Here is a 230686-nt window from a genome sequence, read left to right as displayed (position 1 = left end):
TCAGCCTCAAGCACGGAATGCCCCACACTGCCGAGTGAAGCTGCAACAGTGAAGTATTTCAGGAAATCGCGCCGTTTCATGAATAAGTATAGACTTTGATAGAGAGCACAATAAAAAATTTGGAAAGAAGTATATTTCAAAAATGCTTCCCCACGAAGCATACACATTACCGCTCAAATAATGAACAGTTTTTGAACATGCAATTGTAAAAAATTGCGGAGAGATTTATTATATCATGACCAAACTTAACATTCGATGAAACAAAGAATACGATTATTTACCATTCTGCTATTTCTTTCTTTCACTATTACTAAAACCCTTTTTGGACAATTCAGTGGGATTACGGGCACTGGGGATGGAATTAACTATACCAGTTATGGAACAATAACAACGCGCCTTACCGAAGTAAGACCTTTTGGAACAGGAACAACCTCTGTAACAGTATATATTGACTTTTGGCAAGCAGGGTTTAATGGAGCGGTTAATTTGACCACTGCAAGACTTTATTATAAGACCAATAGTGCAACTTTCGGTACAGCAAATGATGCGAGTTGGACTGCGATAAATGCATCATCAATCATTGATGTTGGTAATAATGACCGCGCAACCTTTAACATAACTGGTGTGAGTGCGGGCACCGATATTATGTTTTATGTTCGAGCTGAGACCACAACCGGTGGTCCAAGAGATGGATATGCATACCCCGGACAATCAAGTTGGTCAACTACAGCGCCTTCTTCACAAAATCAAACCTACAAGATTCGATTCAATAAAGCGGCGGCATTTAATCCTGTTTTTGTTGATGGAAATACGGTGGATTGGCAATCGACTTCTCAAATTGCGGATCGAACGACTTCAGCCGCTGGACGAACACTCGATATCATGTGGGATGATACTTGTGTTTATGTTTTGGTGAATAGCGGGTTCACTGCGAGCGCCTTTGACCGTGTTCATGTCGGGTTTGATCGCAATCCCGGCTCCGGTGGAAATGCCAATGGAACAACCACTGCTTTTAATGGCGCTTCTTTCCCGGAAAATTATCGTCCTGATATTATTTTCCGTGCCCGTGGAACCGGTTCAAGTGCTTGGACGAATGATAGAGGCGTCGCCAATGGAAGTAACGGCTGGACCTTTACGGGCGATATTGGAAATACAACAGCTTCCGATGTTTTTAGCGCCTCAGGGTCAAATACCACAAACTTAGAAATAAAAATACGCCGCTCAGCAATTGGCGCCTTCACTGACCTTGGGGTTTTTGTTTGGTTTGGAAATGGTGCTGATAACTGCTATGACTCTTATCCGAACGGCAACCCTGCCGGAAATGGGTTAATGCCAATACAAATAGGATTTCCAAATCTCAATGATGGATCAATCCCAAATACAAGTGCTTACTTTGATGGTCAGTATGGGCACACGACCAGTTTTGATATTTTTGGATCCACGATTTATCGAAATCTCCGCATCTCCAATTCGGGTGGGAATATTGGATTAAGCACTGCACTAGCGGGATTGACCGTAAATGGAAACCTGCAGATTGATGCCGGTGGGTCATTTCGATTCATCAATTCAGTAGGTACCGGTTATGGTTCAGGCGTTGTCGTTAATGGAAATGCGATTATCAACGGGGCATTGACATTATCAAATGCAGTTGGCGGAGATTTGCGATTGGCCGGCGATTGGACTTTGAACACCGGTGGATCCTTTACTTCCAATGGCAGGTCTGTAGCTTTCTTTGGTTCAAGTAACCAATCGATTTCAGGCACTGCACTCCCGACTTTTGCTTTTTTTGATGTTGATAAATCGACCCCAACAGCAACAGTCACTCTGAACCGAAGTATTACTTTGGATAATGGAGTAAGCTCTCATACGCTTTGGGTACGGCGTGGTGTTTTGAACCTTAACGGACAAACTTTAACCCTTTCAGGTTCCGGGACAAAGCGATTGGAAGTCCGAGCCGATGGGGCAACCGTTCAAACGGGCGGGACAGCCATCAATACCTTTGGCGAATATCATGACGGTTCAGCTTCAGGCAGGCTTGATGGCCAAGTGCTATACAACGGCGCGGGCAATGAATCAATGGCCGGTTGCGGTTACGATACGCTGGTGACATCGGGTGGTGGCACAAAAACTATAACTGCAAACGGTACGGGGTTAAATCGATTTATTGCCAATACCGATATCAATGCGCAAACCTTTAGTTTATCCTTTAATGCAAGCCCAACGGGCGTTGTAGAAATTTACCGATTGTTCCAAACAGCAAATACCAATGGTTTTTCCCACGCGGCGGGTTCAGCCATTAGCAGTACGAATTTGCCATCCATTACTTTAGGGCCTATTTCAATCATCGAGTATAATTCTACATCGGCAGGGCAAGCGATAAGCTCGAGAACCGATTATAATGTGCTGAGAATTAACAATACGGCGGGGAATGTATCATTTACTTTGCCTTCTGGTCCTTTGACCTATAATTCTGCAAGTAATGTTACGGGAAACATAACTGCTGATTCATTACAAATGCAACGCGGACTTCTTATTCTTTCTCCATCATCGGTTGCAGCAACTTATGATCATAATTTTGGAACCATCGTTCACGGAAGTTCGACAAGTACTATTACTGGGTTTCCTACTATCGTTACTAATACCTCTATTATTAATAATAATTTGTCTGGTGCAACAGTTAACACCACAGTTACTGGAAATTTTATAGCGGGTGCTCCGGGTGCAGGTGGAGTGGATATAACTTTAACTGGAGCAAGTAGTAACGCGACGACAGTTTCCTCCATAACAATTGGGGGAAATTTTGATTTTTCAGTTTGCAGGCTCACACTGACTGGGAAAACCGGATTCTCGGGAGCGATTACAATAAACTTTGATGGAAATGTAAATTTTAGTTCGTCAAGTAACTTTAATGGGAATCGTGGGGGAACCGGTGCTCCACAACCACAAATTAACCTAAGAGGAACTTCGGCTACAGTTACTATTCCACGTGATGTTTGGATTGCAGCCGCGAGCAATGCGATTTGTGATTGGTCTATCCCGAGTTCTGCAAATATTACTTTACCGAATGGCTCCGCCATTGTGGTGCAAAATGGATACACGCTTACGCTAAATGGAACACTGAATTGTGAAAATGGTTCTGAATTGATTGCAACATTAACGGGCGGAAGCCCAAGCACGAGCACTTTTACGATAGGCTCAACAGGCTTACTTCGTCTTCAAGATCCGCAAGGACTAGGAGATGGTGTTGATTCTACCTCTACGCCGCTTTTTTATAAGCGTTCTTCGCCGGGTTCTCCGGGAGCAGGGACTTGGACCACAACCTCACTAAACACCAACGGCACAATTGAATATTACGGGGCAAACCAAACTGTAACGCCACGCAGTGGCTCTCTTCGTTACAATAACTTGCAACTCACGGGCAGTGGCACAAAAACCTTAAATGGCAATACAACGCTGAATGGTGGCGCAACGCTTACGGTGGCCAGTGGTGTAACGCTCGATGCTTCTTCAAGTGAAGTTGAATTTTTTGGATCAGGCGGAAACGTGGCGATGAACGGCACCTTCCGTACTTCCAATGCCAACGGGTTTTCGGGGGGGGCAAATACAGCAATTCGTAATACCAATTCTCCAACCATTACTTTGGGAAGCAATACAACCTTGGAATACAGTGGTTCAGGTTCAGTTACGGGTGGTAGTTTTGAAAATATCACGATACTTTCGGGAGGATCTCCAACGCGCACTTTATCAGCCGGAATTTCCTTGGCTGGTTCTAGAACATTGCAAGTTCAAAGTGGGACAAGGCTCAATACAGCGGGATTTCAAGTTTCGTTTTCCGGTATAGGCGGAACAGTTGACTTACAAGGAATTTTGGGTGTTGGAAATACAGACGGGTTTACCGGTTCCACCACAACAGCAATTTCAAATACCAATACTCCAAGTGTCACTTTAGGCTCTTCTTCAACAATAGATTACAACGCAGCGGGTGACCAAACCATAACTGCTCGAACCGATTACCAAAACTTGAATGTGAGTGGTGGAGGGCAGAAAACATTGGGCGGCAATGTGACAGTAGGTACTAACCTTGGTTTGGGCGGTGGATATGTCATTGTGGGTAGCAATACCTTACTTTTTGCCTCTTCGGCCACTGCAGAAAATGGTAGTAATACCTCACATGTGGTTGGCCCAATCACCCATACTTTTACAACCACTTCAGATGAAAAGGAGTACCCGATTGGCGATGGAACCACACTGCGAGGGCTGCGCGTTACCGGTGCCACAACAAGCGGGACTGCGACCGTAGCAGGCCGATTGAATTCATTTTTTGCCGGAGGTGGCGTTTTAGGTGGCGGGTTAACGCGGCTTTCTGCCATTCGTCACTTCCAATTTCAAGTGGCGGGTAATGAAGTGGGTTTTACCGACGTCAATACCTTTCGCCTGAATGCCGATGATGATGCAACTTCTTCATCATCTAACTCAACGCTGCGAATTGCAACCAAAGGTGACGATGAAACGTGGCAAGAAAGAACATTGGAAGGCGCTCCGGTTGATACTGATCCTTTACCGGTTACTTTAAGTGCAGATGAATTTGATGCTCAAACTGTTGCTTCCGGTAACTCCTTCTTCGTTGCGTGGGCAACAACGGGCGGTGTTGGCGACGACCCGCTTCCGGTAGAACTTTCAACCTTTGTGGCTTCATCGACTCCAAAGGGATTTGACTTGAATTGGGAAACAAAAGCCGAAACAGAATCTTACGGCTTTATTCTGCTTCGCCGCAAAGAGGGCGAACCTTGGAAAACTGTAGCCACTTACAGAAACAACGATCAATTAAAAGCAAGAAACAATTCAACGGGCGCAACCTATCAATTTTTAGATGCAATTGAGACCGGCAAAGGCGAGAAATACTACTATCGATTGCAAGAAGTGGGCTTCAGCGGTGCGGTGGATGAATTGCGAGTGATTCAAGTTGAATCGGCTTTTGATAATCGTGTGAAAGAATTCGAACTTTCTCAAAACTATCCGAATCCGTTCAACCCGACGACGACCATTTCATTTGACTTGCCTCAGCGCGAAGCAGTAATCATTGAGCTTTACGATGTGTTGGGAAGAAAAATTTCCACCTTGGTCAATGAAACAAGGGAAGCAGGAAGGTACAGTATATTTGTAAACGCCGGCGCCTTAAGGCTTTCGAGCGGTGTTTATTTTTACCGTTTGCAGGCAGGAAGTTTCAGTTCAATTAAGAAAATGATGCTTACCAAGTAATCTGGAAACAACAATGAAAACGCGGGTTATCCCGCGTTTTTAATTTTAAATCATGCCAATAAAATGAATCGATCGAAAGGATTAGGGTGGTTTGATATTTTATTATCAATTTTATCGTTTTACCTCATTGGGGCACTTGTTTTAGATACTTTTTACACCCTTGATCCAGAGGTCTCGAAAGTCATTCATGTGTTTGATCTTATTATTTGCGCGATTTTTTTTGCGGAGTTTTGCTATCGTCTCATCAGTGCAGAAAGTAAACTTGAGTATTTGAAGTGGGGCTGGCTTGATTTGCTCTCGTCAATTCCAATGGTTGAAGAGCTCCGTGGAGCTCGTATTTTTAGGTTAATTCGGCTCATTCGGGTAATCAAAGCATATCGTACTTTACACAAGTTAATCCAACACCTTTTTCAAAATCGGGTTAAAGGGACTTTAAACGCTGCGATTTTATTCGCGACTCTCATGATTCTCTTCTCTTCTGTTTCAATTTTGATAGTAGAAAATGTTCCGGAAAGCAATATCAAAACCGCCGAAGATGCGCTTTGGTGGGCCTTTGTAACCATTACAACGGTCGGTTATGGAGACCGCTATCCGGTAACCACAGAAGGACGATTAATTGCCGCAGTTTTGATGATTGTTGGAGTTGGTTTATTCGGCACTTTCACGGCTTATGTCTCTTCGTGGTTTATCGGTGGTGCTCCGGCAGTCGCTGAAATGAAAAGCGAAGAAAAACCGCATGAACAAAACGAAAACTCGATAAGGCCTATTCCAAAGGAATAGTGTATTTTTACGAAGCAGTTTTTAGTAACGACATTAAACATCACAGAAATGAACGAAACCCAACAACCTTTTCAAATCAATATTGAATTGGATGAGAAAGTCGCGGAAGGTTCTTATTCCAACCTTGTCATCTTGAATCATACGCCGGCTGAGTTTATTCTTGATTTCACCAAAATCTTGCCGGGAGTTATGAAAGCAAAAGTTTCTTCGCGCATCATAATGCACCCACAGCATGCGAAGGCATTGCTTATGGCGCTTCAAGAAAACATCTCAAAATATGAATCCGCTTTTGGCCAAATTAAACTTGGAACATCGCCGCTCAACGAGCCGATGGGGTTTCGTGTCGGTGGAAAAGAAAATCTCTCTTAAATCCTGTGATTAAAGAACTGTTTTAGGTTTAATCACTTTGCGAAGTTTAAGCCCGAGACCAAGCAGAACAAGGAGTGTATTTGCGTTCCGAGTAATGGCTCTAATCGCCTCTTCGGTGTATTTTGACGCGGCCTCGAAATCACTTCCACTAAAATTTTTGGCAAATCGCTGCATACTCTCCCACTGATCGGCATTCAGTATATCTTCTTTTTCCTTTCCGCTGATGATTCGTATGGCATCCTCAAAAACAAGAAGAAGTGAAACAAGAAAATTGGTTTGTGTTTCGCGCGATTTATCCCGTCTTGAAAGATCTTCCGAAATGGCAATCATTCCCAATTGGCGCTCTTTTGAAAGCAATGCGCGTAAAAATTCAATTGCACGATCTCTTGAGGCTTGCGCCTCTTTGCCTTCGGTTAGGAGAAGCGCGTCATTGAAATTCCCACGAGAAAAGCGTGCGGCAAAAGCTGATTCCGTTTCACCAAAGCCGATTTCTCTTAGCCGATTCTCAATGACTGTATTGCTTAAATTAGTGAATCGAACAGGTTGACAACGTGAGATAATAGTCGGAAGCAATTGTTCGGGATAGGCACTCACCAAAATGAAGTGAAGGTACTCCGGTGGCTCCTCTAAAAGCTTTAAGAGTTTATTGGCTGCTGCTGCTTGTGGGCGAGATAATTCTTCAGCTTGTGAAATGATAAAGACCCGCTTTTTTCCGTTTCTGGGTTTGTAGAGCGCCTTTTCTTGAATGTAATCGATTTGAGAAACCAAAATTCCCGTCGCTCGATCCATCCTCATTGAAAAGTACGGGTTTTGAATTTTTAATTCTTTCAGCCTTTTCACCTGTTCAAGCGCGGCTTCCTTTTCTTTTGAAGTATCAGAGGTTTTTTCGAAAAGAATTTTTTCGGAAGGGAAAATGAGTTCAATATTCGAGTGACTTAAAGTTTCGGCTTGCTTACAACTTTCGCATTCACCGCAGGCTTCCGCCCGCTCGAGAGCCTCCGAAGAGAGACAATTCAAAATTTTTGCAACTTCCAAAGCAATGGCTTCTTTTCCAATACCTTTAGGGCCTAAAAAAAGATAAGCATTGGGTAGCCGCTGCAATTTTATTGCGCGACGAAGCATCTCAATTTGCTTTTCATGCCCGATGATGTCTTTCCAAGCCACAGATAAAGCCTTTTAGATTTGTTTGAACGAAAGTTACCATAAATTTAACGCTCACGTTGAGAGGAAAAAAAAGGGGCATTGAAGCCCCTTATGTATTGTATGAGAACTTGAAAAAAGAAACAAGCCTACTTGGCAAGCTCCGGCGTTAGGCGAGAAGCCGCTTTCGGGGTTTCGTTTACAAAAGTGAGCCAATTGTAACGGTCATTTCCGTTTTTGACGATATCGAAATACACGTCTTGGATGGCTTTAGTCATTTCGCCACGTTCGCCGGTTCCGATTTTGTATTTATCGATTGAACGAACCGGGGTGATTTCCGCCGCGGTACCGGTCATAAACACCTCATCGGCGATATAAAGCGACTCGCGGGTGATGGGCATTTCTTTAACCTCGAAGCCAAGTGAATTGGCAATTTGAATAACTGAACGACGCGTGATGCCGGGCAGAATCGATTGGGCTGTAAAAGGTGTGTAAATCACGCCATCGCGAATAACAAATATGTTTTCACCGCTTCCTTCTGCAACATAGCCTTGCATATCCAAAGCAATTCCTTCGGCGTAGCCATCGAGAATGGCCTGCATTTTGATAAGCGAAGAATTTAAATAATTTCCACCCGCTTTTGCTCCGGCTGGAATTGTATTTGGAGCGATTCTACGCCACGCTGAAACCGCGACATCGACACCCTCATCAACCGCTTTTTCACCCAAATAACCGCCCCATTCCCAAACCGCAATCGCAGCTTCGACATCGGCCTTTAACGGATTAACCCCCAAAGCACCTTCACCGCGATAAACCAAAGGGCGAATGTAGCAAGGAGAGATTTTATTGGCGCGAACCGTTTGTAGGATGGCTTCTCGTATTTCAAGTTGCGTAAAGGGGATTTCCATACGATAAATTTTTGCGGAATCGTAAAGCCTTCTTACATGCTCTTTTAGAAACAAAACGGCGGGACCTTTTTTGGTTTCATAACAGCGAATCCCTTCAAAGACGGATGAACCGTAGTGTAATACATGCGAAAGCACATGAACTTTAGCATCCTCATAATTAATAAGGCTGCCGCTCATCCATATCTTATCCGATTTTTGCTTGTTTTGATTTTTCATTGTTTCTGATCAAGATTAAAGAAATTTCCCCAAAAAGGGCGAGAAACTTAACAACATAAAGTCTGAGAAAACCGTCAAACGATTTCATCGAAAAAAACACGAAACAGAATACTTTTAATGCTAGTAAAATAGAAAAAAACCTGACAGAACATCATAAGAAATTTCAAAAGAGTTTCAAAAGAATGATAATTTCTTTGAAGCTAGAATCACAGAAAATTACGAATGACAAGAATCAATAAAACGAACTGTGTTAATCTTCGTAGATTTGCACGCAAATTATCATTTTTTTTGAAATTTAGAAGTAAAAATAATTTTTACCTTAAATATTTAGATGTACCCTAATAACCTCCTTAATCATTTAGGTTTCTGGGGAAATTAAAAATTTAGGTTGCAATTGAAAGAATAGGTGATATTAAAGATTCAAGGGGGTTGTTTTGGGTGTTTGAAAAAGTTGAAATGAATCAGATAAATAAGGGACTAGGAACCGGTTCGGGATACTTAGAAAAACTTGATGTTTTAAGAGGCATTGCGATTCTCTCGGTGGTGGCATATCACTTTCACGGAGAGTGGTTTTATGAGCGAATCAATAAATATGATGGGTGGTGGCTAAACACAAACGGGTACACCTTTGCCGAAGTGTTTCGGACTTTTTTCCCGACATCATTTGGTTGGGCAGGTGTTGAGCTATTTTTTGTGATTAGTGGGTTTGTAATTCATTACGGGTATTTACAGAGCGGAAAAGAAAGGCCGAATTGGATTCAATTTTTCAACAAAAGATTTTGGAGAATCTATCCTCCCTACCTTTTTTCAATGATTTTTTTTGCCCTATTGATGGAGAAAGGAACCCTCACGACAAAGGATTTTTGGAGCCACGTCTTTATGGTTCACAATTTTTCGACAGAAACATTTTTCGGGATTAATGCCTCTTATTGGAGTTTGGGCGTTGAGATGCAGTTTTATCTCTTATACCCTCTGGCATTATATATCCGAAGCCGAGTGGGAATTAAAGGACTTTTGGCAATTGGGTTCGTAATACACTTGGGCTTTGGGGCAATTGGGCTTTTGATGGATTGGCACTCATTGCCATACGATAAAAATGCTCTTAAAGTTTGGATTTTATGGTTAATGGGCTGCGCAGCCGCTGAATTTTATCTCGATGGAAAACGAATTTTCCCGAATTCGCCGATTACATTTTGGACGATATTTCTCCTCTTTTTTCCTCTTAAGGCAATTTGGTTTTCACCCTACATCACTGACCTTTATATCTCGGCGGTTTCTGCTTTTGGGATTGAATTGTATTTAAATTCTGAGAAAAAGTCACTTGGGTTTGTAGAGCGAAAGCTGAGTGAAATTGGAATTTGCAGCTATAGCATGTACTTGCTTCATTATTTGGCGCTTATCACACTGACAGGGAGATTTCAAGCTTTTGGTTTGGCAAAAGAGTATCCTTGGCTTAGGCTAATAGATGGTGTCATTCTTTTTGGGGCGGTGTTTTTGCTCTCGAGAGCATACTATGATTATGTCGAAATCCGCTCAATTGAATGGGGTAAGGCGTTTTACGAAAAGGTGTTGAAGAAATTAATGGGACGAAGAGAGTACGCGGTTCGCTAAAGCTAAAATTGTAGAAACTTGTTCATCAATTGAAAGAAAGGATGTATCGAGTTCGATGGCATCATGTGGCTTCTGAAGTGGAGAAATTTCTCGATTCATATCTTCAAAATCTCGCTCGCGAATTTCTTTTTCTAACTCTTCTAAGGAGAGCGAGATAAATCCAGTTTTGCTCTTCAATTTTAACTCCTCAAAACGGCGTTTGGCGCGTTCATGAGGGCTTGCAATCATATAAATTTTTAGTTCAGCATCGGGGAAAATGACGGTGCCGATATCGCGGCCATCCATCACCACACCGCGCTTTTCACCCATTTTGCGTTGATAGGTGGACATTTTATCTCGTACAGGCTTAAGTGAACTCACTTTACTCACGTGAGTGGATACTGCATTTTCTCGAATTTCTGAACTGACATCATTTCCATCCAAAAATGTTTTTCCTCGATCCAACAATACCTCGGTATTGTTCAAAAAATCGCGCAGGTAAGTTTCATTATGAACCGCTTTTTCATAAGCATCTTGCAAAAGCAGTTTCAAGGTAATGGCTCTGTACATTGCGCCGGTATCGATGTAGGTATAACCGAGAGCTTCGGCGATTTTCTTGGCGGTGGTACTTTTTCCTGAAGCGGCAGGGCCATCTATGGCGATGATAATTTTCTTTGTCATGAATGAAAACAGGTAGCGAAATGAAGTCTAAAATAATTCATTCCAAAGAAACATCGCTTGGTTATTTCGGTGGCGAATACTTTTGTCGAACAATCGGCTTGGGATAATGAATCGGTGATTTTGGTTCAAAGAGACTCGGGGCGCCTGAAAGCTCGGAGGCATAAGGAAAGTGAATTTCGGGAGATGAAAGGGAGGTCAATTCGGGGATCCAAGTGCGAATGTATTCGCCTTGCGGGTCGTAGTCGTGAGATTGCTTAATGACATTGAAGTAACGGTTTTCGCGCGGGTCGCTTCCCACACCGGCGACATAATTCCAATTCCCGTAGTTGCTGCACACATCATAGTCAATCAGAATCGATTCAAAATACTCGGCACCCATTCGCCAATCGAGCCCTAAATCATGAACCAAAAAACTCGCAACATTTTGCCGACCTCGGTTCGACATAAATCCCGTTTGTTTCAGTTCTCTCATATTCGCATCGATAAATGGAAACCCCGTGTTTCCATCTCGCCACGCCTCGAAGAGAGAAGGCGTTGTTGTGGGGTTCTTTTGAACAGTGCGCAACTCTTGCTTGATGCCGGAGCGGTAGAAAATTTGATTGCCGTGTTTTGCGGCATAGAAGCGAAAATAATCGCGCCAAATGAGTTCGAAGATGAGCCAATAAGTGGATTGGTTTGAGATGCGCTGTTCTTCAAAGCGTTTGATTTCGCGATACACTTTTCGGGCAGAAAGGCTTCCATTGGCAAGCCACGGCGAAAACTTTGAGGAATAGCTTTCGCCTAAAAGACCGTTTCGAGTTTCTTTATAGGTTACAATGTTTTCAGTTTCCCAGAGGTAGTGTTGCAAACGACGAAGCGCGGCGGATTCGCCCCCTTCAAAGCCTTGATTTCCCATCACCCCGCGGCTTTCGGGTGGGAGCTTTGGAAGATACTCGCTTGGAAAATCCAGATTTAAAGAATGACCCCATTTGAAGGAAGGAATCGATTGAGGCGATGGAAAAACAGGACGAACTTTAGAGCGCTTTTCGACTTGCTTTCGAAACTCAGTGAAAACATCGGGCAATTTGCTGATGTGAAAGGGAAGGTCAAAAGGATGAAAAAGCGTACTTCCCCAAAAGCCGTGGAGTTTCACAGAGTCAGGCAGATTTTTTAAAAGCGCTTTTTCAACAGCTACTTCTTCGGAAGTACTTTCTAAATGATGATAAATCGCTTCGGCCCCAACTTCTTTGGCAATGTTCGGCAAACACTCTTCAGGTTTGCCAATTGCAAAATGAAGCGTATTTCCCAACGCTTCCAAATTTGAATTTAGATTTTGAAGGGATTGAAATAAAAAGTGAGCACGGAAAGGGCCGGTTTTTACAAAGCCGAAGCGAGTTTTGATAAAATGGCGCGGATCAAGGATGTATATTGGAACAATTGATTTCGAAGTTTGAAGTGCGGTATGAAGCGCCTCGTTATCGTGCAGGCGAAGGTCGTTCCGAAACCAAAGTAGTGATGTTTGATAGCCCATTTGATCGATTGAATTGAGTTGATAAGAACGGAGAAGAAGGTGAAATAATTTATCATCCTTGCAGGTGCGGGTTCAAAAAAGGCGACAATGAAAACACAATTTTTAGATGCAAAAACAATCTCAGCGCTTGGCTCTTTGAAGCTTGTTGCTGAAAAGATTTTAGATGGCTTTTTACTGGGAATGCATTCCAGCCCGATGTCGGGTATTGGGCTTGAGTTCAATCAGTACCGAAGCTATCAACCCGGAGATGATTTAAGGCGAATTGATTGGAAGATGCTTGCACGCTCCGATAAATACTTTGTGCGTGAGTGCGATGTCGAAACCAGCATTGGGATTCGGCTTATTTTGGATGCAAGCGACTCTATGCGTCATGAAGAAGACGGAATGAGCAAATTTGATTATGCACGGTATCTCGCCGGCGCAATCGGACTTTTGTCGTACAGGCAAGGCGATCAGCTTGGGCTTCAATCGTTGGGAGAAGAGCGGATAGAACTACCATTTCTCCGGTCGAGTCAGCACTTGAATCGGTTTTTACTGACTCTTGAAAAGTTGCAAGCAAAGGGCGTTTGGCCAAAGTGGGAAGAAGTCTCTCAAGTTTTTACAGCGAAGCGGCAACGAACGATGGCGGTTGTCTTTTCTGATCTTTATGAGATTCGTGAAGAAGAAGAGATTAAATACTTTTTGAAGAAAATTTCTTCACTCGGTAATGAAGTGATTTTATTTCATCTTTTTGGGGAGAGAGAAGCAACGCTGAATTATGACGAAAAGCTAGTTGAAGATTTAGAAACAGGGAAGCGCATATCAATTGGTGATCGGAAGATTCGCGCGGCATATCGTGAAAGATTTAATGCATTTATGAAATCGGTTGAATTGGTGTGTGTGGAAAATGGAGTGGGGTATCATGCTGTGGCTTTGCAAACCCCACTTGAGAAATCACTTCGTACCTTTTTTTTAGAGAGAGGAAAGAAGAGGTGAGTTTATAATTCTGCAAGACATTTCTTCAGATACTCGATTCTTTTCGAAGGCGATTTAATAATTTCTATTAAAAAGTTCATCACTTGCTTATCATCATTGACATTTTTTCTTCCTGTTCTAAGATCGTGTAAGTCCTTTGCTCTCTTAGGCAGTTGAAAAGGTTTTTCATCAGGTCGAATGCCCGCTTCTAGTGCGGATTTATACAACCAATGTTCAATGTCAGGGCAGAGTATCAAGAGAAAAACATTATCGCTTCTATGTTTAAGAAAAAGAACATCGTGTTCTTTTTTATACGACTGAAATTCTTCGAAATAATCTGGTTTTGAACTGTGGGGATCTTCATCAACCACACCGATGAGGGTTACAGCCGGTTGAGCATTTTTCTTTAATCGTTTGGAAACATCACCTTTGCTTGAACCCTTATCGATACTTTTTCTACCGATTCCAAGAGCCTTTAGCAATTCTAAGTCAAAGTAACATTCAGGAAAAAAGAGAGGATTAGGCAACGACATTTTGGGATGGAAGAAACTTATCGAGGTTAAAGAAGATATCGGTTCCAAGGCTTTGAATCTCAGAAATCTCTTCATTGCTTAGAGCCTTAGTTACGGTTTGCGCATCTTGAAAATCAATTAAATAAACAGCAACATCTTCGATTGGTGTTTCCTCTAAAATTGAGTGAAAAAGATACGGGCTATGCGTAGCAATGAAAAACTGATTGTTTTTGGAATTCGCAATCTCTAAAGCCAACTGTTGAATGTAAGGCGGATAGGAATGAGTTTCAGGCTCTTCGAATAAGAGGGTTGAAAAATCATTGCTCTTTATGGCAGCGAGATAGAAAATTATCCGCTTTAACGTATCCGCAATTAGTAAATAAGGCAAGGGTACAAACAGCTCTTCATCCAATTCTTTGACTATTGTGATAGAAGGAGGTTCAACATGTACATTTAGGGAGAGTTTTAAGCCATAGGGCTTAAAGAATTTACCAACAGTTTGCCGCAATTCACGATTGGATTCGAGAACTGAAATCAAATTTTCACCGTGAGGATGAAGTAACACACTGTTTAAGGTTGAAGTTTGAGAGACATCTTCATTGTAGTGATAGCGTTTTACTTGATGCTTAAATGCAAAGTCGTAGGAGATTGAGGTTTGGTTTATAAAAAAATTAACTTCTTGAACCGGATTTTCTCCTAAAGTATAATCCTCTGGGCCACTGCCATAGGGTGTTTTATGATAACTATCATATTTCAAAAGAAGGGTTTCTTTTTTTGAGAAATCAGTTTTGATAGAAATTTTTTCGTAGTCAGATTTCTCACCCAATGAAACAGAAATCGGTTTTTTGGTATCAAGGTCGTAAAAAAGTTGGCGAAGAATTTTGAGGCGAATCATACCATCCGATATTGCGCTTTTTCCAATTGAAAAAAGACTCAGGGCTTCAAGAATATTCGATTTCCCGACATTGGGCTTGCCGATAAGTAAATTGATTCGCTTGGGTTTCATTTCAAGCGATTTGATGGACTTGAAATTTTCAATCTTCAAACTTTTGATCATCCACTCTTTCATATCATCAGGTGTTAGTTGATTGAAAATAGTCAAATTGAAAGAATGAAAACAGAGGCGTAACTCAAAGGAAACTTCTAAATAACGATTGGAAGAGTTATGATAAACTCAGTTCCTTTACCGGGTTCTGAGACAACTTGTATCGTTCCTTTATGAGCAAGGATAATTTCTTTTGCGATAGATAATCCGAGCCCTGCACCACCGGGTTGTGAACTTTCAGGCTGAGGGATTTGAAAAAACTTCTCAAATATTTTTTCTTGAAACTGCGGTGCAATTCCAATCCCCGAATCTTTTACCTTTAGATAAACATGTTCGCTATCAAAATTTGAAAGCAATTCTACCTTTCCATTTTCGGGAGTAAACTTTACAGCATTATTGAGCAGATTGATAAGAACCCACGAAAGTTTTCCCAAATCGGCATTGAATTCAGGGGTATCAGGTAGAAATGAATAAGAGAATTGAATTTTCTTTTCTTCGAATTGCAAGAGCGTGGGTGTGAGAGCGGCATCAAAGAGCTGTTCGATTCTAATTTTTTCAAAATTAAAAGAGCTATTCGGAGTCGTTGTTTTTGAGAGCAAAAGCAATTCATTAACAATTCTAAGCAGCCGCTTTACCTCAGTTTTCATCGTATTCATAAGCTTTTGCTGTTCTTCTTTGTTCGATTGAAGACGTGGGTCTTCAAGTAAGAGCAAGCTCATATTAATTGCTGAAAGCGGTGTGCGAAGCTCATGCGAAACCGTAGCCACAAAACCCGACTTCTGCTCATCTAAAATTTTAAACCCCGTAACATTTTTCAGAAGCAATACTTTTCCCAAGTTTTGTTCTTCTGAATCGACTGTAATGATATCTTGTGCAAAAAACTCCTCTTTCCCATCCACTGCAATTCTTAAAAACTCTTCTCTCTTTTCATTCCTGTTCATTTTGGAGAGAAGTTCTGAAATCAAGTTATTGGTTTGCGATAAATCCGCTGCATTTTTTCCAATCAATTCCGATTTTGAAAGACCAATTAATTCGCTTGCAATACGATTGGCCAAGATGATGGTATGGTTTGGAGAAAACACCAAGACACCATCCGGAATGGATTCCACAATGGCTTCGGCGCGCTTTTTTGCTGCGGTAAGTTCTTCAATGTTAGACCGTTCAAATTCTTCAAGTCGTGCCGCCATTTGATTAAAAGCTCGAGCTACTTTTCCCAATTCATCTCGAGAGGCTTCGGGTAGCCGTTCGGAATATTTTCGTTCTGAAATCGAAGAGATTTTATCTGAAAGGTCGTTAAGAGGAACAATGACCAAGGGCGTGATTTTCCATACACCAAAAATGACCACAACAAAGGAAATAAGAATAATCAAGCCAATGTAAAACTCTGCCGACCGTGTGCGGGTTTTAACACGGTCAATTCTTTGAAACATTGCCGATTCATTGAGCGACCGAAGAGAGAGAAGAGTAGCCCGAATCGCAGTTGCGGTTGAAACAAACGAAAGGGAATCATTCCGATTCTGTTGTAAGAGAAGTTCATACTGATTTCTTAAAGTATCAAGCGTTTCCTTTTCTCCTACTTCGGTAATATTGTTTTCGGCTAAGAGCAAATTCTTCTCAAACGTTTGCTTGCTCAAGGTGAATTGAGTGTTTTGAGGGTAGAGTTGATTTAAGGTGAGTTCGTCTAAGGCATCAACCATTTGTTCAGAATATGCGATGCTTTGATAATTGGCTTTAATGATTTCAGAGGGCTCATTTGAAAGCCAAGAAACCACATAAAGCGATGCGCCTCCCGTTAAGGCAACGAGTAATGCAAGCAACGCGTAGCCGAAGTATAAACGAAATTTAAGTGTCATGATTAAGCAATGATGTCAATATCAATATCCAAGCCTTCTGATTTAGAAAGCAATTTTGAAAGCGTATCTGTTTTGAAAAGTTTTGTCCAAAAAGTTTGATTTGGGCGACCGACAACCAACCGAGAAATTTCCTTTTCTATTGCAAACTGAAGAATGGTTTCAGTAATATTTGAACCTTTGATTTTCTGTACCACTGCGCCGAGTTCTGTGGCAGTTTGCAAATTGTTGATAAGATGCCGTTGAAGCGTTAGGCTGATTTTATCGGGGTTTTCGTCAGGTGTTTCCACATAAAGAACAAACCAATAGGCATCAAGCCTATCGGCAAGGCGAGAGGCTTTCCGAATCAATTCCTTTGCGCGTTCAGGATTGGAACTGATGCACACCAAAATTTTTTCAATCTGCTTTTTTTCAGGTTGTTCAACTTCAATTTCAATTTTACGCTCAACTTGATTGGCAACTTCGCGCAAGGCGAGCTCTCGAAGTTTGAGAAGGTTATCGCGCTGAAAAAAATTGTTGAGTGCAACTTCAACTTTTTCTCGCGAATAAATTTTCCCGTCCTCCAAACGCTTGATGAGGTCATCGGCGGTGAGGTCAATATTAACCACTTCATCAGCAAGTTTTAGTAAACTATCGGGTACGCGTTCGTGAATCTCAACACCGGTGGCCTCTTCCACAATCCCTGCAAGGCTTTCAAGATGTTGGATATTTAATGCACTAATGACATTGATTCCCGCATTCAAAATTTCCTCTACATCCTCATAACGCTTTTGATTTCGGGAGCCGGGAACATTGCTGTGGGCGAGTTCATCAACAACAACAACCTCGGGGTGGCGAGCAAGAATGGCATCAATATCCATTTCCTCTAATTCGCGACCTTTGTAGAAAATTTTTTTTCTGGGAATGATGGGCAGTCCGGAAAGTTTTTCTTCAGTTTCTATACGCCGATGCGTTTCAACATAACCGATGATGACATCAACGCCCAATTCAAGCAAGTCATGTGCCTCTGAAAGCATACGGTAGGTTTTCCCTACACCCGCCGCCATTCCGATATAAACCTTAAAACTTCCACGCCTTGATTTGCGAATCAAAGCGAGGAAGTTTTCAGCGGCGGAAGTCTTATCGCGCTTATCTTCATTCATTTCGTTTCATCATCTCATCTAAAGAGAGATTTAATTTAAGCACATTAACTTTCTCTGTTCCAAAAATTCCGAAGATCGGCGGCTCAATGTGCGATTGAACGATGACGCGAAGCGATGAATCATCAACTTTTCTTTGAATGGCAACACGCTTCACTTGAATCATTGCAGCCTTTGGAGAAATGTGTGGGTCTAAGCCGCCGCCGCTTGCCGTAACCAAATCGGCAGGAATTTCGGAGGCGGTTAAATAAGGATGATAAACGAGAAATGTATCAATTCGTGCTTTTACTGCTTCAAGGTGAGCGGGATTAGTGGGACCTAAGTTTGAACCGCCTGTTGACGCCGCATTATACCCGACGGCTGACGGGCGTCCCCAGAAGTAATTCTCAGCCGAAAAATTTTGACCGACATTTTCAAACCCAATAATTTGCCCATTTTTAGTTACCGGAGAGCCGACGGCTTGGTGTGGAAAAAGATTTCCTACTGCCCAAATGATAATCGGATAAACCCCTCCAAAAAACAAGAGTAACAAAAAGGTTAAGAGGAGAGATTGCTTGAAAGTTTTCATAATAAGTGTGAATAATAAACTGAATGAGTTAGATAAAAAGTGAGATCATGAGATCAATGAGTTTGATGCCAACAAAGGGCACAACAACTCCGCCAAGCCCGTAAATCAAAAGGTTTCGCGCGAGCAAAGCTTCGGCACCGATCGGTTTGTATTCAACTCCCTTGAGCGCAATCGGAATCAAAAGTGGAATGATAATGGCATTAAAAATCACAGCTGAAAGTATTGCGGATTCAGGGCTTGCGAGCTGCATAATGTTGAGTGCTTGCAAACTTGGAATGGTTGCAATGAACAGTGCCGGCACAATCGCGAAGTATTTTGCGACATCATTGGCGATTGAAAAAGTTGTTAGAGCGCCGCGTGTAATTAAAAGTTGCTTTCCAATTTCAACCACTTCAATGAGTTTGGTTGGGTCGTTATCCAAATCAACCATATTGCTGGCTTCTTTGGCGGCTTGCGTTCCGCTATTCATCGCAACGCCAACATCGGCTTGTGCAAGTGCGGGCGCATCATTTGTGCCATCGCCCATCATCGCCACGAGTTTATTGCGTTCTTGTTCGCCACGAATGTAGGCGAGTTTATCTTCAGGCTTCGCTTCGGCAATGAAATCATCAACACCGGCTTTTTCAGCGATGTACTTTGCCGTGAGCGGATTATCACCGGTAACCATCACGGTTTTAACACCCATTTTGCGAAGGCGTTCAAAACGCTCCGTGATTCCCGGCTTAATAATGTCTTGAAGTTCAATGACGCCAAGCGCAACGCCGTTTCTACCGACGGCGAGAGGCGTTCCGCCATTTCTTGCGATGGTTTCAACCTGAGAGATAAGTTCCGAAGGAATTTTATTGCCTGATTCTACAACCCATTTTTGTATGGCATCAAATGAGCCTTTACGAAATGCGGTTCCATCGGGCAAGTCAAGTCCGCTAGTTCTGGTTTGAGCGGTGAATTTGATGAATGTCGCATTTTGTGGAAGAGAAGTTTTAACACCATTTCGTTCTGCAAGTTCAAGAATAGATTTTCCTTCAGGCGTTGAATCGGAAACTGAACTCATTGCGCAGGCCGTAATAAACTCTTGCTTATCAGAAAAAATGGGATAGAAGTTTGTTGCTTTTCGGTTTCCAATTGTAATTGTTCCGGTCTTGTCTAAGAGAAGCGTGTCTATATCGCCGGCGGTTTCAACGGCTTTTCCGGACTTTGAAATCACATTCACTTTCAAAACCCTGTCCATTCCGGCAATACCGATTGCGGAAAGCAATCCGCCAATGGTTGTTGGAATAAGACATACAAAAAGCGCGACAAGCGATGCAATTGTGATGGGCGTATTGGCGTATCTCCCAAAGGGTTCAAGTGAAACACAAACAATAATGAACATCAGAGTAAAACCTGAAAGTAAAATGGAAAGCGCAAGTTCATTCGGCGTTTTTTGCCGTGAAGCCCCTTCCACAAGAGCAATCATTTTATCTAAAAACGATTCTCCTTTTGATGCCGTAACTTGAACTTTGATTTTATCGGATAAAACCTTTGTTCCGCCGGTTACACTTGATTTATCTGTTCCTGCTTCGCGAATCACGGGAGCAGATTCGCCGGTGATTGCGGATTCATCAATTGATGCAATTCCTTCAATGATTTCTCCATCGGCGGGAACCAATTCACCGATGCCGACCAAAACCACATCACCCACTTTCAATTCCGAAGAACTCACCTTTTTGAAAGTGCCATTTGCGAATGCCAAAGTTGCGGGCGTTTCTTCGCGCGTCTTTCTAAGCGACTCCGCTTGCGCCTTCCCGCGTGCTTCGGCGAGAGCCTCTGCAAAATTGGCGAAAAGCAAGGTGATGAAGAGAATGAGCGTAATGAATAAGTTATACCCAATACTTCCTTGTGAGGAATCTCCGCTGAATCCAATCCATATTGTAAGAAAAAACATGACAAGTGTTCCGACTTCCACCGTGAACATCACGGGATTTTTCATCATCATCGCCGGATTCAATTTGAGTAAAGATTCTGTGAATGCAACCTTAATTAAATCGGGGTCAAAGAGAGATTTTTGTTTAATAAGTCTTCGTTGATTGGTCATGTTCAAAGTCATTTAATCGTTAAGAATTCTGAGATTGGGCCAAGGGTGAGTGCAGGGAAAAAAAGCAACGCACCTAAAATCACGATGACAGAAAAAAGCATCACGCCAAACATCAATGAATCAGATTTCAAAGTGCCGCTTGATTGAGGAACAATTTTCTTTGCCACCAATGCGCCGCCAATGGCAATTGGACCGATGATGGGAATGAAGCGCGCAAGAATCATCACAATACCCGTTGAGATATTCCAGAAAGGCGTGTTATCGCCAAGGCCTTCAAAACCGCTTCCGTTGTTTGCACTTGATGAAGTGTATTCATAAAGCATTTCAGAGAAGCCGTGAAAGCCCGGATTATTGAGCCATTTCATCACATCATTTCCGCCTTGTGAAACAAAAAGATGCGAAGCAAGTGCTGTGCCGCCTAAAATCAAAAGGGGATGAAGAAGAGCAACTAAGACAGCAATTTTCATTTCTTTGGCTTCAATCTTTTTGCCAAGAAACTCAGGCGTTCTGCCCACCATTAAGCCCGATATGAATACAGCAATAATGATGAACACAAACATATTCACGAAACCAACGCCAACGCCTCCATAAAATGCATTGAGTTGCATGCCCAGCATAAGCCAAGTGCCTGAAAGTGCGGTGAAACTATCGTGCATTGCATTGACCGAGCCATTGGATGTACACGTTGTTGAAACGCCCCAAAGTGCCGATGCCGCCGCACCGAAACGGACTTCCTTTCCTTCCATTGACCCGTTGCTTTGGTCAATGCCATACGCAGCAATTGAGGGGTTTCCGCTCATTTCTCCAATCACTGTAGGAATAAGAAGGCACAAGAATCCAAGTGTCATCACACCGAAAATGACATACGCCAATTTTTTTCGGTTGAGATAATTTCCCAAAGCGAAAACGGCTGCCATTGGAATCAGAAGAATGAAAACGGTTTCTAAAATATTGGTAAGGAAATTCGGGTTTTCAAATGGGTGAGTAGAGTTTGGCCCGAAGTAACCGCCGCCATTTGTACCGAGTTGTTTGATAGAGACCATTGCCGCGACAGGACCTCTTGCAACCTTCACAGAATCTCCTTGAAGCGAAACCACTTGCTCCGCTCCTTGGAATGTCATTGGTGTGCCATTGATGAGCAAGAAAATGGCACCGATGATGGCAATCGGAAGAAGGATTCGGGTGCAGGATTTGACAAGGTCGCTATAAAAATTACCTAAGCTATCGCCGCTTTGCGATGCCAAAGCGCGATAAAGCATAGCCAATGCCGCAATTCCGGTTCCGGCAGAAACAAACTGGAGAAAAGTAAAAACAAAAAGTTGCGAAAAGTATGACGCGCCAGTTTCTCCGGAATAATGTTGGAGATTGGTATTTGTCATGAAGCTAATCGCTGTATTAAATGCTTGTGTGGCTTCCATAGACCCAATGCCATCAGGGTTCCAAAAAGGTTGGAAAGTTTGTGTCATTAAAACCACAATTGCCCATACAAACCAAATCGCATTGATGGTGAGTAACGCAAAAAGATTTTCTTTCCAATTCATCGGTGCATTGGGGTTAATGCCTGACATCTTGAAAAAGAGATTTTCAATCGGGGAAAGAAAATCAAACCACGTTTTTTCTCCTTTGAATACGCAAGAGATGTATGCGCCAAGCGGAATTGCAAGTGAAACCGTAAGGAGAAAGATGAATACAATCGAAATTATTTCAAGTGTCATTGTTAGAATTTTTCAGGATTCAGTAGAGCGAAAGTGAGGTAGCCGAATAGAATGACGGCTACGATTAATAGAACAAGTGTCATTGCGAATTGAATTAGAGTTTTTCAGCCAAGCTGGTGAGTTTGAAGAAGAGATAAAAGAAGAGCAAGCCCGTTAAGAGCATGAGTATGAGATTTCCGATTTCCATTGTTATTTGAAAATGATTAAGAAAACATAAGTATGAGGTGCAAAAGCAATGCCAAGTGAAAAGTTGGTTTTTCAACCTGTTTTGTGGGATATCGGTCAAGAGAAGTGAATTGAAATGAGAGGGTATTTCAAAATGAGAGAGTTGATATCACGGAGTTTGGTGGAACTGGGGGCTTACATTAGCCCATAATCTTTCATTTTTCGGTAAAGGGTTGCGGTGCCAATTCCAAGTTTTTTAGCGGCATGCGTTCGGTTTCCGTTACAATGTTTTAAGACCCGCTCAATATGAATTTTTTCTAAATCGCTAAGGGAAATATCGGGGAAATCGGTGCTGTTTATTGGCATAAGAGCAGGCTTTTCTTCATAATGAAGAATTTCTTTTGGAAGCAGCCCGGCAGATAAGATGTCGTTAGAAGAAAGAATAACGGCGCGTTCAATCACATTTTTTAATTCTCTCAGATTCCCTTTCCAGTCATAGTGTTTGAGCTTTGTTTTGAAATACAAATCGCAACCTGAAATCTTCTTCCCAAGTTTTTTGGAGTAAAGGGCAATAAAATGTTCTGCAAGCAGTTCAATATCGCTTTCCCTATCTCTGAGTGGAGGAAGGTAAATGGTGAATCCATTTAAGCGATAAAGCAAGTCTTTTCGGAAATCTCCGGTTTCGCTTTCATGTTCAATATCGCGGTTGGTGGCGGCAATGATTCTTACATCAATCTCTTTTGGTTTTGTTTCACCAACTTTAGTCAGCAATCGTGTTTCCAAAACGCGCAATAATTTTGCTTGAGTATCGGAATTCATTTCACCGATTTCATCAAGAAAAATGGTGCCGCTGTTCGCCTCTTCAAAAATTCCCTTTTTATCGGAAATCGCACCTGTGAATGCCCCGCGCTTGTAGCCAAAAAGTTCGGCTTCTTGCAAGTCTTTGGGAATTGCGGCGCAGTTTATTGCAACGAAAGGCTTCTCACGTCTTTTACTCCTACGGTGAATCGCTTCGGCGAAGAGTTCTTTCCCGGTACCTGTTTCTCCAAGCAAAAGCACGGTGGTGTCGGTAGGTGCAACTTTTTTTGCAAGCTCAACGGCATCTGAAAATTCTTTTGATTTTCCGATGAGCTTTTCAAACCCAATTTTTGAATCAATTTTATGTTCTAAATCGCGAACCTGTTTTTTGAGCGAAGCTTTTTCAAATGCCTTATGAACGGTGAGCAAGATTCGCTCGTCATCATCGCCTTTGGTGATGAAGTCAAACGCGCCGAGTTTCATCGCTGAAACGCCATCTTGAACCGTGCCGAAGGCGGTCATGACTACAATTTCAGCGAAGGGTTGTTCTGTTTGAATGTGTTTGATGAAATCTATGCCGTTGCCGTCGGGGAGTTTTAAGTCGGTGAGAATGACATGAAATGTTGCATCTCTAAGATGAAGGATTGCATCGCTTAAATTTGGAGAAGAAATCACTTCAAAGCCCTCCAATGTTAAGAGTTGAGTAAGCAAATGTCTGAGCGAAGTTTCATCTTCAATGATAAGTAGAGACTTTTCCATTTTTTGGTGTATGAGTTTTCATAAAGATAAATTATTCCAACCTTAACGGAGTTTCTTAATCCAAATGAAGAGTTGTACATTTATAATATCGGCTTCCCAAGCAAATTTTTTTTACAATTAAAGTAGAAGTTCATGACAACCGTTTATCCTTTACCACAAGAGTTTTCTGATTACAAGCCGCTTATTCTCAAGCCAAATCTCCGAAACATTTCCGATTATGAAGCGCAGGGTGGGTATCAAATGCTTGCCAAAGCCTTTGCAATGAAGCCTGATGAGATTGTAAATGAAGTCAAGAAATCGGGGTTGCGCGGACGCGGAGGGGCAGGATTCCCAACTGGACTTAAATGGAGCTTTCTCGCAAAGCCTGAAGGAAAACCTCGCTACTTGCTTGTCAATGGCGATGAATCCGAACCCGGAACCTTCAAAGACCGTGAAATTTTTCGCCATAACCCGCACCAACTCATCGAAGGCTGTATCATTGCAAGTTATGCTTGTGGAATCAATCACTGCTTCATTTACATTCGCGGCGAGTATGCAAAGTGGATCGAGATGGTTGAACAAGCCGTTGAAGAGGCTTATCAAAAAGGCTACTTGGGAGATAACATTCAAGGCTCAGGGTTTAATCTTAAACTTGTTGTTCATAAAGGTGCCGGCGCTTATATCTGTGGTGAAGAAACGGGACTCATTTCATCCATCGAAGGAAAGCGCGCTTACCCAAGGCTAAAGCCGCCGTTCCCCGCTGTGATTGGCGCTTGGGGCAGCCCTACAATTATCAATAATGTTGAAACCATCGCCAATGTTCCGGTTATTATAGAAATCGGCGCAGAAGCGTATTCAAAAATTGGTGCACCCGATCATCCGGGGCCAATGCTCTTTGGGATTTCGGGGCATGTCAATAAGCCCGGAGTATATGAACTTCCTTCCGGCACACTCATCAACGATTTGATATACAAAGTTGCCGGCGGGGTTCGTGGTGGAAAAAAAATAAAAGCCATTATTCCCGGCGGAGCCTCAATGCCGATTATCCGTGGCGATGCCGCCGAAGGAATCGGTATGAATGCCGATAGTTTGAAAAAGGCCGGGACGCTCATTGGAACTGCAGGAATTATTGTGATGGATGAAGATACCGATATCGTGGAAGCGATTGGACGACTTGCGCACTTTTATCATCACGAGTCGTGTGGTCAATGCACGCCTTGCCGTGAAGGAACTGGTTGGGTTGAAAATATCTACGGCAAGTTTATTCGAAATGAAGCCGAAAAGCGCGACATCGATCTTCTCCTATCAATATGCTCACAAGTTGAAGGAAGAACCATTTGCGCCTTGGCAGACGGGGCAATGTGGCCGGTTCGGCATAGTGTAACGCGCTTCCGCGAAGAATATGAAAAGCATTGTAAAGCGCCAGACTCCTTGCCACACGAATGGCGTTATGTCAATAAGGCAGCGAGTGGGGTTTGATCTGAGAAAAAATTATTGATTAAGAGCCTCAACCGACGAGGCTCTTTTATTTTAGTGAAGAGGCAATAAAATCCATTATTTTTTCAATTGTAAAAGGCTTCTGAACAATAGAGGTCACCCCAAGTTTCTCTAAATCTTCAAATCGATTGTTTTCCAGATAGCCGGTCATCATAATAATCTTTGGATGAGTTGTTACTTCTCTAATTCTTAAAATTGATTCCTCCCCATTGAGTTCAGGCATATTGCGGTCGATTAGGATAAGGTCATATTTTGTTGGTGATTGTTCAACGGCTTGGCAAGCGACTTTTCCATTTTCAGCCGTTTCAACCTTAAATCCAACGTTTGTAAGGGATTCGCTAAGGTAATGTCGAATCATTGGCTCGTCGTCAACAACTAAGATGCAACGTTTTACTGTAATACGGTCCTTAAAATTGCTTACAGGAATAGTTTCGGTTTTTTGATTTAAGTCAGAGGGAAGAAAAATATGGAATGATGTTCCGGCGCCGAGTTCGCTTTCGACAAAGATAAACCCGTTATGATTCTTGATAATGCCATACACCATAGCTAACCCAAGCCCAGTGCCTTTACCTACATCTTTTGTCGTAAAAAACGGTTCAAATATTTTTTCTCTTATCTCTTCCGGAATCCCAACACCGTTATCTGAAATGCGCAGATGAATAAACTCTTGGAGCGTTGGAATTTTATTGGGGATTGCAAATTTTGGCGGGATGACAGAAGTAGAAAGTTCAAACCGGATTTCTCCATTATCAATTTTATCAGATAATTTTTCGGTAAGGGCGTCAACCGCGTTAACAGCTATGTTAAGAATTGCCTGTTCAATTTGACCCTTATCCCCAAAGGCTTGGTGGAGTGAAGCCGGAGGGGAAAAAAGAACCTTAATTCGTTTATCAAGTGAAGGCTCCAAGATATCGATGATACTTTGTAAACTTCCCACAAGGTTAAATACGGTTGATTCCGCTTTCCCTTGCCTTGCAAAACCAAGCATTTGACGAATAATGGTGGAGGCGCGATGTGAATTATCAATGATGGTGGTAATTCGCTTCTTTTTACGAGGGTCTTGTTCAAAGTCTTTAATAAGTAGCTCTGCATTTCCTAATATTCCCATTAAAATATTATTGAATTCATGCGCAACCCCACTTGCCAAAACACCAACCGATTCCATTTTTTGAGATTGGAGCAATTGCTGATAAATCAAATCTCGCTCATGCTTTGATTCTACGGATTGGGTTACATCTTGAACGGTGCCATACAATCGCTTGACGTGATGCGTTTCATCAACCTCCACTTTCCCGACGATCAGAATCCATTTCTCGCATTTTGAGGTTGAAATTTTCAAAGTGACTTCATAGGGCTCGGCGTGTTTAATTGAATCTTGTACTGTTTTTCGATGAACCTTTTGATCTTCTTTATTGAAGTACAAATTAGTTTCATCAAAAGAAGGTTCACCTGCGGCTTCATCACGATCAAATATTGAAAAAACTTCTTTTGACCATTTAATCCGTTCTGAAGCCACATCAAAACTCCAACTGCCAATTTTAGCGATATGTTCAGTTTCAGAAAGCATCGCTTCATTTTGAAGCAGTTTTTCCTCGGCGAGCTTTCGCTCAGTAATATCGATTGAACTTCCAATTAATCGATAGATATCTCCACCATTATCACGAAGTGGATTAATTCGGGTAATAAAATAACGGGGTTCCCCATCCCGATAGATGGTTTCTTCAAACGAAACTTCAGAGCCGGTTTCGACACACTGCTGAAGCAGATTAATCATTCTATTCAAGTCACCGAATTGAATTGAGGATAAATCGGATAATAACTTTCCATTCATTTCATAGGCCTTCACGCCATAACCGAATTCAAAGGCGGGATTTAATCCCGCGAATCGAAACTGTTTGTACCCTTCAACATCATAAACAAATATGGGGGTATTGATGCCGTAATAAATGCTTTGAAGAAAATCTTGATTTTCTATAAGTGCTTTTTCACGTTCCTTTTCGTTGGTGATTTCTCTGAAAAAGGCGGTTAAACCACCGTCTTTTGAAGGATATGAACTGACTTCAAACCACATATTCAGGGGCGTATAAAATTCTTGAAATTTGAAATGCGTTTTTTCTTCGATGGTTCTTTCGTAAAAATGATAAAAATTGGTTTTAACGGCCTCCGGAAAAACATCCCAAATACAATGACCAATAATGGTTGCCGCATCAACCCGAATCATTTTTTCAAAATTCTGATTGACATACACAAACTCCCGATTTTTATTAAGCTTTAGATAAGCCTCTGATGTATTCTCAAGGATATTTGCCAATTCAAATTGAAGCGATAAGGATTCAGACTCTTGACGCTTTAGCTCAGTGATGTCTTGGATGTATCCCACTAATTTTACCGCTTTGCCATTTTCTATAATTGGCTTTCCTAAAGCACGAATGGTTTTGATTGCTCCGCTTTTGCAATAAATGGTGGACTCAAAGGTGTAGGGTCGCAAGTGTTTTATTGATGAGGAAATAAGCTCTTCCAATTTAGAAATGTGTTCAGGAGTATGTAACGTGCGAAAGTCTTGATATGAAGGATTACCCAAAAAGAGCGGCCTTTCGTAGATATTGAAGGTCTCTTCAGACCAGTTGATTTCCTCTGTTTTCAAATCGAATTCCCAACTGCCAACTTTGGCAAGTGAGGCGGTTTCCCGCAAAAGCGTTTGCTGCTTTTCAAGGGTAAGTCCAATTTGTTTTCTTTCTGAAATATCAATGGTTCGGAAGCATACGCCAATCAATTCCTCATGAGTATCATACACAGGAAAGTAAGTCCAATGATACCAATTCTTAAATGGCCCTAAGTCAATCGCATATTCAAAATCAACGACTTCCCCTTGAAGTGCATTATTGAATGAGGCGTAATAAATATCTGTTACCTCAGGCTTAAAAAATGGTAGTAGTTTTCTGAAATCATATCCTTCTTTAATTTTTTCTCCAAATATAGCTTCGGTGTCGGTACTGGCTTTTTTATTAATGCTTAAAACTTTATGATCTTTTGAAATGAGGATAAGGCTATCGGTGGTTGAGTTCTGAATCGCGTTTAACTTTGTTTCGGATTCAATGAGTTTTAACTGGGCTTCTTTGAAATCGTTGATGTCTCGGCCAACGGAACGGATTTCTAAAAGCATGTCATTCTGATCAAATACCCCAAGATTGACCCACTGAGTCCACCCGAATTTTCCGTTGCCCCGAAGATCTCGATTTTCGGTTTTGAAGAAAGGATTAGAGGGAGTCAATTCTTTAATTTTATTCTCTATGTCAATAATGTCATCGGGCTGTGCAAAGTCTTTCCATCTTTTTCCCAAAAGGTCGCTGGCTGAGACACCTAGCGCACTTTGCAAAGCTTTGTTTGAGAATGTTATGGTTGTATCCGGCTTTGAGATAAGAATAAATTCAGTTATAGATTCAACAAGTTGCCGATATTTTAATTCACTTTCTTTCAGCTGATCTTCAATCAGTTTTTCTTCAGTAATCTTCCTTGAAACAGAAATGAAGCACTTTTCATTTTGGTCAGTCAAAAAGGTTGAAACATGAATCCGAACCCACTTTTCTATCCCTGATTTGGTGATATAGCGTTTTGGGAGACTGAATTTAGAGATTTCCCCGTTGAAGAGTTTTTCAAGATAATTCGCTTGCTCTTTCCAATCATCCGGATGGGTAAAGAATGCGGGGGATTTTCTTAGAATTTCTGATTCTGAATACTCAAGCATTATTTCAAAAGCAGGATTAATACTTCGAATCTGAAAGTTCGAATCCATCAAACCAATTCCGACAATTGCCGAATCGAAAATTGAATGGTACATCTCCTGCTCTAAACTCAACTTGGATTTAACAAGTTGAGTTTCTTCTTCATAGGTTTTGAGAACTCTATCAAAGGCATCTTCGCTTTTGCAAGACTCACGAAGTACTTGCTTGAGTTTTTCTGTCATAAGTGGGATAAAAATTTCATTGGTATCAAGCCAATTCAAATAAACAAAAATCAATAACGGGGCAATAAGCCGGCATTCAATTGGAATTAATTACAGAATAAAGTTCTGTAAGACTGAAGGGTTTCGTAAGAATTTGAAATCGTTCCGTCTCCAGCGAAGAAAGGGGTGCGTTCTTATCAAGATAACCCGTCATTAATATGAACTTTGCATTTGGAAGTATGGAATGAAGCAATTCATAAGTTTTTTCGCCATTGAGAACAGGCATATTTTTATCAAGAAGGATGATGTCAAATTCTCGTCCGGTATTTTCAACCAAATCAATGGCTTTTCGCCCATTCGCAGACAATGTTACACGATGACCATTCGCTTCAAGTATTTCCTTAAGGTAATTTCGAATGAGCAACTCGTCATCAATAACTAAGATGTTACTTCTCTTAAACCCTAAGGACTCTGTGGTTAAGGGTGTTGAAGAAGATGGTCGTTTTTCGGAACCAATAGGGAAATACAGATAAAATGTTGTGCCTTCACCGGGGGTGCTTTCAAGAGTAATGAAACCGTTATGATTTTTAACAATCCCATACACCATTGAAAGACCTAAGCCGGTTCCTTTGCCAACTTCTTTTGTTGAAAAGAAAGGTTCAAATATTTTTTCGCGAATTTCCATTGGAATGCCAATTCCATTATCGGTAATCGAGATTTGAATGAATTCCGAATTCGTGGAGACACCGAATTGCGCACAATACTCTTCTTTTATAGAGCCACGGGAGAGAGAAACAGAGAGTTTTCCAGCTTGTTTGGTGTGTTTTAGCGAATCAAGAATGGCGTCACGAGCATTTACCATCAAGTTCAATAATACTTGCTCGATTTGCCCTTTATCGCCTTCTAAAATGAGTTCCTCAGAAGGTAGCTCTGTTTCAAGGGTGATTCTCTTATCCAACATCGGGAGAATCATTTGAGAAACATCACGAATGCATTCACTGATTTTTACTGCAATATTTTCCTTCTTGCCTTGACGCGCAAATCCTAACATTTGACGAATAATATTCGCTGCACGAAGTGAGTTTTCTTGTATGGTTTTAATACGAATACCTTGTTTTGATTCTAGACTATTATCGCGTTGGAGCAGTTCTGCATTCCCCATTATTCCCATTAGAATATTATTGAATTCATGTGCAACACCGCTGGCCAGTACCCCCAAAGACTCCATCTTTTGTGACTGAAGAAGTTGCTGATAAATCAATTCCTTTTCTTCTTCAATTGCCTTTTCTCTTGTAATATCTTGGATATAACCGTTGTAAGAAATCAATTCTCCCTTTTCGTTCAATATGGGGCTGCCAAAAACCTCCAGCCATTTTTGATTGCCTCTTGAAGTGACAATTTTCTTTCTTAGTTGAAAAGACTTTTTCATTTCAATTGAAGAACGAACAATTGTTTCAACATCGTTTGGTTCAATAACTAAGTTGAACATCTCATTTGGTGAAAGCTTTCCATCAGTAAAGGGAACTTCATAAAGGCGATAAACCTGTGATGACCACTCCAAGTCATTGGTTTTAGGGTTGTAACGCCAGCTACCTATTTGCGCGATTTCTTCGGTTTGTTCCAAAAGTTGCTTGCTTTGAATCAGTAGCTCTTCATTCTGTCGTTGTTTGGTAATATCAATTTCAACACCATCCCAAATTACGTCGCCGTTTTCTTGTTTGCGTGGCACCGAGCGAATCAGTGACCATTTTTGAGTTCCATCTCTTAGTTTTTTTTCAATAACGGTTTCAAAAACATCTAATGTTTCAAGAGATTTTTTTGTTAATCGATTGACACGATCAAGAGATTCAGGAAGTAACAGCTGATGTAGAGTATTGGGTGAGCCTAAAGCTTCTTCAACTGAAATTTGCGAGATTTTTTCAACACCCTTACTAACAAAAGTAAATTCTTCTTTACCGTATTGATCAACCTTAAATTGATAAAGCATCACATCAGGAAGTCCGTCACTTAAAGATGAAATAAGGGCATTTCTACTAAAAAGTTGCTCTTCATTTTGCTTTTGGTCTGTGATATCTTGAACTGTCGTCACTTTATATTTTCTTCCTTTGGCACCATCAATAAGACCGGAGGTTACATGAATCCGTCTTAATTCCCCATCTTTCCTTAGGAGCATCCATTCTCCACCAAAATGAATATCACCCTTTATAAATGATTCGTATATGCCCGAAAGTTTAAGTCGTTCCTTGGTAGGAACAAGTATCGTAAAATGATTCCCGATAAGCTCTTCTCGGGAATAGCCATAAGTTTTGCAGAATGAGGAATTAACATCGATAAACATTCCTGTTTCATCGGTTAAACATATCCCGATAAAAACAGTATCAAATATCAATTGAAGCTGATTTTGCTTTTCTCTCAATAGTGATTCAGCTTCCTTTTGTGCCGTAATATTTTTAGCGACGACAACACCCAGTGGAGAAGCGTATTCATCGTAAAACATTGATGCCGTGATTTCGGTCCAAACAATTGAGCCATTTTTATGAATGAACCTTTTTTCGAGGGTATAATTTTTTCGCTTTCCCTCTCTCATTTCGGAGAGAAGCAGAAGTTCCTTTTCAAGATCTTCAGAAAAAGTGATTGTCCTCCAATCAAGATGAATCAACTCATCTTTTGAATAACCAATTATTTCCTCAAATCCTGCGTTGACATTAAGGATTCGATTATCTTGAGCAAAGACAATACCAACTGCGGCATTATCGAATACGGAGCGAAATTGCCATTCACTTTTCGAAATCCGCTCTTCTGCTTTTTTCCGGTCGTCAATTGGTATATCAACTTCTACAACCATTGCCTTTCCATCAACATAAATTCCCTTAAAAATGGTACACTCATACCACAAAAAGTCATTTTGTTCATACTTTCTGATTCGCCGCTCAACCTTGACCAAATCGCCTTCATCAATCATTTTTCGATAGTAGGGGAGTTTTTCCATAAAGGCATTACGATCGTCTTCATGAATCAAAGTATATTCAGGTAAATGTTGGAGAGATTTTATCCGTCTGATTTCTTCAATATCGAAAGGGATACCTCTGCTTTCAGCAAATGCACGATTAGCAAAAAGAAGTTGCTTTTCTTGATAAAGACTTATTGAAAAGGGAAGGGCATTTAATAGCCACGAAAGTTTTTCTTCACTCTGTTTGATTTTTTCTTCCGCTTTTTTGAGCGCTGTAATATCAAAGACACGAACCAGAAGAAACGCTCTTGAATTAATGGATATTTTCTTAATTGTGATTCCTCCGTAAAAGGGAGTTCCTTTTGCAGAGATATATTCCAGCTCTCCTGCCCAAGGCTTATTGCCATTCAGATTAAACCAAATTTCTTCAACTTCCTTTTCCGTGAAAGGATATTTTTGAAAACGCATCCCAAGCGATCCAATCAAGTCATTCTTGCTATCAACTTCAAATAACTCGACTGCTCTATTATTACAGTTTTCAATCAGGTTTGAAGCGAGATTAACAATGAACTTAGCTTCTGTAGATTCTTCAAATATGACTTGAAAGTAATCTTCGCGACTTGCTTCATCTGGAAATTGTTTTTTTGTGGAAAGAGGTATCAGTCTTCCTAAGAGACGAATTGGCTTTCCAGTTTCATCACACAAAACTTTTCGTCGATCTAAAAAGTCAACAAAAAAATTGTTCTGTGCTTTTAACCTTAATACATACTCGCCAGATTGACCTTTGAATGAATCTTGAGCACTTTTATCTAAGATTTGAAAATCATCGGGATGAATTATCTCATGCCAATCTTCCGTTGTTGAGTGACTATTAGGGGGTAATCCAAGTGTTTTTTGAATTGTACCAATTTGAAATTCATGAACCCAATTCCCGTTTTCATTTCGGGCTGAATACACTAAGCTTTCTTCGCTTAAAAGTAAAAGAGATTCTAAGGAAGCCTTGAAATTTTCATCTTCAAGCAATAAGGAAAAGTCAGTATTTTTTAGATGATTATTTCGGTGAAACTGAGCCAAAAACTCTAAGATTGAATCGTTCATAGCACTATAAAATTGATAGAAAACTCAATCAATTTAAAGAGAATCAGTTTACTGCCAAATAATAAAAGCCGCTTATTTGCGTCTTTTATTGGGCTTAGCAGCAACTTAGAATTTATAGAGAATCCCAAGAGCAAAAAGATTACGTAATTGGGTTGAAGGACCTACGGTTCCATCGCTTCGTTGAACAACAACCTTCTCATCATAAAATACATCGAGTGCTGCTGTAACATTGATGAATTTATTGACTTTCATCACCAATAGCGATTCCCACATTACAACGAGTGTTTGAAGATGGGTGTACGCCCCAAATACATTGAGACGCGATTGAAATAAAACATTTTCAAAAACATCCTTTTTGAAAAGTGCATTTAAGTTCATGCCTCCTTCAAATAATATTGAACTGCCGGGAGTCACGCCAAAGGCACCCACATCACTTAAATTTTTATCAAGTACAAAAATTGTCCTCGCACCCAGAGGCGCAAAAGTAACCGTGAAAAAATCTGATGGAGCATATTCAAAACCAAGATTGGTTAATAAATATGCGGGAGCCATAAAATTTGAGATGACGGGTTCACTTGAATTTGAATAATCTTTTCCGACTGTGAATTGCGTTCTGAAATCGACGCTTCCACTATAACTAACCTGTTGAATCGCAGACTTATGATGAAGTTGAGAGAGAAAGATGAGACGGTCATCCGTTTTCCGCCAAGATTGGCCTTCAACTTTGGTTTCTCCATACCCTAATTGTATCACATTATTCCACTTTACATTGTCTTTTTCGTAAACAAAATTGTAATTAAAAAGTCCGATAACAGTCGTTGAATTTTGTCCTCCACCGGCCCAATTGGTGAGGCTGATTTGAGATAGATTTACGCCAAAATCACCTGAGGTTTTCCAACTGGTATCGGCAGGCATTTCTTGTGCACAGATACGAATTGATTGAAGCGAAATTGAAAGTACGATAAAGGTGAATATGCAGATTGTGAATCGCTTATTTTTCATATTGATTTAAGTTTTGTCGGTTACTTTTTATGAAGCAAGTCTCTGATTTCTGAAAGAAGTTCTTGGTCTTTCGTTAATGGAGGGGGGACCGCCGGCGCGGCATCTTCAGATTTTCGTAATGAATTCATCGCCTTCACGACAAGAAAAATGGCGAAGGCAATAATGGTGAAATCAACAACGGATTCAATAAATAGGCCATAATTTATGGTTACCGGCGAATCCGGCGTTCCGCCAATTCGCAGCTTTAGTCTAGAAAAATCCATACCGCTAATGATAACGCCAAGTGGCGGCATCAAAACATCATTGACAAGCGAATTGGTAATTTTTCCAAATGCGCCACCGATCACCACACCAACGGCAAGATCAACTACATTTCCGCGCATCGCGAAGGTCTTAAACTCCTGTATAAATCCCATAACTTTTGTGTTAAATGAAAGAAAGAATGAAGAGCCGTTAAAGTCAAATTAAATTATACTTTCAGGTTAAACCTAAAGAATTCCAGATTAATTAATTCATTTCGTTTGAACAAAGCAAGCATTTACCTAAAAGAGAAAAAGAAAAGGGCGAATTTAAATTCAATTCTTTAATCAAGAATTCGCATTGAATGTCCCAAAACAAAATGAATAAAAAATATTGGAAATGGAAGACGGTCTCAGTGAGGAGAAAAACAAAGAAGTGACAAGATTACTAAAATGAAGAATCAGGCTGGGGAATTAAGATATTTTGGGAATTCAACGATAAATGAACTGCCACGATTTTTCCCTTTGCTTTGAGCGGTAATCTTGCCGTTTTGCATCTCAACCAATCGTTTGACAATTGATAGGCCGATTCCCACCGAACGCCCGCCATCTGCAGGTTTTGGGCTCAGTTTTTGAAATTTCAAAAATAGCCGTTCAAGATCCTCCTGTGTTAGTCCTTGCCCTTCATCGTGAAATTCCATTCGAATCTTGTTGTTTTCTTCATATAAAATTATTCGGATCAGCGTATTGGGAGGCGAAAATTTCATTGCATTGCTCAGAAGATTTTGAATGATCTCTTTCAAACGGTCTTCATCGCCTTTAACAACACCTTCAGTTCGGGCATCAATATCAAGTATTTGACTATTAGACGACAATTCCATTTGATACTTCAATGCGGTGAGTTCAACAAGCTTCTTTAACCCAATCGGTCTAAAATTGATTTTCAATGAACCGGTCTCCACTGCGTTGGCATTCAAGATGTCCGTAATAATTGTGGACATTCGGTATGCAGAGTCACGTATGAGTTTAAGAAATTGTGACTTCATTTGAGGTTGGACTTTATCCTCCAAAAGCAAATCCGAAAACTGCTGAATGGAATTCAAAGGGTCGCGTAAATCTCCGGCAGCGATTTCAAGAAGTTCCGATTTCATTTGATTCGCTTCTTCGGCAATCTTTCGTTGCTGCTCTGTTTCTCGTTGCGAGATTTCAAGTTCTTTGAGGGTTAACAGTGTTTTCTCTTGTTCTAATTTCAATTCTAAAGTTCTTTCTTGAACCGTTTTTTCAAGAAAGGCTTCACGTTTCTTTAACCTTGAAACCCTAAAACCATTCACAGCGATACCAGATAGAATTAACCCAACAACTGAAAAGAGTAAGAACCATTTTGTTTGATAGAAATAGGGTTCAAGAGAAAATTCAAAATAGGCGCCTGAATCATTCCAAATTCCATCGTTATTACAAGCAATGACAATGAATCGATAGTCGCCGGGAGGAAGATTCGTGTAATAGGCCACTCGCCTTGTGCCCGCATCAATCCAATCAGAATCAAAATTTTCGAGTCGATACTTAAACCGAACTTTTTCGGGGGCTAGAAAACTTAGGGCACTATAATGAAACTCAAATCGCTCTTTACCCGGCGTTAGGCTAAGTTTTGATAGGCGTTCCGCTGGAAGTTGAATGGCATCGTAATTAATGACCAAGTTGTTGATCATCAGAGGAGGAGGAAGGTGATTGATTTTAAGATTCAAAGGGTTGACATAAGAAACGCCCATTGTCGTTGGAAACCACAGCTGTCCATTTTGTGTACGCCAACCGGCCGGTTGTGAAACCCCATTGCATTGTGAGCTTTTCATCCCATCTGACCGATTGAAAAATGACATCGGTATCGAACTCAATCTTTTTGCGATGTATTCATTGAGATCTTTTACAGCGACTCTATAAATCCCTTTTCCGTTTGAAAGCCAATAGTATCCGAGATCATCATTCAAGATTCTAAAGATGTTCCCTTCCGGAAGCCCATCCTGCATTGTCAATGCGGCTACTCTCGCTCCATCGGTGAATTTCCATAAGCCATTCGAAGTTCCAACCCAAACATTTTTTTCTTCATCTTCAAAAAAACAAAATACCGTGTTGGTAGAAAGCCCATTGTTAGGGACGATTGATTTGAGTTCACCTTTTTCAAACTGGTGAAGCCCAAGCGATGAGCCAATCCAAATTCTACCGTAAGAATCTTCAAAAAGCGCACAAACAAACGCATTATCCAAACCAAATGATTTGCCAAGCAATAAAAATTGGCTGTTATTATAAAGGTTCAATCCTGAATTGGTTCCAATCCAAAAGCGACCCTCCCGATCTTCGAGAATTGCATTGACTCGTGAGTGTGAAAGCCCGTCTTCTGTTGTCAGGGTTGATATCTTATCGTTTCTGAGTATAGCAATTCCGCCATTTGTTCCTGCCCAGAGAGTGCCGTCCTCTTGTTCAAATAAGGAAAAAACATAGTCACTTTTTAATCCATCTTTTTTGGTGAAAACCCTGTAGTCATCGCCTTGAATTCGTGTCAGACCGCTTTCGCTGCCAATCCACATTGCTCCATCTTTGGTTTGAAGAACGCAGCGTGCATAATTATCGGCAAGTCCTTCTTTTCTTGTGATTGCTTGAAATTTGCCGGTTGAAAATTGATTAAGCCCGCCATTGGTTCCAATCCAAAGATTCCCTTCGCGGTCTTCTAAAGCGGAGAGAACTGATTTACTTGTCAATCCATCATCGGTTAAAAAAGAATCAATCTTCCCATTTCTAAACCGGCTTAAGGCGCCGCCATAAGAGCCAATCCAAAGCGTTGAATCCTGATCTTCATAAACCAAACGAATGGATAAATCGAGCAGCCCATCTTCAATCCCAAGCCTTTTTTGAAAACCCTTTTGAGGATGATAAAGGTAAACGCCATTTTCAGTCCCAAGCCAGAGTTCGCCTGTTGTCGCTTCGGTAATTGTGTTTACGAATGGATTGTAGGCATTATTGGTAGAAGGAATTGGAGTGAAATTCCCTGAGGAGGAATTAAAGGAATGAATGCCCCCTCCCGAAGTGCTAACCCAAATATTTCCATTTTTTGATTGTATGATTGAGGAAATGTAGGGGCTAAGCAATCCGTTAAGTTCGTTGAATCGATGTTTAACCACCAAGGAATCTTGTTGGGGAGATAAAACCATAACGCCAGAGCCGTTGGTTCCTACCCATAAGTCACCCTCTTTCGTTGAACATAATGCATAAATGTAATTCGAAGTCAGCCCTTGAAGCGCAGTGTAAGAAATAAATTCACCATTCTTATATCGAACTAATCCACCGCCATTGGTGCCAATCCATAAGCTTCCATCGCCGGATTCTGCAAGTGAAATGATTCCGTTATTTTTTATAGCAGGGGTGTTTTTTCGGTCATAATAGGTGAAATTTGTCCCATCAAACCGTACCAGCCCTTCAAAGGTTGCCAGCCACAAAAAGCCTTCGCGGGTTTGAAGAATTGAACGAATGGTATTGTGAGGCAACCCATCGTCCAAAGTCCAAAAACGGTGCGAATACTGAGTAATCTTGCGTTTTACTTCAATCGCATTGCTCTCGGTCACACTTAATAGAGCAAAAATGATGATACAGACCACAACTTCGAAAAGTGCAGAAACCCAAACCGCCAATTTACCGTTAGGATAATGAGTTCTCTGAAAAGGCGTCATAAAGGCATTGATGTAATGGACTGAGCAAAGGCGAAGTTTTTACTTACAAAGTATAAGCAATCAATGGCTCTTCTGGAAGCATTTTCAGCATCACCGTCGTTCTTTAATGATTTCTTAGTATGCCATTCCGGCAAATCTCTAACAAAACACTTTAATCTTATATGCAATATTCACGCGAATTTATCGAAGATTTAGCCTTTCTATACATGACATTGGCAGCCCACGCCGATGGTAAACTAAACAATGCTGAAAAAGAAGCAATCCGCTTGGTTCTGAATGTATGGAGCGATGGATACATTGATCATGAAATGGATGATTTGCTTCATTTTGCTAAACGCGCTACGGATAAGTGCGATGAAGAAGGCACACTTGGACAAGAAATCGTTCGAATCATTACAAGACTGTCCACCATTTTATCTCGAGGTAAACTCAAAATTATTATCAATGACTTGCTTGGGGTCGCAAAAATTGACGGGGAAATTCACCGCAATGAAGAAGCGCTCATTCGAACCGCTGCCGATGCTTGGGGTTTTAAGGTTCGAGGAGAAGCGTTTCACTCATTAAGCAAAAATGAACCAGCGCAACAGTTATCCTATCGCTCCTTAGCATCCGGTCGAAGAGTCTTAGCCTTAGCAAGCTGAAAGAGATTGCATCTGGAAAAAAATATTTCAAACACTTTGGTTGAGTGGAAGTGCGATGAACCCTTTTTAACCAATAGATTTAATTCAACTTTATTATTTCAGTTTCTTCCAATTTCTTTTTTGCAAAAGCGATTGGCAAATATTTGGTAAAAAGCGATTTCGATTTCTGCCAGTCTGCTAAGATTTGTTTAGCGGTTGTACTACCGGTCTCGGTGAGATAATCGGTAAGTAATGAAATCAAACGAGATTCATCGGCATCGTCAAATGGGGTGTTTTGCAAATAGTCATAATTGATGAATTGCTGGAAGTTTCGAAAGAGGAACAATTCTCCACCGGTCATACCCGCGCCGATATTCCCCGAAGCTTCACCTAAAATTACAATTCTACCGTTGGTCATGTATTCGCAGGCATGAAGGCCTACCCCCTCTACAACGGCAGTCGCACCGCTGTTTCTAACGGCAAATCGGTCTCCTGCATGTCCGTGCACATAGAGCGTTCCGCCGGTTGCCCCATAAAGCGCACAATTTCCGATAATGACATTTTCCTCTGCTGTAAACGAGGCTTTCGGATGAGGAACAATGACACATTTCCCGCCCGACATTCCTTTACATACGGAATCATTGGCTTCTCCGGCTAATCGAATGGTAAGCCCCTGAGGCATAAAAACCCCAAATCCTTGACCCGCGCTTCCAGTAAATGAGAGTGAAATGTTACCGCCAAATGATACTGATTCGTCGGCAAAACCTTTTGCTAAACGCTTTGAACTGACATACTTTCCGATCTCACCGCTTAGGGTGGCGGGAATTGCTCTATCGGTAGGCAAAATTGAATAAGATGCTGAAATGTTTGATTCATTGGGAATCGATGAAGCGCAATCGTTCAACACAGATTGATTTAATGGATTGACCCCTTCTAAATACAAACTCTGTTCTCGGTGAAAAACCTCAAGACCCTTTTTTAGAAAAAAACTTAGATCAAGATTTCGTGATTCAATTAGCGACTTGGCTTTAGGGTTTAAGATGAGCAAATCTGTTCTGCCAATCGCCGACTTCAAAGTTTTCAGTCCCAAAAGTGACAGGTGACGACGAACATCCTCTGCAATAATTTCCAAGAGAGAAACAACATGCTCCGCACTTCCTTTATACTTGGCTTTGAATTTCGGGTCGTGTGTTGCGATTCCCGTTGGGCAGGTATTGGTTTCGCAAATTCTTGCCATTACACAGCCTTGTGCGACAAGTAAGAGCTTCCCAAAATCATATTCTTCCGCACCCAAGATTGCCGCAAAGACAACATCTTTCCCTGTTGAAAGCCCACCGTCTGTTCGCAAGATAATGGATTCTCGAAGGCCGTTCTCAACCAAAGCATGATGCGCCTCTAAAAGTCCGATTTCCCAAGGCAAGCCGGCGTGTTTCATTGAAGATAGCGAAGCCGCTCCCGTTCCACCATCCGCGCCGCTAACCTGAATGATGTCTGCTCCTGCTTTCGCCACACCAACAGCGATTGTCCCGATGTTCGCTCCTGAAACCAATTTCACACTGACTTTCGCTTTGGGATGCGTTTGCTTCAATTCATAGATCAATTCCTTTAAGTCCTCAATACTATAAATATCATGTAATGGAGGCGGAGAAATGAGGTCAATCCCCGGTAAAGCATGTCTTGCTTTGGCAATATCCTCAGTTACTTTCACCGACATTAGTTGCCCGCCTTCACCGGGCTTAGCCCCTTGAGCAACTTTAATCTGTATTTCATTTGCAGTAACCAAATATTCGGCTGTTACACCAAACCTTGCCGAAGCAATTTGTTTTGTTGAAGCAAAAATGCCTTCTTTAAAGTAATAAGGGTTTTCACCGCCTTCGCCACTATTACTTCTCCCGCCAACTTGCCGCATTGCATCAAATAAATCCCGTTGAGATTCAGCGCTGATTGCCCCAAAAGACATTCCTCCTGAGCCAAACGTAGAAGTGATATGCTTGATCGGTTCAACCGATTCAATTGAAACGGTATGCGATTGCTTTTTCAAATCGAAAAGATGGCGCAGATTTATAGGCTCATCCGCTTCGCCTTGTTTCAAATATTCCTCATAAAGCATTGAAGAATTTAGCGAGAGATTTTTTTCTCTCACAATTCGATGAATGACTTTTGATCGTGCATTGGTCATTGAATGTTTTTCACCCAAAAGACCTTTATTGTGTTCTTTGAATTGATAAGTATGAATTAACTTTTCTGAGAACTGAGATGAGGTTGTAGTGAAAGTATTATGAAGAATTTCTTCCACTAAATCTTTAATCTCAATGCCTCCAATTGGGCTGTAAAGGTCAACAAAATATTCGGAGGCAAGTTTCTTTCCGATACCAATCGCAGAAAAAAGCCGCGCGCTTTGATAGCTCTTTGCAACTGATATTCCCATTTTCGACATGACTTTTAACAGTCCGGATTCAAAAGCTTTAATGAGGTTTTTTTCCTTTTCATCAGAACCAAGCTTGGCCGTTTTCTCTATGGGTTGGTATCTCGCTATCTCAAGTGCGAGATAAGGGCACACCGCCGCCGCACCAAAACCAATAAGGCATGAGAGCTGATGCGTGTTCCGAACCTCAGCCGTGTGAATCACGAGCGATGCGTCAAGCCTTACTCCCGATGCATTCATTGCTTTAATGACTGCGCGAAGCGCCAATAGACTTGGTATCGGTGGATGTTCATAGTCAGATGAACGGTCGGAAAGGATGAGAATTGAAGCCCCTTTTTGTGTGGCTTTAACGGCGTCTGCCTGCAAAGAAGCCAATTTTGACTTAAACCCAATCTCACCTTCACTTCGCTTGAAAGTGATATCCAATTCATAAGCCGTAAGCCCCTTTTCAACCCGTCGCGATTCGATTAATCCAATAGAGACAAGTGACTGTAAATAGGCCATTTGTGAAAGTGATAGTAAAGGACTTCTCAACTCTATGGCCGGCGGGGGTGGGATTAATTCTTGCGGCGAAAAAATATTGGGCTTTTTCCCCAAGTAAATTGAAAGATCCGTGACGGTGCTTTCACGTAAATAATCAACCGGTGGGTTCGTGACTTGCGCAAAATTTTGATAAAAATAGTCGAAAAAGGCACGAGGCTCTTTTGATAAGATTGCCGGCCTTGCCGTATCACCCATAGATCCAATGGGTTCCTTACCGGTTGTAATCATCGGAGCGAGAATTTTATGCAAATCCTCTTCTGTATAACCAAAGAGGCGCATTTTGCTGAGATGCCTTGGCGCATCGTCAAGCTTTAAGGATTGAATCGGGGTGAGTTTTGCATCAAAGTTCGCATCACGATTCAATGAGGAGTCGCTTGGGTCTGTAAAATCCACTTCGCCGGTTTCAAGATTGACCGTTACGCCTGTTCCCGCTTGTAGTGTGCCTTTTGAAAGCACTTTTGATTCATCAAGGTCAAAAGAACCTGCTTCGGAACTGACAAAAAAGTGACGGGTCGTTTTTGCCCATCGGCACGGGCGAAATCCATTCCGATCCAAGCGTCCTCCGACTTTTTGCCCATCGGCAAAAGTGATAAATGCCGGCCCATCCCAAGGCTCCATTGCGCGCGACCAAAATTTATAAAATGGGCTTTTCGAGGCCGCCGGTGGAATCATAATTGCTAAGATATCTTCGATATGTGGTATTGAGCTTCGGTAAAGAAGTGCCTCCACCATTTCATTCATACTTCCTGTATCGCTGATTCCGTGATGCGTGAGCAATTCATCTGCGCCAAGCCCTAAAGATTTTTCGCGAGAATATGACCAAGATCGATTTCCGGCAATTGTGTTTATCTCCCCATTATGAGCAATCACACGAAATGGCTGTGCTTTATCCCAAGCTGTACGCGTATTGGTGCTAAACCTGCGATGAAACATGACAAATCGCGTCTTAAACTTTGGGTTCTGAAGATCGAGATAAAATTGATCGAGTTGGTCACCCTTTGTCAAAGCCTTGTAAACGATGGTGTTCGTCGATAGCGAGGCAAAATAAAATTCACTTAAACCATATTCTTTTACTTTCGTTCGGGTAATTTGCTTTGCGGTATAAAGCAAGCGATTGAAAGACGCATCGGTTCGGCAATGATTCGGCCGAGCAATGACCACCTGCTTGATTGCAGGCATTGTTCGTAACGCCTCCTTTCCAAGAACTTCCGCATTGATGGGCACATCACGAAATTCGGTCACTTCAAGCCCTAAAAAACCAAATGTTTCTGCAAAAATTTTGAGCGCTATTCGCTGTCCTTCAAGATCAAGCGGAATAAAAAGAATCGCAATAGCAACAGAGCCCTTTTCATAACCAAAATATTCGAATGGAATATCTGTCATAATTCCGGAACCATCACTTGAAATTTGATCTGCGCCGCAAGCACCGCGGTGTTCTTCGCATCGAAGTGCTAGCAATCCGGCTTTTAAGGTATCATGAAGTGCATCACCATTTAGATTTACCACAAAACCCACCCCGCACGATGAGCGCTCATCATCCGGCTTTCCTGAAATAGCCTTCTCAAATCCATCTCCATCTATTGAAGAAGAGAAGAAAAGACTGTTCTCTTTCGCCTGTTCATGCTCAAATTTGTTCATTGACTCAAAGTTAGGATTGATAAAATTGCATGACCGAAAATTCCTTTTGGAATACCATCAATTCAATAAGCAAAAATGCACTTGAATTTTCAACTTTTTTCTTCACTTAGCTAAAATTATTAAGGTGAATGTGGTTTAATGTGAAAGAAATTAAGTTGTCTCAAGTCAAAAGCGTCCATTGAACCCTTTGGTTGAAAATTTTTTAAGAGTTTTTTCTTTTACAAGTTCAACTGCTATATTTGCAGTCCTTTTTGAAAAGCAACAAATATAAATAGATGTTTTTCAATTGGACAGGTAGCTCAGTCGGTAGAGCAAAGGACTGAAAATCCTTGTGTCGGGGGTTCGATTCCCTCCCTGTCCACATCGCAAAGCCGTCTTCGACGGCTTTTTTTCCCTAACCGATTATTTCCCTAACTGATTACTTCCCCAACTGATAAATAACTGAGCCCTCAAACAAATATTCTAACAGAGTTATTTCGCATCATTCGGGAATTCCCTTACTAAAATGAAGGTTGAAGGAAGTACAAATTGAAACACGATGCACGATTTCCATTTTCTTCAAGACCTTGTCATAATCTCTGCTCTTGCAGTGGTTGTGGTATTAATTTTTCAAAAAATCAAACTTCCTCCGGTTATTGGTCTTATTGTCACGGGAATAATGGTTGGGAATACCGGATTAAAAATCGTCAGTGATGTAACACTCATCTCTACATTAGCTGAACTTGGTGTGGTCTTGCTTCTTTTTGCAATTGGGCTTGAGTTTTCGGTTGAAGATTTCAAGAAACTAAAAAATATTGTTCTTTTTGGTGGGGCTTTTCAAGTAATATTAACTGTAATCGGAATTGGCATCTTGGCATTTTGGCTTCTCCCGCTTTTTGGCGTAGAAAGTAACTGGAGAACCTCTGTTTTTTTAGGAATGGCGTTAGCCTTGAGCAGCACAGCGATTTGTCTTAAACTACTTGACGATCGAGGGGAGCTCAACCAACCGCACGGGAAAATCGCATTAGGCATTCTCATCTTTCAGGATATCGCTGTTGTTCCGATGATGATTGGGATTAATCTCTTAAATCCATCCAGTGAAACATCATTTACAGGTTTAATGAAGGAATTGGGGCTGTTGGTTGTGTTCGCAATTGCAATTATCGGTGGATTTCGCTTTTTTATGCCCTACTTCGCTAAGATAGTCAGTGCGTTGCATGCGAAAGAAATTGCTGTTTTAGGCGCATTATTGCTTTGTTTCGGTTCAGCGTATCTGACTTCACTCGCCGGGTTATCTTTAGCATTGGGTGCATTTATAGCCGGTGTGATTATTTCGAGCACCGACGAAAGTCATCAAATTTCCGAAACCCTTACCCCGTTTCGTGATGCTCTGACAAGCATCTTCTTTGTTTCTGTCGGTTTATTACTCGATATAAAAGTAATTAACTTACCACTCTATGTAGTTCTCTCACTTGTGGTTCTAATCATTAATGCAACTTTAGCGACAACCGTTGGTGTATTGTTAGGATTCCCTTTACGGATTGCATTGATTGCCGGAATTGCATTGGCTCAAGTTGGAGAGTTTTCGTTTGTATTGGCGGAACTTGGTTTGAAAAATGAAGTCATCAACCCCGAGATTTTTCAAGGGACTTTGGCAGTTATTGTAATTACAATGATTGTAACACCTGCCCTTATTGCGGTTGCACCACGTGTTGCAGAAAGATTAGCTCCCGCACTCGAATTCATACCATTGAGAAAAGACGGAAGTCACCCTGAGGCAGATAAAATTGCTTCACTTCAGTACGATGAGTTCGCACCAAACCAAGATGCTGCTGAAATAAAGCCACATGTGGTGGTGGTTGGTTATGGCGAAAGCGGTCGTAACATCAGTGCGGTTTTGATGGCGACGAATGTAAGACATGTAGTTTTGGAAAAATCTCGTAAACAAGTTGAAACTGCTAGGAAAGAAGGATTCAAGAATATTTTTATTGGTGAAGCAAAGGATATACAACGACTTTCACAGTTGGGCGCGGATAAAGCCGATGCCATCGCTATTTGTATTTCAGGGCTTAAGGAATCGGCAGAGTGCATTTCCGCAATTCGTGAATTGAATCCAAATTCATTTATTATTGTTCGAACAAGACAAATGTCTGATGTTCCTTTGCTCTACAAAGCAGGTGCGAGCTCGGTAATTACTGAGAAGTTTGAATCATCAATTCAGATTTTTTCTTTGCTTTTGAAGCAATTTGACATTTCGGCGATAACGATTCTTGAACAGCAAGAAATTCTTCGTAGAGAGTTCTTTAAGGTCATCCCCGATGAAAAACAGGCTGAAGAAAAAACACAACAAACATCGTAATGTTAACAGCAAGGGAAATTGAATTGCTCGAAAATCAAATTTTTTTTGAAACGAAAGTCAGTGCAACCGAAAAACTTAAAACGCTCTTTGAATCTCTTCGAGAAAATGCAAAGCTATTTATTAATCCAATTGATTTGGATTTTCCTGAAGGAACCGACTTTTATAAAGGCCAGATTGCAAAAGGAGAAAATTATGAAGGATTTCCTTATGTCTTGCTCGATTATCCAAAATACTTCAGCCAAAAAAACATCTTTACCTTCAGAACGATGTGTTGGTTTGGAAATAGTTGGATTTTCTCGGTCATAATCCAAGGAGATTATCTTGCGAAAGCAATAACTCGTTTTGAGAATCAATTTGAAATGCTTCAAAACCTTAATTGCGGAGTAGGAGTGAATGAACTATGGAATTGGAAAAAAGATGGTGAGATTATTCTTAGTCAAATTGAAAAAAATGAATTGATTCACAATGTGAAATCCTCAAGTTTTTTGAAGATTACAAAACGCCTCCCACTATCAATATTGAACTCTGAAGCAGATGTGTTGAAGCAATTCAAAGAGTTTTATTCGGCGATTCTTCCTATTTTGAGACGGTAAAACGAAATTAATTAAAATTCTATGATCCGCGGAAGTTGCGCAATACATAAGATTTTGTTGATTATCATATTCCTCAATTTTGGAATCGAAGCTGAAGCCTCTGACCCTAAAAGTACATCACAAATAATCGATAGTCTTCAAAATCGACTTGAAAACGTGAGTGGAAAAGAAAGGGTAGATGTCTTAAATCAATTGGCTTGGGAATATCGAGGTGAACTCGCCATTCGTTCGATTCAATACGGTGAAAGCGCACTTGAACTCGCGAAGGTTTTAGGCTATTCTAAAGGAGAGACTACCGCGCTCAGCTTTTTGGGAGTGGCGTGGAGAAACTTAGGCAATCTTTCGAAAGCGCTAGAGCTTTATTACAAAGCACTTAAAATTGCAGAAGCGACTGCCGATTCTGAAAGGGTTGCATACTCACATATCAACATTGGAAACATTTATATTTATCAAGAGAAATATGAAAAAGCTTTAACAAGCTTTCAACTTGCTCTTGAAAAAGCGGAGCCGCTCAAAAATCCTCAAATCCTTGCGTACATCTACATAAACACGGGCAGAGTCTATAATGAATTGCGACAATTTGAGAAAGCATTGTATGATTATTCACGGGCACTCAATTTGCGAGAAGGTTATTCCGATACGCGCGGAATTGCAACGGTATGTTATGAAATAGGAAATGTACTTATCGAATTGGGTCGCTTAAGAGAAGCACGGCAGTTTTTAGATCGATCAATAAATTTATCCAATAAGCATAAGTTTATTGATGAATTGGCTTACGGGTATTTGAATCTGGCGCGAGTTGAAGAGCGCTCAAATAATTTGGATCAAGCAATTATTTATGCAACAATTTCTCTACAAAATGCTGAGCACGTCGGAAATCTTGATGGGATAAAGAATGCTAGTAAAATCCTTGCAACTTCTTACCAGAAAAAAAATCAGTTCAAAGAAGCTTTTCAATTTCAATCGCGATACATTGTTTCGAAAGATTCAATTTTTAATGATGTCTCTCGAAAGCGAATTGCTGAACTTCAAACAGATTATGAAATTGAAAAGGAAAGAAATAAATACGAATTGCTTCGCCGAGATAAGGAAAATCAAGTACTTTGGAGAAATAGTTTGATTCTTCTTTTAGCGTTGATTTCTGCATTGGTTGCGCTTCTATTTTACCGAGTTCGTGAACGACGAAAAGTTGCAGAATTGCTTCAAAAGCGAAATAACGAACTTGCACTCCAAAAGAAGGTTGCAGATGAAGCAAATACCTTCAAAAGTGAATTGCTTGGAATCGCTGCCCACGACTTACGCGCACCATTGAATAGTATCTTAGGCTTTTCGCAATTAATCAATGAAATGCCGGCTGATAAAGAGTTTGTCCAAAAACATTCAGGGTTCATTGAAGCCTCTTCAAAACGAATGCTTCGTCTTATAGATGATTTATTAAAAACATCATCTATCGACGCTGGTAAGTTAGAAATACATCGTGTGAGAACGGATGTCAGTGCATTTGTTGAAGAAATGACAATTAATCTGGCTCCACTTGCTGCTCAAAAAGGTCAAACGATCTCTCTTAAAACAGAGCCGGATTGTATTGCTCCCATCGATCGCGAAAGGTTTCGTGAAATATTTGAAAACTTAGTCATTAATGCAATTAAATACAGTCCTTACGGTAAAAGTATAGAAGTGCGTTTAACTCAATCAGTCGGCGACTCTTCTCCTGAAAATGACCCAACAGACAACAATAGATATATACTTCTTGTGATTCAAGATGAAGGGCAAGGATTTTCTGAAACGGATATGAAACGCGCATTTATGAGATTTCAAAGGTTATCCTCAAGACCAACCGGCGGCGAATCGAGTACTGGGCTTGGGTTGTATATCGTCAAACAACTTGTCGAACTCCACAATGGAAAAGTTTGGTTGCAATCACAAGGAAAAATGAAAGGGTCTGTATTTACGGTTCAATTGCCAACGTTATCCTACAAATCTGAATTTTACGAGAGGTCAAGAGGCTAAATGTGTTATGCCTATATGTTACCAAGATCAGCGTCGTTCTTTGCCAAATTTTTCATCATATCAAACAAATCTGATGCGTTTCGCGATTACCTTCCTCCTCTTATCTTCTTTTACTTTTCTTTTCACTGAAATTGGTGAAGCTCAAGTTAAACCTCATCAAAAATCTAGGAAATCACAAAAGAAATTCAATCGTAACAACCGGTTTGATTCACTTCGCCTTGTAATGAATGTTTCCATTGCGGAAAGGGCATTCCCCGGTGGGGTTGTTGGAGTCATAAAGAATGGCAGAACGGTGTTTTTGGAGTCTTTTGGAAAAGCAACCTATGATTCTTCAGCATCTCCAATTTCGATTGAAACGGTCTTTGACCTTGCCTCAGTTACAAAGCCCTTAACCGCAGGACTTCTTGTAATGAAACTTTATGAAGAAAATCGAATCCGGTTATCAGATACTCTAGGTCAATTTCTCCCGCAAGCAAATGCTGGCAGTAAGGGTAAAATTACAATCCGACAATTGCTCACACATAGTTCCGGCCTTGTCGCTTTTCGAAGATATCACGATACGCTCAATACCACGGAAAAAGTCCTAAATGCGATTTATCAAGATTCTTTATTTCGAAATCCGGGTGACACCACCATTTATAGTGATATTAATTTTGTCTTGCTTGGGAAAATTGTTGAGAAAATTTACGGCAAAAATCTCAGTGATTGTTTTGATGAACAGATTGCAAGGCCAATGAAATTGAACCGAATTGGGTTTCATGCAGGTGCGTTGAATCAGTTCGCTGGCGTTGTTATTGCGCCTGTTGAAAAAGATACGCTTTGGAAAATGTCTTTTGAGCGCCCCCTAGTTCATGATCCAACTTCGGCAAAATTGAGCGGGATTTCGGCGAACGCAGGACTTTTTGGCGATGTGAAATCAGTTCTGAGCATATGCACGATGCTCCTTGATGAAGGAATTGCAACGGTTTATGATTCGCTTGAAAAAAAAGTGAAAAAAGTAAAAATCTTTGAGCCCACAACAGTAAAACGATTTACAACACGAGACACCGTTCTGGGCGAAAGAGCTTTAGGGTTTGATATGAAATCGAATAACGAAAAAACATCAGCCGGTCGCTATATGACCCTCAAAACTTTTGGCCATTTAGGTTACACAGGTACAAGTTTTTGGATCGACCCTATTAAAAAAGTTGCAATCGTATTACTGACCAATCGAGTTTATCCGAATTCTCTTAACAATGCCATTCGTGGAGTAAGAAGAAAGGTGTCAGATGCGGCAATGAAAGCATTAGAGAAGAACCCGAAGGAACAATTTGAAACGACGGAAGTTCATCCTTAAGAGTCGTTTCTGTTCCTATTTGATTCAAAACTGAAAGGTCATCTCAAAATCATCCATCACAAAACCTCCTCCAATCTGTGTGATTAATTCACGATTTTTCTTAAAGCCAAATCGTTGGTAAGCAAGAATCGCTTTTTCATTTTTTTTATTTACGAAGAGATAGACCGAAGAGGCATGTTGTTCCTTTGCATACGCTAAAACATGAGATAGCGCTTGTTGCCCTAATCCCTTGCCGTGAAGCTCAACAAGCAAATACATCTTGCTCAAAAAAACGCGTTGCGATTCAGTTTCAAAGCGGTAGGCAGTATATCCGACGGCTTCCCCATTAAGTATCATTAATTCATAAATAAATCCTTGTGATAACTCCAAAAGAATCTTGTCATCATTAAAGTTTCTCTCTAACATGAACTCGATTTGTTCCATTGAGATAATTCCGGGATAATGCACCTTCCAAATACAATCTGCTAAAGCTCTGAGTGTAGCAAAATCTTTCGGTTGGAGCGGTTCAAAAGAAAGGGTTAACGAAGTAAGACTATCGATGTTCGACATCAATTTTAAGTTTTTGAATTTCCTTCAGAAGATCAACGGCATTAATTCCAGTTTTCCCTAAAAATGATGCTTCGATAAGTTTCCCAAATTTATACTTGATATTTCCGATGCCTAAATCAGTTGAGATGATAAGATCTGCCGTTGATTTTCGCCTTGCCATCTCATACATCGCTCTTGGTAAACTCTGTTTTGTAATATCAACAGTGTCTAAAATGTCTCTAACCACAGATTTCAAAAAAGAGGTGCGTACCGGTTTCTTTAAATAATCGGATGCGCCTCGATTCATACAGTCTGAAATCAAATGATTCCCCTCAGCTGCACTAATCACAATAACCGGCGGAAACGACACACCTTCACCGGTTAATCTTTCCAAAACCTGCAAACCGGTCATTTCAGGCATTTCAATATCCATTAGCGCGAGGTCGTAACTGTTAGAACGCAACTCTTGATACCCTTCAAATCCGTTGAAGCAAGAGTGGATCTTTAGGTGAAAGTCGTGAAGTGTAATGGCATAAAGGTTATGAACATTCGGATCATCATCAATGATGAGCAAAGACCTTAAATACATTTTAGTTGATAATTAAACCGCTTCTTTTATATGATTGAGTTCAAAAGAAGCGAGAGAAAATGAAACAATAAGCCCAATAAAAAGGGATAAACTTCCGGTTAAATAAGGTGCATGAAGATCAATTCCATAAAGCAAACTCCCCGTAAAAGGAGCAATCACTCGCCCCAAAGAACCAACTGACTGTAAGACACCTAAAATTTCTCCTTGGGCATCTTTCGGTGTATAAAGTGAAACAAGGGAAGTGTTAATAGGGTTGCAAAGCCCATTTCCCAAAGCAAGAATGATTAGCGTTAAACTTCCATAGGAAAGAAATTTACTGGCGGGGACAAAAGGAAGAAACCCGATACCAAGTAACATAAGCGCCAATCCAATTGGAAGTAATTTTCTTTCACCAAATATTCTTACAAGTTTTCCAATTAAACCACCTTGTACAACCACCGAAACAACTGCTATCATCGAAAAGAGAAACCCAATATCGGCATCTGAAAATGAATACTTCTCTTTCCATAAAAGTGGAATGGTAATCTGCATATTGACAAAAGCAAATACAAAACAAAAGCTTGTGAGATACAACCGATTGACAGCCGGAAAGCGAAACATCGCTGCGAGTTTTTCTCCGTGAAATGGATTAAAAGAAATTTCTGTGTTTCTTTTTTCAGTTAAAGATTCGGGTAAAAGAAAATAAGCAAGCCCAAAGTCAAGTAAGGTAATTAAGGCTGCGCTATAGCCAACCGCAGCACCGCCATAATATGTTTTTATTAATCCACCAATTGGAGGCCCTAACACAAACCCCAATCCAAAAGCAGCACCTAGAATGCCAAGACTTTTTGAGCGGGTTGACGAATCTGAAATATCGGTGATATACGCCTGCGTGACACCAACATTTGCAGAGCCTATACCCGCTAAAATTCGCGAAAGCAAAAGCAATAAAATGGTATTTGCTTGAGAGAAGAAAAAGTAAGAGAAGGCGGAAGTCGCTACGCTGATAAGAATCACCGGTCTTCGACCGATTCGATCACTTAAACTGCCCCAAGCCGGAGCAAAAAAAAACTGCATAAATGAATATGCTGAAGCGATAAGGCCTATCTCAAATGAGCTTGCACCCATTTCTCGAGCGTAGTTTGGAAGTAACGGTAATACTAATCCAAATCCGATAAGATCAATCAGAACTGTAAAAAAAAGAATCAGGAGAGGCGATTTTTTCATTCCTAAAGTTGCAAAGTTCAAAGAGCAATGAAAATAAAAAACGCCTGACTTCTCAGGCGCTTTTATTGAGAATTATTTTATCGAAGTTTCGAAGTTCGCGAATTAAATCGGTCGCGAAGAGTAGCTCCTGAAGAGTTATATCCAACGGAGATAAAAGACTCAACGCCAGAAATACGCAGTTTGTATTCGTTGGTATTAAAATATTCAGAATCAAGACTCTCAGGTTTTGGTTGCGAAGCCTGAATTCCCGAAACGGTTCGTAACATCCTTACGATTGCCGTGGGGTCATAGCCAGCATTTGCTGAAAGAACTGCGCCGGCTTTATCCGCTTCAAATTCATACTGCATTAATCGGCGGCCAATACATCTTTCGTAGGCTTCCTCCGCTATGTTGTCCAGTTCGGCCTCCATTTCCTTTTCTTCTTCATCCCGCTCGTCTTCAAATTCCGCGTCCAATTCATCAAAAAGTATTTCAGCCCTTATTTTAGCAATTCGCTTTGAGAGTTCTTGAAGACCGTGTCTTAAAATGACATGCCCCATTTCATGAGCGATAACCGTAGCAAGTTCTGCTTCATCTTGGCATGCTTTAATAAGACCGGTGGTTACAAAAATATATCCGCCCGGAAGCGCAAACGCATTAATGAGATTGTCGTTGAGGATATAGACCGTAAAATCAACATCATAACTTTCTGAATTCATAGCAATTGATGTGCAAATGAGGTTCAAATACTGATGAAGGGCACGGTCGTTGTATAACCCTTTGGTTGCAATAATTCTCGCAGCAATTCCTGCTCCAATCTGCTGTTCTGCAAAACGCACATCGTAAGCACCGGAAGAGAGTCCGGCGGAGCCAAGTGTGAACTTCCCTCGATTTGTAGAGCCAGCACGACTAATTGGTGAATTAAACGATGTGTACTCCGAAAGCGTAAAGCCCTTTTGTGCATATTCAAACACAGCATTCACATTTCCAGAATTCGTTTTGCCAAATTTCCCGGCAAACCCTTTTACAGCCGCAGCAACTCCAGCGCGTGAGGCTTTTCCACCACTCCAAGAAGACGCAAGGCGTTTTGAAGCATTGGCGTCAGTGGGTCTATCAACCAAACAGTTTTCGGCAATCCATCCTTCTTTCTTATCCGGCAATTGAACCTTCAGCCACTTTTCCCCCCGATCCATCACCTTTAGAGGCATGTTTTCAGGTACAGTTGCAACAACGGGAAAAAATGCTCCAGCTCCAGACCGAACAGCGTTATTGCTCCTTTTTGTATAAACAATCTCATTCCCCCAACTGCTTTTTTTTTGTTTTGATGAAGGCTTGGTTACATTTTCCTTAGGTTTAACTTCAGTTTTTTTATTTGGCTGCAAAGAATGTTGAGAAAAATGAATTAAAGCCAAATGCTGATTACCTTGTGAGGAAGATGAATAAATCTTATCACTAGCAACAGCATGCTCAAATAATAGTGCATTAAATAGAAATACAATAAATAAGCGTTTCATAATTGTATTATTATTGATTGAATTCAACGGCATGAAACCGACATACCGAAATATTGACTTGAGAAGGAAATTGGAAGTCTTTGTTTTTGTTTCAATCTATGCGTCAAATGACAATAGTAAAAAAGTACATTCACACGATTTATGAAATATACATGTTTTACGAGGGTAATTATTTGAAATCGTGAGATAAATCACAAGTTTTCTTTAAATCTACATGTTAAAAGTTGACCGAAGTGCACTTTACACATTTTGGTTCCGACATTATTCTCGTCGGGAATTCAAAAAACACTTTGATAAAGTTCGTGTTTTTGGAAGCGCTAACCTCCAAAATGTAAACCGTGAGATTCCTATGATTCTATATTCAAATCATTCCTATTGGTGGGATGGATTTTGGTCTCAACTTTGCAATGAAGCCTATTTAAATCAAAACCTCTTTATCATCATCGAGTATAAACAACTCGTTCGTTATCAGTTCTTTAGAAAGTTAGGCGCGTTTTCAATTGTCCGTGAAAATCCAAGAGAAGCAATTGAAACACTGAATTATGCTGTTGAGTGTTTGCTTTCTCCATCCGCAAAACCAAACGGGTTATGGATATTTCCGCAAGGCACTATTGAATCAGTTGAAAAAAGGCCACTTAATTTCTTCAACGGCACGGCAAAAATTGCTGAAAAAATTCTTCAAAAAAAACACTCCGTTTATTTAACTCCATTTGCAACCCGTATTGAATACCTTGGAGAGCAAAAACCCGAACTTTGGCTTTCGTTTCGCGCTCCAAAAATTCTCACTCCGGAGTCTTCAATTAATCCAAAAGTATTAACCGAAGAAATGGAAAGCGAAGTAACCTCAGAACTTGACTTACTCAAAGAAAGGGGAATTGCAAAAGATGTTAGAGGTGGAGAAATTCTTGTTGAGGGTAGTGCTTCAATCAATAAAAAATGGGATTTGTTTAGAGAAAAATTTTTCCCGAAAAGAAAATGAAACAGGGCTCTTTCAAGCCCTGTTTCATTCGTAAGTCATTATTTTGAAGCCACTTCTATTGCAATAAAACGGGTCGTTTTATCCGGCTTTCTAACTCGAATGAGCGTTGCGGCTTCATTCTTTAATTCATTCATTGCATCCTTAAAATCAGAGACATTCTTTATCCGCTTTTTCCCTACTTCAAGAATAACATCGGCATTTTGTAAACCTCTCATTGCCGCTAGGCCAAAGGGTTTTACGCTCTTTACCATCACGCCATAGTCAGCATCATACTGTTTCTTTTCTTCACTAGTCAGTTCCCGAACTTCGATACCAAGCTGTTCATGTCGAAGCGGTGCCGAAGGTGAGGTACTTGCAATTGTTGTTTCCTCTTTTCTCGCTTGAAGTTTTACTTTGAATTCGCGTTCTTTTTTATCTCTCCAAACTTTAACCACCACGGTTTCATCGGGGTGTTTGCGCGCAACAAAAGCCTGTAAATCGTTAGGCTCTTTCACTTTCTTTCCATCGACACTCAAAATGACATCGCCCGATTCTAAGCCGGCTCGTTTTGCCGCACCGTCTTCCAAAACAGATTGAATCATTGCACCCTCAGGTAAATCAAGACCAACCGCTTTAGCCGTTACCGCGTCAATTGAAGAAATCTGAACACCCAAGTAACCACGAGAAATTTTTCCGTATCGAATTAAATCTTCAACTACAGAGCGCGCTAAATTTATCGGAACTGCAAATCCGTATCCTGCATTAAAGCCTGTTTGAGAGGCAATCGCTGTATTAATCCCAATCAGTTTTCCTTCTAAATTCACCAAAGCCCCTCCAGAATTTCCGGGATTAATGGCGGCATCGGTTTGGATAAAATTCTCAACACTGTAAGCATCTCGCATCAGCTGAAGGTTTCTTCCAATTGCGCTTACAATTCCAGCTGTCACAGTCGAATTGAGTTGGAGCGGATTGCCAACAGCAACTACCCACTCGCCTACTTGAACGGTTTCTGAATCGCCAAACGAAATCACCGGGAGATCTTTACTTTCAATTTTTATTACTGCGATATCAGTGAGCGGATCACGGCCAATTAATTTAGCAGGGAACTCACGCTTATCATCCAACATCACTTTGATTTCGCCATTTTTCTCTGCATCCTGAACGACATGATTATTGGTAATGATATATCCGTCTGAACTGATAATCACACCTGAGCCGCTGGACATTTTGGGCATATTCCGTTCGCCTCTGGGAGGAAAAAAGAACCGGAATAAGTCTGGCGATTGCGGCTCTTTTTCTTCTCCTTCTTCGTTCTCTTGTCCGTCAAAATTGTGAAATTGATCTTTAGGCATGCTCTTTGAAGCCATTTCAGACTTAACACTGATGCTGACAACAGTAGGACGAACAACCTTTGCGACATCAATAAAAGCTTGATTAAATGACTTGAGCAACTGCATCGATTCAGTGGGCTTGTAAGTCCCATTCCCTAACTGTGGAACTGAATTTGCTTGCTGTGCCGAGGCTTCACTCGACCAATGAAGCCCTGAAACAAACACGATACCTATAATTACCCCAATAAATAGGAGTCCAATAGATGCAAAAAGCGTTTTTCGATTCATCATTGAAATAGAAAGATTAATTTTTGCTACTAACAAAATGATATTTAAACAAAGTTTCTACGAGAAGTCACAAAAAATGTTAAATGCCATCCATAATAGGTCTACCGTTTATCAACGTCGTTAAACCATTAAGAAAATGTACTTTTCAAATTAAGTTTAAACCCAATTTGACAGCTTCCTCCAAAACGTCCTTTGAAAGAAGTTTCTCTTGATCTAGTCCTGTATCAGAAATTGAAATGTATTTGAGATTATCAAGCATTAATCTTGTGAGTGCAACAGCCTTCAGAAATTTCGACGTACTAATTTTCTTATCAATATAAAGAACAAGAAAAGAAATGTTTTTGGTTCTGTCGGCAAACTCTCTAACCTTCGCCAAATGATGGATTTTATCTATGTCTGAAAAGGAAAGTGGTAGGTGCACACTTGATTGAATGCCAAACTTTTGACAGAGCATAATGACACTAAAAAATTCATCAAGTTGAAATTCGTTCTGATACTTTGGTTCGAGCCTTCCTGAAATCGCGCCTGCGCCTGATTCCGAGAGGCTGCGACAGAAATCAATAACTTTTATTTTTTCGCGTTTTGTAACCACAAGAATATCGAATGGTGTAAGATTTAATCGGATAAAGGGCGTAGAATTTTTTAATCGAACGGAATTTATTGAATTGAAAATATCCTCAGCCTTTTTGGCAGGGTTGATTACAAGTAATGTATCGGACTGGAAAGGAAAGGACGCAAGGGAGGGATTTTGGGATGTAATTTTTTTTGCAGCTTCAAATAACTTTCGATTGGCTTCTTTGCCCAACAATTTTGAGGCTTTATTGAGAAAATAACTGGTTTCATCGATACCTAATCGTTCGCCCTTTTCTAGGCGAGAGAGTATTTTATCAATTTCAAATTCTTTTATTCCAAATATTTTATTCATAAATAAGGTTTACTTCTTGATCATTGAATCATTCTTTGATACTAAGCGTTTTTACTACAGATTTTATTTGTCAAATACCAGCACTTGAAATAATGAATGATAACAAAAGTAAATCGGTTGCAGAATCCATCTTTTCAACGCGTTCTGAGTTTAGAGACATCTACCCGCTTAAAGAAATGTCGGTGAATCTGATTCAAAAATTGATTTCGCTTTTCTTCCCGCACCACACCACAATTCGATTTACTCAAATTGCGGAAGTCGATGTTTTCTTAGATGAGATTAGTGCCAATTTGATTCAAATATTGATTTCACTTGGAGAAGAAAGCAGAGAAAAAAGAAACGCAATTACCAAGAATTTTATCGACTTCTTGCCAAACATTTATCAAACCCTTCTTCTCGATGCAGAGTTTATCTTTCAAGGAGATCCGGCTGCAAAACATCTTGATGATGTGATTTTAACTTATCCCGGATTTGGCGCAATCACAATGTATCGATTAGCCCATTCACTCTGTATGCTTGGCGTTCCAACCGTTCCTCGTGTTATAACAGAATATGCTCATCAACAAACAGGGATTGATATTCATCCGGGCGCTAAAATCGGTAAGCCCTTTTTTATTGATCACGGAACTGGTACCGTAATCGGCGAAACTTGCGAAATCGGTAACTTTGTAAAATTATACCAAGGTGTAACTTTAGGCGCATTAAGCGTAGAAAAGAAACTTTCAACGACAAAGCGGCACCCGACAATACAAGACCGCGTGATAATCTATTCAGGAGCAACGATTTTAGGGGGTGAAACGGTTATAGGTCATGATAGTGTTATTGGTGGAAATGTTTGGTTAACTTCAAGCATTAACCCGTTTATGGTTGTTTATCACAAAAGCGATATTCAAATCAGAAATATCAAAGAAAAGGAAAATGTTATTGATTTCTCCATCTAACGCCAAGCTTGACTCGATAAGAGAAAATGCTTCTACAGGCATTCCTTTTTTTTCTTCAAAGTTGTTCCCACTAAGTACCAACAACTGTTGTTGTTGTCTCTTTTCCCGTTAAAGTCAATCATCAATATTCATTTGATTGGTTAGGCTTGACTCAAGTCTTCTTTTTCTTTTTTTCTAACAAACAAACATATCAAACCAATGAAAGCAAATTCAGTGCTTGAGCTGATTGGCAATACGCCACATGTAAAAATTAATCGACTCTTCGAAAACGGTTATTCTGTTTGGATGAAGCTCGAAAAATCGAATCCGGGCGGAAGTATCAAAGATCGCATTGCGCTTGCGATGATTGAAGATGCTGAAGCAAAGGGTTTACTGAAACACGATACAGTCATCATTGAACCAACTTCGGGCAATACCGGAATTGGGCTCGCAATGGTTGCAGCTGTTAAAGGATATAAGTTATTACTCGTTATGCCTGAATCAATGACCATCGAACGACGCCGATTAATGGCAGCATACGGAGCAACTTTTGAATTAACTCCAAGAGAAAAGGGAATGAAGGGCGCAATCGAAAAAGCGAAGGAACTGATTGCTTCTCACCCAAATGCGTGGATGCCGATGCAATTTGATAATCAGGCCAATACTGAAATTCATATCAAAACAACGGCAGAAGAAATATTAGCCGATTTTCCTGAAGGGATTGATTATCTCATTACAGGAGTCGGAACGGGAGGTCATATAACAGGATGTGCGGAGGTTCTCAAGAAAAATTTCCCAAACTTAAAGGTATTCGCAGTAGAGCCTGCTGCGTCGCCGGTGTTGAGTGGCGGCTCGCCCGGTCCGCATCCGATTCAAGGAATCGGTGCAGGTTTTATCCCATCAATTTTGAATACACAAATACTTGATGGAGTCATCCAAATAACAAAGGAGGAGGCTTATACTTTCGCTGTTCGTGCTGCAAAAGAGGAAGGCATTTTTCTAGGAGTTTCATCCGGTGCTTCTTTAGCGGCGGTCGCAAAAAAGCTTCCCGAAATCGATAAAGGTAAAACCATTCTTACATTCAATTATGATACAGGAGAAAGATATCTTTCAGTAGAGGGGTTGTTTACTGCATAAAAAAAAGGATGAAACAAAAAAAGCCTCGAAAGAGGCTTTTTTTGAATATTTAGAATGATTATTTATCTCCACCTAAAGTTTTGGTGAGCTGCTCATCAAGAAGGCTGCTGAAGTTATCATCAAAGATATTTGATAGGTCGATTTCTACTTCCTCGGATGCTATAACTTCGAGAAGCTTTTCCTTAGCTTTTTTAGCGTAAATACGAATCGTACCCGGAGGTATGTTCGATTTGAAGATGATTTCAAGGATATACTTTTCATTCAAACTTAAAAGATAGATGCTTCTTTGTTCGCCCTCATGAAAAAGAATCTCAAAGGAACTCTTCTCTCCAATTTGCCTTGCCATTTCAGCAGTTGCAGCGAAATTGGAAGCAGCTAAAACACTGAAAATTTCCAAATCTCTATCAAGTAAACCGCCGTGTTTTGCAAGGACTTGACCCGTCATGTCGCCTAGCATCACTGCGGAAGAACCTGTTTTAACAGCAAATTCTTTAAGAACTTTTTCAGCTGCATTCAATTGATTGTCGGTAAGAACAACCTTTCTAAATTCGTCTTTTCCCGGAAAACTCATGATATTCTTTATGAATTAGATGTAATTTTTATTTGGTTGATGAAGGGATTAAAGTTGTTTTTGAAATTCGGGAACAAATTTTGATACCTGATACCGGATATTCCCTAAAAGCACATTTTCTTCGGCAATGACTGTTAAAACTACATTTCCGTCAGAAAACACACGTGAAAAAATAATACCATTTTCATATTCAACCATACTCTGTTCAATTTTTCCCACGCGAAGTTCCTCTCCAATTGTTTCAGAACTGTGAAGTCCACCAATAACAATAGCGCCTACTGTTTCAATATCAACATTTCCGTTGCGCGATTTATGATCAATAACAAAGCCATCTTTTCCAATTAGTGCAGCCGCTTTAACCCCGTCCACTTTAATTAGAGATGCCAATAAATCGGAGATTTCCGCCATTTTTATATAAAGGTTACGATATGCTCAAACGCTTCTTGCAGCGTAAGAACTGAATATGAGGATACAAGAATGAAGAAATATAACTTCTTTGTATTCATTTTGCAAAGAATAATTAATAAATCCAATAACCGAAAATGATGTGTTTTCGATAAACTGTAGGAGGGTGACTTAAAAGTCGGAAGAAAGTCTTCTCAAAGAGAATTTTTTTCTTTTGAAACCTAGAATAAATAACTATTTTTGGAAATATCAATTTGGGCAAAGAACTAAGCAAGTTCTTTTTTGTATTGTTTAAGTGGCTTAAGAAGCTCAAGTTTACTGCTATCCGTTTCAATATTGCATTAAGTTAAAAGTGACATCTTTATAGATCCAGATTTTGCTTAAAATTTGTCATTAACATTTGACCTACCTTACATACGATTTGATTTTTGGGAATTACAACCAAATCACTTCAGATTACTAAGTACCTTCGTTTCTGCTTTCACTTTCGTTTGAATACAAATCGAAAGTTGGCTTTCGTAAAGTAATTTTTGCATGCAGTTAGAATTCGCAAAAGAGTTACAAGAAGTAACAACCGAAAAGGGTCGAGAGCCTTTTTTTATTGAGCCTAAAAAAAGGGTGGCGTTTGCTCAAATCGCCAAAAATTATTTATTGCTTACAAAGCCAACCATTATGATTTTGGTGGTTTTTTCAGGAGCAGTTGCTTTGTTTCTTGAAGGATCCATCCTCACCGAACCCATTAAATGTATCGCAATCTTACTTGCTGTTTACCTAACTGGTGGCTCAGCAAATGCTCTTAATCAATATTTCGAAAGGGATATTGATGCAAAGATGAGCAGAACGCAAAACAGAAGGCCGCTTCCACAAGGTCTAATTGCTCCGAATTCAGCGCTTGTTTTTATAATATCAATCGGCTCGGTCGGAATCCTTATCTTTGGAGTATTCTTCAATTGGTTAAGTGCATTTATTACTCTTTCTACCATTCTTTTCTACGGTTTATTCTATACCCTATATCTTAAACCAAACACTCCACAAAATATTGTCATTGGCGGGGCTGCAGGTGCAATGGCACCAATCGGTGTGTGGGCTGCAATAACCGGACAAGTTGGTGTTGAAGCAGTCCTTCTCTTTCTGATTGTTTTTTTATGGACACCACCTCATTTCTGGGCTTTGGCATTGTATTGTAAAGATGATTACATCAAGGCAGGGTTGCCAATGTTGCCGGTTGTCAAAGGGGATCGCGAAACTCTTAAGCAAATGATTTATTACACTGTCATTCTATTTATTATAACTATTGCCTTGGCGATTGTTCATCAGGGATTTTTCTTTTGGGCATCCTCTGTGATACTTGGTTTAATATTCATTAAAAAAACCATCGGTGGTCTCAAAAACACGTCTGTTCCTTATCTGAGATCATTATTCGGGTTTTCAATCATTTATCTCTTCAGTCTATTTATCGCTCTTATCGCCGATAAGCTTACGCAAAACCTTTTACGGCAAATCAGTAATAATTTTTGAATTAAGAAAGGAAGTATCAAATGGCTCAGTTGTTTCCACGATGGACCAATCGAATCCCGGTTTTCTTTGTATCGGGTTTGTTATTAACCGTAGGTGGACTTGTTTTTCTATTCTCTATGTATGCATCTCCTAAGTACCTCAATGTTGGATATCGGCCTAAACAACCGGTAGCCTACAGCCACAAATTACATGCAGGAGATATGGCTATGGACTGCCGTTATTGCCATACTTCTGTTGAGCGATCGGCAGTTTCGAATGTTCCGCCGACACAAACATGTATGAATTGTCACAAAGTGGTTCTTCCAAAAAGTGAAAAGCTATTACCAGTCCGTGAAAGCTGGGAAAGTGGGAAGCCAATTGAATGGGTAAGGGTACATAAAGTTGCCGACTATGCCTATTTCAATCACAGTGCTCATGTTACTGCAGGGGTTGGTTGTGCTAGTTGTCACGGAAATGTGGCTCAAATGGATGAAAAAGGTGTAATGCTTTCGCAACCTCTTTCGATGGGCTGGTGTCTGGATTGTCATCGAAATCCTGATGAGCACTTAAGGCCGGTTTCGGAGGTTACCAATATGGATTGGGTGATTCCGGCCAACCAAAAAGAATTTGCCGCAAAGGTTAAAAGCGAAAAGAAAATTAAACCGCCGGTTGATTGCTCCGGCTGTCATAGATAAAAAATATTAAATAAAAATTCCATCAGTTATCAAGTAGTATGAAGCGAATTCCAGAATTAAGAGAATTACTAAACGAACTGGACGAAACCTCATCCCCTAAGAAAAAATATTGGCGAAGTTTAGAGCAATATGCAGATACGCCCGAGTTTAAGGAGTATTTGGCAAGTGAATTCCCGGATGGAATTTCAGATTTGAAAGATCCTATTTCAAGAAGAAAATTCCTTTCAATAATGGGGGCATCGATTGCCCTCGCAGGTCTTGCTTCATGCCGAAGACCTGTTGAAAAGATTGTGCCTTATGTTAAACCGCCTGAGGAAATTACTCCCGGAATAGCACAGCAATACGCCACCGTAATGCCATTTGGACTTACTGCCTATGGGCTTTTGGTTACTAGTCATGAAGGCAGGCCAACTAAGATTGAAGGAAATAAATATCATCCCTCATCACTTGGAGGTACCAATTTTTTCATGCAAGCCGAAATACTTTCTCTCTATGATCCAGATCGCTCACAGAAGATCTTGAAGAATGGAAATGAAAGCTCTTGGGCTGAATTTTCGGATTATTGGAGCAACCAATCAATTTCGTTCCGCTCAACACAAGGCGAAGGGCTGATTTTGGTCGCGATGCCATTTTCTTCGCCGACTATGGCAAGATTATTAAGCGAATTCAAATCGATTTACCCAAAAGCGAAAATTATTTCATACGAAGCCGTTTGCGACGAAAATTCTTTGGAAGGATTAAAACTTGCAACCGGTAGTCTTGAGCCATTGCAACCTGTGTATTCGCTTCGTCAGGCAAAAGTCATTCTTTCACTAGATTCTGATTTTTGCCAAAAGGAATCAGAAAGTGTTTCATTATCAAGAGGATTTATTGACGGAAGAAGGGTTGAATCGCAAAACGATGAGATGAACCGACTTTATGTTGTGGAGAGTAGCTTCAGCATTACTGGCGGAATGGCAGATCATCGATTAAAGTTACGACCGTCTGAAATAGGTGCATTTACAGCAGCATTAATATTAGAATTAACTAAGCAGGGATTGTCGATCCCAATTTCAGAGGCACTTAGTTCTTACTCGAGTCACTCATTTGATCAAAAGTGGATTTCTTCACTTGCGAAAGATCTTTTAGCAAATAAAGGAAATTCTGTTGTTATTGCCGGAAGAGAACAAAACAAACTCGTTCATGCATTAACTGCTGCAATCAATATTGCTCTTGAAAACAATGGGAAAACAGTTAAGTACATCCCTATCGCGGATGCTCTTACCCCCGAATGTTCAGGTTTAGAAGAACTTTCCACCCTGATTGAATCGGGAAAAGTTGAAACTGTTCTCCTATTTGGTACTAACCCTGCATATGATGCTCCTCAAAACCTACGGTTGAAAGAATTACTGAAGAAAGTTAATCACACTGTTCATTGCGGTTATTATAACGACGAAACCGCATCCATTTCAAAATGGCACTTGCCGATAGCCCATTTCCTTGAAATGTGGGGTGATGCTCGTTCAGCCGATGGAACGCTGGGAATTATTCAGCCTTTGATCGAGCCACTTTACGGTTCAAAAACCACGGTAGAACTCTTAAACTTTTTCACGAAAGTTGAATTAAGAAGCGGATACGAATTGGTTCGAGATACTTGGAAATCAAAATTTCCGGAAGATTTTGAAAATCAGTGGCGCAGAACGCTTCACGATGGTATTCTTCAAAATTCTTCTCTTATGCCTCTTGCAGTGGCAGCTGCTAATGAAAATCTAACAGCAGCTCTTCAAGCTCAGTCTTTAAGGCCAATCGATGCGTCGGCTTCTTCGTTAGAAATCTCGTTTAAGCCTTCAACAACGCTTTATGATGGTCGATATTCAAATAACGCGTGGCTTCAAGAACTTCCTGATCCAGTTACAAAAATTACTTGGGATAATGCCGCATTGATAAGCGAAAAAACGGCGCAGGACCTTGGAATTAGGACTGTTTATTCACTTTCGGACTATCAAAAAAGAGAAATGATTCGCATTTCTTTTCAAGGCGAAGAGTTAGATATTCCGGTTTGGGTTACCCCCGGTCATGCAGATAATACAATAACGCTTTCTTTGGGATATGGGCGCAGCGAAGTTGGCCGAGTATCAGAAGGCGTGGGCTTTAATTCTTATTTACTTCGCCGTTCAGATGCATTGAATTTTGGCTATGGGGCGAAGGTCACGAAACTGGGTTCTACTTATCTCTTGGCTTCGACTCAACATGAAGGAGATATGCATGATCGTCCGGTCGTAATCGAATCCACCTTAGATGATTATCGGAAAAATCCATCATTTGTTGAAGAGGCGCAAATTAAAGCACCAAAAGTGCAGCTTTGGGAAAAGCCTTACAAACATGACGAGGGGTATCAATGGGGAATGGTCATTGATCTTAATGCATGCACGGGATGCAATGCCTGCGCGATCGCATGCCAAAGCGAGAATAATATTCCCGTTGTTGGTAAGGAACAAGTTTCACGCACACGACAAATGCACTGGATAAGAATTGACCGTTACTTCTCCGGTGATGTAGAAAATCCACAAATGGTTACACAACCAGTTGGGTGTCAACATTGTGAAAATGCACCTTGCGAATCAGTTTGTCCGGTTGCGGCGACAGTACATGATGAGGAAGGGTTGAATTCAATGGTCTATAACCGCTGTGTTGGTACTCGGTATTGTGCAAACAATTGTCCTTACAAAGTTCGACGGTTCAATTATTTCAATTACGCCACTGATAGTCAAGTTTGGGGCGGTGAAATGCCTGAACTTGTTAAAATGGCACAAAATCCCGAGGTAACCGTGCGATTTAGAGGCGTAATGGAAAAATGTACTTATTGCACACAAAGAATTGAAACTGCAAAAATTAATGCAAAAAATAACGCAAGATCATTGGTTGATGGGGAAGTCGTCACGGCTTGCCAACAAGCCTGCCCGACTCAAGCGATTGTTTTTGGAAACATAAACGATGCAACGAGTAAAGTTGCTCAACTAAAGCAATTGAACCGTGAATATAAAATGCTTGCTGAGATTAATGTTAAGCCACGAACATCTTACTTAGCAAAGCTCAGGAATCCAAATCCAGAACTTGAAAAAGCAACTGTATAACTTATTTCAGTATGATAAAAAAGTACGATTACCTTTTTTTACTCGCGACTCTCGTCTCGTTTTTACTGGCAAATTATCTATTGTTAACCGGCAAAACAGATGAAGCTTTTTTTGTGAGTCTTTGGGTGCCGACAAATCTTGTATTGGGGATATACTTTAGAAATATTGCGACAACGAAACCACAAAACAGCGGAAAATAATGGAAGCAACATTGATTTTAAGCGTAGGGTCCTTTGTGTTTCTTTTGATTGCTTACGGCGCCTTTTTGGCATTTAAGGATGCAGTAAGCGGAAGTATTCGGCCATTTGATTACTTCTTTCTTTCAGCAGTTGTGCTATCATTTGCATTAGCGAATTACCTATGGTTTGTAGCAAATAACCCTAAAATTGGAACATTAGTATCGGTTTGGGTGGCAGGTAATATTGCGCTTGCATTGTATTTCAGAAGTTTGTTTACAAGGTCAACACCAAATAACAATTAAACCCTCGGATGCACGATGGATAATATCATTATTGTACTTGGGGGAGTCATTACAATGCTCATACTTGGAGGCGCAGTTTTTACTTTCTTAGAGTTTAAAAAAATGCATGAAAGCGGTGCTTCAGGGCGAGAAAAACGCGAAGTGCGCAAGCCAGAAGACCGTGAGATAAAAGATGAATTTTAATTTATTTATTGAGTGAGAAAAATATGGCAGTATTATCACCAGACTTTATCGATGAAACAAAAAGTGGGATTCATAAAAACCCGTTGGTTTTAGGAAATCCGACATTTCAAAGTCTGACGCAAGATGTTTGCGAAGTTACAGAAAAGCGACCTCCTGTTGCTTGGTACATCGCCTTTTTCATCTCAGCGTCTCTTGCAATCATGTACTTTGTTGTGATTGGGTATTTGGTAACCAAAGGGATTGGAATTTGGGGTAACAATACAACTGTTGGGTGGGCTTGGGATATTACGAACTTCGTTTGGTGGGTTGGTATCGGTCATGCTGGAACCTTGATTTCAGCAGTGCTTTTTCTTTTTAGACAAAAATGGCGAACATCGATTAACCGTTTTTCCGAAGCGATGACCATCTTCGCGGTTATTTGTGCTGGTATGTTTCCTGTGATTCATATGGGTCGCCCTTGGTTAATACACTGGTTTTTACCATTACCGAATCAAATGGCAATGTGGCCGAATTTCCGTTCACCTCTTGAGTGGGATGTGTTTGCAATTTCAACCTATTTGACGGTTTCCATATTGTTTTGGTATGTCGGTCTTATTCCTGATTTAGCAACAATGAGAGATCGTGCTAAGGCAGGAATTCGCAAATATCTTCTTGGCTTTTTCGCTCTTGGTTGGCGTGGTGGAAATCGGCAATGGCGTCATTACGAACGCGCTTACCTGATTTTGGCCGCTCTTTCAACACCTCTCGTGCTTTCAGTCCACACTATCGTTTCATTTGACTTTGCCACATCGGTAATTCCGGGATGGCATACAACCATTTTCCCGCCTTACTTCGTTGCCGGTGCCATTTTTTCCGGTTTTGCGATGGTTATTACGCTTGCTGTTATGGCTATACTTGTTTATCCGAAAATTGGAAATATTATCACCCTACGCCATTTCGATTATATGAATCGGGTTATTCTTGTCACAGGGATGATGGTTGGATATGCGTATGGATGTGAGTTTTTTGTTGCGTGGTATAGTGGCAATGGTTACGAATCAACCACATTTATTCTTCGTGCAACAGGGCCTTATGCGTGGGCATATTGGTCAATGATTTTCTGCAATGTGGTTGTCCCTCAAATTTTTTGGTTTGAGAAAATGAGAACCAACGTAGCCGTCAGTTTTGTGGCATCGATATTTGTAAACATCGGAATGTGGTTTGAACGATTTGTAATTACAGTAACCTCGCTTTCGCAAGATTATCTTCCATCAAGTTGGAAGTACTATACCCCAACGATATTCGATATTGCTTGTTATGTAGGTTCGATTGGTCTTTTTATGATGCTCTTTTTGCTTTTTTTGAGATATATGCCGATGGTTGCTATTGCTGAAATCAAAGGGGTTTTACCCGAAGCAGACCCTCATGCCTATCCTCACAATGGTCATAATGGGCATGCCCATCATCATGAAGAAAAACATGAAGCACCAACTCCCGAATTAGTAACCAAGAATGGAGGTCATTAATATGTCATTACACGAAACGGATTATAATCGTCAATCAAACGACTTAAAAATTGGTGCTGAAAAAGCACGTCTTGAGGCAAAGCAAATTTTGGTGGAAGAAGAAGCTGAAGGTGTGATGGCTGAATTTTCAAATCCCGCCGAACTAATTAGAGCGGCAGAGGAAATAAGAAAAGCCGGTTATAAGCGTTTTGAGGTTTATTCTCCTTTTCCAATCCACGGAATGGATGATGCAATGGGTCTTGGTCAATCTCCGCTTGGTAAAATTGTTTTTGCCTGTGGTTTAACTGGTTTATCGTTGGGTTTACTGATGATGTGGTGGACGAGTGCGGTTGATTATCCAATGAATACTTCTGGCAAACCATTTTTTAGTTTGCCCGCATTTATTCCTGTTTTATTTGAATTTACGGTTCTCCTTTCAGCTTTTGGGGCTGTTTTTGGAATGTTTGCACTTAATAGGATGCCACGTTTTTTTCACCCTGCATATTATGCCGAATCATTCAGCAAAAGAGCAGGCGATAATGGCTTTTTTGCTTGCGTTTTCGCTTGGGACGAAAAATTTCATCCCAAAGAAACAAGTGATTTTTTCAAAGCATTAGGTTCCGGAAAAGTTGAACTAATGCATCGCCCGATAGAAGAAGAAGAAATTGATGAAAAATTAGCGGAGGTTTCTAAATGAATCAGAAATTTAAACAAAGCCTATCTCGAAGGGTTTCGGTTTTACTACTAGTCGTTTTTGTTGCAGTTGGTTTAAGCGGTTGTGTAAGAGGTTTGCCCTTCGATGAGCCACCTATTGTCTATCAGACCAATATGATGACACAACCGAAGTACAAAGCACAACGAAAAAGTGAATTTTTTGCGGATGGTTTAGCGATGAGAACACCAGTCGCGGGAACAGTAGCACAGGGTGAGTTGAGAGAAAATACCGTTTATTATACTGGTAAAACCCCAAGCGGAGATACGATTGTCACAGCACCGGTTGAAATCACTTTGACAACGCTTCAACGTGGTCAGGAGCGTTATAACATTTATTGTGCACCTTGTCATAGCAGAACCGGTGGTGCGAAAGACAATGCGGGTCGGCAAATCAATGGCTTGGTTGTTGAGCACGGCTATTTGCCACCTACCTCACTTCATGATTCAAGAATAAAAACATCCCCTGATGGCCATATTTATAACGTTATTTCGAATGGAATTCGAAATATGCCATCCTATAAACATCAAATTTCAGTTTCAGACCGATGGGCGATTGTACTCTATGTTCGTGCACTTCAAAGAAGTCAATCAGCAACATTAACGGATTTGCCTGAAGGGAAACGACTTGAACTTTCAAATCAGTAAGGAGTAATCATGAGCAGAGATGAGTTCAAACTCAATGCTAAAAATCTTAATTTTGGACGCAATGCCCTAATTGTGGGATTGGTCGGACTAATTTCGTTGGTAGCAGGTTTTTTTCTAACTCCAAGAGATAATTTCTTTTTTGCCTATCTCGTTGGATATGTTTTTTGGTTATCAATAGCTTTAGGCGGACTGTTTTTTACGATGCTTCATCACATTACTGGAGCAGAATGGAGCGTTGTGTTGAGGCGAATCGCTGAATCTTTAGCGATGACGATTCCATTAATGGGTATTCTCTTTATTCCAATTGCTTTTGGTATTCATGATTTATACCATTGGTCTCATGCCGAGCAAGTTGCCAAGGATGAACTTCTTCAACATAAGTCAGGCTGGTTAAACATCACATTTTTTCTTATCCGTGCTATTGTTTACTTCGGTTTATGGTCATACTTAGCGTTAACGCTAAATCGCCATTCACTTAAACAAGATGCTGGAGACGAAACAGTGCTTCGGAAAATGAGAAAACTCAGTGCACCCGGAATCATATTTTTTGCGCTTTCAATTACTTTCGCAGCCTTTGATTTTCTAATGTCTCTCGATCCGCATTGGTATTCAACGATTTTCGGTGTTTACTTTTTTGCCGGCAGTTGGTGGTTAACACTCGCGTTTCTGAATTTATTCTCACAATATTTGCGCAAGAACAGTGCGCTAGGAAAAGCGATGACCACCGAGCACTATCATGATATCGGAAAACTGATGTTTGGGTTTACCGTTTTTTGGGCGTACATCGCATTTTCGCAATTTATGCTTATTTGGTATGGAAATATTCCGGAAGAGACCATTTTCTACAAACATCGATGGGAATATGGATGGGAGTATGTTTCGATGCTTCTTTTTTTCGGACATTTCGTCCTTCCTTTTTTTATTTTGATCTTTAGGTCATCGAAAAGAAATTTGTATGTAATGGCTATAATGGGATTTTGGTTTGTTTTTATGCAATGGGTAGATTACTACTGGCTCATTATGCCGAATGTTACCATTGCAAATCCAGACGCGCATCACGGGCTACACTTTTCTTGGCTTCACCTTTCAAGTACTGCTGGTATTGGGGGGCTCTTCCTATGGTTTTTCTGGTATCGCTTAACCAGTAATCCGATTGTTCCAATTCGCGATCCAAAATTGGAAAATTCAATGCAATTTGTCAATCATTAATTCTTTAGGTTATGCAAAATGATGTGTTAATGCAACAGGAGGCAAAAAATCAACCCTCAATTGAATTATCCAAACCAATGGAGTTATATCAGAGTCCTGAAAATGATTATGAAAAATCGGATATCAACCCAAGAGCAATTATTACGAGTATTGTGGTCGGAACTGTTGTTATTGCAGTGATTATGTTTTTTTTAGCAGAATTTTTTAAGGTGCAACGGGAAGAGAAGTATGTTTCAAGTACCTTAATTCCGGAATCAACCTTGCTTCGAGATGTGAAGTCAAAAGAGGATGGGGTCATTAATTCTTATGGAATCGTTGATATCAATAAACAAATCTATAGAATGCCCGTTTCTGAAGCAATGCAAAAAATGGCTGAGGAAGCTAAAGTGGCCAAATTGAATCAGCAGCAAATTCAACCCCCGGCGAATACAGACACTCCAACAAAAGATGAAAAACCTGCCGCTCAATTGCAAAGTAATTCGAAGAGAGCTAAAGCGATTAAGAAGTAGTTTGAGTTAAATGCTCTATGTGAAGGAGGTGAAAATGTGGTTCGTGAAAGTTGTGTTTGTTTTTGGTTTGATTTTGAAATGTAATGTTCTTTTTTCTCAACAGATTTTAGATTCACCAACAGAATTAAAGGGAATTGATGTAGTTGAAAAATTAGGGGATATAATCCCTTTTCACCTTACTTTTATAGATGAAACTGGGAAAGCCGTTCAGTTACAAGATTATTTTCTGGATGGAAAACCAGTACTCTTGACCCTTGGTTACTACAAGTGTCCGATGCTTTGCAACTTGGTACAAAACGGTGTCTGTGGCAGTGCCAAACAATTGGACTTAGACCTTGGAGTTGATTATAGAATTATAACCGTCAGTATAGACCCGAGCGAAACACCAGAACTTGCAATGGCAAAGAAAAACGGATACAAAGAAGCTTTTGGAAGACCGGGTGTAGAAGAGGGTTGGCACTTCTTAGTGGGCAGGTCAGAAATGTCAAGATCACTTGCAGAGTCAGTTGGTTTTATTTATTACTTCGATACAAAACGAAATGAATATGCGCATCCGGCTGTTGCATTTTTAATCTCCCCAGAAGGGAAAATTACCCGTTATTTGTACGGGATTAATTATCGACAATTTGATCTTAAGCTGGCATTGATTGAAGCAAGTTCAGGAAAAATAGGGACAACGATGGATCGAATTATTCTTTCATGTTTTCACTACGATCCGAAATTGAATAGCTATGTTCCATTTGCTATAAACATTATGAAAGTAGGCGGCTTGCTCACAATAGTGATTATGGGCGTGGTGCTCAGTACTTTTTGGGTAAAAGAAAGCCGCAAACATGAAAAGAAGGGAAAACCACCCGTCGATTTAACATTGAATTAAGAATTATTTTTGAAAGAATTTTTTCAAATTTGTTTTATGAAAAGTTCATACTTACCTGAACAAGCCTCGACCATCGCGTCTGATATTGACAGTCTCATCATATTTATAACCAACGCATCAGCGTGGCTTTTTTTATTGGTTACCATCGTCTCGGTCTATTATCTCTGGATTTATAGACGAAAGAATGAAAGACCTGAATACACGTCGGGTATCTCTCATAACACGAGACTTGAAATAATCTGGACATTAATTCCAACCCTGCTTGTTTTCTTAATTTTCTTTTGGGGGTTCCGCTCATACTTAGACATGAATGTTGTCCCTAAAGACGCACTCGAAATTCGGGTTTTGGGAAAAAAATGGTTTTGGGCATTTGATTACCCGAACGGTGCAAATAGTGTCAATGAATTGGTGGTACCTCAAGGAAAACCGTTGAAATTTTTAATTTCATCTGAAGATGTCATTCACAGTTTTTATGTTCCGGCATTCCGAGTAAAAATGGATGCTGTTCCAAATCGTTATAGCATTTTGACCGCGACACCCACTCAAGCAGGAACTTTTGACATTTTTTGTACAGAATACTGTGGAAAGAGCCACTCTGAAATGATCGGAAAAATTCGAGTTGTAAGTGAAACAGAATACAACAAGTGGCTTGAAGAGGCAGAAGGTGGCGGGTCAATGAAACCTGAAGAGTTTGGAAAAAAACTCTACATCTCAAAGGCTTGTGTAACTTGTCATAGCGTTGATGGAACTGCAAATACCGGCCCAACTTGGAAGGGTGCATATGGAAAAAAACATAAACTTGCCGATGGAAGTGAAGTGCTTGCAGATGAAAACTATCTCAGAGAGTCAATGCTCGAACCTAATGCTAAAGTCGTTGCCGGCTACCAACCGGTAATGCCTACTTATCAAGGAATCTTAAAGCAAAAGCAAATCGATGCGATTATTGCTTATATGAAAACTATTCAGTAACCACTTCAATTTAACGAGGTAAAAAATGGCAGCTTTAGTTGAAACTCCATCAAGTCCTGTGGCAAACACAGGCCAATCGTCCGCTCCGTCGGTACATTATCTAAATTCACCTCAAGGGTTGTGGTCTTGGCTCTCTACGGTTGACCATAAAAGAATCGGATTGATGTACCTCTTTTCAGTCATGTTTTTCTTTTTTGTTGCGGGCGTATTTGCGATTCTTTTGCGCTTTGAACTCATTAATCCCGGTAAAGATATCGTTGGACCAGATTCCTACAACCAACTGTTTACGCTTCACGGGGCGATAATGGTTTTCTTATTTATTATTCCTGCGATTCCGGCCGCGTTAGGAAATTTTGTGCTACCGTTGATGATTGGCGCGAAAGACGTGGCTTTCCCAAGATTGAATTTAGCAAGCTTCTATGTTTATGTAGTTGGTGCTTTGTTCGCAATTTATTCACTTGTGACAGGTGCGGTTGATACAGGATGGACTTTCTATACTCCTTATAGTGTTGAAAGTAAAACCTCTGTCATCTCAATCACGCTTGGTGTTTTTATTATGGGTTTTTCGTCGATTTTCACTGGGCTGAACTTCATTGTCACAGTGCATAAACTTCGGGCTCCGGGAATGACTTGGTTTAGTATGCCTTTATTTGTTTGGGGAATGTATGCCACCTCAATTATTCAAGTAATGGCGACACCGGTACTTGGAATTACGATGTTACTCCTCATTCTAGAACGAGCGTTCGGAATCGGCATTTTTGACCCTGCTATGGGTGGAGATCCGGTGCTGTACCAACACTTCTTTTGGTTTTATTCTCATCCAGCCGTGTATATCATGATTTTGCCCGGTATGGCAATTATCTCCGAACTTATTGCAACTTTTTCTCATAAAAGAATATTTGGATACACACCCATCGCGTTTTCGAGCCTTGCTATCGCACTTGTCAGTTTTCTTGTTTGGGGACATCACATGTTCACAAGTGGTCAATCTGAACTCGCGGCATTTATTTTTTCATTTCTAACCTTTTTGGTCGGAATTCCTTCTGGAATTAAGATTTTTAATTGGGTTGCAACAATGTACCGTGGGTCACTTACTTTTCAAGCGCCAATGCTTTACACCCACGCATTTCTTTGCCTTTTCACGATTGGAGGATTAACAGGAATTTATCTAGGTGCACTTTCAGTGGACATTCACTTACACGATACCTATTTTGTTGTTGCTCATTTTCATTATGTGATGATGGGTGGAACAGTTATCGCATTCCTTGGCGGGCTTCATTACTGGTGGCCAAAAATCTGGGGACGGATGTATAACGAAACAGCTGCTTTGGTTTCTGCTGCCCTGATTTTTATTGGCTTCAATGTGACATTCTTCCCTCAGTTTTTGATGGGTTTGCAAGGGATGCCTCGCAGATACTATACCTATTTAGAGCAATATCATTCGCTACACATGATTTCAACCGTTGGAACTTGGATTTTAGGCGTAGGATTTATCATTATGGCGGTTTACCTTATTCATTCAATTTTCAAAGGACCACAAGCACCAAAAAATCCGTGGTATGGATTGACAATGGAATGGATGACAACATCGCCACCGCATCCACATAACTTTGAAGGAACCCCGCATCAAATTTTTGGTCCTTATGATTATGACCGTGTATTGATGGATAAAGATGGGTTAATCACCTTTAATCCCAATAGCGGTGATCATCACGAAGAATCAAACGGTAAGAATGGAAATGGGAAAAAACTTAAAAAGGCAAGTAAAGTATAGCAACTTACCAAAATAAATTTCCTAACGGCATCCTTAGTGATGCCGTTTTTTTATTTTTAAATTCCATAAATTCTAACGCTTCAACCGTGCATAGGAAGTTAAAATTAGAATTAAAATTCTCTGCGATTCTTAAACCAAAAGGCAAAAATGGTTTTATACAAACTTTGCCTTTTGGTTCTAAAGTTCTTGATGTTGGCTGTGGAAACGAATCACCAAAACGGACCAAAACACTTAGGAGCGACTTGCATTATACAGGCGTTGACATTGCAGCATATAACCAAAGCGAGAATTCACTCTTATTTGCCGATAGATACATTGAACTCTTACCAGAAAGCTTTGATAAAGGAATTAAGAATTTGGGCTGCCATTTCGACGCCGTCATCTCTTCTCATAACTTGGAACATTGTTTCAATCCAGAATCGGTATTAGATTCAATGATCTTTGTATTAAAACCCGGCGGGTATTTATTTCTTTCGTTTCCCTCTGAGCCAAGCGTTCATTTTCCCTCAAGATTCGGAACCCTGAATTACTTTGACGACCCAACTCATCGTGAAATGTTAAAATATGATCAGATCATTCAGGCGATAGAGAAGTTCGGGATGTCAATTCAGTTTGCGACGAAACAATATAAACCCGCTTTGCTTTACCTTCTCGGCTTGCTCGGTGAGCCAATAAGTCGCCTAACAAACCGACCGGTACCGTTTGGTGCTACTTGGGCATTTTACGGTTTTGAATCTATCATCATTTCAAAAAAGAATTGAAATGACCCCAAAAAAATTAACATTACAAAACTTTCTTGGTTACGGCGAACCTGCTCAACAGCTTGATTTTGATTCATTTTCGTTAGCCATATTAACCGGAGATAATGGTGCTGGTAAATCAAGTTTACTTGAAGCCATTCCTTGGTGTATTTGGGGAGAAGGTCGTGGAAAAAGCTCAACAGATATCATCCGAGCATCTGCTTTGGAAACAAGAGTCGAGTATGAATTCTCTCACCAAAAAAATCAAGAGAAAAATTTATTTCGAATTATTCGTCAGTTAAAGCGTGGGAAAAATGCCAACAGCTCCCAAACCACACTTGAGTTTCAAGTTTACGATAAAAATGAAGAGAAATTCATCACACTCTCCGGCTCAGGAGTTCGTGACACGCAATCAACGATAGAGAAGACATTGGGTCTTTCCTACGAAACCTTCATGAATTCAAGCTTTCTTGCTCAAGGGAAAGCCGATGAATTCACGGAGAAATCGGCATCTAAAAGAAAAGAAGTATTGGCTGAAATTTTAGGAGCAAGAAAGTATCAATCACTGTCCGAGTCAGCAGCGATAAAGGTGAAAGAAGGAGAATTGCAATCAAAGAATCTCGAAGGGAAAATAGCTGCTTTTGAATCCGACCTCGAAGCACTTCCGAGAGTCGAAGTAGAGATTGATAATCTTCTGGGTCAAATCCAGCGGGAAGAAAATGAGTTAAAGCCGATTACTTTAGAATTAAATGCAATGGAAGAAATGCTAACTCAATTGACTCCATTTGAATCTCAATTTGCAGTAGAAACGGCAAAGCAGGTGAATCTCGAAAAGCAATTCATCGAATTAAGAAATCGATTGAGAAAAAAAGAACTTGAGGCCATTGCGCTTAGCAAGGAACTTATTCAAAAGGGAGAAATCGAAAAGGAATATGCTGAACTTGAGCAACTTCGAATGCAAACCGAGATTGCTGAAAAAGCAGCCATCGAATATCAAACCTTACAAACCCAACTTCTTGAAACGAAAAGCCGTTTAGAAAGCGTAACAATACGGATGAAAAGCGAAGTCCGTTCGCTTGAACAAAATCAAAAAGCGATTGAAGAAAAAAGAATAACTGAGAAAAATACTTATGAGAAGAATAAGGGATTAACCAAAAGAGCGTTTGAATTGGAAGAGAAACTTAAAGAGACAGAAGTGAAACTTGAGCAACTTGAAAAGGAAAACGAAATTTTTATTACCACGGAAAAGGAACAAGTCAAGTTTGCCTCACTTAAGGAGCAACTTGAAACGAGAATTGCTGAAGCGAATCGTGAAAGAAACAAAATTAAGGATAAAGGGATTTCAATAAAAGATGAAACACAATGCCCTCTTTGCAAAAGCCCTCTTGACCCAAATCATAAAGATCACATTTTGACGGAATATCGTAAAGAGTATCTCAAGAATCAAGAAGAAGAAAAGGTGTTGCAAAATGAGTTGAACCAACTAAATCATTTACTTCAAGAAAATGCACAAAAGCTTGAGAAATGGAAAAGGGAACTTCAGCAAATCCCTCAGTTAAAAAGCGAAATCAAAATATTGTTATACGAAAAGGAAAAGCAGGTTCAAGCATTAACCCTTTCAAAAAAAGCCTTTGAGTCAATGCAAATTCTAGAACAAGAGGCAGTGGCTTTAAGTCAAAAAAAACAATTTCTGGAAAAAGAACTTTTGGAGGGAAAAGAAATAATCCAATTGAAGTCCCAACTCGACATACTTCATGAAAGGAAAACAGCACTTGGGTTTGAAAAAGAAAAGTTTGAAATGATGAAACTCAAACTGAAAAGAAGAGAGGTCGTTACTGAACAATTGAGTGACTTAAAGAATGCAGAGAGAAGGCTAAATAGTTTGCGTGAAGAAATTAAGGAAGGCAAAGATTTGGAAGCCGAGATGCAAAAGGAAATTGAAGAGACGTTGATTCTTATCAATCAACTTCGAGAGAAGGTTGCTCAAAAAGAACAAGTTGCAAATCGTTTTTCTCAAAAGCACAAAATCTTCCGTGAACGCGAAAAAATGCTGATCTCCTCAAAAGCGACTTTGGAAGCCTTGAACAAAGAATCAGTAAGGCTTCAGGAAAAAGCAGATGAACTTGGGCTTTTACAAAATGATTGGAAAGCACTTAAGGATGAGATTGTGATTCACGCCTACCTCAAAGAAGCCTTTGGAATCAAAGGAATTCAAACAATGCTGATTGAAAATGCGGTCAATGAAATTGAGTTATTAGCCAATCAGCTTCTTTCAGAAATCTCACAAAATACGGCCTCAATTCAGTTTCGGCTTAACCGCTCTCGCGCTTCAGGATTGGAGATTGACACTTTGGATATCATTCTTTCTGATGTTAATGGAAATGAACGCGATTACTCAACCTTCTCGGGAGGTGAAAAATTTAGAATTGATTTTTCGATTCGTTTAGCACTTTCTGAATTGCTTGCAAAGCAAAGCGGTGTGGGTGTGAAAATGCTTGTGATTGATGAAGGGTTCGGGACGCAAGACGAAGACGGCGTTCAAGCAATCACTGAATCAATTTTGAGAGTTCAAGACCGATTTGAAAAAATTGTGGTTATATCTCATATCAACGAAATGAAAGATGCATTCGAAACACGAATCAACATTTCAAAAGATGCGATGCGCGGTTCTTTAATTTCTCTTTCATCTTAGCTTTTAACCGCCTTGTACGGCACGAATGATTTCAATTGAATCCCCCTCAGTAATTTTTTCCGCTTCCCATTTAGATTTTGAAACCACGGTTTCATTGACAGCCACAGCGATTCCCTTTTTTGTTTGATCGATTCCAATCTTCAATAAAAGCGACGCCAAAGAAGTCTGAGACCCTCTTTCAGAAACAATTACGGTTTGAGCGTCAAAATCGACGATTACTTGCTCGCCATTTATGATAAATTTTAGTGAGATTGCTGTCATTGAAAAGGTATATTTAAACCCAATTTTAAATTTTTCTAAAAGCCCTGCAATAGGGAAACATTATTCACTTCTAAAATGAATCCTACATTTTCAAAATCTCATAGTCCGAATGAAACTGGTTCTCCTCATGAAAAAAATACGCCGGTTGTCATTGATGGAAAAACCATTGCGGAGCAAATCAAAAAAGAGTTAAAGAAAAAAGTAGAAGAATGGCAATTCAAAACCTCACGCGTCCCGGGCTTAGCTGTTATAATTGTTGGCGAAAACCCTGCTTCTCAAGTATATGTAAGAAATAAGGCGAAATCATGCCTTGAAGTTGGGATGAATTCTCAAGTCATTGAATTGCCCGGTACGATTTCAGAAAGTGATTTGCTGCACCAAATCGAGAAATTAAACAACGACCCCACCATTGACGGAATACTTGTTCAACAACCTTTACCAAAACATATCGACGAATTTAACATTACCCTAGCAATTGCGCCCGAAAAGGATGTTGATGGGTTTCATCCAATGAATGTCGGAAAACTGGTTATTGGGAAATTAGAGTCTTGTTTCCCAAGCTGCACACCTTTTGGTGTGATTGAACTGCTTAAGAGGTATGAAATTGATACTGAGGGAAAACATGCGGTTATTGTAGGGCGAAGCAATATTGTTGGGAAGCCAATGGCGAATTTATTAGTTCAAAAACTAAAAGGGATGAATGCTACAGTAACGGTTTGTCACGCTTCAACACCCGATTTATCCTATCATACAAAGCAAGCCGATATTCTCATTGCTGCTATAGGAAAAGCCCATATCATTACAGAGCCAATGGTAAAGCAAGGTGCCGTAGTCATTGATGTGGGTATGAATCAAATTGAAGATGCCAGCAAAAAAAGCGGGAAAAGGCTTGTGGGTGATGTCGATTATGAGGCTGTGGCTTCAAAGTGCGCGGCAATAACACCTGTGCCCGGAGGAGTCGGTCCTATGACTATCGCGATGCTGCTTTTCAACACAATGAAATCATTTGAAATCAAAGTGAAATCAATCACGAAATAATTGCACTCTTGAAACGAATGAATGTCATTTTGATTTTTTTTTCATAGTGTTATATTGAAAAACTTTTGTCACATCCTTATTATTCCAAGTCATTTCAAGTTTTTTTTGAATTAACTTGCCAAGGGTTTGGCTTAGAATTTTTACCAAATGCAAGTTTTGCGCGTCATTTTGAGAATTTCGAAGACGCACAATAAAGATTTAACGAGGAGAACTCAATGTCCGGTTTTACAGGTAGCGTTAAAATGACGCTAATCGATATGCTTAGGCTCCTAAGCACAACGAAAAAAACGGGAGCGATGAAAGTGCAGGTTCCTACCTCATTAGGCGATAAAGACACCGTGGTTCACTTCAAAGGAGGTCTTGTCATTGCTGTTGATACTGGAAGCGAAGAGTTAGGGGCAATCTTATTGCAAGAAAATCTTATTACCAGAGATGATCTCAATCAGGCAATTACCCTCCAAAAACAATACAAGGATAAGCGTATTGAACAAATTTTGATGGCAATGAAGAAAGTCGATGCCACCAAACTTGTCAAAGCAATCAGGCTTCAAATCGAAAGCGTGATTACTCAATTGTTGCAAGAAAAAAACGCCCGTGTTGAATTTGAACCCGATGCCGTGTTAAGGGTACAAGGTTTAAGCAACGGGGTGGATGTTCAGCAAATCATGCTCTTGGTTGCACCGAAGGTTGATGAAATGGAGCTTGTCAAAGAAAAAATTCAAAGTTCAGGGCAAGTTCCTGCCATCACAAAGCGCGGTAAAGAAGAAAAAAATGAAATTTCACTGAAGCTTGTCGAGTGGCAAGTATATTTAGCGATTGATGGCAAAACTGACATCAAGACTTTGGCACTGAAGCTGAAAATGGAAGAAGTCACGGTCATGAAGGCATTAGTAACCCTTCTTGATGGCAAATGGGTTGAACTTCCGAAAGCACAAGCAGATACAAGAAAAAAGATTTTAGCGGTTGACGATAGTAAGGTGATTTTAAAGACCATTCAATTGGCACTTGCTGAGACCGGTTATAGTCTGTTCACCGCTGAGACTGGCGAAGCTGCTATTAAATTAGCTCTTGAACAGCAGCCAGACTTGATTTTATTGGATGTAATGTTGCCTGATACAACTGGGCTGAAGGTCTGTAAAACACTCAGAACCGAACATGCGACTATGAAACAAACGCCAATCATCATGCTTTCGGCAAAAGATGCGGATATAGACCGAAATTTGGGTTTACACGCTGGTGCAAATGACTATGTCACCAAACCATTTAAGGATGGTGAACTTGTCGAAATCGTTCATAAATATTTGAAGAATACCAACTAAATATACTTGCTCTTATATTCTAACTTATTTTTTAAGAAATAACTTTTATGCCTAGGGTTTTAATTATTGATGATAGTGCTGTTGAACGAACAATCATCGCCAAAGTGCTCACCTCCCTTGGATATTCAATAGAGGAAGCAGTTGACGGGGAAGACGGCGAAACCAAAGCAAGAATCAGCAAGCCGGATTTAATTGTGCTTGATGTTGTGATGCCGAAAAGAGATGGTTTTCAAGTGTGTCGTAATCTTAAAAAGGCACCTGAAACGGCTAACATTCCAGTCATCATGATTACATCAAAAGATCAAGAAAGTGATAAATTTTGGGGAATGAAACAAGGCGCGAATGCGTATCTTGTTAAGCCATTTAACGAAGCGGATCTTATTTCTGCGGTAAAAAAAACCGGGACTTGATTTCTATCCACCCAATTGTAACAACCGGCGGAGTCTTACATGAATGAGAGAAAAGGTTTAGGTTTTGACGCGTTAACCTCAATTCCTCCAGAAATCATTGAAAGGATGAAGGAGATTGAGGAGGCGAAGCTCAGAGCAGAATCTGAAACCGATGAAGGCGATACTAAAGAGCAGTTTGTCGGTATTCTTGTTGGTGATAAAGAAACTGCATTCAGGGTAAATGATATTGAGGCCATTTTGAATGTTCCCAAAATTACACCGATACCCGGAATGCCGCCGTATGTCCTTGGTATTTGTAATGTCCGTGGGGAAATTACCTCGGTATTAAATCTGCAGGTTATCTTAGGTCTAGATGTCTCAAAAAAGCCAAAAACCCGTCGTCAAAAAAGTTCTGAACGGCTGCTGATTGTTGGAAATGTTAATTTTTCCGTTGGATTTGTTATCGATGCTGTTCTTGATGTCATTCGCGTCGGAGAGACCGATGTAATAAGAATAAATGCGGCAGATAGTGAAATGTATCGATTATCACTTTTTTCAAGAGGGATTTTTACAAGACCTGAAGAAGGTGGCCGTGGAAATGATATTATCATTATTGATACTGATAAACTTCTAAATGCACCTGAAATTATCCAATTCCTATAAACACTGTTTTATTTAACCAACTATATTTATGTCAAATACAGGATCACCGGCTGATGCGGCAATTCGAAGTGAATTTGTCCAAAAGTTAAAGAATCACTCAAGTGAAATTGAGCTCGCAGCGCAATTAAACAAAGATAACCCTCATTTTCAGGCCTTAGAGCGCGAGCGTCGTTATGTGTTTACACAAAACAATACCTCAATGACCGACGTGGAAACAATTAAAGCCTATAGCGCAATGGTGGATTCTATAGCTGCAACATTTAAACAAATGCGTCAATCGACCCCAACTCCAAGCGCTGCTCCGGTGCCTAAACCGCCTACACCGGCACCAAAATCAACACCACCTCCGGCATCAAGTTCAGGTTCTACTGATAATCTTTTAGGTCTCGATCTTGAAGATGTACTTGGCGATGTGCTTTCTGATGAAGGATCAATTTCCGAAGCATTTAGTGAATCGACCGATGATATTTTTAGAGTAGATGGTGATAAAATTGTTCTGCAAATCGATGAAGAATTGGAAACAGCCATTGATGAAGAAGCGAAGATGTTTGAAGTCGAGCAGTACTATCGAAATAAAGAATACTTCAAAGCGCTTACGGTTGCTCTTGCACTAAACATTCGTTTTAAGCAAGGGATTGGTCGCCGTTCAGATGCAATTGTACGCCGCCAAGATGAAATTATTTTTGAATCAAACTATAGAATTGTTCACGAAAATCTTGAGAAGATTAAAAGCTCCAAAGGTGATGAAAAAGTGAATGCCCAATTAAGTGCGATTATGCATATTTATGCTGCTTTAGATCAACAAGCCCTCGCTTCTCAAGAAAAATATCGCAATGACATGCGTAATGTACTAGATAAATTGGTACAGAGTGACGGCGGTTATGGTGCAAAAGGGTATATCAAAACTGGTTTGTTTAGTAAAGTTGAAGTTCCGGGACAAGAAGATAAAGCAGCAAAAAGTTTTTATTGGAAAGATCGCGCTTCTAAAGAAAAAGATGCCGTTCGTAAAGAATTTTATCTTTTAATGATGTTCTCCAGCGATTTGAATTACTATCCGTATCAAATTGCTCTTGCAAATTTCTACCTTGAAAACAGCCGTTTGGATGAAGCTTGTCGATACATTAAAGTAGCTCTACCTTTGGTTGAAGCGGAAGGCGTCGAATTCCTCTTAAATCTTAAGAAAAAAGATGGAACTTATGCTGAAAAGTTTATTGAACGAAGATTTGCAGCCGATATGGGCCAATTAAGAAATCGTTTTGATCGTCCAGAAGAAAAAGAAGTCAAAGAAAAAGACGATAAGAAGCGAGAATTTATGGTTAAAGACCGACAACGCAAACTCTTACAAACCATCGATTTATGGCAAAAGAGGCTTGATGCAATGAAATCAGATGTTCCTTTCAGAAAATCTACCTTAAGGTTAGAATACACGAAGGGAATATTGGAAGTTGTTAATAAAGATATTCTTTCAAAAGTGCCAAACCTTATTGTTGAAGATTACATCACTCGGTATAAAGGAACAGATGTAAGAAGCACCCAAAATCCGAATATCCTTAATTTCATTGATTTTTCATACCGATACTCCGTCACACCCGAAGACAAGACTGCTCAAGGGCTTGTTGTTGAAGGAGAAGCCGAAGCAAAGTTGGAATCGCTTTGTAAATCAGTTGTTGATTATTTCAACGTTGAAATTGGTGTTTCAAATAAGCCGTTGGCCGAGGTTAAAGCCAAACTAGAAGGCGATAATGAACAACTCGTAAAGGCAATGAAATCACAAGGTTACAAATTTGAAAAGGTTCCGTCATTAACACGCCGTTAATTTCTTGATTGATTAAGAAGATTGGGCGGTGAACATTCGCCGCCCTTTTTATTGTATTATTGAATGATTATCTGAAAATCTTTTTCTTAAGGGCTATTACGAATATTAAAATGAGCCAGTTTAAGACTACCATCGACAAAAAAATTGTCGCTATTGTTGGAGTAAGTTTATTTATTGCGGTGGTTTCGTTCGCTGTAGTTTTACATATTCGACAAAATAGCAGAATTGATTCTGAAATTAAATTAAAAGCAGAAAAAATTGCTTCTACCTTACAAGGGTCTTGGCAACACAATGCTAATATTTTCTTAAGAAGTCGATTGCCTCTCAATGATTCGACCTCTGGCGTGCTTTCAATGATTCATTATAAACCCTTAAGAGGAAAGGACACGCTCTCAAGAACCGGAATGGAAGAACTTGTGGTTCAAGAGGCTGGACAAGAGTATATTATTAAGCAAACTTCACTAAATTTAAGAAATCCTCAAAACAAACCTGATCAATTTGAGGAAGCGGCTTTAAGAATTTTTGACGAAAAAGTAACTGAGGCACGAAGGCAAGGGAATGCCAATAGTATCTCAGAGAACTCAATCTCGATTTGGGAAAAAACAAACATCGGCTCAAAATCCTATTATCGATACATTCAACCAATATTTATTAAAAATCAATGTCTCGCTTGTCACGGTAGTAAGATTGACGCGCCGGAATATGTCCAAGCAAGATATGAAAATGGATACGGGTATCGATCGGGGGATTTGAGAGGGGCACTTTCGATGATTATCCCAGCAGACGACATTAATGCCGCCAAAAATGAAACGATTTTGGTTACCTACGGTGGCGGTTTTCTCGTTTTGCTATTTGTTGGTCTCATCACCTTTGTATTTATCCGCCGTACTGTAACACTTCCAATTCTTAAAATTGTTGAATCAACGAAACGCATCTCAGAAGGAAATTTATCCGAACGAGTCTCATTTACCGCCTCAGATGATATTGCTTCAATTGTTGATTCATTTAACGCCTTGGTAGATAGTATCAAAGAGGCTGTACGGGATATTGTTGATTTAACGCAACGCTTGAACCAAATCGCATTGGATATTAGTAATACAGCCACCGGAATTTCGAAAACCTCAGACGGGCAAATCTCGACCGTTCGTGATTCCGTTCAAGTTTTAGCTAAAACCGGAAACTCAATTGAAACAGTCCTTGACGACGTCCAAGGCTTGACAATTAATGTTAGAGAAACAAGAACTTCTATTGAAGATTTAACCAGTTCTGTACAAGAGGTTTCTCGAAGTATACAAGACGCCAATCAGGTTTTTAACCAAGTCATTCATGAAGTGCAAGGGGGTAAATTAGGCGTCGAGCAAATCACCCAGTCAATTTATGGAATTGGGGAAAAGCTTGCGGGCTTAGCGACGCAGATACAAACCATCGAAAAATCCTCAAGAGAAATAACCAATATTTCAGATACCGCTGTTCGCAATGCAAAGCAAATGAATCTTATGGCGGTTAATGCCACGATTGAGTCTTCAATTCCAGAATCCGGAAAAGGATTTAGAGTTGTTGCGAAAGAAATTCGAATCCTTGCAGAGCAGTCTGTGAGTTATTCGCTTCAAGTTCAAGATTTGGTGACCAATATTCGCCAAAATGTGGGCAAAGTGGAGTCGGAAATTATGGAAACCAATGTTACGATTCAAGAAAGTGCAGCGACAGTTCGTGATGCTGAAAAAACACTTGATAAGATTACCGGATTCTACTCCCGCTCAAGCAGCATTATGAGTCGGCTTTCAGGGCTTGCGGACGCTCAAATGAGAAGCACTCAGCAGATTACGATGAAAACGAGCGATATGTCGATGCGAACAGCTCAAGTGATGGAGCAAATGCAATCTCAAAAAATTACAGGGCAAAAAGTTTCAAAAACTGTTGATGGAATTTCCAATGAATCATTGCGTGTGAAAAACTCAGCCAATGAAATTACGCAGCTCTCACAAGAACTGATTAACCAAGCTGAGCAATTGCAATCAGCCGTTCAAAAATTCAAGCTTACCGAGAGCTCGCAGCTTTTTAGATAAAACAAGATTAATCGGATCGTTAAAAAGCAGCGCATTTATGCGCTGTTTTTTTTATCAATTAAAGTTTAATGAAAATTCTTATGTCAAAAGACTTTCAAAATCAAGGATCTTCTTTAGAGAAAAATTATTCACCTGAAGCCGTTGAGTTAAGATGGGGAATCGATTTTTTCAAAGAAACAGGGATACATACTGCCAATAGTGAAACGGTAACGAAAGGTGATAGGGAATCTTTTACTGTATTAATGCCTCCTCCAAATGTAACCGGCAGCCTTACGATTGGGCATGTCTTAAATCATACGATTCAAGACATTTTTATTCGCTATCACCGAATGATGGGAAAAGAATCTCTTTGGCTTCCGGGCACCGACCACGCCGGAATCGCAACTCAAACGGTGGTTGAAAAGCAGTTGAGAAAAGAAAAACTGACCCGATACGACTTAGGCCGAGAAAAGTTTATCGAAAAGGTTTGGGCTTGGAGAGAAGAATATGGGAATTTGATTCTGAAGCAGCTTGCAAAACTTGGCGATTCAGCGGACTGGCGACGAAATCTTTTTACGATGGACGATCGCGCCAATCGAGCAGTTCAAAATGCATTTATCAGGCTTTATCAAGATGGGTTGATTTACAAAGGAAAGCGGATTATCAATTGGTGTCCGGTTTCCCAAACCGCACTCTCTGATGAAGAGGTGGAAATGCGTACCCAAAGAGACCCTTTGGCATTTGTTCGATATTTCATCGACGACTCACAAGATGGCGCATTTATACCCGTTGCGACCGTTAGACCCGAAACAATGCTTGGCGATGTGGCTGTTGCCGTTAACCCAAATGATGAACGATATCAAAAATTTCTTGGCAAGTTTGTCATAGAACCCATAACCAAACGCCGGATTCCGATAATTGCAGATGATTATGTCGAGATAGATTTTGGTACTGGTGCATTAAAGATTACTCCCGCTCATGATCCAAATGATTATCAAGTGGGCTTGAGACACCAGCTACCGGTGATTATTGCAATTGATAAGCATGCAAAAGTGGTAAATGGGTTTGAACCTTACTCGGGATTAGATCGATTTGAAGCAAGAAAAAAGATTCTCGCCGACTTGGAGCAAGCCGGGTATTTGATTAAAGTTGAAGATTACGAGCATAATGTCGGGTATTCAGAAAGAGCGGGTGTTGTTGTTGAGCCATTTCTCTCCGAACAGTGGTTTGTAACAATGAAACCACTTTCAAATCCAGCCCTTGCTGCCGTTGAAACCGGAATCGTTAAGTTTTACCCTGAGCGTTGGAAAAACACCTATAAATATTGGATGGAAAATGTTCAAGATTGGTGTATCTCGCGTCAACTCTGGTGGGGTCATCGAATCCCTGCATTTTATTCACCTGATGGGTCATTGGCTGTTGCTGGCACCAAAGAAGAAGCCTTTCATCAATTAAAAGCAAAGCAACCAAATTTGACCATTGAGCAAGTGAGACAAGAAGACGATGTGCTTGATACTTGGTTCTCTTCTTGGCTTTGGCCATTAACAACCCTTGGTTGGGAAAAACCGGGAGATGATAATGACGACTTTAAGGCCTTTTATCCAACTTCAACTTTAGTTACCGCACCGGATATCATCTTTTTTTGGGTGGCAAGAATGATAATCGCCGGGCTTTATTTTCGTGCAACTGAAGAAGAACGAAAAGCTTATTTCCTTACGGAGAACGCTCATCACAGAAATGAAAATGATGAAAACTTCCAATCATTTTTGCGGCGATGTATCCCCTTTGAAAATGTTTATTTCACTAGCATTATTCGCGATCAGCAAGGGAGAAAGCTTTCAAAATCAATCGGGAATTCTCCCGACCCCTTAATGGTGATGGAAAAATATGGCACAGATGCACTCCGCTTTACCGTGATGTATCTAGCCCCACTTGGTCAGGATGTAAGAATTGAGGTCAATCTTCAGACAAAAGATATGCCTCAAGTAGAACAGGGAAGAAATTTTTGTACAAAAATTTGGAATGCTGCGCGCTTTTTACAAATGAACAAGGCTGAGATATACAATCCACTAGAAGCATTTGAGATGGAGTATAAAGCGCTGACTCTCGAAAACGTGGTTCCTGAAAACTTGCCTGAGCGTTGGATATTTTCTACACTAAATTCAATGCTTAAATCCTACCATTTATCGGTTGAGCAACTTCGAGTCAATGAATTGGTAAAATCACTCTATGATTTCATTTGGAGAGATTATTGTGATTGGTATCTCGAAATGTTAAAGGTTAACCTCTATTCTGCAAAGGATGAAGCCGAAAAAAAACGAGCGATTTCTAAGGCAATGTTTGTATTTGATGCACTTCTCCGTGCGCTTCATCCCGTTATGCCGTTCATTTCTGAAGAAATTTGGCAAGGCTTGGTAAAAAGAGAGAAGGATGAGTATCTCAATCAGGCCGTTGTATTTCATGCCAATCCAAATCTTATTGAGCCTGAAACTGAGGAGGAAATGGAATTTTTGAAAGCGATTGTGAGCAACATTCGTAGCACACGAGCGGTGTTAGGTGTACCACCTTCGCTTGAAGCAAACGTATTGATTAACACTCACGATGAAAAAGGACTAAAAAGACTTACCCATATTGGCCCATTGATTATGAAACTGGCAAAAGTCTCGCTTGAAATTGGCAATTCCCTTCTCAAACCCAAAGCAAGTGCAAGCTCAGTTGTAATGGGTTGCGATATTCATATCAAACTTGAAGGCATTTTGGATTTTGAAAAGGAAAAGGCTCGTTTGGAAAAAGAGATTCACAAGACAGAAGGTTACATTCGTCAAATTGAAACGAAATTAAGCAACGCGGGATTTGTCGAACGCGCACCGAAAGAAATAATCGAGACCGAGCAAAAGAAACTAAGTGATGCAAAAGAAACAATGATAAAACTTCAAGAGAATTTAGCCAGCCTTGCATAAAAATAGCTGATGTTAAGGTTTTGTTTTAAGGTTTGGATTGGGTCAAAGAAAGGTTAACTTCAAGAAACCCAAATACTTGGAGTTTATGCAAAAATTAAAGAAGTATAGTGAAAAGGCTTTCTTCGCCTTGTTGCCTATTTGGTTATTTGTGACTAGTGCATCTATTTCTCAGTTTATTGCTATCCCCGCTTCAGACAAAGTTTATGTCCGTTGGTTATCTGAAAATGAGGAATCGGTAGTTCGCTATGAATTATTGAGACGAAACGCAGAGTCTGTTTCATTTCAACCCGTTCAAACTGTTTTTCCAAGAGGTTCAGGTCAGCTTTATGAAGTGGTGGATTTGGAAGTTGCACAGGTTTTTCAATTGGTAAAGAACGAGCCGCAAGTCATTCAATCTCAAAAAAGAATTATTTATCAGCTTCGAATTACGATGAAGAATGGCACGATTGAAGAAAGAGAAGTGAGTATATCTTTTCAAACTTCCTCGATTCGAAAAACTTGGGGAAGTATAAAGGCATTATTTCGTTAGACGACCTGATTGGTTAAGAGAGATTTTAGAAAATATGAACTTAGTGGTGTTAGATAAAAAAGCCCCAATTCAAACGGGGCTTTTTCAATGGTGGCAAAAATCTGTCAAACCTATAGGTTATTGGTTATTTGCGCATCGCGTTGAATGAGTTTGCAGCATCGCCAAAGAATTTGGAAAGCCAATTTGACAAATTCGATTCTGCGGCGACTTTACGGGCAACATCCCCAGATTGAACAAGTGCAAAATAAGGCATACCCAATACTGTCAGAACCGGTGCTCCAAAGAGCATTGTGACAAATTGCATAAGGCGGTCTTTGTGAGTTAAGTCTCCGATCAGATTGGTAACACGGTAAGTTGCCATTAACGGCATCATCGGTGTCATCATGACTTGGGTAACTGCTTTTGTAGAGCCATCAACAAAAGCATTAACCGGATATTTCTTTTCTTCTTCTGAAAGCCCTGCGCCTAATACTTTTGGAATATTTTCATAAGCAGTCATAAAGGCTTTATCGGTACCTGTGGCTCTTAATCTTGCGGAAGTAAAGTTAAATGCGTCATACATGCCCATAAAGACATTAATGGGAGCAGTCAGAAACAATGATGTAATACCGGCCATCCATTTTTGTGACTCATCCCCATTCTTGACAAAATCTGATCCTAATTTGAAGCCACGATAAATCCCAAGAATGGGAATGTAAGGCCAGCTTGTGCTCAAAAGAACCCAAGTGGAAAGCCAATCATTCATTCTGCGATGTTCATCGTTTTCGATGTGCTCATATTTCAAATCGCCTTTGATATAATCGCCAAAATGCTCGAAGGCATTTTTGCCTGTATCTTTAATTTCAACTTGCATGCCCAATGATTCCGACACTTCCGGTAGGAATTCGATTGTATGAGGCAATGTGAAATGATATGCTAAAACGGTTGGTAGAACGCGGATTGCGTCTGCGCCAGTTGATTTGATCTCTGCCATAGTGATCTCCCTTTAAAATGAAAAATTATGCACTGAAAAAAGTATATCAATTAAATCATAATGTGTGCATCATACTTCTTTGCACATGATCAATCACCCGATAAAAAAGGTGACTTTACTGCAATAGTCTAAGAAAGAGCAAAGTGACTAAAAGCGAGAACTGCTGCTTATTTCAGAACCCATTTTTTATCAAACTCAATTTACAGTTTCAGGGTGTTCCAATGAGATAAAAACACCCCAAATTGAATAAATGCACGGCCGAATTTGCCGATTTAATCAGATATTATTTTTTTCAGAAACGGGTAAGAGTCGTGAGAAATTATTCCGAGTAGGCAATACGAACAGCGTCTTCGCCGAGCACTGATGCGAATTCGTTCAATGCGAGGTTATCTGGGTCGATTAAAGCGCGTCGGGCAAAGAGTCTCATTTCTTTCGGAAGGCCTTGATGGTTAAAAAGAAGTTCAAAATCGAGCTGTGTTTCCCCTTTGTATTTATCACAAATTGATTTTATTGCTTTAGCTTTGGTTATCGAATCCGAATCCTCGGCATCTATCCGAATGATGACACGGTGTGGATAAATTTCTCTGGCTTTTCGCAAGGGAATCACTTCACTGACAAGAAGTTTGATTGAATTTTCTTGTTGCTCGGCTTCTGCAAGCAATACCACTGGGGCGTCCTTTTGCAATTCTCGCTCAAATTTATCGTAGACTTTTGAAAAGACGGTGAAATCGGCCTTGCCGTAGAAATCTTCAATGGTACCAAACAGCATTGTGTTTCCTTTGCGGTCAAGATGTTTTTTGGTTTCGGTAATCATTCCAATGACACGATAAAGTTGTTTTTGTTCGAAGCCTGTGGCGTTAAGTTTGAGCGTTGAGAAGGCATCATAGTCGCGCTTGAATGGGTCTAAAGGGTGTTGTGAGAGATAAAAACCAACGAGTTCTTTTTCTAATTTTAGCTTTTCTGAATCGGGCATTTCAGGGAGTGTTATCATTTCGGGTGTATAGCCGCCACTATGAGAAAGGCTTGCCGAGTCGAAAAATTCTTCTTGCCCTAAGGTAACTCGCCGATTAACCTTTTGACCAAATTCAACCGCTTTATCTTTATTGGCAATAAGGGTTGCGCGATTCAAACCAAACTCATCCATTGTACCGGAGTAAATAAGGCTTTCAATCGCTTTTTTATTGACTGAGCGTAAGTCAACCGAGGCGCAAAAATCGAATAGGGTTTGAAATGAATCTTTTTTCCGTTTTCGCGCTTGTACAATTTCCTTTGCGGCACCGCCCACATGTTTAATGGCATTAAATCCAACCCGAATGGCTTTTTCTTTTTTTGGCAAATCCTCGACCGAGAATAGGGTGTCGCTTTGATTGATTGAGGGGGGAAGAAACTTAATGCCCATCGACTTTGCTTCATCCGAAAGATGTTTCACGCGGTCTTTATCGGCTGCTTCGGAGTTAAGGATTGCACAAACGAATTCATGCGGATAATAAGCTTTGAGATAGGCGGTTTGATAAGCTAATAAACCATAAGCTGCAGAGTGAGAGCGATTAAACCCATACTCGGCAAACTTTTCCATATTTGCGAATACTTTGGTTGCATCTTCTTCAGGTATCTGATTGGTTTTGAACGCGCCTTCAATAAACTTTACGCGCTCTTTACTCATTGTTTCTTTGTCTTTTTTTCCCATTGCCCTGCGGAGCAGGTCAGCGCCCCCAAGTGAATAGCCTGCCATCAGTTGTGCCGTTTGCATGATTTGCTCTTGATACACCATAATTCCATAGGTATAATCTAAAATCGGTTCGAGCATCGGATGAGGGTAACTGACTGGTTTTCGACCGTGTTTACAATCGATATAATCAGGAATAAATTGCATTGGCCCGGGTCGGTATAATGCGCTCATTGCTATTATATCTTCTATACTCGTAGGTTTAAGTTGAATCATATAGCTTTGCATTCCGGGGGATTCAAATTGAAAGATGCCTGCCATTTTTCCATCTTGAAAAATCTTAAATGTTTGACGGTCATCAATTGGAATTTTAAGCAAATCGATTTTTATTTTGTATCGTTTTTCAACCAACCGGAGCGTTTCGTCAATGACAGCAAGGGTTTCAAGTCCTAAGTAATCAATTTTCAAAAGACCCGCTTTTTCTATCCAGTCTTTATCAAATTGCGTGATGACTTGCTTTTCATTTTTTGGTTTTTGAGCTTCTTTGTCTGCCGAATCTTTTTCGGTTTCGGGCTCTTCGTCGGCAAAGCGACGTTCTTCTGAAGCTACTTTATCAGAAATGTAAAGGGGAACATAGTTATCGACCGGGCCATTGGTAATGACAACGCCCGCAGCATGAACAGAGGCATTTCTAGCGCGACCTTCGAGTTCCAAAGCATACTGAATGAGCCGCCGAACAGCGTTATTATTGCTTTTGAGAAGTTCACGAAGTTCTTTCACCGGTTCAATTTCAGTGGTGCCATCCTTTTTGTATTTGCCGTTAACAAAATCGGCAAGCGGAGCACCAGCAGGTTTGTTGGGAACGAGTTTTGTAATCGCATTCACTTCGGCAAGAGGAATTTCAAGCGCACGAGCAACATCTTTTATTACGGCTTTTGCACCAAGTGTTGAAATTGCCACGATTTTAGAAACGCATTCTTCACCATACTTTTCAATGGTATAATCTAAGACTTTTTGTTTTCCAACGGGCGTAAAGTCAATATCAATATCGGGCATTGAAACACGTTCGGGGTTGAGAAATCGCTCGAAAAGAAGTTTGTATTGAATGGGGTCAACTTGGGTAATACCTGTCAAATACGCAACGATACTTCCGGCAGCGGAACCTCGGCCCGGGCCAACAAGATAACCTGCATTTCGTGAGGCGTTGATAAGATCGCTGACGATTAAAAAATATGAATCGTAATTCATTCGATCGATGGTACCAAGTTCAAGCTCTATTCGCGCTTTGATAACTTTCCCTTTTTCTCCGAGTGACTCTAAATCTCCATAAATTTTTTCAGCACCTTGATAAGTAAGGTGCCGGAGATATTCTTTATCATTTTTGAATGCTTCCGGGATTTTGAAATGAGGAAGTTCTGCCATTTCAACCTTCTTAAACGCGTAAGTACATTTTTCTGCGACTTCAAGGGTATTCGAAAGCTCCTTGTGGCTATTATCAAAAATCATCGCCATTTCTACGGGAGATTTCAGATAAAACTCATTGGTTGGGAAACGCATGCGCTTGGAGTCGCTCAGCGTATGTTTCCCTTTGGTGCACATTAAGATTTCCTGTTTTTCAGAGTCGGCACGGGTGAGATAATGTACATCGTTGGTGGCAACCAGCTTGACGCCAAATTCTTTAGAAAGACGAATCAGTTCTCGGTTGATTTTTGCTTCAGACTCGGTGTTATGATATTCGAGTTCGATATAGAAATCATCGCCAAAAAGGTCTTTATAGCGGGAAATAAATTGTCTTGCTCCGGTTTCATCGCCTTTTGATACGAGGCGAGGGAGTTCCCCTTTTTCACAAGAGGTTGTAACGATAAGCCCCTTATGGTATAGCGCGAGCAATTCAAAGTCGGCACGAGGCCGAAAATAAAAGCCTTCGCGGGAGGATGCGGAAAGAATTTTACAGAGATTTCGGTAGCCATCGTTATCCTTAACCAACAAGTTAAGATGAAATGTATCACGAGAATCTTTTTTGTGACGAGATTCCGGCGCCATATAAATTTCTGACCCAACAATCAGTTTTACCTCATAACCCTTTTCCTTATTCTTTGACTCTGCAAAAAGTTGAGGCATGTTAAAAAGTGACGCGTGGTCGGTAACGGCAACGGTTGGCATGCCAAGGTTATGGCATTGCTGAAATAGCTCAGCAGGCATTATGGGGCTTGAAAGTAGGGAATAATGCGTGTGTGTATGAAGATGGACGAAGTCTGGTTTTGCCATAATCAATTTATTTGATGAGGTCTAGCTTGAAAAATACACAAGTGAGAGAAGAGTTTGAAGTTAGTTGGATTGAGTTTAAAACAAATATTTTTTGCAACACCCAAAATAAAACCTCGTAAAAACTATTACCGTCATTTAATTGATTAAATAAATTTCTTTACCTAAAAAAATAAGGTGTGAATTCGTTTTACTTTATTTACTTCAATGTATTTGAAATAAATCCCTCCATAAAGTTGTAAGAGTCACCGTAAATGTGTATTTTCAAAAGTGTTCTTTGTGTTCTTTGACTTCTCATTGTCATAGTTAATTGGAAGAAGCGGGTAGAAATACCCGCTTTTTTTATTTTAGGAGATTTTTAAGTCTCTTTTTATAATTTTTATCAATCCCTAAACGATTTATCACAACTTTTTTTCCACATGAAGACCCTCTACAAAGCCAATTGAAAACCTCCGTAGTCTTGAATACTGGGGCAAATAGTATAGAATAGAAAACAATAGAACGCTTTAGTTTATTGCTTTTTCAGATAGGGTATAGAAAATTATAATATAAAATTTCAAATGATTAGACACTGTAATTTGAATTTTACAGTCTCATAAGGGTGCAAAAGAATTAAGATCTGAAATTTTTCATTCCGGATTTTTCAGTTGAGAAAATCCGAAATTAACACGGGCGCCATCGCAAAAAGTCACGACATGCGTGAAGTCCAATAACTCCGGAGCGGGAATGCTATAAGTATAAACACCTGAAAAGCGAGATTGAATTGTGCCCAGTTTGATATTCGCTGCACTGTTTCCAACTTGCAAATTGGCACTTGATTTTGAAAGCCAAATTGAAATTGATCCGGCACCTCCATCAACGCGAAAATCTTCACCGGTTTTGAGAAAATGCGAGCCATCTTGAGCACGCAGAATTTGGACACTTCCGCTTGTTATGTAGCTGTTTTGTCCGGTGAAAGTCCCCGATTTGATAACTACAGCATTGTTCAAGTCTATTGGTGAAGGTTGAATTTCAACAGGTTGAGCGGAATCGCTGCAACTGAACATTACCAACATTACGAATGATAGAAACCAAAGTCGTGAATAAGTTGTCATAGCCACTTTCTATTATTTTTAATCGTACAATTAAATCTCAAATGAGAAACCGATTCCGAAACTCGGCGCTGCATAAATGTTTTTCAAAGTTCCAAAACCGCCAATGACATCGGCCGTAAGGCTAAAGTTTCGGGTTATGGCGTATGAGGCACTTACCCCAAGAGCATTGAATTCAACCCCTTCACCCAAACCAATCGCGCCAGATTTCGCAAAATTGGGTGTGCCATTTAGTGCGATACGGCGAAAACGACCGATTAACCAAAGCGCATCAAAAAATTGATACCCGACTTCCACCCCAACCGTGTATTGATTCGTGAAACCGTTTGTACGGAAATTGTAACCAACATCAATGCTGATATATGCCGGGAGAGGATAGAAGGAGTGAGAGGCGTAAAGTCTTGTCCAGAAATTCCATTCACCATCGCCGGTGGGCAACCGTACAAAGCCGCCGCTCCCATCTTTGAGGCGACCGATGGCTTCGCTGTCACCGGTTGGCATATCGATTCCAAAACCGATGGCTACTGGAAAATCGCCTTGGATGAGGCCATATTTCAATTCAAGTAACAAGTCGCCTATGCCGGAAGCTGTTTCTGTGGTTTCAAAGTTGGCGCTTCGAAGCAGTGGGAAGTTCACTTGGAGTGTCAATTGGTCAATCAAGCCATACTCCACAAATAAGTCGAAGGATCTCAAAAAGAAAGGAGCCGTTTCAATTTTCACGTCTTCGATGGTCGAAAACTGATTGGTTGAAACAAAACTGTAGCCAAGCTTTGTATAAACGGACTGAGGTTTGCGTGTCCAACCTCCGCCTGCGAACGATTCCGAATTCAAAAAAAACATCATTCCGAAAATGATTAGAAAAGAGAACCGCTGTTTATTTAGCATGAGTTGATTCGAAGGATTTTATGAAACATCTAAATCATTACTTGAATTTGAGGAAAGAATGACGCCATTCATTTGATATTCATCTCTTATCACCATTTCAACATAAGATTGTCACGAATTATCACAAAAGAATCACGGGGTGAAATATGGGTTGGTTCGTTATTGAGAGAAAAAAAATTGAATCACATTTATTAGAGTTTAAGAAAAGGCTTAAGAGAAGGAAAGGAATTATTTTGTAAAGAAATGTTTGAAGATTGTATATAAAATCATGTACCCTGCCTTAAAGGTGCCGGAAATTGTTCCGGTAATTTTTGATTTGCCGATTCGCTTCCTGTAGCTCACAGGAACCTCGGTTGTATTGAGTTTCAGTTTGGCCGCTTTTACTTGCATTTCAACAGTCCAACCAAAAGTTTGGTCTTCCATTTTCAAAGCTTGAAGTGAATTCCAGCGAATGGCTCGAAACGGGCCGAGATCGGTGAAACGATAACCCCAAAACCATTGAATGAGACGCGTGGATAGCCAATTGCCAAAACGTGCTTGAGGCAATAGGGCGCCTAGTTCGGCGTTGCCACTAATTCGCGAGCCGATGACCAAATCAACATCTCTTTCTAAAATCGGTTTGAGAAGCAAAGGGATTTCTTCGGGAAAGTCGGAGTAATCGCCATCTAAAAAAAGAATGACATCCGGGTGGAGTTCAGAAGCGGAGGCAATCCCCTTCAAACACGCGCGGCCATACCCACGAATGGGTTCAAAAACCACACGGGCACCGGCCTCTTCAGCCACTAAGCGCGTGTTATCGGTTGAGTTATTATCAACGACAATAATGGTATGAACCCATTCTTTCGGGATATCGGCGATGACTTTCCCAATAGAGGCTTGTTCGTTATAAGCCGGGATAATGACAACAGTTTTCATGAAGCGGCTATTGGGTTGAAATCATTAAGTCGTAGCTCCGCCGCAACTCGACCCGGAGCCTGCGGTGCAGCCGTAGCAATGCTGATCGGTCGCAATTTTACGCGTGCCAAGCGCGAGCGAATCGAAATCGCGGATGTGGCGGGCGTTGCCGGGCAAGAGATGGAGATCGAGCATTTGATTGAAATCGCAATCATAAAGAAATCCGTCCCAACTGATGGAGATGGTATTTCTGCACATCACATTTTTAGCAGCTGCAGGGTTAAAAAGCGAAACCAGTTTTGTCATGTACGATTCATAATTACCACTGATCAGGAGATAATCGAGAAATCGGCTGATGGGCATATTGGTTATAGTGTAAAGGCTATTAAACACAACGCCGTGCTTATTCCATAATTCGCGTTTGTAATCTTTTTCTAGTGAAGATTGGCTTGGCGGAAGAAACGCACCGACAGGATTATAAACCAAGTTGAATTTCAAAGCACTATCCGGCTTTCCATATCCCAAGGCGTTTAGACGTTTCATTGCTTCGATGGAGCGCTCGAAAACATGATCGCCTCGTTGCTTATCGGTTAGTGAAGGCGTGTAATGCGGGAGTGATGAGATAACTTCAACTTCATTTTGAGCAAAGAACTCTGGTAAATCTGTAAAGCCATTGGCGACAAGGATGGTGAGATTTGACCGAACCATTACATGACGGCCTAATTTTTTTACTTCTTGCACAAACCAACGGAAGTCGGGGTTCATTTCAGGTGCGCCACCGGTGAGATCAACTGTTTGAATTTTTGATGAAGCCAGTGCTTTCAAGCAAAGTTCGAATGTCTCGCGTGTCATGATTTCACGGCGGTCTGGTCCGGCATCGACATGACAGTGTTTACAGGTTTGATTGCAGAGCTTACCAACATTGATTTGGAAAATATCAATTCCGGTTGCGCGAAGCTCCTTCTCACCCGTTTCTTGATACTTTTCATGAAAGAGCGGCAGCTCCACTTTATGTTCAATAACATCGAGCTGCACCTGTGTATCGGCCAAAGGATTTCCTAAGGCCTTCATACTTTTATGAGTTGAAGACATATGTTAAGGTTACATTGAAATTTTTTTAACGACATTTCTCATCTGCACCCCGTGAACAATTGCAGCACCACCTTTGATTGCTCCCGCAACATGAACGGCTTCCGTCATTTGCTCGAGAGTAGCCCCTTTTGCAAGCGATTCTTGAGAATACGCATCAATACAATAAGGGCATTGAACGGCATGAGCAACGGCTAAAGCAATGAGGGCTTTTTCTCGCTCTGAAAGCGCACCTTCTGCGAATACTGCGCCATACCAAGCGAAAAACTTATTCATTAATTCTTTATTGCCTTCGCCGACTTCGGCAAACTTCGCCAAATCGGCGGGATTGTAATAGGTTTCCATTTAAGATTGAATTAAATAAAAAAATGAAATTGTGAACTATTGAACTTAGAATTAAACTTAACTGAAAAATGTTACTTAATCAGTTCTTGCAAACGAAATTCTTCCGGCCCATTTTCAAGGCTCAATACGCCACGAGGGCAAACAGCCGCACAAACGCCGCAACCAACACATGACGAGCGAACAATGTTTTCACCTCGCTGTGCATAGGCACGAACATCGATACCCATTTCGCAATAAGTTGAGCAGTTGCCGCAAGAGATGCATTGGCCGCCGTTGGTTGTGATACGGAATCGTGATTTGAAGCGTTGAATAATTCCAAGATACGCCGCAAGCGGGCAACCAAAACGGCACCACACGCGGCTTCCCATTACCGGATAAAAACCTGTTCCAACAACGCCTGAAAAAACGGCACCAATTAAAAATCCATACGCTTGACGAACTCGCCACGTTTCAACTCCAAGCAATGAGGATTCATGAGTAAAGTAGGAATACAATGAAAAGGTGAGGAGAACAGCGGAAAACACAAGCACACTATGAATTAGGATGCGTTCAACCTTCCACGCTTTGAGCGATTTATCGGAGAGTTGGCGATAGGGATCACCCAAAGTTTCTGCTAAACCTCCGCAACCGCAAACCCAAGAGCAATACCATCTTTTTCCAAAAAAGTAAGTCATAATCGGAACGCCCAAAACAAAAAGTACCACGCCCCAAAAAAGCATAAAGAGCCCTAAAGTTCCACTTGAGGAGAGATAATTCAGATTGTAGTCGTAGAAAAAGGAATAGTCAAGCGGGAAAATGTTCTTCAAATCTCTTGAGGGAAGATTGAGAGACTTGAGTATTTCAGGAATCAGAAATGCAAATGCCGATTGAAAGAACATGACAGAAGCCGTACGGAGCAATTGATAATTGCTATGGCGATACTTCGTAAACATTCTCACGCCCATTACCAACGCAGATGCCGTGTAGAGAAAGCCATATAAAAACCATTGGTCTGCCGGTTTACCAGAAAGAAATAGCGAAACCGGTTCGACCAATAAAACCCAGCCTGTGATGTATTCGGGGTAGAAATAAAGAAACATGTAAAAGCCAATGAGATAAGCGGCGGAAAGAAATCCAAGCCAACTGCAATTGGAAGCCGGATTGCTCCAAACACCATTATTTTTTATTCCTGCAATTCCAAGCAAAGAAAAATTTGGAAGGATGTAAAGCAAAGCACCCAGAAGAGTGATAATGATGGCGAAAAAAAATAGACTCGCTTGATTTTCTCTTAAAAAACCTTGCGTTGAATTTTTGGTTAAGATGAAAGAATAGTCAGCGTAAATCACTTCGCCCCATTTTCCTTCACGCTTAGCTGTTTCATTAAGATCATTGAAAAGAGCGTGGTATTCACGAACAAATTCAAACTGATTGGAATAGGTTTTATCCAGCATCGGTTTCAACGCCAAAGAGAGTTTTTCACGATCGCTGCTGCTTGTTACAGAACCTGTGAGTATGTCTTCTGTTAGGCTATAGGTACCTAAGAAAAGTGATAGAGAAAAAGTGAAAAGGCCGATGAGAAAGAGTATAAGGCCAAAACTCCGAACGCTTTTAAGTAAAGATTGTGACATAGGTTTAACGAGTTAAGATTGGAGAAAACTTGACCTGCAATTTTGAAAAAAGACCCTTTGCGCGGCGAAGTGTAACTACCGACTCGGGGTAATCTTGATTGAACTTCGAAATGATTTCGGGTTCGTATTGTTTATAAAACTCCGGATCAAAATTGGCTTCACCTAAATCCGTAAGGACATCGGTAATCTTTCTTTCCTCGGCAATCCATCGCTGCCAAACAGCTTGCCGTTGCCTGATTCCAAAGGTATTGACACCGGTGACTACCTTTGATGCATTTTGAAAGACAATTCGGAAAGATTTCGTCCCACTTGCATCTTCCCAATAAAAATGAGATTCTCCGTCACGAACTTTATTGGCTACAAAGCCATAGGTTTGATATTCGATGTCGAAAAATTTTGCTGAGTTGAACCAGATTCCTCGCTGATACTTTGTTCGGTTGCCGCAAATGGTTTTAGCTAAGGCTTCGGCTTGCATACGGCCGGTGTACCAAAGCTGCTCAACTTTACTTGTGCCATCGCTAATTTTCAGTTCTGCGCAATCGCCGGCGGCATAAACATCAGGGAGATTGGTTTCGAGAAATTCATTAACCAAGATGCCTCTCTTAACTTCAACGTCAGTTCCTTTTACCAAATCGGTATTGGGTGAAACTCCGGCGGTTAGGGCAACGAACTGGGCATTTAACTCTTCACCATTTTTAGTAATCACGGAGCGGGCTCTGCCGTTGCTATCAGAAGTTATTTCTTGAAGCTCAGATGAAAGCCGCAAATCGATGCCCTGTGCACGAATATGCCGCTCAACCAATTTCCCTTCTTCTTCGGGAAGGATGTTCCCCCAATAAATATTTTCTCGAACAAGAAACGTAACAGGAATATGTCGGGAGTGGAGCATCTCCGCGACTTCGATTCCGATAAGGCCACCACCAACTACAACCGCCGAACCCCGCCCGTTGGCCAAATGCTTTGTATTCTCTTCCATCATTTCAACATCCTGAAGTGAATACAAGCCTTGCACTCCCTTTAAATCTTGCCCTTTCCATCCGAATTTATTCGACTTTGAGCCTGTGGCAAGAATCAGTTTATCGTAAGCGATAGATTCACCGCTTTCTAACAATACGGCCTTTGTGGTGAAATCAATCTTTGTAACTGTTCCGTAACGAAGTGAGATTCGATTTTTATCCCAAAACCAATCTTCATAAGGCTTTGTATGTTCTGCCCTCATGTGACCCATATAGATATACATCAAGGCTGGGCGAGAGAAGTGATGGTGCGATTCTCCGGAGATAACCGTAATGTCATACTCCGAGCGCTTTCGGATTTCACGCGCGGCGGTGATGCCGGTGATCCCGTTTCCAATGATGACGATTTTTTTCATTGTTGATTGAATTAAGAATTGGCGCGAAGTGCTCTAAGGCGAAGTAAGTAAGGGCTTGACTCGATACGTCTTTTAAGAAATGAGGTATCGCTATGTTCCGGTGCAATATCTTTACCAATTTTCGACGCATTGCCAGAGAGTTGATTCTCTCGAAGTTTTGAAAGGTTTGCGGCCTCTCGGATAAGAGAAATGAGTTTTGTATCGTCGGTTGGGCGAACGAGATATCGGAACACATTTAGTTCATTGATTGCACGAATTGCAAGAGCAGCATCGCGAATCGATGTATAAATCATTGCAACGGAATTGGGATACTCATGTGATATGGCGCTCAGGAATTCAATTGGGTCGCCTTCGGCGAAATCGATATCGCTTAAAATGACTGAAATGCTATGCTGTGAAAGTGTTTGAAGGGCGGTATCAGGAGAGGACGCCAATCGAAAAATAAATTCCTTACCTAAAAGCGCTGAAATATGCGCAGCGTTATCCCCATTTTGAGAGACATACAAAACGCTTGGCGGACTTGATTGCGCCAATTGTTGCTCGGCGACCTTCAATTTTCGTTGAAGGGCTTCTCGCTCTACAGCTTCAAGTTTCTCATTGATTTGAAAACCAAGCCTAACCACATGAAGCAATTTTTCTGAGTCCCACGGCTTATTGATATACCGAAAGACTTCCCCCGAATTCACTGATTGAATTACCGCCTCGAGATCTGAATAGCCTGTAAGCAAGATGCGAATCGAGTGTGGCCGAATAGACTTGATTTCGCGTAAGGTTTCGTGACCTAGCATGCCGGGCATTCGCTGGTCACAAATCACTAATTTGATATTTGGATTTTGTTTGAATACTTCTATGGCTGCGCTTCCGCTTTCAGCTGTAAAGACAGAGTACTCGCGCTTAAACAAAATTTTTAAGGTTTCTAAAACAATAGGCTCATCATCGATAAGCAATAGCTCGGGCTTTGCCGACATAAACTCCTCCTAAGATTTTTGATTTTGTTTGAGTGGGATTCGAACGGTAAAAGTGGTGCCTTTACCGACTTCACTTTTTACATTGATTTTCCCTTTGTGCTTTTGAATGATTTGATAAGAAATTGAAAGACCAAGTCCTGTGCCTTGCCCAACCGGTTTTGTGGTAAAAAAGGGATCAAAGATTTTATCAAGGTTTTCTTTTGAAATTCCTTTGCCGGTATCCGAAACTTCAATTACGGCGTAGTATGCATCGCTCTTATTTGCCGCGGGGGATTCATCAATACGCTCAAGCATAGTTGAAATGTGAATCATACCTTTTTCGGGAATGGCTTGAGCAGCGTTAACGATGAGGTTCATAATTACCTGATTTAATTGAGAAGGGTAACACTCTGCTTTCAAATCAGGGGTAAAATTTTTCTTGATCTCGGCTTTATGCTTATAGGCATTATTGGTGATAACAAGCGTTGATTCAATTCCTTCATTGATATCTGAAAGTTTGAATGCGGTTTCATCAAGCCTTGAGAAGTTTTTAAGATTAATGACCAATTCTTCAATTCGTTCAATTCCCGTTTTAGAATGATCGAGCATTTTTTTGGAGTCACCTAAAACCTCATTCTCCTCCAATTCACGTTTGGCCTCAAAGGCTTCTGTGATATGCTTTTCGATTTCGTCGTCACTCCCACCCATTAAAAGAGACTCAGCGAGTGCATGTTGCTTCAATAGTAATGATTCAATCTCTTCTTGGTTTCTTGAAAGAAGGGTGAGGCTATTCTTCACAAACCCGAGCGGTGTATTGATTTCGTGGGCGATTCCTGCAACCATTTGTCCGAGCGAACTCATTTTCTCAGCTTGAACAAGCTGAAGTTGCTGCGCTTTAATCTGCTCATTCTTTTGACTTAAAGCAATATTCGATTCCTCAAGAGCTTTTTGTTTGACTTCCAATTGAATATTGCTTGTATTCAAAGCTTCGATGGTTTCTTCTAACCGTGCTTTTCGAATTTCTTCTGTAATTCGATCTCGATCTGAGATTTCTTTGGACATCAAATTGAATGCAGAAGCAAGAGTTCCGATTTCATCATTCGATTGAATATCAACCCTTCGCGATCGATTCCCTTTTGAAAAATCAAGCACCGCGTTGGTGATTTGCTTAATTGGTGATGAGACAAGGAAGGTAAGTAGCAACGAAAAGATGGAGCCAAGGAGAATAGCAATGCCTCCGATAATAAAAATGTTTCTTTTTTTGATTTCTAATTGAGTGATATAGAAATTGTTTTTGAAGTCAACTTCTACAAGTGCTATCACACGGCGTGTTGAATCTAAAATTGGTGTATATGCGGAAACCCAAACACCATTTTCGTCTTCATAGATATCAGTTGTGTTTGAAACCCCTTTTTCAAATACAGGAATCATTTCATTGCGGAGCATATAGGGAATTCCGACATACTGACTGTAATACATTGCAATAAAACGTAAGGTATCTCCTTCGGTTCGTTTAAAGAGATAGGCATTATCGCTATCAAACCCCAAGTAATGATTTGCAGTTACAAAATCCACAATACACTTGCGTGTTCTTTGATAGGATTCCTTTAGAGTATCGCTTGGCAGTCCGTTTAATTCCGAAACATCAGCAGGTTTAATCTGAAGGGACAACGTGTTGCTGGCCGTTAAAAGCTGCTCTTGAAGATGACGAAGTGTTTCTTGCTTTTGATTTTCAAGATTAAAATATGCGGGCATTAAAATGGCTATCGAAAGAATCAAGGCTTGAGCAATAAACACTTTGAATCCTAAACGAAAGCGGGGTTGCTGAATCTCTTCAGGTTTCTCGAGGTTGGCTTTTTTCTCAGGCATTTCCTTAGCTGTTAAGTTCGATTTTTAACTCGTTAAACCTACAAGCGAAGTATCACAAATGTATCACGCCTAATTTTTTAGGTGTGATACTTTTGAGACACTTTCACTTCATCTTTGCTTTCGATTCAGACTAACTGAACAAAGAAATGAACGTCAATTTCAAATCAATACACATCATGAAAATGAAATGGATTATCACAATTCTCCTATCCTTTTTTGCCTATGCAACGCTTCAAGCCCAAACAGACAGTTCTTGCAGTGTAGAGGTTATTCAAAACGGAAAGAAAGTCAATGTAATGCCTACTGAGAAAGATGGAATTCCCGTTATAACGCTCGAGCAAACGCCCGGAGAATTTGTGCAACAGTCCATAAAATTGAAACCGGGGAAATATCGATTTAAGGTTTCTAATCTAAGTGTTGACCACGAAGTTGGTCTTTATTTACGCGCGGCGAAAACCAAGAAATCGGTACCAAACTCCGGAACAGATGGTCATATTAAAAAAGGTGAATCAAAGGAAACGGGTGTTGTAGAGCTCAAGGAAGGCGAGTATCTCTATAGCTGCCCACTCAATCCAACGGGTGACTGTAAGATTACGGTTTCAAGCAACTAATTATCGTTTGTTGAAAGAATAGATATTGAATCGTTTCTGCCAAATATCATCTCATTGGAATAGAGTTTAGTTGTTTTGACCTGCGAAAATTTCACGGCACTCAGAAAGCGGTTAAAGCTTGAAGAGGGAATCAATGATCTTAGAGTATACATTCTGTGTAGGGATTTTCTTCAAGTAATCAATCATCAAAATGCAATTTTTGCTCATCTCAATATTTTGGTTAATGATTCCGGACGAAGTCATTAAAGTTGGTTCTAAAGCCCCTGAACTTCTTGATGGGCAATGGATTAATTCGCCTAAATCCTCTTTGCACTCGCAAAAGGGAAAAGTGGTACTGCTTCATTTTTGGACGTTTGCATGTTACAACTGTCGGAATACAATTCCTTCGGTGAATGCTTGGCACAAGGAATTTTCAAAGGATGGGCTTGTTATCATTGGAATACACACGCCGGAATTTGGGTACGAGAAAAAAATTGAAACGGTAAAAACTGAAATCCAAAAACTTGGAATACAATATGCCGTGGTGACCGATAATGACTATCAGACTTGGAACCGATATGAACAACGCTATTGGCCTTGCATATACTTAATCGATAAGAAGGGAATTATTCGATACATTCATATTGGTGAAGGAAATTATGACAAAACAAGAAATGAAATCCAACGATTGCTTTCTGAAAAGAGCGACGAATGAAAAGAGTGCTAATCATTGAAGATGATGCTGATATTGCGCAACTCATTGCCCTCAATCTTCGAGACATTGAATGCGGCGCAGAAATCGTGACCAATGGGTTAGATGGTGTTCTCTTTGCCTCACAATCAAATTTTGATGTCATTATTTTAGACATTATGCTTCCAAAGCTCAATGGGATTGATGCTTGCCGGCAGATTCGAGCAAAGAAAGTTCAAACGCCAATTATTATGCTGACTTCGAAATCGGAGGAGGGTGATAAGCTCGAGGCCCTTGAAATTGGGGCTGATGACTATGTGACGAAGCCTTTCAGCGTAAAGGAATTAATGGCGCGAGTAAAGGCACGAATTCGCCGCTTTAGTCCCGAAAAGGAGCTTAGTTTTATCGGTGCAGAAAAGCAATTGATACGAGGGCCGATTCGCCTTGATAATGACAATCACCGCGCATTTTTAGAGGGAAAACCACTAAACTTGACCCAAAAAGAATTTGAACTTCTTAACCTGATGATGAAAAATCCCGGCCGAGCATTTTCACGATCAGAGTTGCTGGATTTGATTTGGGGCGATCATTTTTCCGGATATGAGCACACCGTGAATTCGCATATCAATCGGCTTAGAATGAAAATTGAAGCAGACTCCGAATCTCCAACGTTGATTCTTACCGTTTGGGGAATTGGGTACAAATTCAATGAGAATGTGTAATCAATGAAATCAGTCATTCTCTCGCTCCGCTTTAAGCTTACGGCGTTGTTTATCGGACTTTTGGCCTTTGTTGGAATGGCAATGCTCTACATTCTTTCAAAGACAAGCGGAATGTATTTGGATGAAGCCACTCAACGTGCCAATGAAAATTTAGCGGCATCGATATCTAAAGAATTCAAAATTGATACACGAACAAATAATTTTTATCGTGATACCGTTGAGCGGATTTTTTCTACGGCAATGATCATCAACCCAACCATTCGAATGTATTTGGTACATGATGATGGGGAAGTATTTGGGCTGAAGAATGACTCTTTGCTGCTCAAAAAAGTATCGATTGAAAAGATTCAGAATTTCATTGCGCGAAAGGAATCCTTCCCAATCTATGGCGATAATCCTAAGCGACCCGAAATGCCCATTATCTTTTCTGCGTCTCCTATCTATCAACCCGATGGCACTTTGCATTGCTATTTATACATCGCCCTTGAAAATGACCGCGATGCCTCTGCGGTTATCGCAATGCAGCAAAGTATGATTATGCGAAGCATCGGAATTTCTTTGCTCCTAATTCTTCTCTTTACCTCTGTATTAGGGATTTGGTGGATTTCAAGGCTTACTCGAGACCTTCGGCAGTTTTCACAATTTGTAAAACGAATTGAAGAAAAAAATATTGCAGAAAGAATTCCTGAAATGCCGACCGAGGAGCTCAAAGATCTTTCCACAGCATTTAATGAAATGATGCAGCGCGTTGAGATTTCAATTCGAAAGCAGAAAGAATCGGATATGCTCAGGCGAGAGCTCATCGCCAATGTCTCTCATGATTTACGTACCCCTTTAGCTTCCATTGAGGGCTATGCCGAAACCATTATCAAGAAATCGAATGATTTGAAGGAGCAAGAACGAACAGAATATTTGACGGTAATTCTGAGAAATGCAAAAAAACTGAATCGATTGATTCATCAACTTTTTGAGCATTCAAAATTAGAAGCCGGTCAGAAAACGCCGAGCTTCGAGCCGTTTTCACTTTCTGAACTTGTTCACGATATCGCCCTTAGTTTTAAGCCACAAGCGGAAATACAGAGCATCCACCTTGAGATTTCAATTCCCGAATCAAGTCCAATGATTTTGGGTGATGTCGAAATGATTGAAAGGGTATTACAAAACTTAATCGAAAATGCGCTTCGTTTTACTCCCGAAGGCGGTAAGGTGGGTGTGCAAGTGGCGCAGCAAAATAGCAATGCGCTTGAAGTTGCCGTTATAGATAATGGCGAAGGCATACAGGAAAAGGATTTGGATAATCTCTTTGACCGATTTTATCAAAGCGAAAACATTCGTACCGGCGAAAAGAGCGGCTCGGGATTGGGACTCGCGATTTCGCGTAAGATTCTCGAACTCCATCATTCAACGATAAAGGTTCAAAGCACCTTTGGTGAAGGAACTCGATTTTCGTTTCTCTTGAATTCAATACCAAAAGAAGCATGATAAAACATATCCTTACAGGGTTACTTCTCCTGTTGTTCTCCGTAGAGGGAATCGCGCAAAAAGCGCCTAAGCATCGCGTAAAAGGTCGTCATCAGGCATTTACCGTTCTCTTAAAAAAGCATGTGGTGAATGGCAAAGTGGATTATGAGGCTTTTAGAAATTCTCGAGAATTCGAGGCCTATCTTAAGTCGCTCGAACAAGACACCGTTTTTTTCTCCAATCGGAAGCCGAGCAAGGAAAGTCAAATTGCCTTTTGGATAAATGCTTACAATGCGTTTACCATTCATTTGATCACCAAAAACACAGGCATAAAAAGCATTATGGATATTCGCCCCAATGCTTGGAGAGAGCAGTTCTTTACAGTTGCGGGAAAAAAGATGACTCTGGATGAAATTGAAAAAACGATACTCATCAAAGAATTGGGGGAAGATCGCGTGCACTTTACCTGTGTATGTGCAGCAGTGTCGTGCCCACCCCTGCAAAGTGAAGCCTACGAAGGATTTAAACTCGAAGCGCAGTTGGAGCGTGCTGCACGGAATTTTATCAATGACACACTTCGCAACGAGATTCAAATTGGAAGCCCAAAAATTAAAATTGCGCAAATCTTCAATTGGTACTCCGCCGATTTTTCGAAATTTGGTGGCGTAAAATCATTTCTTGCCCGATATCTCGATGAGCCCAAGCGCAGTTGGCTCTTAGATGGTGTGAAGGAAATTGAATACTTCGGTTATGATTGGTCGCTTAATTCAAAGTGAAAATCAAAAGTTCAACTCGTTGAGTATTCACACTGAAAAAGTACAAGCATTTATACTTTTACTCACCCACAAATTTGTATCCCATTCCGTGCATAGTAAGAATAAAGCGTGGGGCTTTCGGATTGGGTTCAAGTTTTTGGCGAAGCCACGCGACGTGCACATCCACGGTACGCGTCGAGGGCATTGCATGATATCCCCAAACGGCATTAAGCAAAATTTCACGTGAGAGCAGTTTCCCTTTGTTTTCGATGAAGTACCGGAGGAGTTGAAATTCTTTTGCAGAAAGCTCTAAAGTCTCCCCATTTTTTTTGACTTCCATCGTTTTGAAATTGATGATGCATTCCCCAATATGAAAGATATCCGGAACCTCAACTGCATTTTTAGGTTTGCTGTTTCGCCGAAGCAAGGCTTCTAAACGGGCAAGTAATTCCATCATATCGAAGGGCTTGGTGAGATAATCATCGGCGCCGAGTTTTAGGCCGAGCACTTTATCGATGGTTTGTCCGCGAGCGGTAAGCATCAAAATTGGTGTAAAGATTGAGGCAGAGCGGAGATCGCGGCAGATATCAAAGCCTGATTTATTGGGAAGCATGACATCGATAATGCACACATCATAATGTCCTTTCAAAGCGCGTTGAAAACCCTTTTCGCCGTCCCTTTCGGAATCAACCTGAAATCCCTCGCTTTTCAAACGGTCGGTAAGCGTGAGAACAATACCGGCTTCGTCTTCTATCAGTAGAATTTTAATTGGTTCAGCCATTTGGAAATAGAAGAGTAAAATTACTTCCGCGATGTAACTCGCTTTCAAGGAATACTTTGCCTTTGTGCGCATCCATTATGCGCTTGACAAGGCTTAATCCAAGCCCATTTCCCTTTATCTGAGCGTCGCGCACGGATTTCGCACGATAGAACGGTTCAAAAATGTGCGCTTGATCTTCTTTGCTGATTCCAAGCCCAAAGTCTTTCACCGAAATAAGTGTTGAACTGTGAAGCTCTGAAATGGTAAGAATAATCGGGCTTTTTCCATTACTGTATTTAAGTGCATTGTGCAGGAGGTTCATCACTGCTGAGCGAAACGACTTCCTATCGAGTAACAAGGGCTTTAATGTTTCGGGAACAGTGGCTTCGAAACGAATATTTTCTTTCAATGCTGTTTGTTCAAATTCAGAGATAATTTCTAGAATTACAGGCTTCAAATCGATGACTTCAAAGCGGTAGCTTTTCTTCCCGGATTCAACGCCAGCGAATTCCAAAATTTCTTCAACCATCTCGGCAAGCCGTTTCCCTTCCGACTTAATGAGCTCACCGTATTTGGCAGTGTTCTCTTCGCCAACCGTGATACCATCGGCTAAATTTTCACCGGCGGACTGAATAACCGCGAGCGGCGTTCGAAGTTCATGCGAAACCCCCGCCACAAATTCCATTTGACGCTCGGCAAGTTTTTGGGCTCTCTCAGCTGAAAGAACCAAAAGTCCGATGCTAAGCCCGAGGACGGCTAAAATCCCAAAGCTTATGAAAAAATTTTTCCGTTGTAAGGATTTCGCTGCAATCTCAAAAGAGCCTTCGCGGTGGCGAACTCGCATTTCCCACATTTGTCGATCTTGTGAGTAAAAGGTTTTAATTACAAAGGGCTTCGGTGCAGAAGAATCAGGAGCAGGTGAAAGCAACACATTTGCTTTTTGAGGATAAGAATTGAACCCTACAAAAAAAGATGAATCCTTTATTGCAGGAGCTGTTTCAGAAAACGAGAATGAATAATTGATTGTACTTTTCTTTTTTCTGGTATTCGTCGTGTCCTTTTTTGAGATAACCGCTTGATTCGACTTTTGTTGCGCGATGATACTAATTTTTTGAATACTTGATGACTGAATAGTGGAAATGCGAGAGGGGAGAGAAGATGAATACTGCAAAAATCCGAAAGGAGCTTTAACATCAAAGGAATTGTAGTTTTCAATAGTTGGTGAGGATGAAAAATAGGGCTCTTGAAGACTGCGCGAAGAAAATAACGCTAAGTCCATTTGATCATCTGGCAAATAGGCTTTTTTAAGATTTGGCAAATAGCTATTGGTGATAAAAGCACTATTCAATTCTAAAAGAATCAAGCCTGTTTCGAGATTTGGAATGGAGGAATTGGGTAAAGGTGGTAAAAATAAATAAACAGGAATTGGAATAAGATCAATAGCAAGATGGCAATAAGTGTCAAAATCATTTAATATGCCCTGAGCATAGAGACTGCGTAAATCAGCTAAATGATTTTGTATTAGCGGAGAATAAGTGGTTAAAAGTGTCAATTGCCCGTCTTTACTTATTCGATAAATAAGGGGTTCATTTCCAATAAACTGAACAAAGTACACCTCAGAAAGAAGGTCAGGATGTTTTGAACTTAACTTCCAATTTCTAAGATTTTCAGCCACCCGAAAAGCAATTTCATTGTTACTGTTGGAAGCTGGGAGACGAAAAGTTTTATACAATTCGGTTAGCGTTCCATCCAATTCTTGAATGAATAACCCCAAGGATCGCTCTGTATTCTTTCTCATTTGCGATACCTGCGCCTCGCTCACCTCATTAATCCAGTGATACTGAAAATAGGCCAGCACCAAAATTGTGGTGAAAAGAAGCCCCGCCGCGAGTAATCGTATTGATGTCTTGTTAATCATAACTTTTATTGGAACCCGCTTGAATCTACGATACAAATAAGTAAGAGGCTTAAGCGAAGTGCCTTTTTTAACATTCTTTACATTCATTTTTCACTCTTAACAGAGGTTTTGCACCACCTTAACAACTTCCTCTCGATTCCTTCGCACATTGCATTGTCTTAAAATCTTAAACAGTGCATGTCAATGAAAAAAAATTTGTTCTTCGCTCTTATTCTACATTTTATCATTCCTCTTCAAGCCCAAGTGATTCAGTCTTCTGGAGAGAATGTTTATGCGTTGATGGAAATCGGATTGATTCTTAAACAAACAGGAGGCTCAATAAAAGTGGAGCGAGTAATTCCTACGCCTAAAAATGATTCACTTCAACTGCCTTCATTCAACCAAGGCGACGAATTTGTGATGGCAAACCGAATGAAAATATCGACGACGAAGGCACTTAAAGCACTTTATGATTCCTTGAAGTCGGGTGATGAACTCAAAGCGCTCTTCAAACGAGGCGACAAGCAATTTTTTGCTTCCTTCAAAAAACGAGACCCAAATAAAAATGAAGGAAACTTTGTCATTAAAATGGATGGGGCAGGAGGTGCAGGAGGAAAAGTGAAACCCTTTGTACTTCCTGAGCTCGACGCTATATTTAACAACGAAGCAAAAGGGGTGACAGTTGTTGGATTAATGCAACGGAATGGCCCAAATGCAAAAGAATCGAAAGCCGGGGAAGGTCCGCTTTTTGATGACGATGTCGCCACGCTCCTCAATGGAGAAGCAATAAAAACCACCGATGACCTTAAAAGAGCTTACGACAAAATTAAAGTAGGCGAAAAAGCCCAACTGACCGTCAAGAGAAAAAACAAAACCGTACAAGTCCCATTCACAAAAGAAAGTTCTGAAAATAGAAGAATCATTCTCAATTAATTGCCCATTAAATCGATGGTTTCCCAAAAAATCAACTTTCGCATTTGCTTGCTTTATGCTTGTGTTTTTTCGTGGCTAATGCTCTTCCAAGCTGTGCTTGGCAACGCGCAAATGTTTAACCAACGCGACGACAGTTATCCGCTTCTTGGCTTAAAGAGAGCTAAGAATGCCTATGAAGTGGCTAAAGCTGATTATGAAAGACGGTTAAAGCTATTCTCTGATAAATTAATTTCTCGTGAAGAGATGGATCGGGCAAAAAATGCTTTTGCCGATGCAGAGGTGAATTATCAACAATCGTTGCTTGCAGTGCTTTTCGCAAAACAGTTTGTCTCGGTTCAAAAAGCGATAAAATATCAAGGCCGAGATGGAAGAAAGCATGTTCGACTGACCTTGAAAAATCTCTCAGGCTCAAGTGCCGAACTGCGAAAGCTCTCCAATATGGATGACGAGACGCACAAACTTCTTGAGCCCGATGATATTCACAATGTATTTGTGTCGCTTCTCAATAATGATAATGCGGTTGTTAGTCAGCCCTATGAAGCAAAAATTGAAACGCTGGAAAGTGCAGAGCCTCAAACTTTAGATTTTGCGCTGCTTCAAGATCTTGATGCAGTTACCGTAGCACTTTCTTATGGGAACGGCTCAACACGAAGCCCAAAAATTTTCTTGCAAAATGACGAATCGGGAAGTCAGGTTAATATTCAGGCTCGAGTGTTTTCGTTGGAAGCGAATTTAGGGAGTAATGCCAATTATGAATTAAACCTCGATCTCTACAGCCGAATGAACACGGCCTTTCGTTTGGAAGTGGTAGGTTTACCGAAAGAGATCACCAAAACCTTTCTCGACCCTACAACCAATGCGCGCCTTACTCAAATAAAAGCCATAGAGACCGCCACTACCCGAAAAGTCACGCTTCAATTGTATTTGCCCGAGCGAACCAATGAATCTTTTCGAATTGATTCTACACTTACATTTTTTGTTTTGGCGTTGCCTACCGATATGGCTATTCAAAGTGATGAGCTTGAACCCAATGAAAAAGCCCTGCAAAAATTAGGACTTGGATTTCTAAGGCTTGAGCTGATTCCAAAAGGCAATGGAAAGATATCGGTAAAGGCGGTTCAGCTTTACCACACCGTAAAGAAGGGCGAAGAAGTTCGGGTGGAGTTGGATGTCTTAAATGAAGGAACACGAAGGCTTGATAACATTGAATTGAAAGTTGAGCTTCCGTTTCGTTGGGAAAAGCGACTTCAACCCTCGTTTATCAACTCCTTAAACCCGAGTGAAGAAAAGAAAGTTGAAATGTTCTTTAAATCTCCGGCAGACATCTCTATCGGCAAATATGAGGCACGTATTAAAACCTCAGCAAAGGCTGATGGACAGCCCCTTTCGGCAGAAGATAAAATTGTAACACTTGAGGTGCCTGCCGGTACCAATGTTCTTGGCATCATTCTATTGGTGACGCTCATTGTAGCAGCAGTCGGCGGTCTTCTAATTTTTGGAATCAAAATCATCAAGCGATAATTATGAATCAAACTGAATCTTTATCAGCCAATCGTACCCCGCTCCTTGAGGCAATTGGGCTTACGAAAAAATATCAGGATGGAACTTTGGCGCTCGATCATCTTTCGATTGCCATTTACCCCGGCGAAATCTATGCGATGCTTGGCGGGAATGGTGCGGGAAAAACCACGACGATGAATCTCTTTCTCAATTTTATTGAACCCACGGAAGGTGAAGCACGCATCAATGGAATCACGACACATAAAGACCCTCTTGAAGCTAAAAAGCATATCGCTTTCGTTTCGGAAAACGTGAAGCTCTACGCCGATTTCACCGCCATTCAAAATCTTGATTTCTTTACTCGGCTTTCGGGAAGTACATCCATAACCAAAGAGGATTACCGTAGAACATTGCTTCGCGTAGGGTTACAGGAAGAAGCCCACAATCAAAAGCTAAGAGAGTTCTCCAAAGGAATGCGCCAAAAGTGCGGAATTGCGATTGCAATCCTGAAAAATGCCCCTGCCATTTTGCTTGATGAACCCACCTCCGGGCTTGACCCAAAAGCAGGGTTTGAATTCTCTAAACTCTTAGAAGAGCTAAGGGCTGAAGGCAAGGCCATATTAATGTCCACCCACGACATTTTCCGCGCCAAAGAGATTGCCGATACCATTGGCATTATGAATCGAGGGAAACTCGTGATGCAAAAAACAAGCGCGGAACTCAAAGATGAAAATCTTGAAGAGCTTTATATGAAGTATATGTCGGGTTATATGGAAGAGACTTCTGAAACCCTTGGAAAATCGGAGGGCCAATGAAGACATTTTTGATACTTCTCGAAAAAGAACTTCGGGAGACGTTTCACTCAACACGATTTCTCATTACGTTTTCGTTGAGCACCATTCTCATTTTGCTTACCTTCTATACAGGAATTCGTAGCTACACACTTTCCAAAGAGCGACATGAAGCCGATGTGAAAGCCGTATTGAAAAAATACGAAGGCTACACGGATTGGAGACTTATAAGTGGGCATCAAGTGCAAATTCCTCCTACTTTTCTTTCGGCACTTGTAATGGGGGTTTCGAATGATATTGGTCAGCAAATCACAGTTCAAGCCTCAGGAGAACTTTCTTCTACCAATAGTTACTTTAGCCAAAACCCTATTTACGCCGTATTTAAGGCGCTTGATTTAAGTTTTTTATTTCAAGTGATTTTATCACTCGTGGCGATTGTCTTTGCCTTCAATTCGGTTTGTGGTGAAAAGGAAAATGCAACCCTTGCACTCATTTTCTCGGGAAGTATCCCTCGAGCAACGTTTATCCTTTCAAAAGTTATAGGGGCTTATCTCTCTTTAACTCTTCCGCTTGTTATTCCATTTTTACTCAGTTTCATCCTGATAGAAGTTTTATCTGTGTCGTTAACGCTCGAAGAGTGGTTAAAGCTCCTTGGAATTATTGGATTAGGATTTCTTTATCTCGGGGTTTTTATCACCCTCTCTGTCGCAGTCTCTACCTTCACGGTTAGAAGCGCCAATTCCTTTTCCATTCTACTTTCACTTTGGGTGATAATGGTGATTGTTTTGCCAAAAGCCTCGATCATGCTTGCCGGTAGAGCGGTTGAGGTTCCTAATCTTGATGCCATTTCAAAAGAGAAAAGTCAATATTCACGGCAGCTTTGGTCAGAAACCCAAAAAAGGATGTCTGAGTTTAAGTCCCCAAATGATACGAATCCTGAAACAGCGATGAAGAAATTCAATGAGTTTATGAGTAAAGAAAGCGAGGAGCGAGAGGTTAAATTTTCAGCTTTGGCTAAAAGGTTAAATGAAGAGCGTTCGAACCGAGAAAAAGTACGTGAAAGCCTTGCGATAAACATTGCCAAAGTCTCTCCTTCAGCAGTATTTGCCATTTCAGCCGCAACGCTTGCCGAAACCGATATCTCCTTAAAGAATCTGTTTCATGAGAACGCTGCAAATTACCAAAAAGTATTTGGAGAGTTCCAGTATTCAAAAACGGGAGTTAAACAAGGTGGTGGATTTAGAATGTTTTTCTCTCAGCAGGGCAACGCACCCCCAAAACCGATTGATGTGAGTGAGCTACCGGTATTTCAGTTTAAGGGAAAGGATTTGGCCGCGCTGTTTCAGGAAGTATTCGTCGATGGGGTATTGCTTTTGCTTTTTTCCATACTCCTCACCGCAATTGCGTTTAAGCGATTTCTCAACTATGACCTTCGTTAGATTCCAACTTAATTACTTATGCTAAAGCTATTAATCGAAAAAGAATTGAAAGCGTTTTTGCAAAGCCCTAAGTTTGTGCTTTCATTTTCAGTGATGTCGATTCTCATCATTCTGTCTGTTTATTTGGGTGTAGAAGAATACCACGCAACCAAAAATCAATATGAAACTGCTCGCCAACTTGCAGCCGAAGACTTGCAAAGCCAAACCAATTGGGGCTCGGTTTACACAAGAGCATTTCGTGAACCAAATCCACTTATGATATTTGCTTCCGGTGTACAAAACGACATCGGACGAAAAACCATAGTAAGCAAATGGCAAGAAAACAGGTTGCAAGGAAGTTTGTATTCCGAAGATTCCGTGTTTGCAATTTTTCGCGTGGTTGATTTTGTATTCATTTTTCAAACTGTGGTATCGCTTTTTGCCATACTCTTTACATTTAATGCCATTAATGGAGAAAAGGAATCGGGTACATTGCAGCTCACATTTTCAAATTCAATTCCCCGAGCTCTTTTTATTTCCGCCAAAGCGCTTGGCGCCATATTTGCCCTATGCTTTCCATTGTTAATTCCCGTTTTACTTTCATTTCTCATCGTTGTTCTTTTTGGTGTGCCAATGGAACCGGAGCATTGGTTAAAGGCTTGCGCGATTATTGCGCTGGGCTTATCTCATTTTATAGTCTTTATCCTCCTTGGGATTTTGGTTTCCTCGTCTGTAAGAAATTCAGCGACCTCTTTTCTTGTGCTTATCTCCTTATGGATAACCTTTGTGCTCATTTTACCGAGAGCGGGAATGATGATTGCAAGTGAAGTGATACCAATACCAAGTATTTCTGAACTTGACACAAAAATGGAAGCATTCAGTAAATCAAAGTGGGATGAGAAAATGAAAAGGGAAATGGAATTATATGAGAAGTACAATAAAACCCTCGAGACCTTAACCCCGAAAGAAAGAGATGCCAAATCAGCCGAAATGAACTGGGATATCAAAGAAGAAAGTGAAGCACTCCAAAAGAAATTGGATGCCGAGATCGCGGAGTTTAACCGTAAAACCAATGAAGAAGCGGCAAATCAACAAGCTGCCCAAGAAGACTTAGCACTTTGGATCTCTCGAATTTCTCCTTCTTCAGCGTTTCAATTAGCCTCAATGAGTTTGGCCGAAACGGATGTTGAGACAAAATATCGATACGAATCCGCGATTCGGAGTTACAGAGATAGGTTTATTACCTATATCAATCAAAAGCAGAAAGAATCGGGGAGTAATAATGGATTTACGATTCATTTTGATAAAAACGGTATAAAAGTTCACGGAGCAAGTTCAATGCGGCTCAATTTCGAAAACATGCCTGTATTTCAACCGCCGATTCAAAGTGGATTGTCGATAACTGAAAAAATACTTCCCGATATCGGGCTTCTCATCTTTTACGCGCTTTCATTTTTTGCTCTTGCCTTTGTGCTCTTTCTTCGCTTTGATATTCGATAAAGTTATCCGATCAAATTCTATGATTAAAAAAAGGGGTTCACACCGTGAACCCCTTTTTGTTTACATGAAATTTTGCTCTCACTCCAGATTGTACACTCGGATATAATCGATAAGGTAAGTGACCGGGAAAACTGAATCATCAACACCTTGTTGCCCGCCCCAATTTCCACCAATAGCCAAGTTGACTAATATGAATTGCGGTTCATCAAATGGCCATTCATTGGCTGAAGCGTTTGATTCCTTATTGAAAGTGAAATACAAATTGCCGTCAATTAAAAAATCAATTTTTTCCGGCGTCCATTCAATGGCATACACATGAAAGTCGCTGATTGCGGTTGTAAGGTTGGTCTTCTTGGTTCGTTGTGTTCCTTTAATGTGATTATAAGCTTCTGTATGAACTGAGCCGTGAACCCAATTTGGATCAAAGCCGACATGTTCCATAATGTCAATCTCTCCACATTTAGGCCATCCCACTACACCAATATTCTGCCCAAGCATCCAAACAGCTGGCCAAGTTCCGCGGCCGGCGGGGATTTTTACTCGTGCTTCTACTTTGCCATAAAGGAGCGTTTTCTTACCGCGTGTGACTAATCGAGCTGAGGAGTAACCGCGATTACCCATAGTTTCTTTGATGGCTGTGATTTTTAAGAATCCGTCTTCAACCTTCGCGTTTTCGAGCCTATTGGCGGTGTAATATTGCAATTCGTTGTTTCCCCAGCCATTACCGCCTTCTTCAAATCCCCAAATGGTTGGGTCAGGCAAGCCGCTTCCTGAAAACTCATCTGCCCAAGCAAGAACCCATTTTGAATTTGTTGAATTCGAGCTCGTTACATTGGAGTTACTGCCACACCCTAAATGACTAAGGATAAGCAAAGCAAATCCTAAAAAAAATGAAACACGAAATAGCGGGCGACAAAAGTCGTTTAAAAATAATCCTGAATATCTTCTCATTGCCTTTTCTCTTTAGTTAATCGATTAAATAAAGTTAATATATTTTTTCATTCAAAATGAGGGGTGAAAAAGAATAAATTCAGAAAATGAATTTATGCTCAAATCACATGTCACAAAGAGACGGTTTATTTAGTTCAATGCTTTGGCCGCAAATATTGGTGCCGATGTGTATTCTCCCAATCTTTTTCTTATTCATGCCTTATCAATCCTTCGCACAAACTGATTTAATTGATAGCCTTCAAAGAGTGATTCCTGCTTCAAAAGATACACTGCGTGTTCGATTGATGCTTAGGCTTAGCGCTCAGTATGATCGAATGGGTGAAACGAAAAAGGCCGATAGCCTTGCGAGGGTATGTGAACAAGAATCCATTGCGATTAGATTTATCGAGGGTGAGATTGACTCAAAGATTGAAATTGCAAAGTGTCAATCCAATTTAGGAGAGAATAAAACGGCGCTCGAAGTTGATTTACAAGCCCTTCGCTTAGCTGAGAAAAACCATTTACCCTTAAAAATTGCAACTGCATCAAATGCCGTTGGTATTGACTTGTGGCTGCTCACCCGCTACGACGAAGCGGCAAAATATTTATATCAATCAATTGCCCTTCAAGATTCACTTGGGAATAAAACTGGGAAAGCGCGAGCCCTCAATAATCTCGGGCTAGTGCTTTGGAACCAAGGGAATTTGGGTGAAGCCAAAAAGGCATTTCTTGATGCCCTTATCATTCTTGAGGAATTAGGGCCAAAAGCGGGAGTGGCGTATGCCGTTGGAAACTTGGGGAATATCGAGCGAACCTTGAAGCGATACAATGAAGCTTTGGTTTATTACCGTAAAGCGCTGGCTATTCAAAAAGAAACGAAGAACGCTCACCAAGAGGCGCAGTCGCTTTATAATATTGGGTTTACCCATCTATTCCTAAAAAATTTTGAATTTGCTCTCGATACCCTCAAACGCTGCTATTTACTTGCAGAAAAAATTGGAGATAAACGTGTCCAAATAGATGCAATACAGGTTATCGGAAATGTATATGAAGAAATTGGAAATCTTAATGCAGCCTTGGATGAATATAAAAAAGCCCTCTCTTACGAGAGCCGCTCAGGCAATAAACACGGGATGGGAATTGCTTTACGGAGAATTGCGTCAGTCTATCAGAAGCAAAACAAATTGAGCGATGCTATTGTGCTTATGGAAATGGCCATCGATACCGCGGCAAGTATTGGAAATAATCTCGATTTAAAAAATGGTTATGAAGAAATCTCTACTTTGTATTCGAAAGCAAAACGATATGAAAAGGCAATTGAAGCGTTGAAACTTTCAATGGCATACCGGGATAGCATTTTTAACGCGGAGTCCGATGCAAAAACGACTCAACTCAGAGAACTTTATGAGTTTGAAAAAAAGCAACGAGAGATTTCTCTACTTGAAGAGATTAATCTGTACCAAAAAAAAGAAGCAGAAAATGAACGATTGATTTTAATTGGATTGATCATTCTCATTATCTCCGCATTCATAACCACCGTGATTTTTTACCTTCAAACAAAAAAGAATAACCAAATTCTTTCTGAAAAGAATAAAGTTATTTCCTCCCAAAACGACTTGCTACGACAGCAACAAAGCCAATTGATTGAAACAAATCAACTCAAAGATGAAATACTCACTTTTGCAGCCCACGATTTAAAGAATCCGATTCAAAATATCTTAGGCTTTTCAGTCTTACTTCAAAATGGACAAAATGAAGATTCAATGATATTTCAAATGGCAAAGCGAATTGAGGTTGGGTCAAAACAAATGGTAAATCTGATTAATGAATTGTTGCAATCCCCTGATCTTGATGTTTCAAGGGTTACCTTGCCAAAGGAGTCTCTAAATATTTCTCAAATGTTGGCTTTTACAAAAGAAAAATTTTTTGAGAAAGCAAAGGAAAATGGAATTCAGTTGCATCTAATGGCAGAAGAGCAACTTTTGATGTTTGGTGATCGAGAGCGAATTCAAGATGTGTTTGATAAGGTTATTGAAAATGCGGTAAAGTATTCTTCACCCAAAAGCGCCGTTTGGATTGAAGCAAAAAAAATAAGGAGTGAAACTTCTCAAGTACAACCTGAAACCAATGAGTCTATTCAGATTTTGATTCGAGACGAGGGAATCGGATTAGATGAAAAGGAATCTGAGATGCTCTTTAGCCGATTTCATAAAGGAGCAGGAATCAATCCTAACAGTAAAGAGCAAGGGTTTAGCCTTTCAATTGCGAAGCAAATTGTGAAACTTCATCACGGCTCAATCAATGCATTTTCGGAAGGAAAAGGGAAAGGAACCACAATTATCGTCGAATTCCCAATTAGTGATAAACGCCGGAGGAAATCTCAGCCAAGCTACAGTCATTCCGAAAAATCTCAATCTTAAGTCAAGCGCGATTGTCAAACGAGACAATTTTTTCTCCCAATTAAACCAAAATTCGACTTATTCATTCAAAGCATTAAAAGCGCAACAATGCAAGAGACAAGTTTAGATGACGGAAAAGCAAAAGAAAGCCGTTATCCAAATGATATCGCGCGAATGGCCCTTGTTGCAAGCGGCAATAACGATGCGTTGAAAAAAGTTGTTGCTGAATTTCAAGACAAGGTTTTTAATACCTGTTTGGGATTTGTAAAATCAACAGACGATGCCGATGATCTCGCACAGGAAGTATTCATTACAATATTCGAAAAGGCAACACAATTTCGGGGCGAGTCATCACTCTCCACTTGGATTTATCGAATTTCAATTACCAAAAGTCTTGAATTTCTGAGAAAAGAAAAGTCCCGTCAAAGATTTATAAAGGTAAAGTCCCTCTTCGGTTTTGGTGAAGATGAAGAACCTCAAATCATCGTCTTTGAGCACCCGGGCATTGAACTTGAACAAAAGGAAGACCGCGAGGCTATAGCCTTTGCCTTAGACCATTTGCCGGAAAATCAGCGTGTGGCGCTTACAATGTGTAAAATTGAAGGGCTAAAGTATGATGAAATTGCTGAGGTTATGAAAATCAGCGTCGGTGCAGTAGAATCGTTAATTCATCGAGCTAAAGAAAACATGAAACAAAAACTCAAAGTCTATTTTGAAAAAAAATAAATCAGGGTCGCAAGTTTTTGTTATGAGCCGCATCAAAGAATTTAAGGCATGTTTCGATTCATCTTCATTTCAAGAAGATTATGATGAATTTTCTACCCAAAAAAATTAGAAACAATACCGAAAAGGAGAACGAGTTATGAAAAACAGAGTCAAAGATTTCAATCAGCTCATCGAGATGTTCCGTGCTAATCAGAGGGCATCTCCAAAGCCCTATTTTTTTGAAAGGCTCAACAACCGAATACAATCAAGGCAATCCAAGGAAATTCAATTTCCGGCACTTCGCTATCAGGTGGCAATGCTGCTTCTCTTTGCCTTTATCAATATTGCTTCTTTGATTTTTATTAATACAAGTCAAAAAACAACATTAGATCAAGACATTGCAACTGTGATTGAATTGTATGATTTGCACACAGATACGGAGGATTTGGAATGATTACAACTCGGGTTCGCTGGATTTGGATTGCCTTTATTCTCTTAATTGGTCTTAACCTTATTCTAATGGCCGTTCTATTTTTGAATCATCTTAAAGAAAATTCTTCTTCAGAGGATTCCCCAAAACGATTTAACCGGAGAGAATGGCGCGGACGAGGGCTGAATCCTGAACGAGTTGAAATAATCTTGCGTGAGAAGGTGAATTTTTCGGAAGAGCAGTTGCAAGCCTTTCGGAAAGAAAGAGAGTCTCATTTCAAAAAAATCAAAGAATTACGAGATCTTATTCATGAAAATCGCTCTTTACTATATCAATTGATTTCAAACGAAGAACCAATTGAACCCGATAAAATCGATTCTGTTATCACAGTGATTTCCGGCTATGAAGCAAAAATCGATAAGGCAAACGTTGAACACTTCCAAGCGATTTCATCCTTGTGTAAGCCTGAACAAAAACGCGAATTCAGATTCTTTCTTAAAGAAATGAGCCGCGCCCTGATGCCCCCTCGCCCGCCGGGCGGTTTTGGCGGCCCACCCTGATTTTTTTCTAACATAATCAAGAAAAGCTATGACATACCAACACACTCAAAGAGCAAAGGGGTTTTTTGTTTCAATCATTCTTTTTGCACTTTCGTTTTATGGGTGCACCGAAAAGCAAATAGAGACTGTTACACCGGTTACGACTTCCTACCCTGCCGTTGAAAATACCTTTGGTGATAATATTGTTCTCACCGCACTTGAAGCTTATTCAGCACAGACTAAGCCAAATTATATCACAAAAAATAATGGTTCAATTCCTTCTGGTTTTGACGCAAAAGCAACGCTTGGCCGGGTCCTTTTTTATGATAAAAAATTAAGTGTTAATAATACCGTTGCTTGTGCCAGTTGTCATCAACAATCATTTGGGTTTAGTGACACATCACTCGCTAGTAAAGGAATTAATGGCAATACGCCCCGTCATTCAATGAGATTGATAAACTCCAGATATGCCGTTGAAGTCAAGTTCTTTTGGGATGAACGCGCAGCAAGTTTAGAAGCTCAAACGACTCAGCCGATTCAAGATCACCTTGAAATGGGCTTTAGCGGAGAATTCGGTAACCCCAATTTTCAAGGACTTTTAGAGAAACTTAAATCGACGGATTATTACCAAGAGCTATTTCAGTTTGTTTATGGAGATCAGAATATTTCGGAGCAACGCATTCAAGAGTCGCTATCGGCATTTATCCGTTCGATTCAATCATTTGATTCAAAGTATGATGCCGGGCGAACTTCCGCTGTTAACGATGCAGCTGATTTTGCAAATTATACAGCAGATGAAAACGCAGGTAAAAGACTCTTTCTGGCGGCACCTCAATTTAATCAAAATGGCGTTCGGGTAGGCGGAGGCGCAGGATGTGGCGGATGTCACCGTGCACCAGAATTTGATATCGATCCGGCCTCTCTCAATAACGGCGTAATTTCAAAAATTGGAGGTGGTACCGATGTAACTGTTACTCGCTCTCCAACATTAAGAGATATCTTAAATACAAGTGGGCAATTGAATGGCGCCTTCATGCATGATGGATCACTTCAAACCCTTAAGCAAGTCATCAATCATTACAACCTGATTCAGATTGGTACCAATACAAACCTTGATCCTCGACTTAGACCCGGAGGAAGGCCGCAAAATTTAGCTTTGACTGAAAATGAGAAAAATCAATTGGAAGCCTTCCTAAAAACACTTTCAGGAAGTGCCGTTTATTCTCATAAACGCTGGTCGAATCCGTTTCTGACCAAATAATTTTGACTTGTAAATTCAAAATAAATTTTCAAAAAGGCGAAGGGAATTGATTCAGCGAGCATCCAATAAGTAATCAGCTGAGAAGAAATAATGAATAATCAATCAATTCGACCAATGAAAAAAATTATGTTTTATAGTGTCTTAACACTCCTGTTCATCGTGAGTGCCGTTGCACAACCAACGCAACCTTTGCGCGGCGGCGGAATGGGGCAACAAGGGCAAGTCGGGAGGGGTCAGCAAAATCCGCAATGGAGGAATCCGGGTTTTGGACAGCCAAGGCTTGAAATGTTCTTAAAAGAACAAGTGGGTTTTAATGAAAAGCAAATGGAAAATTTTGAAAAAGCGTTTGTTCAACATCGAGATAAAATGAAGATGCTATTTCGTGCTGTTGAAGACAAGGAGGATATCGTAGCTGATTTACTTCGCGCAAAGAAGCCGGACGAAGTAAAGGTTAAATCAGCCTTAAAGGATGTCACAGTAGCGCAATCAAGCCTTGAAGAATCAAGAGTCTCATTTCTTTTTGAAGTGCTAAAACTTGCTGAAACCGATGCTCAAAAAGAAGCAATTACTGATTTTATGAGTGTTCAAGCGCAACGGAGAATGCCAATGCGAAATGGTGGGTACGGAAGAGGAAGAGGAATGATGAGGGCTTACTAACCGATTCAAAACCTAATAAAAAAGTGCAGAGTTACTCTGCACTTTTTTTTTGAGTAAAGCCTAAGAAGTTGAATACGTTATATTATCTAAGAATTTTCCCATCAGTATGTATCAATCATTGAGATTATAACGCGTTCTAAGTTATGACCGGTTCATTTTGGGCTCTTTTACGATCATTTTGTAAAGATGATCTTTCGTTTCAAAAGGCTAAAGCATTAATTAGCGACGAATTTCACCACCTTCAATCCTTTCCTCAAAATTACTCCCAAGAAGCTACGGATTCCGTTCCCCAGAAATTGATTTCGCAAAATGAAAACTTTGAATTCTTATCTGAAAAGCATTTCAGAACCGCATTTGAAGTGAATTCAAGTTTTTTATATCGCATTCGGGTTAATGAAAATGAAATCTCATTGGATTGGATTTCAGAAAATTCTATCGAAATGATTGGATATTCGATGGAGCTCATTTTTGACAAAAGAAATTGGAACAAGTTAATTTATGAACCTGATTTGCCAATCATTTCCGACATTATTCAAAGAGTAATTAAAGGGGAAGAGACCATCGCTGAATTCCGAATAGTAAAGGAGGACGGTCAACTTTGCTGGGTTGAGGATCGCGTTAAACCCGTATTAAATGAAGAGGGAAAAGTTGTCTTTGCTTACGGGTCAGTAACGGATATTCACGCAAAAAAAACTGCAGAAGCAGAACTAAAAAACAAGGAGCAACTTCTTCGGTTAACTTATGACAACACCCCGATTGGCCTATGCCTCACCGATGAAAACGGAAAATTCGTGGAAGTTAATAAAGCCTATTGTGATACTTACGGCTACACCCGAGAAGAACTGATTGGAAAGCATTTCACGCTTGTTATTCCTTCAGAAGAAAAATTAAAATATCAAAACATTCACTCAGCGTTTATTGCCGGAGAAAAAAATACCGACGGTGAGTGGCTTCTCATTCGAAAAGACGGCGCGTTAAGAAACATTCATGTTAAAGCAAGTTTGTATCAAGATTTCAATGGGGCACGCTTTAAGGTTACTTCTGTTCAAGACATTACAAATCATAAGATTGATCACTTAAAGCTTGAAAGTCAGCGCTTAAAACTTCTTGCTTTCTTTAATAGCTCAAGTGAATCGATTTTTCTGATTGATCGCGAATTTCAAATTCTTGGATTTAATCAAGTAGCTCAAAAATTTATCGAAAAACTTTTTGGGGTGAAGCTTGAAGAAGGTCATTCAATGTTAAACTACGCTGAGCCTAAAACAAAAGAAGGCTTTATTAAACATTGTCAAGAAGCTTTTGAAGGCAAAATCATTGAGACTCAAATTGAAATCCCTTTCCCCAATTTTACGCGTTGGTGGAGCGTTGAATACATCCCGGTAAAAGATGAAATGGGCAAGGTTTTTTGCATTGCGTTTTGCTCAAAAGATGTGACAACTTTTGTTCATTCACAAAATGAACTCAATGAAAAGAACAGATATATCTCTTCAATCGGTGATAATCTTCCCAATACTGTTTTATATCAATTTGTAAGCGATCGAAGCGGAAACGGTAGATTTACTTTCATCAGTCAAGGGATAGAAAAAATTAGCGGTTTTACCACTTCCGAGCTTTATCAAGAGCCCAACAAACTCAAAACTATTTTTCATCCTGAAGACGTCAGTCAAGCAATGTTTCTTCTCGAAGAAAGTGCAAAAAGCTTAAACGCATTTGAATTACGTGTCCGAAAGGGAATTAACCAAGTCTTTGACAAAACCTCGCTTTTTAGAGTGGTTCCTCGATTAGGTGATAACGGAGAAATTATTTGGGATGCAATTGAAAGCGATATTACTGCGATAATTGAGGCTCAAGTAAAGCAACGCCAACACGAGTTGTCTCTTTATGAAACAGAAGAATTGGCCAATATCGGTAATTGGGAAATCGATCTCAATCAATCAATTATTCGTTGCTCTCCCGTCATAAAAAGGATTTTTGAGTCGGAGGGCGAATCAACATCTTGTCCGCTCAATACATTTTATAAAAAAATTAAGGTATTAGATAGAGAAAAGGTTGAGTCTTCCTTGCAAATGTCAATCCTGAAAAATATCTCCTTCTCTTTTGAAGTTGAATTGGATTTACCAAGCGAACGCGAGTGTTGGATTCGTTTCTTTGGAAAACCTTTTGTTCAGTCCAATGGCGTAAAAATTCTGAAAGGATACATACAGGAAATTACCAATGATAAACTCTTTCAAAAGGAAATCACAGAAAGTCAGTTATTTCTTCAAAGTATTTATTATGGCATCAACACCCCAATATTTGTTATAGAGGTTGAGAGAGAAAACCAATTCAGAGTCATCGGATTAAATCCTGCGCATGAAAAAGTAATTGGGGTTTCAAATCAATTATTAACAAATAAAAAAATTGATGAATTGGATAGTGTCTTTTCAAACGAGATCATTCAACGTCTTAAGGCAAGATATCAAGCATGTGTTGACGCAAAAGATGAAATGATGTATGAAGAAGAGGTAGAGATAAATCATCAAAAAAAATATTTTCTTACAAGTCTTAGCCCAATTATCAATTCTTCCGGAAAAGTGATTCGGATAATCGGAAATTCTTTGGACATCACCTATCGAAAAGTGACTGAGAAATTGCTCATCAGTAGCCAATCCCTTCTTTCCGATACAGAAAAAATCGCACATATCGGCGGTTGGCGTTATCCCTTAGAAAAACAAGCTGAACAAATGATTTTTTGGTCGAACGAAACATATCAAATCTTTGACCGAGAGATTGATAGAGGAGAGCCTTCCTTAGAAGAATTGGTATTCATGCATATCGATTTGAAGGATGAGTTAAAGAAGATGATTGACGCAGCGATTTCGAAAGCGATCCCATACGAATTTGAAACAAGAATTCATACAGGAAAACAAATCAAATGGATCTATTCTGTTGCAAAAGTAAAAACGGATTCCAACGGGAGAGTTACAGAATTGTATGGCTATGTAATGGATATTACAAAGCGAAAGATCGCCGAACTAGAAAAGGAAAAGATGTATTTCCAGCTTGTTCAATCTCAAAAAATGGAATCGTTAGGGGTTTTAGCCAGTGGGGTTGCACATGAATTCAACAATATCCTAGCGGGAATTCTAGGATATGCAACACTTCTAAAAAAAGGATTTGAGCCCGAGTCAAAAGAGCTTAAACGCGTCGAGCATATTATTGCCAATTCAAATCGTGCAGCGTCAATCGTTCGGCAAATGCTTGGCTTTGCAAGGCAGGGCAAGTACGAATCCTCAAAATTCAATATGAAAGAAAGTATCGATGAAGTCCTCCAAATTTTAGAGCCCACCTTAGATAGGCGAATTAAAATTGAAACTCGCGTCGAAGAAAATCTACCCTTAGCGTTTGGAGATAAAGCACAAATTGAACAAGTTATCCTAAACCTTGCTGTGAATGCCATAGATGCAATTCAAGAACGATTGACTCAAGAAAACTTTCAAGGGCAATTGATATTTGAATTAGCACTAAAAAGCTTACCCGCAAAATTTACCGAAAAATACGGTCTTCGTCCTGTAGGGAAATTTCTTCAACTTTCCTTAAAAGACAACGGTAATGGAATTCCGGAGGAAATCAGCGAAAAGATTTTTGAACCATTTTATACCACCAAAAAGCCGGGTAAAGGAACCGGATTAGGGCTTGCAATGTCTTATGGTATAATGAAAAATCACTCAGGGTTCATTTTTCATGAAAGCGTTGTGGGTAGCGGAACAACATTTTATCTCTACATCCCACTTGCAGAAAAAAATGAAAACATACATTCAAGTTCTTTGAGTAGCAGGCCATTAAGTATTAATGGTCGAAACCTACTAATTGTTGAAGATGAGGCCTTCATCCGAGATTTTCTAAACGATACCCTTACGATGGAAGGTGCATTCACAACTGCCGTTTCAGATGGTGTGAAAGGCGTTCAAGAAATTGAAGCCAATCCAAATAAATACGATGCTGTGATTCTTGATATGAATATGCCTGAACTCAATGGCTATGATGCCTTTGTCAAAATGAAAAAGATTAATCCGAATTTGAAATTTTTGTTTATGACCGGCTACTTGGAGAATGAGGAAATCAGTCGTTTAAAAGCAGAGGGAGTTACTCAGATTATCCGAAAACCATTTGAAATTGAAGCTTTGATACAGTCAATCGCTGAAACCATTTCATAAACATCAACCGGTTTATTCCGGAGAAATCAAGTCGCGATTTTGCGTTGCGACAATAAGCTTAACCGGCGTCGCCAACTCCCACATCACACCCGCCATTGGCTCCTGACCTATTACTGTGTTCGGAATTAAATTCGTGGAATATTGATACTTGATTTCGGGTGCTGCAAATCCCGCATCCGTTAAGATGGCTTCCGCTTCACCGCTCGTCTTTCCGGTTACCTCTGGAACACTCGCTTGAAGAAGCCCTAAATCGGAAGCACTTTTTCCAATGGTTAAATCAATTTTTGTTCCCTCGGTAATCATTGTCCCTTTTGGAATTGATTGAGCCATAACCAATCCCTCTTGCGACTTCGTACTGGCAATCGCAAATTGTACATCTCCTAATGAAAGCCCGTATCGTTCTATAGTTAATTTTGCATCAGCAAGCGTTCGCCCCGCCAAATCAGGTAAGGGAGCGTTTTGCTTACGCTTCACATTGAGCGATAAATAAATATGCCGACCTGCTTTTACCTCAGAGCCGGAACTTGGAATTTGACTTAACACTACCCCGAGCGGTTTCTTGGGATCGAACCGTTGATACCCTTCCTTAACTTTTAGCCCTTCAGATTCAAGGATTAATGTGGCTTGGGTCATTGTCTTTCCACTGACATCCGGAACTATTGTAATTCTACCACCTTTTGTAACCAATGGCATCATCACTTTATCAAATACAATGGCAATTGCTAAAATTGCAAAAAAAGTGACATAAACTTTTTTTGCAAATGAGGAGGTTAAACTCGCTTTGAATCGTTCAAACATAAATGAAAATGAATTCGTGTGGCAGTGTCGTTATTGCCTTTCAAACGTTAATTTAATCAATCCTTTGAGATGAATGCGAAACCAAGAAACGGTCTCATCCTACGCCTGACCGAAAAAGAAGCCCTGCCAATTTTCAGAACCCGTTCTCAATAAGATTGATTTTCAAGGTTTCGAGCGGCCTCCATAATTTTATCTTTGGGTAAACCTCCCGTTCCTTTTCGCTCAATAAATCGCTCAAGTGCTGTTTCAACTGAATCTGAGAGCGTCACACGCGGAGAGTTTGTGGAATCAATCGTTTCCTTTTCAACCGTAAAGCGAAGTTCTGCAATCGATGATGCAGATTTTAATAGGTCGCGTAGAAAGCTAAAATTGACTTGAGCTTTTTGGATTGCAGTACAATTAAAACGCAGCCTAATAACAGCATCCGTAAAATCAAGCTGTAAAAGTTTCTCTTGAAGATATTGGTTCACATCAATACTCATGTCAAGGCTGGAGAGATCATCGTCAAAAGAGAAAAACTTTCTTGCTTGGGTTTGAATATGCGAGTACCTCGCCCGTTTTTCAGAGTCAAATTCCACAATTACAAATCCCTTCGGCTGTTGCCACTCCGCAAAGCTTACTCGTTCAATGCTGCCACTATAAACCACCGGCGGTGTTTTTCCTTGATTTAAATTTTGATACCGATGAATATGCCCAAGCGCGACATAATCAAAGGCGGGATGGGCAAGCGAATCAACCGAAAAGACCGGATCGCGGGTTTCAATCAGCATTTTTTCAGAACCTTCGGTAAACTGAGCAGTATCCACATGCAAATGCGCTGCTAAAATGGTTGGATAGTTAATTTTTTCAGTTTGAATCCGCATTGCTTCCTCACTAATAAAATCCAGATACTCCCGTTTCATCGCATCCCGAATTTCTTCGGGGTTTTTATCTTGATGTTCATGTTTGGTGTAAAGCAGGCTGCGCTGAGGCCAAGGAAGCCCTACCACGCGCACTTTCCCCGATTTAGTCTCAATGTCTTTTGACTCAGGTTTTGAAAAAAGGATGACATCATCAATCAGATTTGAAAAAATTTCAATTGAATTGCTCTTTCCAAAAGCAACCGGATGATCGTGGTTGCCTACAATCATTACAATTGGAATGTTAGCATCTATGATTGGTTTTAAGGCGCGAGAAAAAATTCGCTGTTCGGTTGGGGAAGGGTGAGCATCACGGTAGGCGTCTCCGACAAACAAAAATAAATCAATTTTTTCGTCAAGCCCCTTTTGAACCATTTCTTGAAAGCACTTTTCAAAATCCAAAAGCCTTGAATTCAATCCGGTGGAAGCATCAAGCTTCCCGTGTGTTTCATATCCAATGTGGATATCGGCAGTATGCAGTATTTTCATTATTTAATTAAGAAAATTCAAGAGTGAATTCTGAAAGAAAAAACGAAAACCGATTATTTTTCATTTCAGTAGAATCTTTAAGCGATAAAAGCTTTTAAGAATAAATCAATGACAAAACGAAAAGTAAGCGTAATTCTTGCCACTTATGGCGAAGTTGAAGAGCCGACAATTAAAAATTTGCTCCCCAATTCAAAGAGAATCTTGAAATATATCACCACTCGAATTGCGAAAATCCCAAGGCCGATTGTGGAGCTTATTGCTTGGACAAGATCATTCAAAAGAAAAAAATATTGGAATAATCTGGGTTATCGCTCAAAGCTAAATGCTCTTACCCGAAATCAAGCATCAAAGCTTCAATCCGTGTTGAAGGGAGATTCAGAGATAGATTTCAAAGTGGCAGATTCCTATTACTTTGTACCGCCATACCTCGAAAATACACTCACAGTTCATCGCAATTCCGATGCCATTGTGCTCGTTCCAATGATTCCTATCGAATCCGATTTTTCTTGCGGTGTGGGCTGCGTTATTACTACCGATACTTTCAAAGAAAGTGCATTCGGCAAAGTGGTTGTTCTCAAGCATTTTTGGAATGACACCGAACTCCTTCAAGTGTATGCCAATCATATTTTTTCAAATCTGCAAAATTCAGAAAAAGCGACCAAGTTAGGGCTAGCTTTGGCCGTACACGGAACTTTGGTGAAAGGGACTGATGGATTGCCGCCAAAGGCGAATACGGGTTATAAAGAAACCTTGCAATTTTTTACTCAGCTAAAATCCTTTTTAGAGAACGACCCAAGAAACCGGTTTCACGCCATTAAACTCGGGTGTCTTAATCATGTTTATGGCGGCGAATGGACACCCGAAACTTTGGCAATTGCACTTGAAGAATTCAAATCAGAGGGAATTGAAAAGGTTGCCGTTTTCCCTTTTGGCTTCTTCGCCGATAATAGCGAGGCCGATTTAGAGGCTGTAGAGGAAACCGAAAATGCCGGCTACCGCGGTTCAAAGATGCAATACATTCCTTGTGTTAATGATTCGGATGAGTTTATTCATTGGGTGGCTAAGCGCGTGAAACGCTCAGCGAATCATCTGCTACAAATGAATTCGTCACTTGACGCACTAAGCCAAAAGCAAATTCAGACGCCTGTTTATTAAGTTTTTTTGTATCCCGCTTTGGGTTTTGGAAAAGATTGAAAGCGTTGTAAATTCATTAAAGGTAACAAAGTCAGCCTGAGCGCATCAGACTGACTTTTATTTTTCTCCCCGATTTTATTGTGCGCAAGGTGGGGCGGCGTTGCCGCTCGGTGTTTTTTAACGATTTATAGAAATACATTTATGGCTGAAACTACATATCTCACTCGAGATGCTTATCAAAGGCTCAAAAGTGAATTGGAAGAACTCAAAGGGCCAAAACGAAATTCAATTCTTGAAAAAATTGATGAGGCCCGTTCTCACGGCGATCTCTCGGAAAATGCAGAATATGAAGCCGCTCGTGAAGAGCAAACACAGAATGAGATTCGCATTACAAACCTTGAGCGTACCTTGCTCTCGGCGTCGATTCTTGATGAGAAAAATATCAAAACCGATAAGGTTTATATTCTAACCACGGTAAGGCTCAAAAATTTAGATAGCAAAGAGGAAATCGAGTACACTTTGGTTTCGCCGGAGGAAACGGATATGGATAATGGAAAAATTTCAATCAAATCGCCGATTGGGCAGGCGCTTTTACGCAAAGCCAAAGGGGATAAAGTGGAAGTAAAAGGGCCGAAAAACACGATGCGATTTCAGATTATGGAAATAAAAGTGAAGTAAACGGAGTGTCGCTGGAGTGTGTTCTTTTTGAATCAGATTTTACTCAATGTTGAAGCCTTAAGAAGTTTTAATCGATTAAAGCACTTTATGGGAAAAAGACAAATTATCATTAAGCCGCAAGAAGCAACGACAAAATTGGTTGGTGAAGAAGTCAATATCGAAACCACTGAACTTCGCGTATGGCACGGGTATGTAACTTCAATTAATCAAAATGAACTGAAGTTTCGCGATACCCGCCAGAAAATACATACCCTTAAAATGAGCGATGTCCGTCGGATTTTTGCCGAACGCGTGACAGAGTATTGATTGATCACCGATTACTATTGAAGTCGAATTCTTTCCCCCAACTTCTTTTTATTACGATAAATTATTTTGTGCTACTCTTCGCATAACCACCCAAAAATTAGCTTGAGCAAAATTTGATTTTAGGTATTGCATCAAGCGTATTCTCTTTTTTTGAAAAGCACATGAATAAAATCTGTATTTTTAGAGTACATGTCGAAAGTTCTTATTTGTATTAAAATTATTTTTGTGTATGCGTAAAAAGTTTGTTGCCGGAAATTGGAAAATGAACAAAACCGTTTCAGGTTCAATTGCCCTCGCTTCAGAAGTTATTCGAGCGATTGGGCATAAAGAGTTGAACTGCCAAGTTGCAATTGCACCTACTTTTCTTGCCCTCGATTCCGTTCATGAAGTCATAAAGAATTCACCTGTGAAGCTCTCTGCCCAAAACTGCCACTTCGAAAATGACGGTGCTTTTACGGGAGAGATTTCCGCTTCGATGCTCAAATCAGTTGGTTGCGAGTTTGTCATTTTAGGCCACTCCGAGCGTCGCCAATTTTTTGGAGAAACCGATGGTATTATCAATCAAAAAGTGAAAAAAGTACTTTCAGAGCAGCTTGAAGTCATTTTGTGTGTTGGCGAAACGCTTGCAGAGCGAGATGGCGGTGTAACCGAAAAAGTTGTCGAAAGACAAGTAAGAGGTTGCTTGGTGGGAATATCAGATACAGAGCTTGCAAAAATCACCATTGCTTATGAACCGGTATGGGCAATCGGAACAGGTAGAACTGCATCACCTGCACAAGCTGAAGAAGTTCACGCGTTTATTCGAAGCCTCTTAACCGCATTGTATTCTGCAACATCTGCCGAAAATATGACGATTCAATATGGCGGAAGTGTGAAGGGAAGCAACGCTAAAGAGCTCTTTTCTATGCCAAATATCGATGGCGGGCTGATTGGCGGCGCAAGCTTAAAGGCGGAGGAATTTGTTCAAATTGTTCATGCATTCTAAAGTGAATTCAATAAATCTTCGCAGGAATTCTTTCATTGGTTTCTTGTTCCTTTTTTTTCTTGCTACCGTGATTTTGAGCCCTAAAACCATTTTTGCTCAAAATGAAAAAGATCAAAAGCTGGTTGAAGAAAAAATTCAAGCCTACTTTAATGGTTACTTAACCGGCGATTTAAGGATTCTTTACACAGCTTTTGATACCACATCGGGTGGAATGCATCGCTTAATGCCAGATGGGAAAAACGATACCTTAATTCACTTTCGCGATTTACTTCCGATTTGGAGCACGCGCGCAAAGAGAACCCCTTACAGCGAAAGCGACTTGAAAGCAAGCCGTTACAAAATTCTTAAGTTTGAGCAGTTTAGAGGATCCCTTGCAATTGTTTCAGTAGATATACAGTTTGGGGCTAAGTCATATATCGATGTTCTATCGCTTTATAAAATTAACGGTGAGTGGAAAATTGTAAGCAAGGTTTTTGTGACCAACAATTAGTGAATTTTCACATCATGATTTTTTCAAGGCACTTCAAGTTTATCAATCCATAAAAATTAATCATGCTTCAACACAATCAATTGAGAGTGAAGATTTCAATGGCGCCTTTGGCCTTTATCATTTTAGGGGCGTTACATTTTTTACTATTCGTCGGTAAACTGCATTCACAAGCAAACTCAACACCAAAAACCCCAAAGCCAAAACTGGGAATTATCCCTAAAGGAATTCCTCCAGCCAAAAATCAATTCGGATATAAGTTTATTGATACCACCATTCTAGCTTCTCACCTGAAGTTTTTAGCAAGCGATTTGATGGAAGGCCGTGAAACGGGGAAGCGCGGACAGAAACTTGCTGCACGCTATATCGCCGCACATTTTGAAAGGCTGGGATTAAAACCCATAGGTGATAATGGAACTTACTTTCAACATTTTTGGGTGAAAGAAAGGCGTGTTGGTCAGAACAACACAATGCTCATTGAGCGCCGTTCTCTTTCAGGAAACTCAAGTGAGAACATCACCACATTTCTTCATGATTTCGTCTTTTTTCCGTCACGAGCCTTTAATCCTCCGCCATCGATTTCAGGTAAGGTTGTCTTCGCAGGCTTTGGAATCAGCGATGCCAAAACATATCGTTACGACGACTTTGCAGGGCAAAACCTCGAAGGCAAAATTGTAATGATTATGACTGGTGAGCCTCAGCAAAATGATTCTTCCAGTCGTTTTGATGGCGCAAAACCCACACAATGGTCGGATTCACGCTATAAATACCTTGCGGCTTCCGCTGCAAAAGCTAGTGCGGTATTAATAGTCACTGAGCTTGGCAGCGATACCACATCCCTTTTTGACACATTCAAAGAATATCACGATTATATTTCGCAAAGTTCAATGGAGCTTACTGATGCACCGGATAAAGGAACCGCTAAAGGAACAAAAACAGCAACGCCCCCGCTTTATTTCATTTCAAAAAAAACCGCCAATGCACTGCTCGCTGAGTCGCAAAAGAAAATCGAAACCCTTTACGAAACTATTGAGAAATCTGCCGCTCCGGCTTCTTTCGAGATTCCTAACACAAAACTCACATTGACGATCGATCTTCAAGAAGGCTTTCTGCAATCTGAAAATGTCTGTGGCTTTTTAGAAGGAAGTGACCCTAAATTGAAAAATGAAGCCGTGATTCTTACCTCTCACTATGACCACGTGGGCATGACCTATGAAGGAACAGTATTTAATGGCGCAGATGATGATGGCTCCGGAACTTCAACGATTTTAACCCTTGCAGAAGCCTTTGCTAAAAACCCGATTCGGTCCAAGCGCTCAATGATATTCATGACGGTTTCGGGAGAAGAAAAAGGCCTTCTTGGCTCGAAGTATTACACCGATAACCCAAAGTTTCCACTCACTTCAACCTATGCCAACATCAATATGGATATGGTGGGTAGAGTTGATTCAACCAAATACGAGAAAATCGGGGTTTCAGATTATATCTATGTCATTGGGTCTGATAAAATCTCAAAGGACTTAGACGACGCCTTGATTCGCCAAAATACAGAAAGTGTAAACCTGAAGCTTGATTACACCTACAATGATGAAAATGATCCCAATCGCTTTTACTACAGAAGCGATCATTATAACTTCGCCAAAAACGGAATCCCGATAGTCTTTTTCTTTGATGGGCTACATGCTGACTATCATAAGACAACCGACGATGTCGAGAAAATTCATTTTCCGAGAATGGCAAAAGTGGCAAAGCTTGCTTTTTCGCTTGGCTGGGAACTTGCAAACCGAAGGGAACCGCTTCGTCAAAATGATTAACTGGTTATAAACAATGTTTTGGAAAACATTTTTCAGCGTGGCGATGACCGTCTTTCTGGCAGAAATTGGCGATAAAACACAACTTGCCACGATGCTTTTTTCTGCCAATGAATCGCATAGCAAATGGGCAGTTTTTTTAGGGTCAGCCTTTGCTCTAACGCTTGCCGCCGGTCTCGGCGTACTTGCCGGAAGTGTAATCGAAAAATGGGTTTCTCCAAAAACTTTGAAATTACTAGCAGGCGTTGGTTTTATTGCGGTAGGAATATGGACAATTTTTTCCGATTGATTTCCTATATATGAGTTGGAATGGACTCGAGAATTTTACCACCCGAAAAAATGTGATTTCAATGTCATTAACCAATCAAAGCTTAGGACGCTCAGGCGAAGAAATTGCTGCTCATCATCTTACTCAAAAGGGATACAAAGTACTTGAGCGTAATTTTCGATGCGGTAAAAATGAAGTTGACCTCATTATTAGAAAAGACGAAGTCATCGCATTTGTAGAAGTTAAACTCAGGAGAAGTACAGGATATGGTCACCCGTTGGAAGCAATTACAATTGCAAAGCAAAAGGAATTGGCAAAAGCTGCAGAGTGTTACATTCGAAAATTCCCATCATCAAATACGATTTATCGGTTCGATGTCGTGGGAATTTTAGCTGATGGAATTCAAGAAGAGATTACTCATCTTGAAGATGCGTTTCGCTTGTTTTAATTGGAAGTTTTGGAGATGAAATCGATTAATGCCATCGCAACCTCTTCAACCAAGCCATCCGGCACCCCATCAAAATGTTTTGATTTTGGGCGCAAATCAATCTGATCATTCACATAATCAATCACAATAAATTGATCGTGTTTATCCATTGCAATTTCAGTTGAAAAGTAATCGAGTCGTTTGCCTGTCGCTTGCTCTATAACTTCTGATATGGTTTTGGTAATGTGAATTAGGACTTGAAACCAAGGCTCATTCCGATCTTGAGCAGAAGGTGACTTGTAAATTTTGGTTTCATCGTTCCACCAAACTGCATCAAATCTCCCAAAAAAAGAATACGCCCGAAACCAACACCGTGACCCAGATAGAAATCGAGGGACAATTTTTTCTTGTGCCAAATACCTATCCCACGCCCATTCCTTTCTGGCTTGAGAGGCGTAATCAAGAGAACGAACAAATCGGTGAACCCCTTCGCCTCCACCGCCATTCGCGGGCTTTAAGATAAAGGGCGAAGGCAAATGACGCAACTTTGAGAGGTGATACTCATCAAGCTTTGGCATGTGATCAAAAGAAGGAAGTATCACAGAATTGGGAACATGTATGCCTGCATCAATCAATTTGTAATGCATTTGCGATTTGTCGCAAGCCTTGCTTGAAACTTCAATTGGATTAATAATTTGCGTGCCGCTATCGCATAGAGATTTATACAACGGCAGAAATTGAGGGTTGGCATCGCTAGCTCGATCTAGAAAAGCGCGAACATGAATCTCATGATGAATTAATCGTTGGTAAAACTCACCATCAAGGTCATAGACCGTGATGTCTTCAATTTTTTTAAGTGGAGTGTCTTTTGATTTCCGTTTGAGTGTATTGATGAAGTCGAGGTCAAATTCCCAATCCCAAGCAATGAGTAGGTCTATTACAGGCTTAGAAGTAATTTGAAAATTGGTACTAAATGTTGGGTCTTCGCCTGTCATGAATGTGAATTACAGAATTTGTTATGAGGGTGAAATTAAAATGAAACCCTCAATCGGCGAAATAAATCCAATTGATTTCAAAGTGAAGACAAGATTTAGTATTTCAAGGAAATTTGATGAGCTAAGAAAGGGTGAGAGGATATATGCTTGGGATAAAAAGAGAAACATTTTGATAAAAAAACCTCAGAAGTACTCTGAGGTTTAATGTAAGAAGACTGCTCTCGTAAATTTTCCAGAAAAACTTGGAGATTATCCAAAAATCCCGTACTAATTGTATAGCACTTTTGTAGAATCACCAGTGAAGATGAGCTACAATTTGTTCTTTTCTTCTCGTTGTCATAGTTGGCGTGCGTAAGCGGTACTTGTAACAATGTTCTCAGGCGTTGTTACAAATTTTGTGCCGCTTGGCATTGCCTAATGTTTAACACAATGTTTAATTACTGTTAGCAAATTAAAAAAACCTTTTATATCTGCAACAAAAAAACAAGCATTTTAAAAGATTTTTTTTGCTTGTGTCTCACCGTATTTTGAAGCCTAAACCACCAACAATATCTTCCAAAAAGTTTGATTCTTGAATCAACGATTAACCGATTTTCTTAAACAAATCAACCTCTTCGATTGCTGCTGCCATTGCATCCCAGCCTTTATTTCCCGCTTTTGTTCCGGCGCGTTCGATGGCTTGTTCAATGGAATCGGTGGTCAGTACGCCAAAAGCAATCGGAATCCCTGACTCCATTGAAACCTGTGCTATGCCTTTGGTTGCTTCGGCAGCAATAAGATCGTAGTGGTCGGTCGCGCCTTTGATAAGAACGCCGATTGCCACGATGGCATCATATTTTTTGGTGGCCGCTACTTTTTTTAACACCATTGGAAGTTCAAAGGAGCCGGGGCATCGGACAAGCGTAAGATGTTCATCTTTGCCTCCGTGACGAATAAAACAATCGACAGCGCCTTCAACAAGTCTGCTTCCTATAAAATCATTCCAACGCGCAGCGACAATCGCCATTTTCATCCCGCTAGCGGAAAGATGTCCTTCAATCGTATTCATATAAATTATGTGATTTCGTAGTGAGTTATTTAATCTCTTTATATCCAAAAAGTTCTTCAACAAGCTGAATAATGATATGGGCAATTGCGATATGGCACTCTTGGATGCGATCTGCGGCGCCTTGATGTGGAACAGTAATTTCAAGATCAGCCATCCCTTTCATTTTCCCGCCTGTATTGCCTAAGAGTGAAAGGGTTTTAAGCCCGTGAGATTTCGCATAAGAAAGTGCGCGAATCACGCTTTCGCTGTTTCCACTGGTTGAGATACCTAAAAACACATCGCCTGTTTTTCCATACGCTTCAACGAGTCGCGCAAAGGTATTATCGTAACCGAGGTCATTTGCGCCACCGGTAAGCGCTGAGCTATCGGTGGTAAGCGCAATGGCTGGCATCGCAGGTCTGTTAACAGTGCTTCTATACCGAATTGTGAATTCCGTTGCAATATGCTGCGAATCCGCGGCGCTCCCGCCGTTCCCGCAGACGAGCAGTTTCCCGCCGTTTCGAAAGCATTGGGCAATCATCACGGCCATTTGATAAATCGCTTCCGATGATTCTTCGGCGACGCGTCTTTTCAGGTCTGCACTATAATGAAGCGTTTCCTTAACATAGGCAAGCATTTCCGCTTTTTCGTTGAGAGCTAATTCTTTGGTCATCCTAAATGAGTTTTTTGATCAATGATTCGGTTGAGTTCATCTCGGCAGAAGCTAAAATCTTCATCCAAAAAGTGAGAAGAGCGAAGCCTTGCGCGTTTAACCATAGCGAAATCAATAAATGCATCAATGTGTGTCGATTGAAAGTTCGGCGCTTTAGCAAGAGTTTCTCCATCGGGTGAAATGACTTCAGAGCCGCCCCAATAGGAGAGACCATCTTCGTTTCCAATCCGATTTGCAAAAACTGTAAACATGCTGAAAAGAGTCGCGTAAGTTCTAGCCATCATTTGCCAAGTTTCTGCAATTCGTAACTCTCCGCTTCGCATATCAATTCGCAAAGGGCTTGCAACCATCATGAAAAGAACTTTTATCCCTTGCGCCGCAAGCAGATAAGGCACACTGACATGCCAATTATCTTCGCATATTGCAACACCTATTTTTCCTAATCGTTTTGAGTGAAAAGGCTGAACTTGCTTTCCGGCAGAAAAGTACCTTAACTCTTCAAACATGCCATAAGTAGGAAGATAAATTTTACGATGTACTGTTTCAGATTTTCCATCCTCAAAAAAGAAGGCTGAGTTATAAACCCCATAATGTTCTGAGAGTTCGATTCCACCGCAAAGAATGGATATTTGATGACTTGCTTTGCGAAGCGGGTCAAATTTTTCATCTGAAATTGGAAGAGCAATATCTTGAGCGGCATCCTGAACATTGTATCCACTAAGTGAAAGCTCCGGAAATACAATAAACTCAATTCCTTCTGCAATTGCCTGTTCAATTAAGACCAAATGCCGTTCAAGGTTCTCTTGAAAGTTTGCGAGTGTGCAATCGGTTTGGCAAACCCTGATTTTTGTTTTCATCGGTTTAAGCGTAACGGGCAATAATTGTTTCTCCGGCACTTGCGTGTTGGCCTAATTTGACTTCAATCGAAACCTCTGGAGGTAAAAACATATCGACTCTGCTTCCAAAGCGAATCATCCCAAATCGCTCGCCAATCATTACATCATCTCCAACACTTAAATCACAAACAATGCGGCGAGCAACGAAGCCTGAGATTTGTTTAAAGAAAACTTTTATTCGGTCGTTTTCGATTCCGATTTCAGTTCGCTCATTTTTTTCCCCAGATGTGTGGTCAAAGGCGGCAATAAATTCCCCTTCGATGTACTTCATGTGATTGATTTTCCCTGAAATCGGATTTCGGTTTACATGCACATTGATTGGCGACATAAAAATACACACCATTTTGGCTTTACCGTTAAAATAAGGGTGATGCTCGACCTCTTGAACTAAAACCACTTTTCCATCGGCAGGTGAGATGACGACATTGCGGGTTTCTTTTGGGGTTCGTTCGGGATCGCGGAAAAATTGGAGCGCAAAAAGTACGCTAAAAATCCCCATCCCTAAAAATAAATAAGCCAGAATTGGCACTGAATCTTGTATAAAATGACCTAGAGTAGCTAAAACAATGGCAAAAACGATAACAACTCCGATTGTGCCATACCCGTAACGCGTAATCATTGATTAATTTTTGACAAATATTAAGCGGAAAACTCAATTGAATAATTTGTAAAGTTATGTGAGAAGGGTGAAACAGAAAAGGAAAAATGACTCTTTAGAGAAATTCTTCATTAAACAGAAATAATCGGGCTTCGCATTCTTAAAAACGGCTGTATATTTGCCGCTTAAAATCATTTTAAAATTAATCGAGAACAGTTGCTCGTCATTTTTGGAACCAATGTCAATCGAAAGCACGAATCTTAACGAAAAAGAAGTAATAAGGGAAGTCATCGATTTGGATGTGCTCTTTGTAGGGGCTGGCCCTGCCAATCTCTCGGCAGCCATTCACTTGCAAAACCTTATTGATCAGCATAATCAAGCCAATCCGGAGAAGCGCATTGAGCCGCAAATTGGCATCATTGAAAAAGGTGCTCGTGTTGGCGATCATCTTCTATCAGGTGCCGTGCTTGACCCGATTGCATTAAAAGAGCTTATACCGGATTTTCAAGCCCAAGGATGCCCGATTGAATCGGAAGTCACAAATGAAAAGGTGATGTTCCTCACTGATAAGGGAAATTTCTCATTGCCCTATACCCCTGCACCGCTAAAAAATCACGGTAAATACATCATTTCGCTGAATAAGTTTGGGGAGTGGCTTGGCACTATTGCTGAAAAAAAGGGAATCAACATCTTTACAGGTTTTCCGGGCGCAGAAATGCGTTATGATGGTGGAAAAGGGTCAAAGAAGGTGATTGGGGTTCAAACCGGAGACCGCGGAATTGATAAAAACGGGAAACAAAAAGAAAATTTTGAACCGGGTGTCAATATCAACGCCAAAGTTACCGTATTGGGCGAAGGGCCACGAGGTTCTCTAACAAAGGCTCTCGTTCGGCGGTTGGGACTTGATAGTGGAAAAAATCCACAATCTTACGAAACCGGAGTGAAGGAGATTTGGGAAATTCCTGCGGGAAGAATAAAAAAAGGAACCGTCTATCACTCATTTGGATTTCCTCTACCTACAAGTGTTTATGGTGGAAGTTGGATTTATGCCATAAGTGATACCACCTTATCGGTTGGTTTTGTCACCGCCCTCGATTCCGAAAGTGCAGGGAATGATCCGCACTTCTATCTTCAAAAATTCAAAACCCATCCTTTTGTAAAAAACCTTTTGACCGAAGGAAAAATGGTTGGTTATGGTGCAAAAACGATTTCCGGCGGTGGTTACTATGCAATGCCAAAGCTCTATGGCGATGGTTTTCTTTTAACCGGCGAAAGCGGCGGCTTCTTAAATATGATGCGCCTAAAAGGCATTCATCTCTCAATGAAATCAGGAATGCTTGCAGCGGAGTCCATCTTTGAAGCTCTCCTTAAAAACGACTTTTCTGCTGAGTCGCTCAAGAGTTATGAAACGAAATTTGAAGCATCGTGGGCAAAAAATGAACTCTTTGCATCACGAAATTTCAGACAAGCATTCGATCAAGGGCTTTACATTGGATTGCTCCGCGCCGGGACACAACTTCTTTTTGGTGGAAAAATTTTCAAAGAGAGACTCACTTCAAGCGAAGATTATACCCGAATGCAACGCTTGGGCCGGTTGCAACGCGAGCGAATACGTAACGAAAAGGCTGGATTCAAATATGATGGTAAATTGACCTTTGACAAACTGAATGATGTTTATGAATCAAAAACCACACACGAAGAAAATCAGCCCTGTCATTTATACATCAAGCCCGAAATTATTGCAGATATTTGCAATACCAAGTGCACGGTAGAATATGGAAATCCGTGTCAACATTTTTGCCCGGCGGCGGTTTATGAAATGGTTGTGATTAATGAACTTTCGGGTGCAAAAAAATTACAAATCAATGCTTCGAATTGCGTTCATTGTAAAACTTGTGACATCGCTGATCCCTATCAAGTCATTACTTGGAAAGTACCTGAAGGCGGTGGCGGACCAATTTATACCAATGGGTAGTCAGGTGAACAAAGCCGGTCTATTGACGATGTTGTTTTGTTTCTTGATGGTTCAATTCGGTTGTAAGGAAGAGATTCCTTTGGTAACAACAATGAACTATCTCGAAGCAAAATCGAAGTGGGAATCGATGAACTTGAGTAATTATCAGTTGACACAACGTAAAGAGTGTTTCTGCGTTAATTTTGGGGTTGTTTATCGAATTCGAGTCGAAAATGGGTCGATTACAAGTGTAGTAAATTTGTCAACTGAATTGCCACTAAACCCGCCTTTTCAAGATTTTCAAACAGTTGAACAATTACTCTCGCTTTGTGAGTGGCTTGAAACACAGCAAGCCGTGGCGAGATTCGAAATTGCCTATGATCGAAATACCGGTGTGCCGACAAGAGTGTTTGTCGATAACTCGGCCTTTATTGCAGACGATGAATACACATATCATTCATCACTTTTACAAACTTCGGAAAGAAAATAAGATTTAATTTTCCGAGATCATCAAGAGGAGTCTTTTATGGGACGCATATTTGAGAAAAGAAAAGATAAAATGTTCGCCCGTTGGGCGAAAATGTCGAAGGCCTTTACAAAGATAGGCCGTGAAATTTCAATGGCTGTAAAAGCCGGAGGCACCAATCCCGATTCCAACTTGCGGTTGAGGCGTGCAATTCAAAACGCAAAAAGCGTCAATATGCCGAAGGATCGGGTTGAAAATGCGATTAAAAAAGCGGCTTCAAAGGAAGATGGTGATTTTCAAGAATTGATTTATGAAGGCTACGGACCTCACGGGATTGCCATTTTGGTTGAAACTGCAACTGATAATCCTACGCGAACTGTTGCAAATGTTCGAATGCATTTCAATAAGCATAAAGGCTCATTAGGAACCGGCGGTTCAGTGGCATTTATGTTTGAACGAAAGGGCATTTTTAAGCTTGCTGCGCCTCAAGGCGCCGATCTTGAAGCCCTCGAATTAGAGCTTATCGACTTTGGTGCTGAAGAGTTTTCAGTAGAGGATAACGATATCTTGATTTATACAACCTTTGCTGATTTCTCAACGATGCAAAAGCATTTGGAAGAAAAGGGACTTCATCCTCAGCTTTCGGTACTACAGTATTTACCCACAAATTCAACGGATGTTTCCGAAGCGGTGGAGTTGGAAGTGCAATCGCTAATCGACGCACTTGAAGATGATGATGATGTTCAGGCTGTTTATCATAACATGAAATAAAATTTACCGTGTCGCGTCGTCTTCAAATCAGCTTTGGCATTGCCATTTTTGCAGCAGTTTTTTTTATTCCCTTTCTCGGAGCAGTACATCTGTTTGATTGGGATGAAATCAACTTTGCTGAATCGGCAAGAGAAATGATTGTTACCCAAAATTATACACGGGTTCAAGTTGATTTTCATCCCTTTTGGGAGAAGCCGCCCCTCTTCTTTTGGCTGCAAGTGATTTCAATGAAAATCTTTGGTGTTAATGAATTTGGTGCGCGTTTCCCAAATGCTCTCTGCGGGATAATCACTTTGGTAACCCTTTTTAACATTGGTGCAAAAGTTTTTAGCGAGCGATTCGGTCTCTTCTGGGCATTGGCGTATATGGGTTCAATGACCCCGCATTTCTACTTTAAAACAGGGATTATCGACCCTTATTTCAATCTTTTCATTTTTACAAGTCTATTGTTTTTGATTAGCGCAAGCGAAGTTCAAAAAAAGAAACTACTTCATTTCGTTTGGGCGGGTGTTTTTGCCGGACTTGCGGTATTGACCAAAGGCCCTGTTGGTTTAGCGATGATTGTGCTGGTTGCCTTGGTTTATTCGGTCATCTCATATTACAGGCGTGAAACCATTCCCTTTTCATTTTTCGAGACGGTTATTTTTGGGGTAACCGCGTTGCTTGTTTCTTCAATTTGGTATGGACTTGAATTGCTTCATAACGGTACCCAATTTTTTAATGAATTTATAGCCTATCAATTAAGGCTGTTTTTTCAATCAGAGGCAGGTCATGAGCAGCCTTTTTATTATCATTTTGTTGTATTGCTTTTTGGGGTTTTCCCTTCTTCGTTCCTTGCCATTGCGTCACACAAAATGGCTGGAAATAACTCAGAAAATGAAGCCAGATTCTTTAAATGGATGCATATTTTTTTATGGGTTCCTTTTGTGGCTGTTTCTTTGGCTACAACAAAAATTGTGCATTATTCTTCGCTTTGTTACTTTTCAATCACTTTTCTTGCCGCATATTACCTCTATAAAATTGATCAGGGCGTGGCGATGTGGAAACCGAATGCAACGCTCGCTTTAGCATTTTTTGGTGGACTTGTTGCGTTGCTTCTAACACTTTTCCCCGTCGTGTTGTATGATACAGAGAAAATTATTCCACTATTCAAAGATAAGCTCACCAAAGCAGCATTAACTACACCTGTGCTGTGGTCGGGTTGGGAGTGGGCTGTTGGTGCGCTTTATGGAGGTGCAATTTTACTAACTGTTTTGCTCATTAGAAATGAAAAAATTGTGAACGGTCTTCTTGTGCTTTTTGGAGCCACAATGATTACGATTCATCTCTTTACACTTGTGCTCGCTCCAAAGATTGAGGAATTCACCCAAGCCGGTCCAATTCGATTTTACCAAAGCAAAGCCAATGAAGATGTTTATGTGCTTTCGGCGTTTAAATCGTACGCACCATATTTTTATACTCAAAAGAAACTGCCAAAAAATGTAAACGCATACAGCGAAGAGTGGCTTTTGAAAGGCTCGATTGATAAACCGCTTTTTGTGGTGGCTAAAGTCACACAAAACGACTTTCTTGCAGAGCATCCAGATTTAAAGGTTCTTCATCGCGAAGGTGGATTTATTTACCTGTTGCGAGAGCCAATTTTGACTCCTAATGATTCCATTCAACCGTAAGTATGTTTGATAGACTCGAAGAAATCAAAGAACGCTATTACCAAATCGAAAAGGAAATTGCAGATCCTGAGGTTATTTCAAATCAGGATAAATTCCGAGCGCTCAATAAAGAATACAGTAACCTTCGCCCCATCGTTGAAGCTTATTTGGATTACAGCCGAAAAAAGAAAGACTTTGCCGGAGCCAAAGAAATGCTCTATGCTGAAAGCGACCCCGAAATGAAAGCCCTTGCGCAAGCTGAATATGATGCCTTGGCTGAAACGCTCCCTAAGGCAGAAGATGCTTTGAAAATTCTATTGCTTCCGAAAGATGAAACTGATGAGCGAAACATTATTCTTGAAATTCGTGCAGGAACAGGAGGCGATGAAGCATCCATATTTGCCGGAGATTTGCTTCGAATGTATCAACGGTTTGCTGAACGAATGGGGTGGAAATTTTCAGTACTTGATTTTAATGATGTTCCCGCATTGGGTGGATTTAAGGAAGTTATTTGCGAAATGAGCGGAAAGGATGTGTACGGTACAATGAAATTTGAATCAGGCGTGCATCGGGTTCAAAGAGTTCCTGCAACAGAAACGCAAGGCAGAATTCATACCTCAGCAGCAACGGTTGCGGTGCTACCTGAAGCGGAAGAAGTCGATGTTGAGATTCGCCGAGATGATCTTCAAATCGATACTTATCGGAGTGGAGGAAAGGGCGGACAAAATGTCAATAAAGTTGAAACTGCCGTTCGAATCACACATGTTCCTTCCGGTATAATTGTGGCATGTCAAGAAGAGCGATCTCAATTGCAAAATCGCGAACGGGCAATGAAGATGCTTCGTGCTAAACTGTATGATATTCAACTTGAAAATCAACGCAAAGAGCGTGAAGATTTACGCCGTTCCTTGGTTTCTACAGGAGATCGAAGTGCAAAAATACGTACCTATAACTTCCCCCAATCAAGAATCACCGATCATCGCATCAGCTTTACAACACATGCATTACAGCAAGTTTTAGATGGCGACCTTGGCGAAATAATCGAAGCACTGCAAGTTCATGACCAAACCGAAAGGCTGAATGCCCAAAGCGTTTAAGCCGAGCGCAAAGATTGCGTAACAGACGGATTGGTCGAATCCTTACTGTAAGTGTTGATAAAATCGTAGGTTGAAAGAATCAAGTATTATCCCATCCACCGATTCAACCCTCAATCTTTTATCTCGAATGGGTGTTTTAGCTATTAGTTCAGAAGTAAGAATAAACGATTACTTAACCCAAAGGTGGTGCACTAGCATTCAAAAATCTGAATTCAATGGTGTATGAAACAATCAAGAAATGGAAACTAAACTGACCCGTTCCCCAAAGGTAGCAGCACAGTTTATCTCAAAAAATGAATTGGTTGCTTTCCCAACAGAAACTGTATTTGGGTTAGGTGCGAATCTATTTGAACCCCGAGCGGTTGAAAAAATTTTTTTAGTCAAAGGTCGGCCGAGCGATAATCCGCTCATTGCACATTTTTCACATTTTTCAGAGTTAGATCTTTTGGTAAAAAAAATAACACCATCTGCTGAAAAATTAATTGAACAGTTTTTCCCGGGCCCACTGACGATTGTATTACCAAAGAGTAAATATGTTCCAGATGTTGTCTCGGCTGGCCTACCAACCATCGGTATTCGTATGCCTTCTAACCCACTCGCGCATGATTTTCTTAAAGAATGTGGGGTGGCAATCGCCGCACCATCAGCCAATCTCTCTGGCAAGCCAAGTGCGACAACTTGGGAGGCCGCACTAAAAGATCTGAATGGAAAAATCAGCTGTATTCTGAAAGGAGAACCGACGCTACACGGTTTGGAATCCACAATCATCGATTGTTCTACTCACACCCCTTTGTTACTTCGGAGCGGTGCTATTTCCTTGGAAGAATTGCAACACGTTGTCTCCGATATTCAGATCTACAAACCGTCGAAAACGGAAGCACCAAAAAGCCCGGGCATGAAATACCGTCATTATGCTCCAAATGCAAGAATCATTCTTGTTCACGATACCTCAGAAATTCAGCCCTTATCGAATTCAGCCTATATCGGACTTCATGATTTCAATAGTGACTTTGGGCTTATTGGGTTGATGGCAAAGCGGATTTGCAATAATCAAAAAGAATACGCCTCAAGCCTTTTTCACTTTTTTCGTGAATGTGATGAACTTGGCGTAAAAACTATTTATTGCGAAAGAATTTCTTCAAATGGTATTGGTTTGGCATTGATGGACCGTTTAGAAAAAGCTGCCAAATCAACCCATTAAGTTTTAAATGCCGGAATTAAGGAAAAAAAATAGAAATTTGATGAGCAAGTAAATTCAATTATATTTGCAACCCAATTTCAGCACCCGTAGCTCAACTGGATAGAGCATCTGACTACGAATCAGAAGGTTATAGGTTCGAATCCTTTCGGGTGCACAAAAAAAACGCTTGCTCTGCAAGCGTTTTTTGTTTCCCAAATATCCAAAGAAAAAAATTAGATAGACGAGCGGTTGCTGTTGTGCCTGACCATTTTAGCGTCATTGATGTAAATGACATCTTCAGCGATGTTGGTTGAAAGATCTCCAATTCTTTCTAAGTTCTTACAAACCCGAACAAGATCAAGCCCAATCCCGATTTCTAATTTTTGAGTAGCCATTTTATCCATCAATTTTGCAGTGATAGAGCGGTTATAATCATCCACTTCATCATCAGAATTTAGTACGCCTCTCGCCACAAGGGTATTCTTTTCTAAAAAACTTTCTATGGCGCCGGAGAGCATAATTTTTACAACTGAGCCCATCACAAAAATTTCATTCATCACAAAATCATGTTCAACTTTCATCAGCGATATGGCGGATTCGGAAATATTCAAGGCGTGATCTGCAATTCGCTCCAAATCGGTGGCGATTTTCAAAGAACCAATAATCAGGCGCAAATCGCCGGCAACCGGTTGCTGAAGCGCGAGGATTCGAGAAACCAAGTCATTAACGAGAAGTTCCATATTGTCAATTTCTTTCTCTCGTTCAATAATGTTATTGGCTAAGTCAAGGTTTTTTTCCACCAATGCTTTTAATGAATCCGAGACAAGGTCTTCGGTTTCGCTTGACATTTTATAGATATTTTCTTCTAACTCGCGAAGAAGAATTGGCAGATTTTTTTGCATTAGAGTTCAATAAAAAAAGTGAAAACACAATATTGAAAATAGAGAACGAAGTTACCGTAACATCATAACTCGCTAATAATTTCAATTCTTATCCAAATCTTCCTGTGATATAATCTTCAGTAAGTTTTACAGAAGGCTTTGTGAAAATTTTGGTGGTTTCGTCATATTCAATCAAGTTGCCCTGCATCATAAAACCCGTGCGATCGCTAACGCGTGAAGCCTGCTGCATATTGTGAGTGACTATCACAATGGTATATCGCTCTTGAAGTTGCTCTATGAGGGTTTCAATTTTTTGGGTTGAAATTGGGTCAAGGGCCGAACAAGGCTCATCCATTAATAACACTTCCGGTTCAGTAGCTAATGCTCGCGCGATACAAAGCCGCTGCTGTTGCCCGCCGGAGAGGCCTAATGCGTTTTTATCTAAACGGTCTTTTACTTCTTCCCAAAGCGCAGCTTGCTTTAGGCACTTTTCGACAATTTCCTTTTGATCGGAAAGCGAATACCCACCAATTAACTTCAAACCATAAGTAATATTCTCAAAAATTGATTTTGGAAAGGGATTCGGTTTTTGAAAAACCATCCCAACGCGTCGGCGAAGCAATGTGACATCTTCAATCTCTGAATACACATCTTTACCATCAAGTAAGATTTTCCCTTCTGTTTTCACTTGAAGTGAGATTTCATGAATTCGGTTGATGGATTTGAGTAGGGTAGATTTTCCGCAACCCGACGGCCCTATGAGCGCAACAACTTCGCCTTTCTGAAAACTCATCGTAATTCCGTGAAGCGCTCTAACTTGGCCGTAATAAAATTTGAAGTCAATGACGTCAATCACAGCTTTTGAGGAGGTCGTGTTGGTCTCCGATTGAGAGAGTTGAGGATTTTTATTTGAAATTTCTGCCATAAAATGTGTTGTGAAACAACCGAATAAAGCGGCTTTTTTTGAAAAAAGGCTCAAGAAATGCCTTTCAAGCTTGAAAAATAATCATCTCAATCTGTAAATACTCATTTTAGCTGTTAAGAAATTGTTTCTGAATCAATTCTTTAATGTTTACAATAAATTGGGTCCTTCACTTTTTGGCGGGTAAGCGATGAACAAGTCAAATAAAGGCTTTGGTTGCGAATTATCAGAACTGTATTAATTTAGCCGTAATAATTTGAATAAAAGAGAAACTATGTTACTACACATTTTGAAATCAAAAATTCACCGAGCCACTGTGACTCAGGCTGATTTATACTACGAAGGCAGTATCACGATTGACAAAGATTTGATTGAAGTTGCAGATATGATGCCAAATGAAAAAGTTCAAGTGGTCAATAACAACAATGGAGCACGATTTGAAACCTACATCATTGAAGGGGAACGCGGCTCAGGAATTATTCAGTTAAACGGTGCCTGCGCAAGGCTTTCCGCAGTAGGGGATGAAATCATCATCATGACATATGCGGAAATGACACGCGAAGAAGCAAAAGGTTACAAACCGATTGTTGTTCGAGTTGATAAATTGAATCATCCAACCGAAACCTATCGTGTGGGTAGTGCAGAACCTGTCTTAAACGACTAAAGTTTGAATATTTACTGTAATCATGACGCTTTCGATAATTGTAATGGCTGCCGGTAAAGGCACAAGAATGAAATCAGAGCTCCCAAAAGTTCTCCATCCGATTGCGGGGCGACCAATGATTCATTTTGTCATCGATACTGCGCTTTCCTTAAATCCCTCTAAGATTGTCATTATTGTTGGTCATTTAGCTGAATCGGTGAAAGAATCCATTCAACAAGAGTTTCAATCGGTGGTTTTAAATTATGCCTTGCAATCTCCACAGTTAGGCACCGGACATGCTGTAATGCAAGCCCAAAAGCCCTTAGAAGGCCTTGAAGGAAATGTGATTGTGCTTTCGGGTGATGTTCCACTTACAGCCGCTGAAACCTTGCAATCTTTATTGGATTATCACATTGCAGAAAAAGCTGCAGCAACGGTTCTTACGGCGCGTCTTGCCGATCCAACTGGTTACGGTAGAATTATTCGAAGTGACGATGGAAGCCGCGTACTAAGAATTATAGAGCAAAAAGATTGCACTCCAGAAGAAAATTTGGTGAATGAAATCAATTCTGGAATTTATGTTTTTGATAAGAAGGAACTCTTTTTAGCCCTTGGAAGAGTAAGCAATCACAACGCGCAAAAAGAATATTACCTCACCGATGTTTTAGGGCTTCTATCAGATTCGAAAAAAAAGATATGTGCTGTTGAAGCACAGAATTTTAATGAGATTCGAGGAATCAATACTCCCGAACAGTTAAAGGAAGCCGAGGATATTCTTTTAGCGTAAATTCGATTCCTGATGGACTCTGATAAATCATAGAAAGCAAGATGCCCTTTCAATATGCTCAAGCCCTATATAGTGCATTCTTTTTCTAAAGAGAAATTCGCTTTCCATCACTTAGCTGTGCACTCCAAAAGATTCGTATAACTTTCGTCAATGAGTTTATTACTCAAGTGGTGGAACTTCTTCTCTTGGAGGTGTGGCGTAATTAATCAAGTAATCATGCATTCGTATGAGCTTTGAGGATTGTTCATTTTGATCAATCCAGTGCCCGATTAATCCAATCGTTCTTGCCAGTACAAAAAATCCATTCAAGACATGAGGTTCGTAACCCATATCAGTCAAAATTGCAGCAATAGCACCATCTAAATTAAGGATAAGTTTATCGCTTTTAGCGGTAGTGACTTTTTCGATTTCAAGAGCGTAACGAAGATGAGTAGAATGAAGATGAGGCCGAGCTTGAACAAATTCAACCATTGATTTCACGCGCCGATCTGGGTTTTTTACGCTTTTGACACGATGACCAATTCCCGGAACTGGACCGACATTTGATTTCATCCACTGCAAAAACCCGGGTATGTCTTCTGGAAATTCAGCGACACCTTTTCTAAAATACTTGCCGGCGTCACTAATTGCACCACCAAACCTTGGGCCAATCATCGAAACACCTGTACCGACAGATTGAGCCATTGGAATACCCGCGCATGCAGCAATAATCGCAGCAGAAGCGCCTGACACAGCCGCACCGTGATCGGCAGAGAGAACAATAATTCTTTTGATTAATTCTGATTCATCTTTAGAAGGAAGCTTTTTATTCCAAAGGAGTGAAACCACATGCTCAATTCCATAGCCTTTATCGACCAATTCAGAGGCAGCATATCCACGATAAATGGGCTCTTCGCCTCTGTCGTCCGTCAAGGTCGTGCGGATAATCGGATCGATAAGCACTTCACCCGAACGCACGAAATCTTGAACTTGTTTGGGTAATGCAGGAAGTGCGGCGTCGGGAACTGACAAGGCCGGCTGAATTTTCCCTTCGTTCAATAACGCTTGGTAGGTTTCTTTGATCACATTTCCAAGGCCGCCAAAAGTATCCGGAACAAGTGCGCCTGAATTGCGAAGTGATTCAATTTTAAACCTTGCCGTTCCAATACCGGCTTTTCCTTCTTTTGCACCGGCATGACCAAACTTCATTCCTTTAGGAAGCACTTCTTGGCAAGTACCTGCAACCGCGCCAATCAGCTTGATTCTTCGTGGCTTCTCGGCAAACCACTCTGCGGCATGAACTTCGGCTTCACCACCGATTTCGCCAACAATAATCACGGCGTGGGTTGAGGGGTCTTCTTCAAATTTCTCAAGGTAGGGAACAAAATCAGTAAAGGGGTAGGTATCACCGCCGATACTGAGTGCTGTTGTAATTCCATCGCCATATTGAGCGCACATCCAAATGAGTTCATTTGCAAGACCTCCCGATTTTGTAATGATTCCAAATGAACCGGGTCGATAAAGCTTGCAAAGTTTCATATTTCGATAATCGCCGCCAATCATCCCCAAGCGGCATTCACCGGCAGAAAGGATACCAACTGAAGAGGGGCCATTCAAGAGTTTATTCTTTTTTTTCGCAAGCTTAATCAGCATTTTCGCATCTCGCTCCGGTAGGCCTTCGGTAATCATACTAATCAGTTGAATGGGCTTGGAATTAATGCATTCAGCAGCGGCATCATATGCGCGTTCTGCACCAACATAAATAAGCGCGGTATTGAGTTCAGGGATTGCCTTTACGGCTTCAGAGATTTTCGCAAACACAGGAATATCGACATACTGGTTACCATAAGTCACTTCGATTAATTTCCCTGCATCACTTGGATTAATCAGAGCCGCAACGGAGATAGGGGTCTTCGTCAGATAATTAAATTCAGTCATTCGTTTCGCCGCGCTAATTGCGGTTTTTCCGCCTACGATAGCGATTCGGGTTGTTGAATTAACAACAATGCTCATAAGTCAAGTTTTAAATGTTTCGAATTATTTTTCAAGTGCTTTACCAACAATGTCTGTCAGAGGGGTAAAGCGATCATAGACTGAAATATCAAACCCTTCACGAATCAAATCTCGCATTGCATTCAGTCCAGCTTCTTCATTTGGTCCACCGCGGCGAACCCAAATTTTGACACCACGCAAAAGTCCTTGGTTCTTTGCTTTTCTGAGCCCGTTAATAATTCCACTAAATGTGGCTTTCACATCGGTGAAGTTTGCAATTGCCCCGCCTATAATCAAATGTTTGATATTGGGCAGTGCGCAAACTTTTTCAGTCAGTGCTTCAACAGTCCAATCGGGTGGGTTTCCGGAGTACTCGGCATAATTGGCGATTGTTCCTCCTAACGCGATCACGGCATCGGCATAAAAAAGAGATGCGCCGCCGCCGGCAGGAAGAAGCGCAACTTCGCCGCCCGGGACTTGAATGAACTTTACGGAGGCTGATACGCGGGAGTCAATTTCCATAATTGCAAGTTCGTCGGGGGTATAGGGTCGCCCAAGTTCGGATGCGGGCACAAAGTTCCAATCGGGATGCCGAAAGCGAGCCTGCATATCGAGTTGCATCACGGCATCTAGTGCCGCAAATCGCAAGTCACGCTTACGCATGATGAGGGGATTAATTTCGATTGAGGTGGCATCCTCGTTGTCGTAGCAAAGGAAAAGGCGCTCAATAATTTTTGAGAGTTGGTTATGAATTTTTTCGTCGAATCCGGCATCGGCAGCCAGTTGAAGCAAGTCTTTTTGTATGGGAGCTTCTCCAATCGGAACAATTAATCTTTTCACAGAATCCCAGTGATCTTCAATATCAACACCGCCTTTTTTTGAAAGGAGAATTTCTGCGCCTTCGGCTGTGGAATTGACACAAACATAAAACTCTTCGTCGTGGTCAACTTGTTCAGCTACGATAACTTGTGAAATCTTGATTCCACTGACATCTTTACCAATCATTGATTCGACAGCTTCATAAGCTTCTTCAAACTTAAGACCGATTTTAACCAACCCAAGCTTGAATCGTCCTCCAATTGCTTCATGCGCTTTCACCACTAATTTTGAATCCCATAACCACTTATTGGCTTGAGAAAGACGAGAGAGTTGTTCGGCAGAAGTGACAACAACGTGTGCCGGTACAGGAATGCCCCACTTTTGAAAAAATTCCATTGCAGGGCCTTCAAGGATTTTTGCCATACTGAAATCGGTTTTTTTTAAGGTTCTTAAAAAACCAAGTATTTAAAAAACAAGCCTCATTGCAAAACTGCATGAGGCTTCATCTTTAATAAACTATGAAGATAAAATTAAAAACTTGCCAAAGCGGCGTCCAAAGTGTCATAAGATTCGAATACCTTGGCCAAGTTAGTAATCACAAAAATGCTACGGATGTTTTTTTCTAAATTTGAGAGTTTCAATTTTCCTTGATGTTGATTAACCGTAGCAAGGCTTGAAACCAAGATACCAATTCCTGTACTGTTCATGTGATTGACACCGCCTAAATCGACAACCACTTTTTTCTCACCTGAATCTAAGGCAGCTTTAAGACGATTTTTGAAATCAACCGCATCCGGACCGCCAAGCATGTCACCTTTTAATTCAAAAATGTGAACACCGTTTTTACTGCTCTCTTTAATGGTCATTTTGTTTTAATGATTGTTTCGGTTAAAAAAATTATACAATTCACTTAAACGCGAAAAATGGTTAAATGCCAAATAAATTTACCCTTTTTTTCAATAAGGGAATCAAAAATCTTCATTAGTGCTTTCACTTGGATTAAGGTAAATTTTTTCAAGAAGCGTTATTATTAAGTTAATGCAATGACGAAAACCAGCTTTTTCGTTAAAGGTGAGAATGAAATCAATGAATCCTGAAATAGAGAAAAAGGGCGAAACCGAATCGGAAATAGAACTGAAAGCGGTTCAAGACGACCGCAATCCCGAAATTGAAGTCAATCTGTTGGAAACAAAATTAAAAAATTTGCCGACTTCGCCGGGCGTTTACCAATTTAAGGACAAAGATAGTCGGGTGATTTATGTCGGTAAGGCAAAAAACATTCGTGCTCGGGTGATGTCTTATTTCAGGAACCTTTCTGACCATTCTCACAAGACAAAACTGCTTGTGAGTAAAATTATAGACCTTGAATTAATTCTAACTTCTTCGGAAGTTGAAGCGTTGATTCTTGAAAATAATCTTATTAAACAACTGAAGCCACGATACAATATTGACTTAAGGGATGATAAAACCTACCCGTATATCGTTGTGACCAATGAACCTTTTCCCCGAGTATTCCCAACAAGAACTGTCTATCGAAATGGTTCAAAATATTTTGGGCCATACACGGCTGTTCACCAAATGAGGTCGCTTTTGGATGCAATTGGAGAAATCTTTTTTGTAAGAAGCTGCTCGTTAAACTTAAATGAAAAAAGCATCGGCGAAAAAAAGTTCAAAGTTTGTTTGGATTACCATATCAAAAAGTGCCAAGGCCCTTGCGAGGCACACCAATCTCAGGCAGATTACAATGACATGATTGATGAAGTTAAGCGGTTGCTTTCGGGGAAAACCAAAGACGCGATGCGTTCAATTTCCGAAAAGATGAAGCGTGCTGCAAAGGAATTGAAGTTTGAGCAGGCAGCGGTTTTAAAAAGACAATTGGTGGCTCTTGAGCGGTATTCTTCGCGGCAAAAAGTAATGACAACTGATGATGTTGATCGCGATATTTTCGCAACCTCAAGCGAAGGCTCTGACGCATGTGGCGTCGTATTTAAGGTGCGAGAAGGAAAACTGATTGGTACAAGGCATTTTTATTTTTCGAATGTAGAAGGTGAATCGGAAGAATCGTTGCTAACAAGACTGTTAGAGAAGTATTATCTCGAAACTACCGATACATTACCGGATGAAATTTTTACACCGATTGCACTGCAAGAAAAAGAACTAATTGAGCGTTTAATTGAAACAAGAAGCAATGAAGAAAATCGATCGATTGTAGATATTGTTGAAGCCAAGCATATTGATTTTATTGTTCCACAAATTGGGGATAAAGCCAAGCTTGTGGCAATGTGCGCCACAAACGCCACGCATTTATTAAGGGAGTATTTAATTCAAAAGCAGCAACGCGGTGAAAAGCTTGCCGTGCCTTCAAGCGTTCATTCTCTCGAACGAGATTTAAGGCTTCCAAAACCGCCACGGAGAATTGAGTGCTTTGATAATTCTAACCTTCAAGGTACAGACCCTGTCGCTTCTATGGTATGCTTTGTGGATGGAAAACCAAAAAAATCAGATTACAAAAAGTTCAAAATCAAAACCGTAGAGGGTCCGAATGATTTTGCGTCAATGGCAGAAATAATGGAACGCCGTTATAGTGGCTCACTGACCGAAGAACTTCCAATGCCCGATTTGATTATCGTTGATGGCGGTAAAGGACAACTCTCTGCGGCGTATGAAGTTTTAACGAGACTTAGCGTAAAAATACCGGTTATCGGACTTGCAAAAAGGCTTGAAGAAGTCTTTTTCCCAAATGAACAATTTTCACATAATCTTCCCAAAACTTCCTCATCGCTGAAATTGCTTCAAAATTTGAGAGACGAAGCACATCGCTTTGCAATTACATTTCACCGCGATTTGCGGTCAAAGCGAACGCTTCAAACCGAACTAACCGGTATTGCGGGTGTGGGCAAGGCAAAAGCCGAAAAGCTGCTTCGAACTTTCGGTTCTGTGGCTCAAGTGGCTGAAGCAAGCTTGGAAGAGCTTGAAAAGGTCATCGGAAAAAAGAACGCTGAAACCCTTCGCCGGTATTTCGATCAAAAGAAAAATCAGACCTTTAATTCAGAGCAAGAAGTAGAGCAACCTGAAGAATTGATTTTAGAAGAAGGCCTTTTAGAAAATGAAAATGGTGAAACGAATATGGAACACGAAGAAAGCGATTCCAACGATATCGAATTAGGAAAAGACGAATCCTAAGAAAATTGAATTTTTTGGCCAATATCCTACGATTTTTTGCAAATTTTTTTTGTAGGTTACTTCAATTAACTTTTTGCTAAATCTGCATTTTTAATTTTAGCGACAATCAGAAGACAACATTAGTGATGCAAACAGCATCTCACAATTACCTTTTTGTTTATGGAACTTTGCGAACCGGCGGAAGAGGCGCGCATTTGGTTTCTAAGTATGGTCACAAGAAAGCCGATGCCAAAGTTAAAGGCTTGTTGTATGATATCGGCGATTTCCCCGCTTTTATCCACCACGAGGATGCCATCGTTTATGGCGAACTGATTCAGTTAAGACCCAATGTCACTCTTGAAGAAATTGATGAGTACGAAGGCGTTGATAAAATGCATCCGCATGACGGGTTATATCGACGAGATAAGATCACTGCCGTATTAATGAACAACGAAACGGTAGAAGCGTGGATTTATGTTTGGAATCAATCGGTAAAAGGGTTGAAGATGATTGAAAACGGCGATTATCTTGCCTACTTGAAGTTGAAATCTGCTCATCGACTAATTCGTTAAAATAAAAATCAATACATATGAAAAAGATTCAAATGATATCGGCTATTACTATTTTTTTTATGCTACTTGCATTCTCGGCGTGTTCGAATAGTGAACAAAAAAGTGTATCAGAGAAAATAGAAGTCAAATCGGCTAAGGATTCATTGACTGCTAAAACGGCAACTTTTAATTCTTTATGTCCTATCTCCGGTGAACCTGTTAATGACGAAGCCAACAAGGTCGATTATGAAGGAAAAACTTATGGATTTTGCTGTAACGGCTGTGATGAAAAATTTAAATCAAACCCTGTGAAATATGCAGCCAATCTTAGCCCAAACGGTAAAGAATTTATTGGGAAAGAAGAATCGATGCACTAAAATCAGTTAGGTACAATTCCATTTATGGCATTTCGTAAACGTATTGGCGCGGTTGATTCGATGAAATCGAATTCAGAATCAACATTAAGTGAATCGAATTCCTCGATTAGAAAAGAAGAAATTGGCATTGATATGCTCGAGCGTTATACAGGAACGCCTCCTTTAGAACTTGGGAATTATATTCTGCTCACCAATTTCAATAAATATCTCGCAAAATTTTCCGAGCGTTACCAATCTCCCATTGTTTCGGGGTCAGCGTTTCAATGTGTTACCGCAAAAAACGAGGATATCTCGATTATTGATTTCAGCATCGGAAGCCCAACTGCAGCATTGATAATGGATTTGCTTTCCTACCGAAACCCAAAACCAAAAGGCGTGATTATGCTGGGTATGTGCGGTGGGCTCAATAAACGCCTTTCGGTTGGAGAGTTTATTTTGCCAATTGCAGCTATTCGTGACGACGGTGCATCTCAGCACTATATGCCCCCTCGAGTGCCTGCTTTGCCAACCTTTAACGTGCAAAAAGTAGCTGCTGAAGTTTTAGTCGAAAATAAACTTCGTTATCGAACGGGCGTTATCCATACGACGGATTACCGATTTTGGGAATTCGATGAAAAATTTAAAGAAGAACTCATTGAGGAAAGGGCAATCGCGATTGATATGGAATGTGCGACACTTTTTATTGCAGGATTTGCTTCAAAAGTTGCCATCGGTGCGCTGATGCTTGTCAGCGATATGCCGCTTACAAAGCACGGAATAAAAACAAAAAAATCGGCAAGCGAAGTGTTTTCAAAATTTACTGAGTTGCATTTAGACTTAGGAATTAAATCGTTACAAGAATTAAAGAAACGCGGTGATGAACTTGATATTCGTCATTATGAGTGGTGATCAATCTTTATGCTTTAAGACTGAAATCGGGTAAAATGTATCTCGCCATCGAACCCCGCCTTGCAATGTTATACCAATAGCAGATTTCAAGAAGGCATACAAAAATAAGATTGAAACAATTGGATGGGAGAGCGTTAGCATCAGTGATTTCCCAACAGATTTCCCCGAAGAATAGTAAATGAGAGCAATTGTGATTATCGAAACTAAATTTAAGACCATTAATCCCAAAGAATTTTCGCCAAAAAAAATAGCGGCAATCAAAAGCCAGTAAGGTGATATCAGTCCAAATAGAGTTCCTGCAATTCCAATAAATACCCAAACCCACGAAAAGTTAATTCCCGGAAAGGCGCTTCGTTCGATTCCCCTCATCGTATCAAGCAAACCCTCCCGCCATCGCACCGACAAAAAATCGCTCGCGCGAATCAAGTAATTTCCAAACCCTTTTAACTTCACATATTCGCCAAGCCTGACATCATCAGCCACTTCCATTCGTAGCGGATAGTGTCCGCCAATTGATTGATAAACTTTGCGGCTAACAAAATTAAACGCACCAACCCCAATGAATGCCTTTTTTTTCTTTGGATTTTTTGCTTTTATGGGGTCAAATTTCCAAGTAAACAAAAGCGAAAAAATCGCAAGGAAAGATTCCTCCCAAAAGGTTTCATAAGTCAAGCGCGGATAAGCAACGATATGCTCTGCTTGATTTTTATTTGCAAAATCAATCGTTCTTGAAAGAACACTTTCCTCAAAAAAAATGTCGGCATCCGTAAAAAGGAGGTAGTCCCCACTTGATATTTGAAAACCAAGGTGATTGGCATGATTTTTCCCAAGCCATCCCGGGGGTAAGGAATTCACATGAATCACTTGAAGATTTGAGACCTCCTTTTTTAACCGATTTAGAATTTCGCCCGTAGAATCGCTTGAACGGTCGTTGATGGCGATAACTTCATAATTTGAGTAATTCTGTTTTAGCATTGTGCGCAACGCTTTTTCAATAAGCTTCTCCTCATTACAAGCGGGAACAATAATACTGACTCGAGGTGCGGTTTCAATCAACGAAGCGAAGGCGGATAAATCTGGGATAATCGTTTTCAATTGATAAGACCGAAAAAGCATGTAGAGCCAACTCAAGAATAAAATTAAGGCAAAGAGGTTGAGGAGGAAGAACGAGTTTAGCATAAAAGCGGAGTAGTCAATTGAAATAGATGATGAATAAATACGACTGATGCGTTTAGAATGCGAGAATTACTTTTGCGATACTGAAATAGATGATTAAGCCGGTGGCATCGACAAGGGTGGTGATCAGTGGGGCCGAAAGAACGGTTGGGTCGAGACCTACTTTTTGGGCCAGAATCGGAATTTGAGATGCAATGGAACTTGACCAAGTGCAAACGCCAATCACACTTGTGCTTACCGCGAGGCTTAGATGCCAATCGCCTTTCAAAACAAAAACAAAAACATAAGAAATTGGAAATAATACCAAACCCAAAACAAATCCGGTTGCCGATTCGCGTGCCAGAACCTTGAACCAATCTGAGGTTTCAATTTCATTTATAGCAAGGCTTCGAATAATAGTAGAAACAGTTTGAGAACCAATGTTCCCGCCTGTTCCAACAAGCAAAGCGATGAAGGCTGAAAGCGTTAGAATGACCGTTTCATCAAACCGACCTTGAAAATACTGAACCACATTGCTTGTGAGTGTGCCGCCGATAAAAAGAAAAAGAAGCCAAACCACTCGATTTCTTACCCCAATCCAAATGGAGTTATCAAAGTAGGGTTTATCGGTTTCTCTGGCTTGAACGGCGCCAAATCTCAAAAAATCGATGGTTTCTTCTTGGGTAATAACATCAATGATATCGTCAACGGTAACGATTCCCAGAAGCCTGCCATCATGCGTGACGACAGGAATTGAAAGTAGGTTATACTTCGAAACAAGTGCCGCCGCTTCAAAACGCTCTTCGGTGGGTAATACGCTAATCGGATCTTGTTGCATGATGTCTTCGATGAGCGTTTCATCGTCGGCGATAAGCATGTCTTTTAAGCTGACAACACCCACAAGCCTTCGGTCACCAGAGCCTACATCATCTTTTTCTAAAACATAAACATCATAAACTTCACGAGTTCGAACTTGCCGTTGCTGTTTCTGGATCAATTTTTTTGCGCTCGCAATATTCATTGTCGGTGAAACAAACGAAAATTCCGTTGTCATGATACTTGCAACACTGGTAATCGGGTAACGAAGAAAGTTTTCCAATTCAGTTTGCATATCATCTGGCAATTTGGTGAGTAGTTTTTCTTCAATTGCCTTTTGGGTTTCACCTTTCGAAGAAACCAGATTACGAAAAATAAAAACGCGTTCGTCGGTTCTAAGACGCCGCATCACCTCAACAGCGACATTATTAGGCAGGGATAAGAAAAGTTCAGGGATGTTCTTAAAAAGCCGTGTCGCTATGGCTTCAGTCGCAATATCAATCGGAAGTTGTGAGAGTATCTCTGAAGCCATCGTTATGGGTAATTCTTGCAAGTACTCAGCGATATCCACTGGTTGAAGCTCAGCCAGTTCTTCATTGGAAATTTCTTCCATTCCCAATTCTTCAAACACATCTTGTGAATTGAAGGTGTTCTGAGAAGGGTTTTCCGGTTTGGTATCCTCCTGTTTTACTGATTTATCTTGCATGATGGGTTGTGGTTTCGTCGTTACCGACCGCTCATTAAAAGGAAAATTCGATCGACTTGAATTGTAGTATCAGCTTCTGCAGAGGAAAGTCTGAATTTCCTATTTTCTAAAAAACCTTGATCCATTCTTTCATACCCTTTGTTGTAAAAGCGATATGCCGGGTAACCTCTCAATTTCCACTCAACGGTGCCCGGCGGAAGAACGCGCGTGACTCGATATTTTGTTGAATTCGGAATTCGAACTGCTGCGGGACCATCGATATTTCCAAAAGAATTGGCTGAATAGATATTAACGCGAATTGTGTCTTTGGTGTCAACAAAGCCAGAAGCAAGGAGATCATCTAAGTCAAATTCAAAATGAACCATTCTCATTTTTTCAAGGTAGATATTGGCAGTGGAAATCATGATGGTTGTATCGAGAGTTCCTTTCCCAAGAATAAATACACGGTTGTTCAAATCCTCAGTTTGTTCATATCCGCCATAGTAAAATTTCTTTTTGGGATAAGCACGAAACTTCCACTCGACTTTCCCGGGTTGAACGTCACGTGTTAATTCATAAAGGGAACTTTTGCCAATTCGTTTCATTGGCAATCCTTCAACGCCATCGGAAGTTTTGCCAATAAAAATGTTAACTCGAAGCGTATCTGAATCTGGATTAAAGCCACAAAGAATGAGTTCTGTGGCATCAAGTTTAAAGGTCACTTTTCTTGTTTGAGCACTGAGGGAGATCGTAGCCACGAAGAGACAGATGAAAAAAAGTGACTTCAATGTCCACATCATAAAAGCGGAAGACGTTTGGCTCTTGTAAAGAGAGGTGTATGATGCAATCATAAAAGGTGATAAATGATTAGTTTCAAATGAGTCGATAATCCAAATTGAAATGTGCAATTCAAAATGGAAAAAACTCATCGTCTTTGCAAGCGTTTACGAAAGATTCATGAATTATTCCAACTGATAACATGTTTGAAATCTCAACTTTAGAGCGGGTTTTGGAGCAATCGTGGACACTCTTGAAACTTGGAGCGTCGAAGCGAAATCACCCAATGCATCTTGGTGTATTTTGCACGAAATCAGAGAACGGCGTCGCAGCAAGAACAGTCGTGCTTAGAAAGGTTGAACCGGAAGAGCGGCTTATCATTTTTCACACTGATATTCGGTCTTCTAAAATTTCTGAAATTAAATCAAGCCCTGATGTGGCTTGGTTGTTTTATGATCCAGAATTACAAATTCAACTCCGCTTTACAGCAAAAGCCGAAATTCATCTTTCAGGGGAAAGAGCAAACGAACATTGGCAAAAAACGCAGTTGACAAGCCGAAGGTGCTACATCACCGAGCATCCACCGTTATATCCTGTCAGCGAACCTGTATCAGGTTTGAAAAAGCATCTTATTGGAAGAATTCCAACTGCCGATGAAAGTGAAGAAGGAAGAGAAAACTTTTCTGTTGTTGTAACTAAAGCAATGAAATTAGATTGGCTCTACCTCGATTCTGCAGGACATAAACGTGCAGTTTTTGATTGGCAAAGTGGCCAAATGCAAGCGAATTGGGTTATTCCTTAACAAACCAATGGCACTTGGTGCGGGTTCAGTTAAAAAGGGAGACATTCTCTTAATCCCATCGTACTTAGTAAAAACTTAAGGTTGTGTTGACATCAAAAATGTAACCGGAATAGAAAAGCGATTTCGCCAAGCGCGCTCCGAATGTTCATCACCAACAAATTTTTTGGTAACCCAAGAGCGCCCTTCCTCAAAGCCTTTTCGTTTCATCACACTATCTGCACGCATTTGATAAGGCTCATAAGATGAGTCCAGTGTTTTGGTTCCAAAATCAAAGTAGATTTTATGATTTTCAGGGCTCGGTAATGATTTTTCTAAGTAATCAATCATAATTCCCTCACCAGCAGGAAAATGAGTTGATATGCAAGCAGCTGCACCAAAGACAGACGGGTACTCACAAATCGCATAAGCGGAAATCAGCCCGCCCATACTTGAACCAGCAACAAAAGTATTTGCCGGATCACGTTTTGTTCTATAAGTAGAATCAATAAATGGTTTTAGCTCATTGACCAAAAATTTGAGATACTCATCCGAAATCGGTTTCATCCTTAATCCAAACCTCTCAATAAAACCTCTTCTGACTTCATCTGGAACTAAATCAAATGCTTTTTTTGGTGAATATTCTTCAGTTCGCTTAGGTGTGTTATAAATGCCCACAACAATAACCGGATCAATTTTACCTGAGTCAACTAAGGAAGTCATTGTTTCGTCAACACCCCAATCTACACCGATAAAAGAGCGAGAAGGAATGAACAAATTTTGACCATCATGCATATACCAAACTGAATAGGTTCTTTCAGGATGCGAGGTGTAATCTTTTGGTAGCCAAACCGAAATGGTTCTTGCCTCAACAAATTTTGAAGGAAAATTTTCAAAATCATGAAGTTGGCCTTTCAAACCTATAGCAGTGTCTTCCGAAATCACCTTTGTTGGTGAAGTGGGAAATGAAACCATTTCCTTTGGTTTTGGAGAATCTTTTGAACAAGAAATCAACATCAAAAATAAGAGAGGGAGCGCTAAAGGAAGTAAAGATTTTGATTTTGATACACTCTTAAAATTTTGAGTTTTGACTTTACTCTTTTCACAAAGAGTTTTCAGAATTTTACTTTCATTATTCAAGGGGCGAAGAGTGGTAAATGGAATTTGCCGAATGAATTGTATTATCATGAATAATAAGTTTTGTGTGAAGAGAATTTGCCGTGTTCTCAAATTTTTCAAAAAATTTGTCTCAGAGCTGAAGAATAAAAGCGTTTGACCTTATTGCTTTTTTTCATTAACAAATTTAATCAAGATGAAGCAGCAGTTTCCTGAGTTTTTTTCATCTAAAAAAGATGATCTTTCCGCTGATATTACAAAAGAGATCGAACGGTATTCGAAAGGATATCAACGATTAAATGAAGCAATCGGAACGATCTCCGGTGGAAAGTTAAATTGGAAGCCAAACCCTAAAAAGTGGTCGATTCGTGAAATCGCTCTCCATTTAGTTGATTCCGAAATTATCGGAATTGCTCGTATGAATTTAGTTATTGCTACAAGTGAATCGAATCCGCCCGCACTTCTGGCATACGATCAAGATCAACTTTCAATTTTAGCAGCTTATCATTCTATGGATGAAATGCTTGCTCTTCAAACCTTCCGTGATTTAAGAAAACACCAAACCGCACTCTTAAAGAACCTTCCAAAAGAAGTTTTTGAGAAGTTCGGTATTCACTCAGAAGTTGGAAAATTAACATTACTAGACCTTGTGAAGCGATACGCGTCTCATGTCGAAACCCATATCAAGCAAATTGAAGGTTTAAAGCAACTCATGAAAGGCGAAGAAACCTGATAAAATATTCGGTTTTTGATTTAAGAACAAAAAACATCCTATTGCTAAAATTGCATAAATATTCAACGCTCGCGATTATGCGTCTTCTTTTTTTTACTACTTTCTTATTCCTTTTTTCAGAAATACTTGTCAGCCAAGAGTATCACCCTAATCAAATTTCTTCATTGCTTTTAAGTTCAAATAATGCAATCAAGTCTCCCTCTCAAAATAGATTGATATCGGTTATCCCTTTAGGCGGCAGAAATGATTCATTGATGCTGGTTGAACCCGTTTTATTGCCTGAAAAAAATCAACGATCGATTTTTTGGTCGGGATTTTCGTCCTTTCTTCTCCCCGGATTGGGAGAATTACAATTGGGTAGAGGAGATTATGCACGATTTTCTTTAGGTGCCGAAGCACTATTGTGGGCTGGTTTAGTCACAACCGCTTTTTATGCGTCGTCACTCAATAGCGATGCACGACTCTTTGCGAAAGCCAACGCAGGAATATTACCCGGTGAAAGAAACGACAAATATTGGGACGATGTACTTCAATATAATTCGAGACTCGAATACAATGAAGAGATGGCTCGCCAAAGGCTTTTTGGAAGAAGTTACTCCGAGCAAGATAACTGGGACTGGAATAGCGAAGAGAACCGCTCGCTTTACCGCGCGCAAAGAATCAATGCTGATGAAGCAGGTCAAAATATCTATTATTTTGTAGCGGGGTTAGCTTTAAATCGGTTAATCAGTATCATCAATAGTGTAAGGCTTGCAAAAGAATGGAATCGTGAAAATCAAACAGGATTTCATATCGAAAAAATTGAATTCGTCCCTCATACGGCTTTATTAGCCCCAATTCCAAGAGGCTTCGATTTGCGGCTTCAAGCAAGCTTTTGATTTCAAGCGTTCGTTCTTTAAAACAAGCTCTTCAAACCCATCGAATCTACTTTTTTTCATTGCTTTCTTGCGAATCCTCGAAGTAAGTTTTCCTTAAAAATTAATCCACGATCCGTAGATCAGATTAATTACTAAACTCTAAGCAAGAAAGAGTTAAAAAATCGAAATTTATGAAAAAATAATTATGCGAATTATTGCATAATTATGCAGCTCCCCGTATAATTGCATTCATATTTTTATAAATGAAATCGTCGAGTAAATCAATGGAAAGTGATCTCCTAAAAGCGGTAGAAGTTTCGGGAAATCGGATTGAAGAATCCTTTGTGATCAGTACAGATAAAAACATGCTTCAATTAGAAGTGATTTATGAATTTTTAACGCATTCGCATTGGGCTAAGGGCATTTCAAAGGAAACTGTCGCAAAGTCTATTGAGCATTCAATGTGTTTTGGTGTTTTTGAGCGTCTTAGTGAGAATCAATTCAAGCAGGTTGGATTTGCCCGAGTGATAACCGATTTCACGACTTTCGCTTATCTCTCCGATGTTTTTATTCTCGAAGAGTATCGAGGGCTTGATCTTTCAAAAAAATTGATGGGAGTGATTATGAAGCATCCCGATTTGCAAGGGTTACGACGGTGGATGCTTGTTACGACATATGCACACGGTCTATATGAGCAATTTGGCTTTGTAACAACGAAGTCTCCGGAAAAACTGATGGAGATCTTTGTACCCAATCTTTATCAAAAGGAAGCTGAACTTTTATCAATTGCTCAAGAAATCAAGTAAACCCTATCAAAAGAAGAAGGCGTCGCTTTCGTCTCGTATTTTTATTCGATTAAAATTCAATGCAAAGAAAAGAAGAAGTCTTGGTTGAGGCCCTGCCATTCATTCAAACCTACGAAGGGAAAATTTTCGTCATCAAATTTGGTGGTGCTGTCATGACCGATGAAGGGCTTATGAGAACATTTGCTAAAGATGTTACGATGCTCAAGAAACTTGGAATTAATATCGTTGTCGTTCACGGTGGAGGGAAAGAAATTACAACGCTTGCAAATGCTTTTGGTGTAGAAACAAGGTTTGTCGAAGGTATGCGTTACACCGATTCCAAAATGCTTGAGTGTGTGGTTTATGGGCTTTCATCTTTAAATAAAGAAATTGCAGGGCTAATTTCACTCAATGGTGGTGCAGGAATCGGGCTTTCCGGATTGGACGCCTCACTTTTAAAGGCAAAGGCATTGCAAAGCGAAATTGATTTAGGCTATGTTGGAGAAGTTTCTGCCGTGAATGTTTCTTTGCTCATGCTTTTAATGAAGAACGAGATGATTCCTGTTGTGGCTCCAATTGGGCAAGGAGAGAATGGTCAACCTTATAATATTAATGCAGACCTTGCTGCATCGGCAATTGCTGTGGCATTGGATGCCGAAAAACTCGTTTACCTCTCTGATACCGAGGGTGTAATGGTTGATGGGGCACTAATTTCTTCACTTTCTGAAGGAAGATCAAAAGAATTAATTGCAGGTGGGAAAATTCACGGTGGTATGATTCCAAAAGTGAATTCAGCTTTTGAGGCAATGCGAAACGGAGTCGGTAAAGTTCACTTTATTGATGGTCGAATCAAACATTCTCTCTTACTAGAAATATTTACAAGTGAAGGAATTGGAACTGAAATGATTCGAGAAAACGCTCCAAAAAATTCCTTTAATACTCATATTGAGATAGAAAATTCCTATCCCGTTTAATCATGAATCATGAATTAATGAATGACTTGCTTTCACTTGAAAATTTATCTTACAACAAAATTGAAGAGATTTTCATTAAAGCCGAAGAATTGAAATTCAATAAAAATGAACGCCCATTAATTGGAAAAACAGCGGCAATGATATTTCAAAAACCGTCACTCCGAACCCGCGTTTCTTTTGAAGTCGGCGTTTTTCAACTTGGTGGTCATCCTGTTTATTTGGGTCAAGAATCTGTTGGGTTAGGTACACGCGAAAGTGTGGCAGATGTCGCGAGAGTTCTTTCACGTTACAACGATTTAATTATCGCACGGCTTTTCGACCACAATTTGCTCCTTGACTTAGCAAAATGGGCGGATATCCCCGTAATTAATGCACTGACAAACTTCTCGCATCCTTGTCAGGTTTTAGCCGATGCTTTTACCCTTCGAATGAAGGGAAAACTAAAGCCCGATTCGAAGATTGTTTTTATTGGCGATGGAAATAACATTGTCCATTCTTGGTTAGAATTCGCGATGAATTATCCGATTCATTTCGTTATCTCAACACCAAAAGGATACGAGCCAGATCAATCTCTTTTTAATCTCGCGGTAAAAAATACTAAAGGAAAAATTGAGTGGATTGAAAATCCAATACAAGCTGCTCGCTATGCTGATGCACTTTATACAGATGTTTGGGTTAGTATGGGGCAAGAAAAGGAAACCGAAATTCGAAAAAAGGTATTTTCGACCTACCAAATCAATCAAGAATTATTAAATAATGCCAAGGCAGACGCCCTCGTTTTACACTGTTTACCGGCTGTGAGAGGCGAAGAAATTACTGACGAGGTTTTGGATGGATCAAATTCAGAAGTGTTTTTGGAAGCTGAAAACCGATTGCATGTTCAGAAAGCAATAATGGCGATGCTATACTACGCGACATGACAAGGCGCTTTGTGTGAGAATTCAAACGAAGTTGAAACATAATGTTGAATTCAGAGAAATCATAATGGAAAAACAGGATAGGCAACTGGCAATTAAAGAAGTCATCACTTCGGAGGTCATTGCAAATCAAGAGGAATTGGCCGTAGCGTTGCAAAAAAAGGGGTATGAAGTTAATCAAGCCACCCTTTCACGAGACCTTCGTGAACTCGGCATCGCAAAAGTGAATACTGCTGTCGGAACACGGTATGTGCTTCACACAGAAGGAGAGAATCAACGTCTTCGGATGTTGATTAGCTATGAAATTGAATCAATCATATCAAATGATTCACTTGTTGTTGTTAAAACGTTGCCGGGCCGGGCGAGTGGAGTCGCACAGATTTTGGATTCAATCGGTTTGCCAGACATAATGGCGACGCTTGCAGGCGATAATGTCATCTTTATTGCACCAATAAACACTCGCCGTACCAAACAAATAGAAGAAGCGCTCCGAAAAATTGTTTCTCAAGCAAGAAAAGACGCAAAAGAAAATTTAACTTAATTCAATACAGAAACTATGAAAAAGCATAAAATCGCCGTCGCCTACTCGGGTGGTCTTGATACTTCCGTAATGGTCAAGTGGTTGCAAGAAAAATATGATGCCGATATCATTACCGTAACAGGGGACCTTGGGCAAAAAAAGGAATTGATAGGCGTAGAGGAAAAGGCCTATAAGACTGGCGCAAAAAAAGCTTTTATGCTTAACCTTCAAGATGAATTTGCAACAGATTTTATTTTCCCTACCCTCAAAGCCGGTGCACTATATGAACATACCTATCCGATGGCCACATCATTAGGGAGACCGTTACTCGCAAAAGGGTTAGCACAAGTGGCACTTGCAGAAGGATGTGATATGGTTGCCCACGGATGTACAGGAAAGGGAAACGACCAAGTAAGGTTTGAAGCAGCACTTGCGGCACTTGCTCCTGATGTAAAAGTTATTGCCCCGCTTCGTGATTGGGAATTTCGATCAAGGGAAGAAGAAATTGCTTATGCTCAGAAGCATAATATACCTGTGAAAGCCACAAAAGAAAATCCATTTTCGATTGATGAAAATATGTGGGGAACAAGCATTGAGTGCGGTGTGCTTGAAGATCCGCGCGTAACAGCACCGGCTGAAGCTTATCAGCGAACTGTTTCGCCAGAAAACGCGCCCGATAAAGCTGAATATGTAACCGTTGATTTTGAAGGCGGTATTCCGATTTCATTGAATGGTGAAAAGCTCAGCCCAGTGGTGCTCATCGATCGCCTAAATTCGATTGGTGGTGCAAATGCAATTGGCCGTCTTGATCTTGTGGAAAATCGATTGGTGGGGATTAAGTCAAGAGAAATCTATGAAGCACCCGCAGCTACGATTCTTCACTTTGCGCATCGCGAATTGGAAAGACTCACACTCGATAAAGACACAATGCATTACAAACTGAAACTCGCTCACGACTTTGCCGATTTAATCTATAACGGACTGTGGTTTTCACCCTTGCGCTTTGCACTTTCTGCTTTTATGAATGAAACACAAAAAGTAGTTAACGGCAGTGTAACGGTTAAACTTTATAAAGGAAATGTGGAAATTGCCGGGCGCTATTCGAAAAACTCGCTTTATGATTTAAGTCTCGCCACTTACACCGAAGAAGATACTTTTGATCATAAGGCCAGCGAAGGATTCATCAAGATTTATAGCCTTCCTCTAAAAACTTATTACCGAATCAACGGCAATCCGCTTCAAGATGAAAAAGTAGAAGTCCTTGCAAAATAAGATACCCTTGGATCTTTACGACAAAAGCCCCAATTGGGGCTTTTGTCTTTAAAGAATCTTAGTGATTAGGCAAGAGCAGATTCAATCGCTCTTATCAACTTTTCCGATTCAGGAGCAACACCGCTTTCAAATCGACCTACAATATTTCCCTTTTTATCTAATAAAAACTTTTCGAAGTTCCATTTCACATCCCCTTTCGGTTCTGCGTTCGAGGTAAGCCATTGATAAAGCGGGTGGGCACCACTACCCTTCACATCAATTTTCGACATCATATCAAATTGAACGCCGTAGTTACTCGTACAAAAGCGTTGAATCTCTTCTTCACTTCCGGGCTCTTGCGCTCCAAATTGATTGCAGGGAAATCCGACAACAGCAAGTCCCTTTTCTGAAAATGTTTCATGAAGTTTTTCTAATCCGGTGTATTGAGGCGTATAACCGCACTTCGATGCGACATTCACAATCAACACGGCCTTACCCGAGTAGTTCGAGAGTGATGTTTCTTCTCCCGTAATTTTTTTGAATGAAAAATTTTGAGTCATTGGTAAAAACATTTATTGGTTAGACAGTTAAATCAGTTTGTTTAATCTTAATTACGAATCGTTAGACACTGTGTAAACACCCATTTCACCTTAACCCGTTTTTTAGAGAAAATTTCTAAGGCACATCCGAAAAAATCAAGTATTATTAAAGTCTTTAGAACCAATTGAAAGAACTTTAATCAAAATTGAATTTTGATTTTTTATCACCATTCAAAAGAATCCAAAAAACGATGACATATCAGTGTATTTTAACTTCGATTGATGAAACCACTTATGTGGCAAGTATTACCTTAAATCGGCCGGAAGCCCTGAATGCGTTGAATTTCCAACTGATGACCGAGTTGAATCATGCGCTTGCAACCTTTGATCAAAATCCTGCTGTTCGCGCTATTCTAATTTCGGGTTCCGAAAAAGCCTTCGCTGCTGGGGCAGACATTAAAGAAATGGTGGAAGCAACTCCGATGGAAATGCTTTCAAAAGGGTATTTGGAAATGTGGGATGCAGTCGCTGCGATTCATAAACCAACGATAGCTGCAGTTTCGGGGTATGCTTTAGGCGGCGGGTTTGAATTGGCACTTGCTTGTGATATTCTCGTTGCATCCGAAACAGCAAAATTTGGTTTTCCCGAAGTAAATATCGGCGTGATTCCCGGCGCAGGCGGAACCCAGCGGCTTTCGAGAATTGTGGGCACCAAAAAGGCGATGGAATTAATTCTTACCGGCAAACAAATAACGGCTGCCGATGCTTATGGAATGGGTCTGATTAATCATGTTTATCCTCAATCTTCCTACTTGGATGATGCAAAAAAATTAACTGCTGAAATTGCTTCAAAAGCGCCGCTTGCAGTACGGATGGCAAAAGAGGCAGTCCATAATTCTGATCGTACATTTATTCATTCAGGCATCGAATTAGAGCGTCGGCTATTTTCAATTCTCTTTTCAACTTCTGATATGCGCGAAGGAATGAAGGCTTTTATCGAAAAGCGAAAACCCGTTTGGAACGGACATTAAAATGAATTTAGAATTTGGGAAAAGCGTCCGAGTGGGCGTTGTAGGCGTTGGGAAACTTGGAGAACTTCATTCTAAACTTTTGGCGGAACTTGCCCTCGAAAGAAAGGATATGATATTCAGTGGTGTTTTTGATGAGAATCGGGAACGCCTAAAAGCGGTCGCGAAAAAGCATAATACGAAAGCCTTTGAGAATATTGAACATCTTTCGGAAGAATGCGATGCGCTCATTATTGCTACGCCAACAAGTTTTCATTTTCAAGTGTCTCTTTCTCTCTTAAAAAAAGGAAAACATCTTTTTATCGAAAAGCCGATAACCGCTACACCTGAAGAGGCTGAGCAACTTATTCGTTTGGAAACAGAACACAGTGCAAAAATTCAAGTGGGTCATATTGAGCGGTTTAATCCGGCACTGGTTGCCGCAGAACCGCATCTTGGAGAGCCCGTATTTATAACGGCGGAAAGGTTGGCTGGCTTCACAAAACGAGCGACCGATGTTTCGGTAGTGCTCGATTTAATGATTCATGACATTGATTTGATTTTGTCAATCATCCAGTCACCTGTGACATCTGTTTCAGCAACGGGAGCTTCTGTCTTTTCAGATGAATGGGATATCGCCAATGCGCGATTGGAGTTTCAGAATGGCGCTGTCGCTACAGTAACGTCAAGTAGAATTAGCCGTGCAAAGGTTCGAAAGATGAGGCTATTTTGTAAAAACCCAAATGCTTATGCCTCGCTTGATCTTACTTCGGGTAAATCTGAAATCTTTAAAATTGTCCCGATTGCTGAGACAAAAGAAAGAAAACGGAGTTTAAAGGAATTTGCAACGGAAAAAATACTCACGATGTTTGGAGAGGTTGAAGATGTTCTAAAAGGAAATACAATCGAGTATTTTTCTCTTGAAGCACCTAAAATCAATGCATTAAAAGCGGAGCAGGAAAGTTTTATCGAGTCAATTCTTTATCAAAAGCCAATTCGCGTTGGTTCAACAGACGGAAAAAAGGCACTTGAAGTCGCCGCCGATATTGTGCGCGAAATTTCAAAGCGCCGATTAAAAACTTAAAGCGATTGGAAAAACTCATCAATTTCTCTATTCAAGAACACAAAATTAAACTTATGGAATATCAAAAAATCCGAACACTCGGTGAATTGAAAGCCTCTGGCTACAAAACACGTTCGGTGAAAGAAGAGATCCGCTCTAACTTGATTGCAAAGTTAAAGTCGGGTCAAGAAATTTTTCCCGGAATTGTCGGTTATGAACGTACAGTCATTCCGCAACTTCAAAATGCCTTGCTATCGCGTCATGATATCATTTTGCTTGGGCTTCGCGGTCAAGCAAAAACAAAGCTCATTCGGATGATGACTAATCTCTTAGACGAGGTCATTCCAATTGTTAAAGGGTCAGAAATTAATGACAGTCCCTTCAATCCACTTTCAAAATTTGCACGCGAACGCGTTTTACATGAAGGTGATGAAACTGAAATTGCTTGGATTCCAAGGGAGCAGCGCTATAGTGAAAAACTTGCCACACCTGACGTGACAATCGCCGACTTAATTGGCGATATCGACCCGATTAAAGCTGCGACACAGCGCCTGAGTTATGCCGATGAAAATGTAATTCACTACGGAATTATTCCGCGAACCAACCGTGGAATTTTTGCCATCAATGAATTACCTGACCTTCAACCCCGAATTCAAGTTGGTTTACTGAACATCATGCAAGAAAAGGATATTCAAATTAGAGGATTTCAAGTTCGAATTCCTCTGGATATTTTTATCATCTTTTCCGCCAATCCTGAAGATTATACCAATCGCGGCAATATTATCACCCCTTTGAAAGACCGTATCGATTCTCAAATCATCACCCATTACCCAAGAACCATTGAATCCGGCATCGATATCACGATGAAAGAATCGTGGACTTCAAGGCCAAGCGTTAAAATTGAGGTGCCTTATTACTTCCGTGAATTAATTGAGCATATTGCTTTTGAAGCACGCAAGAGCGAGTACATTGATCAAAAATCCGGTGTCTCTGCACGGCTTACCATCAGCGCTATGGAAAATCTTGTCAGCAATGCCGAGCGCCGGGCAATATTAAATGAAGAAGCCACAACATTAACGCGAATTTCGGACTTATTTCAAACAATTCCTGCAATTACTGGGAAAATTGAGTTGGTTTATGAAGGTGAACAAGAAGGCGCAATTAATGTGGCTAAAATGCTCGTTGGAAAAGCCGTGTTGCAAGTCTTTAAAAAATATTGTCCTGACCCGAATAAAAAAGTCCAAGGTCAAAATGCGTATCATTCCATCACCAATTGGTTTGCACAAGGCAATACGATTGACATCTACAACGATATGAAGTTTGACGATTATGCCGCGGCACTTTCAAAGGTGAAAGGGTTGAAAGAAGTGACGGAATCAACCTTGAAGCCTCGTACCAAAGACGAATTAGCTACGGGAATGGAATTTATTTTGGAAGGACTTTACCAACATTCAATGGTCGGGAAAGACGAGTTGGAGGCCTCCCGAACATACTCCGATATGATCGGAAAGATTATGTCAAGCGTGGGCGGAAATAAATTTGAGCGGTAAAAAATCGGTTCCTTTCAATTGAACAACACACAATGATCTATAAAAAACTTTTAACCATCGCCGGTAGCGATAGTGGCGGTGGTGCTGGTATTCAAGCAGACATAAAAACATTTTCTGCCCTTGGCTGCTATGGGATGAGCGTGCTCACCGCGCTCACTGCTCAAAACACGATCGCCGTTACCGCGATACACGATTTGCCGCCTTCATTCATCAAATCGCAATTGGATGCGGTTTTTTCAGATATCGGTGCCGATGCCGTGAAAATAGGAATGCTTTCGACGCCTGAGGTGATTGAAACCGTTGCCAATGCACTTGAAGAATATAAACCTCGTTTCGTTGTACTCGACCCCGTGATGGTGGCCAAAAGCGGAGATAAGTTATTGCGCGATGAAGCCATTCACACCTTGAAATCACGCTTAATTCCAATGTCAACCATACTTACGCCTAATTTACCGGAAGCAGCCATTTTACTTGAAGATGCTTCTTTGACGGCAGAATCTAGCAATGCTCAACTCGAGGAATCTGCCCAAGCTTTATGCAACTTTGGAGCGAATGCCGTGCTTTTGAAAGGTGGTCATCGAAATAGCATAAATGGTGAGATTCACGATTGCTTGATCAATGATGAAAAGGAAATGATTTGGATAAAGAGCGTTCGTTTAACCACTCCGAATACACACGGTACGGGTTGCACGCTTTCATCTGCAATTGCCGCGTATCTTGCGAAAGGTATGTCTCTTACTGAAGCCGTACGCAATGCTTCTAAGTATCTCTCCGGTGCAATAGAAGCAGGATCGATGATGAAACTCGGCAAATCTGAAAATGGTCACGGACCTGTTCATCACTTCTACCAACTTTGGAGTCACACTTAAATTCTGATTTTATGACTGAATCTGCAGCAAAGGCTGAAGCCGAGAAGCTTCGTGAAGAACTGCATGAACATAATTACCGCTACTATGTTTTAGCAGACCCTACAATCTCCGACTTTGAATTTGATAAAAAGCTTGAACGCCTCATAGAAATTGAATCCGTTTTCCCGAATCTCAAAACCCCCGATAGCCCATCTCAACGTGTTGGTGGGGTGGTTACAAAAAACTTTCCCGTCGTTCGGCATCGTGAGCGAATGATGTCTTTATCAAATACCTATTCCTTAGAAGAACTTCGTGACTTTTATGAGCGGGTTGAAAAGGGGCTTTCGGTTGAAGGGATTTCCACCTTTGAAATGGTATGCGAATTAAAATTTGACGGAATTGCTATCAGCCTTTTATATGAAAATGGCCGATTCACTCAAGGCGCAACGCGTGGCGATGGAACAGAAGGCGATGATATTACTGAAAATCTTAAAACCATTCCTACGATTCCACTTCGTACAAATTTTTCAAAATTAACCACTATCGATGAAAAGTGGAATCACGCCATTTGGATGAATGAATTTAAAAATGATTTTGAAGTGAGAGGCGAAGCCTTGATGCTGAAAGCAGATTTTGAAACAATGAACCGCGAGCGCGAGGAAGCAGAAGAAAAAATCTTCGCGAATCCGAGAAACGCAACCGCCGGAACGCTCAAGCAACAAGATTCAAAAGAAGTTTCCAAACGCAAACTCACCTTTTTTGCCTATCACCTTGAAAGCAAATCGTTGCCGGATTCCTTATCTCATGCAGAACGTTTGAAGTTACTCTCCGACTTAGGGTTTAATGTTTATTCTGCTCGGGAAGTCGCGTCAAGTCTAAATGAAATCACAAAATTTTTAGAGACTTGGGAAACGCGTCGAGATTCCCTTCCATTTGAAATCGATGGGGCAGTCCTTAAAGTCAATCATATCCAACACCGAAAATTACTTGGTGAAACTTCCAAATCGCCTCGGTGGGCAATCGCGTATAAGTTTTCAGCACGGCGTGCAGAGACAAAATTAAAAGCCGTTTCATTTCAAGTTGGTAGGACCGGAGCAATAACACCGGTTGCTGAACTTGAACCTGTTCCTCTTGCAGGCTCTGTAATTTCACGTTCAACTTTGCACAACTTTGATGAAATTGAGCGTTTGGGTCTTTGTCAAGGGGATACGGTAGAATTAGAGAAATCCGGTGACGTAATTCCCAAAGTGCTTCGCGTGATTCCTGAACTGAGGGTCTCGAATTTGCCAATAAAGCCGCCATCAAATTGTCCTTCATGTGGAACACCGCTTTTAAAACCTGAAAACGAAGTGAATTATTACTGCCCCAATGAAGAAGGATGCCCCGATCAACGAAAAGGACGAATTATTCATTTTGCCTCACGCAATGCGATGGACATTGGTTCTTTGGGCGAAGCCATTATCGATCAATTATTCAATGAAGGATTAATTCAAGATGCAGGTGATTTATTCTTTCTTGAAAAATCAAGCTTATCACAACTTGAACGCTTTGGGGATAAGTCTGCACAAAATTTATTAGATGCTCTTGAAAGCTGCAAATCGCGCCCACTCGATCGCCTTATCTTTGCGTTGGGAATCCGTCATGTTGGTTCAGCAACTGCACGCATCTTATCGTTGAAGTTTCCTTCAATTGATAAACTTCGATCAGCAACCGTTGAGGAGCTTTTAGAAACCGGGGAAATTGGTGAAACAATTGCTCAATCAATAACAGAATATTTTAGGAAACGTCCTACGGAAATCATTTTATCCAAATTAAAAAATGCAGGCGTGGCTTTTGAAGGCAAAGCCGCAAAGGTGATTGAAAATTTAGCAGTAAAAGGAAAATCTTTTGTTTTCACAGGTACGCTTGAAAAGCTAAAGCGCGAAGAAGCTTCTGATTTCGTAATGGAAAGAGGTGGAAAAGTGTCGGGTTCTGTGAGTAAGAAAACAGATTTCGTTGTTGCGGGTTCAGAAGCCGGTTCAAAATTGGAAAAGGCGAAATCGCTTGGGGTTAAGGTGTTAAGTGAAGATGAATTTCTAAAGTTGATTGGTCAATTATAGAAGATGAATTCACAAAATTGGATATTTCGTGGCACAACTTATTGGGTTTTTGGGCATCAACTAAGTCGTTTGCAATTGATTACCCTTACTGTTTCAGGTTCGATCTTGGTGGTTATTGGGATAATCGGAATGATGGGAGCCGGAGTAAATATTTATTACGGCATTGATTCTAAAAATTGGGTTGAGCGAAAAGCGAACATTCAGCGGTTTGAAGCAATCGCATTAAAAGGTAAAAGCGCAGGCAAGTATAAAATTGTGATGGAATATAATTTTCAGTTTGATGGGAAAACTTTTGTGAGTGATCAAATTCGGCTAACGGATGAAGTTTTTTTTGAAGAAGATGCTTTAAAATTAACAAAGAAGTGTGAAGGAAAGTCAACCGTTATGGCATTTATAAACCCGATGAATCCAACGATTTCCGTTATTGAAAGAGGCGTTCAAATTGGCGAAATCGTCCTTTTCATCCTAACACTTTTTGCTTTTTTATGCGGTGTGTGGTTTTTCAAAGTGTTATATTTCAAACCATAGTATAGAATGACTTTAACATTAGCCGCACATTTGATTTAGGGAACTATAAAGTCAGACTTTTCATAAACACACACAAGTAATGCTTACACCGTCTCGTAAGAATTACCTCGAAGAATCGGTTGGGAATTTACCGATGATGAGGTATGATGTGTATTACACCCATATGCCTGATGGCACTGTTAAGCAAATCAACCCATTTACAGGAACAGAGGTTTGGGCAATTCCGGGAAGAGGCAATAAACCGCTTGACCAAGATAGTGTGAGTTTTTTTCCTCCTGTCTTTAAGAAGGAAAAAGAAGATATCTGTTCATTTTGTGAGAGCCGATATTTTGAAACCCCACCTGAAAAAATGCGCTCTGTTTTAGTTGGCGGAAAATACCAACACTTACAAGGAATTACAGCCTCAGAGTATTTTAATTCAAAAGCAGAATTTCGACGCACACCAAACCTATTTGAAATTCTTTCACTCGATTATTGGAGAAAGAATTACAATTTTAGGATGACGAAATCGCAACTCGAGTGGAAAGAGAGATATCTCAGCGAAGCGGATGGATTAAAGCATGTTTTGAAAGTTATTGATTATAAACTGTCAAAATCTGGTAAATCGGCAGAAGAAATAAAATTAACTTCAATAGATGATAAGCTTTCGTTGGCGGATGCATTTTTTGGAGGAAGTCATGAACTCATCATTGCGTCAAGACATTTTCGTGAAAGTGCCACCAACGAATCACATTTATTTAGCTCGGGAGAAATGACAACCGACGAGCACTATGAATATTTTCGAAGCACTGTTCAAGCTTTGAAAGATATTTATACCAATAATCGATATGTGCGTTATGTGAGTGTATTTCAAAATTGGTTAAAACCCGCGGGGGCTTCTTTTGATCATTTACACAAACAACTCGTTGGGCTTGATAGCTGGTCGATGATGATTGAATCGCAAACCCAGATGCTACGAAATAACCCAAATATTTTTAACGAATATGGCCCCAATTTAGCGATTCATTATAATTTAGTATTTGCTGAAAATGAACATGCAATTGCATTTACAGCAATAGGAAATCGATTTCCTACATTAGCCATTTATTCAAAATCAATTCACGCAAGGCCTCAAGAACACTCGGAGGCTGAATTGAGAGATATGAGTGATATGGTACATGCTTGTCATGCTGCAATGGGAAGTCATATTTCTTGTAACGAAGAATGGTATTACACACCAATAGATTCAGTGTATAATATGCCGTGGGCAGTTCAAATAAAATGGCGAGTAAACACACCTGCCGGTTTTGAAGGAAATACAAATATTTATATTAATCCTATTACACCGCTTCAACTTCGTGATAAAGTTGTTCCCAAATTATATGAAGTGAGGGATAAAGGGCTTATTTCTAAAAACATCCTCATTGCTGAAGAATGCCCTTGCCGCTTAAATCCATTGAAATACTATATGAGATAATCAATTGTTCTAAAAAAATAATTATTTGGAAATTGAAATTTATTTTTATTTTAGTTCAATTATTTCATTTGGGGTTTCCAAATGTTTTATATTTAGGAACAATACTGTTATTTCATAAATAATCAAACATACAATAAATGGCTAATCATAGCATTGAATTAGAAGCAGAAGCAATTAAAACGCTTTCAAACGTGCTTGAAAATTTAAACCCACAATCTCGAAACGCAGTTGTAGAATACGTTTTCCGCCGCTTGAACTTAGTTGTTCCGGGTTCGCCGGCTCCAGAACCAGCAGTACCTGCACCAACCGGAAAAAAACGAGGTCGTAAACCGGGCACAAAATTAGCTCCCGGAAAAAGAAAACCCGGCCGTCCAGCAAAAGTAGAAGGTGGAACAGGCAAGCGTCGAGGACGTCCACGCAAGTCTGTTGAAGCACCTGTTGAACCAGCAGCTGCACCGGTTGTTGAATCACAGCCTCAAATGTAATTATTTTTTGAAAAAAGTGCCCGTTACAAGGGCACTTTTTATTTTAAGTTTGGTTTGGTTTTTTTTCTTTCCCTCCAATAAGAATTTCCTTGTTCTTCCTTAATTATTAATCAGGTAAAATTGATGAATGATTCATCAAAGTGATCAAGATTCTCAAAAATCAAATGAAATAAGAACAGATCTCATTCGTCAATCTTGGAATCTTGAATTATTAATTTCAGGGATTTCCCTTTTGGCCCTCTTTCGCGTACCTGCAATTCTTGATGAAAAAATTATTCGAACTCTCATTGAAGACCCACGCTCGCCTTTATTAATTATCACCATTTTAGGATGGTCACTTTCATGCATTGTAATTGGTAACCTTCTAATACATTTAACAGCAAGGGGGCTTTGGGTCGGGATGATTAGCCTTCGTGCTGCATATCCCGAAGCAAATAACTGGAAGCAATTGAATCAAAGTCCACTTTTTCACCGATATGCGGAGTTAAGAGTCCCTTCACTTGATGTATTTATTGCGAAAATAGATCGTTTTTGTAGTGTGATATTCAGTATTACATTTTTGATTTTAATTACAGCCGGTTTTGGAAGCATTATCGGTGGTATATCTTCAAGTGTGGCTTCAAAAGGGTCAATCTTCACATTAATTGTTGGGTTGTTTTTCATTTCATTTGCAGTGCTCATTAATTTTACTGATTATCTTCTGAAAAAAGAGAAATTTCTTCATTGGAATGATAATCAAACCTTAGAAAAAATTATTTTCGTAATCAATGATTTCTTTTCTTTGATTACATTAAGTCGAGTATTTCGGCCATTTGTACTGACATTTACCGCCGCCCTGACTTATAAAAAATTAATGGCTGTTATATTTCTGTATTCAATTATTTTGGCGGTATCCCCTTTAGTGTATCTGGAGTCCATTAGAATCGATAAAACAATTTTTCTTCCCTCAAGCGCCTCTGATGTTGGTGCTACAATAAATTACTATGAAAATATGCATGCCCGCGATGAAACCGCACTTTCACCTTCAATTCAATCGGATATTATTTCTGATAATGCCATAAGGCTATTTATACCTTACCGCTCAATTGATAACGATTCACTGCGAATGCGATTTCCAGACATAAAAACATTTAACCCTGAAGGGATAATGATCGGAAGAATAGATACGACCACATCTGAAAACCGTAAAGCAGCAATAAAAGCACTTCAAAGCCTTTATGATATTCGATTAAATGATTCTCCCTTATTAAACTTAACCTTCTACTCTCAAATTCGGGGCGACCGTGAAATCGCAGGAATAGTCACTTATATTCCCTTGCATGATTCGCTTCGTGGGAATAATCTCCTTTATATTCGTCGAAATACCAATGGACGAGAGTACTATATTCCATTTTGGAAAAACTAAAGCGCTCCTGCCTTGATCGAATGATTGAACATTCAGTCACATTTAATTTGAATGCTTTCCACAATTGAAGTACATTTGAAATCTTAAATCAAGGTGTGTTTAACTTCCTCATAAGGTTAAGAATAAGACTCGTAACGCATAGAAATTAGAATGATCTTTAAGTATTTTATCTTATTTATCACATTCTTCACCATTTTTCAGGTTTCAGGCTATTCTCAAAAAAAGCAAAAACCCAAAAAGTCAGAAGTAATAAGATATCCGAAGCTGATTGTCTCGATTACCGTTGATCAACTTCGGGGCGATTACCTTGATCGCTACGCAAAGTTTTTTATTGAACCCTCATCACCAAAATCCAAAGATCCCGATAAAGCAGGCTTCAAGCGCTTCATGAATAAAGGGGCTTGGTTCAAATCAACCCATTATCCATTTATCGCAACATTAACAGCAGTAGGTCACCAGTCGATTTATTCGGGGGTCTTTCCTTCAAAACACGGTATTATTGGTAATGATTGGTTTGATGTGAATTCGGCCAAACAAGTGTATTGTGTAAGTGATTCAACGGTGAGCGGTGTAGAAATCGATTCCAAAAAGAATCAGGGTAAAATGTCTCCAAAAAATGCTCAAGTTGAAAATGTTTTTTCATACTTGAAAGCAGAGCGACCCAAGTCGCGTGTCATAGGAATTGCGTTGAAAAATCGAGCGGCGATACTACCCGCGGGAAAACAGGCCAATGCTGCGTTTTGGTTTGATGACGAAACAGGAAAGTGGGTTTCAAGTACCTATTACTTTAAGGACGCTAAATCGCCTCAATGGCTGAAATCGTTCAATGCAAGAAAAATTCCTGAATCTCATTTTAATTCAAAATGGGAGCCTTTGCTTCGTGATGAAGATTATTTCGATGCTGATTTTGGCGAAGGTGAAGGGGTTATTCCCGGCGATGACTCCGAAATCTTCCCACACGTTCTTCGCGATCTCTCCACGCTTAAAGACCCACGCCTACGTGGCAACAAGCGCTTTGATGCCTTTGCCTTTTTCCCGATAGGAAATACCTTCACAAAAGATTTTGCGAAAGTAGTCATTGAAGAAGAATCGCTTGGCCAAAGAGACCATACCGATGTCCTCGCGATTTCATTTTCGTCACTTGACATTTGTGGGCATACCTTCGGCCCTAATAGCCGAGAAATTCAAGACATGATGATTCGATTGGATAAAGACCTTTCCGATCTCTTTCAATTTCTTGACGAAACCATTGGGCGTGGAAGATATCTTGCAACCCTTTCTTCTGATCACGGAGTGGCACCTTTACCAGAACAAAATTATTCGAAATGGCGCGGTGGTGAGCGTTTAAATCAAAAAGATTTTGAAGATTCACTGAAACTTAGGGTGCATAAAGAATTTCCCAATGTCATTTTGGAGGTAATGAATAACGATGTTTATTTGAACCATAAAGTCATAACCTCACAAAAGTACGATCTAAAAAAAGTAATCGATGCTGTAAAAAAAGGTTTGCTTCAATTCGCTTACATCAAAGAGGCCTATTCAAGAGATGAAATCAATGAACCCAACCTATTGCAAACCGGTACAGATTCAAGTCGATTCTTTATCAAAAACGCGTTATATCCTAGCAGAAGTGGGGATGTCTTTTTTGTACTAAAGCCATTTTCCTTTTTTAAGGGTCAAACCGGAACGACCCACGGTACCTTGCAAAAATACGATCGATTTGTGCCAATGGCCTTTTATGGTTTTGGCGTAAAACCCAAAAAGCATTTATTTGATACCACACCGCTCGATTTAGCCGCGACTATTCACAAAATTCTTGCACTCAAGAAAAAAGTCGGATACGACGGGGCGGATTTATCGCTTGCCTTAATCGATAAATACAAACCACCGAAAAGTAAAGCGCCCCCAAAAAAGAAAAAAAAACAACCCTAACAAAGTAGTCCAGTAAATGAAGTCGCCGATTGAAGTCGTTGAGGAGTGGATTCAGCATTTTAATCATGCTGACCTGAATGCGTTGACGGAACTCTATGATGAAAACGCAATAAACCATCAAGTGGTTATGCAGCCACTTATTGGAATATCCGCTATTCGGGAAATGTTTGAAATAGAATTCTCTCGTGCGAAAATGGTTTGTATTAAAGAAGCGATTTACCCAAGTGGCGATTGGGCGATTTTAGAATGGCGCGACCCCAATGGACTTCGCGGTTGTGGATTTTTCAAGATTCAAAATGAAAAAATTGTGTTTCAGCGAGGTTACTTTGATCAACTTACCTTTTTTAGAAAGCAGGGCTTGGAAATACCTAGCGATTACCTCAATCAAGGCAATTCTACTCAATAAAATTGAACTCAAAAAAAACGCGGCTTTTGCCGCGTTTTTTTGTCAATGATTAATAAACAACTACACGTCCAAACGGCGGACATACCGTGCATTGGATTCAATAAATTGCCTTCTCGGTTCAACTTCATCGCCCATCAAAGTTGAAAACACTTTATCAGCTTCCATTGCACTTTCAATCGAGACTTTTAGAAGTGTCCGCTTTTCAGGATCCATTGTTGTATCCCAAAGCTGTGCCGGATTCATTTCTCCAAGACCTTTGTAGCGTTGAATGTTGATGTTTTCTTTTCCTTTACTTTCATAGCGCTTTACAATTTCATTCCGCTCTTCTTCATCCCAAGCATAATTTTGATCTTTCCCAACCTTGACAAGGTAAAGCGGCGGTTGAGCAATGTAAATCCGTCCTCCTTCAAGCAGATCACGCATGTACCTGAAAAGAAAAGTCAAAAGCAAGGTGCGAATATGTGAGCCATCGACATCGGCATCGGTCATCAAGATGATTTTCCCGTAACGAAGTTTTGTGGTATCAAAATCGCCTTCACCGATTCCTGTTCCTAATGCAGTAATAATGGTGCGGATTTCCTCGTTTTCAAGCATCTTCGCTAAACGGGCTTTCTCAACATTAAGAATTTTTCCTTTGAGCGGTAAAATAGCCTGAAAGCGACGGTCGCGGCCTTGTTTGGCAGAGCCACCGGCGCTATCGCCTTCAACGACAAAAAGCTCGCAGAGCTCCGGGTCATTGATGGAGCAATCAGCAAGTTTACCCGGAAGAGAAAATGAATCAAGCGTCGATTTGCGGCGAGTGAGTTCTTTGGCTTTTCGCGCGGCTTCTCGTGCTTGCGCGGCGCTCGAAGCCTTTTCGATCATCAACTTTGCAACCCCGGGATTTTGCTCGATAAATTCACCCAAGCCTTCATTGAGAATGGTTTCAACAATGCTTTGTGTTTCGCTGTTGCCAAGCTTTGTTTTGGTTTGACCTTCAAATTGCGGCTCAGGAACTTTAACCGATACTACGGCAGTCAGTCCTTCGCGGAAATCATCGCCGATAAGCGGAATCTTCACTTGCTTGAGCAAATCATTTTTTGTGGCGTAATTATTCAGCGTCCGTGTAAGTGCCTTTCGAAATCCGGTAAGGTGAGTTCCGCCTTCATGTGTATTGATGTTATTGACATAGCTATACACATTTTCTTGATAGGAGTTGTTGTATTGGAAAGCGATATCAACGTAAGTGCCGTCTTTTTCTCCTTCAATGTTTGGAATCTTTTTCAAGAGAGCAAGTCGTCCGGCTTTTTGATCCATATCAGTTACAAATTGCACAATCCCGCCCTTGAAATGAAATTCGTCAGATTTTCCATCGCGCTCATCTGAGATAGTAATCGTCAGCGTTTTATTGAGATAGGCAAGTTCCCGAAGCCGGTCGGCGATTGTATCGTAACGGTATTCACGAATTTTGAAAATCTCGGAATCAGGCATAAAAGTGGTTCGTGTGCCTGTCTGTTTATCCTTCATTTTGCCTATTTCCTCAACAGGGCCAGTGGGCACGCCTCGTTTATAGCGTTGCTTAAAGATTTTCCCATCGCGGCGAACTTCCACTTCACACCATTCTGAAAGCGCATTAACAACCGAAGCACCCACGCCGTGCAACCCTCCGGAGACCTTGTAGGAATCTTTATCAAATTTGCCGCCCGCGCCGATAACGGTCATGACAAGTTCTAACGCAGATTTCTTTTCTTTCGGATGCAAATCAGTCGGGATTCCGCGACCTCGATCTTCAACTGAAATTGAACCATCGGAATTGATTGAAACGGCAATAAAATTGTTGTAGCCCGCAAGTGCTTCATCGACCGAGTTATCGACAATTTCATAAACCAAGTGGTGTAATCCTCGCACCCCAATGTCTCCAATGTACATTGCCGGTCTTTTACGGACGTGTTCGATTCCACTTAATACTTGAATATTATCTGCACCGTAATGCGGAAGATTCTCATTAACTGCATCATTTGGCGTATTTTCTGCCATTCGTTCTCCTAAAAAGTATTGTTGCTTAAAAAATCGGGTTCGAATTTACCGTCATTGCGTGTTTCAAATAAACGCTAAACCCAAATGAAATAAGGCTTTCCGGTAAATTTAAAGACCCAAATATAAGGTATTTTAGAGCGATTCAAAGTCACTTTTTGCCAATAAATTTTGAATAGAATTGAAATCTTTAGGCTTGTATTTCGGACAAAAGAAGCATGCGGTCAAAGGGCTTCTCATTTCACTCTTTGGAGCAGTCATTTGTCTCTATTTTTTAGGATTTTATCAATTTCCACGAGTTCTCTCAGCGCTTCAACTTCGCGGGTGGGTTGGAGAAGAAAAAACCGTAACGGCACTGATTGTCGATAAGCAAATTCGAAAAAAATTGGTTGGTGACGAGCGAAAGGTCGAGTACATATTATTATATCTGAATCCTGAAAATCTTGGAGAGCCAAAAACGATTCAGTTTGAAAAAGAAGAAGAGTGGAAGGCATTCTCAACCGGAGATTCACTCGTATTGATACGAACCGCTTTGGGAGATTTCCCGAAAATATTCTCGTTCAATTCTTTGGGTGGTGCATCGCAACTTGCGCTCGACATTTTCGCTTCTTTGGTTGAATTGGGCGCATCGATCATTTTTCTTTACTTGAGTTTGATCGCGATGAAATCCTTGAAGGGGTATTGAACGAGTTATTTAAGTTTTCTCTCATAACCGAATCAAAATTTCTGAATTCAATTGTGAATCGTTACCCACTCCGTTATCTTTGGCGCTCTTAAATCCGTTATACCAATTTGTAAATCTTGAAATGCTGAATTTATTACAAGTCATTACCTCCGAGTTGCAACTCAATCCGGCCTTTGTTCAAAATGCCCTTGATTTAAGAAGCGAAGGTGGAACCATTCCCTTTATCGCACGATACCGCAAAGAGCGAACGGGCGGACTCGATGAAGTTCAACTCCGCGATATTTTCGAACGGCACGATTACCTTACTGAACTTGAAGAGCGAAAGCAAACCATCTTAAAGTCTATTGAAGAACAAGGTAAATTGACCGAAGACTTGAAATCAAGGATTTCAGCGTGCATGCAAAAAACGGAGCTCGAAGATTTATACCTTCCTTACAAACCCAAAAAGCGAACAAGAGCCACAATTGCCAAAGAGAAAGGGCTTGAACCGCTCGCCGTTTTCATTAAGGCATTAAACCAAGCCGATATGAAACCAATGATTTCATTGGCTGATGAGGCAGCGAAATTTGTTTCGGAAGAAAAGGGCGTGAAATCAGCTGAAGAGGCGATGCAAGGCGCTTCCGATATTTTGGCGGAAGAAGTTTCAGAAAAGGCGGAGATTCGGGCAAGACTGCGTGAAATTCTTATGGAGACCGGATTTTTTACCTCGAAAATCAAAGATGAACATCCGGAGGGAACGACCAAATTCGAGATGTACCGAAATTACCGCGCCAAGGCAAAAGAAATTCCATCGCACAATATGCTTGCCCTAAGACGCGGAGAAACAGAGGGCGTGCTGGTACTTGATTTTGAATTTGATACCGAATTGGTACAAAACACCATTGAAAAGTTCGAAATTAAAACCAATGCATCCGAATTAATTCAGTATTTGAAAACAATGCTGAAGGACGCGTTCGATCGATTGATGAAAACTACGCTTATCGGTGAAATGCGTTATGAAAAGAAAAAAGAAGCGGATACCGCAGCGGTTAAAACATTCGCTGAAAACCTTCGAGAGCTTCTGCTTTCTTCACCGGCAGGAATGAAACCAACACTTGCCATTGATCCCGGATTTCGCACCGGCTGCAAAGTCGCTGCGCTTTCAAATACAGGAAAATTTTTAGAATACAAAACCGTATTTCCTCACCAATCCAATACAGAGCGGCTTCAAGCGGCGGCAAGTCTCAAGCAATTGATTGAAAAATATGCGATTGAATTAATTGCCATCGGCAATGGCACAGCCGGCCGCGAAACCGATGCATTTGTTTCAGAAGTGCTCCAGTTAATCGAATCGGAAGGAAAAGCAAAACCGATTAAAGTGATGGTGAATGAATCCGGCGCATCGATTTACTCCGCCGGCGATGTTGCGCGTGAGGAATTCCCCGAGCTTGATTTAACCGTTCGCGGCGCAATCAGCATTGGCAGAAGACTTCAAGACCCATTGGCAGAACTTGTTAAAATTGACCCAAAGTCGATTGGCGTTGGTCAATATCAACACGATGTCGATCAAAAGCTTTTGAAAACCAAGCTTGACGAAACCGTTGAAAGCTGCGTCAATTTTGTGGGAGTCGATTTAAATACCGCGTCTAAAGAATTGCTTACATATGTCTCAGGGTTGAATAGCACAACCGCAAAAAATATTGTGACATATCGAAACGAAAAAGGTGCGTTCAAGAGCAGAAAAGAATTATTGGAAGTTCCCAAGTTCGGGCCAAAAGCGTTCGAACAAGCCGCCGGATTTTTACGAATCCGAGATGGTGAAAATCCGCTTGATAACACCGCCGTTCACCCCGAAAGCTACAATGTGGTAGAATCAATTGTCAAGGAACTCGGAATTTCGCTTACTGAAATCACCAAGGTTCCGGAAAAAATTCGCAGTGTTGATCTTAAAAAATTCATGAGCGAGAATGTCGGTGAGTTTACACTCAAAGATATTGTGGCAGAATTAGAAAAGCCCGGCCGAGATCCGCGTGCAGAATTTAAGTATGCCGAATTCAAAGAAGGTGTTTCTGAAATTAAAGACTTGAAACCCGGAATGGAATTGGAAGGCGTTGTTACGAATGTCGCCGACTTTGGCGCATTTGTCGATATCGGCGTGCATCAAGATGGGCTCATTCATATCTCTCAACTTGCCGATCGGTTTGTGAAAGATGCACGCGAAGTCATCAAGGTCGGTCAAATCGTGAAAGTATATGTTCTTGAAGTCAATGAATCATTGAAGCGCATTTCACTTTCAAGACGAAACCCATTGCTTGCTCAGCAAAAGCCGGTTCAGAAAAGCGAGCAGAAATCAAGCGGTAGGCAACAAGATTCCCGCTCGAAAGATCACCGCAATGGAAGCGGAAAAAACAATGCGGGGAAAAACCACAGCCCTGCACCAACCTTTTCAATTGAAGACTTGAAATCAAAGTTTAATTCTCGTTAAATCATGCGCGATTTTTTTTCTGCCGTCATTCGTAAAGGAATTGAAAGAATCGGGGCATCACCGGATACGGTTTTTCAAGTTGAAAAACCTGCTGATGAAAAATTTGGCGATGTCTCGACAAATGCCGCAATGGTTCTAGCCAAAAACTTGAAAAAGAACCCTCGACAAGTGGCTGAGGAATTAATTAAAGCCTTTGATTTTCCAAGCGGCTCGATTCAAAAAATGGAAGTTGCCGGAGCAGGTTTTATCAATTTTACCCTCGACCCTCAGTTTATTCGTGCTTCTCTCAAATCCATTCTTTTAGAAAAGGAAAACTACGGCAAAGGGACGAGCGGCGTGGGAAAACGTGTCATAGTTGAATATTTAAGTGCTAACCCGACTGGCCCTCTTTCCATTGGACGAGGCCGAGGTGGCGTTTTGGGAGATACAATTGCCAATTTATTTGCCGCGCAAGGCTATAGTGTCACGCGGGAGTATTATTTCAACAATGCCGGCCGGCAAATGAGAATTCTCGGCGACTCCGTGCGGCTTCGCTACCGCGAGCTTTGTGGCATTAAGGAAGATTATCCCGCAGAGTATTATCAAGGAGAATATATTCGCGACATCGCCGAAAAAATTTATGAGGAGCACGGGAACGCCTTGATGAATTCAGAGGACACCGCATATTTCAAAGACATTGCGGAAGGAGAAATTTTTGAAGGAATCAAAGCAACCTTGAAGCGATTAAACATTCGCCACGATTCCTTTTTCAATGAAAACACCCTCTATCAAGTTGATTCGTCACTCGGCGAAAGCCGTAACGAAGTCGTCATTCGTTTGCTCCGTCAAAAAGGATTTATTTATGAAAAAGATGGCGCGGTTTGGTTTAAGACCTCGGAACTTGGAAAGACGATGGTTGATAAAGAAACCAAAGAAACAAAGGCCGTTGATACAGTTCTCATCAAGTCGAACGGTGAGCCAAGCTATAGGCTTCCCGATATCGCGTATCACACCGATAAATTTGACCGAAAATTTGATTTGATGGTTAATGTCTTTGGTGCCGATCACATCGATGAGTACCCAGATGTCCTGCGTGCCTTGAAGGTTTTGGGATATGATGAAAGCCGAGTGAAAGTGGCAATCAATCAATTTGTCACCACAATGCAAGAGGGCAAGGCCGTGAAGATTTCGACAAGGCGAGGCAATGCCGATACGCTCGATGCGCTCATTGATATGGTGGGTGCTGATGCAACACGCTTTTTCTTCATTATGCGATCAAAAGACTCACACCTTAATTTCGACCTTGACCTTGCTCTCAAACAATCCGCCGATAACCCCGTTTTTTACTTGCAATATGCGCACGCAAGAATTTGCGGGATTCTTCGCACGGCGGAAGAAAAATCGGGTGTGAAAGAAACGGAGATCAAGGGTGAATATCTCACGGCGCTTGCTGCGAAAGAAGAAATGACCCTTGCCAAAACCCTGATGCGATTTCCCGATGCGGTGCTCGGTGCCTTAGATGGGCTTGAACCTCAGCGGCTCATTGGATATTTGGATAAAGTCGCCGAAGACTTCCATAAGTTTTATCAGGAATGTCGAATTGTGGGAGAAGAGAACGAGATTATGCAAGCGCGCCTCAGTCTTGCACTTGCTGCAAAGCAGGTCTTGAAAAATGGGCTGTACATGCTTGGGATTTCCGCTCCGGAAAAAATGTGATGATTGATTTCGATCGTTTTAGGTTCATTTCCACAAAAAAAGCAGAATCTTAATTCGGATTTTCCAATCAACCATTCATCCAAATCAATCAGATAGAATATCAAAATTTCAGTATCAATAATGAATACTCGGGTATGATAATTTCCTACTGGAGCTATAAAAGTTGTAACACAAGTATAAAAATTCATAACATGAAACATAAAATTTGATACATGAGTAGCAAATTTCATAACACGGGTATGAAAAAAGAGAACACGAGCAACAAAATTTGATAGAAATGTATGAAAATTTATTACACATGTCGGTAAATTCTTTACCCAAAAGCTTAAATTCAATTTCCTTGAATTCTAACTCTGAGTTTTACAATGTCAAAAACCACAAGAGAATTTGCGCGACCAAAATCTTAAAAATCATTGCCGCCGGCAGTATGGATACATAAGCGACATTTGGCGCTTCTGATTTGGCCATATTCCCGACAAAGGAAAGAATTGCCGGTTGAGTTTGACCTCCGGCCAAAGCCCCCGTGCTGGTTACCCAATCCGATTTCATAATCCACAAAGAACCAAAAAATAAAATGCAAGCTGAAATTGTGGTGATGAGTGCGCCGAATCCGATCAATCGCAACCCTTGATCCGCAAAAGCCTCTGCAAAACTTCCGCCGGCTTTGAGTCCGACAGCAGAAAAGAAAAGCACAAGCCCCAACTGACGGAAAGTAAAGTTGATATTCAGCGGGAGTGTCCAGAAAATCGGGCCTGTGCGGCCGATGTACCCTAAAATCAGTGCAACGATAAGCGGCCCACCGGCGAGCCCTAATTTGATGCTAAAGTGCTCTCCAATCGGGATGACAATGTTTCCCAAAAGTGCGCCCAATAAAATACCGACGGCAAACGAGAAAAAATCAGTTTCCGAAATCGCTCTGAAACTATCGCCCAAGTACTTTGAGATTTCAGGCATTTTGCTTGCCGGTGCCACCACACGGACTCGATCGCCACGCTCTAAAACGGTTTTTGGGGATGGAACAAATTCAGTGTCCCCTCGTCGCAAACGCGTGATAACCGCGCCATATTTTTCTTCGAATTTGGTTTCTTCGATTGTGCGGCCAACCAATTCAGAGTTAGTAATGAGAATTCGGCGGTAGTCAATTTGGTCGCGGCGGGTTTCTGGACCGGCAGATGAAATTTCCGTTCCTAGAGTGGGAATAATGGTCAATAGGGAAGCAGCAGAACCTACGAGATGCAAAATATCACCACGCTTTAAGGTGGTTTGCAGAGTGGGAATTTGAACATCCGTTTCTTCATCGTGCGAGGTTTTTCGTCTTTCGTACCTGCTGACCTTAATCATCAAGTCCGGGGGAATCGCTTCACTAATAGTTAAGCCTTCTAAAGCCGCATTTTCGATCACAACATTTTTTGCGACCGGCGGCTCATTGTTTTCGCCCGATGAAATCTCCGCCCGCTTTGTTTCCTCAGCAATATTGAGTTTCCTTGATTGGGCGTAAAATTGAGCAATGAGAATGGGGATTGCAACCGCAAGCGGATACGCTACCGAATAACCCACAGTGAGAAAGGCCGCTTCGGGCGATTTCCCTAAACTTTCTCCGGCTGCTGCAAGAGCCGGCGTATTTGTTAATGCGCCGCAAAAAAGACCGACGGCAGTAACGGGATTGATGTTCCCATATTTTACCGTCAGCCACACGGCTACGGAAGCAGAAAGCACGGCAACCAAAGCAAGAACTGAAAGCAGAACCCCATTATTCTTTAAGATTCTAAAAAATGCCGGGCCGGCATGCAAGCCAATGGTGTAAACAAAGAGCAGCAAACCGATTTGGCTGATGATTTCAGGCATACGGAAAGCCTCTTTCCCCCAAGCCCCTAAGCCAATACCCACAAATAGCACGGCCACGACGCCTAAGCCGATGCCTTTTATTTTAATTTCACTTAAAAAAAATCCGATACCAATGGTTAAAAAGAGAAGGATAATCGGGTTGTGTGAAAGGAAGGAGAGCAAAAAGTCGAACATATTAACTCCTTTTTAATAACTTGATAGCTTCATTTTGGGTCGCGTTAACTGCGATACTGTTACAAATTTAAACATTTTAAGAGAAGAATTTCTTTTGGAAATCAACCAAGCTTGTGCTATGAAGAACTTATCGCTCACAAGTGAACAAAGTGGGGCATTTCTATTGGGTTCACTAATTGGAAATGCCTTGGGATTACCTGCACACGGAAAGCCACATCATATTTTACGCCAATTCTTCAAAGGAATTAAGGGTTATACCGATGAATACTTCACAACGATGGTCAAGACTGGGTTAAGAAAAGGGCAGAATAGCATAAATCCGATACCGCTATTGAAATCATTAACACTTCCTCTTTCTGAAACGGAAATCGCAAGATACTTGGTTGAATTATTAAGAATTTCACCCGATAATGCGCTTAAGGTCGCTAATATTTGCTTTAGTTATGCACAAAGTGAAATGAAAAGTGAAGCCAAACGAGTTGCGGAAGAAGTTTTTGGAGCAGAATTTATTAATAAAATGAGCCGAACGGAAGGCTACTACCCGATTGATTTAATAACTGAATATGGCAATGCGATGACCGAAAATGATGCCATTGAACTTTCAATCACTTTTTTCTTACGAAATAATGCCGATTATGAAACCTTTTTACTCTCAACAATCAATATGGGAGGGCTTACGGGTTTTACAGGTTCAATAGCCGGCGGGATTGAATTAATGGGGAAAAGTATTGATAACATCCCAAAAGAGTGGATTGAAGGATTAGAAAGCTCAGAGGAAATAATAAAAATAATTCAGCTAAAATACGAAAAATGAAATCATACGATTGCCTTAATATTTGATCGAATGCCAAGATATGCTTCTCTTAAGGTTTTCGAGTTCTCAATAATGTAGGAAAACCCAGTATAAACGGTAAAAATCGTAAGAAAAATCATCGCCCAAAGAACTGATGGAGACTTCAACCAAGTAAGGGCATTCTCCGCTATTGAACTTCCAAAGAAGGACTTTTGTCGAAGGGTGTCTAAAAGTAAAAGAACATACGCCAAAACATTTTGAAAAAGGGTTTTAATTTTGGCCGATTTGCTCGTTACCACGGGTTTATTCTGAATTTCAGCGTAAAGTCTTAAGAGCGTTACCACAATATCGCGAAGTGCGACAATAACAACCAGCCAAAGAGGAAGAAAGCCTTCATAAACGAAAATGAGAAATGCAGAAGTAATGAGGATTTTATCCGCTAAAGGGTCCATAAATGCACCCCACCGCGTAATTTGTCCATATTTTCTTGCGTGATAGCCGTCATAGAGGTCGGTTAAAGAGGCAAGAATAAATACAAAAACACCCCAAAGCTTAAGCTTAGGTGAATCTGAGACAAAAAGACCAACAAAAAGCGGGGTTAAAAGTATTCGCAGCGTCGTTAGCTGATTTGGCAGTGTCGAAATCATAAATCGTTCAATTTTCAAACTCGTCCAAAAATACAACCCTTCCTTCACAAACCCGAATAAAGAGACCAATCATTTTTTTTCAAAAAAATAAGGGGCGATGACTCGCCCCTATATCCTTTTCAAACGTGGATGAAGAATTAGCCGTCGTTTCCGACAACGAGATAATTTGTCATCATCCAAAATTCCTCGTTTTGAAGAATTTTAATTATAGATTTTTTCGGATCGGTCGGGTCAGCCACCACTTCATAAGATCCTTTCAAGTGAGGTGTCCAGAGTTTGACATCCTTCACAGTAGTGGCGACAACAATCTCCGTCGTTTTGTTTTTATCAACCACTTCAAATTGATCGCGATTTTCATTCAAGTTAAAAGCCGGATTTAACTTTGTTCCATCAAGAACGCCAATCTTTCTAAGTCCACCGGCATTGTTCACTACATAAAAAGCACGAGAGAAAATAAAGAGTTGACCCTCGAGGTCACGAATTTTTTGCTGTGCGGCTTCGACTTCAGCTTCAGCCTTTTTCCGAACTTCAGCAATATCCGAAAGCAGTTTTTCGTTTGCTTTTTTCAACGATTCGTTGGCCGAGGTTAAGGAATCAATCTTTTTGTATGCAGTAGTTAAGGCTTTTTCTTTTTCTGCTAATACCGACTTCAACCGGCTGACTTCCCCTTGAAGTTTTGAAATGGTAGCGTTTTGAGATTCAATTTTATCTTTAATCCCTGAAATCATTCCGGTAATATCATTGCTATATGCCTTTTTAGGATCATTGGGAAGGAGCAACTTCAATTGATTTGCACTTGTAGCAAGTTCTGAAACAGAGGCTTCAAGCGCTTGTTTCTGTTTGTTGACATCTTCAAATTGCGTTGAGTATTGAGTTAGCTCTTGCTGAAGGCTTTCAATTTGAGCTTTTGATTGGGTAAGCTCTTTCGTGCCATTATCACACGAAGTTAGTGCAAAAGTGAGTAGCACTAACACTGATAAAACGATTCTTTTCATATCGTATTGCGTGTAGTTTAAGTGAAAAATATTAGAAAAAATTCTTTTAATAAACTTGGGCAAGATACACCCATTTATAAAAATAAATGAGGGCGTAACTATCTATTAATCTTACTGCGGTTTAGATTCGACTTCAGCCGGCTGAGACTTCGGGGCTCTTTGCCGATCTAACTTCTCTTGAATGGCATTAAGCTGCTTTCCAACTTCTTCTCTAAAGGATGAAATATTGGTTCGAGATTGATTGATGTCTGTTGAAATTCCTTCTGTTCGTTGCCGAATCTCGGTTACTTGTGTTGAAAGACGCCCAATCCGTTCACTCATTTCTTTGTTCGCATTTTGCAAAGTTTCATTTTGTTGTTTTAGCGTTGATGCTTCTGATTCTCGTTGACCAAGTGAGCGTTCTAGTCTCGAATTGATACTGTCTTTTTTTGCCGTCTCTAATTTTTCTTTTTGAAGCGTTTCGGTGGTTGAGCGAAGTTCCCCGTAAGTTGTGGCTAATTTACCGCTGAGCGAATCAATGGTTTTTTGGCGAAGTTGAATAATTGATTCTAAGTTGGTGTTGTTTTCAATCAATTCACTCACCTTATTGGCAGCACCTCCAAGAAGTGTTGAATTCATCTTTTTCAAACTATCGATAGAGTTAATCTGAAGAGAAACTTGTTGTTCCAATCGGGCCTTATCATTTTTTAAAATGAGAATTTCTTCATCATTCGATTTACATCCGCCAAAAATAAATAATACCGAAATTATAACAGCCACAGTGATTGAATGTTTGAAGAAGTTACGATTCATGTTTATGTTGATTTAGGTTTGATGAATTAATTAACTCTTTTGATTTTGCCCCCAAGGTAACGCATGATATTCATTCTCGAATTGACGGAGCCTCCTTGAAAATAAACTTCAGTATGAACGCCTCGGAATGGTGGAGCAGCTTTGAGTAAAGAAACAAAATCGCTGGGAGTGATTGAGTTTTTTGCCGAAGTGACTTGTGTCAGATAATCGATGGTATCATAACCTCGCCAGAACATAGCGTCTATGGGCATTCGCCAATAATTTCGATAGGTTTCGGCGGTACTTCGTACAAGGGGATGATCCGGCTGCACATCGCTATCAATTGCAAAAAAAACGCTATCAACCAAATCTTTATAGAGTTGTAGTTTGGATGGATTGAACCAATCTCCAGATCCGACAAATTTTCCGGTAAAATTAAAAACTTTCAATTGCGAGGCCGCAATACCAGCAGCTTCTAAGGTTGTCATTGGAAGATAGATGAATTGTGAACTAGTAGGTGCATATCCAGTCTCTTCCTTGAACTCAATTCTCAAGGGTTCTATGGCTTTTTTTAGTGAAGTAAAATTGGGTGAAAGCAAGGCGTAGAACTTGACAATCTTCTTGTTTTTAAGCATCGTTTCTCGAAATCCTTCGGCCATTTCCTTTCCATAAGTGCTGTCTTGAGCGAAAATGATAACGGTATCAGCTTTTTGTTCACGGATGAGGTAATCGGCAATGATTGAACCTCGCATGCGATAAGTTGGGTTGATTTGAAAAGCGAAAGTAGAATTCTTGGAGATGGATTCGTCCGTTGCAGTTGGCGTAATCATCGGAATTCCTTTTGAAGAAAGAAACTTTGATATGAGCCTTGCTTTTTCGCTAAATATAGGCCCAATGACGAGAGATATATGTTCATTTTGAATCAGTTCATTAAGACCTGAAAGAAGTCTTGTTGAATCCAAAAGTTCATTTTGGAAATGAAGTGAGATATGACGGCTGCCATTTAGAGGATTGAGGTTAGCTGATGTGGTGGCATGAAGGATTCCTTCTAAAATTTGTACGCCTATGCTCCGAGCCTCTGGTGCTTCTGAATCAAAAACTTCAAGTTTGACCGGAAGTACCAATGCATACTTCAACTTGAAAAAACCTACAGACTTTGCTTGTGAACATTTGTTCTTGAGGTTTTGAAGGGCGGTTTTATAATAAGCCGAGACCGAAGGGTTCTCCGAAAGAAAAGCTTGAATTTCATTCGAGAGTAAATCGAAATCGGTGGAATCTTTTCCAAACAATCGTTGGCTTGATTCAAGAAAGAATAGGGCGGAAAGGTCATGATTTTTCGATTTTGAAAACGAATAAAGGGTGCGAAGCTCGGTTGGGGTGAGCCTTGTCGCAGCGAGAACCCTAAGATAAAGTAGGGCTTTAGCCCGAAGCTTATCCAATGGTGAGAAAGGAGTGCCAATCAATTCAACCAATTGTTTTGCAGCTGATTCATACTGCAATTGCCGAGCGTAAATGATGGATAAGTCGAATTGAGATTCGCGGCGGGCGGCATCACCAGCCGAAGAAAAATAGATTTGATTGCAAGCTTTTGATGCTTGTTCGTACTTGGCTTGTTCAATCAGTGATTTTTCGTAAAAAAGCTTCCCCGCCTCGATTCGCGATTGAGGCTCTCCAGCAATCTTTTGCAAATACCGAGTAAAAAGCTCTTCAGCTTGGGCAAATTTTTCTTCACGAAATTTCCCTTTAGCTGCGTTAAAAAACTGAATCGGCGTTTTCAATTTCCCTCGTTCCAATTGCTCCTTGTTGGGATTGTAATTCACTCCACCTTGAGAATTTCCGGAGGTTTCAACGGCTTTTGTTTTTTTTCGCTGAGCCAGAGAGGCATTTGGAGTGATGAATAAAATCGAAATCAAAGCAGGGAGAATGAATCCAAAAAGGTGAAGTAAGGAGAGCTTGAATTTTATTTTGGTCATTCGTGAAAACAGCTAATTGATTTAAGAATTGTTTGGTTCCAAAGGAAAATGTCGTTGCACTTTTTCAAGCATCCAAGGGTGGATTTTCCCGTTGCTAGCAACAATGTGACCTTTGGAGAGATAATGATTGTTTCCATCAAAGTCTGTAACAAGCCCGCCGGCTTCGCGAACCATCAAAGCGCCCGCTGCCATATCCCAAGCGTTTAGCCCAAGCTCCCAAAATCCATCGAAACGGCCGCAAGCAGTATAAGCCAAGTCTATTGCAGCCGAGCCGGGACGACGGATACCTGATGAATCTAATAGAAAATCCTTAAACAATGCTAAGTACTGATCCACTTGTTCTTGAATCTTATAAGGGAAGCCTGTAGCCAAAAGAAGATTGAAGGTTCTGAAATTTCTTGTCACCTTGATTCTGCGATTGTTTAAATAAGCGCCCTTGCCTCGCTCGGCTGTAAAGAGTTCCTTTGCGGAAGGATGATAAATAGCGCCTACACGAATATCATTGTCAGAATCAATAAGCGCGATACTAACAGAAAAGGTGGGTAGAGAGTGAATAAAGTTAGTGGTTCCGTCAAGAGGATCAATGACCCATTTTCTTCCCGAGGAACCCGTTTCTAATGTTCCCTCTTCTCCTTGAATCGAATCTTCAGGGAATTTTTTTCTTATGGCACGAGCCGCTAATTCCTCACACTTTTTATCAACTGTCGTTACAAAGTCATTTCGGTCTTTCATGCTGATATGCGCTTCTCGAAGCTTCCCGAAATTTCTTTTCGCATGCTTTCCGGCTGCTTTGGCAGCATCAATTGCGGCAATGAGATCTTTTGTCATAACTCCAAGTGCATTACTTATTGAATCAAATATAACCCTTTAAAAGAAAAGAGCTTACCGATGCTAATCGGCTGAAAATTGTGTTCTCTTGTGAGTGTTTATTTGATTTTTCCTGTCAAATTGAATAGGGAAGTGAAGGAGAAACTGGCTTTAGGGGCTTTGGCTGGTTTTATCATTTCTGTGTGGCATGCCCCATTTTGAAAGCAGCCTGTGCAGAGTTCAGCAAGGCTTAATGAAGTTCCGCATCGAGGGCACTTTGTTAAAAATTGGTTTTCAATTTTTAAACTGCAAGTTGGGCAGCTTCGGGTAAAGTTTTTTTGCGGCACTCCCTCCTTGATTTGAACTTGACACGCCGACATAATCACTCCCTTTATTTGACAAATAGTGCGACAAAACCACCGACGGCAAAAGCAAAAAACCAACTGCCGAACCAAATCGTAAACGCTTCCCTCATTCCTCGCTCTTTGATAAGAACCATTAAACTGGCAATACAGGGCACAAATAAGGTAATCACAGTTAAAGAAACGACAATTTGGGCAGGTGATAACGATAGTTCATAAAGCCCTGCGGCACCGAAATCACGGCGAACCATTCCCATCACAAACGCCTTGGCCGTATCAGCGGGTAAATTCAGAATACCGGTTGTAATTGGCTTAAAGAGTGAAATCCACCCCTCAAGCAAACCGGTAACTTGCATAAATGAAACGAGCAAGGCACCAAAGAAAAACCAAGGGCTTGCTTCTTTCATAAAACTGTATGATTTAATCCAAGTTTTTCGTAAAACATTGGTCGGTCTTGGAAGCCGCATCGGCGGAAGGTCGATAAGTAAAGCAGAGGATTTTCCGGGTAAGATGCGATCGACTGCTGTTCCAACGCCAATAAGACAAGAAAGGATGATAGCTGCAAATATTAAAGTGTATTCGCCGCCTGCTTTGGTCAGTAACGCAGTGATGACGGCAAGTTGTGCCGAACACGGAATCGCAAAATTCAAAATCGAAGCGGCAATCGTTTTCTCACGGGAAGTGTTTAATAGTCGCGTGGTAATGGTTGCCATTGTAACGCAGCCAAAACCCAAGATGATCGGAATTACGGCACGCCCATTGAGGCCGATTCCGGTTAATAATCGGTCGACCATCGTTGCTAATCGAGGTAAATAGCCGCAATCTTCGAGAATGGCAAGGAATAAATAAAAACCTATAATCAGCGGCAAAAGTAAAAATAAAAGATAAGTGACGGTCATCGTTACCGCGCCGAATTCGCCGGCAAGCATTGTCACAATTTTCCCCCGTAGAGTTTGGGTTGAAAATTGAAAATTTTGCAGCACATCGTGATTCTTGGCAAAGTTTTTTAATGCCTCTAATTTCTCCGGTGAGGCTTGGGTTCCTTCAGGAAATGTGAAATCGCGAAACTCAACAACAATATCTTCTCCGGTGTCATCTTTCGAAAGCCGATCAACGGTAATGGTAACGGGGGTAAAGGTTGCAAAAAGATGTTTGGCAAAAGGCTCCCACAGTTTATTGCCATATTCCACTTCTGTATGACCAACCACACGCTGCGCGACCAAAACGCCAACAACTTGGTAAATCAGCCAAAGAGAAAATAAAAGGATCGGGATTCCGGTTAACGGGTTGGTTGTCCACCGCCCCAACTGCTCACTAATTTTAGAGGCAAATCCTTTAGAATTAGTTTCTCGGCATACCTCTAAGGCAATCAGATTGACTCTGTTTCTGCGTTTTAAATAAATTTCTTCTCGTTTGTCCATTGGTTCGACCCCGTGGCGCAAAGAGATGGTTTCATCTCCTTCTAAAATCATAAGTGCTTCAGCGGTGGGATTCTTTGCTGAACTAACCCGATCGAGAATCGAACGTATCTCCGTCTTTAATTCAAAATCTTCGTTTCCCTTTTTTGCCCGAAGTAAAGCGGATTCAATTTCATCAAAACCTTGATTTTTGATTGCTGTGACGCCCACAACTGGCACGCCTAATAATTGCTCAAGTTCTTCAAGGTTAAGCTTTAATCCTTCCTCCGCAACGGCATCAAGCATATTGACAGCAACCACCATTGGAAATTGCATATCAATTAATTGTAAAGTCAGAAATAAATCTCTTTCGAGGTTTGTCCCGTCAACAACATTGAGAACGACATCTGCGGTCAAGACTTCATCTCGTGCAACGCGCTCTTCATCATTAAATGAACTAACCCCATAGATGCCGGGAGTATCAGAAATCTCTGTGTCCTTAAATTCGTTTTTACTTAAAGTGTCGGAGGATTTGAATTTTGCTCGCGAAATGTCAACGGTTGTTCCGGGAAAGTTTGAAACATCAACATATAGGCCGCTGAAGTGATTAAAGAAAGCTGATTTGCCAACATTCGGATTGCCGACAAGGACCACTTTATTGACCTTTTTTGGAGTAGGATTCTCAATTATTGGAGAATCAATGGTTGTATCTAACGTATGGTTCATTTTAATTCAGTACTTCGACCCAAATATGATAGGTTAGGTCTCTACCCAAAGCGACTTCTTGACGCCCGTGTTTAATAATGATTGGCCCAAAGGGAATCCGTTCAAAACAGTGCGCTGTGCTTCCCTCCCCGACGCCAAAACGAATAAGCTGTGTCCGCACACTTGGGTCTGCAATTCGTTTCACACGGAATTTCATTCCTTTTTTAATCTGGTTCAGTGTAACCGTTTCAGTGCTTGACATTGGCAAATGCGTTTCGGTACAGGTAATGAAATTAATTTTTGGTAAAGTCTAATTTAGATTAATTCTAATTTACTGTTTTTAACGGGAATTCAACTCTATTCATTCCTTGATTTTTTTATGAATGATTTTAAAGAAAAGAGTTTATTTGATGAATAACAGAAGGATATTGTAGTTTTAACGTGATAACATTCACTTACCAAAAATTTTGTGGCAGAAAGTATTCAATTTATTGACGATCAGAAATCAGAGACCTTAAAAGGAAGGCGGATTCTATTGGGTGTTTCAGGCGGAATCGCTGCTTATAAAATTCCGATTCTCGTTCGATTGCTGATGAGGCAAGGCGCGGAAGTTCAAGTTTTAGCGACAAAAAATGCCTCTGAATTCGTTGCTCTTCAAACCCTTGAAGTGCTTTCGAAACGAAAAGTGCTTACCAGCATTTTTCATGAGTCATCCGAATCTGATTCACCTTCTGACTGGGTTTCTCATATCAAATTAGGGGAATGGGCAGATATTTATATGATTGCTCCGGCAACTGCCAATATCATTGCAAAAATCGCCGGTGGATTTTCGGATGACATGATTTCACTTTGTGCGCTTACCATTCGCCCCGATCGAAAAAAGATTATTGTACCGGCAATGGATGGCGAAATGTTTGCTGCACCCTCATTACAAAATAATTTAAAGAAATTGGTAGACTATGGATTTGAAGTCATTCAACCAGAGATAGGAGAATTGGCGAGCGGATTATTTGGGGTAGGTCGAATGCCTGAGCCAGAAGTGCTGGCTGAGTTCATTGGTGAACATTTCCGTTTAGGATTGAAAATAAAAGCGAAGTCGGGTGCTTTAGCTGGAAAAAAAGTGGTTGTCACGGCCGGCGGAACTCGTGAAAGAATTGATCGTGTCCGATTTATTTCAAATTATTCATCTGGAAAAATGGGTTTCGCTTTAGCCGAAGCCGCTTTGAAACACGGCGCTGAGGTATTTCTTATCAGTGCGACCAAAAAATTGCCAACCCCAAATGGTGCCCGATTTATCTTTGCTGATAGTGCCGAGGAGATGCTAATGCAATCAAAAAATCATTTTCACGATTGCGATTTGTTTATCGGCGCGGCAGCTGTGGCAGATTACCGCCCTGAAACAGTTTCAAGTGATAAAATAAAAAAATCAAGTGATGTTCTTGAACTGAAATTGGTAAAGACTACGGATATTTTAGGCGAATTCGGAAAGGTGAAAAAAGCTGGTCAGTATTCAATCGGATTTGCGCTTGAAGATACCAATGCAAAGGAAAATGCCGTTGATAAATTGCATCGGAAAAATACGGATATGATGGTTTTAAATCGAGCCAATGAAGCGGATTCAGGTTTTGAAACGGATACCAATCGTGTAACCATCTTTCTTCCGAATTTGTTAAGAAGCGAACCACAAGAAATTCAACATCCACTAATGACGAAAAGAAAAGTCGCAGAATTAATAATAGAGACATTCATTGAAACTTATCTAACATCATCTAAAACCATTTTACCAAAAGCATAAAAGTGCCTTTGACAATTTTGAATTAATCACCAATGTCCAAAAAGAAACTTGCTCTTATTTTTGGTGGTCGCTCAGGCGAACACGAAATTTCGATTATATCGGCGCGCTCAGTCTCAACAGCGGTGAGTGCACAGAAGTACGATCTCCTTCCAATTTATATTACGCGTGATGGTAAATGGCTTTCAGAATCGGTATCTGCAAAAATTCTTAAAACTGATTTTGAAAAGTTGATCAAAAAGCCGGATGAACTTGCCGACATGCACAAAAAAATTGAGCAATGGGCCGAGAAAAGTCGATTCAAATTTGATTTTTCTAAAGTTGATGTGGCATTTCCGGTTATGCACGGAACCTTTGGTGAAGATGGAACTGTACAAGGGTTTTTAGAAATGCTTCAAATCCCCTTTGTCGGCTGCGGAGTTTTAGCCTCATCCTTAACGATGGATAAGGCGATGTCAAAAATTCATTTTGAGCGGGCAGGGCTACTTTTAGCACCTTATGTTGTAGCAACAAGAAACGAGTGGCTCTCACATCCTAAAAAAATTATCTCAGAAGCAGAAAAAAAACTAGGATATCCAATGTTTGTAAAGCCCGCCAATATGGGATCTTCGGTGGGGATTTCAAAAGCGAAGTCCAGAAAGGACTTGAACGAAGCGATGGCCTTAGCCTGCAATTACGATCGAAAAATTGTGATTGAGGCAGGCGTAAATGCGAGAGAATTAGAAATTTCTGTTCTGGGAAATGAAAATCCTATGACTTCGGTTGTCGGCGAAATCGTGCCTTGCAACGAATTTTATGACTACGATGCCAAGTACATCAAAGGCACCTCTGAGCTATTTATTCCCGCTCGTATCTCAACCAAGGTTGCAAAAGAAATTTCAAAAATGGCGATAATCGCTTTCCAAGCAACCAATTGCGAGGGAATGGCAAGAGTCGATTTCTTTATGGATAAAACCTCGGGTAAACTTTATATCAATGAAATTAATACAATCCCCGGGTTTACTTCAATTAGTATGTATCCGAAAATGTTTGCTGCGGCCGGGATTTCATATGCGGAGTTAGTAGATCGTCTTTTAACACTTGCGTTTGAAAGATTCGCCGATATTAAAAAGAATAAAGTTTGAGTATCGGAAAATGGAAGGGAGAGTTAAGCTCTCCCTTTTTGGTTAGAAAATCGTCAGTCGATTTGAGATGAACTTATTTTGAATCGTATCGATAAAAACCTCTTCCGGTTTTTCTTCCTAAATAACCGGCAGCTACCATATTTTTAAGAAGTGGGGACGGCCGATATTTTGAATCATTGAATCCTTCATGTAGCACATTCATTATTGCAAGGCAGACATCAAGACCAATAAAATCAGCTAAAGTCAAAGGCCCCATAGGATGCGCCATTCCAAGTTTCATGATTTCATCAATAGCTTCTGGAGTTCCCACATTTTCATAAACACATTGAATGGCCTCGTTAATCATTGGCATTAAGACACGGTTAGAAATGAAACCGGGGTAATCATTGCAAGAGACGGGAATTTTACCGATTGATCGCGAAAGTGTTTCAATTGTTTTGAAAGTCTCTACCGAGGTTTGCAATGCACGAATGACCTCAACAAGTTTCATAACGGGCACCGGATTCATAAAATGCATACCAATTACATTCGAAGGTCGGGAGGTAGAGGCAGCAATTTTTGTGAGAGAAATTGAACTGGTGTTTGACGCAAGTATCGCAGATGGTTTCGCAACACGATCCAGTGTTTTGAAAATTGAGAGTTTTAAGTCAAGGTTCTCGTTGACTGCCTCAATAATGACATCGCACAGTGCAGCACCGGTTTCAAGAGAGGTTTGAAGTTGAATTTTTTTCAAGATGAGTTCTTTTTGCTCTTCGCTCAGTTCCCCCTTTTTGACCTGCCTGTCTATATTTTTTGAAATGGTTGAAATGGCTTTCTCTAAAAATTCTTGCTTGATATCAAGAAGTGTAACTGAATATCCGAACTGAGCAAAGGTGTGCGCAATGCCATTGCCCATAGTTCCTGCTCCGATTACGCCAATAATTAAATCTTGTTGTGAAGTCGTCATAATTGATACAATAAATTGGATTAAATGTTCTTTGAGATAGATAAAAAATTTCTCTAAATGATACCTTGAAAGTTTGATTCACGGTTGTATATTTGCAACCCTTTATTTGAAATGTCACTTAGTGCATTTATTGTCAATAAAGGGCGGTTAGCTCAGTTGGTTAGAGCGCCACCTTGACACGGTGGAGGTCACAAGTTCGAATCTTGTACCGCCCACAAAAAAAGCGGCTTAGAGCCGCTTTTTTCTTTATCTGCCAAGCGCTTTTAACATCGTTGCGCCAATATCGGCCGGGTTTTCAACAACATGAATGCCTGCGCGTTTCATTGCAGCGAATTTTTCGTCTGCGGTACCCTTTCCTCCTGAAACAATCGCTCCTGCATGACCCATTCTTCTTCCGGGCGGTGCTGTTTTACCTGCGATAAAGCCCACAACCGGCTTTTTGAAACTCTTCTTGATATAAGCAGCGGCTTCCTCTTCGGCACTTCCACCGATTTCGCCTATCATAACAAGGCCTTCAGTATCGGGGTCTTTCGCAAACATTTTTACGGCATCGATGAATTTGGTACCGATAATCGGGTCGCCGCCGATACCCACAGCAGTTGATTGTCCCAATCCAAGTTTGGTTAATTGCGCAACCGCTTCATAAGTTAATGTCCCACTTCTTGAGATAACGCCTATTTTCCCTTCCGAAAAAATCATACCGGGCATAATTCCAACTTTAGCTTGTTTTGGGGTCATAACTCCCGGACAATTTGGCCCGATTAGCACCGCACCAGTTTCTTGAACATAAGCAAATGCTCGCATCATATCGGCAATCGGGATTCCTTCCGTAATGCAAATAATGACTTTAATTCCTGCAGCAGCTGATTCCATAATGGCATCAGAGGCAAAAGAAGCAGGAACAAAAATGATGGAGGTATTGGCTTTTTCTTTGTGAACTGCATCGCTGACGGAATTAAAAATCGAAACCGGTCGAATAAATTTGTCTTTTTCGTTACCCTCGTATTGCATGCCGCCTTTGCCGGGAGTAACACCTGCAACGACATTCGTTCCGTATTCAAGCATTTGGGAGGTATGAAATGTACCTTCTCCGCCGGTAATTCCTTGTACTACAAGCCGGGTGTTTTTATCAACTAAAATACTCATGATGATTTTTTGATCGAGATTGAGAAAACGATTTACAAATGATTTTTTACAACAATGTACACTTGAAAGTGCTTATTGAGAAAGGTTAACCGCAAAACGAAGTGCTTTTTGCACGTGGTCTTCTGATATTGCCTCACAGTATAGACGAAGGACAGGTTCAGTTCCAGACGGCCGAATCAATAACCATCCTCCTTCAAAGAAATATTTATATCCGTCAAGATTTTCAAATTTCGTGACCTTCATATCCTCAATGCTATTAAAACTGCCGGATGAAGCTTTCAAAATCGCTCGCTGTTTTTCTTCTTCTGTTAAATGAGCATCGATACGATCGTAAGTAAAAAATCCATACTCGGCATAGAGTTCGTCAACAAGTTCAGAGAGCAACTTTTTTCTCTCAGCCATAATCTCCAAAACCAATAAGCCGATATAAACGCCATCACGCTCAGGTAAATGTGAAGTAATTCCAATCCCTCCGGATTCTTCGCCACCCATCAAAATGTTGTTCGTCGTCATCATTTTCCCAACATGCTTAAACCCAATTGGAAGATTATGACAGATTAGGCGATGCTTCTCACAAATCTTGTTAATGACTTGTGTAAGGGCATATGTTCGTGCCACCTCGCCGCTGATTTTTTTAACTTCAACCAAGTATTTAAGAATAACAGCAAAAATTTTGTGTGAATCGATAAAGTTTCCCTTTTCGTCCATCATTCCAATTCGATCGGCGTCGCCATCGTTGATGATCCCGACATTCAGCTTCTGTTCAAGTAAATAATTGCGAAAGCCTTCGGTATTTTTGGGTAATGGTTCTGGATTTATGCCTCCGAATGTTGGGTCTTCAGTAGAGTGAAAGTTGTGAACAGCTAACTTTGGCAATAATTCAGAAACGATTCCCTGACCCGCACCATACATTGCATGATGTCCTATGCGATAGCCCGATTTTTCGATCGAGGTGAGATTAAGTTCAGAAGTGAGATAATCTTTATAAAACTGGCGAAGGTCTGAAACTTCAAGAAGATCGGCGTTAACCTTGATTTCTTCTTTGGGGTTAACCAATGGAATATTGTTTTCGATTTCCGCTATCGTTTCCGGGTGTGCTGAGCCTCCGTATTCGGCCTTAACCTTAAACCCATTATAATTTGCTGGATTATGAGAAGCCGTTATCATGACTCCGCCCGCAAGAGATTTCTGTTTTACAAAAAGCGAGACGGCTGGTGTTGGAAGAAATCGATTCGATAAAAAAACCTTAATCCCTTGAGAAGTTAGAATATCTGCTACAAAATGCGCAAATGATTTTGACATAAAGCGCGTATCATATCCAACTGCAACCCCATTTTTAAGATTAGGATGTTTAAGAAAATAGCGGGCTGTGGCAAGGGTTGCAATCTTGAGATTCTCAAAGGTGTATTCTTTTGCGATGATGGCACGCCAGCCATCAGTTCCAAATTTGATTTGCATTGAAGCTCGAAAAATAATTTTTACCTGTCGCGGTTGAAAAGGAATGCAATAATACGCATAAGGCCTGAAAATCAATGCACACACTTACAATTTGAGGCGTTAAATCAAATATACAAGCGCAAAATTTATTGTATCAATCGACTTAATCGGCTGTGCAAACCGCCTAAAACACAACTTATTTCTTGAAGCAGGGCAACAGACGCTCTATCTTGTGAGTGCTTGAAAGAGAAAGAGTGAACGAATTCTATCATGATTAGTAGGCTGTATAAGTGGTGTGCGCGATGACTCTCCTCTTCGAGGCTTGAAGAAAGAGATGTAACAATGTAATTAAAATAAAGAGCGGTGGGTACTCCTCATTGCGCTTTCTTAACTTAAACGGAGTACTAGCAATGGCACACAAGAGTTCAGTAAAATGGTTTGACGGGAAAAAGGGCTATGGATTTATCGTCAATCCTAATGGCGGAGAAGATATTTTTGTACATTATTCAGCCATTAAGTCCGATAAAAAATATAAGTTGCTCGATCAAGGTGCGCCTGTTGAGTTTGACTTAATTACGACGGACAAAGGGTTACAAGCCCATAATGTTATCCAAGAAACATCGCTTGATGCAGTTGTAGAGCCAAGTAATGTAACTGCGTAACACACCGAATTTTTCTCAGAATTCGTAGGTGAATTTTGGCTACCTTTTTCTTAACCGATTGAGGTAGCCTTTTGCATTTAAATCACCTTGTCCAATGAAAATAGTTTTTAATCACAAGACATGATTGAAATGGTATTTTAAAAAATTTCTTATCTGAGAGTTGTATTTTGTTGGTAAGAACGAATTAATAACAACAGGAACAAAATATCAATGGGCGTTATTTCAACGCACACTTCAATTTTATATAAAGAGGACTACGACCGCATCATTGAGTTTCGTCAGAAAGTTGATGTGTCTCCACTTGAAGTGTTTGAAGAAACCAAACGTTTGTTGGAAAATCTCACCCTTCAGAGAAATGGTCAACCGCCCATACATTTTTCTGAAACAGAACAGAGTAAATCGAAGGAAAGCAAGATCGGTGATAAATCAAATCCTCTCCTCGAATCGGAACTAGACGCTCTTACAAATGCCTTTTTACATTCAACCGTTAGAACGACGGATGATGATGAAATAGAATCTGATTTAGTCGAAGAAAGAGAAGTTATTTCTGAAATTCGCTGCAAATATCTACTTCTAAACGGAATTGCAGCTTATGGACTTTCACGATACAAAGAGTCTATTTCAGCACTGCAAGAATCGATGGCATTGGCAGAAGAATTACATTCTGAAATTTGGGAGATTTGTTCGTTCCTCGCGCGTTCGTACGATAGATTAGGCGACTATTCGCGAGCCCTTGATTACTTGCACCAAGCGTATGAAACCCTCAAAGACGGAAGATCTCAGAATTCACTGGGAATTATTTCTTCTCAAATCGGGACGGTTTTTTTGCATCAAGGCGATTTCACCACCGCTATAGCACACTATCTCGAAGCGCTTCAACTTTTTGAAGCAGAAAAAAACCTGAACGAGTTAGCTAAAATTCACAATAACATCGGTGTTCTCTATCGAAAAAGTGCCAATTTGGAATTGGCTCTTCGATACTTTGAGCGAAGCATAGAGCTGCATCATCAATCCGGCGACATTCGTGGAAATTCATACCCGCTCTATCACTTGGGGTTAATTCATCAACAGTTAAATCAAAATGATGTCGCTGTTGATTTTTTTAATGAAGGTCTTAAACTCGCGATAAAATCAACAGATCGATATATTCTTTGCTCGCTTTATGAGGGGCTTGGAAAAAGCGCGGAAATTGCCGGAGCATTTGATACAGCCATAGAACATTATCAACACAGTTTAAGTATTGCTGAGGAAATTGGCTCTAAAGAAAGTATTTACGAGGCTCATCGGCATCTTTCAGAATGTTATAAATCTTTGAAGATGTTTGAGTTGGCACTCTTTCATTTTGAAGCATTTCATCGAGCTGAGGAAGAGGTTTTTAGTTTACAATCCAATGAAAGGATTTCAAAATTGCGGGTATTGTTCGAGGTTGAATCGAAAGAGCGTGAGTCTGAAATATACCGAAACAAAAATCACGAACTCGCGGCCTTAAACGAAAAACTTGAAAGTGCCAATAAAATTAAATCAGAACTGCTTTCGTTAGCTGCGCATGATCTAAAAAATCCCCTTCAATCCATAAGCGGCTTTGCAGATTTAATGATTGAAAAGAATGAGGAAGCGAGCGAGAATTCCTTAATGGCCGGGGCAATTCGCCGAAATGCAGCTAAGATGCTGAAGATAATTAGCGACCTCTTGCAGATGTCTTATGCTGAATCGGGACAACTAATCCTCGCAAAAACATTACTCGATCTCTCTGAGGTTGCCTTTGAAGTGGTTCAAGAAAATCGTGTAATTGCTTCTCGAAAAAATCAGAATATTTTTTTTCAGGGCTCACTGGAGTGCATTACACTTGCCGATGAATTAAGGGTTCGAGAAATATTTGATAATCTTTTATCAAATGCCATTAAGTATTCTCAGCCCGAAAAAAATGTGTGGTGTAAGGTGGAGCGAAGGACTTTGGATGAGCTAATGGAATTTACAAGCTTTAGAGAATGGGCGATACCAAAGAAGCAAGTCAATGATTGGATTCTGTTTTCTGTTCGCGATGAAGGTCTCGGATTTACAAAGGAAGAAGAAGTAAAACTTTACGGCAAATTTCAGAAACTTTCCGCACAGCCTACAGGTGGAGAAACTTCAACCGGGCTTGGGCTGTCAATTGTCAAAAAGTTTGCCGAATTGCACGAAGGAACCGTTTGGGCTTTTTCTGCAGGAAAGGAAACGGGGTCAACATTTACGGTTGCGTTTCCTTTGATTGTGCCTCAAAAGAAAGAATAAATGTGAAGCACCAAGTTTCAGTTTTTGCACCGGCAACTGTAGCCAATGTCGCATGTGGGTTTGATGTTTTTGGCTTTGCCTTAAATCACCCCGGCGATGTCGTGGAATTAAGTTCTTCCGATTCAGGTCAATTGGAAATTATTGAAATTACGGGTGATAGCGGTTTGCTCTCTAGAGATCCTAAAATTAATACAGCGGGCGTGGCGGTTTTGGCATTACTGGATTATTTAGGACAAAAGCGAGGGTTCACGATGAAACTTCATAAGCAAATGCCGCTTGGAAGTGGATTAGGATCAAGCGCTGCAAGTGCGGCGGCCGGGGTTTTCGCAGCGAATTACCTTCTAGGTTCTCCTTTAACGACAAAAGAACTCCTTGCATTTGCAATCGAAGGTGAAAGAATTGCTTGTGGTGCTGCACATGCCGATAATGTTGCTCCTGCGTTGCTTGGAGGATTTACACTAATTCGCAGTTACACACCGCTTGATGTAATTCAAATTCCGGTTCCGGATTTTCTTTATGCTACGGTGATTCATCCTCATATTCAAATTCAAACCAAAGACGCACGAAGTATTCTAAGGAGAATGATACCACTTTCTGATGCCATTGTCCAATGGGGAAATGTCGGAGGCGTAGTCGCAGGTTTTTTTATGAATGATCTGAATTTGATTTCACGGTCACTTCAAGATCAAATAGTTGAACCAATGAGAGCGATATTAATACCAAAGTTTTATGAAGTAAAGGCCGCAGCAATGCAGGCCGGTGCCTTGGGTTGCAGTATTTCCGGCTCAGGACCATCTCTCTTTGCGTTATCAAGTTCGAAAGAAGTTGCCGAAAAAGTTGCACATGAAATGTGTAAAGTGTTTATTCATATTCAGATTGGGTGTGATAGCTACATTTCTTCAATCAATCAAACCGGTCCGAAAATTCTTTCGGCCAAATAATCCGCCTTATTGAAATGCGTTTTTACAGTACTCATCTTAAAGCACCTATTGTTGGATTTAAGGATGCAGTATTAAATGGATTAGCACCGGACGGCGGTCTTTATGTCCCTGAACAAATTAAGCGAATTGATAATGAATTATTAAAAGTACTGCCTCACCTTAATTTGCCCGAAATTGCATCTGAATTGTTTTATCATTTGCTCGCCCCCGAGTTTACAAAGCAAGAGCTTGCACACATCGCGCAAAAAGCATTTAACTTTCCTGTCCCTTTAAGGGCACTTTCCGAAACCCTTAATATTTTAGAGCTTTTTCACGGAGAAACTTTAGCATTCAAAGATTTTGGCGCTCGATTTCTTGCTGAAATAATTCAAAAGATTTTGCCTCAAATAACTAAAGAAGTTTTGATTTTAGTTGCAACCTCAGGCGATACGGGGAGTGCTGTTGCAAACGCTTTTTATCAAAAGGAAGGAATAAAAGTTGTACTTCTCTTTCCAAAAGGAAAGGTGAGTGAACTTCAGGAGGCTCAATTAACTTCCTTAGGTGAAAATATTACTCCCATTCAAATAGAGGGCACTTTTGACGATTGTCAAGCAATGGTAAAGAGGGCCTTTACAGATCGTGACTTGCGAGAGTCATTTTTTCTTTCGTCAGCCAATTCGATAAACATTGCCCGGCTTCTTCCACAAACTGTCTATTATTTTGCAGCAGTAGGGGAAATAATGAAGAGAGCGACTTGGCAATCGCAGCCGATAGCGTTTACTGTACCAAGCGGAAATTTTGGGAATTTAACCGCAGGGCTTATTGCTCGAAAGCTTGGTTTACCAATAGAGCGGTTTATTTCAGCGTCAAACGATAACCGGATAGTCCCAGCATTTTTTGAAACAGAAATTTTTTCACCTAAACCGACCATTCAAACCCTCTCAAACGCAATGGATGTTGGAAATCCCTCCAATTTTGATCGGATTATTTCGCTTGAAGAAAAAAAGGGGTTTGCACTCTTAAATGTATGGGAAAGAAAACAGGTGCTTATCAAACTAAAGGAATATCTTTCTGCCTTTTCTGTGACAGAACGAGATACTAAAAATGCAATGAAAATTTTGTTTGAAAAGTATCAATACATTGCTTGTCCCCATACGGCTGTGGGTTTTAGTGCCTATTTAAGGGAAATGTTGAATAATAATCTAGATTCAAATCAGGTTATTTTATCCACAGCCCATCCAGCTAAATTTAAAGCAACCGTTGAAGAGGTGTTAGGGATTAATATTGAACTTCCAAATCGCTTAAAGGAAGCAATCGAAAAAAGAAAGCCTCCGATTCAATTACAAAATGAGTTTGAGGAGCTTAAGAGGTTTCTGCTTGATAAAAGTACTTGAGGGTTGTAACCAATATCAGCTACACTCGTAAAAAGAAAGTTTGATTACGAATGCAATTCACTTTTTGATAAAGAATTCAATAAGAAAATGACAATAAAGCTAAAAGTCAAACCAGCACAATTGATTCCCATAAGATTCTCTTTTCCTCAGGTATTTGTTGCCTTTGCCATTTGTGTTGCTTTTGCCTCATGCTCTCAAGAAAATAAAACTTCCTTGCAAAATTCTGCTTCTTCACGAGGAAATGGAGGAGTACTTCAGGTTTCAGCACGAATTATAGAACCCAAAACACTTGATAACAAAGTGGTTTCTACCGGAACAATTATCGCCAATGAAGAAGTCGAGTTAAGAAGCGAAATCAACGGACGCGTGCTAAAAATTTACTTTAAAGAAGGCGGTTTGGTACAAAAAGGTCAAATGCTTCTTAAAATTGATGATGCGGAGTTGCAAGCACAAGTAAAACGAAACGAATTCCGCCTCGAACTTGCTGAAGACCGAGAAAAGAGACAAAAAAAACTCTTTGCCGATAAACTGATTTCTGAAGAGGAATACAATCTGACCCTCAATGAACTCAATGTTGTTAAAGCAGATCTTGAAATCTTGAAAGCGCAGCTGTTAAAGACAGAGATTCGTGCGCCGTTTAGCGGATCAATTGGTCTGAGATATGTAAGTGAAGGAAGTTTCATTACGCCTTCTACGAGAATTGCAGTACTTCAAAATATTGAATCAGTTAAAATTGATTTTGCAATTCCTGAAAAATATTCTTCCATCATTCAGAAAGGGGATGAAATTAAATTCAAAATTGCCGGAAGTGAAAAGCAATATCAAGGTTCTGTCTATGCAATCGAACCAAAAATTGAATCCAATACACGCTCAATTCAACTGCGAGCAATTGCCGCGAATCGAAGTCAAACCTTATTCCCCGGCGCTTTTGCGGAGATAGAACTCACGCTCTCACAAATTAAAAACGCCAAAATGATTCCCGCTGAAGCGCTCGTTCAAGAGTTGCAAGGGCAAAAGGTTTTTGTGCTAAAAAGCGGCAAAGCAAAAGTTCGAAAGGTTAAAACCGACATTCGGACAGAAACCGAAGTACAAATTGTGGAAGGTGTAGAAGTTGGAGATACTGTGTTCACCTCAGGGATTTTGCAAATGAGAGAAGATTTACCTGTATCCGTTATATCGTTCAACTAAGTTTTTCTATAATGCCAACGATAGCAAAAACGATTCTCCTTCTTACACTTTCAAATGTCTTTATGACTTTCGCTTGGTATGCACATTTGAAAGAATTAAAATCGAAACCGTGGTTATATGCTGCTTTTGTGAGTTGGGGAATAGCTTTTATTGAATACCTGCTCCAAGTACCCGCCAATCGAATCGGATATTCGGAACTTAATCTTTCTCAATTGAAAATCATGCAAGAAGTCATTTCACTTTCCGTATTCATCCCATTTGCAATGCTATATATGAATGAGCCTTTTCGAACCAATTATATTTGGGCGGGGCTCTGTTTAATTGGTGCCGTCTATTTCATGTTCAGCAAATAAAATCGTTTGATAGGGTTAAATGTTTTTCTCAGCAAAAAGCGCTTCGACGAATTTTTCACGGTCAAAAATCTGCAGGTCTTCGATTTTCTCACCCACTCCGATATACTTAACAGGAATATTAAGTTCATTTGAAATTGCAATGACAATCCCCCCTTTTGCTGTGCCATCAAGCTTCGTTACGATTAACCCAGTAACCTCAACGGCCTTCGTAAATTCTCTCGCTTGATTCAATGCGTTTTGACCTGTTGAGCCATCAAGCACCAAAAGAACCTCGTTCGGGGAATTTGGCAACTTCTTTTTAATCACGCGCTTGATTTTCGAAAGCTCTTCCATCAAGTGAGTTTTGTTATGAAGCCTTCCTGCCGTATCAATTAATACCACATCCACTTCTTTTGCAACGGCGGAACTTACCGCATCAAACACAACCGCGCTCGGGTCGAAACCTTGCCCCTGTGAAACGATTGGAACACCGGCTCGCTCCGCCCAAATTTCTAATTGCTCTGTTGCCGCAGCACGAAATGTATCTGCCGCTGCAATCAAAACTTTTTTCCCAGCTGATTTATAATTGTAAGCCAGCTTTCCAATGGTAGTTGTTTTACCGGCACCATTGACCCCTACAATCAAGATAACATAAGGCTTCTCGGGTAAAGCAGAATCAAATTCGGTTGGAATGCCCTCGATTTTGGATGCTGAAACCATTTTTTGAATTTCATCTCGAAGCATTGCATCGAGTTCGGTATCATTCATGTACCGCTCCTTTTTTGCACGAGTGGAAATCGCTTCAACGATTTTCAAAGTGGTTTGTACCCCAACATCAGCTGAAATCAAAATCTGTTCCAAGTCTTCAAGAAACGCTTCATCGACTTTCGTTTTTCCCTTAACCAAGCGAGAAATTTTTCCAAAAAGATTTTCTCTTGTTTTTTGAAGACCTTCTTTGAGGCGTGAGATTTTAAATGCGTCGAAAAAGCCCATTTTTATTCCCTATTTTTAATCGAACTTTCAATTAATTTTTTTTCAATCTGTTTTATCAAACCTGTGATTTCTCAAGATTTTGCTCAAGATACACGGCTCCAAAGAACCCTAAAATTAAACCAAAAATTACTTGTTGCCTATCAAATGCCAGAATTTCCCTGCAAAGATTCAACAATTCCGTTGCTTTTTTCACTTGAAAATTCTGGTGTTTCAATAATCGAACTTGGGATGCCCCACAGCGATCCTTTAGCAGACGGTCCGATTATTCAAGAAGCGGCTCAATTAGCCATTCAGAACGGAGTGAATCTACCTCTAATATTTTCGCTCTTAAAGGAAGCAAGAATGAAGGGTTTGAATGTACCGGTAATATTAATGGGGTATATTAATCCAGTCGTTCAATACGGGTTAGTACGGTTCTTTAAAGATGCTAAAGAATCCGGAGCAGACGGATTTATTTTCCCTGACATTCCACCGGAAGAATCTGAGCAGATTCTTGAATTATGTAAGGAACATTCTCTTTCCCTTACATTCTTAATTTCACCGGTCAGTTCAAATAATCGGATTTCTAAGATTGATTCGCTTTCTACCGATTTTTCTTACTGCCTCACTGTGAATGCCGTTACAGGCAGCAATAAACTTTCAGGAACAAAAGAAGGTGAGATAAAAGATTATTTGGGTCGGGTCAAAGAAAATTCAAAAAAGAAATTCGTGGCTGGTTTCGGAATTTCAAATCGAAATGATTTAGAGTTGATTTTCAAATATGCCGATGGAGCGGTAATTGGTTCGGCTTATTTGAGGGCACTTAAAAACGCAACAAGTTCAAATTCAGCGGTCGAAATAGCCGAATCCTTCTTTAAATCGCTCAAAGGTCTTGTCCCGTAAAGCTTTTACGAGGATCTAAAGAATTTCGATTGATGATAAAAACCCCTGCAAATGGATAATTTTCTACCCTCGACCCCCTTCCTTTTTTGATATATTTATGAAGTTCTTTACGGAAAAGAAAAGCCATCAAAAACTTTACAAGGCATCGCAAGGTTTTCAGTATTTCAAGGTTTGATCGCTACATGTGGTAAATCGGTCATTAAATGAACTTTGCAGCCAATTTAAATTTCTGTCACTTATGAGCACAAGTCATATCAAGGAATCCGAAGAACTCGCCCGATTCGGCAAGTATCTTAGTCAGATTCGAACTCCCGACGATCTAAAAAAATTCAGCATCGATGAACTTCCTGAAATTGCACAGGAGTGTCGAGACTTCGTGATTGAAATTGTTTCAAAGTATGGAGGGCATTTTGCTGCAAGTTTAGGCGCAACCGATATCTCTGTCGCCCTGCACTACATTTACAATACACCCAAAGATCAAATTGTGTGGGATGTCGGTCATCAAGCCTATGTTCATAAAATCCTTACCGGTAGAAAAAATATTTTCTATACAAACCGCCAATACAAAGGCGTCGCTGGATTTCCGAAACGCAGTGAAAGCGAATACGACACCTTTGGCGTTGGTCATGCATCAACTTCAATTTCAGCCGCAGCGGGAATGGCAATTGCTCGTGATTTGAAAAAGGAAGACTATAAAATTGCTGCGATTATCGGGGATGGCGCAATGACAGGAGGAATGGCGTTTGAAGCATTAAATCATATCGGTCATCTTAAAACAGATGTGCTTGTTGTTTTGAATGATAATTGCATGTCCATTGACCCCAATGTTGGCGGGTTGAAAGAGCACTTAACCGCGATCACGACCAATTCAACCTATAACAAAATTAGGCACGAATTCGCCGACTTTTTAGATCGAATCGGTAACAATGAATTTGGAGAAAAAGCCAAAAAATTTGTTCTGGGAATCGAACAGGGAATAAAAGCGGCAATGACGCCGGGGGCCTTTTTTGAAGCTTTAGGCTTCCGCTATTTCGGCCCAATCGATGGGCATGATGTAAAAAAGCTAGCCAAAGTACTTAAGGAACTTCGAGACTTGCCGCATCCAAAACTTTTGCACATTGTAACGGTTAAGGGAAAAGGATTTAAGCTTGCAGAGGAAGATCAATTAAAGTGGCATGCGCAAAGCACCGCTTTTGATAAAATCACCGGAAAATCACTAGCGAAAGCACCTGCAACACCACCTCCACCGCTTTATCAAGATGTGTTTGGAAATGCAATCACAGAAATTGCTCGTGAAAACAAACGCGTTGTTGGTATTACTGCTGCAATGCCTTCAGGAACTTCGCTTAAGATTCTTGGAAACGCTTTGCCCGATCAGTTTTATGATGTTGGAATCGCGGAGCAGCACGCCGTCACTTTTGGCGCAGGTCTTGCAACTCAGGGAATGAAACCTGTTGTTGCTATTTACTCAACTTTTTTGCAGCGTGCTTACGATCAAATTATTCATGACATCGCGTTGCAAAATCTCAGCGTGGTATTCGCAATGGATCGCGGCGGGTTGGCCGGTGCAGATGGTCCGACTCATCACGGAGCATTTGATTTATCGTATTTAAGATTAATTCCCACAATGACGATAATGGCACCGATGAATGAGCAAGAACTTCGGGATATGCTCTTTACTGCAATCGACTCTGATTTCGGACCGGTTGCGATTCGTTACCCACGTGGAAACGCAACTGGTATGCCGATGCGTAAAGAGTTTAAAAAAGTACAAATTGGAAAAGGTGAAGTGATTCGCGAGGGAAACGATGTCGCCATTCTAACCATCGGTGTGATGGGGAATAATGCGATGAAGGCGGTTTCACTTTTAGAAGAAAGTGGCCTTTCTCCCTTGATTGCCAATATGCGATTTGTAAAACCTCTGGATACATATCTTCTTGATGAAATCGCCTCGAGGTTTGACCGAATCGTAACAATTGAAGAAAATACAGTAAAGGGTGGTTTTGGAAGTGCCGTATTAGAGTATTTCCACGAAAAAGGCTACAACAATAAAGCGTTGGTTATAGGCTTACCCGATCGTTTCATAGATCACGGAACACCGGCAGAACTTCATAAAGAAGTTGAATTAGACCCGGAAAGCATTGCGCGACGAATCAAACAGTTTGTTTTAGCAGAAAGTGTTGCGCTTTCATAACAATACTCGAAAACTTATCAATATGGTTAGCAAAAAAGCGGCTCTTGAAGCCGCTTTTTTGATTGTGTAAATCGAAACAAAACAAAATCATTCAATTGTCACATTGATTTCACTACCTTTTTCGATGAATTCCTCTGACTTTTTCATCATTCCAATCTCAATAGCATTTTCTGAATTGAGCCCGAGTTTTTCGGCGTAGTCTCTCACATCCTGAGTGATTTTCATCGAGCAAAATTGTGGGCCGCACATTGAGCAGAAATGAGCGATTTTTGCTCCATCAGCGGGCAAGGTTTCATCATGAAAATCTTTTGCCGTTTCAGGGTCGAGCGAAAGATTAAATTGATCTTGCCAACGAAATTCAAACCGAGCTTGGCTTAATAAATTATCTCGGAATTGAGCACCCGGATGACCTTTGGCTAAGTCGGCGGCATGCGCGGCAATTTTATAGGTGATGACACCATCTTTGACATCCTTGCGATTCGGTAATCCCAAATGTTCTTTTGGCGTTACATAGCAAAGCATTGCAGTGCCAAACCAACCAATCATTGCAGCCCCAATGCCGCTTGTGATATGGTCATAACCCGGCGCAATGTCTGTGGTAAGCGGTCCGAGAGTATAAAATGGGGCTTCGCCGCAAGTTGATAATTGCTTATCCATATTTTCTTTGATCATATGCATTGGTACATGTCCGGGGCCTTCAATCATTGTTTGAACATCGTGTTTCCACGCAATTTTAGTGAGCTCACCTAAAGTATCAAGTTCGGCAAATTGTGCGGCGTCGTTTGCATCGGCAAGGCTTCCGGGGCGAAGGCCGTCACCTAATGAAAAAGACACATCATAGGCTTTCATGATTTCACATATCTCTTCGAAGTGTGTGTAAAGAAAATTTTCTTTGTGATGCGCAAGGCACCATTTTGCAAGAATGGAACCGCCTCTCGAAACAATTCCGGTAAGTCGCTTTGCCGTAAGAGGGATGTATCGCAAAAGAACTCCTGCATGAATGGTAAAATAATCCACACCTTGTTCGGCTTGTTCAATTAAAGTATCACGATAAAGCTCCCAAGTTAAGTCCTCTGCTTTTCCTCCTACTTTTTCTAAAGCTTGATAAATGGGAACGGTTCCAATCGGTACAGGCGAGTTTCTCAAAATCCAGTCACGGGTTTCGTGAATAAATTTTCCTGTGCTTAAATCCATAATGGTATCTGCACCCCACCGTGCGGCCCAAACTGCTTTTTCAACTTCTTCTTCAATGGAAGAGGTTACAGCGCTATTGCCGATGTTGGCGTTGACTTTAACCAAAAAATTCCGCCCGATAATCATTGGCTCTAACTCCGGGTGATTGATATTCGCAGGAATAATCGCTCTTCCACTCGCCACTTCGCTTCGTACAAATTCGGGTGTGATTTCGCCTCGGGGTGTATTGGCACCAAAAGAATTGCCAATGTGTTGCTTATTTAAATGTTGCCACTCATTAAGCCGTTGATTTTCTCGTATGGCGATGTATTCCATTTCGGCGGTAATGACACCTTTTCTTGCGTAGTGAAGCTGAGAAACATTGTGCCCCCTTTTCGCCTTTCGAGGATGTGGAATCGCTGGAAATATAATTTCTTGGGGAATGCTTGTATCGCTTTGCCGCTGATTGGAATATTCGGAACCGAAATGATTGAGCAGCTCTGTATCTCCGCGGGATTCAATCCACTCTTTTCTTAAAGCAGGTAACCCTGTTTTAATATCGACGTGATAATTGAGATCGGTGTAAGGGCCACTGGTATCATAAAGAGTAGCCTTAGAAATTTTTTCAGAACCAATTTGGTATGGGGTTGAAAGTGTGACTTCTCGCATTGCAACGCGTATCGTATTCTTTCCATCTAAGGAAGGCTGTGCGACATAAACTTTTTGAGAAGAAGGAAATGGAGAGGTACTGATTTCCGGGGTAGGCGAAGCTGATTCTTTTTGCATGATTCAATTCGGATTGATTAATAAACTCACATCCGAAGGCAAAATAAAATGAACCCAAAGTAAGTCATCTATTCCTTACGGCAGTACAAACTGCGTCAAGTTCTGCGGGTTTAATCTCAGCAATTATTTTGCACCCCGAAGATGTGTTTTTCAATATAAAGATTCTCTGCTGATTTGGTACAAGAAGTCCAAGAAAAGTAAGATGAATCCTATGACCTTTTTTCGATGCCTAAACTTTCAACGATGATTGTAACAGCTTCTAACAATGGAATATCAAATATTCCGGATTCACCTGAGTAGAACGCTTCTTCCCATCGTTCATACGCTACCAATTCATCTTGAGAAACAAACGTCTCAGCGATTTTTTCCGGGTTTGATTTTTGAAATGCGCTTTCAAGGAGGGGAAGGTGACCTATGAATGGTTTACCTTCCGCGAAGTGGGCTTCACTCGGAGGAATAATCGAGCGTAGTGAGTAAACAAGAAGGTGATAAACCGGTTCGGGTGTGGGTAAATCGATGACCGCTTGATCTATTCTTAGAATTTTAGCCATACCGAAAGTCCCTTCAAAACTTCCAAATCGAATACCGTCACCGGCTTTGAATGATGTCATAACGAATAGTTAATTATTTTTTGGAGGAAGAGCGGATTGTGCAAATGAATTTTGAAGTCGAAGGATGGTATCTAAAGAGCCGGCTAAAATTCGAATATCCAAATACAACAAATCTACGCCTGCCACAGAAACAACAATATCACCGGAAATCACAACGCCTTTATCCAATACACGATCAAGTAAATCGATGAGCTTTGCATTGTTTTCGGGTTTTTCTTTTAACATAAAATTACTGTTGGATATCGCAAAAGTTATATGGTGCCCAAGGTCCGCTTGGTTCTAAGTGAATACCGTTCATCTCAAGTTTTTCTTTCCAGTGGAACACTTTTGAAACATACTCTTGACGTTGATCTTTATGAATTAGAAAGGCAAGGTTCATCACCATTTCGTCTTCTCTTCCGGTCGCTTCTTTAGGATGAACGCCATTTGCTTTGAAATCTCTTGAAGAAATTCGGAGCTCTCCCAGCATATCGCCTAAGGCTTGATTAATTTTTTCCTTTAAGATGTCCTTTTGCAAATCCATTTTTTTCTTGGTGAGTAGAAATGCTTTTCCTGAATTTGAACGAGAAATTTCCTCCGAAATTTCAATCATTCGTGAATCTTTCAAAATTGCATTTTCGATGGCTTGGGTATTGGCATATACTTTTAAGCCCCACTCGGTACACCCCTTTAATCGATCGTGAAGAAAGCGAAGATTCTTCTCATTCTTTAGAAGAAACGAAAGATAATTTTGTTCGGTAGCAAATAGGGTTGGAAATCGAAACGGAATGACTGTGCCGCGTTCAAGTGCTGAAGAGACAACCCGCTCATGATCTCGAATGACGCGTTCAACCCAAACTGTATCGGTTAAATTCTTCTTTAATGCCTCTTCACCAAATTCATCTTCGGGAACTGTGGTTGAATACATGTATAAATGTGGATAGGCCTTAAAGACTGGGGCTTGATTGATTTGTTCTGGGAAATCGGAAAGGGCATACAAGTATATTAAGTGAGGCATCGGTACAAAAATTATTGTTGGCTTTGAATTCTTGCCTCTTCAAGCTGACGAAGCAATTCCTGTTCTTGGCGTAAAAAATCTGATTCCTCAAGTTCATCCATCTCAAACTTAAATTGAATCTCCATTAACTTTGCTTGAATTTTTGCAACATCCGCACGCTCTTTTTTAATTTGATCGTCAATGGTTTCGGCAATTGCCACAACGGCATAAATTGGTGAAAGAAGTATATCATCAATAATAAACATCGCTCAATTCGAGTTTAATTTTATCGTAAGCCTCACAAAATTATAGGCAGGAGCATTTCCTACATATTTAAATTTCATTCTTTCAGAATAGCGATTCCCAACTAGGTTTACCGCGTCATCAAAATCCGATTCTTTCAAATCATCAATAAGAAATGCAGCATTAAGGAGCATCCGTTCGCCAATTAATTTTCCTTCAACCGTTTCTATTGCAAGGGGTGAAAGAGTCGCTAAAATATCTTCTTTACAACGGTTTTTTTCATTGATTAAAGCACTTTCAACGGCCTTTCCAACTTCAATCAATAAAGCCTGCGATGCGCCATATCTTTGCGCCTCAGCCTTTAGTTTGATGACGGCATTGTCGGTTGAAGCAATGTCATCATAAATTTTTTCATGAAAAATGGCCTTGAGCCCCATTTCACGTTTTCCAAGAAGTTTTTCCAATTCTGTTGAAAAAACTTCGCGTTCCTTTTCTATCAAAGCGTGAATCATTGCATCATTCTCTGAAACGGTTGAAAATTGCATTGGGAGTATCGTATAATCATTCATGATTTTCTCGATAATGCGCTCGTGAGTCAGCATGTTTTCACGCGAAAGTTGATAGGTTACGACAGGAGAGTCGCTCACAAATGCGCCAATCTTACCATTTTCAATCAGATAAACCTCTGGGTGTGAATCTCCAATTCCGATGTTTCCATAAGATTTGGGTCGTTCATTTGAATTTTTTTTCCAGAGCTCGACAATGGCGTAAATGTATCGTCCTTGAGAAATCATTTCTTAATGAAAAAATGAATGGTGAAATGAATTTCAAATTTACAAATAGGTCTCACTTAAACTGGTGCATATTTTTCGAAAGAATTCGATTGATCATACCTAATAGAAAGTTCGTTTAGATTTTTGGGTAAAATAACTCCCTCTTCAGTAAAAAATGCCTCTATAAAACGGACAGGGGTTACATCAAATGCATAATTCAAAACGGGTGTTCGTTCTAATGCAAGTCGCGTGTGCTTAAATCGCCGAAGTTCCTCACCATCACGCTCTTCAATGACGATTTCGCTTCCATCTGAAATCGTGAAATCAAAAGTTGAGATTGGTGCTGCGATAAAAAATGGAATTTGATGATGAACCGCACAAAGAGCATGAGAGTATGTTCCAATTTTATTGGCCGTGTCCCCATTCTTTGCAATTCGATCTGCTCCAGTAATCGCACAGTCAATAAGTCCCTTTTGCATAAGAAAGGCAGCTGAAGAATCGGAGATTGAATAAAAAGGGATTTTTTCTTTCAAAAGCTCCCAAGCTGTGAGCCGCAACCCTTGACCTAAAGGGCGGGTTTCAGTAGTGTAAACCTTATCAACGATTCCTCTTAAATAGGCTTCTTTAATGACACCTAAAGCCGTTCCATTTCCTCCTGTTGCCAAAGCTCCGGTGTTACAGTGAGTGAGAATTGAAAGTTTCCTTTTCCCCTTTTCACGAAATCGCCGTTCAAGATATTCAGCTCCGCAATCGGACATCCGATCGCAATTTTCAATTTCTTTACGATGCAGCCCTTCTGCAATTGACTCAAAGGCTTGCGCCACTTCAAGCACCGAATGCGTTTCCGAAAGCTCTTCGTATGCTTTTCGAATCAGGTTTGAAGCATAAAAAAGATTTACTGCCGTTGGGCGTGAGCTCTCTAATTCTTGAATCATTTTATAGAAATATCTCCCGAATTCCTTTTTTCGACCCTTAAAGGAATAAGCCCCTAATGCAGCCGTGTATGCAGCCGCGACACCAATCAAGGGCGCGCCGCGTATCGCGAGTGTTTTTATGGCATCTATTACCCTTCGGTAATCGTTGGTTTCAACCCACATTTCCTTAAGCGGCAAAAATCTTTGATCAATCCAAGAAAGCCGCTGATGGGCATATCGAATGACTTCAATCATAAATCACTTCAGTCATAGTTTAATTTCAATATCCTAATCTCACTTTATACTCAAAGGAGAGTTCCTTTCCCCTTGAGACCTTTGGCTTAAAACGAATGGTGGTGGCATTAATCTTTTCATACTCAAGAGTTGATGAAAGAATCTTCCAGTTCCCATAAAAATTCTTTTCCACTTCGATTACCACATCCTCATTGGGCTTTCGGTTCTTCAGCGTCACCTTGTATGTTTGCTCTGTAACCCGATTCGAAACCTGTTCCGATTCCTTCATTTCTTCCTGTCCAACCAAATCAAACGCATTTCCAATGTTTAATTTTATTCGCTCATCCGTTGGGGTATGATCAATCTGGTCTTCCCCAATAAACTCGACACCGTTATCTCTTGCTTTATTCACTCGAACTTTACCTTTCGGAAAAGGGATTCCTAAGTTAAATTTTTTGGCATTTTGAAATTCAACCACAACTTTAATCTTCTCATCATTTCTTCCGCTTGAAAAAAGGTACTTTTTTTCAAAAGGAAAAGGAGAAACATCAAAAAGAGAGATTTGTTTAGTTTCGTTATTTTGAAGCGAGGAAGGGCGTTGAAGTTCATAAATGTGATATTCAAAAAACGACTCTTCCTTGAATTGAGGCTCTGCCTTTCTTTGATACCCCATAACGGCTGTTGGAGGAGCTCCACCAAAACCTATGTCTTCGTTCGATTTGATACGATTAATATCCCCGGCAATCAATTTGATTTTTGCATTGGGGTAAGTTGTTCCTGAATTGTTTTCGATGCTCACCCACGCCGCGAGATCAAGCATCGTTTCATCTTTATTGAGTGTTGCGACATATTCTGCATGCCAGCTCATCCCTCTTGTTTGATAAGAAACATCGAGTGTTTGTTCACCCGCTTTTTGAGAATTCAAAAGCCATTGAAGTGTTGGTTTTGTAACAAACCCCGAAGGAAGCTCAGTAACAACAACTTGATAATCTTGAAGATTTTGGATCATCGTAATTCCTTTCTTCCCATTGTTTTCTGTTTGTATCACAGCATTCATTGCATTTGAGGAAAGAAGTAAACCCGAGATAAAGTCACCCTTAGAATTTTTGAGTGTTACCGGTTTATCAATGTATCGCTGAAGAATTTTATCTGCACTGACAAGGTCGTATTGATAGTTCTGTTCAAAAACCGATCCATTAAACTTTACTCGAACCGATGTTGGATCAATTCGCTCCGGAATATCTGTCAGTGAATAGGAGGTATTACCGGAAGGGAGCTGTACTTTTCTTGATTCCCGTACTAATGCTAAGTTATCGTTATAAATAGTAAGACTTAAGCTTTCTCGCTTACCCTCTTGAGCGTTAGCCAAAAAAGTAAATGTGAATAAGAAAACCGCGGACAGCTTTATTTTTATCGCTAAATGAGGATTTAACTTTTTCATAATTTAAGATTGAATTTTTGTAACGAAAGAGCGTCTGTGTACGCCCATTGAATCATAGAGTTGTCAAAGTTTTGTCAAAATACCATTAAAACATAGGTTGGGGCAGTAAAAACATTTTGCTTTCACTTTTTTTTTCTTATACTTGACACATCAGCAAACAGCAATGCATCAATCTGGATATGGTTCAATTCCTTTCCTTTTGTCGCAGTGATTGGTACTTAATCGAAACCCTTCGCATGTTGTTTCTGAAAAAAGTTAATTGCAGTTTCATTTTATTCAAATCTATCATTCAATACCGCAAGTTATGAAGCAGAGCACTTTCAATATTGTGTTGCTTGTCTCAGCACTCACATTCTCGTTTTTATTTTATTTCTTTTATATGGGCAACCAGCCAAAAGGTACCATTTGGCATGATATGTACGATGGCGGACCGCTAGTCGCTGTTTTGATTTCATTACTCATAATGGTTGTCGCCTATGTGATTGAAAGAAATATTGCTTTGAAGAAAGCTGAAGGTAAAGGGTTGATGACTGCTTTTGTTAAGGAACTTGAAGAAGAAATTGAAGCGGGCCGAATTGATGCCGCGATTGAGCGTTGCGATGCTCATCAAAGTTCTTTAGCTGCTGTTATCCGTGCCGGTTTGGATAAATACAAAACCTTAAGTGCACGAAAAGTCACTGACCCCGATAAGAAGAGAGCTGAGCTTCAAAAAGCTATCGAAGAAGCCACTTCAATGGAAATGCCCATTTTGGAGCAAAATCTTGTCGCTATTTCAACAATTGCATCGATTTCAACAATGGTAGGGTTGCTTGGTACGGTTATCGGAATGATTCGTGCTTTTAGCGCACTTGCAACTGGTGGTGCGCCAGACGCCGTTGGTCTTTCACGCGGAATTTCGGAGGCATTGTTTAATACAGCCGGTGGAATCTTAGCAGCTATTTTAGCAATTATGGCTTATAACTTCTTTACGACTAAAATTGACGGATTCACATATCAAATTGACGAATCCGCATATTATGTTGTTCAAACGCTTTCGGTTAAAGACGAACAAGCTTCTTAAGTAAACCCTACACTTGGGTTAAACCTTAAGTGAACGATTGGAGAAATAAATGGCTAAAATAAAAAAGAAAAGAGTCGGATTTTCGTTGGACATGACGCCGATGGTTGATGCAGCCTTTTTGCTGCTCACCTTCTTTATGTTAACAACGCAGTTCAAACCACCGGAAATGGTTCAAACGACAATACCGTCATCTCATTCTGCAATTAAACTGCCCGATAAAGACATTCTTACAATCACGATTGGAAAGAATAACGAACTCTTTATGGGGGTTGATGCACAACCGACAAGAGAACGCATTTTTGATCGTGAGATTCGAAAGCTAATGGAAAATGCGGGGCTAAGTGAAGCGGTAATTGCAGATTCTGCAAATAAATTTAGGCTTGCTGATGGTTTTATGGTTTATACCAATAATCTTGAAAGAATGATTATCGCCGCACGCTTAGCGAATCCCGTAATTCGACCGGTAATTCGTGGAGATATCGATGCGGATTTCGAAGTCATTGAGCTAGTGATGAATACTTTTAAGAAAACCGGAATGCCCACATTCAATCTTATCACAGGATTGGAAGCGGATATGCAAGCGGTTCAAAAACAATAATATTAACTACTAATTTATAAACTATGGGTGCTGTAGGCTCACCGCAAGGAGGCGGAGGGAAGAAAAAAGGCAAGAAGCGCAAAAAGCGAAGAGGCGGATTCTCTTTGGATATGACACCGATGGTGGATGTTGCCTTTTTGCTTTTGACCTTCTTTATGCTCACAACAACATTTTCGAAACCGCAAACAATGGAAATCAATCTCCCTGCAAAGGAATTTGATGTCGTGGTTGCGCAATCAAACGTGTTGACTTTAAAAATTATGGAAGGCAATAAAGTTTATTGGCAACGAGGAGAAAATCCAATTCAATTTTTTTCTCTTTATGATACCACCGGTGGAAAGCCCGGAATCTCCAAAAATTTTAAGGCAACCGTCGAAGGTCAAATTGCCGAAGTAAAACAAGAAGTAGGTCAAGATGTTTTAGCTCTGGTTTTGAAATTAGATAAGAAAGCCAAGTATAAAAATATCGTTGATGTTATTGATGAGTTAAACCTTATGAAAATGAATCGATTCAGTATTGCTCCAATGCTGGATGAAGATCGAGCTTTAGTAACTGCTTTTGAATCAGGTACCCCGTTAACACCAGAACCACCAACAAAAGGAGGAAAAAAATAATGGAAAACACTCCCGAAATGATGCAGCAAGAGATTGCATCGAAGCCGGTTGCCCCCGCAGACATGAAGCACTGGTTTGTGAAACCAGATTACTTAGAGACGGAAAAATTTCGACGTCTTAGCTACGGTGGGCTTGTCATTCGTCACGAGATCCATACGTATATGGGTCGTGCTCTATTTTTTACTATTAGCGCAATCGTTGCAAGTTTCATCACTTTTTATGCCTATCATTTTGTGAAAGATCTTTTGGCAGAGGGCGATGAAGATGCAATGCAAGTGAGGCAGCGTGTAATTACAAGTGTAAATGAACTTGCACCACCCCCTCCTATGAATCAAGATCAGCCGCCACCACCACCGAAGCCTATGATTAAGCCTCCAGCTGCACCTGATGTCGGTCAAATTAAAAAGGTCAAAGATGAGGAAGCGCCTCGTCAGAAAACCTTAGCGACTCAGGAAGTGGTGAAAAAGGCGATTGAAAAAAATGCTTTTGGTGAAGGCGATACAACAGGACTAAGCGATCCAAATGTGGTGGCTTATGTTCCGGTACAAGAGCCGGTTCAACTTGACGACGCCGATCCGGAAGATTTTGTTGCAGTAGAAAAAGAACCTGAGTTTGTCGATCGGCCCGCTATTGCTTATCCGGAAGTTGCAAAACGCGCAGGTATGGAAGGTCTTGTAGTTGTTCGTGTTCTCATTGAAAAGGATGGAAGGCCAAAGAAAGCGCAGATTATGAAAAATCCCGGTACGGATATTTTCGATCAAGCGGCAATTGATAATGTGATGAAAGCAACTTATACACCTGCTATCCAAAATGGCAAGGCGGTCAAGGTTTGGATGACTGTCCCAATCCGATTTAAACTTAACCAACGATAATATTTTACTCACGGGGTACCTTAAGGCGGAAGTTAACTTCCGCCTTTTTTTTACTTTCTTATTTTGGGTTAATTCTTTTTGAATAATTTAAATTATTTAAAAAAACTTTTTATAAGACAAGTCAATTTTGTTTTCAATGAATCGGAATGGTTATATTTAAACATGTTATCAAAATGATCCCCGTAGTACATTAGTAAAATCATGCCTACTATTCGTACAAAGACTTTTTTTGGAGTCGATTTATCAGCAAAAGTTGATGAAATCACAGGTGTGGCCGCAATCAATTCGAATCGCGAATTGGTGTTTGTCAACCAAGTGAAGCCAGATATCGCCATAAGAAATTACATCGATTATCATCGGCCGTCAATCGTGGCTGTTGATGCACCAATCACTTTGCCCTGTGGCAAATATGGAACTTACGCAAGTCGTAAGTGTGATCGCGACATTACTTCACTTGGAATACCTGCGTTTGCGACATCTATGCTTGCTCAACTCACATTCCGAGCTATCGCAATCCGGAAAACCTTGCCTCAGCGATATGAATTAATCGAAGTTTACCCACAAGCCACAAAGGTACGTTTGGCACTGAGTGTCGCCGGAAAAAAATCTTCTGAAGAGGTAAGGGAATTTACCCAAACAAGACTGGCTCGCATCATCAAGAATATGCCAAGACCGTCTAACATTTTACTAACTGATGATGAGCTTGATGCGATTCTTTCAGCCTATACAGCGTTTCTTTATCAGTACAAACTAACTGAAGGATGCGGTGACCCCTCCGAAGGCTTAATTCACATTCCGCTTCCAGATTCACAAAAGAAAGTTGCTCAAATTGCTGAACTCAATGGAAAAGGAGAATAATGTTACTTCTCACGGATTCGACGCCAAGTGATTTCATGAAAACGTGTATTTCTGCCGCTTGAGAGATGGGCGCTCAAAATAAGGCGCGTATCCGTAAAGCTGTTAATATGAAAACTTGCCGCTCGTTTTTGATTGGTATCAATAATCCAAGTCTGTAAACTTCCCTCTACAAAGTGTGTGACTTCCTGTTGCTTTTCATCAAATGCATATCTTCCAAAGTAAGCGATATAGCCGTTATAAAGCCGCTTCAGTTCATCGTTATTTTCAACGCCCGGCGTTTGGTGCTTCGGTCGCTCTGGATGCATAATTTGAACAGCCATTATAGATTCCTTCGTGTAGATTAAGTATCCTTTTGGAGAAAGTGAGTAAGGATACAATTTCTCTCCGTTTAATGCAGTTACTTCATATGAAAGAATTTCCCATACCCCGGTCAAGTGATTTTGAGATAATTTTCCTGAGAATTCGATGTCGGCCATTTTATTGGAATGCTTATCTTTATTATTTAGAAATGAAATGTTCTTGAAAGTGACGATAATTTATGAAGATTGGAAATATTGATATCGATAAACCGATTGTTTTAGCACCTATGGAGGATGTTACAGATCCTTCATTTCGCAGACTTTGTAAAAAATTTGGAGCTGATATCGTCTATACTGAATTTGTAAGTTCTGAGGGTTTGGTGAGAGGCGCTGCAAAGTCGCTTCGCAAAATTACCGTATTTGATGATGAGCGTCCGGTATCAATTCAAATATTTGGCAATCAAGTCGAAGCAATGGTTGAGGCGGCATTGATTGCAGAATCTGCAAATCCTGATTTTATAGATATTAATTACGGATGTCCTGCAAAGCAAGTGGCTGGAAGAGGTGCAGGATCCGGTTTGCTCTGTACTCCTTGGTTAATGGAGGAAATTACTTCGGCGGTAGTAAAGGCGGTAAAACTTCCGGTGACTTGTAAAACGAGAATTGGCTGGGATGAAAATTCAATTTCAATTTTAGATACCTTAAAGCGTCTTGAAGGTTGCGGAATTGCAGCATTAACTATCCACGGGCGAACAAAAAAGCAAATGTTTAAGGGTGTGGCAGATTGGGAGTGGATTCGGCGGGCGAAAGAAATCGCTTCAATTCCAATAATTGGTAACGGTGATATTTGGAATGCCGAAGATGTGCCAAAGCGATTTAAGGAAAGTGAAGTTGATGGGGTAATGATTGGCCGAGGTGCAATTGGCAATCCCTTTATTTTTCGAGACTCGAAAATCCTAATGAAAACCGGGGGGCTTCCATTCCCGCCGAGTTATGAAGAGCGAATTGATGTTGCTGCTGAACACCTAAAAATGTCTTTGGAATGGAAAGGTGAAAAATATGGCGTTCTTGAAATGCGACGTCATTACTCAACCTATTTGAAAGGTCTTCCAAGCGTATCGAAAGTAAGAGATTTTTTAGTGAGAGAAAACGATTGGCGAAAAATTCTCGAAAGATTGGAGGAATTTAAATTTGAATGTGAACGCCACTTACGAGATGGAACATTTCATAGAGATGCTGAATATCTGAATGATCACTCCAAGAAATTAATTTTAGAACCTGCAATCATAGAAAATTAATCATC

General features: G+C 40.5%; 195 protein-coding genes, 3 tRNA genes and 1 riboswitch (1 of these 199 running past the window's edge). Of the genes, 117 read left to right on the top strand and 81 right to left on the bottom strand.

Annotated features, from left to right (window positions below; all coding sequences use genetic code 11):
• A protein-coding gene (locus tag SFU91_01945; protein MDX2127779.1) for a DUF4159 domain-containing protein crosses the window boundary here: on the bottom strand, positions 1-80 show its beginning. Its footprint begins 646 nt before the window's first position; only the first 80 of its 726 coding nucleotides appear in the window; the start codon lies at positions 78-80; the stop codon falls past the left edge of the window.
• Between the two features lie 175 nt (positions 81-255).
• Here SFU91_01945 and SFU91_01940 point away from each other — a divergent pair, with 175 nt between their 5' ends.
• From SFU91_01940 to SFU91_01930, 3 genes are all read left to right on the top strand, one after another.
• Positions 256-5259, top strand: coding sequence for a T9SS type A sorting domain-containing protein (locus tag SFU91_01940; protein ID MDX2127778.1), 5004 nt, complete (start codon positions 256-258; stop codon positions 5257-5259).
• A gap of 63 nt (positions 5260-5322) precedes the next feature.
• Positions 5323-6039, top strand: a complete 717-nt coding sequence (locus SFU91_01935) for an ion transporter (protein ID MDX2127777.1) — start codon at positions 5323-5325, stop codon at positions 6037-6039.
• 48 nt (positions 6040-6087) lie between these two features.
• Positions 6088-6408, top strand: coding sequence for a DUF3467 domain-containing protein (locus tag SFU91_01930; protein ID MDX2127776.1), 321 nt, complete (start codon positions 6088-6090; stop codon positions 6406-6408).
• A 9-nt stretch (positions 6409-6417) separates the two neighbouring features.
• Here the strand turns inward: SFU91_01930 and SFU91_01925 are convergent, their stop codons facing one another.
• Together SFU91_01925 and SFU91_01920 are read right to left on the bottom strand one after the other, a co-directional pair.
• Positions 6418-7572, bottom strand: a complete 1155-nt coding sequence (locus SFU91_01925) for a DNA polymerase III subunit (protein MDX2127775.1) — start codon at positions 7570-7572, stop codon at positions 6418-6420.
• A gap of 125 nt (positions 7573-7697) precedes the next feature.
• Positions 7698-8672, bottom strand: a complete 975-nt coding sequence (locus SFU91_01920; protein MDX2127774.1) for a branched-chain amino acid transaminase — start codon at positions 8670-8672, stop codon at positions 7698-7700.
• 456 nt (positions 8673-9128) lie between these two features.
• On the opposite strand from SFU91_01920, the gene SFU91_01915 reads away from it, so the two are divergent.
• Positions 9129-10283 carry an acyltransferase gene (locus SFU91_01915; GenBank protein ID MDX2127773.1) on the top strand — a complete coding sequence of 385 codons (1155 nt, stop codon included), beginning with the start codon at positions 9129-9131 and terminating at the stop codon, positions 10281-10283.
• Here SFU91_01915 and cmk read toward each other — a convergent pair.
• Positions 10251-10943 carry a (d)CMP kinase gene (cmk, locus tag SFU91_01910; protein ID MDX2127772.1) on the bottom strand — a complete coding sequence of 231 codons (693 nt, stop codon included), beginning with the start codon at positions 10941-10943 and terminating at the stop codon, positions 10251-10253. The genes SFU91_01915 and cmk overlap by 33 nt on opposite strands.
• A 61-nt stretch (positions 10944-11004) precedes the next feature.
• On the bottom strand, positions 11005-12453 hold the full coding sequence (locus tag SFU91_01905) for a DASH family cryptochrome (protein ID MDX2127771.1): 1449 nt from the start codon (positions 12451-12453) through the stop codon (positions 11005-11007).
• Between the two features lie 87 nt (positions 12454-12540).
• On the opposite strand from SFU91_01905, the gene SFU91_01900 reads away from it, so the two are divergent.
• A complete protein-coding gene (locus SFU91_01900) occupies positions 12541-13428 on the top strand; it encodes a DUF58 domain-containing protein (GenBank protein MDX2127770.1) in 888 nt (295 codons plus the stop codon).
• Positions 13429-13430: 2 nt separating this feature from the next.
• Here the strand turns inward: SFU91_01900 and SFU91_01895 are convergent, their stop codons facing one another.
• The 8 genes from SFU91_01895 to SFU91_01860 all read right to left on the bottom strand — a co-directional run bounded on the left by SFU91_01895 (position 13431) and on the right by SFU91_01860 (position 24032).
• Positions 13431-13940 (bottom strand): hypothetical protein, encoded by a 510-nt coding sequence (locus SFU91_01895; protein ID MDX2127769.1) that lies wholly within the window; start codon positions 13938-13940, stop codon positions 13431-13433.
• Positions 13927-14988 carry an AAA family ATPase gene (locus tag SFU91_01890; protein ID MDX2127768.1) on the bottom strand — a complete coding sequence of 354 codons (1062 nt, stop codon included), beginning with the start codon at positions 14986-14988 and terminating at the stop codon, positions 13927-13929. The genes SFU91_01895 and SFU91_01890 overlap by 14 nt, the downstream gene beginning before the upstream one ends.
• A gap of 74 nt (positions 14989-15062) precedes the next feature.
• Positions 15063-16817, bottom strand: coding sequence for an ATP-binding protein (locus tag SFU91_01885; GenBank protein ID MDX2127767.1), 1755 nt, complete (start codon positions 16815-16817; stop codon positions 15063-15065).
• 2 nt (positions 16818-16819) lie between these two features.
• Positions 16820-17956: a universal stress protein gene (locus tag SFU91_01880; protein ID MDX2127766.1), complete on the bottom strand. Its 1137-nt coding sequence runs from the start codon at positions 17954-17956 to the stop codon at positions 16820-16822.
• Positions 17949-18521, bottom strand: a complete 573-nt coding sequence (gene kdpC, locus SFU91_01875) for a potassium-transporting ATPase subunit KdpC (GenBank protein MDX2127765.1) — start codon at positions 18519-18521, stop codon at positions 17949-17951. The genes SFU91_01880 and kdpC overlap by 8 nt, the downstream gene beginning before the upstream one ends.
• A gap of 28 nt (positions 18522-18549) precedes the next feature.
• Positions 18550-20595, bottom strand: a complete 2046-nt coding sequence (gene kdpB / locus SFU91_01870; GenBank protein MDX2127764.1) for a potassium-transporting ATPase subunit KdpB — start codon at positions 20593-20595, stop codon at positions 18550-18552.
• Between the two features lie 8 nt (positions 20596-20603).
• Complete coding sequence (kdpA, locus tag SFU91_01865; GenBank protein ID MDX2127763.1) at positions 20604-22310, bottom strand: potassium-transporting ATPase subunit KdpA; 1707 nt, start codon at positions 22308-22310, stop codon at positions 20604-20606.
• A 360-nt stretch (positions 22311-22670) separates the two neighbouring features.
• A complete protein-coding gene (locus tag SFU91_01860) occupies positions 22671-24032 on the bottom strand; it encodes a sigma-54 dependent transcriptional regulator (protein MDX2127762.1) in 1362 nt (453 codons plus the stop codon).
• A 132-nt stretch (positions 24033-24164) separates the two neighbouring features.
• Between SFU91_01860 and nuoF the strand changes: the two genes are divergently transcribed.
• The gene (gene nuoF / locus SFU91_01855) at positions 24165-25490 is read left to right on the top strand and encodes an NADH-quinone oxidoreductase subunit NuoF (protein ID MDX2127761.1); all 1326 of its coding nucleotides are present in this window, start codon (positions 24165-24167) and stop codon (positions 25488-25490) included.
• A gap of 46 nt (positions 25491-25536) precedes the next feature.
• Here nuoF and SFU91_01850 read toward each other — a convergent pair whose 3' ends face one another.
• From SFU91_01850 to SFU91_01830, 5 genes are all read right to left on the bottom strand, one after another.
• Positions 25537-29472 carry a PAS domain S-box protein gene (locus SFU91_01850; GenBank protein ID MDX2127760.1) on the bottom strand — a complete coding sequence of 1312 codons (3936 nt, stop codon included), beginning with the start codon at positions 29470-29472 and terminating at the stop codon, positions 25537-25539.
• Between the two features lie 76 nt (positions 29473-29548).
• Positions 29549-33499 (bottom strand): PAS domain S-box protein, encoded by a 3951-nt coding sequence (locus SFU91_01845; GenBank protein MDX2127759.1) that lies wholly within the window; start codon positions 33497-33499, stop codon positions 29549-29551.
• Between the two features lie 105 nt (positions 33500-33604).
• Positions 33605-34501 carry a DUF3078 domain-containing protein gene (locus SFU91_01840; GenBank protein MDX2127758.1) on the bottom strand — a complete coding sequence of 299 codons (897 nt, stop codon included), beginning with the start codon at positions 34499-34501 and terminating at the stop codon, positions 33605-33607.
• 20 nt (positions 34502-34521) lie between these two features.
• Entirely contained in the window at positions 34522-34917 is a 396-nt protein-coding gene (gene mscL, locus SFU91_01835) for a large-conductance mechanosensitive channel protein MscL (GenBank protein ID MDX2127757.1), read from the bottom strand.
• A 284-nt stretch (positions 34918-35201) separates the two neighbouring features.
• The gene (locus SFU91_01830) at positions 35202-38459 is read right to left on the bottom strand and encodes a two-component regulator propeller domain-containing protein (protein ID MDX2127756.1); all 3258 of its coding nucleotides are present in this window, start codon (positions 38457-38459) and stop codon (positions 35202-35204) included.
• 161 nt (positions 38460-38620) lie between these two features.
• Here SFU91_01830 and SFU91_01825 point away from each other — a divergent pair, with 161 nt between their 5' ends.
• Positions 38621-39100, top strand: coding sequence for a TerB family tellurite resistance protein (locus SFU91_01825; protein ID MDX2127755.1), 480 nt, complete (start codon positions 38621-38623; stop codon positions 39098-39100).
• A gap of 79 nt (positions 39101-39179) precedes the next feature.
• Here SFU91_01825 and gltB read toward each other — a convergent pair whose 3' ends face one another.
• Positions 39180-43685, bottom strand: coding sequence for a glutamate synthase large subunit (gltB, locus tag SFU91_01820; protein MDX2127754.1), 4506 nt, complete (start codon positions 43683-43685; stop codon positions 39180-39182).
• A gap of 288 nt (positions 43686-43973) precedes the next feature.
• Between gltB and SFU91_01815 the strand changes: the two genes are divergently transcribed.
• From SFU91_01815 to SFU91_01795, 5 genes are all read left to right on the top strand, one after another.
• Positions 43974-44046, top strand: a tRNA-Phe gene (locus SFU91_01815).
• A gap of 177 nt (positions 44047-44223) precedes the next feature.
• Complete coding sequence (locus SFU91_01810) at positions 44224-46023, top strand: cation:proton antiporter (protein MDX2127753.1); 1800 nt, start codon at positions 44224-44226, stop codon at positions 46021-46023.
• Positions 46023-46616: a hypothetical protein gene (locus SFU91_01805; GenBank protein MDX2127752.1), complete on the top strand. Its 594-nt coding sequence runs from the start codon at positions 46023-46025 to the stop codon at positions 46614-46616. Before SFU91_01810 ends, SFU91_01805 begins: the two co-directional genes overlap by 1 nt.
• 21 nt (positions 46617-46637) lie before the next feature.
• Positions 46638-48626 (top strand): tetratricopeptide repeat-containing sensor histidine kinase, encoded by a 1989-nt coding sequence (locus SFU91_01800; protein ID MDX2127751.1) that lies wholly within the window; start codon positions 46638-46640, stop codon positions 48624-48626.
• Between the two features lie 223 nt (positions 48627-48849).
• Complete coding sequence (locus tag SFU91_01795; GenBank protein MDX2127750.1) at positions 48850-49962, top strand: serine hydrolase domain-containing protein; 1113 nt, start codon at positions 48850-48852, stop codon at positions 49960-49962.
• 24 nt (positions 49963-49986) lie between these two features.
• Here the strand turns inward: SFU91_01795 and SFU91_01790 are convergent, their stop codons facing one another.
• From SFU91_01790 to SFU91_01775, 4 genes are all read right to left on the bottom strand, one after another.
• Positions 49987-50511: a GNAT family N-acetyltransferase gene (locus SFU91_01790; protein MDX2127749.1), complete on the bottom strand. Its 525-nt coding sequence runs from the start codon at positions 50509-50511 to the stop codon at positions 49987-49989.
• Positions 50495-51079 (bottom strand): response regulator, encoded by a 585-nt coding sequence (locus tag SFU91_01785; protein ID MDX2127748.1) that lies wholly within the window; start codon positions 51077-51079, stop codon positions 50495-50497. The genes SFU91_01790 and SFU91_01785 overlap by 17 nt, the downstream gene beginning before the upstream one ends.
• A gap of 12 nt (positions 51080-51091) precedes the next feature.
• Positions 51092-52285 carry an MFS transporter gene (locus SFU91_01780; protein ID MDX2127747.1) on the bottom strand — a complete coding sequence of 398 codons (1194 nt, stop codon included), beginning with the start codon at positions 52283-52285 and terminating at the stop codon, positions 51092-51094.
• A gap of 77 nt (positions 52286-52362) precedes the next feature.
• Entirely contained in the window at positions 52363-53778 is a 1416-nt protein-coding gene (locus SFU91_01775) for a M48 family metalloprotease (GenBank protein ID MDX2127746.1), read from the bottom strand.
• 214 nt (positions 53779-53992) lie between these two features.
• Between SFU91_01775 and SFU91_01770 the strand changes: the two genes are divergently transcribed.
• Positions 53993-54757 (top strand): lysophospholipid acyltransferase family protein, encoded by a 765-nt coding sequence (locus tag SFU91_01770; protein MDX2127745.1) that lies wholly within the window; start codon positions 53993-53995, stop codon positions 54755-54757.
• Positions 54758-54795: 38 nt separating this feature from the next.
• Here the strand turns inward: SFU91_01770 and SFU91_01765 are convergent, their stop codons facing one another.
• Positions 54796-56358 carry a Do family serine endopeptidase gene (locus SFU91_01765; GenBank protein MDX2127744.1) on the bottom strand — a complete coding sequence of 521 codons (1563 nt, stop codon included), beginning with the start codon at positions 56356-56358 and terminating at the stop codon, positions 54796-54798.
• Between the two features lie 142 nt (positions 56359-56500).
• On the bottom strand, positions 56501-57280 hold the full coding sequence (locus SFU91_01760) for a hypothetical protein (protein ID MDX2127743.1): 780 nt from the start codon (positions 57278-57280) through the stop codon (positions 56501-56503).
• Positions 57281-57372: 92 nt separating this feature from the next.
• Here SFU91_01760 and SFU91_01755 point away from each other — a divergent pair, with 92 nt between their 5' ends.
• Positions 57373-58221, top strand: coding sequence for a serine acetyltransferase (locus tag SFU91_01755; GenBank protein MDX2127742.1), 849 nt, complete (start codon positions 57373-57375; stop codon positions 58219-58221).
• Positions 58222-58419: 198 nt separating this feature from the next.
• Positions 58420-59337, top strand: a complete 918-nt coding sequence (gene cysK / locus SFU91_01750; protein MDX2127741.1) for a cysteine synthase A — start codon at positions 58420-58422, stop codon at positions 59335-59337.
• Between the two features lie 58 nt (positions 59338-59395).
• Here the strand turns inward: cysK and SFU91_01745 are convergent, their stop codons facing one another.
• Positions 59396-59908 carry a roadblock/LC7 domain-containing protein gene (locus SFU91_01745; protein ID MDX2127740.1) on the bottom strand — a complete coding sequence of 171 codons (513 nt, stop codon included), beginning with the start codon at positions 59906-59908 and terminating at the stop codon, positions 59396-59398.
• Positions 59909-59956: 48 nt separating this feature from the next.
• Positions 59957-60316 (bottom strand): roadblock/LC7 domain-containing protein, encoded by a 360-nt coding sequence (locus SFU91_01740; GenBank protein ID MDX2127739.1) that lies wholly within the window; start codon positions 60314-60316, stop codon positions 59957-59959.
• Between the two features lie 531 nt (positions 60317-60847).
• Between SFU91_01740 and SFU91_01735 the strand changes: the two genes are divergently transcribed.
• The 16 genes from SFU91_01735 to SFU91_01660 all read left to right on the top strand — a co-directional run bounded on the left by SFU91_01735 (position 60848) and on the right by SFU91_01660 (position 77895).
• On the top strand, positions 60848-61831 hold the full coding sequence (locus SFU91_01735) for a heme o synthase (protein ID MDX2127738.1): 984 nt from the start codon (positions 60848-60850) through the stop codon (positions 61829-61831).
• Positions 61832-61851: 20 nt separating this feature from the next.
• Complete coding sequence (locus tag SFU91_01730; protein ID MDX2127737.1) at positions 61852-62505, top strand: cytochrome c3 family protein; 654 nt, start codon at positions 61852-61854, stop codon at positions 62503-62505.
• Positions 62506-62543: 38 nt separating this feature from the next.
• Entirely contained in the window at positions 62544-65618 is a 3075-nt protein-coding gene (locus SFU91_01725) for a TAT-variant-translocated molybdopterin oxidoreductase (GenBank protein ID MDX2127736.1), read from the top strand.
• Positions 65619-65629: 11 nt separating this feature from the next.
• Positions 65630-65818: a hypothetical protein gene (locus tag SFU91_01720; GenBank protein ID MDX2127735.1), complete on the top strand. Its 189-nt coding sequence runs from the start codon at positions 65630-65632 to the stop codon at positions 65816-65818.
• Positions 65818-66099, top strand: a complete 282-nt coding sequence (locus SFU91_01715; GenBank protein ID MDX2127734.1) for a hypothetical protein — start codon at positions 65818-65820, stop codon at positions 66097-66099. The genes SFU91_01720 and SFU91_01715 overlap by 1 nt, the downstream gene beginning before the upstream one ends.
• Positions 66100-66114: 15 nt before the next feature.
• On the top strand, positions 66115-66282 hold the full coding sequence (locus SFU91_01710) for a hypothetical protein (GenBank protein ID MDX2127733.1): 168 nt from the start codon (positions 66115-66117) through the stop codon (positions 66280-66282).
• Between the two features lie 23 nt (positions 66283-66305).
• Positions 66306-67787, top strand: coding sequence for an NrfD/PsrC family molybdoenzyme membrane anchor subunit (gene nrfD, locus SFU91_01705; GenBank protein ID MDX2127732.1), 1482 nt, complete (start codon positions 66306-66308; stop codon positions 67785-67787).
• 1 nt (position 67788) lies between these two features.
• A complete protein-coding gene (locus SFU91_01700) occupies positions 67789-68463 on the top strand; it encodes a DUF3341 domain-containing protein (GenBank protein MDX2127731.1) in 675 nt (224 codons plus the stop codon).
• Complete coding sequence (locus tag SFU91_01695; protein MDX2127730.1) at positions 68460-69125, top strand: cytochrome c; 666 nt, start codon at positions 68460-68462, stop codon at positions 69123-69125. The genes SFU91_01700 and SFU91_01695 overlap by 4 nt, the downstream gene beginning before the upstream one ends.
• A gap of 9 nt (positions 69126-69134) precedes the next feature.
• Entirely contained in the window at positions 69135-70334 is a 1200-nt protein-coding gene (locus tag SFU91_01690; GenBank protein MDX2127729.1) for a hypothetical protein, read from the top strand.
• Between the two features lie 77 nt (positions 70335-70411).
• Complete coding sequence (locus SFU91_01685; protein ID MDX2127728.1) at positions 70412-70843, top strand: hypothetical protein; 432 nt, start codon at positions 70412-70414, stop codon at positions 70841-70843.
• Positions 70844-70877: 34 nt separating this feature from the next.
• Positions 70878-71720 (top strand): SCO family protein, encoded by an 843-nt coding sequence (locus tag SFU91_01680; protein MDX2127727.1) that lies wholly within the window; start codon positions 70878-70880, stop codon positions 71718-71720.
• Positions 71721-71756: 36 nt separating this feature from the next.
• The gene (gene coxB, locus SFU91_01675) at positions 71757-72689 is read left to right on the top strand and encodes a cytochrome c oxidase subunit II (GenBank protein ID MDX2127726.1); all 933 of its coding nucleotides are present in this window, start codon (positions 71757-71759) and stop codon (positions 72687-72689) included.
• Between the two features lie 25 nt (positions 72690-72714).
• Positions 72715-74463 (top strand): cytochrome c oxidase subunit I, encoded by a 1749-nt coding sequence (gene ctaD, locus SFU91_01670; GenBank protein MDX2127725.1) that lies wholly within the window; start codon positions 72715-72717, stop codon positions 74461-74463.
• An 86-nt stretch (positions 74464-74549) separates the two neighbouring features.
• Positions 74550-75224 (top strand): class I SAM-dependent methyltransferase, encoded by a 675-nt coding sequence (locus tag SFU91_01665; protein MDX2127724.1) that lies wholly within the window; start codon positions 74550-74552, stop codon positions 75222-75224.
• Position 75225: 1 nt separating this feature from the next.
• Positions 75226-77895: an SMC family ATPase gene (locus SFU91_01660; protein ID MDX2127723.1), complete on the top strand. Its 2670-nt coding sequence runs from the start codon at positions 75226-75228 to the stop codon at positions 77893-77895.
• Positions 77896-77898: 3 nt separating this feature from the next.
• On the opposite strand, the gene thiS is transcribed toward SFU91_01660, so the two are convergent.
• The gene (thiS, locus tag SFU91_01655) at positions 77899-78156 is read right to left on the bottom strand and encodes a sulfur carrier protein ThiS (GenBank protein MDX2127722.1); all 258 of its coding nucleotides are present in this window, start codon (positions 78154-78156) and stop codon (positions 77899-77901) included.
• A 75-nt stretch (positions 78157-78231) separates the two neighbouring features.
• On the opposite strand from thiS, the gene folD reads away from it, so the two are divergent.
• The 8 genes from folD to SFU91_01615 all read left to right on the top strand — a co-directional run bounded on the left by folD (position 78232) and on the right by SFU91_01615 (position 88915).
• Positions 78232-79194, top strand: coding sequence for a bifunctional methylenetetrahydrofolate dehydrogenase/methenyltetrahydrofolate cyclohydrolase FolD (folD, locus tag SFU91_01650; GenBank protein ID MDX2127721.1), 963 nt, complete (start codon positions 78232-78234; stop codon positions 79192-79194).
• A 215-nt stretch (positions 79195-79409) separates the two neighbouring features.
• On the top strand, positions 79410-80513 hold the full coding sequence (locus SFU91_01645) for a response regulator (GenBank protein MDX2127720.1): 1104 nt from the start codon (positions 79410-79412) through the stop codon (positions 80511-80513).
• A 47-nt stretch (positions 80514-80560) separates the two neighbouring features.
• Positions 80561-80923, top strand: a complete 363-nt coding sequence (locus SFU91_01640; GenBank protein MDX2127719.1) for a response regulator — start codon at positions 80561-80563, stop codon at positions 80921-80923.
• A 39-nt stretch (positions 80924-80962) separates the two neighbouring features.
• Positions 80963-81565: a chemotaxis protein CheW gene (locus SFU91_01635; protein ID MDX2127718.1), complete on the top strand. Its 603-nt coding sequence runs from the start codon at positions 80963-80965 to the stop codon at positions 81563-81565.
• A gap of 28 nt (positions 81566-81593) precedes the next feature.
• Positions 81594-83381 (top strand): hypothetical protein, encoded by a 1788-nt coding sequence (locus SFU91_01630; protein MDX2127717.1) that lies wholly within the window; start codon positions 81594-81596, stop codon positions 83379-83381.
• A gap of 110 nt (positions 83382-83491) precedes the next feature.
• Complete coding sequence (locus SFU91_01625; GenBank protein ID MDX2127716.1) at positions 83492-85447, top strand: methyl-accepting chemotaxis protein; 1956 nt, start codon at positions 83492-83494, stop codon at positions 85445-85447.
• A gap of 80 nt (positions 85448-85527) precedes the next feature.
• Positions 85528-88386: a valine--tRNA ligase gene (locus SFU91_01620; protein ID MDX2127715.1), complete on the top strand. Its 2859-nt coding sequence runs from the start codon at positions 85528-85530 to the stop codon at positions 88384-88386.
• Between the two features lie 85 nt (positions 88387-88471).
• A complete protein-coding gene (locus SFU91_01615; GenBank protein ID MDX2127714.1) occupies positions 88472-88915 on the top strand; it encodes a hypothetical protein in 444 nt (147 codons plus the stop codon).
• Positions 88916-89039: 124 nt separating this feature from the next.
• Here SFU91_01615 and SFU91_01610 read toward each other — a convergent pair whose 3' ends face one another.
• The 11 genes from SFU91_01610 to SFU91_01560 all read right to left on the bottom strand — a co-directional run bounded on the left by SFU91_01610 (position 89040) and on the right by SFU91_01560 (position 103918).
• Positions 89040-89888, bottom strand: a complete 849-nt coding sequence (locus SFU91_01610) for a hypothetical protein (protein MDX2127713.1) — start codon at positions 89886-89888, stop codon at positions 89040-89042.
• A 319-nt stretch (positions 89889-90207) separates the two neighbouring features.
• The gene (dnaE, locus tag SFU91_01605) at positions 90208-93822 is read right to left on the bottom strand and encodes a DNA polymerase III subunit alpha (GenBank protein MDX2127712.1); all 3615 of its coding nucleotides are present in this window, start codon (positions 93820-93822) and stop codon (positions 90208-90210) included.
• A gap of 626 nt (positions 93823-94448) precedes the next feature.
• Positions 94449-94913, bottom strand: a complete 465-nt coding sequence (locus SFU91_01600) for a hypothetical protein (GenBank protein ID MDX2127711.1) — start codon at positions 94911-94913, stop codon at positions 94449-94451.
• 30 nt (positions 94914-94943) lie between these two features.
• On the bottom strand, positions 94944-95753 hold the full coding sequence (locus tag SFU91_01595) for a hypothetical protein (GenBank protein MDX2127710.1): 810 nt from the start codon (positions 95751-95753) through the stop codon (positions 94944-94946).
• A 270-nt stretch (positions 95754-96023) separates the two neighbouring features.
• Positions 96024-96710 (bottom strand): glycosyltransferase family 2 protein, encoded by a 687-nt coding sequence (locus SFU91_01590; protein ID MDX2127709.1) that lies wholly within the window; start codon positions 96708-96710, stop codon positions 96024-96026.
• Between the two features lie 24 nt (positions 96711-96734).
• Entirely contained in the window at positions 96735-97781 is a 1047-nt protein-coding gene (gene arsS / locus SFU91_01585; GenBank protein ID MDX2127708.1) for an arsenosugar biosynthesis radical SAM protein ArsS, read from the bottom strand.
• Positions 97782-97790: 9 nt separating this feature from the next.
• Positions 97791-98123 (bottom strand): arsenosugar biosynthesis-associated peroxidase-like protein, encoded by a 333-nt coding sequence (locus SFU91_01580; GenBank protein MDX2127707.1) that lies wholly within the window; start codon positions 98121-98123, stop codon positions 97791-97793.
• A 71-nt stretch (positions 98124-98194) separates the two neighbouring features.
• A complete protein-coding gene (locus tag SFU91_01575) occupies positions 98195-99730 on the bottom strand; it encodes a 4Fe-4S binding protein (GenBank protein ID MDX2127706.1) in 1536 nt (511 codons plus the stop codon).
• A gap of 4 nt (positions 99731-99734) precedes the next feature.
• The gene (locus tag SFU91_01570) at positions 99735-101102 is read right to left on the bottom strand and encodes an FAD-dependent oxidoreductase (protein ID MDX2127705.1); all 1368 of its coding nucleotides are present in this window, start codon (positions 101100-101102) and stop codon (positions 99735-99737) included.
• Positions 101103-101113: 11 nt separating this feature from the next.
• A complete protein-coding gene (locus SFU91_01565) occupies positions 101114-102070 on the bottom strand; it encodes a response regulator (GenBank protein MDX2127704.1) in 957 nt (318 codons plus the stop codon).
• 9 nt (positions 102071-102079) lie between these two features.
• Complete coding sequence (locus tag SFU91_01560; GenBank protein MDX2127703.1) at positions 102080-103918, bottom strand: ATP-binding protein; 1839 nt, start codon at positions 103916-103918, stop codon at positions 102080-102082.
• 176 nt (positions 103919-104094) lie between these two features.
• On the opposite strand from SFU91_01560, the gene SFU91_01555 reads away from it, so the two are divergent.
• From SFU91_01555 to SFU91_01535, 5 genes are all read left to right on the top strand, one after another.
• Complete coding sequence (locus tag SFU91_01555; protein MDX2127702.1) at positions 104095-104529, top strand: hypothetical protein; 435 nt, start codon at positions 104095-104097, stop codon at positions 104527-104529.
• Positions 104530-104719: 190 nt separating this feature from the next.
• On the top strand, positions 104720-105223 hold the full coding sequence (locus tag SFU91_01550) for a redoxin domain-containing protein (protein MDX2127701.1): 504 nt from the start codon (positions 104720-104722) through the stop codon (positions 105221-105223).
• The gene (locus tag SFU91_01545; GenBank protein ID MDX2127700.1) at positions 105220-105921 is read left to right on the top strand and encodes a response regulator transcription factor; all 702 of its coding nucleotides are present in this window, start codon (positions 105220-105222) and stop codon (positions 105919-105921) included. The genes SFU91_01550 and SFU91_01545 overlap by 4 nt, the downstream gene beginning before the upstream one ends.
• Positions 105922-105924: 3 nt before the next feature.
• Positions 105925-107403, top strand: a complete 1479-nt coding sequence (locus tag SFU91_01540) for a HAMP domain-containing sensor histidine kinase (GenBank protein ID MDX2127699.1) — start codon at positions 105925-105927, stop codon at positions 107401-107403.
• Positions 107400-108158, top strand: coding sequence for a DUF547 domain-containing protein (locus SFU91_01535; protein MDX2127698.1), 759 nt, complete (start codon positions 107400-107402; stop codon positions 108156-108158). The genes SFU91_01540 and SFU91_01535 overlap by 4 nt, the downstream gene beginning before the upstream one ends.
• Before the next feature lie 58 nt (positions 108159-108216).
• Here the strand turns inward: SFU91_01535 and SFU91_01530 are convergent, their stop codons facing one another.
• Together SFU91_01530 and SFU91_01525 are read right to left on the bottom strand one after the other, a co-directional pair.
• Positions 108217-108918: a response regulator transcription factor gene (locus tag SFU91_01530; GenBank protein MDX2127697.1), complete on the bottom strand. Its 702-nt coding sequence runs from the start codon at positions 108916-108918 to the stop codon at positions 108217-108219.
• Positions 108911-110815 (bottom strand): HAMP domain-containing sensor histidine kinase, encoded by a 1905-nt coding sequence (locus SFU91_01525; GenBank protein ID MDX2127696.1) that lies wholly within the window; start codon positions 110813-110815, stop codon positions 108911-108913. Before SFU91_01525 ends, SFU91_01530 begins: the two co-directional genes overlap by 8 nt.
• 183 nt (positions 110816-110998) lie before the next feature.
• Between SFU91_01525 and SFU91_01520 the strand changes: the two genes are divergently transcribed.
• From SFU91_01520 to SFU91_01500, 5 genes are read left to right on the top strand one after another with little or no spacing between them, the layout of a single operon-like run.
• Positions 110999-111727 carry a PDZ domain-containing protein gene (locus SFU91_01520; GenBank protein MDX2127695.1) on the top strand — a complete coding sequence of 243 codons (729 nt, stop codon included), beginning with the start codon at positions 110999-111001 and terminating at the stop codon, positions 111725-111727.
• 15 nt (positions 111728-111742) lie between these two features.
• Complete coding sequence (locus SFU91_01515; protein ID MDX2127694.1) at positions 111743-113248, top strand: NEW3 domain-containing protein; 1506 nt, start codon at positions 111743-111745, stop codon at positions 113246-113248.
• Between the two features lie 2 nt (positions 113249-113250).
• Positions 113251-114042, top strand: coding sequence for an ABC transporter ATP-binding protein (locus SFU91_01510; protein MDX2127693.1), 792 nt, complete (start codon positions 113251-113253; stop codon positions 114040-114042).
• Positions 114039-115457: an ABC transporter permease gene (locus SFU91_01505; protein MDX2127692.1), complete on the top strand. Its 1419-nt coding sequence runs from the start codon at positions 114039-114041 to the stop codon at positions 115455-115457. The genes SFU91_01510 and SFU91_01505 overlap by 4 nt, the downstream gene beginning before the upstream one ends.
• 18 nt (positions 115458-115475) lie before the next feature.
• Positions 115476-116936, top strand: coding sequence for an ABC transporter permease subunit (locus tag SFU91_01500; GenBank protein ID MDX2127691.1), 1461 nt, complete (start codon positions 115476-115478; stop codon positions 116934-116936).
• A 78-nt stretch (positions 116937-117014) separates the two neighbouring features.
• On the opposite strand, the gene SFU91_01495 is transcribed toward SFU91_01500, so the two are convergent.
• The gene (locus SFU91_01495; protein MDX2127690.1) at positions 117015-117887 is read right to left on the bottom strand and encodes a glycoside hydrolase family 16 protein; all 873 of its coding nucleotides are present in this window, start codon (positions 117885-117887) and stop codon (positions 117015-117017) included.
• A gap of 107 nt (positions 117888-117994) precedes the next feature.
• On the opposite strand from SFU91_01495, the gene SFU91_01490 reads away from it, so the two are divergent.
• The 7 genes from SFU91_01490 to SFU91_01460 all read left to right on the top strand — a co-directional run bounded on the left by SFU91_01490 (position 117995) and on the right by SFU91_01460 (position 128053).
• Positions 117995-120286 carry a tetratricopeptide repeat-containing sensor histidine kinase gene (locus SFU91_01490; GenBank protein MDX2127689.1) on the top strand — a complete coding sequence of 764 codons (2292 nt, stop codon included), beginning with the start codon at positions 117995-117997 and terminating at the stop codon, positions 120284-120286.
• A gap of 87 nt (positions 120287-120373) precedes the next feature.
• A complete protein-coding gene (locus tag SFU91_01485) occupies positions 120374-120991 on the top strand; it encodes an RNA polymerase sigma factor (protein ID MDX2127688.1) in 618 nt (205 codons plus the stop codon).
• Positions 120992-121127: 136 nt separating this feature from the next.
• Positions 121128-121424: a hypothetical protein gene (locus SFU91_01480; GenBank protein ID MDX2127687.1), complete on the top strand. Its 297-nt coding sequence runs from the start codon at positions 121128-121130 to the stop codon at positions 121422-121424.
• Entirely contained in the window at positions 121421-121960 is a 540-nt protein-coding gene (locus SFU91_01475; protein ID MDX2127686.1) for a hypothetical protein, read from the top strand. The genes SFU91_01480 and SFU91_01475 overlap by 4 nt, the downstream gene beginning before the upstream one ends.
• A 28-nt stretch (positions 121961-121988) precedes the next feature.
• Positions 121989-123200 carry a cytochrome c peroxidase gene (locus tag SFU91_01470; GenBank protein MDX2127685.1) on the top strand — a complete coding sequence of 404 codons (1212 nt, stop codon included), beginning with the start codon at positions 121989-121991 and terminating at the stop codon, positions 123198-123200.
• Positions 123201-123314: 114 nt separating this feature from the next.
• On the top strand, positions 123315-123857 hold the full coding sequence (locus tag SFU91_01465) for a periplasmic heavy metal sensor (GenBank protein ID MDX2127684.1): 543 nt from the start codon (positions 123315-123317) through the stop codon (positions 123855-123857).
• 143 nt (positions 123858-124000) lie between these two features.
• A complete protein-coding gene (locus SFU91_01460) occupies positions 124001-128053 on the top strand; it encodes a PAS domain S-box protein (protein MDX2127683.1) in 4053 nt (1350 codons plus the stop codon).
• A gap of 12 nt (positions 128054-128065) precedes the next feature.
• Here SFU91_01460 and SFU91_01455 read toward each other — a convergent pair whose 3' ends face one another.
• Complete coding sequence (locus SFU91_01455) at positions 128066-128851, bottom strand: PASTA domain-containing protein (GenBank protein ID MDX2127682.1); 786 nt, start codon at positions 128849-128851, stop codon at positions 128066-128068.
• Positions 128852-128997: 146 nt separating this feature from the next.
• Positions 128998-130239 carry an exonuclease SbcCD subunit D gene (locus tag SFU91_01450; protein MDX2127681.1) on the bottom strand — a complete coding sequence of 414 codons (1242 nt, stop codon included), beginning with the start codon at positions 130237-130239 and terminating at the stop codon, positions 128998-129000.
• A 108-nt stretch (positions 130240-130347) separates the two neighbouring features.
• Between SFU91_01450 and SFU91_01445 the strand changes: the two genes are divergently transcribed.
• The 8 genes from SFU91_01445 to SFU91_01410 all read left to right on the top strand — a co-directional run bounded on the left by SFU91_01445 (position 130348) and on the right by SFU91_01410 (position 136356).
• On the top strand, positions 130348-131394 hold the full coding sequence (locus tag SFU91_01445) for a ferrochelatase (GenBank protein ID MDX2127680.1): 1047 nt from the start codon (positions 130348-130350) through the stop codon (positions 131392-131394).
• A gap of 180 nt (positions 131395-131574) precedes the next feature.
• Positions 131575-132051: a transcription elongation factor GreA gene (gene greA, locus SFU91_01440; protein ID MDX2127679.1), complete on the top strand. Its 477-nt coding sequence runs from the start codon at positions 131575-131577 to the stop codon at positions 132049-132051.
• Positions 132052-132138: 87 nt separating this feature from the next.
• A complete protein-coding gene (locus SFU91_01435; GenBank protein MDX2127678.1) occupies positions 132139-132357 on the top strand; it encodes a hypothetical protein in 219 nt (72 codons plus the stop codon).
• A 229-nt stretch (positions 132358-132586) separates the two neighbouring features.
• Complete coding sequence (gene tpiA, locus SFU91_01430; protein ID MDX2127677.1) at positions 132587-133342, top strand: triose-phosphate isomerase; 756 nt, start codon at positions 132587-132589, stop codon at positions 133340-133342.
• A 43-nt stretch (positions 133343-133385) separates the two neighbouring features.
• A complete protein-coding gene (locus tag SFU91_01425) occupies positions 133386-133832 on the top strand; it encodes a nuclear transport factor 2 family protein (GenBank protein MDX2127676.1) in 447 nt (148 codons plus the stop codon).
• Positions 133833-133894: 62 nt separating this feature from the next.
• The gene (locus SFU91_01420; GenBank protein ID MDX2127675.1) at positions 133895-135643 is read left to right on the top strand and encodes a M28 family peptidase; all 1749 of its coding nucleotides are present in this window, start codon (positions 133895-133897) and stop codon (positions 135641-135643) included.
• A gap of 13 nt (positions 135644-135656) precedes the next feature.
• A complete protein-coding gene (locus tag SFU91_01415; protein MDX2127674.1) occupies positions 135657-135929 on the top strand; it encodes a TMEM165/GDT1 family protein in 273 nt (90 codons plus the stop codon).
• A 61-nt stretch (positions 135930-135990) separates the two neighbouring features.
• A complete protein-coding gene (locus tag SFU91_01410) occupies positions 135991-136356 on the top strand; it encodes a YraN family protein (GenBank protein MDX2127673.1) in 366 nt (121 codons plus the stop codon).
• Here SFU91_01410 and SFU91_01405 read toward each other — a convergent pair.
• The 5 genes from SFU91_01405 to SFU91_01385 all read right to left on the bottom strand — a co-directional run bounded on the left by SFU91_01405 (position 136353) and on the right by SFU91_01385 (position 140545).
• The gene (locus SFU91_01405; GenBank protein ID MDX2127672.1) at positions 136353-137330 is read right to left on the bottom strand and encodes a hypothetical protein; all 978 of its coding nucleotides are present in this window, start codon (positions 137328-137330) and stop codon (positions 136353-136355) included. The genes SFU91_01410 and SFU91_01405 overlap by 4 nt on opposite strands.
• Positions 137331-137913: 583 nt before the next feature.
• Complete coding sequence (gene ribE / locus SFU91_01400) at positions 137914-138384, bottom strand: 6,7-dimethyl-8-ribityllumazine synthase (protein ID MDX2127671.1); 471 nt, start codon at positions 138382-138384, stop codon at positions 137914-137916.
• Positions 138385-138403: 19 nt separating this feature from the next.
• On the bottom strand, positions 138404-139030 hold the full coding sequence (locus SFU91_01395; protein MDX2127670.1) for an SIS domain-containing protein: 627 nt from the start codon (positions 139028-139030) through the stop codon (positions 138404-138406).
• The gene (locus SFU91_01390; GenBank protein MDX2127669.1) at positions 139027-139887 is read right to left on the bottom strand and encodes a nitrilase-related carbon-nitrogen hydrolase; all 861 of its coding nucleotides are present in this window, start codon (positions 139885-139887) and stop codon (positions 139027-139029) included. The genes SFU91_01395 and SFU91_01390 overlap by 4 nt, the downstream gene beginning before the upstream one ends.
• A 4-nt stretch (positions 139888-139891) precedes the next feature.
• Complete coding sequence (locus tag SFU91_01385) at positions 139892-140545, bottom strand: phosphatidylserine decarboxylase (GenBank protein MDX2127668.1); 654 nt, start codon at positions 140543-140545, stop codon at positions 139892-139894.
• 217 nt (positions 140546-140762) lie between these two features.
• Here SFU91_01385 and SFU91_01380 point away from each other — a divergent pair, with 217 nt between their 5' ends.
• The 7 genes from SFU91_01380 (at position 140763) to SFU91_01350 (ending at position 147816) form a co-directional block, all read left to right on the top strand.
• Positions 140763-142499: an electron transfer flavoprotein-ubiquinone oxidoreductase gene (locus tag SFU91_01380; protein MDX2127667.1), complete on the top strand. Its 1737-nt coding sequence runs from the start codon at positions 140763-140765 to the stop codon at positions 142497-142499.
• Positions 142492-142968, top strand: coding sequence for a DUF6174 domain-containing protein (locus SFU91_01375; GenBank protein MDX2127666.1), 477 nt, complete (start codon positions 142492-142494; stop codon positions 142966-142968). Before SFU91_01380 ends, SFU91_01375 begins: the two co-directional genes overlap by 8 nt.
• A gap of 36 nt (positions 142969-143004) precedes the next feature.
• Positions 143005-143715: a YebC/PmpR family DNA-binding transcriptional regulator gene (locus tag SFU91_01370; protein MDX2127665.1), complete on the top strand. Its 711-nt coding sequence runs from the start codon at positions 143005-143007 to the stop codon at positions 143713-143715.
• An 8-nt stretch (positions 143716-143723) separates the two neighbouring features.
• A complete protein-coding gene (locus SFU91_01365) occupies positions 143724-145385 on the top strand; it encodes a glycosyltransferase family 39 protein (protein ID MDX2127664.1) in 1662 nt (553 codons plus the stop codon).
• A gap of 2 nt (positions 145386-145387) precedes the next feature.
• The gene (gene prfA, locus SFU91_01360; protein ID MDX2127663.1) at positions 145388-146461 is read left to right on the top strand and encodes a peptide chain release factor 1; all 1074 of its coding nucleotides are present in this window, start codon (positions 145388-145390) and stop codon (positions 146459-146461) included.
• Positions 146462-146699: 238 nt separating this feature from the next.
• Positions 146700-147662 carry an L-threonylcarbamoyladenylate synthase gene (locus SFU91_01355; GenBank protein ID MDX2127662.1) on the top strand — a complete coding sequence of 321 codons (963 nt, stop codon included), beginning with the start codon at positions 146700-146702 and terminating at the stop codon, positions 147660-147662.
• Positions 147663-147742: 80 nt separating this feature from the next.
• Positions 147743-147816, top strand: a tRNA-Arg gene (locus tag SFU91_01350).
• 58 nt (positions 147817-147874) lie between these two features.
• Here the strand turns inward: SFU91_01350 and phoU are convergent.
• Positions 147875-148543, bottom strand: coding sequence for a phosphate signaling complex protein PhoU (phoU, locus tag SFU91_01345; GenBank protein MDX2127661.1), 669 nt, complete (start codon positions 148541-148543; stop codon positions 147875-147877).
• A gap of 88 nt (positions 148544-148631) precedes the next feature.
• Positions 148632-149378, bottom strand: a complete 747-nt coding sequence (gene pstB, locus SFU91_01340; GenBank protein MDX2127660.1) for a phosphate ABC transporter ATP-binding protein PstB — start codon at positions 149376-149378, stop codon at positions 148632-148634.
• Between the two features lie 340 nt (positions 149379-149718).
• Here pstB and panD point away from each other — a divergent pair, with 340 nt between their 5' ends.
• Both panD and SFU91_01330 read left to right on the top strand, forming a co-directional pair.
• Positions 149719-150108, top strand: a complete 390-nt coding sequence (panD, locus tag SFU91_01335) for an aspartate 1-decarboxylase (GenBank protein ID MDX2127659.1) — start codon at positions 149719-149721, stop codon at positions 150106-150108.
• Positions 150109-150130: 22 nt separating this feature from the next.
• On the top strand, positions 150131-150874 hold the full coding sequence (locus SFU91_01330) for a sugar phosphate nucleotidyltransferase (GenBank protein MDX2127658.1): 744 nt from the start codon (positions 150131-150133) through the stop codon (positions 150872-150874).
• A gap of 159 nt (positions 150875-151033) precedes the next feature.
• Here the strand turns inward: SFU91_01330 and SFU91_01325 are convergent, their stop codons facing one another.
• The 3 genes from SFU91_01325 to SFU91_01315 form a co-directional block, all read right to left on the bottom strand.
• Entirely contained in the window at positions 151034-152866 is a 1833-nt protein-coding gene (locus SFU91_01325; protein MDX2127657.1) for a citrate/2-methylcitrate synthase, read from the bottom strand.
• A 24-nt stretch (positions 152867-152890) separates the two neighbouring features.
• Positions 152891-154087 carry an ATP citrate lyase citrate-binding domain-containing protein gene (locus tag SFU91_01320; protein MDX2127656.1) on the bottom strand — a complete coding sequence of 399 codons (1197 nt, stop codon included), beginning with the start codon at positions 154085-154087 and terminating at the stop codon, positions 152891-152893.
• Between the two features lie 107 nt (positions 154088-154194).
• Positions 154195-154530: an STAS domain-containing protein gene (locus SFU91_01315; GenBank protein ID MDX2127655.1), complete on the bottom strand. Its 336-nt coding sequence runs from the start codon at positions 154528-154530 to the stop codon at positions 154195-154197.
• 220 nt (positions 154531-154750) lie between these two features.
• Here SFU91_01315 and uvrC point away from each other — a divergent pair, with 220 nt between their 5' ends.
• The 4 genes from uvrC to SFU91_01295 all read left to right on the top strand — a co-directional run bounded on the left by uvrC (position 154751) and on the right by SFU91_01295 (position 158642).
• Positions 154751-156847: an excinuclease ABC subunit UvrC gene (uvrC, locus tag SFU91_01310; GenBank protein MDX2127654.1), complete on the top strand. Its 2097-nt coding sequence runs from the start codon at positions 154751-154753 to the stop codon at positions 156845-156847.
• 125 nt (positions 156848-156972) lie between these two features.
• Positions 156973-157398: a gamma-glutamylcyclotransferase family protein gene (locus tag SFU91_01305; protein MDX2127653.1), complete on the top strand. Its 426-nt coding sequence runs from the start codon at positions 156973-156975 to the stop codon at positions 157396-157398.
• A gap of 17 nt (positions 157399-157415) precedes the next feature.
• Positions 157416-157754: a YHS domain-containing protein gene (locus tag SFU91_01300; GenBank protein ID MDX2127652.1), complete on the top strand. Its 339-nt coding sequence runs from the start codon at positions 157416-157418 to the stop codon at positions 157752-157754.
• A gap of 24 nt (positions 157755-157778) precedes the next feature.
• Entirely contained in the window at positions 157779-158642 is an 864-nt protein-coding gene (locus SFU91_01295) for an AMP nucleosidase (protein MDX2127651.1), read from the top strand.
• Here SFU91_01295 and SFU91_01290 read toward each other — a convergent pair whose 3' ends face one another.
• The 3 genes from SFU91_01290 to SFU91_01280 all read right to left on the bottom strand — a co-directional run bounded on the left by SFU91_01290 (position 158643) and on the right by SFU91_01280 (position 162149).
• Positions 158643-159773, bottom strand: coding sequence for a glycosyltransferase family 2 protein (locus SFU91_01290; protein ID MDX2127650.1), 1131 nt, complete (start codon positions 159771-159773; stop codon positions 158643-158645).
• 100 nt (positions 159774-159873) lie between these two features.
• Complete coding sequence (gene mgtE, locus SFU91_01285) at positions 159874-161319, bottom strand: magnesium transporter (GenBank protein ID MDX2127649.1); 1446 nt, start codon at positions 161317-161319, stop codon at positions 159874-159876.
• A gap of 20 nt (positions 161320-161339) precedes the next feature.
• Positions 161340-162149, bottom strand: coding sequence for a hypothetical protein (locus tag SFU91_01280; protein MDX2127648.1), 810 nt, complete (start codon positions 162147-162149; stop codon positions 161340-161342).
• 128 nt (positions 162150-162277) lie between these two features.
• Between SFU91_01280 and SFU91_01275 the strand changes: the two genes are divergently transcribed.
• Complete coding sequence (locus tag SFU91_01275; GenBank protein ID MDX2127647.1) at positions 162278-162877, top strand: pyridoxamine 5'-phosphate oxidase family protein; 600 nt, start codon at positions 162278-162280, stop codon at positions 162875-162877.
• Positions 162878-162952: 75 nt separating this feature from the next.
• On the opposite strand, the gene SFU91_01270 is transcribed toward SFU91_01275, so the two are convergent.
• Positions 162953-163828 carry an alpha/beta hydrolase-fold protein gene (locus SFU91_01270; GenBank protein MDX2127646.1) on the bottom strand — a complete coding sequence of 292 codons (876 nt, stop codon included), beginning with the start codon at positions 163826-163828 and terminating at the stop codon, positions 162953-162955.
• Between the two features lie 337 nt (positions 163829-164165).
• Here SFU91_01270 and SFU91_01265 point away from each other — a divergent pair, with 337 nt between their 5' ends.
• From SFU91_01265 to SFU91_01235, 7 genes are all read left to right on the top strand, one after another.
• On the top strand, positions 164166-164702 hold the full coding sequence (locus SFU91_01265) for a DinB family protein (GenBank protein ID MDX2127645.1): 537 nt from the start codon (positions 164166-164168) through the stop codon (positions 164700-164702).
• A 77-nt stretch (positions 164703-164779) separates the two neighbouring features.
• On the top strand, positions 164780-165580 hold the full coding sequence (locus SFU91_01260; protein MDX2127644.1) for a hypothetical protein: 801 nt from the start codon (positions 164780-164782) through the stop codon (positions 165578-165580).
• A gap of 263 nt (positions 165581-165843) precedes the next feature.
• Positions 165844-166365: a GNAT family N-acetyltransferase gene (locus tag SFU91_01255; GenBank protein ID MDX2127643.1), complete on the top strand. Its 522-nt coding sequence runs from the start codon at positions 165844-165846 to the stop codon at positions 166363-166365.
• Positions 166366-166424: 59 nt separating this feature from the next.
• Complete coding sequence (argB, locus tag SFU91_01250; GenBank protein ID MDX2127642.1) at positions 166425-167318, top strand: acetylglutamate kinase; 894 nt, start codon at positions 166425-166427, stop codon at positions 167316-167318.
• A 2-nt stretch (positions 167319-167320) separates the two neighbouring features.
• Positions 167321-168238 carry an ornithine carbamoyltransferase gene (argF, locus tag SFU91_01245; protein ID MDX2127641.1) on the top strand — a complete coding sequence of 306 codons (918 nt, stop codon included), beginning with the start codon at positions 167321-167323 and terminating at the stop codon, positions 168236-168238.
• Positions 168239-168302: 64 nt separating this feature from the next.
• Complete coding sequence (argR, locus tag SFU91_01240; GenBank protein MDX2127640.1) at positions 168303-168776, top strand: arginine repressor; 474 nt, start codon at positions 168303-168305, stop codon at positions 168774-168776.
• A gap of 15 nt (positions 168777-168791) precedes the next feature.
• Positions 168792-170027: an argininosuccinate synthase gene (locus SFU91_01235; protein ID MDX2127639.1), complete on the top strand. Its 1236-nt coding sequence runs from the start codon at positions 168792-168794 to the stop codon at positions 170025-170027.
• A 65-nt stretch (positions 170028-170092) separates the two neighbouring features.
• On the opposite strand, the gene SFU91_01230 is transcribed toward SFU91_01235, so the two are convergent.
• Positions 170093-170566 carry a glutathione peroxidase gene (locus tag SFU91_01230; GenBank protein ID MDX2127638.1) on the bottom strand — a complete coding sequence of 158 codons (474 nt, stop codon included), beginning with the start codon at positions 170564-170566 and terminating at the stop codon, positions 170093-170095.
• Positions 170567-170796: 230 nt separating this feature from the next.
• On the opposite strand from SFU91_01230, the gene SFU91_01225 reads away from it, so the two are divergent.
• The 11 genes from SFU91_01225 (at position 170797) to SFU91_01175 (ending at position 183324) form a co-directional block, all read left to right on the top strand.
• Positions 170797-171576, top strand: a complete 780-nt coding sequence (locus SFU91_01225) for an enoyl-CoA hydratase-related protein (protein MDX2127637.1) — start codon at positions 170797-170799, stop codon at positions 171574-171576.
• Between the two features lies 1 nt (position 171577).
• Positions 171578-172636, top strand: a complete 1059-nt coding sequence (locus SFU91_01220) for a Gfo/Idh/MocA family oxidoreductase (protein ID MDX2127636.1) — start codon at positions 171578-171580, stop codon at positions 172634-172636.
• Positions 172637-172689: 53 nt separating this feature from the next.
• Positions 172690-174165 carry a sigma 54-interacting transcriptional regulator gene (locus tag SFU91_01215; GenBank protein ID MDX2127635.1) on the top strand — a complete coding sequence of 492 codons (1476 nt, stop codon included), beginning with the start codon at positions 172690-172692 and terminating at the stop codon, positions 174163-174165.
• 32 nt (positions 174166-174197) lie between these two features.
• Positions 174198-175034 (top strand): bifunctional hydroxymethylpyrimidine kinase/phosphomethylpyrimidine kinase, encoded by an 837-nt coding sequence (thiD, locus tag SFU91_01210; protein ID MDX2127634.1) that lies wholly within the window; start codon positions 174198-174200, stop codon positions 175032-175034.
• Between the two features lie 11 nt (positions 175035-175045).
• Positions 175046-177112 (top strand): NAD-dependent DNA ligase LigA, encoded by a 2067-nt coding sequence (gene ligA, locus SFU91_01205; protein MDX2127633.1) that lies wholly within the window; start codon positions 175046-175048, stop codon positions 177110-177112.
• Between the two features lie 3 nt (positions 177113-177115).
• A complete protein-coding gene (locus tag SFU91_01200; GenBank protein MDX2127632.1) occupies positions 177116-177640 on the top strand; it encodes a DUF3592 domain-containing protein in 525 nt (174 codons plus the stop codon).
• Between the two features lie 79 nt (positions 177641-177719).
• Positions 177720-179096, top strand: coding sequence for a DUF4921 family protein (locus SFU91_01195; protein ID MDX2127631.1), 1377 nt, complete (start codon positions 177720-177722; stop codon positions 179094-179096).
• Between the two features lie 137 nt (positions 179097-179233).
• Positions 179234-179581: a hypothetical protein gene (locus SFU91_01190; protein MDX2127630.1), complete on the top strand. Its 348-nt coding sequence runs from the start codon at positions 179234-179236 to the stop codon at positions 179579-179581.
• 127 nt (positions 179582-179708) lie between these two features.
• Positions 179709-180986: a hypothetical protein gene (locus SFU91_01185; GenBank protein ID MDX2127629.1), complete on the top strand. Its 1278-nt coding sequence runs from the start codon at positions 179709-179711 to the stop codon at positions 180984-180986.
• A 150-nt stretch (positions 180987-181136) separates the two neighbouring features.
• Positions 181137-182918: an alkaline phosphatase family protein gene (locus tag SFU91_01180; GenBank protein MDX2127628.1), complete on the top strand. Its 1782-nt coding sequence runs from the start codon at positions 181137-181139 to the stop codon at positions 182916-182918.
• A 16-nt stretch (positions 182919-182934) separates the two neighbouring features.
• On the top strand, positions 182935-183324 hold the full coding sequence (locus SFU91_01175) for a nuclear transport factor 2 family protein (protein MDX2127627.1): 390 nt from the start codon (positions 182935-182937) through the stop codon (positions 183322-183324).
• 60 nt (positions 183325-183384) lie between these two features.
• Here SFU91_01175 and gyrB read toward each other — a convergent pair whose 3' ends face one another.
• A complete protein-coding gene (gene gyrB, locus SFU91_01170) occupies positions 183385-185340 on the bottom strand; it encodes a DNA topoisomerase (ATP-hydrolyzing) subunit B (GenBank protein ID MDX2127626.1) in 1956 nt (651 codons plus the stop codon).
• A gap of 178 nt (positions 185341-185518) precedes the next feature.
• Here gyrB and SFU91_01165 point away from each other — a divergent pair, with 178 nt between their 5' ends.
• The 3 genes from SFU91_01165 to argS all read left to right on the top strand — a co-directional run bounded on the left by SFU91_01165 (position 185519) and on the right by argS (position 190181).
• On the top strand, positions 185519-186022 hold the full coding sequence (locus SFU91_01165; GenBank protein MDX2127625.1) for a hypothetical protein: 504 nt from the start codon (positions 185519-185521) through the stop codon (positions 186020-186022).
• A gap of 121 nt (positions 186023-186143) precedes the next feature.
• Positions 186144-188486 (top strand): Tex family protein, encoded by a 2343-nt coding sequence (locus SFU91_01160; protein ID MDX2127624.1) that lies wholly within the window; start codon positions 186144-186146, stop codon positions 188484-188486.
• Positions 188487-188489: 3 nt separating this feature from the next.
• On the top strand, positions 188490-190181 hold the full coding sequence (argS, locus tag SFU91_01155) for an arginine--tRNA ligase (GenBank protein MDX2127623.1): 1692 nt from the start codon (positions 188490-188492) through the stop codon (positions 190179-190181).
• 360 nt (positions 190182-190541) lie between these two features.
• On the opposite strand, the gene SFU91_01150 is transcribed toward argS, so the two are convergent.
• A complete protein-coding gene (locus SFU91_01150; GenBank protein MDX2127622.1) occupies positions 190542-192200 on the bottom strand; it encodes an aspartate:alanine exchanger family transporter in 1659 nt (552 codons plus the stop codon).
• Between the two features lie 118 nt (positions 192201-192318).
• On the opposite strand from SFU91_01150, the gene SFU91_01145 reads away from it, so the two are divergent.
• Entirely contained in the window at positions 192319-193014 is a 696-nt protein-coding gene (locus SFU91_01145; protein MDX2127621.1) for an ADP-ribosylglycohydrolase family protein, read from the top strand.
• A 2-nt stretch (positions 193015-193016) separates the two neighbouring features.
• Here SFU91_01145 and pgsA read toward each other — a convergent pair whose 3' ends face one another.
• The 7 genes from pgsA to SFU91_01110 form a co-directional block, all read right to left on the bottom strand.
• Positions 193017-193640 (bottom strand): CDP-diacylglycerol--glycerol-3-phosphate 3-phosphatidyltransferase, encoded by a 624-nt coding sequence (pgsA, locus tag SFU91_01140; protein ID MDX2127620.1) that lies wholly within the window; start codon positions 193638-193640, stop codon positions 193017-193019.
• A 137-nt stretch (positions 193641-193777) separates the two neighbouring features.
• Positions 193778-194635: a hypothetical protein gene (locus tag SFU91_01135; GenBank protein MDX2127619.1), complete on the bottom strand. Its 858-nt coding sequence runs from the start codon at positions 194633-194635 to the stop codon at positions 193778-193780.
• Between the two features lie 111 nt (positions 194636-194746).
• Complete coding sequence (locus SFU91_01130; protein ID MDX2127618.1) at positions 194747-195427, bottom strand: hypothetical protein; 681 nt, start codon at positions 195425-195427, stop codon at positions 194747-194749.
• Between the two features lie 26 nt (positions 195428-195453).
• Positions 195454-197379 (bottom strand): ABC transporter substrate-binding protein, encoded by a 1926-nt coding sequence (locus tag SFU91_01125; protein MDX2127617.1) that lies wholly within the window; start codon positions 197377-197379, stop codon positions 195454-195456.
• A gap of 21 nt (positions 197380-197400) precedes the next feature.
• A complete protein-coding gene (locus tag SFU91_01120) occupies positions 197401-198207 on the bottom strand; it encodes an inositol monophosphatase family protein (GenBank protein ID MDX2127616.1) in 807 nt (268 codons plus the stop codon).
• A 370-nt stretch (positions 198208-198577) separates the two neighbouring features.
• Positions 198578-200671: a ferrous iron transporter B gene (locus tag SFU91_01115; protein MDX2127615.1), complete on the bottom strand. Its 2094-nt coding sequence runs from the start codon at positions 200669-200671 to the stop codon at positions 198578-198580.
• A gap of 1 nt (position 200672) precedes the next feature.
• Complete coding sequence (locus SFU91_01110) at positions 200673-200912, bottom strand: ferrous iron transport protein A (GenBank protein MDX2127614.1); 240 nt, start codon at positions 200910-200912, stop codon at positions 200673-200675.
• A 207-nt stretch (positions 200913-201119) separates the two neighbouring features.
• Between SFU91_01110 and coaBC the strand changes: the two genes are divergently transcribed.
• Positions 201120-202445 (top strand): bifunctional phosphopantothenoylcysteine decarboxylase/phosphopantothenate--cysteine ligase CoaBC, encoded by a 1326-nt coding sequence (gene coaBC, locus SFU91_01105; GenBank protein ID MDX2127613.1) that lies wholly within the window; start codon positions 201120-201122, stop codon positions 202443-202445.
• Positions 202446-202477: 32 nt separating this feature from the next.
• Positions 202478-203566, top strand: coding sequence for a D-alanine--D-alanine ligase family protein (locus tag SFU91_01100; protein ID MDX2127612.1), 1089 nt, complete (start codon positions 202478-202480; stop codon positions 203564-203566).
• Between the two features lie 73 nt (positions 203567-203639).
• On the opposite strand, the gene SFU91_01095 is transcribed toward SFU91_01100, so the two are convergent.
• Complete coding sequence (locus SFU91_01095) at positions 203640-204512, bottom strand: 3-hydroxybutyryl-CoA dehydrogenase (protein MDX2127611.1); 873 nt, start codon at positions 204510-204512, stop codon at positions 203640-203642.
• A 141-nt stretch (positions 204513-204653) separates the two neighbouring features.
• Between SFU91_01095 and SFU91_01090 the strand changes: the two genes are divergently transcribed.
• Positions 204654-204727, top strand: a tRNA-Val gene (locus SFU91_01090).
• A gap of 31 nt (positions 204728-204758) precedes the next feature.
• Here the strand turns inward: SFU91_01090 and sucD are convergent.
• Positions 204759-205658: a succinate--CoA ligase subunit alpha gene (gene sucD / locus SFU91_01085; protein ID MDX2127610.1), complete on the bottom strand. Its 900-nt coding sequence runs from the start codon at positions 205656-205658 to the stop codon at positions 204759-204761.
• 72 nt (positions 205659-205730) lie between these two features.
• Positions 205731-207116, bottom strand: a complete 1386-nt coding sequence (locus SFU91_01080) for a phosphoglucomutase/phosphomannomutase family protein (protein MDX2127609.1) — start codon at positions 207114-207116, stop codon at positions 205731-205733.
• 389 nt (positions 207117-207505) lie between these two features.
• On the opposite strand from SFU91_01080, the gene SFU91_01075 reads away from it, so the two are divergent.
• The 6 genes from SFU91_01075 (at position 207506) to SFU91_01050 (ending at position 213883) form a co-directional block, all read left to right on the top strand.
• Entirely contained in the window at positions 207506-207757 is a 252-nt protein-coding gene (locus tag SFU91_01075) for a cold shock domain-containing protein (protein ID MDX2127608.1), read from the top strand.
• A 210-nt stretch (positions 207758-207967) separates the two neighbouring features.
• The gene (locus SFU91_01070) at positions 207968-210028 is read left to right on the top strand and encodes a tetratricopeptide repeat protein (protein MDX2127607.1); all 2061 of its coding nucleotides are present in this window, start codon (positions 207968-207970) and stop codon (positions 210026-210028) included.
• 2 nt (positions 210029-210030) lie between these two features.
• Entirely contained in the window at positions 210031-210969 is a 939-nt protein-coding gene (locus SFU91_01065; GenBank protein MDX2127606.1) for a homoserine kinase, read from the top strand.
• Between the two features lie 14 nt (positions 210970-210983).
• Positions 210984-212342, top strand: coding sequence for a threonine synthase (thrC, locus tag SFU91_01060; GenBank protein ID MDX2127605.1), 1359 nt, complete (start codon positions 210984-210986; stop codon positions 212340-212342).
• A gap of 87 nt (positions 212343-212429) precedes the next feature.
• Positions 212430-213530 carry an efflux RND transporter periplasmic adaptor subunit gene (locus SFU91_01055; protein ID MDX2127604.1) on the top strand — a complete coding sequence of 367 codons (1101 nt, stop codon included), beginning with the start codon at positions 212430-212432 and terminating at the stop codon, positions 213528-213530.
• Between the two features lie 11 nt (positions 213531-213541).
• Positions 213542-213883: a DMT family protein gene (locus tag SFU91_01050; GenBank protein ID MDX2127603.1), complete on the top strand. Its 342-nt coding sequence runs from the start codon at positions 213542-213544 to the stop codon at positions 213881-213883.
• A 15-nt stretch (positions 213884-213898) separates the two neighbouring features.
• Here the strand turns inward: SFU91_01050 and ftsY are convergent, their stop codons facing one another.
• The gene (gene ftsY, locus SFU91_01045) at positions 213899-214855 is read right to left on the bottom strand and encodes a signal recognition particle-docking protein FtsY (protein MDX2127602.1); all 957 of its coding nucleotides are present in this window, start codon (positions 214853-214855) and stop codon (positions 213899-213901) included.
• Between the two features lie 63 nt (positions 214856-214918).
• Here ftsY and trpA point away from each other — a divergent pair, with 63 nt between their 5' ends.
• Positions 214919-215737, top strand: a complete 819-nt coding sequence (trpA, locus tag SFU91_01040; GenBank protein MDX2127601.1) for a tryptophan synthase subunit alpha — start codon at positions 214919-214921, stop codon at positions 215735-215737.
• Positions 215738-215975: 238 nt separating this feature from the next.
• Positions 215976-217931 (top strand): 1-deoxy-D-xylulose-5-phosphate synthase, encoded by a 1956-nt coding sequence (dxs, locus tag SFU91_01035; GenBank protein MDX2127600.1) that lies wholly within the window; start codon positions 215976-215978, stop codon positions 217929-217931.
• A gap of 87 nt (positions 217932-218018) precedes the next feature.
• On the opposite strand, the gene thiC is transcribed toward dxs, so the two are convergent.
• From thiC to SFU91_00995, 8 genes are all read right to left on the bottom strand, one after another.
• Complete coding sequence (gene thiC / locus SFU91_01030; protein MDX2127599.1) at positions 218019-219890, bottom strand: phosphomethylpyrimidine synthase ThiC; 1872 nt, start codon at positions 219888-219890, stop codon at positions 218019-218021.
• Between the two features lie 54 nt (positions 219891-219944).
• A riboswitch (TPP riboswitch) is annotated at positions 219945-220038 on the bottom strand.
• A gap of 61 nt (positions 220039-220099) precedes the next feature.
• Positions 220100-220501 carry a hypothetical protein gene (locus SFU91_01025; GenBank protein ID MDX2127598.1) on the bottom strand — a complete coding sequence of 134 codons (402 nt, stop codon included), beginning with the start codon at positions 220499-220501 and terminating at the stop codon, positions 220100-220102.
• A gap of 9 nt (positions 220502-220510) precedes the next feature.
• Entirely contained in the window at positions 220511-220726 is a 216-nt protein-coding gene (locus SFU91_01020; GenBank protein MDX2127597.1) for a gas vesicle protein, read from the bottom strand.
• 4 nt (positions 220727-220730) lie between these two features.
• On the bottom strand, positions 220731-221498 hold the full coding sequence (locus tag SFU91_01015) for a GvpL/GvpF family gas vesicle protein (GenBank protein ID MDX2127596.1): 768 nt from the start codon (positions 221496-221498) through the stop codon (positions 220731-220733).
• A gap of 11 nt (positions 221499-221509) precedes the next feature.
• Positions 221510-221743 carry a gas vesicle protein GvpG gene (locus SFU91_01010; protein ID MDX2127595.1) on the bottom strand — a complete coding sequence of 78 codons (234 nt, stop codon included), beginning with the start codon at positions 221741-221743 and terminating at the stop codon, positions 221510-221512.
• 3 nt (positions 221744-221746) lie between these two features.
• On the bottom strand, positions 221747-222514 hold the full coding sequence (locus tag SFU91_01005) for a GvpL/GvpF family gas vesicle protein (GenBank protein ID MDX2127594.1): 768 nt from the start codon (positions 222512-222514) through the stop codon (positions 221747-221749).
• A 56-nt stretch (positions 222515-222570) separates the two neighbouring features.
• Positions 222571-223662 carry an S-methyl-5-thioribose-1-phosphate isomerase gene (gene mtnA / locus SFU91_01000; protein MDX2127593.1) on the bottom strand — a complete coding sequence of 364 codons (1092 nt, stop codon included), beginning with the start codon at positions 223660-223662 and terminating at the stop codon, positions 222571-222573.
• Positions 223663-223687: 25 nt separating this feature from the next.
• Positions 223688-225082 (bottom strand): hypothetical protein, encoded by a 1395-nt coding sequence (locus SFU91_00995; GenBank protein ID MDX2127592.1) that lies wholly within the window; start codon positions 225080-225082, stop codon positions 223688-223690.
• Between the two features lie 304 nt (positions 225083-225386).
• Between SFU91_00995 and SFU91_00990 the strand changes: the two genes are divergently transcribed.
• From SFU91_00990 to SFU91_00970, 5 genes are all read left to right on the top strand, one after another.
• Positions 225387-226142 (top strand): MotA/TolQ/ExbB proton channel family protein, encoded by a 756-nt coding sequence (locus tag SFU91_00990; protein ID MDX2127591.1) that lies wholly within the window; start codon positions 225387-225389, stop codon positions 226140-226142.
• Between the two features lie 49 nt (positions 226143-226191).
• On the top strand, positions 226192-226740 hold the full coding sequence (locus tag SFU91_00985; protein ID MDX2127590.1) for a biopolymer transporter ExbD: 549 nt from the start codon (positions 226192-226194) through the stop codon (positions 226738-226740).
• A 23-nt stretch (positions 226741-226763) separates the two neighbouring features.
• Entirely contained in the window at positions 226764-227354 is a 591-nt protein-coding gene (locus SFU91_00980; protein ID MDX2127589.1) for a biopolymer transporter ExbD, read from the top strand.
• Complete coding sequence (locus tag SFU91_00975) at positions 227354-228226, top strand: energy transducer TonB (protein MDX2127588.1); 873 nt, start codon at positions 227354-227356, stop codon at positions 228224-228226. The genes SFU91_00980 and SFU91_00975 overlap by 1 nt, the downstream gene beginning before the upstream one ends.
• Positions 228227-228427: 201 nt before the next feature.
• Positions 228428-229084: a DUF429 domain-containing protein gene (locus tag SFU91_00970; protein ID MDX2127587.1), complete on the top strand. Its 657-nt coding sequence runs from the start codon at positions 228428-228430 to the stop codon at positions 229082-229084.
• A 2-nt stretch (positions 229085-229086) separates the two neighbouring features.
• On the opposite strand, the gene SFU91_00965 is transcribed toward SFU91_00970, so the two are convergent.
• The gene (locus SFU91_00965; protein MDX2127586.1) at positions 229087-229560 is read right to left on the bottom strand and encodes a lipocalin-like domain-containing protein; all 474 of its coding nucleotides are present in this window, start codon (positions 229558-229560) and stop codon (positions 229087-229089) included.
• A gap of 62 nt (positions 229561-229622) precedes the next feature.
• Here SFU91_00965 and dusB point away from each other — a divergent pair, with 62 nt between their 5' ends.
• The gene (gene dusB / locus SFU91_00960) at positions 229623-230681 is read left to right on the top strand and encodes a tRNA dihydrouridine synthase DusB (GenBank protein MDX2127585.1); all 1059 of its coding nucleotides are present in this window, start codon (positions 229623-229625) and stop codon (positions 230679-230681) included.
• Positions 230682-230686: the final 5 nt, after the last annotated feature.

This window comes from Chloroherpetonaceae bacterium, from assembly GCA_033763895.1.
Classification (GTDB): domain Bacteria; phylum Bacteroidota; class Chlorobiia; order Chlorobiales; family Thermochlorobacteraceae; genus JANRJQ01.
Note: the sequence above shows the minus strand (reverse complement) of the source record. Positions and strands in the feature narration are given on the sequence as shown.

Excerpts from the sequence above, each read along its gene's own strand:
- SFU91_01015 (MDX2127596.1), bottom strand. The coding sequence starts at position 221,498 with ATGCCTCACTTAATATACTTGTATGCCCTTTCCGATTTCCCAGAACAA.
- SFU91_01160 (MDX2127624.1), top strand. The coding sequence starts at position 186,144 with ATGCTGAATTTATTACAAGTCATTACCTCCGAGTTGCAACTCAATCCG.
- SFU91_01885 (MDX2127767.1), bottom strand. The coding sequence starts at position 16,817 with ATGACACTTAAATTTCGTTTATACTTCGGCTACGCGTTGCTTGCATTA.
- SFU91_01890 (MDX2127768.1), bottom strand. The coding sequence starts at position 14,988 with ATGAAAGAGTGGATGATCAAAAGTTTGAAGATTGAAAATTTCAAGTCC.
- SFU91_01435 (MDX2127678.1), top strand. The coding sequence starts at position 132,139 with ATGGGAAAAAGACAAATTATCATTAAGCCGCAAGAAGCAACGACAAAA.
- ligA (MDX2127633.1), top strand. The coding sequence starts at position 175,046 with ATGACTGAATCTGCAGCAAAGGCTGAAGCCGAGAAGCTTCGTGAAGAA.
- SFU91_01800 (MDX2127751.1), top strand. The coding sequence starts at position 46,638 with ATGATCCGCGGAAGTTGCGCAATACATAAGATTTTGTTGATTATCATA.
- SFU91_01840 (MDX2127758.1), bottom strand. The coding sequence starts at position 34,501 with ATGAAAAATAAGCGATTCACAATCTGCATATTCACCTTTATCGTACTT.
- SFU91_01825 (MDX2127755.1), top strand. The coding sequence starts at position 38,621 with ATGCAATATTCACGCGAATTTATCGAAGATTTAGCCTTTCTATACATG.
- SFU91_00990 (MDX2127591.1), top strand. The coding sequence starts at position 225,387 with ATGAAGCAGAGCACTTTCAATATTGTGTTGCTTGTCTCAGCACTCACA.
- SFU91_01295 (MDX2127651.1), top strand. The coding sequence starts at position 157,779 with ATGGCATTTCGTAAACGTATTGGCGCGGTTGATTCGATGAAATCGAAT.
- tpiA (MDX2127677.1), top strand. The coding sequence starts at position 132,587 with ATGCGTAAAAAGTTTGTTGCCGGAAATTGGAAAATGAACAAAACCGTT.
- SFU91_01100 (MDX2127612.1), top strand. The coding sequence starts at position 202,478 with ATGTCCAAAAAGAAACTTGCTCTTATTTTTGGTGGTCGCTCAGGCGAA.
- nuoF (MDX2127761.1), top strand. The coding sequence starts at position 24,165 with ATGACAACCGTTTATCCTTTACCACAAGAGTTTTCTGATTACAAGCCG.
- SFU91_01850 (MDX2127760.1), bottom strand. The coding sequence starts at position 29,472 with ATGACAGAAAAACTCAAGCAAGTACTTCGTGAGTCTTGCAAAAGCGAA.
- SFU91_01300 (MDX2127652.1), top strand. The coding sequence starts at position 157,416 with ATGAAAAAGATTCAAATGATATCGGCTATTACTATTTTTTTTATGCTA.
- SFU91_01320 (MDX2127656.1), bottom strand. The coding sequence starts at position 154,087 with ATGGCAAAAATCCTTGAAGGCCCTGCAATGGAATTTTTTCAAAAGTGG.
- SFU91_01620 (MDX2127715.1), top strand. The coding sequence starts at position 85,528 with ATGTCAAAAGACTTTCAAAATCAAGGATCTTCTTTAGAGAAAAATTAT.
- argF (MDX2127641.1), top strand. The coding sequence starts at position 167,321 with ATGAATCATGAATTAATGAATGACTTGCTTTCACTTGAAAATTTATCT.
- SFU91_01785 (MDX2127748.1), bottom strand. The coding sequence starts at position 51,079 with ATGTATTTAAGGTCTTTGCTCATCATTGATGATGATCCGAATGTTCAT.
- SFU91_01575 (MDX2127706.1), bottom strand. The coding sequence starts at position 99,730 with ATGTCACAATCTTTACTTAAAAGCGTTCGGAGTTTTGGCCTTATACTC.
- SFU91_01200 (MDX2127632.1), top strand. The coding sequence starts at position 177,116 with ATGAATTCACAAAATTGGATATTTCGTGGCACAACTTATTGGGTTTTT.
- SFU91_01520 (MDX2127695.1), top strand. The coding sequence starts at position 110,999 with ATGAAAAAAAATTTGTTCTTCGCTCTTATTCTACATTTTATCATTCCT.
- SFU91_01315 (MDX2127655.1), bottom strand. The coding sequence starts at position 154,530 with ATGACCATTAAAGAGAGCAGTAAAAACGGTGTTCACATTTTTGAATTA.
- SFU91_01215 (MDX2127635.1), top strand. The coding sequence starts at position 172,690 with ATGGAATATCAAAAAATCCGAACACTCGGTGAATTGAAAGCCTCTGGC.
- SFU91_01465 (MDX2127684.1), top strand. The coding sequence starts at position 123,315 with ATGAAAAAAATTATGTTTTATAGTGTCTTAACACTCCTGTTCATCGTG.
- SFU91_01615 (MDX2127714.1), top strand. The coding sequence starts at position 88,472 with ATGCAAAAATTAAAGAAGTATAGTGAAAAGGCTTTCTTCGCCTTGTTG.
- SFU91_01070 (MDX2127607.1), top strand. The coding sequence starts at position 207,968 with ATGGGCGTTATTTCAACGCACACTTCAATTTTATATAAAGAGGACTAC.
- SFU91_01080 (MDX2127609.1), bottom strand. The coding sequence starts at position 207,116 with ATGCAAATCAAATTTGGAACTGATGGCTGGCGTGCCATCATCGCAAAA.
- SFU91_01905 (MDX2127771.1), bottom strand. The coding sequence starts at position 12,453 with ATGGGCTATCAAACATCACTACTTTGGTTTCGGAACGACCTTCGCCTG.
- SFU91_01610 (MDX2127713.1), bottom strand. The coding sequence starts at position 89,888 with ATGGCAGAGATCAAATCAACTGGCGCAGACGCAATCCGCGTTCTACCA.
- SFU91_01690 (MDX2127729.1), top strand. The coding sequence starts at position 69,135 with ATGAGCAGAGATGAGTTCAAACTCAATGCTAAAAATCTTAATTTTGGA.
- SFU91_01695 (MDX2127730.1), top strand. The coding sequence starts at position 68,460 with ATGAATCAGAAATTTAAACAAAGCCTATCTCGAAGGGTTTCGGTTTTA.
- SFU91_01915 (MDX2127773.1), top strand. The coding sequence starts at position 9,129 with ATGAATCAGATAAATAAGGGACTAGGAACCGGTTCGGGATACTTAGAA.
- SFU91_01195 (MDX2127631.1), top strand. The coding sequence starts at position 177,720 with ATGCTTACACCGTCTCGTAAGAATTACCTCGAAGAATCGGTTGGGAAT.
- SFU91_01405 (MDX2127672.1), bottom strand. The coding sequence starts at position 137,330 with ATGACAGGCGAAGACCCAACATTTAGTACCAATTTTCAAATTACTTCT.
- SFU91_01255 (MDX2127643.1), top strand. The coding sequence starts at position 165,844 with ATGGAAAGTGATCTCCTAAAAGCGGTAGAAGTTTCGGGAAATCGGATT.
- SFU91_01275 (MDX2127647.1), top strand. The coding sequence starts at position 162,278 with ATGTTTGAAATCTCAACTTTAGAGCGGGTTTTGGAGCAATCGTGGACA.
- kdpC (MDX2127765.1), bottom strand. The coding sequence starts at position 18,521 with ATGAAAACTTTCAAGCAATCTCTCCTCTTAACCTTTTTGTTACTCTTG.
- SFU91_01725 (MDX2127736.1), top strand. The coding sequence starts at position 62,544 with ATGAAGCGAATTCCAGAATTAAGAGAATTACTAAACGAACTGGACGAA.
- SFU91_01685 (MDX2127728.1), top strand. The coding sequence starts at position 70,412 with ATGGAGTTATATCAGAGTCCTGAAAATGATTATGAAAAATCGGATATC.
- SFU91_01380 (MDX2127667.1), top strand. The coding sequence starts at position 140,763 with ATGTCAATCGAAAGCACGAATCTTAACGAAAAAGAAGTAATAAGGGAA.
- SFU91_01235 (MDX2127639.1), top strand. The coding sequence starts at position 168,792 with ATGAAAAAGCATAAAATCGCCGTCGCCTACTCGGGTGGTCTTGATACT.
- SFU91_01760 (MDX2127743.1), bottom strand. The coding sequence starts at position 57,280 with ATGAATAAAATATTTGGAATAAAAGAATTTGAAATTGATAAAATACTC.
- SFU91_00965 (MDX2127586.1), bottom strand. The coding sequence starts at position 229,560 with ATGGCCGACATCGAATTCTCAGGAAAATTATCTCAAAATCACTTGACC.
- SFU91_01175 (MDX2127627.1), top strand. The coding sequence starts at position 182,935 with ATGAAGTCGCCGATTGAAGTCGTTGAGGAGTGGATTCAGCATTTTAAT.
- SFU91_01260 (MDX2127644.1), top strand. The coding sequence starts at position 164,780 with ATGCGTCTTCTTTTTTTTACTACTTTCTTATTCCTTTTTTCAGAAATA.
- SFU91_01020 (MDX2127597.1), bottom strand. The coding sequence starts at position 220,726 with ATGTTAAAAGAAAAACCCGAAAACAATGCAAAGCTCATCGATTTACTT.
- SFU91_01355 (MDX2127662.1), top strand. The coding sequence starts at position 146,700 with ATGGAAACTAAACTGACCCGTTCCCCAAAGGTAGCAGCACAGTTTATC.
- cmk (MDX2127772.1), bottom strand. The coding sequence starts at position 10,943 with ATGACAAAGAAAATTATCATCGCCATAGATGGCCCTGCCGCTTCAGGA.
- SFU91_01025 (MDX2127598.1), bottom strand. The coding sequence starts at position 220,501 with ATGACATCATTCAAAGCCGGTGACGGTATTCGATTTGGAAGTTTTGAA.
- dnaE (MDX2127712.1), bottom strand. The coding sequence starts at position 93,822 with ATGGCAAAACCAGACTTCGTCCATCTTCATACACACACGCATTATTCC.
- SFU91_01325 (MDX2127657.1), bottom strand. The coding sequence starts at position 152,866 with ATGAGCATTGTTGTTAATTCAACAACCCGAATCGCTATCGTAGGCGGA.
- SFU91_01805 (MDX2127752.1), top strand. The coding sequence starts at position 46,023 with ATGTTAACAGCAAGGGAAATTGAATTGCTCGAAAATCAAATTTTTTTT.
- SFU91_01535 (MDX2127698.1), top strand. The coding sequence starts at position 107,400 with ATGATAAAACATATCCTTACAGGGTTACTTCTCCTGTTGTTCTCCGTA.
- SFU91_01150 (MDX2127622.1), bottom strand. The coding sequence starts at position 192,200 with ATGTTCGACTTTTTGCTCTCCTTCCTTTCACACAACCCGATTATCCTT.
- SFU91_01485 (MDX2127688.1), top strand. The coding sequence starts at position 120,374 with ATGCAAGAGACAAGTTTAGATGACGGAAAAGCAAAAGAAAGCCGTTAT.
- SFU91_01795 (MDX2127750.1), top strand. The coding sequence starts at position 48,850 with ATGAATGTTTCCATTGCGGAAAGGGCATTCCCCGGTGGGGTTGTTGGA.
- nrfD (MDX2127732.1), top strand. The coding sequence starts at position 66,306 with ATGGCAGTATTATCACCAGACTTTATCGATGAAACAAAAAGTGGGATT.
- coxB (MDX2127726.1), top strand. The coding sequence starts at position 71,757 with ATGAAAAGTTCATACTTACCTGAACAAGCCTCGACCATCGCGTCTGAT.
- argB (MDX2127642.1), top strand. The coding sequence starts at position 166,425 with ATGCAAAGAAAAGAAGAAGTCTTGGTTGAGGCCCTGCCATTCATTCAA.
- SFU91_01055 (MDX2127604.1), top strand. The coding sequence starts at position 212,430 with ATGACAATAAAGCTAAAAGTCAAACCAGCACAATTGATTCCCATAAGA.
- SFU91_01475 (MDX2127686.1), top strand. The coding sequence starts at position 121,421 with ATGATTACAACTCGGGTTCGCTGGATTTGGATTGCCTTTATTCTCTTA.
- SFU91_01715 (MDX2127734.1), top strand. The coding sequence starts at position 65,818 with ATGGAAGCAACATTGATTTTAAGCGTAGGGTCCTTTGTGTTTCTTTTG.
- greA (MDX2127679.1), top strand. The coding sequence starts at position 131,575 with ATGGCTGAAACTACATATCTCACTCGAGATGCTTATCAAAGGCTCAAA.
- SFU91_01660 (MDX2127723.1), top strand. The coding sequence starts at position 75,226 with ATGACCCCAAAAAAATTAACATTACAAAACTTTCTTGGTTACGGCGAA.
- SFU91_01220 (MDX2127636.1), top strand. The coding sequence starts at position 171,578 with ATGAATTTAGAATTTGGGAAAAGCGTCCGAGTGGGCGTTGTAGGCGTT.
- SFU91_01185 (MDX2127629.1), top strand. The coding sequence starts at position 179,709 with ATGATTCATCAAAGTGATCAAGATTCTCAAAAATCAAATGAAATAAGA.
- SFU91_01635 (MDX2127718.1), top strand. The coding sequence starts at position 80,963 with ATGAATGAGAGAAAAGGTTTAGGTTTTGACGCGTTAACCTCAATTCCT.
- SFU91_01625 (MDX2127716.1), top strand. The coding sequence starts at position 83,492 with ATGAGCCAGTTTAAGACTACCATCGACAAAAAAATTGTCGCTATTGTT.
- folD (MDX2127721.1), top strand. The coding sequence starts at position 78,232 with ATGAATCCTACATTTTCAAAATCTCATAGTCCGAATGAAACTGGTTCT.
- SFU91_01810 (MDX2127753.1), top strand. The coding sequence starts at position 44,224 with ATGCACGATTTCCATTTTCTTCAAGACCTTGTCATAATCTCTGCTCTT.
- prfA (MDX2127663.1), top strand. The coding sequence starts at position 145,388 with ATGTTTGATAGACTCGAAGAAATCAAAGAACGCTATTACCAAATCGAA.
- SFU91_01410 (MDX2127673.1), top strand. The coding sequence starts at position 135,991 with ATGTCATTAACCAATCAAAGCTTAGGACGCTCAGGCGAAGAAATTGCT.
- SFU91_00995 (MDX2127592.1), bottom strand. The coding sequence starts at position 225,082 with ATGAAAAAGTTAAATCCTCATTTAGCGATAAAAATAAAGCTGTCCGCG.
- gltB (MDX2127754.1), bottom strand. The coding sequence starts at position 43,685 with ATGAACAAATTTGAGCATGAACAGGCGAAAGAGAACAGTCTTTTCTTC.
- SFU91_01470 (MDX2127685.1), top strand. The coding sequence starts at position 121,989 with ATGACATACCAACACACTCAAAGAGCAAAGGGGTTTTTTGTTTCAATC.
- SFU91_01935 (MDX2127777.1), top strand. The coding sequence starts at position 5,323 with ATGAATCGATCGAAAGGATTAGGGTGGTTTGATATTTTATTATCAATT.
- SFU91_01230 (MDX2127638.1), bottom strand. The coding sequence starts at position 170,566 with ATGACTCAAAATTTTTCATTCAAAAAAATTACGGGAGAAGAAACATCA.
- SFU91_00970 (MDX2127587.1), top strand. The coding sequence starts at position 228,428 with ATGCCTACTATTCGTACAAAGACTTTTTTTGGAGTCGATTTATCAGCA.
- SFU91_01860 (MDX2127762.1), bottom strand. The coding sequence starts at position 24,032 with ATGGAAAAGTCTCTACTTATCATTGAAGATGAAACTTCGCTCAGACAT.
- SFU91_01495 (MDX2127690.1), bottom strand. The coding sequence starts at position 117,887 with ATGAGAAGATATTCAGGATTATTTTTAAACGACTTTTGTCGCCCGCTA.
- SFU91_01095 (MDX2127611.1), bottom strand. The coding sequence starts at position 204,512 with ATGACGACTTCACAACAAGATTTAATTATTGGCGTAATCGGAGCAGGA.
- SFU91_01445 (MDX2127680.1), top strand. The coding sequence starts at position 130,348 with ATGACAAAACGAAAAGTAAGCGTAATTCTTGCCACTTATGGCGAAGTT.
- SFU91_01385 (MDX2127668.1), bottom strand. The coding sequence starts at position 140,545 with ATGATTACGCGTTACGGGTATGGCACAATCGGAGTTGTTATCGTTTTT.
- SFU91_01630 (MDX2127717.1), top strand. The coding sequence starts at position 81,594 with ATGTCAAATACAGGATCACCGGCTGATGCGGCAATTCGAAGTGAATTT.
- SFU91_01370 (MDX2127665.1), top strand. The coding sequence starts at position 143,005 with ATGGGACGCATATTTGAGAAAAGAAAAGATAAAATGTTCGCCCGTTGG.
- SFU91_01645 (MDX2127720.1), top strand. The coding sequence starts at position 79,410 with ATGTCCGGTTTTACAGGTAGCGTTAAAATGACGCTAATCGATATGCTT.
- SFU91_01375 (MDX2127666.1), top strand. The coding sequence starts at position 142,492 with ATGGGTAGTCAGGTGAACAAAGCCGGTCTATTGACGATGTTGTTTTGT.
- SFU91_01790 (MDX2127749.1), bottom strand. The coding sequence starts at position 50,511 with ATGTCGAACATCGATAGTCTTACTTCGTTAACCCTTTCTTTTGAACCG.
- SFU91_01710 (MDX2127733.1), top strand. The coding sequence starts at position 66,115 with ATGGATAATATCATTATTGTACTTGGGGGAGTCATTACAATGCTCATA.
- SFU91_01920 (MDX2127774.1), bottom strand. The coding sequence starts at position 8,672 with ATGAAAAATCAAAACAAGCAAAAATCGGATAAGATATGGATGAGCGGC.
- SFU91_01745 (MDX2127740.1), bottom strand. The coding sequence starts at position 59,908 with ATGAGTTTTCCGGGAAAAGACGAATTTAGAAAGGTTGTTCTTACCGAC.
- SFU91_01570 (MDX2127705.1), bottom strand. The coding sequence starts at position 101,102 with ATGAAAAAAATCGTCATCATTGGAAACGGGATCACCGGCATCACCGCC.
- SFU91_01540 (MDX2127699.1), top strand. The coding sequence starts at position 105,925 with ATGAAATCAGTCATTCTCTCGCTCCGCTTTAAGCTTACGGCGTTGTTT.
- dxs (MDX2127600.1), top strand. The coding sequence starts at position 215,976 with ATGAGCACAAGTCATATCAAGGAATCCGAAGAACTCGCCCGATTCGGC.
- SFU91_01940 (MDX2127778.1), top strand. The coding sequence starts at position 256 with ATGAAACAAAGAATACGATTATTTACCATTCTGCTATTTCTTTCTTTC.
- SFU91_01640 (MDX2127719.1), top strand. The coding sequence starts at position 80,561 with ATGCCTAGGGTTTTAATTATTGATGATAGTGCTGTTGAACGAACAATC.
- SFU91_01115 (MDX2127615.1), bottom strand. The coding sequence starts at position 200,671 with ATGAACCATACGTTAGATACAACCATTGATTCTCCAATAATTGAGAAT.
- SFU91_01180 (MDX2127628.1), top strand. The coding sequence starts at position 181,137 with ATGATCTTTAAGTATTTTATCTTATTTATCACATTCTTCACCATTTTT.
- mtnA (MDX2127593.1), bottom strand. The coding sequence starts at position 223,662 with ATGATTGAAGTCATTCGATATGCCCATCAGCGGCTTTCTTGGATTGAT.
- SFU91_01450 (MDX2127681.1), bottom strand. The coding sequence starts at position 130,239 with ATGAAAATACTGCATACTGCCGATATCCACATTGGATATGAAACACAC.
- SFU91_01900 (MDX2127770.1), top strand. The coding sequence starts at position 12,541 with ATGAAAACACAATTTTTAGATGCAAAAACAATCTCAGCGCTTGGCTCT.
- SFU91_01135 (MDX2127619.1), bottom strand. The coding sequence starts at position 194,635 with ATGAAAAGAATCGTTTTATCAGTGTTAGTGCTACTCACTTTTGCACTA.
- phoU (MDX2127661.1), bottom strand. The coding sequence starts at position 148,543 with ATGCAAAAAAATCTGCCAATTCTTCTTCGCGAGTTAGAAGAAAATATC.
- SFU91_01120 (MDX2127616.1), bottom strand. The coding sequence starts at position 198,207 with ATGACAAAAGATCTCATTGCCGCAATTGATGCTGCCAAAGCAGCCGGA.
- thrC (MDX2127605.1), top strand. The coding sequence starts at position 210,984 with ATGCGTTTTTACAGTACTCATCTTAAAGCACCTATTGTTGGATTTAAG.
- SFU91_01545 (MDX2127700.1), top strand. The coding sequence starts at position 105,220 with ATGAAAAGAGTGCTAATCATTGAAGATGATGCTGATATTGCGCAACTC.
- dusB (MDX2127585.1), top strand. The coding sequence starts at position 229,623 with ATGAAGATTGGAAATATTGATATCGATAAACCGATTGTTTTAGCACCT.
- SFU91_01555 (MDX2127702.1), top strand. The coding sequence starts at position 104,095 with ATGAAAATGAAATGGATTATCACAATTCTCCTATCCTTTTTTGCCTAT.
- SFU91_00980 (MDX2127589.1), top strand. The coding sequence starts at position 226,764 with ATGGGTGCTGTAGGCTCACCGCAAGGAGGCGGAGGGAAGAAAAAAGGC.
- SFU91_01895 (MDX2127769.1), bottom strand. The coding sequence starts at position 13,940 with ATGTCGTTGCCTAATCCTCTCTTTTTTCCTGAATGTTACTTTGACTTA.
- SFU91_01510 (MDX2127693.1), top strand. The coding sequence starts at position 113,251 with ATGAATCAAACTGAATCTTTATCAGCCAATCGTACCCCGCTCCTTGAG.
- SFU91_01005 (MDX2127594.1), bottom strand. The coding sequence starts at position 222,514 with ATGATTTCTCAAGGACGATACATTTACGCCATTGTCGAGCTCTGGAAA.
- SFU91_01395 (MDX2127670.1), bottom strand. The coding sequence starts at position 139,030 with ATGACCAAAGAATTAGCTCTCAACGAAAAAGCGGAAATGCTTGCCTAT.
- argR (MDX2127640.1), top strand. The coding sequence starts at position 168,303 with ATGGAAAAACAGGATAGGCAACTGGCAATTAAAGAAGTCATCACTTCG.
- thiD (MDX2127634.1), top strand. The coding sequence starts at position 174,198 with ATGATCTATAAAAAACTTTTAACCATCGCCGGTAGCGATAGTGGCGGT.
- SFU91_01700 (MDX2127731.1), top strand. The coding sequence starts at position 67,789 with ATGTCATTACACGAAACGGATTATAATCGTCAATCAAACGACTTAAAA.
- SFU91_01595 (MDX2127710.1), bottom strand. The coding sequence starts at position 95,753 with ATGATGTTTTTTTTGAATTCGGAATCGTTCGCAGGCGGAGGTTGGACA.
- ftsY (MDX2127602.1), bottom strand. The coding sequence starts at position 214,855 with ATGGGCTTTTTCGACGCATTTAAAATCTCACGCCTCAAAGAAGGTCTT.
- sucD (MDX2127610.1), bottom strand. The coding sequence starts at position 205,658 with ATGAGTATTTTAGTTGATAAAAACACCCGGCTTGTAGTACAAGGAATT.
- SFU91_01280 (MDX2127648.1), bottom strand. The coding sequence starts at position 162,149 with ATGATTGCATCATACACCTCTCTTTACAAGAGCCAAACGTCTTCCGCT.
- argS (MDX2127623.1), top strand. The coding sequence starts at position 188,490 with ATGCGCGATTTTTTTTCTGCCGTCATTCGTAAAGGAATTGAAAGAATC.
- cysK (MDX2127741.1), top strand. The coding sequence starts at position 58,420 with ATGAAAGCAAATTCAGTGCTTGAGCTGATTGGCAATACGCCACATGTA.
- mscL (MDX2127757.1), bottom strand. The coding sequence starts at position 34,917 with ATGGGATTTATACAGGAGTTTAAGACCTTCGCGATGCGCGGAAATGTA.
- SFU91_01010 (MDX2127595.1), bottom strand. The coding sequence starts at position 221,743 with ATGTTTATTATTGATGATATACTTCTTTCACCAATTTATGCCGTTGTG.
- ctaD (MDX2127725.1), top strand. The coding sequence starts at position 72,715 with ATGGCAGCTTTAGTTGAAACTCCATCAAGTCCTGTGGCAAACACAGGC.
- SFU91_01415 (MDX2127674.1), top strand. The coding sequence starts at position 135,657 with ATGTTTTGGAAAACATTTTTCAGCGTGGCGATGACCGTCTTTCTGGCA.
- SFU91_01730 (MDX2127737.1), top strand. The coding sequence starts at position 61,852 with ATGGCTCAGTTGTTTCCACGATGGACCAATCGAATCCCGGTTTTCTTT.
- SFU91_01190 (MDX2127630.1), top strand. The coding sequence starts at position 179,234 with ATGGCTAATCATAGCATTGAATTAGAAGCAGAAGCAATTAAAACGCTT.
- SFU91_01600 (MDX2127711.1), bottom strand. The coding sequence starts at position 94,913 with ATGACAACTTATTCACGACTTTGGTTTCTATCATTCGTAATGTTGGTA.
- SFU91_01460 (MDX2127683.1), top strand. The coding sequence starts at position 124,001 with ATGACCGGTTCATTTTGGGCTCTTTTACGATCATTTTGTAAAGATGAT.
- mgtE (MDX2127649.1), bottom strand. The coding sequence starts at position 161,319 with ATGCAAGATAAATCAGTAAAACAGGAGGATACCAAACCGGAAAACCCT.
- SFU91_01550 (MDX2127701.1), top strand. The coding sequence starts at position 104,720 with ATGCAATTTTTGCTCATCTCAATATTTTGGTTAATGATTCCGGACGAA.
- SFU91_01420 (MDX2127675.1), top strand. The coding sequence starts at position 133,895 with ATGCTTCAACACAATCAATTGAGAGTGAAGATTTCAATGGCGCCTTTG.
- SFU91_01830 (MDX2127756.1), bottom strand. The coding sequence starts at position 38,459 with ATGACGCCTTTTCAGAGAACTCATTATCCTAACGGTAAATTGGCGGTT.
- SFU91_01735 (MDX2127738.1), top strand. The coding sequence starts at position 60,848 with ATGCAGTTAGAATTCGCAAAAGAGTTACAAGAAGTAACAACCGAAAAG.
- SFU91_01330 (MDX2127658.1), top strand. The coding sequence starts at position 150,131 with ATGACGCTTTCGATAATTGTAATGGCTGCCGGTAAAGGCACAAGAATG.
- SFU91_01560 (MDX2127703.1), bottom strand. The coding sequence starts at position 103,918 with ATGCCTGAGAAAAAAGCCAACCTCGAGAAACCTGAAGAGATTCAGCAA.
- SFU91_01490 (MDX2127689.1), top strand. The coding sequence starts at position 117,995 with ATGTCACAAAGAGACGGTTTATTTAGTTCAATGCTTTGGCCGCAAATA.
- SFU91_01590 (MDX2127709.1), bottom strand. The coding sequence starts at position 96,710 with ATGAAAACTGTTGTCATTATCCCGGCTTATAACGAACAAGCCTCTATT.
- SFU91_01390 (MDX2127669.1), bottom strand. The coding sequence starts at position 139,887 with ATGAAAACAAAAATCAGGGTTTGCCAAACCGATTGCACACTCGCAAAC.
- SFU91_01500 (MDX2127691.1), top strand. The coding sequence starts at position 115,476 with ATGCTAAAGCTATTAATCGAAAAAGAATTGAAAGCGTTTTTGCAAAGC.
- SFU91_01265 (MDX2127645.1), top strand. The coding sequence starts at position 164,166 with ATGAAGCAGCAGTTTCCTGAGTTTTTTTCATCTAAAAAAGATGATCTT.
- SFU91_01225 (MDX2127637.1), top strand. The coding sequence starts at position 170,797 with ATGACATATCAGTGTATTTTAACTTCGATTGATGAAACCACTTATGTG.
- SFU91_01530 (MDX2127697.1), bottom strand. The coding sequence starts at position 108,918 with ATGGCTGAACCAATTAAAATTCTACTGATAGAAGACGAAGCCGGTATT.
- SFU91_01075 (MDX2127608.1), top strand. The coding sequence starts at position 207,506 with ATGGCACACAAGAGTTCAGTAAAATGGTTTGACGGGAAAAAGGGCTAT.
- SFU91_01770 (MDX2127745.1), top strand. The coding sequence starts at position 53,993 with ATGTTAAAAGTTGACCGAAGTGCACTTTACACATTTTGGTTCCGACAT.
- SFU91_01305 (MDX2127653.1), top strand. The coding sequence starts at position 156,973 with ATGCAAACAGCATCTCACAATTACCTTTTTGTTTATGGAACTTTGCGA.
- thiS (MDX2127722.1), bottom strand. The coding sequence starts at position 78,156 with ATGACAGCAATCTCACTAAAATTTATCATAAATGGCGAGCAAGTAATC.
- SFU91_01455 (MDX2127682.1), bottom strand. The coding sequence starts at position 128,851 with ATGTTTGAACGATTCAAAGCGAGTTTAACCTCCTCATTTGCAAAAAAA.
- kdpA (MDX2127763.1), bottom strand. The coding sequence starts at position 22,310 with ATGACACTTGAAATAATTTCGATTGTATTCATCTTTCTCCTTACGGTT.
- thiC (MDX2127599.1), bottom strand. The coding sequence starts at position 219,890 with ATGCAAAAAGAATCAGCTTCGCCTACCCCGGAAATCAGTACCTCTCCA.
- SFU91_01580 (MDX2127707.1), bottom strand. The coding sequence starts at position 98,123 with ATGGAAACCTATTACAATCCCGCCGATTTGGCGAAGTTTGCCGAAGTC.
- SFU91_01565 (MDX2127704.1), bottom strand. The coding sequence starts at position 102,070 with ATGTCGGCAAAGCCCGAGCTATTGCTTATCGATGATGAGCCTATTGTT.
- SFU91_01880 (MDX2127766.1), bottom strand. The coding sequence starts at position 17,956 with ATGAATGAAGATAAGCGCGATAAGACTTCCGCCGCTGAAAACTTCCTC.
- SFU91_01930 (MDX2127776.1), top strand. The coding sequence starts at position 6,088 with ATGAACGAAACCCAACAACCTTTTCAAATCAATATTGAATTGGATGAG.
- SFU91_01780 (MDX2127747.1), bottom strand. The coding sequence starts at position 52,285 with ATGAAAAAATCGCCTCTCCTGATTCTTTTTTTTACAGTTCTGATTGAT.
- SFU91_01740 (MDX2127739.1), bottom strand. The coding sequence starts at position 60,316 with ATGGCGGAAATCTCCGATTTATTGGCATCTCTAATTAAAGTGGACGGG.
- SFU91_01110 (MDX2127614.1), bottom strand. The coding sequence starts at position 200,912 with ATGTCAAGCACTGAAACGGTTACACTGAACCAGATTAAAAAAGGAATG.
- SFU91_01765 (MDX2127744.1), bottom strand. The coding sequence starts at position 56,358 with ATGATGAATCGAAAAACGCTTTTTGCATCTATTGGACTCCTATTTATT.
- SFU91_01755 (MDX2127742.1), top strand. The coding sequence starts at position 57,373 with ATGAATGATAACAAAAGTAAATCGGTTGCAGAATCCATCTTTTCAACG.
- SFU91_00985 (MDX2127590.1), top strand. The coding sequence starts at position 226,192 with ATGGCTAAAATAAAAAAGAAAAGAGTCGGATTTTCGTTGGACATGACG.
- SFU91_01775 (MDX2127746.1), bottom strand. The coding sequence starts at position 53,778 with ATGAAACGCTTATTTATTGTATTTCTATTTAATGCACTATTATTTGAG.
- SFU91_01720 (MDX2127735.1), top strand. The coding sequence starts at position 65,630 with ATGATAAAAAAGTACGATTACCTTTTTTTACTCGCGACTCTCGTCTCG.
- SFU91_01145 (MDX2127621.1), top strand. The coding sequence starts at position 192,319 with ATGAAGAACTTATCGCTCACAAGTGAACAAAGTGGGGCATTTCTATTG.
- SFU91_01515 (MDX2127694.1), top strand. The coding sequence starts at position 111,743 with ATGGTTTCCCAAAAAATCAACTTTCGCATTTGCTTGCTTTATGCTTGT.
- SFU91_01050 (MDX2127603.1), top strand. The coding sequence starts at position 213,542 with ATGCCAACGATAGCAAAAACGATTCTCCTTCTTACACTTTCAAATGTC.
- SFU91_00975 (MDX2127588.1), top strand. The coding sequence starts at position 227,354 with ATGGAAAACACTCCCGAAATGATGCAGCAAGAGATTGCATCGAAGCCG.
- SFU91_01845 (MDX2127759.1), bottom strand. The coding sequence starts at position 33,499 with ATGAACGATTCAATCTTAGAGTTTTTGGCTCAGTTTCACCGAAATAAT.
- SFU91_01680 (MDX2127727.1), top strand. The coding sequence starts at position 70,878 with ATGTGGTTCGTGAAAGTTGTGTTTGTTTTTGGTTTGATTTTGAAATGT.
- SFU91_01525 (MDX2127696.1), bottom strand. The coding sequence starts at position 110,815 with ATGATTAACAAGACATCAATACGATTACTCGCGGCGGGGCTTCTTTTC.
- pgsA (MDX2127620.1), bottom strand. The coding sequence starts at position 193,640 with ATGATTTCGACACTGCCAAATCAGCTAACGACGCTGCGAATACTTTTA.
- SFU91_01480 (MDX2127687.1), top strand. The coding sequence starts at position 121,128 with ATGAAAAACAGAGTCAAAGATTTCAATCAGCTCATCGAGATGTTCCGT.
- kdpB (MDX2127764.1), bottom strand. The coding sequence starts at position 20,595 with ATGACCAATCAACGAAGACTTATTAAACAAAAATCTCTCTTTGACCCC.
- gyrB (MDX2127626.1), bottom strand. The coding sequence starts at position 185,340 with ATGGCAGAAAATACGCCAAATGATGCAGTTAATGAGAATCTTCCGCAT.
- SFU91_01130 (MDX2127618.1), bottom strand. The coding sequence starts at position 195,427 with ATGAATCGTAACTTCTTCAAACATTCAATCACTGTGGCTGTTATAATT.
- uvrC (MDX2127654.1), top strand. The coding sequence starts at position 154,751 with ATGAATCCTGAAATAGAGAAAAAGGGCGAAACCGAATCGGAAATAGAA.
- SFU91_01505 (MDX2127692.1), top strand. The coding sequence starts at position 114,039 with ATGAAGACATTTTTGATACTTCTCGAAAAAGAACTTCGGGAGACGTTT.
- SFU91_01270 (MDX2127646.1), bottom strand. The coding sequence starts at position 163,828 with ATGGTTTCATTTCCCACTTCACCAACAAAGGTGATTTCGGAAGACACT.
- panD (MDX2127659.1), top strand. The coding sequence starts at position 149,719 with ATGTTACTACACATTTTGAAATCAAAAATTCACCGAGCCACTGTGACT.
- arsS (MDX2127708.1), bottom strand. The coding sequence starts at position 97,781 with ATGTCTTCAACTCATAAAAGTATGAAGGCCTTAGGAAATCCTTTGGCC.
- SFU91_01125 (MDX2127617.1), bottom strand. The coding sequence starts at position 197,379 with ATGACCAAAATAAAATTCAAGCTCTCCTTACTTCACCTTTTTGGATTC.